Source organism: Streptomyces sparsogenes (assembly GCF_001704635.1).
GTDB classification, from domain to species: domain Bacteria; phylum Actinomycetota; class Actinomycetes; order Streptomycetales; family Streptomycetaceae; genus Streptomyces; species Streptomyces sparsogenes.
Genome location: NZ_MAXF01000038.1, coordinates 1 through 230091 on the forward strand (window position 1 = coordinate 1; position 230091 = coordinate 230091).

Annotated in this window: 197 protein-coding genes, 2 tRNA genes, 3 rRNA genes, 2 pseudogenes and 1 riboswitch (1 of these 205 only partly in view); of the genes and pseudogenes, 89 read left to right on the plus strand and 115 right to left on the minus strand. The window is 71.8% G+C overall.

What is annotated here, in order from left to right; all coding sequences use genetic code 11:
• From BBH68_RS39015 to BBH68_RS08070, 4 genes are all read left to right on the plus strand, one after another.
• On the plus strand, positions 1-4666 hold a 4666-nt coding region (locus BBH68_RS39015), incomplete at its 5' end, for an FHA domain-containing protein (RefSeq protein ID WP_141712967.1).
• Between the two features lie 563 nt (positions 4667-5229).
• The gene (locus tag BBH68_RS08060; protein ID WP_065960186.1) at positions 5230-6597 is read left to right on the plus strand and encodes an ABC transporter substrate-binding protein; all 1368 of its coding nucleotides are present in this window, start codon (positions 5230-5232) and stop codon (positions 6595-6597) included.
• Between the two features lie 24 nt (positions 6598-6621).
• Positions 6622-7983: a carbohydrate ABC transporter permease gene (locus tag BBH68_RS08065; protein WP_065960187.1), complete on the plus strand. Its 1362-nt coding sequence runs from the start codon at positions 6622-6624 to the stop codon at positions 7981-7983.
• Positions 7980-8861, plus strand: a complete 882-nt coding sequence (locus tag BBH68_RS08070) for a carbohydrate ABC transporter permease (RefSeq protein ID WP_065960189.1) — start codon at positions 7980-7982, stop codon at positions 8859-8861. The genes BBH68_RS08065 and BBH68_RS08070 overlap by 4 nt, the downstream gene beginning before the upstream one ends.
• Positions 8862-8938: 77 nt before the next feature.
• Here BBH68_RS08070 and BBH68_RS08075 read toward each other — a convergent pair whose 3' ends face one another.
• Positions 8939-9376, minus strand: coding sequence for a MarR family winged helix-turn-helix transcriptional regulator (locus BBH68_RS08075; RefSeq protein ID WP_425428789.1), 438 nt, complete (start codon positions 9374-9376; stop codon positions 8939-8941).
• A gap of 79 nt (positions 9377-9455) precedes the next feature.
• Between BBH68_RS08075 and BBH68_RS08080 the strand changes: the two genes are divergently transcribed.
• The 5 genes from BBH68_RS08080 to BBH68_RS08100 all read left to right on the plus strand — a co-directional run bounded on the left by BBH68_RS08080 (position 9456) and on the right by BBH68_RS08100 (position 16551).
• A complete protein-coding gene (locus BBH68_RS08080) occupies positions 9456-10334 on the plus strand; it encodes an MBL fold metallo-hydrolase (protein ID WP_211301902.1) in 879 nt (292 codons plus the stop codon).
• A gap of 215 nt (positions 10335-10549) precedes the next feature.
• Positions 10550-11008, plus strand: a complete 459-nt coding sequence (locus BBH68_RS08085; RefSeq protein ID WP_141712968.1) for a hypothetical protein — start codon at positions 10550-10552, stop codon at positions 11006-11008.
• Between the two features lie 226 nt (positions 11009-11234).
• Positions 11235-13523, plus strand: coding sequence for a bifunctional glycosyltransferase/CDP-glycerol:glycerophosphate glycerophosphotransferase (locus BBH68_RS08090; protein WP_065960196.1), 2289 nt, complete (start codon positions 11235-11237; stop codon positions 13521-13523).
• Between the two features lie 137 nt (positions 13524-13660).
• The gene (locus BBH68_RS08095) at positions 13661-15547 is read left to right on the plus strand and encodes a stealth family protein (protein ID WP_065960198.1); all 1887 of its coding nucleotides are present in this window, start codon (positions 13661-13663) and stop codon (positions 15545-15547) included.
• The gene (locus tag BBH68_RS08100; protein WP_065960200.1) at positions 15520-16551 is read left to right on the plus strand and encodes an FkbM family methyltransferase; all 1032 of its coding nucleotides are present in this window, start codon (positions 15520-15522) and stop codon (positions 16549-16551) included. Before BBH68_RS08095 ends, BBH68_RS08100 begins: the two co-directional genes overlap by 28 nt.
• Before the next feature lie 79 nt (positions 16552-16630).
• Here BBH68_RS08100 and BBH68_RS08105 read toward each other — a convergent pair whose 3' ends face one another.
• From BBH68_RS08105 to BBH68_RS08115, 3 genes are read right to left on the minus strand one after another with little or no spacing between them, the layout of a single operon-like run.
• Positions 16631-17341, minus strand: a complete 711-nt coding sequence (locus BBH68_RS08105; RefSeq protein ID WP_342673122.1) for a WbqC family protein — start codon at positions 17339-17341, stop codon at positions 16631-16633.
• Positions 17342-17366: 25 nt separating this feature from the next.
• The gene (locus BBH68_RS08110) at positions 17367-18032 is read right to left on the minus strand and encodes a YdcF family protein (protein WP_065960201.1); all 666 of its coding nucleotides are present in this window, start codon (positions 18030-18032) and stop codon (positions 17367-17369) included.
• Between the two features lie 15 nt (positions 18033-18047).
• Complete coding sequence (locus BBH68_RS08115) at positions 18048-19148, minus strand: helix-turn-helix domain-containing protein (protein ID WP_065960202.1); 1101 nt, start codon at positions 19146-19148, stop codon at positions 18048-18050.
• A 156-nt stretch (positions 19149-19304) separates the two neighbouring features.
• Here BBH68_RS08115 and BBH68_RS08120 point away from each other — a divergent pair, with 156 nt between their 5' ends.
• The 9 genes from BBH68_RS08120 to BBH68_RS08160 all read left to right on the plus strand — a co-directional run bounded on the left by BBH68_RS08120 (position 19305) and on the right by BBH68_RS08160 (position 24044).
• Entirely contained in the window at positions 19305-19751 is a 447-nt protein-coding gene (locus tag BBH68_RS08120; protein WP_065960204.1) for a hypothetical protein, read from the plus strand.
• Positions 19751-20164 (plus strand): ATP-binding protein, encoded by a 414-nt coding sequence (locus tag BBH68_RS08125; RefSeq protein ID WP_104531244.1) that lies wholly within the window; start codon positions 19751-19753, stop codon positions 20162-20164. Before BBH68_RS08120 ends, BBH68_RS08125 begins: the two co-directional genes overlap by 1 nt.
• 41 nt (positions 20165-20205) lie before the next feature.
• Complete coding sequence (locus BBH68_RS08130; RefSeq protein WP_065960207.1) at positions 20206-20394, plus strand: hypothetical protein; 189 nt, start codon at positions 20206-20208, stop codon at positions 20392-20394.
• 62 nt (positions 20395-20456) lie between these two features.
• Entirely contained in the window at positions 20457-21578 is a 1122-nt protein-coding gene (locus BBH68_RS08135; protein ID WP_065960208.1) for an adenosylhomocysteinase, read from the plus strand.
• Positions 21575-22126, plus strand: a complete 552-nt coding sequence (locus tag BBH68_RS08140) for an NUDIX hydrolase (protein ID WP_342673123.1) — start codon at positions 21575-21577, stop codon at positions 22124-22126. Before BBH68_RS08135 ends, BBH68_RS08140 begins: the two co-directional genes overlap by 4 nt.
• 43 nt (positions 22127-22169) lie before the next feature.
• Complete coding sequence (locus BBH68_RS08145; RefSeq protein ID WP_065960212.1) at positions 22170-22355, plus strand: hypothetical protein; 186 nt, start codon at positions 22170-22172, stop codon at positions 22353-22355.
• Entirely contained in the window at positions 22352-22777 is a 426-nt protein-coding gene (locus tag BBH68_RS08150) for a hypothetical protein (RefSeq protein ID WP_174588991.1), read from the plus strand. Before BBH68_RS08145 ends, BBH68_RS08150 begins: the two co-directional genes overlap by 4 nt.
• A 122-nt stretch (positions 22778-22899) precedes the next feature.
• On the plus strand, positions 22900-23595 hold the full coding sequence (locus BBH68_RS08155) for a protein kinase domain-containing protein (RefSeq protein ID WP_245737954.1): 696 nt from the start codon (positions 22900-22902) through the stop codon (positions 23593-23595).
• A 92-nt stretch (positions 23596-23687) separates the two neighbouring features.
• A complete protein-coding gene (locus tag BBH68_RS08160; RefSeq protein WP_079150868.1) occupies positions 23688-24044 on the plus strand; it encodes a GNAT family N-acetyltransferase in 357 nt (118 codons plus the stop codon).
• A 634-nt stretch (positions 24045-24678) separates the two neighbouring features.
• On the opposite strand, the gene BBH68_RS08165 is transcribed toward BBH68_RS08160, so the two are convergent.
• The 3 genes from BBH68_RS08165 to BBH68_RS08175 all read right to left on the minus strand — a co-directional run bounded on the left by BBH68_RS08165 (position 24679) and on the right by BBH68_RS08175 (position 34650).
• The gene (locus BBH68_RS08165) at positions 24679-26919 is read right to left on the minus strand and encodes a glycosyltransferase family 2 protein (RefSeq protein WP_065960216.1); all 2241 of its coding nucleotides are present in this window, start codon (positions 26917-26919) and stop codon (positions 24679-24681) included.
• A gap of 136 nt (positions 26920-27055) precedes the next feature.
• Positions 27056-29428 (minus strand): bifunctional glycosyltransferase/CDP-glycerol:glycerophosphate glycerophosphotransferase, encoded by a 2373-nt coding sequence (locus BBH68_RS08170; protein WP_065960217.1) that lies wholly within the window; start codon positions 29426-29428, stop codon positions 27056-27058.
• A 227-nt stretch (positions 29429-29655) separates the two neighbouring features.
• Positions 29656-34650: an NAD-glutamate dehydrogenase gene (locus tag BBH68_RS08175; protein WP_065960218.1), complete on the minus strand. Its 4995-nt coding sequence runs from the start codon at positions 34648-34650 to the stop codon at positions 29656-29658.
• Positions 34651-35014: 364 nt separating this feature from the next.
• Here BBH68_RS08175 and BBH68_RS08180 point away from each other — a divergent pair, with 364 nt between their 5' ends.
• Positions 35015-35581 (plus strand): DJ-1/PfpI family protein, encoded by a 567-nt coding sequence (locus BBH68_RS08180; RefSeq protein ID WP_065960569.1) that lies wholly within the window; start codon positions 35015-35017, stop codon positions 35579-35581.
• Positions 35582-35693: 112 nt separating this feature from the next.
• Here BBH68_RS08180 and BBH68_RS08185 read toward each other — a convergent pair whose 3' ends face one another.
• The gene (locus BBH68_RS08185) at positions 35694-36356 is read right to left on the minus strand and encodes an HAD family hydrolase (RefSeq protein ID WP_065960220.1); all 663 of its coding nucleotides are present in this window, start codon (positions 36354-36356) and stop codon (positions 35694-35696) included.
• A gap of 127 nt (positions 36357-36483) precedes the next feature.
• On the minus strand, positions 36484-36990 hold the full coding sequence (locus tag BBH68_RS08190; protein ID WP_065960222.1) for a DUF6912 family protein: 507 nt from the start codon (positions 36988-36990) through the stop codon (positions 36484-36486).
• Between the two features lie 420 nt (positions 36991-37410).
• Between BBH68_RS08190 and BBH68_RS42970 the strand changes: the two genes are divergently transcribed.
• Positions 37411-37989: an Rv3235 family protein gene (locus BBH68_RS42970; RefSeq protein WP_245737956.1), complete on the plus strand. Its 579-nt coding sequence runs from the start codon at positions 37411-37413 to the stop codon at positions 37987-37989.
• Between the two features lie 883 nt (positions 37990-38872).
• Here BBH68_RS42970 and secA read toward each other — a convergent pair.
• A complete protein-coding gene (gene secA, locus BBH68_RS08200) occupies positions 38873-41713 on the minus strand; it encodes a preprotein translocase subunit SecA (RefSeq protein WP_065960224.1) in 2841 nt (946 codons plus the stop codon).
• A gap of 238 nt (positions 41714-41951) precedes the next feature.
• Between secA and BBH68_RS08205 the strand changes: the two genes are divergently transcribed.
• Together BBH68_RS08205 and BBH68_RS08210 are read left to right on the plus strand one after the other, a co-directional pair.
• The gene (locus BBH68_RS08205) at positions 41952-42563 is read left to right on the plus strand and encodes a GNAT family N-acetyltransferase (protein WP_065960225.1); all 612 of its coding nucleotides are present in this window, start codon (positions 41952-41954) and stop codon (positions 42561-42563) included.
• A gap of 158 nt (positions 42564-42721) precedes the next feature.
• Entirely contained in the window at positions 42722-43906 is a 1185-nt protein-coding gene (locus tag BBH68_RS08210) for a winged helix-turn-helix domain-containing protein (protein WP_065960227.1), read from the plus strand.
• A gap of 116 nt (positions 43907-44022) precedes the next feature.
• Here BBH68_RS08210 and BBH68_RS08215 read toward each other — a convergent pair whose 3' ends face one another.
• The 7 genes from BBH68_RS08215 to mtnA form a co-directional block, all read right to left on the minus strand.
• Positions 44023-44769, minus strand: coding sequence for a response regulator (locus BBH68_RS08215; RefSeq protein ID WP_065960230.1), 747 nt, complete (start codon positions 44767-44769; stop codon positions 44023-44025).
• Positions 44770-45033: 264 nt separating this feature from the next.
• Positions 45034-45723 (minus strand): ribosome hibernation-promoting factor, HPF/YfiA family, encoded by a 690-nt coding sequence (gene hpf / locus BBH68_RS08220; RefSeq protein ID WP_065960232.1) that lies wholly within the window; start codon positions 45721-45723, stop codon positions 45034-45036.
• A 250-nt stretch (positions 45724-45973) separates the two neighbouring features.
• Positions 45974-46840, minus strand: coding sequence for a ComF family protein (locus BBH68_RS08225; RefSeq protein ID WP_065960573.1), 867 nt, complete (start codon positions 46838-46840; stop codon positions 45974-45976).
• A 149-nt stretch (positions 46841-46989) separates the two neighbouring features.
• Positions 46990-48852, minus strand: a complete 1863-nt coding sequence (locus tag BBH68_RS08230; protein WP_065960234.1) for an LpqB family beta-propeller domain-containing protein — start codon at positions 48850-48852, stop codon at positions 46990-46992.
• On the minus strand, positions 48842-51043 hold the full coding sequence (gene mtrB, locus BBH68_RS08235) for an MtrAB system histidine kinase MtrB (RefSeq protein ID WP_245737957.1): 2202 nt from the start codon (positions 51041-51043) through the stop codon (positions 48842-48844). Before mtrB ends, BBH68_RS08230 begins: the two co-directional genes overlap by 11 nt.
• 1 nt (position 51044) lies before the next feature.
• Positions 51045-51722, minus strand: a complete 678-nt coding sequence (mtrA, locus tag BBH68_RS08240) for a two-component system response regulator MtrA (protein ID WP_065960238.1) — start codon at positions 51720-51722, stop codon at positions 51045-51047.
• The gene (gene mtnA / locus BBH68_RS08245; protein WP_065960239.1) at positions 51719-52876 is read right to left on the minus strand and encodes an S-methyl-5-thioribose-1-phosphate isomerase; all 1158 of its coding nucleotides are present in this window, start codon (positions 52874-52876) and stop codon (positions 51719-51721) included. The genes mtrA and mtnA overlap by 4 nt, the downstream gene beginning before the upstream one ends.
• A 147-nt stretch (positions 52877-53023) precedes the next feature.
• Here mtnA and BBH68_RS39020 point away from each other — a divergent pair, with 147 nt between their 5' ends.
• Positions 53024-54436, plus strand: coding sequence for a DUF7847 domain-containing protein (locus BBH68_RS39020; protein WP_076972170.1), 1413 nt, complete (start codon positions 53024-53026; stop codon positions 54434-54436).
• A 90-nt stretch (positions 54437-54526) separates the two neighbouring features.
• Here BBH68_RS39020 and rrf read toward each other — a convergent pair.
• From rrf to ahcY, 5 genes are all read right to left on the minus strand, one after another.
• A 5S ribosomal RNA gene (rrf, locus tag BBH68_RS08255) occupies positions 54527-54643 on the minus strand.
• Between the two features lie 89 nt (positions 54644-54732).
• Positions 54733-57854 (minus strand): 23S ribosomal RNA (locus BBH68_RS08260).
• A gap of 286 nt (positions 57855-58140) precedes the next feature.
• Positions 58141-59665: ribosomal RNA gene (locus BBH68_RS08265) — 16S ribosomal RNA — on the minus strand.
• The 16S, 23S and 5S rRNA genes sit together here, the layout of an rRNA operon.
• A 701-nt stretch (positions 59666-60366) precedes the next feature.
• The gene (locus BBH68_RS08275; RefSeq protein ID WP_065960244.1) at positions 60367-61005 is read right to left on the minus strand and encodes a hypothetical protein; all 639 of its coding nucleotides are present in this window, start codon (positions 61003-61005) and stop codon (positions 60367-60369) included.
• A gap of 124 nt (positions 61006-61129) precedes the next feature.
• Entirely contained in the window at positions 61130-62587 is a 1458-nt protein-coding gene (gene ahcY, locus BBH68_RS08280; RefSeq protein ID WP_065960245.1) for an adenosylhomocysteinase, read from the minus strand.
• A 363-nt stretch (positions 62588-62950) separates the two neighbouring features.
• Between ahcY and BBH68_RS08285 the strand changes: the two genes are divergently transcribed.
• A complete protein-coding gene (locus BBH68_RS08285; protein WP_065960246.1) occupies positions 62951-65098 on the plus strand; it encodes a fructose-specific PTS transporter subunit EIIC in 2148 nt (715 codons plus the stop codon).
• 186 nt (positions 65099-65284) lie between these two features.
• On the opposite strand, the gene BBH68_RS08290 is transcribed toward BBH68_RS08285, so the two are convergent.
• The 6 genes from BBH68_RS08290 to BBH68_RS08315 all read right to left on the minus strand — a co-directional run bounded on the left by BBH68_RS08290 (position 65285) and on the right by BBH68_RS08315 (position 71268).
• Complete coding sequence (locus tag BBH68_RS08290; protein ID WP_065960248.1) at positions 65285-66205, minus strand: cation diffusion facilitator family transporter; 921 nt, start codon at positions 66203-66205, stop codon at positions 65285-65287.
• Between the two features lie 96 nt (positions 66206-66301).
• Positions 66302-67513 carry a mannose-6-phosphate isomerase, class I gene (gene manA, locus BBH68_RS08295; protein ID WP_065960250.1) on the minus strand — a complete coding sequence of 404 codons (1212 nt, stop codon included), beginning with the start codon at positions 67511-67513 and terminating at the stop codon, positions 66302-66304.
• 80 nt (positions 67514-67593) lie between these two features.
• Positions 67594-68835, minus strand: a complete 1242-nt coding sequence (locus BBH68_RS08300; RefSeq protein ID WP_065960251.1) for an SIS domain-containing protein — start codon at positions 68833-68835, stop codon at positions 67594-67596.
• A gap of 61 nt (positions 68836-68896) precedes the next feature.
• A complete protein-coding gene (locus BBH68_RS08305; RefSeq protein ID WP_065960254.1) occupies positions 68897-69079 on the minus strand; it encodes a Trm112 family protein in 183 nt (60 codons plus the stop codon).
• 110 nt (positions 69080-69189) lie between these two features.
• Entirely contained in the window at positions 69190-70548 is a 1359-nt protein-coding gene (locus tag BBH68_RS08310) for a phosphomannomutase/phosphoglucomutase (RefSeq protein WP_065960255.1), read from the minus strand.
• Between the two features lie 285 nt (positions 70549-70833).
• Positions 70834-71268, minus strand: a complete 435-nt coding sequence (locus BBH68_RS08315; RefSeq protein WP_065960257.1) for a DUF3499 domain-containing protein — start codon at positions 71266-71268, stop codon at positions 70834-70836.
• 304 nt (positions 71269-71572) lie between these two features.
• On the opposite strand from BBH68_RS08315, the gene BBH68_RS08320 reads away from it, so the two are divergent.
• The gene (locus tag BBH68_RS08320) at positions 71573-72028 is read left to right on the plus strand and encodes a metallopeptidase family protein (RefSeq protein ID WP_079150869.1); all 456 of its coding nucleotides are present in this window, start codon (positions 71573-71575) and stop codon (positions 72026-72028) included.
• 87 nt (positions 72029-72115) lie between these two features.
• On the opposite strand, the gene BBH68_RS08325 is transcribed toward BBH68_RS08320, so the two are convergent.
• The 3 genes from BBH68_RS08325 to BBH68_RS08335 all read right to left on the minus strand — a co-directional run bounded on the left by BBH68_RS08325 (position 72116) and on the right by BBH68_RS08335 (position 78152).
• Positions 72116-73702: a DUF5719 family protein gene (locus BBH68_RS08325; protein ID WP_065960260.1), complete on the minus strand. Its 1587-nt coding sequence runs from the start codon at positions 73700-73702 to the stop codon at positions 72116-72118.
• Positions 73699-77688 (minus strand): glycosyltransferase family 2 protein, encoded by a 3990-nt coding sequence (locus BBH68_RS08330; RefSeq protein WP_065960261.1) that lies wholly within the window; start codon positions 77686-77688, stop codon positions 73699-73701. The genes BBH68_RS08325 and BBH68_RS08330 overlap by 4 nt, the downstream gene beginning before the upstream one ends.
• Positions 77689-77888: 200 nt before the next feature.
• On the minus strand, positions 77889-78152 hold the full coding sequence (locus tag BBH68_RS08335; protein WP_004952403.1) for a WhiB family transcriptional regulator: 264 nt from the start codon (positions 78150-78152) through the stop codon (positions 77889-77891).
• A gap of 629 nt (positions 78153-78781) precedes the next feature.
• Between BBH68_RS08335 and BBH68_RS08340 the strand changes: the two genes are divergently transcribed.
• Genes BBH68_RS08340 through BBH68_RS08350 form a run of 3 tightly spaced genes read left to right on the plus strand, consistent with a single transcriptional unit; the run spans position 78782 to position 81762 of the window.
• Positions 78782-79291, plus strand: coding sequence for a cysteine dioxygenase (locus BBH68_RS08340; protein ID WP_065960263.1), 510 nt, complete (start codon positions 78782-78784; stop codon positions 79289-79291).
• Between the two features lie 12 nt (positions 79292-79303).
• The gene (cofD, locus tag BBH68_RS08345; RefSeq protein WP_065960266.1) at positions 79304-80296 is read left to right on the plus strand and encodes a 2-phospho-L-lactate transferase; all 993 of its coding nucleotides are present in this window, start codon (positions 79304-79306) and stop codon (positions 80294-80296) included.
• A complete protein-coding gene (locus tag BBH68_RS08350) occupies positions 80293-81762 on the plus strand; it encodes a coenzyme F420-0:L-glutamate ligase (RefSeq protein ID WP_065960267.1) in 1470 nt (489 codons plus the stop codon). Before cofD ends, BBH68_RS08350 begins: the two co-directional genes overlap by 4 nt.
• A 158-nt stretch (positions 81763-81920) precedes the next feature.
• Here the strand turns inward: BBH68_RS08350 and BBH68_RS08355 are convergent, their stop codons facing one another.
• From BBH68_RS08355 to BBH68_RS40530, 5 genes are all read right to left on the minus strand, one after another.
• Positions 81921-82511: a cysteine hydrolase family protein gene (locus tag BBH68_RS08355; RefSeq protein ID WP_065960268.1), complete on the minus strand. Its 591-nt coding sequence runs from the start codon at positions 82509-82511 to the stop codon at positions 81921-81923.
• Between the two features lie 103 nt (positions 82512-82614).
• Positions 82615-83043 (minus strand): lasso peptide biosynthesis B2 protein, encoded by a 429-nt coding sequence (locus BBH68_RS08360; RefSeq protein WP_065960270.1) that lies wholly within the window; start codon positions 83041-83043, stop codon positions 82615-82617.
• Positions 83040-83300: a lasso peptide biosynthesis PqqD family chaperone gene (locus tag BBH68_RS08365; RefSeq protein ID WP_065960273.1), complete on the minus strand. Its 261-nt coding sequence runs from the start codon at positions 83298-83300 to the stop codon at positions 83040-83042. The genes BBH68_RS08360 and BBH68_RS08365 overlap by 4 nt, the downstream gene beginning before the upstream one ends.
• A 32-nt stretch (positions 83301-83332) precedes the next feature.
• Positions 83333-85153 (minus strand): asparagine synthase-related protein, encoded by a 1821-nt coding sequence (locus BBH68_RS08370; protein WP_065960275.1) that lies wholly within the window; start codon positions 85151-85153, stop codon positions 83333-83335.
• 39 nt (positions 85154-85192) lie between these two features.
• The gene (locus BBH68_RS40530; RefSeq protein WP_141712969.1) at positions 85193-85342 is read right to left on the minus strand and encodes a keywimysin-related RiPP; all 150 of its coding nucleotides are present in this window, start codon (positions 85340-85342) and stop codon (positions 85193-85195) included.
• Between the two features lie 325 nt (positions 85343-85667).
• On the opposite strand from BBH68_RS40530, the gene BBH68_RS08375 reads away from it, so the two are divergent.
• Complete coding sequence (locus BBH68_RS08375) at positions 85668-86327, plus strand: MSMEG_1061 family FMN-dependent PPOX-type flavoprotein (protein ID WP_065960277.1); 660 nt, start codon at positions 85668-85670, stop codon at positions 86325-86327.
• Positions 86328-86370: 43 nt separating this feature from the next.
• Here the strand turns inward: BBH68_RS08375 and BBH68_RS08380 are convergent, their stop codons facing one another.
• Together BBH68_RS08380 and BBH68_RS08385 are read right to left on the minus strand one after the other, a co-directional pair.
• Entirely contained in the window at positions 86371-87423 is a 1053-nt protein-coding gene (locus BBH68_RS08380) for a WD40 repeat domain-containing protein (RefSeq protein ID WP_245737958.1), read from the minus strand.
• Between the two features lie 70 nt (positions 87424-87493).
• On the minus strand, positions 87494-88141 hold the full coding sequence (locus tag BBH68_RS08385) for a DUF7691 family protein (protein ID WP_065960278.1): 648 nt from the start codon (positions 88139-88141) through the stop codon (positions 87494-87496).
• Between the two features lie 87 nt (positions 88142-88228).
• Here BBH68_RS08385 and BBH68_RS08390 point away from each other — a divergent pair, with 87 nt between their 5' ends.
• Complete coding sequence (locus BBH68_RS08390) at positions 88229-89059, plus strand: isocitrate lyase/PEP mutase family protein (RefSeq protein WP_065960280.1); 831 nt, start codon at positions 88229-88231, stop codon at positions 89057-89059.
• Here the strand turns inward: BBH68_RS08390 and BBH68_RS08395 are convergent.
• The 5 genes from BBH68_RS08395 to BBH68_RS08415 all read right to left on the minus strand — a co-directional run bounded on the left by BBH68_RS08395 (position 89002) and on the right by BBH68_RS08415 (position 95960).
• On the minus strand, positions 89002-91107 hold the full coding sequence (locus BBH68_RS08395; protein ID WP_065960281.1) for an MMPL family transporter: 2106 nt from the start codon (positions 91105-91107) through the stop codon (positions 89002-89004). The two genes, BBH68_RS08390 and BBH68_RS08395, sit on opposite strands and share 58 nt — an antisense overlap.
• Before the next feature lie 16 nt (positions 91108-91123).
• Complete coding sequence (gene sigJ, locus BBH68_RS08400) at positions 91124-92026, minus strand: RNA polymerase sigma factor SigJ (protein ID WP_065960282.1); 903 nt, start codon at positions 92024-92026, stop codon at positions 91124-91126.
• A 119-nt stretch (positions 92027-92145) separates the two neighbouring features.
• Entirely contained in the window at positions 92146-93051 is a 906-nt protein-coding gene (locus BBH68_RS08405) for a DNA-3-methyladenine glycosylase family protein (protein ID WP_065960285.1), read from the minus strand.
• A gap of 111 nt (positions 93052-93162) precedes the next feature.
• Positions 93163-94263: a mannose-1-phosphate guanylyltransferase gene (manB, locus tag BBH68_RS08410; protein WP_076972175.1), complete on the minus strand. Its 1101-nt coding sequence runs from the start codon at positions 94261-94263 to the stop codon at positions 93163-93165.
• Positions 94264-94343: 80 nt separating this feature from the next.
• The gene (locus BBH68_RS08415; RefSeq protein ID WP_065960286.1) at positions 94344-95960 is read right to left on the minus strand and encodes a peptidoglycan recognition protein family protein; all 1617 of its coding nucleotides are present in this window, start codon (positions 95958-95960) and stop codon (positions 94344-94346) included.
• A gap of 126 nt (positions 95961-96086) precedes the next feature.
• On the opposite strand from BBH68_RS08415, the gene BBH68_RS08420 reads away from it, so the two are divergent.
• The 4 genes from BBH68_RS08420 to BBH68_RS08435 all read left to right on the plus strand — a co-directional run bounded on the left by BBH68_RS08420 (position 96087) and on the right by BBH68_RS08435 (position 101966).
• Positions 96087-96839 (plus strand): TIGR03089 family protein, encoded by a 753-nt coding sequence (locus BBH68_RS08420; RefSeq protein ID WP_065960579.1) that lies wholly within the window; start codon positions 96087-96089, stop codon positions 96837-96839.
• Between the two features lie 235 nt (positions 96840-97074).
• The gene (locus BBH68_RS08425) at positions 97075-98202 is read left to right on the plus strand and encodes an LCP family protein (RefSeq protein WP_065960287.1); all 1128 of its coding nucleotides are present in this window, start codon (positions 97075-97077) and stop codon (positions 98200-98202) included.
• A 230-nt stretch (positions 98203-98432) separates the two neighbouring features.
• Positions 98433-100133, plus strand: a complete 1701-nt coding sequence (locus BBH68_RS08430; RefSeq protein ID WP_065960290.1) for an LCP family protein — start codon at positions 98433-98435, stop codon at positions 100131-100133.
• Between the two features lie 69 nt (positions 100134-100202).
• Positions 100203-101966, plus strand: coding sequence for an LCP family protein (locus BBH68_RS08435; protein ID WP_065960292.1), 1764 nt, complete (start codon positions 100203-100205; stop codon positions 101964-101966).
• A gap of 121 nt (positions 101967-102087) precedes the next feature.
• Here BBH68_RS08435 and BBH68_RS08440 read toward each other — a convergent pair whose 3' ends face one another.
• Complete coding sequence (locus BBH68_RS08440) at positions 102088-103116, minus strand: glycosyltransferase family 2 protein (protein WP_065960294.1); 1029 nt, start codon at positions 103114-103116, stop codon at positions 102088-102090.
• A gap of 205 nt (positions 103117-103321) precedes the next feature.
• On the opposite strand from BBH68_RS08440, the gene BBH68_RS08445 reads away from it, so the two are divergent.
• Positions 103322-104749 carry an LCP family protein gene (locus BBH68_RS08445; protein WP_065960296.1) on the plus strand — a complete coding sequence of 476 codons (1428 nt, stop codon included), beginning with the start codon at positions 103322-103324 and terminating at the stop codon, positions 104747-104749.
• A gap of 28 nt (positions 104750-104777) precedes the next feature.
• Here BBH68_RS08445 and BBH68_RS08450 read toward each other — a convergent pair whose 3' ends face one another.
• Entirely contained in the window at positions 104778-105326 is a 549-nt protein-coding gene (locus BBH68_RS08450; protein WP_065960299.1) for an acyl-CoA thioesterase, read from the minus strand.
• A gap of 107 nt (positions 105327-105433) precedes the next feature.
• Between BBH68_RS08450 and BBH68_RS08455 the strand changes: the two genes are divergently transcribed.
• A complete protein-coding gene (locus tag BBH68_RS08455; protein WP_079150871.1) occupies positions 105434-106777 on the plus strand; it encodes an LCP family protein in 1344 nt (447 codons plus the stop codon).
• 169 nt (positions 106778-106946) lie between these two features.
• Here the strand turns inward: BBH68_RS08455 and BBH68_RS08460 are convergent, their stop codons facing one another.
• From BBH68_RS08460 to BBH68_RS08475, 4 genes are all read right to left on the minus strand, one after another.
• Positions 106947-107681 (minus strand): ABC transporter permease, encoded by a 735-nt coding sequence (locus BBH68_RS08460; RefSeq protein WP_281182470.1) that lies wholly within the window; start codon positions 107679-107681, stop codon positions 106947-106949.
• 28 nt (positions 107682-107709) lie between these two features.
• Positions 107710-108624 (minus strand): ABC transporter ATP-binding protein, encoded by a 915-nt coding sequence (locus BBH68_RS08465; RefSeq protein WP_065960302.1) that lies wholly within the window; start codon positions 108622-108624, stop codon positions 107710-107712.
• Positions 108625-108691: 67 nt separating this feature from the next.
• Positions 108692-109408, minus strand: a complete 717-nt coding sequence (locus BBH68_RS08470; protein ID WP_079150872.1) for a flavin reductase family protein — start codon at positions 109406-109408, stop codon at positions 108692-108694.
• A gap of 105 nt (positions 109409-109513) precedes the next feature.
• Entirely contained in the window at positions 109514-109933 is a 420-nt protein-coding gene (locus tag BBH68_RS08475; protein WP_141712970.1) for a hypothetical protein, read from the minus strand.
• Between the two features lie 299 nt (positions 109934-110232).
• On the opposite strand from BBH68_RS08475, the gene BBH68_RS08480 reads away from it, so the two are divergent.
• From BBH68_RS08480 to BBH68_RS42975, 5 genes are all read left to right on the plus strand, one after another.
• Complete coding sequence (locus BBH68_RS08480; protein WP_065960306.1) at positions 110233-110424, plus strand: hypothetical protein; 192 nt, start codon at positions 110233-110235, stop codon at positions 110422-110424.
• A complete protein-coding gene (locus BBH68_RS08485) occupies positions 110408-110932 on the plus strand; it encodes a DUF6879 family protein (RefSeq protein WP_065960308.1) in 525 nt (174 codons plus the stop codon). The genes BBH68_RS08480 and BBH68_RS08485 overlap by 17 nt, the downstream gene beginning before the upstream one ends.
• On the plus strand, positions 110929-111759 hold the full coding sequence (locus BBH68_RS08490) for a helix-turn-helix domain-containing protein (protein WP_065960585.1): 831 nt from the start codon (positions 110929-110931) through the stop codon (positions 111757-111759). Before BBH68_RS08485 ends, BBH68_RS08490 begins: the two co-directional genes overlap by 4 nt.
• A gap of 528 nt (positions 111760-112287) precedes the next feature.
• A complete protein-coding gene (locus BBH68_RS08495; RefSeq protein ID WP_065960310.1) occupies positions 112288-112512 on the plus strand; it encodes a DUF397 domain-containing protein in 225 nt (74 codons plus the stop codon).
• 83 nt (positions 112513-112595) lie between these two features.
• Positions 112596-113063 carry a hypothetical protein gene (locus BBH68_RS42975; RefSeq protein WP_076972181.1) on the plus strand — a complete coding sequence of 156 codons (468 nt, stop codon included), beginning with the start codon at positions 112596-112598 and terminating at the stop codon, positions 113061-113063.
• A 275-nt stretch (positions 113064-113338) separates the two neighbouring features.
• Here BBH68_RS42975 and BBH68_RS08500 read toward each other — a convergent pair whose 3' ends face one another.
• Entirely contained in the window at positions 113339-114496 is a 1158-nt protein-coding gene (locus tag BBH68_RS08500; protein ID WP_065960311.1) for an acyl-CoA dehydrogenase, read from the minus strand.
• A 183-nt stretch (positions 114497-114679) separates the two neighbouring features.
• On the opposite strand from BBH68_RS08500, the gene BBH68_RS08505 reads away from it, so the two are divergent.
• A complete protein-coding gene (locus BBH68_RS08505) occupies positions 114680-116020 on the plus strand; it encodes a UDP-glucose dehydrogenase family protein (RefSeq protein ID WP_065960313.1) in 1341 nt (446 codons plus the stop codon).
• Positions 116021-116169: 149 nt separating this feature from the next.
• The gene (locus BBH68_RS08510) at positions 116170-116544 is read left to right on the plus strand and encodes a VOC family protein (RefSeq protein ID WP_065960314.1); all 375 of its coding nucleotides are present in this window, start codon (positions 116170-116172) and stop codon (positions 116542-116544) included.
• Between the two features lie 18 nt (positions 116545-116562).
• On the opposite strand, the gene BBH68_RS08515 is transcribed toward BBH68_RS08510, so the two are convergent.
• Genes BBH68_RS08515 through BBH68_RS08525 form a run of 3 tightly spaced genes read right to left on the minus strand, consistent with a single transcriptional unit; the run spans position 116563 to position 119481 of the window.
• Complete coding sequence (locus tag BBH68_RS08515) at positions 116563-117762, minus strand: dipeptidase (RefSeq protein WP_065960316.1); 1200 nt, start codon at positions 117760-117762, stop codon at positions 116563-116565.
• Between the two features lie 46 nt (positions 117763-117808).
• Complete coding sequence (purE, locus tag BBH68_RS08520; protein WP_065960318.1) at positions 117809-118342, minus strand: 5-(carboxyamino)imidazole ribonucleotide mutase; 534 nt, start codon at positions 118340-118342, stop codon at positions 117809-117811.
• A complete protein-coding gene (locus tag BBH68_RS08525) occupies positions 118339-119481 on the minus strand; it encodes a 5-(carboxyamino)imidazole ribonucleotide synthase (protein ID WP_065960320.1) in 1143 nt (380 codons plus the stop codon). Before BBH68_RS08525 ends, purE begins: the two co-directional genes overlap by 4 nt.
• Before the next feature lie 195 nt (positions 119482-119676).
• Between BBH68_RS08525 and BBH68_RS08530 the strand changes: the two genes are divergently transcribed.
• From BBH68_RS08530 to BBH68_RS08555, 6 genes are all read left to right on the plus strand, one after another.
• On the plus strand, positions 119677-121233 hold the full coding sequence (locus BBH68_RS08530) for a WXG100 family type VII secretion target (protein WP_141712971.1): 1557 nt from the start codon (positions 119677-119679) through the stop codon (positions 121231-121233).
• A 2-nt stretch (positions 121234-121235) separates the two neighbouring features.
• Complete coding sequence (locus tag BBH68_RS08535; RefSeq protein WP_065960324.1) at positions 121236-121772, plus strand: protease inhibitor I42 family protein; 537 nt, start codon at positions 121236-121238, stop codon at positions 121770-121772.
• 107 nt (positions 121773-121879) lie between these two features.
• Positions 121880-122242 carry a hypothetical protein gene (locus BBH68_RS08540; protein WP_065960326.1) on the plus strand — a complete coding sequence of 121 codons (363 nt, stop codon included), beginning with the start codon at positions 121880-121882 and terminating at the stop codon, positions 122240-122242.
• A 14-nt stretch (positions 122243-122256) separates the two neighbouring features.
• Positions 122257-123858, plus strand: a complete 1602-nt coding sequence (locus BBH68_RS08545) for a hypothetical protein (RefSeq protein WP_065960328.1) — start codon at positions 122257-122259, stop codon at positions 123856-123858.
• 5 nt (positions 123859-123863) lie between these two features.
• A complete protein-coding gene (locus tag BBH68_RS08550; protein ID WP_065960330.1) occupies positions 123864-124283 on the plus strand; it encodes a hypothetical protein in 420 nt (139 codons plus the stop codon).
• 120 nt (positions 124284-124403) lie between these two features.
• Positions 124404-124925: a GtrA family protein gene (locus tag BBH68_RS08555; RefSeq protein WP_065960332.1), complete on the plus strand. Its 522-nt coding sequence runs from the start codon at positions 124404-124406 to the stop codon at positions 124923-124925.
• A 77-nt stretch (positions 124926-125002) separates the two neighbouring features.
• On the opposite strand, the gene BBH68_RS08560 is transcribed toward BBH68_RS08555, so the two are convergent.
• Complete coding sequence (locus BBH68_RS08560) at positions 125003-126268, minus strand: ATP-binding protein (RefSeq protein ID WP_065960334.1); 1266 nt, start codon at positions 126266-126268, stop codon at positions 125003-125005.
• A 28-nt stretch (positions 126269-126296) separates the two neighbouring features.
• Positions 126297-126977, minus strand: coding sequence for a response regulator transcription factor (locus BBH68_RS08565; RefSeq protein WP_065960337.1), 681 nt, complete (start codon positions 126975-126977; stop codon positions 126297-126299).
• Positions 126978-127259: 282 nt separating this feature from the next.
• Between BBH68_RS08565 and BBH68_RS08570 the strand changes: the two are divergent.
• Positions 127260-128773: pseudogene (locus tag BBH68_RS08570) on the plus strand (peptide MFS transporter).
• 111 nt (positions 128774-128884) lie between these two features.
• Here BBH68_RS08570 and BBH68_RS08575 read toward each other — a convergent pair.
• The 6 genes from BBH68_RS08575 to BBH68_RS08600 form a co-directional block, all read right to left on the minus strand.
• On the minus strand, positions 128885-130237 hold the full coding sequence (locus BBH68_RS08575; protein ID WP_065960339.1) for a hypothetical protein: 1353 nt from the start codon (positions 130235-130237) through the stop codon (positions 128885-128887).
• A gap of 14 nt (positions 130238-130251) precedes the next feature.
• A complete protein-coding gene (locus BBH68_RS08580) occupies positions 130252-131442 on the minus strand; it encodes a hypothetical protein (RefSeq protein WP_079150889.1) in 1191 nt (396 codons plus the stop codon).
• Positions 131443-131495: 53 nt separating this feature from the next.
• Positions 131496-132539, minus strand: a complete 1044-nt coding sequence (locus BBH68_RS08585; RefSeq protein ID WP_065960342.1) for a COG1470 family protein — start codon at positions 132537-132539, stop codon at positions 131496-131498.
• A gap of 100 nt (positions 132540-132639) precedes the next feature.
• The gene (locus BBH68_RS08590; RefSeq protein ID WP_065960344.1) at positions 132640-133386 is read right to left on the minus strand and encodes an LPXTG cell wall anchor domain-containing protein; all 747 of its coding nucleotides are present in this window, start codon (positions 133384-133386) and stop codon (positions 132640-132642) included.
• Positions 133387-133582: 196 nt separating this feature from the next.
• Positions 133583-134095, minus strand: coding sequence for an ATP-binding protein (locus tag BBH68_RS08595; protein ID WP_065960587.1), 513 nt, complete (start codon positions 134093-134095; stop codon positions 133583-133585).
• 182 nt (positions 134096-134277) lie between these two features.
• On the minus strand, positions 134278-134646 hold the full coding sequence (locus tag BBH68_RS08600; RefSeq protein ID WP_065960346.1) for an STAS domain-containing protein: 369 nt from the start codon (positions 134644-134646) through the stop codon (positions 134278-134280).
• A gap of 250 nt (positions 134647-134896) precedes the next feature.
• On the opposite strand from BBH68_RS08600, the gene BBH68_RS08605 reads away from it, so the two are divergent.
• Complete coding sequence (locus tag BBH68_RS08605; RefSeq protein WP_174588992.1) at positions 134897-135862, plus strand: RNA polymerase sigma factor SigF; 966 nt, start codon at positions 134897-134899, stop codon at positions 135860-135862.
• 145 nt (positions 135863-136007) lie between these two features.
• Here BBH68_RS08605 and BBH68_RS08610 read toward each other — a convergent pair whose 3' ends face one another.
• A complete protein-coding gene (locus BBH68_RS08610) occupies positions 136008-136628 on the minus strand; it encodes a TetR/AcrR family transcriptional regulator (RefSeq protein WP_245737959.1) in 621 nt (206 codons plus the stop codon).
• Between the two features lie 156 nt (positions 136629-136784).
• Between BBH68_RS08610 and BBH68_RS08615 the strand changes: the two genes are divergently transcribed.
• Positions 136785-137717, plus strand: a complete 933-nt coding sequence (locus BBH68_RS08615; RefSeq protein WP_065960349.1) for a zinc-binding dehydrogenase — start codon at positions 136785-136787, stop codon at positions 137715-137717.
• A 48-nt stretch (positions 137718-137765) separates the two neighbouring features.
• Here the strand turns inward: BBH68_RS08615 and hutI are convergent, their stop codons facing one another.
• The 4 genes from hutI to hutU all read right to left on the minus strand — a co-directional run bounded on the left by hutI (position 137766) and on the right by hutU (position 143291).
• Complete coding sequence (hutI, locus tag BBH68_RS08620) at positions 137766-138935, minus strand: imidazolonepropionase (protein ID WP_065960591.1); 1170 nt, start codon at positions 138933-138935, stop codon at positions 137766-137768.
• Positions 138936-139039: 104 nt separating this feature from the next.
• Positions 139040-140389 carry a formimidoylglutamate deiminase gene (locus BBH68_RS08625; protein ID WP_065960350.1) on the minus strand — a complete coding sequence of 450 codons (1350 nt, stop codon included), beginning with the start codon at positions 140387-140389 and terminating at the stop codon, positions 139040-139042.
• Entirely contained in the window at positions 140380-141567 is a 1188-nt protein-coding gene (locus BBH68_RS08630; RefSeq protein ID WP_104531259.1) for an allantoate amidohydrolase, read from the minus strand. Before BBH68_RS08630 ends, BBH68_RS08625 begins: the two co-directional genes overlap by 10 nt.
• 59 nt (positions 141568-141626) lie before the next feature.
• Positions 141627-143291 (minus strand): urocanate hydratase, encoded by a 1665-nt coding sequence (gene hutU / locus BBH68_RS08635; RefSeq protein WP_076972185.1) that lies wholly within the window; start codon positions 143289-143291, stop codon positions 141627-141629.
• Positions 143292-143488: 197 nt separating this feature from the next.
• Between hutU and BBH68_RS08640 the strand changes: the two genes are divergently transcribed.
• The 3 genes from BBH68_RS08640 to BBH68_RS08650 all read left to right on the plus strand — a co-directional run bounded on the left by BBH68_RS08640 (position 143489) and on the right by BBH68_RS08650 (position 146597).
• Positions 143489-144529 (plus strand): MDR family NADP-dependent oxidoreductase, encoded by a 1041-nt coding sequence (locus BBH68_RS08640; RefSeq protein WP_065960354.1) that lies wholly within the window; start codon positions 143489-143491, stop codon positions 144527-144529.
• Between the two features lie 58 nt (positions 144530-144587).
• Positions 144588-145043, plus strand: a complete 456-nt coding sequence (locus BBH68_RS08645; RefSeq protein WP_065960356.1) for a MerR family transcriptional regulator — start codon at positions 144588-144590, stop codon at positions 145041-145043.
• Between the two features lie 153 nt (positions 145044-145196).
• The gene (locus BBH68_RS08650; RefSeq protein WP_065960357.1) at positions 145197-146597 is read left to right on the plus strand and encodes a type III PLP-dependent enzyme domain-containing protein; all 1401 of its coding nucleotides are present in this window, start codon (positions 145197-145199) and stop codon (positions 146595-146597) included.
• 402 nt (positions 146598-146999) lie between these two features.
• On the opposite strand, the gene BBH68_RS08655 is transcribed toward BBH68_RS08650, so the two are convergent.
• Together BBH68_RS08655 and BBH68_RS08660 are read right to left on the minus strand one after the other, a co-directional pair.
• Complete coding sequence (locus BBH68_RS08655; RefSeq protein WP_245737961.1) at positions 147000-147587, minus strand: hypothetical protein; 588 nt, start codon at positions 147585-147587, stop codon at positions 147000-147002.
• A gap of 104 nt (positions 147588-147691) precedes the next feature.
• Positions 147692-148639, minus strand: a complete 948-nt coding sequence (locus BBH68_RS08660; RefSeq protein WP_245737962.1) for a MurR/RpiR family transcriptional regulator — start codon at positions 148637-148639, stop codon at positions 147692-147694.
• Between the two features lie 672 nt (positions 148640-149311).
• On the opposite strand from BBH68_RS08660, the gene tvaA reads away from it, so the two are divergent.
• From tvaA to BBH68_RS08715, 11 genes are all read left to right on the plus strand, one after another.
• Complete coding sequence (tvaA, locus tag BBH68_RS08665) at positions 149312-149575, plus strand: thioviridamide family RiPP peptide (protein WP_158080408.1); 264 nt, start codon at positions 149312-149314, stop codon at positions 149573-149575.
• An 86-nt stretch (positions 149576-149661) separates the two neighbouring features.
• Positions 149662-150762, plus strand: a complete 1101-nt coding sequence (locus BBH68_RS08670) for a phosphotransferase (protein WP_065960364.1) — start codon at positions 149662-149664, stop codon at positions 150760-150762.
• Positions 150759-151763, plus strand: a complete 1005-nt coding sequence (locus tag BBH68_RS08675) for a T3SS effector HopA1 family protein (protein WP_065960366.1) — start codon at positions 150759-150761, stop codon at positions 151761-151763. The genes BBH68_RS08670 and BBH68_RS08675 overlap by 4 nt, the downstream gene beginning before the upstream one ends.
• Positions 151760-152704, plus strand: coding sequence for a phosphotransferase (locus BBH68_RS40540; protein ID WP_065960368.1), 945 nt, complete (start codon positions 151760-151762; stop codon positions 152702-152704). The genes BBH68_RS08675 and BBH68_RS40540 overlap by 4 nt, the downstream gene beginning before the upstream one ends.
• Positions 152701-153306: a flavoprotein gene (locus BBH68_RS08685; RefSeq protein WP_065960370.1), complete on the plus strand. Its 606-nt coding sequence runs from the start codon at positions 152701-152703 to the stop codon at positions 153304-153306. The genes BBH68_RS40540 and BBH68_RS08685 overlap by 4 nt, the downstream gene beginning before the upstream one ends.
• Before the next feature lie 7 nt (positions 153307-153313).
• Positions 153314-154534 (plus strand): 50S ribosomal protein L11 methyltransferase, encoded by a 1221-nt coding sequence (locus BBH68_RS08690; protein WP_065960373.1) that lies wholly within the window; start codon positions 153314-153316, stop codon positions 154532-154534.
• A 34-nt stretch (positions 154535-154568) separates the two neighbouring features.
• Positions 154569-155921: a YcaO-like family protein gene (locus BBH68_RS08695; RefSeq protein WP_065960374.1), complete on the plus strand. Its 1353-nt coding sequence runs from the start codon at positions 154569-154571 to the stop codon at positions 155919-155921.
• Positions 155922-155935: 14 nt separating this feature from the next.
• On the plus strand, positions 155936-156628 hold the full coding sequence (locus tag BBH68_RS08700; RefSeq protein WP_065960379.1) for a TfuA-like protein: 693 nt from the start codon (positions 155936-155938) through the stop codon (positions 156626-156628).
• Positions 156625-157521 (plus strand): phytanoyl-CoA dioxygenase family protein, encoded by an 897-nt coding sequence (locus BBH68_RS08705; protein WP_065960381.1) that lies wholly within the window; start codon positions 156625-156627, stop codon positions 157519-157521. Before BBH68_RS08700 ends, BBH68_RS08705 begins: the two co-directional genes overlap by 4 nt.
• Entirely contained in the window at positions 157518-158327 is an 810-nt protein-coding gene (locus tag BBH68_RS08710) for a C1 family peptidase (RefSeq protein WP_065960382.1), read from the plus strand. Before BBH68_RS08705 ends, BBH68_RS08710 begins: the two co-directional genes overlap by 4 nt.
• A gap of 38 nt (positions 158328-158365) precedes the next feature.
• Entirely contained in the window at positions 158366-159202 is an 837-nt protein-coding gene (locus BBH68_RS08715) for a hypothetical protein (RefSeq protein ID WP_245737963.1), read from the plus strand.
• 16 nt (positions 159203-159218) lie between these two features.
• Here the strand turns inward: BBH68_RS08715 and BBH68_RS08720 are convergent, their stop codons facing one another.
• On the minus strand, positions 159219-160646 hold the full coding sequence (locus BBH68_RS08720; protein ID WP_065960386.1) for an AMP-binding protein: 1428 nt from the start codon (positions 160644-160646) through the stop codon (positions 159219-159221).
• A gap of 123 nt (positions 160647-160769) precedes the next feature.
• Here BBH68_RS08720 and BBH68_RS08725 point away from each other — a divergent pair, with 123 nt between their 5' ends.
• Entirely contained in the window at positions 160770-161192 is a 423-nt protein-coding gene (locus BBH68_RS08725; protein ID WP_065960391.1) for a hypothetical protein, read from the plus strand.
• 473 nt (positions 161193-161665) lie between these two features.
• On the opposite strand, the gene BBH68_RS08730 is transcribed toward BBH68_RS08725, so the two are convergent.
• The 5 genes from BBH68_RS08730 to BBH68_RS08745 all read right to left on the minus strand — a co-directional run bounded on the left by BBH68_RS08730 (position 161666) and on the right by BBH68_RS08745 (position 165524).
• Positions 161666-162796, minus strand: coding sequence for a methyltransferase domain-containing protein (locus BBH68_RS08730; protein WP_065960600.1), 1131 nt, complete (start codon positions 162794-162796; stop codon positions 161666-161668).
• Positions 162793-163725: an MvdC/MvdD family ATP grasp protein gene (locus BBH68_RS08735; RefSeq protein ID WP_245737964.1), complete on the minus strand. Its 933-nt coding sequence runs from the start codon at positions 163723-163725 to the stop codon at positions 162793-162795. The genes BBH68_RS08730 and BBH68_RS08735 overlap by 4 nt, the downstream gene beginning before the upstream one ends.
• Before the next feature lie 11 nt (positions 163726-163736).
• Positions 163737-164018, minus strand: a complete 282-nt coding sequence (gene tgmA, locus BBH68_RS08740) for a putative ATP-grasp-modified RiPP (protein WP_065960395.1) — start codon at positions 164016-164018, stop codon at positions 163737-163739.
• A gap of 94 nt (positions 164019-164112) precedes the next feature.
• A tRNA-OTHER gene (locus BBH68_RS41860) sits at positions 164113-164213 on the minus strand.
• A gap of 366 nt (positions 164214-164579) precedes the next feature.
• The gene (locus tag BBH68_RS08745) at positions 164580-165524 is read right to left on the minus strand and encodes an NUDIX domain-containing protein (protein ID WP_079150877.1); all 945 of its coding nucleotides are present in this window, start codon (positions 165522-165524) and stop codon (positions 164580-164582) included.
• Positions 165525-166313: 789 nt separating this feature from the next.
• Between BBH68_RS08745 and BBH68_RS08750 the strand changes: the two genes are divergently transcribed.
• Both BBH68_RS08750 and BBH68_RS08755 read left to right on the plus strand, forming a co-directional pair.
• Positions 166314-167150: a helix-turn-helix domain-containing protein gene (locus BBH68_RS08750; RefSeq protein WP_065960399.1), complete on the plus strand. Its 837-nt coding sequence runs from the start codon at positions 166314-166316 to the stop codon at positions 167148-167150.
• Entirely contained in the window at positions 167147-167347 is a 201-nt protein-coding gene (locus BBH68_RS08755) for a DUF397 domain-containing protein (protein ID WP_065960401.1), read from the plus strand. Before BBH68_RS08750 ends, BBH68_RS08755 begins: the two co-directional genes overlap by 4 nt.
• 289 nt (positions 167348-167636) lie before the next feature.
• Here the strand turns inward: BBH68_RS08755 and BBH68_RS08760 are convergent, their stop codons facing one another.
• Positions 167637-169025: a cystathionine beta-synthase gene (locus tag BBH68_RS08760; protein ID WP_065960402.1), complete on the minus strand. Its 1389-nt coding sequence runs from the start codon at positions 169023-169025 to the stop codon at positions 167637-167639.
• 216 nt (positions 169026-169241) lie between these two features.
• Here BBH68_RS08760 and BBH68_RS08765 point away from each other — a divergent pair, with 216 nt between their 5' ends.
• The 3 genes from BBH68_RS08765 (at position 169242) to BBH68_RS08775 (ending at position 173026) form a co-directional block, all read left to right on the plus strand.
• Positions 169242-170276 carry an SGNH/GDSL hydrolase family protein gene (locus BBH68_RS08765; protein WP_079150878.1) on the plus strand — a complete coding sequence of 345 codons (1035 nt, stop codon included), beginning with the start codon at positions 169242-169244 and terminating at the stop codon, positions 170274-170276.
• 258 nt (positions 170277-170534) lie between these two features.
• Positions 170535-171755: an acetyl-CoA C-acetyltransferase gene (locus BBH68_RS08770; RefSeq protein WP_065960406.1), complete on the plus strand. Its 1221-nt coding sequence runs from the start codon at positions 170535-170537 to the stop codon at positions 171753-171755.
• 308 nt (positions 171756-172063) lie between these two features.
• Entirely contained in the window at positions 172064-173026 is a 963-nt protein-coding gene (locus BBH68_RS08775) for a hypothetical protein (RefSeq protein ID WP_425428791.1), read from the plus strand.
• 58 nt (positions 173027-173084) lie between these two features.
• Here BBH68_RS08775 and BBH68_RS08780 read toward each other — a convergent pair whose 3' ends face one another.
• Positions 173085-173405 carry a hypothetical protein gene (locus BBH68_RS08780; protein WP_076972190.1) on the minus strand — a complete coding sequence of 107 codons (321 nt, stop codon included), beginning with the start codon at positions 173403-173405 and terminating at the stop codon, positions 173085-173087.
• A gap of 124 nt (positions 173406-173529) precedes the next feature.
• On the opposite strand from BBH68_RS08780, the gene BBH68_RS08785 reads away from it, so the two are divergent.
• The gene (locus BBH68_RS08785; RefSeq protein WP_065960412.1) at positions 173530-173760 is read left to right on the plus strand and encodes a DUF4287 domain-containing protein; all 231 of its coding nucleotides are present in this window, start codon (positions 173530-173532) and stop codon (positions 173758-173760) included.
• A 119-nt stretch (positions 173761-173879) separates the two neighbouring features.
• Here BBH68_RS08785 and BBH68_RS08790 read toward each other — a convergent pair whose 3' ends face one another.
• From BBH68_RS08790 to BBH68_RS08830, 11 genes and pseudogenes are all read right to left on the minus strand, one after another.
• The gene (locus tag BBH68_RS08790) at positions 173880-174776 is read right to left on the minus strand and encodes a Bax inhibitor-1/YccA family protein (protein ID WP_065960413.1); all 897 of its coding nucleotides are present in this window, start codon (positions 174774-174776) and stop codon (positions 173880-173882) included.
• 621 nt (positions 174777-175397) lie between these two features.
• Entirely contained in the window at positions 175398-175721 is a 324-nt protein-coding gene (locus BBH68_RS08795; protein ID WP_065960414.1) for a MazG-like family protein, read from the minus strand.
• A 78-nt stretch (positions 175722-175799) separates the two neighbouring features.
• Positions 175800-175931, minus strand: a pseudogene (locus BBH68_RS44455) (hypothetical protein); the annotation flags it as partial.
• Positions 175932-175965: 34 nt separating this feature from the next.
• A complete protein-coding gene (locus tag BBH68_RS08800; protein ID WP_245737965.1) occupies positions 175966-176778 on the minus strand; it encodes an endonuclease/exonuclease/phosphatase in 813 nt (270 codons plus the stop codon).
• The gene (gene tmk, locus BBH68_RS08805) at positions 176775-177389 is read right to left on the minus strand and encodes a dTMP kinase (RefSeq protein WP_065960416.1); all 615 of its coding nucleotides are present in this window, start codon (positions 177387-177389) and stop codon (positions 176775-176777) included. The genes BBH68_RS08800 and tmk overlap by 4 nt, the downstream gene beginning before the upstream one ends.
• Positions 177386-178492, minus strand: a complete 1107-nt coding sequence (locus tag BBH68_RS39040; RefSeq protein WP_076972191.1) for a radical SAM/SPASM domain-containing protein — start codon at positions 178490-178492, stop codon at positions 177386-177388. Before BBH68_RS39040 ends, tmk begins: the two co-directional genes overlap by 4 nt.
• A gap of 82 nt (positions 178493-178574) precedes the next feature.
• Positions 178575-178700, minus strand: a complete 126-nt coding sequence (locus BBH68_RS43985; protein ID WP_281182472.1) for a hypothetical protein — start codon at positions 178698-178700, stop codon at positions 178575-178577.
• Positions 178701-179149: 449 nt separating this feature from the next.
• A complete protein-coding gene (locus tag BBH68_RS08815) occupies positions 179150-180034 on the minus strand; it encodes a Scr1 family TA system antitoxin-like transcriptional regulator (protein WP_158080409.1) in 885 nt (294 codons plus the stop codon).
• Positions 180031-180804 carry a helix-turn-helix domain-containing protein gene (locus BBH68_RS08820; RefSeq protein WP_065960418.1) on the minus strand — a complete coding sequence of 258 codons (774 nt, stop codon included), beginning with the start codon at positions 180802-180804 and terminating at the stop codon, positions 180031-180033. The genes BBH68_RS08815 and BBH68_RS08820 overlap by 4 nt, the downstream gene beginning before the upstream one ends.
• 74 nt (positions 180805-180878) lie before the next feature.
• On the minus strand, positions 180879-181232 hold the full coding sequence (locus tag BBH68_RS08825; protein ID WP_245737966.1) for an ATP-binding protein: 354 nt from the start codon (positions 181230-181232) through the stop codon (positions 180879-180881).
• A gap of 262 nt (positions 181233-181494) precedes the next feature.
• Positions 181495-182727 carry a helix-turn-helix domain-containing protein gene (locus BBH68_RS08830; protein WP_065960420.1) on the minus strand — a complete coding sequence of 411 codons (1233 nt, stop codon included), beginning with the start codon at positions 182725-182727 and terminating at the stop codon, positions 181495-181497.
• A 170-nt stretch (positions 182728-182897) separates the two neighbouring features.
• Between BBH68_RS08830 and BBH68_RS08835 the strand changes: the two genes are divergently transcribed.
• A complete protein-coding gene (locus BBH68_RS08835; protein WP_065960421.1) occupies positions 182898-183107 on the plus strand; it encodes a hypothetical protein in 210 nt (69 codons plus the stop codon).
• 146 nt (positions 183108-183253) lie between these two features.
• Here BBH68_RS08835 and BBH68_RS08840 read toward each other — a convergent pair whose 3' ends face one another.
• Positions 183254-183838 (minus strand): hypothetical protein, encoded by a 585-nt coding sequence (locus BBH68_RS08840; protein ID WP_065960422.1) that lies wholly within the window; start codon positions 183836-183838, stop codon positions 183254-183256.
• A gap of 104 nt (positions 183839-183942) precedes the next feature.
• Positions 183943-184025, minus strand: a tRNA-Leu gene (locus BBH68_RS08845).
• Between the two features lie 398 nt (positions 184026-184423).
• On the opposite strand from BBH68_RS08845, the gene BBH68_RS08850 reads away from it, so the two are divergent.
• On the plus strand, positions 184424-185203 hold the full coding sequence (locus BBH68_RS08850) for an ABC transporter ATP-binding protein (protein ID WP_065960424.1): 780 nt from the start codon (positions 184424-184426) through the stop codon (positions 185201-185203).
• A 105-nt stretch (positions 185204-185308) separates the two neighbouring features.
• Positions 185309-187852, plus strand: a complete 2544-nt coding sequence (locus BBH68_RS08855; RefSeq protein WP_065960427.1) for an ABC transporter permease — start codon at positions 185309-185311, stop codon at positions 187850-187852.
• An 87-nt stretch (positions 187853-187939) separates the two neighbouring features.
• Here BBH68_RS08855 and BBH68_RS08860 read toward each other — a convergent pair whose 3' ends face one another.
• The 9 genes from BBH68_RS08860 to BBH68_RS08900 all read right to left on the minus strand — a co-directional run bounded on the left by BBH68_RS08860 (position 187940) and on the right by BBH68_RS08900 (position 198564).
• On the minus strand, positions 187940-189268 hold the full coding sequence (locus BBH68_RS08860; RefSeq protein WP_065960428.1) for an SAM-dependent methyltransferase: 1329 nt from the start codon (positions 189266-189268) through the stop codon (positions 187940-187942).
• Between the two features lie 215 nt (positions 189269-189483).
• Complete coding sequence (locus BBH68_RS08865; RefSeq protein WP_076972194.1) at positions 189484-190863, minus strand: NAD(P)/FAD-dependent oxidoreductase; 1380 nt, start codon at positions 190861-190863, stop codon at positions 189484-189486.
• A gap of 409 nt (positions 190864-191272) precedes the next feature.
• Positions 191273-192214 (minus strand): Ppx/GppA phosphatase family protein, encoded by a 942-nt coding sequence (locus tag BBH68_RS08870; RefSeq protein WP_065960431.1) that lies wholly within the window; start codon positions 192212-192214, stop codon positions 191273-191275.
• Positions 192211-192771, minus strand: coding sequence for a DUF501 domain-containing protein (locus BBH68_RS08875; protein WP_065960432.1), 561 nt, complete (start codon positions 192769-192771; stop codon positions 192211-192213). The genes BBH68_RS08870 and BBH68_RS08875 overlap by 4 nt, the downstream gene beginning before the upstream one ends.
• A gap of 59 nt (positions 192772-192830) precedes the next feature.
• Complete coding sequence (locus BBH68_RS08880) at positions 192831-193316, minus strand: FtsB family cell division protein (protein WP_065960434.1); 486 nt, start codon at positions 193314-193316, stop codon at positions 192831-192833.
• Between the two features lie 105 nt (positions 193317-193421).
• Positions 193422-194717 (minus strand): phosphopyruvate hydratase, encoded by a 1296-nt coding sequence (eno, locus tag BBH68_RS08885; protein ID WP_065960435.1) that lies wholly within the window; start codon positions 194715-194717, stop codon positions 193422-193424.
• Positions 194718-194972: 255 nt separating this feature from the next.
• On the minus strand, positions 194973-195680 hold the full coding sequence (locus tag BBH68_RS08890) for a transglycosylase family protein (protein WP_065960436.1): 708 nt from the start codon (positions 195678-195680) through the stop codon (positions 194973-194975).
• A 1-nt stretch (position 195681) separates the two neighbouring features.
• A riboswitch (cyclic di-AMP (ydaO/yuaA leader) is annotated at positions 195682-195850 on the minus strand.
• A gap of 261 nt (positions 195851-196111) precedes the next feature.
• Entirely contained in the window at positions 196112-197077 is a 966-nt protein-coding gene (locus BBH68_RS08895; protein WP_342673124.1) for a LysM peptidoglycan-binding domain-containing protein, read from the minus strand.
• Positions 197078-197268: 191 nt separating this feature from the next.
• On the minus strand, positions 197269-198564 hold the full coding sequence (locus BBH68_RS08900) for a cytochrome P450 family protein (protein WP_065960439.1): 1296 nt from the start codon (positions 198562-198564) through the stop codon (positions 197269-197271).
• Positions 198565-199170: 606 nt separating this feature from the next.
• Here BBH68_RS08900 and BBH68_RS08905 point away from each other — a divergent pair.
• From BBH68_RS08905 to BBH68_RS08935, 7 genes are all read left to right on the plus strand, one after another.
• Positions 199171-200292, plus strand: coding sequence for a sensor histidine kinase (locus BBH68_RS08905; protein ID WP_065960440.1), 1122 nt, complete (start codon positions 199171-199173; stop codon positions 200290-200292).
• Entirely contained in the window at positions 200289-200690 is a 402-nt protein-coding gene (locus BBH68_RS08910; protein WP_065960441.1) for a roadblock/LC7 domain-containing protein, read from the plus strand. The genes BBH68_RS08905 and BBH68_RS08910 overlap by 4 nt, the downstream gene beginning before the upstream one ends.
• Positions 200687-201058 carry a DUF742 domain-containing protein gene (locus BBH68_RS08915; protein WP_065960442.1) on the plus strand — a complete coding sequence of 124 codons (372 nt, stop codon included), beginning with the start codon at positions 200687-200689 and terminating at the stop codon, positions 201056-201058. Before BBH68_RS08910 ends, BBH68_RS08915 begins: the two co-directional genes overlap by 4 nt.
• Positions 201033-201623 carry a GTP-binding protein gene (locus BBH68_RS08920; RefSeq protein ID WP_065960444.1) on the plus strand — a complete coding sequence of 197 codons (591 nt, stop codon included), beginning with the start codon at positions 201033-201035 and terminating at the stop codon, positions 201621-201623. The genes BBH68_RS08915 and BBH68_RS08920 overlap by 26 nt, the downstream gene beginning before the upstream one ends.
• Positions 201624-201631: 8 nt before the next feature.
• The gene (locus tag BBH68_RS08925; RefSeq protein WP_065960446.1) at positions 201632-203014 is read left to right on the plus strand and encodes a cytochrome P450; all 1383 of its coding nucleotides are present in this window, start codon (positions 201632-201634) and stop codon (positions 203012-203014) included.
• A gap of 151 nt (positions 203015-203165) precedes the next feature.
• Positions 203166-204422, plus strand: a complete 1257-nt coding sequence (locus BBH68_RS08930; protein ID WP_342673125.1) for a cytochrome P450 — start codon at positions 203166-203168, stop codon at positions 204420-204422.
• Positions 204406-205197: an enoyl-CoA hydratase/isomerase family protein gene (locus BBH68_RS08935; RefSeq protein ID WP_065960449.1), complete on the plus strand. Its 792-nt coding sequence runs from the start codon at positions 204406-204408 to the stop codon at positions 205195-205197. The genes BBH68_RS08930 and BBH68_RS08935 overlap by 17 nt, the downstream gene beginning before the upstream one ends.
• Before the next feature lie 42 nt (positions 205198-205239).
• On the opposite strand, the gene BBH68_RS08940 is transcribed toward BBH68_RS08935, so the two are convergent.
• From BBH68_RS08940 to BBH68_RS08965, 6 genes are all read right to left on the minus strand, one after another.
• The gene (locus BBH68_RS08940; protein ID WP_076972195.1) at positions 205240-205692 is read right to left on the minus strand and encodes a DUF6479 family protein; all 453 of its coding nucleotides are present in this window, start codon (positions 205690-205692) and stop codon (positions 205240-205242) included.
• A 28-nt stretch (positions 205693-205720) separates the two neighbouring features.
• Positions 205721-206803 (minus strand): nucleoside triphosphate pyrophosphohydrolase, encoded by a 1083-nt coding sequence (locus BBH68_RS08945; protein WP_079150882.1) that lies wholly within the window; start codon positions 206801-206803, stop codon positions 205721-205723.
• A gap of 14 nt (positions 206804-206817) precedes the next feature.
• Complete coding sequence (locus BBH68_RS08950) at positions 206818-207507, minus strand: SurA N-terminal domain-containing protein (RefSeq protein ID WP_065960450.1); 690 nt, start codon at positions 207505-207507, stop codon at positions 206818-206820.
• Between the two features lie 105 nt (positions 207508-207612).
• A complete protein-coding gene (locus tag BBH68_RS08955; RefSeq protein WP_065960452.1) occupies positions 207613-209163 on the minus strand; it encodes a serine/threonine-protein kinase in 1551 nt (516 codons plus the stop codon).
• On the minus strand, positions 209160-209801 hold the full coding sequence (locus BBH68_RS41865) for a hypothetical protein (protein WP_065960453.1): 642 nt from the start codon (positions 209799-209801) through the stop codon (positions 209160-209162). The genes BBH68_RS08955 and BBH68_RS41865 overlap by 4 nt, the downstream gene beginning before the upstream one ends.
• A gap of 136 nt (positions 209802-209937) precedes the next feature.
• The gene (locus BBH68_RS08965; RefSeq protein ID WP_174588993.1) at positions 209938-212178 is read right to left on the minus strand and encodes an N-6 DNA methylase; all 2241 of its coding nucleotides are present in this window, start codon (positions 212176-212178) and stop codon (positions 209938-209940) included.
• Positions 212179-212376: 198 nt separating this feature from the next.
• On the opposite strand from BBH68_RS08965, the gene BBH68_RS08970 reads away from it, so the two are divergent.
• The gene (locus BBH68_RS08970; protein WP_065960456.1) at positions 212377-213084 is read left to right on the plus strand and encodes an Rv1352/Rv1906c domain-containing protein; all 708 of its coding nucleotides are present in this window, start codon (positions 212377-212379) and stop codon (positions 213082-213084) included.
• Positions 213084-213842 carry a hypothetical protein gene (locus tag BBH68_RS08975; protein WP_065960458.1) on the plus strand — a complete coding sequence of 253 codons (759 nt, stop codon included), beginning with the start codon at positions 213084-213086 and terminating at the stop codon, positions 213840-213842. Before BBH68_RS08970 ends, BBH68_RS08975 begins: the two co-directional genes overlap by 1 nt.
• A 128-nt stretch (positions 213843-213970) precedes the next feature.
• Here BBH68_RS08975 and BBH68_RS08980 read toward each other — a convergent pair whose 3' ends face one another.
• On the minus strand, positions 213971-214717 hold the full coding sequence (locus BBH68_RS08980) for a GntR family transcriptional regulator (protein WP_065960461.1): 747 nt from the start codon (positions 214715-214717) through the stop codon (positions 213971-213973).
• Between the two features lie 402 nt (positions 214718-215119).
• Between BBH68_RS08980 and BBH68_RS08985 the strand changes: the two genes are divergently transcribed.
• The gene (locus tag BBH68_RS08985; RefSeq protein WP_065960462.1) at positions 215120-215443 is read left to right on the plus strand and encodes a hypothetical protein; all 324 of its coding nucleotides are present in this window, start codon (positions 215120-215122) and stop codon (positions 215441-215443) included.
• On the plus strand, positions 215440-215658 hold the full coding sequence (locus BBH68_RS08990) for a hypothetical protein (RefSeq protein WP_065960463.1): 219 nt from the start codon (positions 215440-215442) through the stop codon (positions 215656-215658). Before BBH68_RS08985 ends, BBH68_RS08990 begins: the two co-directional genes overlap by 4 nt.
• A gap of 117 nt (positions 215659-215775) precedes the next feature.
• On the opposite strand, the gene BBH68_RS08995 is transcribed toward BBH68_RS08990, so the two are convergent.
• Both BBH68_RS08995 and BBH68_RS09000 read right to left on the minus strand, forming a co-directional pair.
• The gene (locus tag BBH68_RS08995; protein WP_065960464.1) at positions 215776-216906 is read right to left on the minus strand and encodes a DUF6183 family protein; all 1131 of its coding nucleotides are present in this window, start codon (positions 216904-216906) and stop codon (positions 215776-215778) included.
• A gap of 64 nt (positions 216907-216970) precedes the next feature.
• The gene (locus BBH68_RS09000) at positions 216971-217753 is read right to left on the minus strand and encodes an HNH endonuclease family protein (protein ID WP_065960466.1); all 783 of its coding nucleotides are present in this window, start codon (positions 217751-217753) and stop codon (positions 216971-216973) included.
• Between the two features lie 59 nt (positions 217754-217812).
• On the opposite strand from BBH68_RS09000, the gene BBH68_RS09005 reads away from it, so the two are divergent.
• Entirely contained in the window at positions 217813-219276 is a 1464-nt protein-coding gene (locus BBH68_RS09005; protein ID WP_065960469.1) for a DUF2079 domain-containing protein, read from the plus strand.
• Positions 219277-219310: 34 nt separating this feature from the next.
• Here BBH68_RS09005 and BBH68_RS09010 read toward each other — a convergent pair whose 3' ends face one another.
• Positions 219311-220099, minus strand: a complete 789-nt coding sequence (locus tag BBH68_RS09010; RefSeq protein WP_065960471.1) for a VOC family protein — start codon at positions 220097-220099, stop codon at positions 219311-219313.
• Positions 220100-220502: 403 nt separating this feature from the next.
• Complete coding sequence (locus tag BBH68_RS09015; protein WP_076972198.1) at positions 220503-221786, minus strand: L,D-transpeptidase; 1284 nt, start codon at positions 221784-221786, stop codon at positions 220503-220505.
• A 400-nt stretch (positions 221787-222186) separates the two neighbouring features.
• Here BBH68_RS09015 and BBH68_RS41870 point away from each other — a divergent pair, with 400 nt between their 5' ends.
• Complete coding sequence (locus BBH68_RS41870) at positions 222187-222456, plus strand: hypothetical protein (protein WP_065960474.1); 270 nt, start codon at positions 222187-222189, stop codon at positions 222454-222456.
• 138 nt (positions 222457-222594) lie between these two features.
• Here the strand turns inward: BBH68_RS41870 and hutH are convergent, their stop codons facing one another.
• The 6 genes from hutH to BBH68_RS09050 form a co-directional block, all read right to left on the minus strand.
• The gene (hutH, locus tag BBH68_RS09025; RefSeq protein ID WP_174588996.1) at positions 222595-224133 is read right to left on the minus strand and encodes a histidine ammonia-lyase; all 1539 of its coding nucleotides are present in this window, start codon (positions 224131-224133) and stop codon (positions 222595-222597) included.
• A gap of 130 nt (positions 224134-224263) precedes the next feature.
• Positions 224264-225463, minus strand: a complete 1200-nt coding sequence (locus tag BBH68_RS09030; RefSeq protein WP_174588997.1) for a GGDEF domain-containing protein — start codon at positions 225461-225463, stop codon at positions 224264-224266.
• Between the two features lie 136 nt (positions 225464-225599).
• Complete coding sequence (locus BBH68_RS09035) at positions 225600-226439, minus strand: enoyl-CoA hydratase/isomerase family protein (protein WP_065960479.1); 840 nt, start codon at positions 226437-226439, stop codon at positions 225600-225602.
• 51 nt (positions 226440-226490) lie between these two features.
• Positions 226491-228011 carry a cytochrome P450 family protein gene (locus BBH68_RS09040; protein WP_065960481.1) on the minus strand — a complete coding sequence of 507 codons (1521 nt, stop codon included), beginning with the start codon at positions 228009-228011 and terminating at the stop codon, positions 226491-226493.
• A 253-nt stretch (positions 228012-228264) separates the two neighbouring features.
• Entirely contained in the window at positions 228265-229410 is a 1146-nt protein-coding gene (locus BBH68_RS09045; RefSeq protein WP_065960483.1) for an adenylate/guanylate cyclase domain-containing protein, read from the minus strand.
• Between the two features lie 201 nt (positions 229411-229611).
• Positions 229612-230091 carry the 3' portion of a biotin--[acetyl-CoA-carboxylase] ligase gene (locus tag BBH68_RS09050; protein WP_065960485.1) on the minus strand. Its footprint extends 408 nt past the window's final position, so the window shows 480 of its 888 coding nt (coding positions 409-888); its start codon lies off the right edge, out of view; its stop codon occupies positions 229612-229614.

A 230091-nucleotide genomic window follows, 5' to 3' on the forward strand; every position in this document is an offset into this window, starting at 1 on the left:
GGCCACCCGGGCGGGCCACCCGGGGGCTGCGGGCCAGCCGGGGTCTGCGGGCCACCCGGGCAGTCCGGGCCATCCGGGGGGCCTGCCGGAGGCCGCGGCGGCGGACGCGACCGTCCGGCTCGACGTGGTCGCGGGGCCCGACGCGGGCGGCGTCCACCTGCTGCACGGCGGCCAGGTCCGCATCGGCCGCTCCGCGGACGCGGACGTGCCCCTCGACGACCCCGACGTCTCCCGGCTGCACTGCGCGGTGACCGTCGCCGACGACGGCCGGGTCACCATCGCCGACCTCGGCTCGACGAACGGCACGGCGGTCGACGGCGCCCCCGTCGGCCCCCACGCCGTCCCCCTGCCCGCGGGCGCGCTGCTGCGCATCGGTGAGTCCGCCCTGCGCCTGCGCGCCCCCTCCCCCACCCCACCCGACCACCTCCCGGCCCACCCGGACGGCGAGGGCCACCTACGCGTCGCCGCCGCCCAACCCCACGCGTCGGACGCGCCCACGGGCCGGGCGACCCCGGGCTCCCCGGCCACCGGCCCCACGACCCCGGGCTCCCTAACCGCCAGCCCCACGACCCCGGGCCGGACGACCACGGGCCAGGGCGACTGGCTCCCCGGCGGACGCCAGCCACTCGCGGGCGCGGCGCCCGTGGCCGGCGGGAGCGTGCCAGCGGCCCCAGGGGCGCCGGCCCAGGCCCCCGCCGCGTCCCCCCGCGCCCCATGGCCCCCGCCGCACGGCGTCCCCGCTCAGCCCACCGCCCACGACCCGAGCGCCGGACGCGGCGTCCGCGCCCCCGCCGCGCCGGACGACGCGGCCGGGTGGCCGCCCCACGACCGGAGCGCCCACGGGGGGCAGGCGTCCCCGGACAGCCACGGCCACAGCCACACCGCCCACCGCCCGCCGGCCGGCGCTCCGGCCGCGGACGACCGCGTTCCGCCGGGGACGGACGAGAACCCGACCCATTACGGCGCCGCCGGGATGGGCCAGGGCCCCTGGGCCGTGGCGGAAGGCCCGACGGCCCGGACCCGGACCACACCAGGCCGCGACCGCCCCGAAGACCCACCCCACCCAGCCACAAGCCCCACCCCCACGACAGCGCCGCATGGACAGCCAGCGGGCCACACGGGCGCGCCCGGCGGGCACTCAGCGGGTGGCCCCGCATCGCCTGCCCGCCCGGCAAGCCACGGTCCCCAGGACGCCTGGCACGCCGAAGCACCCGGCGGACGCGCAGCGGGCGGCACGGCAGGCGCCGGGCACGCGGGCGTGCCCGGCGGGCAGGCCACCGGCGGAAGGCACCCCGGAGCAGCCGGCGGGCCCGCCTCAGGCGGCACGGCAGACACCTGGCGCGCGGGAGCGCCCGACGGGCAGGGCGCAGGCGACACCGCGCCCCCTCCCCACACCGCAAGCCACGGCGCCCAGGACGCCTGGCACGCCGAAGCACCCGGCGGACGCGCAGCGGGCGGCACGGCAGGCGCCGGGCACGCGGGCGTGCCCGGCGGGCAGGCCACCGGCGGAAGGCACCCCGAAGCAGCCGACGGGCAAGCCGCGGGCACGGCAGACACCTGGCGCACGGGGGCACCCCACGAGCAGCCCACCAGCTGGCACCCCGGAGCAGTCGGTGGGCCCGCCGCAGGCGGGGCGGCTGACGCCTGGCAGGCGGGGGCGGCCGGCGGGCAGGGCGCAGGTCGTCCCGGGGTGCCCGGCGGGCGCGCTGCGGGCGGGGCGCGGCCGAGTGGTTATGACGTTGCCGGGGCGCAGGTGCGGCGGCGGGGTGGGATAGGGGCCTGGGCGCGGCGGCTCGCTTCGGGGCTGGGCGCGGGTGAGCGGGAGGAGGCCGGCGGCGACGGGGCCGGGGGCGTCGCGGCGCAGGCGGCCGCCGAGGCCGCCGCGCTGCAGCAGCGGTGGCCCGACCCCGCCGCCGTGCTGATGACCGCGCTCGGCCCGGGCCCCCGCCTGTGGGAGCGCGGCCAGGGACACCCGGACGCGCTGACCGTGCGCCTGGGGTCCGCCGACCGGCCCGCCGCGGGCGGCGGACTGCTGCCCGCCGCACCCGTGACCGTCGATCTGCGGGAGGCCGGCTCGCTGGGGCTGGCGGGCCCGCGCGCCCGCCTGGCCGGGCTCGCCCGCTCCGTCGTGGCGCAGCTCGCGGCGCTGCACTCACCCGCCGCGCTGGAGATCATCCTGGTCAGCACGGACCCCCGGCGCCCCGTCGCGGACCGGCTCGCCGAGTGGTCCTGGCTCGGCTGGCTGCCCCACCTCCAGCCGCTGCGCGGGCAGGACTGCCGGCTGCTGCTGGCGTACGACCCGGAGCAGGCCACGGCCCGTACGAACGAGCTGGTGCGGCGGCTGGAGGACGGGCGGCCCGGCCCCGGCTGGGCGGCCGCTTCCCCGGCGGCCGTGGCCGCCGCCGCGGCGGACCACTCCGGCCCGTACACCGTGGTGGTCGTGGACGGCGACCCCGGCCCGGCGGCGCTGCGCGAAACGCTCGCGGCCCTGGCACTGGTCGGCCCGGCGGCCGGGATCCACCTCGTGTCGCTCGTGGAGGCGCCCGCCGCGTCGCCCGCTTCACCGCTGCCGGCGAGCTATGCGGCCGCCTCGTCCGCGTCCCCGGTGTTCACCGCGTGCGGGGTGGCGGCGCTGCTCAGCGGTGACGTGGCCACGGGACTGCAGATCGTGCGCCGCGGCGGCCACGAGGTGGCCGCGGGCGCGGTGGCGACCGTGGACGCGGTGTCGGCCCCGTGGGCCGAGCGGTTCGCGCGGGCGATGGCGCCGCTGCGCCCGGCCGACTCCGCCGCGGAGGGCGGCGGCTCCGGCCACCCGGCGGCCGCTCCGCTGCCGCCCGCCTCGCGGCTGCTGGACGAGCTGGGGCTGGCGCGGGCCACCCCCGCCTCGCTGCTGGCCCGCTGGGCGTCCGCCGCGGACGAGGTCCCGGCGGGAGGCCGGGCCCTGGCCGTGCTCGGCGCGGGGCCGCGCGGCCCGCTCGCCGTCGACCTGGTGGCCGAGGGTCCGCATCTGCTGATCGGCGGCGGGCCCGGCACCGGCAAGACCGAGCTGCTGCGCTCGCTCGCCGCCTCGCTCGCGGCGGCCGAGCGCCCGGACCGCCTCGGGCTCGTGCTCGTCGACGGCGGTGGCGCGGAGCGCGGCGAGGGGCTGCGGGTGTGTACGGACCTGCCGCAGGTCTCGACATATCTGGCGGCCTCCGACCCGGTACGGATGCGGGAGTTCGCCCAGGCGCTCAGCTCTGAGCTCAAGCACCGCGCGGAGCTGCTGGGCGAGCGGGACTTCGTGACCTGGCACGCCCAGGCCCCCGCCGCGCCCGCCGGAAGCCCCCCGCCCGCCCGGAGCGCCGCGTCCGCCCGGAGCGCCGCGCCCACCCAAAGCGCCGCGTCTGCCGGAAGCCCCCCGGCCGCCCGGAGCGCCTCGTCCGCCGGGAGCGGCGCGTCCGCCGGGAGCGCCGCGCCCGCCGGAAGCGCCGCGCCCACCCAAAGCGCCACGCCCGCCGGAAGCCCCCCGCCCGCCCGGAGCGCCTCGTCCGCCGGGAGCGCCGGGAGCGGGGGCGGTGGCGCGTCCGAGAGCGCGAGCGGACACCTGAGTGGCGGTGCGGCGGCCCACCGACTCGACGCCGCGCACCGGACCGCGGGCAGCGGGCCGGGGGGCCGCGCAGGCCGGGGTGACGCGCCGGCGCAGAGCCCGGGCGGACATCTGGGCGTCCACGGCACGGGCGACGCCCCGCCACGCGGCCAAGGCGGCCGAGGCGGGCAAGGCGGCCAAGGCGGACAAGGCGGCCAAGGCGGGCACCCGGCCGGCGCGGGGACCGGCGCCGGCGACGCCCCGCCCCGGCAGGTGGGCGGCAGCCCCAGCGGCGCCGCAGGGCGGCATCTGGGCGGCGACGGACCGGGGGGCCCGGCGGGGGACATGGGCGCGGCCGGCGGTACGGGCGGCGGCGCGCGGGTGGTCGCGCCGCGCCGGGCGGGCGATCTCGACTCCGGCCCGGGCGGCGCCTTGCGGCTGTGCGCCCAGCCCGGCGGACAGGACATGGAGGCGGCCGCGACAACCCCGGCGACCGCGCTGCCGCGGCTCGTCGTCCTCGTCGACGACTTCGACGCGCTGGTCGCCCCCGCCCTGGGCAGCCCGGGCCGCCCGGCGGCCGGGTCGGTCGTCCGGGCGCTGGAGGCGGTCGCCCGCGACGGGGCGCGCCTCGGGGTGCATCTGATCGCGGCGTCCGGCCGCCCGGACCGTACGGCGGACACGGCGGCGGCCGAGCGGGCCGGGCTGTGGGTCACCCTGGAGGCCCGCCCCCTGGCGTCCCCGGCGCCGACCGGCTCCGCCGGTCCCGTCGGCCAGAGCGGCCAGGGCGGCCAGAGCGGCGGCTCCGGGTCGGCGGAGGGCGCCGCCCCGCCCGCCCCCGGCCGCGGGCAGTTGGTGTACCGGCGGAGCGAGGACGGCGCGGCGGCGCCGTTCCAGGCGGGTCGAGTGACCGGGCGGATACCGCGTACGGCGACACAGCGGCCCACCGTCGTGGCGGTCGACTGGGAGCGGATGGGCGACCCGCCGGCCCGCCGCCAGGTGCGGGAGCTGGGCAACGGGCCCACGGACCTCGCCCTGCTCGCCAGCGCGCTGCAGCGCGCGGCGCAGTCGGCGGGCGCGCCGACCGCGCCCGCGCTCATCTGACCCGCTACGGTTCGAGCCACGCGCGGGGGCGCGGCGCCCACCCGGCGCCGCGCCCCCGCCCACCCGAGCCCGCCCGCACCTAAGCCCGCCGGCGGGCTCTGCCCCGCCCGCGCCCAAGCCCGCCCGCGCACCCGAGCCCGCCCGCGGACCCAAGCCCGCCCGCGAACCCGAGCCCGCTTGCACCCGAGCCCGGCCCGCACCCCAAGCCTGACCACACCGAGCCGCACCCTGCCCCGCCCGCGCACCCGAGCCTGACCGGCACCCCGCCCGCGTCCCCGCCCGCGCCCGAGCCCGGCCGAACCGCCGCCCGCACCCGCACAGCCACCGGCCCCACAACCACCCCCGCGCGCCCCCGCCCCATCCGACCCGTCCGATTTTCGGAATCGATCTTCCCAACCTCCTGTCTGACCACCCCTGCCCGGTTCCTTCCTGACTGTTCATCACGGGCCGGTCACAATCAGAGAGTTACCGCAGAAAACGGTATTGCGACGGACCGTGACCGGGCGTAGGACTGTCGGCACGGGACACGGCCGCAGGGTGGCCGATTTGGGAGGACAACGGGGATGCTCACATCGCTTCGCAGGAAGCGCGGCAGGCGTTCGGCACGAGCCGCGCTGGCCCTGTGCTCGGCGGGGGCGCTGATGCTCACCGCCGCGGGCTGCGGCACCGACAGCGGGGAGGCGGACAGCGGCAGCCCACCGCCCGTGACCGTCAAGCTGCCCAATCTCAAGGGCAAGCAGCTGCAGGTCACGGCCGTGTGGACGGGCACCGAGCAGAAGAACTTCACCAAAGTGCTGTCCGAGTTCGAGAAGCGCACCGGCGCCAAGGTGTCGTTCGTGCCCAGCGGCGACGACATGGCGGGCTTCGTCGGCTCGAAGATGGCGGGCGGCCAGCCGCCCGACGTGGCGCTGGTGGGCCAGGTCGGCGTGTTGCGCGAGTTCGCGCAGAAGGGCTGGGCCAAGCCGGTCAATGACGCCACCAAGGCCGAGCTGGCCAAGAACTTCTCGAAGGGCTGGCAGGAGCTCGGCTCGTACAAGGGCAAGCAGTACGGCGTCTATTTCAAGGTCAGCAACAAGTCGCTGATCTGGTACAACACCTCCGCGTTCGCGTACGCGGGGGCGAAGGAGGCGAAGACCTGGAAGGAGTTCCTCGCCCAGGCGCAGCTGATCTCCGACTCCGGCACCGACCCGGTCTCCGTCGGCGGCGCGGACGGCTGGACGCTCACCGACTGGTTCGAGAACGTCTATCTCTCCCAGGCGGGTCCGGAGAAGTACGACCTGCTCGCCCAGCACAAGATCAAGTGGACCGACCCCTCGGTGAAGCAGGCGCTCACCACGCTGGCCGAGCTGTGGGGCGCCAAGGGGCTGCTCGCGGGGGGCAGGTCCGGCGCACTGCAGACGGCGTTCCCGGATTCGGTCGTCAAGGCCTTCTCCAACGCAGCCGAGCCGGACGCCGCGATGGTCTTCGAGGGGGACTTCGCCGCGGCCAACGTCTCCGACGCGGGGGCGCAACTGGGCTCGGAGGCGAAGGTCTTCCCGTTCCCGGCCGTGGGCAAGACGGCCCCGGTGGTCACCGGCGGCGACGTGGCCGTGGCGCTGAAGAACAGCGAGGCCTCGCAGGCGCTGCTGACCTTCCTGGCGTCGCCCGACGCCGCCCACGTCTGGGCCCAGGCGGGCGGCTTCGTCTCGGCGAACAGGAAGCTGGACCTGAGCGTCTACCCCAATGAGCCGCTGCGCAAGATCGCCAAGGCGGTGATCGCGGCGGGTGACGACTTCCGCTTCGACATGTCCGACCAGGCCCCGGCCTCGTTCGGCGGCAAGCCGGCCCAGGGCGAGTGGAAAGCGCTCCAGGACTTCCTGAAGAACCCCAAGGACGTCGAGGGCATTCAACGCCAGCTGGAACGCGATGCCGCCAAGGCGTACCGGAACTGACGACGCGACCGGGAGATCCACATCATGTCGACCGCGACAGCGGGCGGCGCGGCAGCACCTGGCCGCGCAACGCCTGCGCAAGTGAAGGACAAGAAGAAGAAAAGCATCACGGGCACCCGACTGTGGGTGGCGGGGATCTTCCTGCTGCCCGCGCTGGTGCTGCTGGGCGCGCTCGTCGTCTACCCGATCGGCTACTCCGTCTACCGCAGTCTCTTCGACGCGTCGGGCGACGGGTTCGTCGGGTTGGACAACTACCGCGAGATGTTCAGCGACGACGCGACGATGACGGCGATCAAGAACAACATCGTCTGGGTCATCGTCGCCCCCTCCGTGGCCACCGCCCTGGGCCTGATCTTCGCCGTGCTCACCGAGCGCGTGCGCTGGGGCACGGCCTTCAAGCTGATCGTCTTCATGCCGATGGCGATCTCGATGCTCGCCGCGGGCATCATCTTCCGCCTGGTGTACGAGGCGGACCCGGACCGGGGCGTGGCGAACGCCGTCTGGGTGAGCGTGCACGACACGTTCAACGAGTCGCCGCCCTTCCCCGGCGCCCATCCCCGGCCCGACGCCGGGATGACCGAGTCCTCGGGCGGGGCGTTCACCACCGAGGCGACGGCGAAGGCGGGCACACCCCTCTCGCTGCCGCTGGTCGCCGCCAAGCGCGACGACGTGAGCGGCGCGCAGGACGCCAAGGCCGCGAAGCCGGAGGCCGGGAAGGTCACCGGCACCGTCTGGTTCGACTTCACCAGGGGCGACCGCGGTGAGCACAACGTGCTGGACAAGGGCGAGAAGGCGCTCGCCGACGTCAGGATCGAGGCGGTCAAGGACGGCAAGGTCGTCGCCAAGACCACGTCCCGCGCCGACGGTACGTACACCCTCCCGGCCAAGGCGGAGGGCGCCCAGCTGCGCCTGCCCGCCTGGAACTTCGGCGAGCCGTACAACGGGGTGGACTGGCTCGGCCCGTCGCTGGTCACGCCGGCCATCATCGGCTCGTACGTGTGGATCTGGGCCGGGTTCGCGATGGTGCTGATCGCGGCGGGGCTCGCGGGCGTGCCGCGCGAGCTGCTGGAGGCGGCGCGGATGGACGGCGCCAACGAGTGGCAGGTCTTCCGCCGGGTCACGGTGCCGCTGCTGGCGCCGGTGCTGTCGGTGGTCGTCGTCACCCTCATGATCAACGTGTTGAAGATCTTCGACCTCGTCTACATCATCGCGCCGGGCGCCAGCCAGGACGAGGCGAACGTGCTGGCCCTCCAGCTGTATCAGTCCTCCTTCGGGACCGATGTCAACCAGGGTCTCGGCAGCGCGATCGCCGTGTTCCTGCTGGTGTTCGTGGCGCCCGTCATGTTCTTCAACATCCGCCGGATCCGAAGGGAGAGCCGCCGATGACCAGCGCGGACACGGTCGTACCAGCCAAGCAGTCGCTCGCCGCGCGGATCGCGGCCCGGGCCGGCGGCGGGGCGCTGCAAGTCTTCCTCGTCCTGATCGGGCTGTTCTGGCTGATGCCCACGATCGGGCTGCTGCTCTCCTCGCTGCGCGACCCCTCCGAGGTGGCCGTCTCGGGCTGGTGGAAGGTCTTCACCGATCCGGGGCAGCTCAGCTTCGGCGCGTACGACGATCTGCTGTCGAACCAGCAGATCACCGACTCGCTGTGGACCACCCTCGCCATCACCGTCCCGGCCACGGTGCTGGTGGTGGTGCTGGGCGCGCTGGCGGGCTACGCCTTCGCCTGGATGGACTTCCCCGGCCGCGACTGGTGGTTCCTGGTGGTCGTCGGCCTCCTGGTGGTGCCGGTGCAGGTCGCGCTGATCCCGGTCGCCAAGCTCTTCGGCGAGATCGGGATCTTCCAGACGACGACGGGCGTGGTGCTCTTCCACACCGCCTTCGGTCTGCCCTTCGCGATCTTCCTGCTGCGGAACTTCTTCGCGGAGATCCCGCGTGAGCTGCTGGAGGCGGCGCGGCTGGACGGGGCGGGTGAGCTGCGGCTCTTCATACGGGTCGTCATGCCGCTGGGCGGGCCGGCCATCGCCTCGCTCGGCATCTTCCAGTTCCTGTGGGTGTGGAACGACATGCTGATCGCGCTGATCTTCGCGGACAGCGGCAACCCGCCCATCACGGTGGCCCTTCAGCAGCAGGTGCGGCAGTTCGGCAACAACATCGACATCCTGGGGCCGGGCGCCTTCATCTCGATGGTGATCCCGCTGGCCGTGTTCTTCGCCTTCCAGCGGCAGTTCGTCGCGGGGGTGATGGCGGGCGCGGTGAAGTGACCGCACCCCGCTGAGCCACCCGATCTCCTGAGCCGGTCGGCCCGCCGAGGGCCGGCCGGCTCAGTGCTGTGTTCGGCTCAGTGCTGTGTGGCGGGGCGGGCGGTGGCCCGTTCGAGCAGCTTCTGCAAGGTCTGCTGCTCGTCCTGGGTGAGCCCCGCGAGCGGAGAGTCCGCGCCGAGGAGTTCGAGGAGCCGCCCTCGGAGCGCGGTGCCTTCGGGGGTGAGGACGAGCTGCTTGGCGCGGCGGTCGGTGGGGTGCGGGCGGCGTTCGATCAGGCTCTGCTTCTCCAGCTTGTCGACGACGAAGGTCGCGTTGGAGGGTTCGCAGCTCATGCGCTCAGCTAGCTCTCTCATGGTCATCGGCCCGCTCAGCTCGCGCAGCGCGGTCGCCTGAGCCGCGGTGAGCCCCAGCATGGCCGCGCGCTGCCGCAGGTGCTCCGCGATCTGGTGGGCCACCCCGTTCACGAGGCCGCACAGCTGCCGTTCCGCGATGGCCTGCGCTTCCGGGTTCGTCATGCCGGTCATTCTAGCAAGTTCGTAAAGCCTGCATATTGCTAGCTTGAATAGTTCTAACTTGATGCTTATGGTTGCGGCCATGACGAACACGAACGAGCGGCTGCGCAGGCCGTCGCGCATCCGGTCCCTGCGACTCGGCGAGACCAGGGTGACGTACGTACCGGACGGGTCGGTGCAGCTGACCCCGCGCGGCTGGCTGCCGGACACCACCGACGCGGTGTGGGCCGCCCACCCCGAGTACCTGGACGAGTCCGGCCATCTCGCGGCGGGCATCGGCGGCCTGCTGGTCGAGCGCGGCGACCGGGCGCTGCTGATCGACACCGGCTTCGGACCGCAGTCGTTCCCGGCCGAGCCCGGCGCCCCGATCGGCGCCATCCACGGCGGCGCGCTCCTGGACAACCTGGCCGCGCTCGGCCGCCGGCCGCGGGACGTCGAAGCCGTCGCCTTCACCCACCTGCACGTCGACCACCTCGGCTGGGCCCAGCACCCCGCCCCGGGCGGCGACCGCCCCGCCTTCGCCCACGCCGACTACCTGGTGGCCGAGCCCGAATGGTCCCAGCGCCACCTCCTCGAGGCACACGGCACCGGCAAGGAGGCGCTCGCCGCGCTGGAGCCGTACGTCCGGACCGTCTCGGACGGCGAGGAGGTCTTCCCCGGCGTCCGGGTGCGGTTCGTCCCCGGCCATACGCCCGGCCACGCCGCGTACGTCATCACCTCGGGCGGGAAGCGGCTGCTCGCCTTCGGTGACGCCCTGCACTCGCCGATCCAGGTCGGCCACCCGGAGTGGGGCTCGGTCGTCGACCACGACTCCCCCGAGTCCGCCGGCTTCCGCCGGCGGCTCGTCGCCGAGCTCCAGGAGCCCGACACCATCGGCTTCGGCATCCACTTCGCCGACGTGGTGTTCGGCCAGGTCCGCCCCGGCGCGAACGGGGCCGTCTGGCGCCCCCTCGACGCCTGACCCGCGTGCCGCGGACTGGCACCCAGCGGTAAGCGGCTGGCACTCTCCGCTAACGACTCCCGGCCATACCGTGACTAGCGTCTCGCCCTGGACATGGGGCACCTATCGCCCGTATCGGCGGGCGAAGCGGGCTCCCTGCCCCCTCCGACCGACCAACCCACGGGGTGAGAGACATGAAGACGAAACGGCACGGATTATGGCGGGCGCCTGTCGCGGTGGCAGCGGCTCTGTCCGGGATCCTCGGGAGTTCGGCGATGGCCGCCGCCTCCCCGGCCGCGAGCGCGGCCCCGACCGGCGACGACACTTCCGCCGTGGCCGCCGCGACGGGGCGCAGTGACGCCTGTGGCGCGAAGGGGTGCGGCAGCGCCACGGTGACCTGGGGCGAGAAGAAACTCCCCAACATCACCATGTCGGTGAAGGACACCAAGTGCGACGGGAAGACCGTCGGCATCCAACTGCAGGTCGAGGGCTTCAACGAGAACCGCTGGGGCGGCCCGGTCCACTGGCTGCCGAGCGGGTGGACCTGCCATGACGGCTACAAGCGCTTCCCCAACCTGCACTTCGAGGCCCGCTGGAAGATCCGGTCGGTCAGGGCCGTGGTCTATGCCAAGAACGGCGGAGGCCAGAGTCCCACGCTGTACGGCGGCAACCGGGCCGACAACCCCTACACCTGAGAGTTCTCGGGCCTGCCGCCCCGGAAAGGGGCGGCAGGCCCGAGCCGTTTCCGCCGGCGGGCCCGGCCCCGCCCGAACCGTTTCCGCCGGCGGGCGGCGCCGCTGCGCCGCTGCGCCGAACGGGTTGCTTTCCGCGCCCCCGCGGCACGCGTCTCCCCGCGTTGAGCCTACGGTCCGATGATGCTGATAAACCACATCCGCGCCGCCTCGACCGATGGGATGCGCTTTGCCCCGGTTCAGCGTCATCGTGCCCGCGTACCAGGTCCAGCCCTACCTCCATGACTGCCTGCGCTCGGTACTCACGCAGGACTTCACCGACTTCGAGCTGATCGCGGTCGACGACCGCTCCCCCGACGCCTGCGGCTCGATCATCGACGACGCCGCGGCCCACGATCCGCGCGTGCGGCCGGTGCACCTGACGGACAACGTGGGGCTCGGGCCGGCCCGCAACGCCGGGCTGGGGCGGGCGACCGGGGACTATGTGCTGTTCCTCGACGGGGACGACACGCTGGCGCCCGGCGCGCTGCGGGCGATCGCCGAGCGGCTGGCGGCCACCGGGGAGCCGGAGGTGCTGCTGTTCGACTACGCGCGGGTGTACTGGACGGGCCGGGCGGTGCGGAACGTACGGGCGGAGCTGCTGCGCCAGAGCGGGCCGGAGAGCTTCCGGCTGGACGACCGGCCCGAGCTGCTGCGGCTGCTGATGGTGGCCTGGAACAAGGCGTACCGGCGGGACTTCCTGGCGCGCGAGGGGTTCACCTTCCCGCCGGGCTACTACGAGGACACGCCCTGGACCTACCCCGTGCTGCTGACCGCCCGCTCGCTCGCCGTGCTCGACCGGGTGTGCGTGCACTACCGGCAGCGGCGGCGCGGCGGCATCCTGCGCACGCCGAGCCGCCGCCACCTGGACGTCTTCGACCAGTACGACCGGGTCTTCCGGTTCCTGGACAGCCGCCCGGACCTGGCCCACTGGCGGCCCGCGCTGTTCCAGCGGATGCTCGACCACCTCGCCGCCGTGTTCACCTCACCCGGGCGGCTGCCGCGCGGGGCGCGCGCCGAGTTCTTCCGCCGGGCCGGGGCGCACCACCGCCGCTACCGCCCCGGCGGGGCGACCAGCCCGCCCGGGCGCGCCTGGTGGCGGGGGCTGCTGCTGCGCATCGGGGCGCGCCGGGTCTTCCAGTTCCTGCGCGGCGCCGACCGGATGCGGCGGCGCGCGGCGGAGCTCGGGGCGGCCGCGTACGTACGGCTGCGCGCCGTGGCGCTGCGGGCGCACTACCGGGTGCAGCGGCTGCGCCCCCTCGACCGGCGGCTCGCCGTGTTCGCGGCGTACTGGAACAAGGGCTACGCCTGCAATCCGGCGGCGATCGAGGCGAAGGTCCGCGAACTCGCGCCGCACATCCGCACCGCCTGGATCACCACCCGCGAGCACGCGCACACCCTGCCGCCCGGGGTGCGCCGGCTGCACCCGGGCTCGCCCGCGTACTGGACGGCGCTCGCCCGCGCCGCGTACCTGGTCAACAACGTCAACTTCACGCCCCGGCTGCGCAAGCGGCCCGGCCAGATCCACCTCCAGACCCACCACGGCACCCCGCTCAAGCACATGGGCCTGGACCTGCTGGACCGCCCGGCGGCCGCCCGCTCCATTGATTTCAATGAGCTGCTGGAGCGGGTGGACCACTGGGACTTCAGCCTCTCCGCCAACCGCCACTCCACCCTGGTGTGGGAGCGGGTCTACCCGTCGGGCTACGCCACGCTCGAGTACGGCTTCCCGCGCAACGACGTCTTCCAGCGCGCCACCGCCGAGGACGTGGCGCGGGTGCGGGAGCGGCTCGGGGTGCCGGAGGGTGCCACGGCCGTGCTGTACGCGCCCACGCACCGCGACTACCAGCGCGGGTATCTGCCGCGCCTGGACCTGGGGCGGGTGGCCCGCGCGCTGGGCCCCGGCTTCGTCTTCCTGGTCCGGCCGCACTACTTCTACGGCCCGGACGGCCCGCACGGGGCGGTTGGGGCGGATGGGGCGCATGGCCTGCCGGGCGAGGCGGCCGGCGGGCGGGTGATCGACGTCTCGGGGCACACCGGCGTCGAGGAGCTGTGCCTGGCCGCCGACGCGCTGCTCACCGACTACTCGTCGATCATGTTCGACTACGCCAACCTGGACCGCCCCATCGTCATCCACGCCGACGACTGGGACGCCTACCGGGCCGCCCGCGGCACCTACTTCGACATCACCACCGCCCCGCCCGGCCCGGTCACCCGCTCCGAGGACGAGCTGATCGAGGTCTTCGCCACCTCCGCCTGGTGCGATCCGCGCCATGACGCCCGGCGCGCCGCCTTCCGGGCGCGCTTCTGCCCCCACGACGACGGGCGGGCGGCGGAGCGCGTGGTGCGGCGGGTCTTCCTCGGCGAGCCCTCCGAGTCCCTGCCGCCCGTCGTGCCGCTCGCCGACCGCCGCCCCGCCCCCGCCCCGAGCGCGCGCCGCCCGGCCGCGGCCCAGGCGCCGGCCCCGGCGCCCCCGTGACCCGCCCGGCCACCCCTCGCCCCGTCTCCGCCGCCCCTCGCCCCGTCTCCTCCGCCCCCGGCCGCCTCGCCCGACCGCCGGCCGCCCCCGCCGCCTCGCCCGACCGCCACCCCGCGCCCGGAAGACCAGGACCCAGGATGCCCCGCACCACACCGCCCGCCCCCCGTCCGCTGCCCTGGCACACCGACACCCCGCCCCTGGTGCGCGGCTACCGGCGCAAGGTCCCGCTGCCCGTCCGCCGCGCCGTGGTCGCGGTGACCGGCACCGGGCTGCGCCGGGCGGCCCTGCGGGGCCTGGGCCGCCTCTCCGCCGCGTCCGGGGCGCTGCGGCTGCGGTGGGGGCGGCGACGGCTGCGCCGGGCGGGGCTGCTGATCGTGACGGACCGGATCGTGGTCGCCGACCGGCACGGCCTGCGGGTCGCCCAGGTCACCCCGGTGCCCACCCCTCTGCACGCGCGCGCGGAGAATCTGCGGCTGGTGTGCGAGGCCCTGGAGCGCGCCGGGATCGACCACTTCGTGGTCCGCGCGTACGGAAACGTCTCCTCCGCCGTCGGGGTGCCCGCCGCGGAGCGGCCGCGGGTCGTCGCGGCGCTCGTCGAGCTGTGCGCCCGGGAGGCGGGCTATGTGTCGCTGCCCGCGCGCGGCAAGCGCCCCGGGACCGTGCCCCGGCCCGGCGGCTCCCCCCAGGCCTGGCGGCGGCTGGCCACCGCCCCCGTCGTCCGCTTCACGCGCTTCCACGCCAGCCCGGGCGCCGGCCCCGGCACCGGCCCCGGCGCGGGCCTGGTGCTGGGCGTGGCGCACGGCTGCGACATCGAGTTCTGGCAGCGGGGCCGGGCCGAGGCCGGGGAGGAGGACCTGCTGATCGCGCCGCGCGCCAACCGCACCACCGCCTCCGTGCCCGCCGCCGGCGCGGCCGTGCACGCGCCGGGCCACCTGTTCACCCGGCTGGCCCCGGCCGAGGGCTGGCAGCCGGCGACGCTGGTGCGCACCCGCCCGGAGTTCACCACCCGGCTGCCCGACGAGATCCGCTTCCCCATCGACGTCGTCTACACCTGGGTGGACGGCTCGGACCCCGCCTGGCGCAGGCGGCGCGCCGAGGTGACGGCCTGCGACGCCGACGGGCCGTACCACGAGCAGGCGGCCAACGACGCCCGCTACGCCAACCGGGACGAGCTGCGCTACTCGCTGCGCTCCCTGCACATGTACGCCCCCTGGGTGCGCCACATCTACCTGGTGACCGACGACCAGGTGCCGCCGTGGCTGGTGGGCTCACACCCCGGGATCACCGTGGTCGACCACCGCGAGATCTTCGACGACCCGAGGGTCCTGCCCACCTTCAACTCCCAGGCCATCGAGACCCGGCTGCACCACATCGACGGGCTGTCCGAGCACTTCCTGTACTTCAACGACGACGTCTTCCTCGGCTCGCCGGTGACCCCGCAGGACTTCTTCCTGGCCAACGGCATGACGAAGTTCTTCCTCTCCCGCGCGCTGATCCCGCTCGGCCCCATCCACCCCGGCGACGTCCCCGTCTCGGCGGCCGGGAAGAACAACCGGGCCCTGCTGGAGGCGCGGTTCGGGGCGACGGTGACACAGAAGCTGAAGCACACCCCGCACGCGCTGCGCAGAAGCGTCCTCGCCGAGATCGAACGCGAGTTCCCCGGCCCGTACCGCGCCACCATGGCCAGCCGGGTGCGCAGCACCTCGGACATCTCGCTGCCCTCCGCGCTCCACCACTACTACGCCTTCCTGACCGGCCGGGCCGTCCCCGCGCCGCTGCGCTACGACTACTTCGACCTGGCCCGGCCCGGCATCCCGGCCCGGCTGGCCCGGCTGCTGCGGTCCCGGCACTGCCAGGCGTTCTGCCTCAACGACACGGTCTCGTGCGAGCGGGATCTCGCGGACCAGCTGGCCCTGCTCCGCCCCTTCCTCGACGCCTACTTCCCGGTCCCCAGCCCGCTGGAGCGGGCCATCGCCCGCCAGGAGGCCCGCCAGCCATGCCCCTCGCCATCACCCTCCCGCTGAACCCCGACGTCATCGCGGCCGAGGGCCCCTACCCGCGGGCGCTGAACGTCCTCAGCCGCAAGCAGACGGCCGTGCAGCGGCAGCTGCGCCGGGCCGGTCTCGCGGGCTACGAGCCGACCACCCAGGCCACGCTGCTGGCCCTGGCCCAGCGGGCGCCGGCGGGCAGCTCGGTGTACGACATCGGGGCGCACATCGGGCTGTACTCGGCGCTGATCAGCGCGGTCTACGGGCGCGGCAGGCTGCGGACGTACGCGTTCGAGCCGACGCCGGACATCGCCGGGCTGTGCCGCCGCGTCCGCGAGTGCAACCGGCTGTCGTACGAGGTGGTGGAGAGCGCGGTGTCCTCGGCGCCCGGGACCGCCGAGCTGTATCTGTCCGAGAAGTCGGAGTCCTCGAACTCGCTGAACAGCGCGCACCGCAGACACACCCGGTCGGTGCCGGTCCCGGTCACCACGGTCGACGCCTTCACGGCGGAGCGCGGCGCCGCCCCGTACCTCGTCAAGATCGATGTGGAGACCTTCGAGGCGGCCGTGCTGGAGGGCGCGCTGCGCACCGTCGACCGCCACCGCCCGTGGATCGTCTGCGAGCTGCTGCCCAGCGCCGACCACGACGCGCTGCGCCGGTCGCTGGCCCCGCTGGTCGCGCTCGGATACGGCCTGCACCCCATCACCCCCGAGGCGCCCTGGAGCCGCTACGACGAGCGCGGCTACCGGCGCGCGGTCAGCGGCCAGTGCCGCGACTGGCTGCTCGCCCCGGAACCGCTGACCCCCGGCTTCCACCGGGCGGTGCGGCGGTGGCTGATCGCGATCCTGGCCTGCGACGAGACGACGAACCTCCTCACCCCCGCCGGCTCCCCCTTCCCCGGCGGCTGGAACGCCCCGTACCCGCCCCCGGGCCGCCGGCCGGCGCGCGGCCCGGCCGCCCACCGGCGGCACGCCGCCCGCAGGCTCCGCGCGGGACTCGCGGGCCTGGCCGCCCTGGCCCGCCGCGCGCCTGGGCCGTAGTCCGCGAGCGTTCACGTTGCCCGCACCGAGCCGCGCAGCCGACGGACCGGTGAGCGGATGCCGACCTTGAAGGTATCGCTCAAGCGACGGGCCGCACTTCGCTTTGATGGGCTGCGGCCCGCATCTGGTCAGCCAGGGCTTCGGGGCCGAGCTGCATCAGGAAGTGGACCGCGGTGATCTCTCGCGCGGCCTGCCACCGTCCGGAGGTGGGCGGCCGGAATGGGGTCACCTCGATGCCGCAGGCGGTGAACAGGTCGGTCTCCAAGTATTTCATGCCGCCGGTCCCGCACAGATAGCCGCGGGCGCCGGTGGCCTCGGCCAGGTCTGCGAGCCGCAGGGAACGTCCGGGGCGGGAGGGCAGATCGCTGCTGTGGACGATCTGCCCGCTCCAGCCAAGCAGGCTGAGCAGGAGGCGCGTGGATGCCTCCGCGACCTGCGCGGTCTTGTCGGTGATGGTGACCAGGCCGAGGAGTGGTTCGAGAAGTTGGCCGAAGGCTCTCCAGTGCGGACTGGTTTGGTAGTAGTGCGGCAGCATCTGGGCCAGGCGCCTGCGGGACCGGGTGGGGTCGGCGATCACAGCGTCGCGGATGGCGGTCTGACGGCCGTTGGGCAGGTGGGTGGGGATGGTCAGCCACTGGTGCCGCTGCGGGTCGTCCAGGGCCGCCAGGCGGGTGCGGTGCTGGTAGTCGCGGCGGGTGAACTGAACATCGTCCAGGACGATCCAGTAGTCCGCCGCGAACAGCTTGGCCAGCGTCGTCAGTCGCGGGAAGAGGTTGGGCTGGTGGATCACGCACAGCCCGCCGACAGGTGGGAGCTCAGGAGATGAGGCGACTGGTGAAGCCGTCGCGGATGAGAGATTCGAAAGCGGCATGCACGTCCTCCGGGACGTCCTGCTCGATGGCGAACCCGAGCTTGGGGTACTCGATCACCCGCTGGAGGTCGCCGACGAGCTGGTCGGTGACGAGCTTCTCGTCGCCGATGCTCTTGAGGTAGTCGTCGAACTCCAGCGGCTCCGAGGCGCAGATCACCTCGACCTCAGGCCACAGCTTGCAGGCGGTGGCGAAGGAGCGTCGTTCCATATACGGCATGGAGATCAACAGCACGGTGTTCACCTTGATGCCGGCGGCAGCCAGGACCTCGCGGGAGAAGGTGATGTTCTGGCCGGTGTTGCGGGCCTTGGGCTCGACCAGGATCGCCTCGTCGGGGACGCCGAGTTCGATGGCGTGCTCGCGGAAGTGGACGGCTTCACCGCGGGGGAATCGCTCGGGGGCAGTGGGGTTAGGGCCGCCGGTGAAGACCAAGGCCGGGAAGAACTCGGCACGATACAGGCGGGCACAGAAGGCGGGCACCCCCAAGTCGTGGCTGCCCAAGCCGATCCCGACATCGGCCGGGCGGACCTGGTGGCGCATCTGATGGTAGTCCCAGATCAGCTTGGCCTGCTGCCGCTGGTCCTCGGTGAGGGCCCACTGGTTGTCCGTCACGCTGCATCTCCCTGGTCACCGTCGTCGGGGGCCGATTGCCCCCTCGGTCATCGTCCGGATGCTCTCGATGCTGCGGAGCTGGTGGCTCAGTCCGACCTTTGCGGCCAGCTTCGCGGCGTCGTCGAGCACGCGCAGCCCATCATCCCGGGTGGCCGGGTCGGACAGCAGGATGTGACCGTGAGCGGTGTCCAACCGCACGCGCTGCATTGGCGACTCGGTCATGCCGGTGCTGCGGGCGATGCCGATGAAGTGCAGGGCCTGATCCAGTTGGCCGACCCCGCGATGGGCGAGGGCGAGTTTCTGGTGGGCGACTGACCAGTCGTCCACTTCGCCCAGATCCTCGAACTCGCGGGTCGCGGCCAGCATGACGCGGGCGGCATAGTCGTGGTTTCCGTCCTTGCTCAGCGCGGTTCCCACCCACAACCTGGCCCGGGCCCGGTCGCGGCGGGAGAGCCGGTCGTCGACGGTGAGGGTTTCGTACTGGCGGGCAGCGATCTCCAGCTTGTCGGACATCTCGGCGACGACCGCCAGGGAAAGGTCGAGCTGGGCGACGCGGCGGGGGATGTCGAGCTGGGTGAAGACCGAGCGGGCGTCGGCATAGGAGTGCTGGGCCGACAGCGGTCCGATCACGGCGCCCCGGTCGCGTCGCAGGTCGCCGAGGAGAGCGGTGGAGCGGGCGAACAGATACAAGCCCTTGTCGTCCAGCTCCAGCGGCTTGAAGCGCACGAGCCAGCGGTTCAGCAGGGTGTCTGCGAAGGCGAAGTTCTGGCAGGACAGCGCAATGACGACCCGGTCCAGGTCGTCGGTCCAGGACTCGTACTCCCAGGCCCGGGGGCCGGTGACGATCACCCGCCGGTTCAGACCAGAGGTGAGGCGGCCTGCCTCGGACAGGTTCACCTCGAACCGCAGATGCACTGCGGCGTCCGCGCGGGCCAGCGCGGTGTCCAAGATGGCCTGAGTGTCGGGGCGGGGCTCGGTGACAGTAAGGAGCTTCTCCCATTTGGAGACGGTGCGGACCCCGACGCCGAGATGCTCGGCGAACGCGCGCACGCTCATCCGCAGAGCCAGACGCAGGGCTCGGGCCTCCAGGCCGGTCCAGTGGTGCACGGTCGCCACGCATCGCTCCCTTCCGAATCGCCATGGAAGCACGGGGCACTGGGCCGGGAGGCGAAAGTGCCACGGAAGTGCAACAGCCGGTCATTCTCCGCCGGCTGAGGTGGCGTCAGGCTCGGAATATCACGCTCCCCAAGCCACTTTGGACGGTTGAACGGCATGGAACCCCTCACCGAGCATCGCGGCGTCGCCGGCCCGGTCGTCTACGGCTACCTGCGGCTGGTGCGGGCGGCGTCGGCCCGGCAGGAGGCCCTGACCGCCTCGCTGGCCGAGTACTGCCGCCAGCACGAGCTGCAACTGTCCGGGGTGTTCACCGAACGCTCCGCCTCGGCGACGGTGGCGTTCACCGGCCTGCTGGACGTGCTCGCGCTGCCCGACACCTACGGCGTCGTACTGCCGGCCGAATCCCACCTCGGGCCCAAACGCATAGCGGCTGACCAGGCCAGGCGAATCGAGGCGGCTGGGGCCCGGCTGCTGCTGATCCGCGGCCCCCGCAGGCCCCGCCCGGCGGTCACCACACTGCCAGCCCGCCCAGCACAGGTCGAACTCGCCGTCGCAGCCAGGTCCTCGACGCCGAAACGTGAGGGTCGGCCATGCCTGAGTTGATGACGCAGAAGTACTTCGACGCCAAGCCTGAGTCCGTCGGCCTGGCCCGCGAGTTCACCACCGCCGCCCTGACGGCCTGGGGCCTGGACGGGCCCGCAGACAATATCCGGCTGTGCGTCTCCGAGCTGGCCTCCAACGCGCTCGTCCACGGCACGGAGCCCGGGCACGGCTTCGTCGTCAAGCTGACAGGCGACGACGGCTTCGTACGTCTGGAAGTGCACGACAGCCGCAACCCACGCCGCGACGGTCACCGGCCGCACGTCCGCCACCCGGACCTTGCGGACACCTCGGGCCGCGGTTTACTGATCGTCGAGATGCTCGCCGATGCCTGGGGAGTCGAGAGCCGCCAGCCATTCGGCAAGATCGTCTGGTCGCGTTTCAAGGCCGCCGCCATCCGAGAGGCGGCATGTTGACCCTCAGCCCAGGCCCGCTCGACGGGCCGAGGCCGGGGCTTTTGGCCTCGCTCGGAGCCTGGACCTGGCCCGGCACGGCATCGGACGGCCAGGACGTCGCGCACGTTCTGCTGGCCCACCCGCCCAGCCGCACCGACCACGACACCTCGGAGACGGTCGAGGCCCGGATGCAGATGGACGCCGTCCTCGCTGCCGACCGGCTCCTGTTCGGCGTCGTCCGTACCACCTGAACCCCCAGCCCCAGCTTTCCATGCACACACGGTCCGCACTGACGGATGAGAGGGAACAACCCATGGAATCCTTCGAACGCGCCCGGCTGGACGCCTACTTCGCCAAGATCGCCGCCCAGTTTGCCCCGGGCGAGCAGGCCGCGTCCTTCCTGGTCACCCACCTGCTGCCGGAGCGACCCGCCTTCGTCCGCGCAGTTGCGGCCATGAGCCGGCTACGGGCGGTGCTGCCCAAGCCCAAGTCGATCGACCCCACTGCCCGGCACGAAGTCGAGCAGACCGTTCCGGTCGACACGCTCTCCCGTGAACTGTTCGCCGACCCCGACACAGCGCTGGACTACATGGAGTCTCGCGCGGGCGGGGAGGGCCTGCTGCTGCTGGACGTCGGCGGCTACTTCGCCCCCAGCCTCGTCGACCTCCACGCACGCTTCTCCGGCCGCCTCCTCGGCGTGATCGAGGACACCGAGAACGGCCACCGTCGCTACCAGGACCTGGAAAAGGTGCCCTGCCCGGTGATCTCCGTCGCCCGCTCGCCGCTGAAGGACCCCGAGGACTTCCTTGTCGGCCAGTCTGTGGTCTTCTCCACCGAGGCCGTCATGCGCAGCCGCGGCGACATCCTCCACGGCCGCCCAGCGCTGGTCATCGGCTTCGGCAAACTCGGCTCCTCCATCGCCCGGCTGCTGCACGCCAAGGGCGTCCAGGTCACCGTCTTCGACATCGACCCCGTCCGCCGCACCCAGGCCCTCTCCCAGGGCTTCAGCGTCGCCCGCGACCGCGAGGCCGCGCTGGCCGGAGCCGGCCTGGTGCTCTGCGCGACCGGCGCGGTCTCCCTGCGCGGCGAGGACTTCCCCCACCTCCGCAACGGCGCCTACGTCGCCACCGTCACCAGCAGTGAGGACGAGCTGGAGCTTGCCGGCCTGCCGGAGGTCTACACCCGCACGATGGTCGGCGACCACGTCACCCGCTACCAGACCACCGGTCACTACTTCTACCTGGCGAACGGCGGAAACGCCGTCAACTTCCTGCATGGCGCGAGCGTCGGGCCGTTCATCTTCCTGGTCCAAGCCGAGATACTCGCCTCGATCAGGATGCTCATCCGCGACGACCTCGCCCCCGGCATGCACAAGGTCCCCGCACCCGACCGAGCCGCCATCGCGGCAGCCTGGCTCTCCTACTTCAACAGGTGATCGACTTGGCCATCACGGCAGACCACATCCGCACCACCCTGACCGCCTACCTCGACCGGCACCCCGAGGAAAAGCCCGGCCTTGCACCCGCCCTTGATCTCCTGGATGCCGGAGCCGACCTCACCAGCCGCAAGGAGTTCCGCGGCCACGCGACCGCCGGCACGATCCTCGCCGACCCGAACGGACGCATCCTGCACATCCACCACCTCGCCACCGGCAAGTGGCTCCTGCCCGGCGGCCACCTCGAAAGCGACGACACCACCCTCCTCGACGCCGCCCGCCGCGAACTCACCGAGGAGACCGGCATCCCCGCCGACACCGTCACCCCGGTGGGCGAAGGCCCCCTCCATATCGATGTCCACCCCATCGGGGCCAACGACGCCAAGGGCGAGCCGGACCACCAGCACATCGACTTCCGGTTCCTCTTCACCACCACCGCCGACATCGGCGAGCTGCAGACCGAAGAGGTCACCGACGCCGCCTGGCGCACGGCCGATACCCTTCGCGACAAGCGGCTGAAGCAGCGCGTCACCCAAGCCCTGCGCTGACCCCCAGACCGGCCGCCCCTGCGGGATCTCCGCGTACGAGGAGATGTTCGGCGAGATGTTCGGCCCGCTGCCCAAGATCTGGTTCACGGACGAGGACGGTCAGGTCGACGAGAGGGCGCTGGCCGGCTACCGGGAGACCGGAGTGGTGGTCGCCGAGTGGGACTGTTCGCCGGTCCCGGGTGACGGCGGCGATGTCGCCGCCAAGGGGGAGAAGGCTGCAGCCCAGTGACAACCCCGCACGTCGACGCGGACGTCGAGACGGAGGTGTTCCATGCCGGCGTTCGGGCTGCGGAGTGGGTACGTCCCTTGGCGACTCGGCCGCATGGCGCGTTGATGTGCGAGAACATCGTGGTTCTCGGCGCCGGGCAGGATGCGCTGGCGTGGCCTCACTGGGTCCTCAAGCACCGGTACGGGCCAGTGGGGCTGATGTTCGGCAAATTCTCGGCGGGCGAGGAGAAGACCGACCAACACGGCCGCCACATTCCGGCGCCCCCGGTGTCGTTTCTCACCGTGCGGGTCGCCGTACGGCCCCGCGATCCCCGACTTCTGGAGCGGACACCGGATCTCCCTGCCGCCGTGGCGGTCGCCGTCGACGACGGCCGAGATGCGTTCGAAGGCATTCCGCATGACTGGAAGGAGATCAAGGAATAGGCGCACCACCTCCTGCCGAGGCAGTGAAAGCCCTGGAAGACCGGTTCGGGCCGGTCAGCGCATGCCTGCTCAGTGACCGGCGAGGCTCTCGGGCATGGAAGGTCGCCACCCCCAAGGGCCACATGGCGCTGAAGGCCAACGCTCCGGATTCCGAAGGCGCCCGGGACAAGGCCGAGAAACTGGCGCAGGAAAACCGTCATCTCTTGCAGCTGACCCAGGCCGACGCCATCGACCGTGCGTACCGGATCGAGTCCGGTACGTGGGAGGACGGGCGGTGGCTGGCCGTGCGGTGGATCGAGGGTGAGCTCCTGTGGCGGGCCTTCAGGATCGCCCGTGGGCCCGAGGGAGACTGCCCCTCGGTACGGCCCTGGCTGCTCGGCATCGCCCGAACCTGGGCACAGCGCCTCGCGGCGATGCATGCTGCTGATTGGGCTCACGCGGATGTGCAGCCCACCAACACCCTCGTCACCAACAGCGGCAGCACCGAGGTGATCGACTACGCGCTGGCCTGCGGGCCTGGCCAGGACGAGCGCATTCCGTACCGGGGCGCCCTCACTCACACGACCGCCCCCGAGGTCGCCGACGCCATCCTGTCCACCAGCGACGACACCCACGTCCAAGCAGGGCCCGCGGCAGACATGTGGGGCCTGGGCGCGTCTCTGTTCTGGTGCTGGACAGGACATCGACCGGTGGCCTACGAGGACGATCTCGACCGCCTGGGCAAGCTCCACGCTATCGCCAAAGGGCGCACACTCCGCCTGGAAGACGTACGGCCATGGGTCTTTCCAGAGTTCGAGCAGCTCATCACAGCCTGCTGAACGCTGATCCCGGCGCCCGGCCCACGGCCGCCGAGCTGGCCAGAGCATGCTGACCCTGCGGGAGCTGGCCATGGGCGACTCCCCGGCCATCCATCCCTCGCCCGCGCTGGGACTTCGGCATCGTGGTCGTCGGCGATGTGATCGGCATGATCTCCCTCCGCGTACGGGAACCGGGCCTCGGGACCCTCAGCTACATCCTCCGTGAGGACTGCTGGGGCAACGGCTATGCCACCCAGGCTGCGAAACAAGTTGTCGATTTCGCCTTCGCCCACACCGGACTGAAGTGCCTGGCGGCCAAGCACCGCCCCGCCAACCTCGCCTCCGGCCGCGTCCTGGCCAAAGCCGGATTCGCCTGCCTCGGCATCTCTGACTTTCACGCCGAAGACGGAGTGGTCTCGCCCTGCCCGGTGTACGACATCCGCCGCCCCGCCGCGCGCCGAATGCCGTAACCCCCTACCCCCCGCAGAGTCACATAAAAGGTACCGAGAGGATCATTCGCCTAATGTTTGCGTAAGTAAGCATGATCCACAGCGAAGGGCACATGCATCATGGAGCGCCTTGGCATACGAACCGCCCTCGGCCTCGCCGCCTTCCTCGTGATGGCCTGCTGTCTCGCGGCGACCCCCTTCGCCGCCCTGTACGGCGCCGGCTGGGCGTTCGCCGCCGCCGGGCTGCTCGGCGTGGGCTGCGACCTGTTCCTGCACCGCACCGAGCCCGGGCTGCTGGACCGGCTCAGCCGGCTGCACATCGGCGAGACCCTCCGCTTCGAACTGCGCTGCGTCGGCCTGCTGATGCTGCTCGCCCGGCTGGACCTGGCCGGCCACACCGGGCTGACCGCCGCGATCACGCTGGTCATGTGTCTGCTGGGCGGCCAGGCGCTGCACTCCGCGATGCGCACGATGATCCGTCGGCGGCGCCGCTTCCCGATCGCGGCCCGGCCGCCGCGGTCGCTCGTCGACTGGCCGGGGCAGCGGATGCTCGGCTACGAGCTGACCGCGCTGCTCGGCCTCGCCGGGACGCTGGCCACCGGGGACGCGCGGTGTGTGGTGGCGGGCCTTACCGCCGCCACCGGCGCCTGCCTGCTCACCCTGCTGGCACTCGCCCCCTACCTCGCGCTGGTGATGCACCTCTCCCGCCCCTCCCGCGTCGGGAACCGAGGCGGAAACCGAGGCGGAGACCGGATCGGGAACGGGGCCGCGAAGGACGGAACCGCCGCAGTCGCCGCCGCACGGCCGTGGCGACCTTGACCGGCGCCACCTCGAAGGCGAGCGCGGGGGCGGGCCCCCAGGCCAGCGGCTTGGCGTAGTACGGGCGGCCGAAGCGGAGCCAGCGGGTGCCGGTCAGCGAGCCGAAGCGCGGCACGACCGCGGCGCGGGCATCGAGGTCGCCGCCCCCGTCACCTTCCTCACCGTCCATGGTCTCCTCACCGTCCATGGTCAGGGTCAGCGTCCACAGGCCCTTCGAGAGCCTTCTGACCGGCAGACGGACGGTGAAGTCCGGGGTGTCGCCGTCGCATGGCGTGTCGGACGGCGTGTCGGATGGGGTGTCGGATGGGGTGTCGGACAGGGTGTCGGATGCCGGCGCCCCGTACCGCGCCCGCGCCTCCCGCACCTCCCCCGCCCCGTTCTCGGCGCGCAGCCGCAGCCCGGCGCCCTCGCCCCCCGCCGCGTCCCGGGTCAGCCGCCCGCTGACGACCAGCACACCGCGCCTGCCGGGCCGCCAGGCGGCCCCGGTGACCTGGCAGGGCGCGTCGAGGTGGTGGGCGACCTGGCCGACGTCGAGGGAGAGATTGCCGTACGGGGTGAAGTACGGCGTGACGACGGTGGCCCGCCCCTCCGGACCCGTCACGACGCGCCGGGGCCTGGGGTGTGTGGCCTCGCCGCCCTCACGGTCGTTGCCGAACCGCGCGGTGCGGCTGACGCCTTGCGCGCGCACGTCCAGATAGATGTTCCACAGGCCGCGCTCCAGGGGCGCCCCGCCGTCGGCGGTGGCCGGGTCGATCTCGGCGGTGAAGCCCGCCATCTCGTACCTGCCGTCCTCGGGCAGGCCGGGGGCCGGGCGGGGGGTGGTGGGCAGCCGGACCTCGGGGCGGTCGGACTGGTAGCGGCGCAGGACCAGCTCGGTGCCCGGCCGGCGGGCGGCGATGTGCTCGATGTAGGCGTGGCCGGTCAGCTCCAGCACGCCGTCCTCGCGCCACCGCGCACCCTCGAGGCGGTGCCGGACCGGCAGCCGGTCGGTGACGTCGAAGCACTCGTCGGGGACGGCGGCGGCCGGGTCGCGGAAGAAGGGGTGCGCCCAGTAGACGCGGCCCTTGTCGACGACGTGCCCGCGCCGCGCGTCCTCCTTGGCGTTGCGCGCGACCGTCATCACGTCCTCGAAGCGGTCGGCGCGCAGCAGATGGACCAGGAGCCGGTCCGGCGCGTCGATCTGCCGGCAGACCGCGTCGGTGGCCCAGGTCCGCGCCCAGTGCCGGAAGCGGGGGTAGAAGCGCTCGCGCGCGTCCTCCTCGCTCTCGCGCCACAGCAGGCCGCGCAGCGGGCCGCACAGCTCCCACTCGACGTGGCGGCGCATGACGCGGTCGCGGCGCGGGCCGGGCTCCAGATAGCGGGCCACGGTCTCGAAGCACAGGCCGATGCCGTCCATGCGGTGGACGAGGTCGCCGGCAACGAGGGTGAGGTTGCTGCGGTCCTCGCGGTAGCGGACGTAGTAGCAGTCGTAGTCGGCGACCACGGAGATGCCGGAGGCGTTGAGGTAGGCGGCGACGGTGAACGGCTTGTCCTCGCAGTTGCGGTACGGCGGGAAGCGCAGCCCCAGCCGCTCGATGAGGGAGCGGCGGAACAGCTTCCAGGGGCCGAGGGTCAGATAGGCGGCGGACGAGAAGACGTCGGTGCGCGGCTGGTTGTGGCTGAAGACAGCACGGGGGACGGCGCGCCCCCCGACCGAGGCGATCTTCCCGAGGACGACATCGGTGCCGTTCTCGTCGGCCATGGCGACCATGCGGCGCAGCGCGTCCGGCCCCAGGTAGTCGTCGGAGTCGAGGAAGAAGACGAAGTCGCCGCGCGCGAGGTCCAGGCCGGTGTTGCGGGGGCGGCCCGCGCATCCGGAGTTCTCCTGGTGGACGACGCGGAGCGCGGGGCAGCCGTGCGCGAGGCGCTCCAGCTCCGCGCCGGTGCCGTCGGTCGAGCCGTCGTTCACCGCGATGATCTCGATCTGATCCAGGCCGAGCGTCTGGTCCATCGCGGAGGTGATGGCTCGGGTCAGCTCCGGCATCGCGTTGTAGGCGGGGACGATCACACTGACGCGGGGAGGGGGCGCAGAGGGCATGGGGGCTCCGGACTCCGGGTCGAAGGTCTCGAGGTTTTCGGCGGTCTCGGGGGTCTCGGCGGTCTCGGGGGTCTTGGCGGTCTCGGCGGTCTCGGCGGCTCCGACGGGCGGGTTCGCCGGTCCGAGGTGGGGGCGGTCAGTCGTGGTCGGGCGACAGGGGCGTGGGCCGGGCCGCGTGCGGCGGAACGCCGTTGATCAGGCCCCGCTTGACGGGGAAGTCATGGCGCTGCGACGCGGACGGTGCCTCGGCCGCAGCGGACTCAGCAGCCGCAGCGGGCTCGGCGGACGCAGCGGGGGCAGCAGGGGCAGCGGACTCGGCGGCCGCGGCGGGCGGCTGAGGGGGCTCCACGGTGTCCTCGCCCAGCATGAGGGTCCGTACCACCCGCTCGGCCGCGCGCCCGTCGTCGAACTGGCAGAAGCGGGCCCGGAAGGCGGCGCGCAGCGCGGTCGCGTCGGCGTCGCGCCAGCGGCCCTCGCGGAAGACGGCGATCAGCTCGTCCTCGGTGCGGGCTACGGGCCCGGGGGTGTCGCCCGGCCGCCCGGAGAGCAGGTCGAAGTAGACGCCCCGGGTGGCCTGGTAGACGTCCCAGTCGTCGGCGTAGACGACGATGGGCCGGTCGAGGTTGGCATAGTCGAACATGATCGACGAGTAGTCCGTGACCAGCACGTCGGCGGCCAGGCACAGCTCCTCCGCCGACGGGTGGCGCGACACGTCGAGGGCCAGCCCCGCCTCCTGGAGCTGCCGCAGCCCGGCCTGCGGCTGGTACGAGTAGTGGGCCCGCACCAGCAGCACCGCCTCCGGGCCCAGGGCGCGGCTGAGGCGTTCGAGGTCCAGGCGGGGCGTGAAGCCCTTCTGGTAGTCGCGGATCGTGGGCGCGTAGAGGACCGTGAGGCAGCCGTCCGGGATCTCCAGCTCCTTGCGGATGCGCCGGATGTCGTCGGCGGAGGCCGAGAAGAAGACGTCGTTGCGCGGATATCCGTACTCCAGCAGGCGGTACGAGGCGGGGTAGACCCGCTCCCACACCTCGCTCGAATGCCGGTTGGAGGAGAGGGCGTAGTCCCAGCGGTCGACCCGCTTGAGGAGGTTGCGGAAGCTCATTCCCGCCGCCGCGGCGGGATAGCGCTGCTGGTCCAGGCCCATGCACTTGAGCGGCGTTCCGTGGAAGGTCTGCAGATGCACGGTGCCCGGCCGCTTGACGACGTCGTTGGGGAAATTGACGTTGTTGATGAGGTACTTCGCGCGGGCCATCGCCCAATAGAAGTCCCGGGTTCCGGAGATGACGTAGTCGACGCCTTCCGGGAGCGAGTCGACCGCGGCCTTCCTCACCACCCACACGCCGTGCACATGCGGCGCCAGCTCCCGGGCCTTGTAGTAGATGGCCGCCGGGTTGCACAGCACTCCCCGCCCCCAGTACGCGGAGTACACGGCCAGGTCGGCGTCGACCGGCCGGCGCCGGTGGACCCGGTAGAGGCTGCGCTTGGCCCGTGCGGCCAGGGGCCGCCGGGTCATCCGCTTGAGCTTGCGGGCCCCGGCCGCCGCCCGCAGCGTCAGCTCGTGCTCCCGGTAGCGGACGTAACTGCCGCGCGCCAGCGCCTCGAAGCGCCACTGCGCGTCGGCGGGCGGGGTGAATCCGTCGGGTACGTGCTCCTGGTACCAGCGGGCGGCCCGCTCGAAGAAGCGCGGGCGATCCTCCGCCGCCACCCGGGAGCGGCGGCCCAGGCAGAACAGGAAGTGGGAGACGGCGCGCTCGAAGAGCAGCGGCCGCAGCGGTTCCAGGTGCGGTCTGCCCTCGAGGAATGCGAAGAGGCGGGCGTACTGCTTGAAGATGACGAAGTGCTTCTCGCCGGGGCTCGCGGTGCTGGCGCCGACGCGGCGCTGACGGTATTCCAGGCCGACCAGGTCCACGCAGGCTATTCGTTCGGCCGTGAGCATCGTCTTGTACGAGAGCAGGGCGTCCTCGTAGATTCCCTCGGTGAACGCGAACCCGTGGCGGGTGTAGAAGGCGCGGTTGTAGACGCGATTGGACGACATCGCGAATATCCGCAGGAATTCCGGGCGCTCCAGGACCGAGAAGACATCGGTCCCGGCCGAGGAGAGCAGCCCGCCGAACAGACTGGGTTCGGCGCGGTCCCACCAGTAGGTGCGGACGTGGTTGAAGTAGAGGATGTCGGGGTCCTCGGTGAGCGCCAGCCGGTCGGCGAGGCCCTCCAGGGTGCCGGGGGCGAGGGTGTCGTCGCCGTCCAGGAAGAGCAGGTAGTCGCCGGTGGCCCGGTCGGCCCCGGCGTTACGGGCCCGGCCCGGGCCGGAGTTGACCGGCTGGTGGACGGGCACCACCCGGCCGTCCCGCACCGCGTACTCGTCGATGATCGCGCCGCAGTGGTCCGGGGAGCAGTCGTCGACCGCCACGACCTCGATGTCGCCGTACGACTGCGTCAGCACGGAGTCCAGGCAGCTCCTCAGATAGCCCTGAACTCGGTAGGCGGCGATGACGATGCTGAATCGGGGCATGGGACACCTCCGGACTGGAGCGCTCATCGTCTGCCCACTATAGGGTGATGTGTCCGAGTCGTCCCGATAAGGCGAGGGAAGGGGTGAAAAGATCGTTGACCCCGGCGGAAGCGCGCCGCGCCGCCCGGGGCAGGCCCCGGGCGGCGCGGCAAATGGGTCAACGCTTCTCAGTACCGGTCAGCGCTTCTCAGTACCGGCCGGCCCTACTCGGCACCGGCCGGCACCGCTCAGCGCTGGGTGCGCAGCAGCGTGCGCATGGTGCGCATGGCCACGGAGAGGTTCGCCAGGTCGAAGGTCTCCGACCCCTGGATCTCCTCCAACGTGGTGCGCGCCCGCTGCAGGATCGCCGCGTTCTTCTCCTCCCAGGACTTGAAGCGCTGCTCCGGCGTGGCCCCGCCGTCGCCCACCGACAGCACGTCGGAGGTGAGGGCGGCATGCGCCGCGTACAGCTCCTCGCGGATGGAGGCGCGGGCCATGGACTGCCACCGGTCGGCGCGCGGCAGTTCGATGATCCGGTCCATCAGCTGAGTGATCCCCAGCCGGTCGGCGAGGTCGTAGTACACCTCGGCGACGGCCAGCGGGTCCTTGCCCACCCGGTCGGCGATGGCGACGATGTCCAGCGTCGGGAAGGCCGAGGAGAAGCCCGCCACCCGGATGGCCAGGTCCTCCGGCACCCCCGCCGCCGTCAGCTCGTCGTGGATCTTCTGGTACCACTCCGCGTCCGCGCCGCGCAGCAGCTTGGGCAGCTGGGCGCGGACCGCCGCGACCCGCTCGCTGAAGAACCCGATGGTCTCGGCGAGCTCCAGCGGCTGCGGGCGGTTGCCGAGCAGCCAGCGGGTACCGCGCTCGACCAGGCGCCGGGAGTGCAGCCGCATCCGGGTCTGGACATCGGCGGCGACCACGTTGTCCAGGGACTCGACCTCGTCCCACACCTCGCCCAGCTCGAAGATCGCGCGGGCCGCGGCCTGGGCGCGCACCACCTCTTCGACGGAGGCGCCGCTCTCCTCCCGCATGCGGTGCAGGAAGGTCGTACCGGCGGAGTTGACCGTGTCGTTGACCAGCACCGTGGTGATGATCTCCCGGCGCAGCGCGTGGCTGTCGATGTGCTCGGGGAACTTCTGCCGCAGGGCCTGCGGGAAGTACGCGTGCAACAGCCGCTGAAGGTACGGGTCGTCCGGCAGGCCGGTGGTGATCAGCTCCTCGGCCACCGTGATCTTGACGTAGGCGAGCAGCACGGCCAGCTCGGGCTGGGTCAGCCCGCGCCCGGCGGCCAGCCGCTCCCGGATCTGGCGGTCGCTGGGCAGGAACTCCAGCCCGCGGTCGAGCCGTCCCTCGCGCACCAGGCGGCGCATCACCCGCTGGTGGGCGTGGAGCAGGCTGGTGGCCTGGGCGGCGGAGTTGGCGAGGGCGACGTTCTGGGCGTAGTTGTTGCGCAGCACCAGCGCGCCGACCTCGTCGGTCATCTCGGCCAGCAGCTTGTTGCGCTGCTTGACCGTCATGTCGCCTTCCCGGACCAGCTCGTTGAGCAGGATCTTGATGTTCACCTCGTGGTCGGAGGTGTCCACACCGGCGCTGTTGTCGATCGCGTCGGTGTTGATCCGCCCGCCGTTGAGGGCGAACTCGATCCGGCCCAGCTGGGTCAGGCCCAGGTTGCCGCCCTCGCCGACGACCTTGACCCGCAGCTCCTGGCCGTCCACCCGGATGGCATCGTTCGCCTTGTCGCCCACGTCGGCGTGCGACTCGGTGGACGACTTGACGTACGTGCCGATGCCGCCGTTCCACAGCAGGTCGACCGGGGCCTTGAGGATGGCCCTCATCAGGTCGGCCGGGGTCATCTTGGCGACCTTGGACTCGATGCCGAGGGCGGCCCGCACCTGCGGGGTGATCGGGATCGCCTTGGCCGAGCGCGGGTGGATCCCGCCGCCCTGGGAGAGCAGGCTGGTGTCGTAGTCGGCCCACGAGGAGCGCGGCAGCTCGAACAGGCGGCGGCGCTCGGCGTAGGAGACCGCGCTGTCCGGGTTGGGGTCGAGGAAGATGTGCCGGTGGTCGAAGGCCGCGACCAGCCGGATGTGCTCGCTGAGCAGCATGCCGTTGCCGAACACGTCGCCGGACATGTCGCCGACGCCGACCACGGTGAAGTCCTCGGTCTGGGTGTCGTGGCCCAGCTCGCGGAAGTGCCGCTTGACGGACTCCCACGCGCCGCGGGCCGTGATGCCCATGCCCTTGTGGTCGTAGCCGGCGGAGCCGCCGGAGGCGAAGGCGTCGCCGAGCCAGAACCCGTAGGACTGGGCGACCTCGTTGGCGATGTCGGAGAAGGTCGCGGTGCCCTTGTCGGCGGCGACCACCAGGTAGGTGTCGTCGCCGTCGTGGCGGACCACGTTCTTGGGCGGCTCGACCTGGCCGCCGACCATGTTGTCGGTGATGTCGAGCAGACCCGAGATGAAGGTCTTGTAGCAGGCGATGCCCTCGGCCAGCCAGGCGTCCCGGTCGACGGCCGGGTCGGGCAGCCGCTTGCCGACGAAGCCGCCCTTGGCGCCGACCGGCACGATGACGGTGTTCTTCACCATCTGCGCCTTGACCAGGCCCAGGATCTCGGTGCGGAAGTCCTCACGCCGGTCGGACCAGCGCAGACCGCCGCGCGCGACCTTGCCGAAGCGCAGGTGCACGCCCTCCACCCGCGGGGAGTAGACCCAGATCTCGTACGCCGGGCGCGGCGCGGGCAGATCGGGGATGGCCTGCGGGTCCAGCTTCATCGACAGGTACTCGTGCGGCCTGCCGTCCTCGTCCTTCTGGAAGTGGTTGGTGCGCAGGGTGGCCTTGATGAGGGTGAGGAAGGAGCGCAGGATGCGGTCCTCGTCCAGCGAGGCCACCTGGTCCAGCGCCGCGTCCAGCTCCTCCAGCAGGGCGTCGGTCAGCTCGGTGCCGGCCCGCTGCCGCTCCGGCGACATCCGGGCCTCGAACAGGCTCACCAGCAGCCGGGTGGTGTGGACGTTCGTACGGAGGGTGTCCTCCATGTACGCCTGGCTGAAGGTGGACCCGGCCTGGCGCAGGTACTTGGCGTACGCGCGCAGCACCATGGCCTGCCGCCAGGTGAGCCCGGCGCCCAGCACCAGCTCGTTGAAGTTGTCGTTCTCCGCCTGGCCGGTCCACACCGCGGCGAACGCGTTCTGGAAGCGCTCGCGGGCGTCGTCGGCGAGGCCGTCGCCGTCGTGGCGGGGCAGCCTGAGCCCGAAGTCGTAGATCCAGGCGTTGGTGCGGTCCGAGCAGCGCAGCTCGTACGGGCGCTCGTCGACGACCTCGACGCCGAGCCGGGTGAGCACCGGCAGCACCGCGGACAGCGAGACCTGCTCACCGACGCGGTAGATCTTGAAGCGGCGCTCGGCGGGGGCCGCCCCCACCGGCTCGTACAGGCTGACCGCGAAGGACTGCTCGCTGTCCTTCAGCCGCTCCAGGTGCTGCAGGTCGGCGACCGCGCCGCGCGGGGAGTGGTCGGCCTTGTAGCCCTCGGGGAAGGCGTGCTGGTAGCGGCGCAGCAGCTCGGCGGCGCGCTCCTCGCCGACCTCGGAGGTCAGCGCCTCGGCGAAGCCGTCGGCCCAGGAGCGGGCGGCGTCCACCAGCCGGGACTCGATGCGCTCGACGTCGGCGTCGGTCAGGTCCGGCAGCTCGGAGCCGGGCTGGACGCGGACCACGAAGTGCAGCCGGGAGAGCACCGACTCGGTGTGCAGCGCGGTGAAGTCGACCGGCACCCGGCCGTTCAGCTCCTCCAGCAGGATGTCGGTCAGCCGCAGCCGGACCTCGGTGGTGAAGCGGTCGCGCGGCAGGTAGACCAGGGCGGAGTAGTAGCGCCCGTACTCGTCCTGGCGCAGGAACAGCCGCAGCCGGCGGCGCTCCTGGAGGTAGAGCACGCTGGTCACGATGGACCGCAGCTGGTCGACCGGGGTCTGGAACAGCTCGTCGCGCGGGTAGGTCTCCAGGATCTGCAGCAGGTCCCGGCCGTCGTGGCTGTTGGGCAGGAACCCGGCGCCCTCCAGGACCTCCTCCACCTTGCGGCGGATCACCGGCACCCGGCGCACGGACTCGGTGTACGCGGCGGAGGAGAACAGCCCGAGGAAGCGCCGCTCGCCGATCACATTGCCCTTGGCGTCGAACTTCTTGACGCCGATGTAGTCCAGGTACGAGGGGCGGTGGACGGTGGCGCGGCTGTTGGCCTTGGTGAGGACCAGCAGCTTGTGCTCGCGCGCCTTGGCGCGGGCGTCGGCCGGCAGCCGGTTGAACGACGGCGAGACGGGGCGGCCGTCGCCGGTCTCGGCGGCCGCCGCCGGCAGGCTCGCGTGGGCGCTCTCGGACGTGTCCCGGTGGTGCGGGTCGGAGCGCAGGATGCCCAGGCCGGTGCCGGGCACGGCGCTCAGCACGTCCTCCTCGCCGCCGGACTCGGCGGGCGCCTGCGTCAGCTCGTACTCGCGGTAGCCGATGAACGTGAAGTGGTCGTCGGCCAGCCAGCGCAGCAGCTCGCGGGCCTCCTCGATCTCCTGGGGGCGCACCTCGCTCGCCGTGGGCTCCTCGGCCAGGCCCTCGGCCATGCGCAGCGCCGTCTCACGCATCTTCTCCCAGTCCTCGACGGCCTCCCGGACGTCGGAGAGCACGCGCAGCAGATCGGCGGTGATCTGCTTGAGGTCGCCGCGGTCGGTCTCGCGGTCGATCTCGACGTGGATCCAGGACTCGACGACGGCGTCGTGCGGCAGCTTCTCGGGCCGGCCCTCCGGGGAGACGTCCAGCACCTCGATCAGCTTGCCGGTGATGTCGCGGCGGACCAGCACCTGCGGGTGGATGACCACGTGGATGCCGCGGCCCTGGCGGGTCAGCTCGTTGGTGACCGAGTCGACCAGGAACGGCATGTCGTCGGTGACCACCTCGACCACGGAGTGGCTGCAGGTCCAGCCGTGCTCCTCGACGGTCGGGGTGTGCACCCGGACGTTCGCGGTGCCCTGCGGGCGCGACTCGGCCAGGCGGTAGTGGGAGAGGGCCGCGCCGAAGACGTCCACCGGGTCGCGGCCCGCGAGATCTTCCGGCGGCGTGTGCTGGTAGTAGTGCTGAAGGTAGGCGGTCAGAGTCTCGGGGCCTGGTCCCTGTACCGGTTGCTGTCCCCCGGCAGGACTGTTCTCAGCGACCCGGGCGGCCCGTGTGAGCAGCTCGGCCTTGGCTTCGTCCAGCTTGGTCTGCATGTCCTCTGGCTCCTGTCGCGCGCCGTTGCGTGACATCGATAGCGGTGGCATGACGTCGCGACGCGGGATATCCGGTCTGGGACGACGATATGCCCGTGCGGGGGATGGCCGGGGAGAACTCGGCCGAAAGTGACCAAGGCCCCAGGCGGCACCGGTCAGCGGCGGCCCGAGCCCGGGGGAAGTCCGGGATCGGTGCGGGGGCCTCGTCGCCCCCACGGCCTATCGCGCTGATCACGCAGTAAGGCTATCGCTCCACCCCAGGGGGCCGTCATGAGCCGTTCGTGTACAAAACCGGGGCCCGAAGTTTGACGTAATGGACAGCGACGCAGGTGGTACAGGGGGTCCTGGTGTGGAGGTGGGCGGCATGGCGGCGAAGATCCTGCTCGTGACCGGCGACGCGGCGGAGTCCCTGGAGGTGCTCTATCCGCTCCAGCGGCTGCGCGAGGAGGGCTACGAGGTGCATGTGGCGGCCCCGGCCCGCAAGACGCTGCGGTTCGTGGTGCACGACTTCGAGGAGGGCTTCGACACCTACACCGAGAAGCCCGGCTACACCTGGCCCGCCGACCTCGCCTTCTCCGAGGTCGAGCCGGGTCAGTACGCCGGACTGGTGATCCCCGGCGGACGCGCCCCCGAATACTTGCGCAACGATCCCGAGCTACGCAAGATCCTCAAGTCCTTCTTCGACGCCGACAAGCCGGTGGCCCAGATCTGCCACGGCCCCCTGCTGACGGCGGCGGTCGGCGCGCTCACGGGCCGCCGGGTGACCGCCTACCCCGCCCTTGAGCTGGACATGCAGGCGGCGGGGGCGACCTTCCAGGACGCGGAGGTGGTGGTCGACGGCGCGCTGGTGTCCTCGCGGGCCTGGCCGGACCATCCGGCGTGGCTGCGGGAGTTCCTGGCGGTGCTGCGGTCGAAGGCGCCGCAGGGCTGAGCGGGCCGGGGCTGAGCGCGGCTGGGCTGAGTGCGGCTGGGCTGAGCGCCTGTCGCCTGAGCGGGCGTACGGGCCGTCGCCCCGGCCGACCGGGGCGGCCGGGGCGGCCGGGTCAGTCGACCAGCTGCCCGGCCTCGGCGACGGCCTCCTCCAGGGTGTCCACGACCGGCACCCCCGCCGCCAGCAGGCTGGCCCGGCTGTGCGAGCCCCCCGTGTAGAGCACCGCGCGGGCGCCCGCGTGGCGCGCCGCGACGGCGTCGTCCAGCGCGTCCCCGATCACCACGATGCGATCCGGCGGCACGCCCTCCAGCGCGGCCACATGCCGCACCATCTGCTCCGCCTTGCCCGTGTCGCTCTGCCCCGTACGCCCGTCCACGCGGACGAAGCGCGACTCGATGCCGTGGGTGCGCACCAGGGGGATCAGCCGCCGGTGCTCGGCCAGGGAGCACAGCGACTGGGTGAGCCCGGCGGCCTGCCAGTCGGCGAGCAGCCGCTCGGCCCCCAGCGCCAGACCGGCGCTCTCGGCCATGACCCAGTAGTGCCGGTGGAACGCATCGTCCATCGCCCGCCACTCGGCGTCCGTCGGCAGCCGCCCCATCAGGCGCTCGTAGAAGCGCGGGACCGGGACGCAGTACAGCTCTCGGTAGCGCTCCAGGGTGATAGGGGGCAGGCCGATCTCGGCGAACGAGGCGTTCGTCGCCGAGATCACGACGTCGTTGTCGTGAAAAAGGGTGCCGTTCCAGTCCCAGACGATGTGCGTCACTTTCTTCCCCATTCGACGACCGTACCGAACGGGTCCGACCTGATGAGGTTCGCCGGGATCACCCGAGGGGGCCAGGCGATGGGCCGATGGGCCAGGCGACGGGGCTCACTCGACGAGAAGGCCCACTCGACGAGGCTGCTCACTCGACGAGGTAGGGGATCTCCTGGGCGTCGTACCAGAGCAGCTCGTGGTCCTCCGCGCCGTCCACCGTGAACTGCGCGTCGTCGTCCCCGAGGTCCGCCGCGCCCAGCGCCTCGGCCGCGGCCTCGACGTCCCGCTCGGCCTCGTCGGAGTCGACGTGGACCGCGGCGGCCTTGGCCAGCGGCACGGGGAACGCGATCCGCACCTCCCCGAGCGAGGAGTGGTCGAGGCCGCGGTCCGGGTCCGCCACCGCGTCCCCGTCCGGCACGTCCACCGCCACCACGACCCGCCGCCGGGGCGCCTGCCGGTCGACCGCGAGCTGCCGCAAGGAGGCCTGCGCGGCGCGGCTCAGCGCGGCGTACTCCAGCTCCTCGATGTCGTCGGAGACGTACCACTCGCGCAACGCGGGAGTGACGCCGTAGGCGGTCAACGGGGCCGGGCCCAGTTCCCCCGCCTTGTGCGCCTCGGCGAGACCGGGGAGGGTCAGGGGGACGTAGACGCGCATGGCTGCCGCTTTCCTCAAGTTCCTGCAGTTGCCAGCCAGCATACGTTCGCCACCCCCTCCCCGGGCCGCCCCGTGCGCGACCCGAGCGCGACGCGAGCGCGGGACGGGCCGGCCCCATGCGGTCCCCCATCGGGGGCGATCGGGGTCATCGGGCTGACCGCCGGCCTTGGCCCGCCCAGCGCCCGTCCAGCGCCCCTCCAGCGCCGACCTGCCGGGCAGAAGCGCCGAGTCCCGCCGCGCGGACCGTGGCGGCACCCCCGGACCCCGACCGTCCCCCGGCTCACCCGGATAGGTGAACCCCGACGGGCGGGCCGCGGGCGGGGCGGGGTCCTTGCCGGTGGCGGAAAGGCGTCGATAGAAGACTGCCGACCCAAGCTACTGCCCGGTATCTTCACCGGGCCCGGGAGAGCGGCGAGGCGCATGGACAGGACCATCCCGACGACGGCCCCGACCGGAGCCGCCACGGAAGGCGACGCGACGCGCCGCACGGCGGCGGGCGCGAGCGGCCGGGGCACACGCCCCGGCGCCCCCGCCCCCGCGCCACGCCGGGGCGCGGGGGCGGGCGCCCCGGCCCGGAGCGGGCCGCCGCGGCGCCGTGACTCCCGGCGCCCGGCGGGTCCCGGATCGGTGTCCCGCACGGCGGCCGCCGCCGCCCGGCGCAGGGAGCGCGAGCGACTGCCGCGCTACTGGTTCGCCAACCAGCTGCTGCTCACCCTGAGCGGCCGGCGCCCCGTCCACACCCTGCTCGGCCACACCCTCCCGGCCGCGTACGACCGGCTGATCGAACTCGCGCCCCTGGCACCCCTGCGCCCCACTGGAAGCCGCGCCGCTGCCCCCGTCGTACGGCGCTGCGACGAATACCAGCCACGCCAGGGAGCCATCGAGGCCTTCGCCCGCATCGCCTACGGCGACCCCCTGCGGGCCCTCGCCTTCCGCCTGGAACTGGGCCCCGACGCCCGCTGGCGCTGCGCCGCCTTCGACATCGGCCCGACCATGTAGGCCCCCGGCCACCCCGGTCATAAGGCCGGCAGGCCCGGGCGCGGCGGCGGCCCGGAGGCGGCCCTACGGAGGCGGCGGCCTGGCGCGGCGACCGCCGGCCCGATGGGCCGCGGCGGCCGCACGAACGCGCCGCCCGGGCCGGGGTGGTCGCCCCCGCGCCCCGGCGTGGCGCGGGGGCACCGGGACGCGTGCCGCGGCCGCTCGTGCCCGCCGCCGTGCGGCGCGTGCCGCCGACCGGACCACCACCGAAGCGGTGGGCCACCCGGAGCCCGCGCCCACCGACCGGCCACCCGTACCGCCGAACGGCCCGGAACTGGGCTACGAGCCGCTCTGGTGCCCCGAGGACCAGACGGCCCCCGCACCCCCGCCGCCGAGCCGCACCGGGTGGCGGTGCTCACCCCCCGCGTGGTCGCCTCGCGCGGCCCGGCGGCGGCTCCGTACTGGGCCGCATGGGGGGCTCGGGCCCCGGCCGCGCGGCGCCGAGCGGGGACAGCCCCCGCAAGCCCGCTGCGGCCCACGCTCGCGGCCCTGCCGCCCGCCCCGGTCCGCCACCCTCAGGGCACCCCACGCAGGCTCCGGGACCCTCGCCGCGCCCATGGGCCCCACCGAGACGCCCCTGACACCCGCACTCCGCCGGGGGCTCCCCTGGCGGGCTCCCGGGCCCCCGGCCGCCCCTCATGGGCCCTCGAAGAGGCCCTGGGGCGGCCTGCCGGCCGCCACAGGGCCGCACACGGCGACGGGCCGGGCCGCGGGCCGCACCACGCGTACGGGCCGGGCCGGGGGCGCACAACGGCGACGGGCCGGGCCCCGCGCCTTGCGACGCGGGGCCCGGCCCGTACGCGGTCGGTCCCAGCCCGGGCGAGCCGGGCCGGGACCGGCTGGGTTACTTCTTGCGGCGGCGGCCGCCCTTGTTCGCCTTGCGGCGCTCGGCGCGGGTCATGCCATCCGACTCGGAGCGGGGGGCGGGGGGCGTGTCGCCGTTGGTGAAGTCGCCTTCGACGATGCCACCCTCGCCGTCCACCGTGGGGGCGGAGAAGTGCAGCCGGTCGGGGCGCTGCGGGGCCTCCAGGCCCTTGGCGTGGATCTCGGGGCGGCCGTTGGCGGAGACGGCCGCGGGGACCGCGTCCTGCCCGCCGTCGGCGGCGGCCACGGCCTCCTTCTCGCCCTCCTCGACCGGGACCTCCTCGACCTGCTGCTCGACCTGGACCTCCAGGTTGAACAGGTAGCCGACGGACTCCTCCTTGATGCCGTCCATCATCGCCTGGAACATGTCGAAGCCCTCGCGCTGGTACTCGACCAGCGGGTCCTTCTGGGCCATGGCGCGCAGGCCGATGCCCTCCTGGAGGTAGTCCATCTCGTAGAGGTGCTCGCGCCACTTGCGGTCCAGGACGGACAGCACCACGCGCCGCTCCAGCTCACGCATGATCTCGGAGCCCAGCTGCTCCTCACGCGCGTCGTACTGCTCGTGGATGTCGTCCTTGATGGCATCGAGGATGAAGTCGGCGGTCAGTCCGGCGCGCTCGCCGACGGCCTCCTCCAGCTCCTCGATGGTGACCTTCACCGGGTAGAGCTGCTTGAAGGCGCCCCACAGCCGGTCGAGGTCCCACTCCTCGGCGAAGCCCTCGGAGGTCTCCTCCCGGACGTAGGCCTCGATGGTGTCGTCCATGAAGTGGCGCACCTGCTCGTGCAGGTCCTCGCCCTCCAGGACCCGGCGGCGCTCGCCGTAGATGACCTCGCGCTGCCGGTTGAGCACCTCGTCGTACTTCAGGACGTTCTTACGGGTCTCGAAGTTCTGCTGCTCGACCTGCGACTGCGCGGAGGCGATCGCGCGGGTGACCATCTTGTTCTCGATCGGGACGTCGTCGGGCACGTTGGCCATGGCCATGACGCGCTCGACCATCTGCGCCTTGAAGAGCCGCATCAGGTCGTCGCCGAGCGAGAGGTAGAAGCGGGACTCGCCGGGGTCGCCCTGGCGGCCGGAGCGGCCGCGGAGCTGGTTGTCGATGCGGCGCGACTCGTGGCGCTCGGTGCCCAGCACATACAGCCCGCCGAGCTCCTTGACCTCCTCGAACTCGGCCTTGACCGCGGCCTCGGCCTTCTCCAGCGCGGCGGGCAGCGCGGCCGCCCACTCCTCGGCGTGCTCGACCGGGTCGAGGCCGCGCTGGCGCAGCTCCGCCTCGGCGAGGTCGTCGGGGTTGCCGCCGAGCTTGATGTCGGTGCCGCGGCCGGCCATGTTCGTGGCGACGGTGACGGCGCCCTTGCGGCCGGCCTGGGCGACGATCGTCGCCTCACGGTCGTGCTGCTTGGCGTTGAGCACCTCATGGGGCACGCCGCGCTTGGCGAGCTGCTGGGAGAGGTACTCGGACTTCTCCACGGAGGTGGTGCCGACCAGGACCGGCTGGCCCTTCTCGTGCTTCTCGACGATGTCCTCGACGACCGCCTCGAACTTCGCGACCTCGGTGCGGTAGATCAGGTCGGACTGGTCGATGCGGGCCACCGCGCGGTGGGTGGGGATGGGGACCACGCCGAGCTTGTAGATCTGGTGGAACTCGGCGGCCTCGGTCATCGCCGTACCGGTCATGCCGGAGAGCTTGTCGTAGAGGCGGAAGAAGTTCTGAAGGGTGATGGTGGCGAGGGTCTGGTTCTCGTCCTTGATCTCCACCCCTTCCTTCGCCTCGATCGCCTGGTGCATGCCCTCGTTGTAGCGGCGGCCGGCGAGGATACGGCCGGTGTGCTCGTCGACGATCATGACTTCGCCGTCCATGACGACGTAGTCCTTGTCCTTCTTGAAGAGCTCCTTGGCCTTGATCGCGTTGTTCAGGTAGCCGACCAGCGGCGTGTTGACCGACTCGTACAGATTGTCGATCCCCAGCCAGTCCTCGACCTTCGTGACACCCGACTCATGGATGGCGACGGTCCGCTTCTTCTCGTCGACCTCGTAGTCCCCGGTCTCCTCCACGCCCTTCTGCGGATTGGCCGCCTCGCCCCTGGTCAGGCGGGTGACCAGCTTCGCGAAGTCGCCGTACCACTTGGTGGCCTGGTCGGCCGGGCCGGAGATGATCAGCGGCGTGCGGGCCTCGTCGACGAGGATGGAGTCGACCTCGTCGACGATGGCGAAGTTGTGGCCGCGCTGCACCAGCTCGTCCTGCGACCACGCCATGTTGTCGCGCAGGTAGTCGAAGCCGAACTCGTTGTTGGTGCCGTACGTGATGTCGCACGCGTACTGCTCACGGCGCTGCGCGGGCGTCATGTTCGCCAGGATGCAGCCGACCGACAGACCGAGGAACTTGTGGACCCGGCCCATCCACTCCGAGTCGCGCTCGGCCAGGTAGTCGTTGACCGTGATCAGGTGGACACCCTTGCCGGACAGCGCGTTCAGATACGCGGGGAGCGTGCCGACGAGGGTCTTGCCCTCACCGGTGCGCATCTCGGCCACGTATCCCAGGTGCAGCGCCGCGCCGCCCATCAGCTGGACGTCGTAGTGGCGCTGGCCGAGCACGCGCTTGGCCGCCTCGCGGACCGTCGCGAACGCCTCGGGCATGAGGTCGTCCAGACTCTCTCCGTCGGCGTACCGCTCCTTGTACTCCTCGGTGAGGGCACGGAGCTCGGCGTCGGAGAGGTTGACGAAGTCCTCTTCGATGGAATTGACCTGGTCCGCGATGCGGTGCAGCTTGCGCAGGATCTTTCCTTCGCCTGCACGCATGAGCTTGTTGAAGACGGACACGTAGGCTGACTCCTCGCCGGTCGGGCCTGGCACGGTCGGGTGCGCTGGCGCGGCATTATCAAGGGGCACCGGCCCCGCCGCAACGGCCATCGTAAGACAGGACCCCACCACGCCGGGAGGTCCGTCACTACGAGGAGCCGGTGTCACCTCTCCGTGTCAACGTATGAGGCGGCCGCCAGGTGCCCCTGAACCGGCGAAACCGCTCGCGGCCCTCCCGGCGGCGCCCCAGACTCGGGCCATGGAACCTGTCACCCTCACCACCGGGCGTCTGCTGCTGCGCCCCTTCGAGCCCCGCGACGCCGACGCGGTCCACGCCGCCTGTCAGGACCCGGACATCCGCCGCTGGACCCCCGTGCCCTCCCCGTACGAGCGCGCCCACGCCGAGGAATTCGTGGGGCGGGTCTGCCCGGAGGAGTGGCGGGACGACATCAGCTACCGCTTCGCCGTGGTCACCCGGGACGGCGGCGCCCTCGTCGGCTCCATGGCCCTGGTGCAGCTGGCCCGGCTGCGCACCGAGGAGCACCAGGCGGAGCTGGGCTACTGGACGGCCCCGGAGCACCGGCGGCGCGGGTTCACCGGCGAGGCGGCGCGGGCGGTGGTCGAGTGGGCCTTCACCGCACTGGGCGTGGAGCGGCTGGAATGGTGCGCGCAGGTCGGCAACGAGGGGTCGCGGGCGGTAGCCCTGGCGGCGGGGTTCCGGATGGAGGGGATCGACCGGGCGCGGATCGTGCACCACGGGACCCGTCGGGACGCCTGGCGGGGCGCGATCCTGCCCTCGGACCTGGGCCTCCCGTCGACCACTCCATACCTGCCCGCGCCCGAGCGCCCGGCGGTCACGGACCCCGCCTGAGCGGGGGGACGGGGGTGTTGTTTTCGGGGCGGCGGGCGCGGCGGCGCAAGGGGTCGGCAACGCGGGGGCGGCGGCGCGGGGGCGGCGGGCGCAGGGCCGGGTCTCGGCGGCGCGGGGGTCGGCGGGAGTTGTCGGTGCCACCCTCTACGGTGTCCGGCATGACGATCGCAGCGTCCGGATCCGCGCCCGCCCCCAAGCCCGAGGTCACCCTGTCCGCCGACGAGGCGCGCCGGATCGCGCTGCGCGCCCAGGGCCTGCTCGGCGCGCCGGACCGGCGCGCCGGCGTGCGGGGGGTGCTGCGCCATCTGGGCGCGGTGCAGCTCGACACGATCTCGGTGCTGGCCCGCTCCCACGAGCTGATTCCGTACGCGCGGCTGGGCGCGGTCGGCCGGCCGGCGGTCGAGTCGGCGTACTGGACCGGGACCCGGGCCTTCGAGTACTGGTCGCACGCCGCCTGTGTGCTGCCGATCGAGGAGTGGCCGTACTTCGCCTTCCGCCGCCGCGCCTACCGCGGCCGCCCGCACTGGTACCACGAGCTGCCGGACGGGGCGTACGAGACGGTCGTGAAGCGGCTGCGGGAGGACGGCCCGCTGACCGCGACGGAGCTGGGCGGCGCCAAGAACGGCGGCCCGTGGTGGGACTGGTCGGCCGCCAAGGTCGCCGTGGAGCGGGCGCTGATGTACGGCGAGGTGGTGTGCGTCGAGCGGCGCGGCTGGAAGCGGGTCTACGACCTGGCCGAGCGCGCCGTGCCGGCCGCCCTGCTGCACGACGACCTGGACGACGCGGAGTGCCTGCGGCGGCTGGTCGGGCTCGCCGGCCGGGCCCTGGGGGTCGGCACCCGCGCCGACATCGCCGACTACCACCGGCTGAAGGCCGAGCAGGTGGAGGCGGTGATCGCGGACTCGGGCCTGGTGCCGGTGACGGTGGCCGGCTGGGACAAGCCGGCCTGGGCGGACCCGGAGGCGCTGGCCACCCCGGTGCGCGGCCGCCATCGCACGACCCTGCTGTCGCCCTTCGACTCCCTCATATGGGACCGCGCCCGCACGGAGCGGATCTTCGGCTTCACCCACCGGCTGGAGGCGTATGTGCCCAAGCCCAAGCGGATCCACGGCTACTTCGCCATGCCGCTGCTGTCGGCCGGGCGGCTGCTGGGCCGCGTGGACCCGGCCCGGGAGGGGAAGACGCTGGTCGCCCGGCAGGTGTCCCTGGAGGGGCCCAAGGCCGTGGCGCCCATGGCCCGGGCGCTGCTGGAGGCGGCCGAGTGGGTGGGCTGCGAGTCCGTGCGGACCGAGCGCGTCGACCCCCCGGAGCTCGCCGCCGCGCTCGCGGCCCAGGTCGCCTAGGGGCGATGCCCCTGCCCGTGGCTTTGTGGTGAGTATCGGACAGCGACACGCCGTGGTGTCGGCGTGTCGCTGTCCGATACTCACCACACATCAGGCTGTGGACGCGGAAGCGCCGCTCACCTGATCTCGAGGATCTTCTCCCGCATCGCGTAGACCACGGCCTCCATCCGGGAGTGCAGCTGTAGCTTCTCCAGGATGTTGCGGACGTGGTTCTTCACCGTGTTCTCGCTGATGAACAGCTCTTTGGCGATGTCGCGGTTGTTCATGCCCGTGGCGACGAGCTTGAGCACCTCCAGCTCCCGGTCGGTGAGCCGGGGCGCGGGCACCAGCCGCCGCTCGTCGGTGCGCTGGATCATCGACTTGAACTCGGTGAGGAGCTTGGACGCCATCGACGGGCTGATCTGGGACTGGCCGTCGGCGACCGCCCGGATCGCGGTGGACACCTCGTCGGTGGAGATCTCCTTGAGCAGATAGCCGGTGGCACCCGCCTTGATCGCGTCGTAGAGATCCGCCTCCTCGTCGCTGATCGTCAGCATGATGATCTTCGCGCTGGGCGCCACCTCCTTGATGGAGGTGCACGCCTCGATCCCACCGCGCTTGGGCATCCGCACGTCCATCAGCACGATGTCCGGCAGCAGATCCGCCGCCTTGTCCACGGCCTCGGCGCCGTCCCCCGCCTCGCCGACGACCTGGATGTCCTCCTCCTGGGCCAGGACGATCTCCAGCCCGCGCCGGAAGAGCGCGTGATCGTCCACCACGAGGACCCGAATCGGCTCCTTGCGCGGCTCACCGCGCGACTCGCCCCTGTCCGCTCCGACGCCTTGGTCATCGCCGTCGGTCGCGGGCCCGAAGCTGTCCGCCATCGTTCCTCCCCCTGAAGGCCATGGCCCCTGCTGTCCGCACTTGGCTGTGCATGGTCCTATACGGCGGCGTCAACCGGTCTTCTCGATACGAGGGTTGGCCGCTGAGCCATGATTTCATGCCTGGAGGACGGTGTGGTCCCGCCGTGGTCGCACGGTGGTGCCCCGGGGGCGCATGGGCGCTCATCGGCATCACACCAGGTGCGACCGCGCGCGCCACAGCGGGACCGCGCGGCGCGCTGGGCCGCACGGTCCCGCCCGTCCTGATCAGCCTCCCAGGGCGCCACCGGCGCCGCCGGGCTCTTCTCCGACGAACGCCTCGGGCTTGAGATGGATGACTCCGTAGTCATAGCCGTGGCGCCGGTAGACGACGCTGGGCTGACCGGTGTCGGAGTCGACGAACAGATAGAAGTCGTGCCCGACCAGCTCCATCTCGTAGAGCGCCTGATCGAGCGTCATGGGGGCGGCGGCGTGGGTCTTCTCCCGGACCACCAGGGGACCTTCGCCCTGGACCTCCAGCGGCCCCATCCTCGTGGTGGGGACGGCTTCCGACGTGCGCTGGGGTGCGATCTCCCCATGGCCGTTGATCCGGGCCGCGTTCGGCACGGTGACGGCCACGTCGCTGGCGGGGATGCGGCCGTTGCCCCGGCGCGTGTGGCGCTTGTCGTGCTGTTTGCGCATGCGCGCCTCCAGCTTGCCGGCGGCCAGGTCAAGCGCTGCGTACGGGTCCGCAGCCGCGGCCTCCGCCCGGATCACCGGACCGCGGGAGCGGAGGGTGATCTCCACTCGGTCGGAACGGTCGGCCTGCCGGGGGTTGTGCTCCTTGGACACCTCGACGTCGAGGCTGATCACCTTGCCGTCGAGCTTCTGGATCTTGTCCAGCTTCAGCTTCTCGGCCACGTGCTTCCGGAACCGCTCGGGCACCTCTGTTTTACGGCCCTTGACGACGATGTCCACGCAGAACTCCGTTCCCGGGTCGCTCCGTCAAAAGTCGGAGCTCATCCGTTGTGCACTGGGCTCCGGGGTGTTCCGGAGCCTCCGGCTTGGCGGCTTTCACCTCCTCCTCCCCGGTGGCCCGGATCGCCATTCCTTCTTGTTCAGCATGAGCAAAAAGGCACACGAAGCACGCCAAGCGGATAATGCGAGCCATAGCGCTCGCCGTTCCTCACAACCGAACATAGCTCGCCCGACCGGAAGTCGGCACCCCCTACCGGCACGTACCTCCGATCAGGTGTTTACGTCCGCTTATCATCAGCAACGATCCGCGTTCGTACGGAGTTCCACATACGATTCCGCTTTCGGTCTCGCCTCCGGTCTCGCTCTCTGGCGCGCTCGGTGCGGGCCCTCCGGCCGCGAGGAAGGAGCGGGCCGCGGCCGCCACGACGGCGGCCCCGACGACCGCGCCGCCCGCGGCCCCGACCGCCCGCGCGGCCTCCGCGAGCGACGCCCCGGTGGTCATCAGATCGTCCACCAGCACCACGGGCCCCTCCGCCAGCAGCCGCCCGCAGCCCGGCGCCACGCCCAGCGCCCCGGCGAGATTCTCCAGCCGCCGCCGCGCGTCCAGCCCGGCCTGGTCGGTCACCGAGCGCTGCTGCCGAAGGACCGGCAGCACCCGAGCGGGCCGGCCGCCGCGCCGCAGCACCCCCGCCGCCGCCCGCGCGATGCGCCGGGCCGGATCATGGCCGCGGGCCGCCACCGCCCGCCGCGCCGAGGGCACCGGCACCAGCAGCAGCGGGCCGCTCACCGCGCCCGCCACCCCGGCCCCGGCCCCGGCCTCGGCGCCGGCCACGGACCCGGCCACCGCCCCGGCCAGCGCCTCGCCCAGCGCCGCCGCCAGCCGCAGCTCACCCCGCTCCTTGTGCGCGAGCAGCACGGCCCTGGCCTCGTCCTCATAGGCCACCGCCGCGTGCACGGGCGGCAGCCCCGGCGGGGACGGGCTGGGCCGCACCCGCCGCGCCCCGGCCCCGCACAGCGCCGCCCCGCACCGCCCGCACAGCGCGCCGCCCGCCCGGCCGCACCCCGCGCAGCCGGCCGGCAGCACCAGCCCGGCGATCTCCCGCCACCACATCCGCATGCCCACCACCATCGCGTCACCCACCCGGACCCGCCACCCCTGTGGACAAGCCTGTGGACAACCCCGGCGAGACCGTGGGCCACCCGGGTGACGGGCCACCCGTACGAGTGACAGCGAAGCGGCTGTTTCGCGGACAGCGACCGCCACCGCTACCCCGGATAGACCGGAGCCGACCCCTCCTTGACCACCGTCTTCCAGTCCTCGTTCGGCGGCAGCAGCACGATCCCGTCGTTCGTCGTCTCGGCGATCAAGGGCCGGTTCTGGCCCTCGAAGGCCGCGACCGCCTCCACCCCGTTCGGCCCCGGCACGGCCGGCACGTCCGCCGGCGAGCCGTCCGTCCCGACGTACTGCAGCTGCTGCACCCCGCCGGACTCGCGCCCCGCGACCACCAGCCGGCTGTCCCCCGCCCACGACACGGCGTCCACGTCCTCCAGCCGCGGCGAGACCGAGTGCAGTCCCCGGACCGACAGCTCGGGGGCGCTCTCGCCGCCCGACCGCTCGACGCGGCCGAGCCGCAGCGTCGTATGCCCGGCACGCTTGACCAGCATCGCGATCCGGGTGCCGTCAGCGGACATGCGCAGCGCCGTGATCACGCCGCCCTTCAGGTCCGGCAGCCGCACCTCGTCCGCCTTGTCCGCGCCCTCGCGCAGCCGCAGCAGCTTGGGCGCACCGGGGTTCCGGTCGGCCACCCACAGGCCGCCGAGACCGTCCCAGCTCGGCGCCGACAGCCCGTACTGCGCGCCGCCGCCCTGGCTGTGCAGCTTCGCCCCGCCGCGCTGGGCGCCGGACCTCAGCTCGCTCACGTACAGCGACCGGCCGTCCTCGGTGACTCCCGCGGCGAGCCGCTCGTCCCGGGACACCGCCACCGCCCTCAGCCCGGCCCCCTCCTCGCCGAACGGCCCCGGCACGGCCTGGGGCTCCCGCGCCTCGTCGGACAGCCGCACCACCCGGTGATCGGCGTCCACGAAGTACTGGTGGGCCCCCGAGCCGTTGACCCGGTCCGGGGCGAAGGAACGCGCGCCGTCGCGGGACAGCGTGCACAGCTCCGCGCCGTCCTGCCGCTCCAGCCGCACGCTGCCGACCTCCGGCGACGACTGCCCCAGCCCCTGGACCGTGAACAGCAGCTGGGCCGCCATCCGGGCGCAGCGCGCCTCGCCGACGTGCGCCGCCCGGTCGGTCAGCCGCACCTTCAGCGTGTTCGAGTCGTCCGGCGCCAGCTTCTGGTCCCGGCGGCTCAGCGCCGTACCGGAGGGGAAGGAGGTGCTGACCACCGGGTCGGGCCAGCTCGTCGGCCCGTCCAGGAGCGCCTTCACGGCCGCGGTGACCGGGTCGATGCTCATCCGCAGGTAGACCGGGTCGGCGACCAGGACGTCCTGCCCCACCCGCGAGTTCGAGGCGTCCGGGCCCAGCTCGGCGAAGTAGTACTTGTTGACCGAGTAGTACATGCGCTGGAAGTCGGCCTCGCCCAGCACCAGGCCGCGCGGCAGGCTGTCGATCCGCCACTCCGACCCGGCCTTGGACAGGTGGATGCGCTCCTCGTAGTCGCCCTCGCCCGGCCGGTACGCGTGCGTGGCGTCCACCGTGGCGATCCGCTTGCCGGAGAGCACCACGGTCCGCCCGTCGCTGTCCCGCTCCCCCGGGTCGGGCTCCACCCGCACCTCCGGCGGCTGCGCGAGCACCGTGGTGGTGGCGAAGGGTTCCCACCGCCGGGCCGCGCCCTTGGTGAGGTACTCCCTGGCGGTGGGCAGGGTCTCCTCGCTGCTGGTCGTCGCCTCCAGGAAGCCGTTGACCAGCTCGACGGGCTGCTCGCCCTTGCCCGGGCTCACCCCGTACACCCGCACCTGCGTGTCGGCGTCCGTGCCCGGCGAGGAGTCCACCCGGCGCACGTCCCCGCTGTCCGGCATCGACGCGCAGCCGGTGAGCAGCAGCGCGCCGCAGACGAGCAGCGCGGGCCCGCCCAGGGGCCGGCCGGTACGGCGCGTACGGCGGGGGCGGTAGCGGTCAGCGCCCACGGGGGCGGCCCTCCCGTTCGGTCGGTGTCGTGTCTGCCCGGTCTGCCGGGTCTGCGGGGTGTGCCGGGGCTGCCGGGTGCGCGCTGTCGGCTGTATCCGCCGCGTCCGCCGCCGTGCCCGCCGCCTCCGGCCGCGCGTTCTGCGGGCGTGGCGCGCCGCCCTGCGCGGCGCCCCGGGACACCACGCGGGCGCCGTTGCCCGGCAGCGCCGTGGGGTCGGCCGTCGGGGGCAGGCCGGCGCCGCTGGGGGGCAGCGGCAGGTCGGCGCCGGACAGCCCGGACTTCGACAGCCCGGACTTGGACTGGGCCGGTACGGCCGCCAGCCGCTCCCCTGAAGCCCCCGTGCCCCGCGCGGCCTCGCCTGAAGCCCCTGCGCCCGGCCCCGAGCCACGATTGCGCCGGGAGTCCTCGGGCTCCAGCGGGATGGGCGAGCCGCGCAGCGTGTCGCCCGCCGTACGCGGCAGGGTCAGCCGGAACTGCGAACCGCCGCCGGGCTCACCCCACGCCTGGAGCCAGCCGCCGTGCAGCCGGGCGTCCTCCACGGCGATCGACAGGCCGAGGCCGGTGCCGCCCGTCGTACGGGCCCGCGCCGGGTCGGCCCGCCAGAAGCGGTTGAACACCCGCGTCGCCTCGCCCGGCTTGAGCCCCACGCCGTAGTCGCGCACCGCGACCGCGACCGCCCCGCCGGCCGCCGCGAGCCGCACGATCACATCCCGGCCCTCGCCGTGCTCCACGGCGTTGACCACCAGGTTGCGCAGCACCCGCTCCACGCGCCGCGCGTCCGCCTCCGCCATCACCGGCTGCTCGGCGCCCCGCACCACGATCCGGGTGCCCTTGGCCTCGGCGAGCGGCGCGGCCGCGTCGACCACCCGGGTCACCACGTCGCGCAGATCGATCGGCTCGGCCTCCAGGGCGGCCGCGCCCGCGTCGAACCGGCTGATCTCCAGCAGGTCCGACAGCAGCGACTCGAACCGGTCGACCTGGCCCCACAGCAGCTCCGCGGAGCGCGCGGTGATCGGGTCGAAGTCCTCGCGCGCGTCATGGATGACGTCCGCCGCCATCCGGACCGTGGTCAGCGGCGTCCGCAGCTCATGGGAGACGTCCGAGACGAAGCGCCGCTGCATCCGGGACAGCTCCTCGAGCTGCTGGATCTTGACCTGGAGGTTCTGCGCCATCTTGTTGAACGCCTCGCCGAGGCGCGCGATGTCGTCCTCCCCGGTGACCTTCATCCGCTCCTGCAGCAGACCGGCCGCCAGCCGCTCGGAGATCCCGGCGGCCATCCGCACGGGCGTGACCACCTGCCGGACCACCACCCAGGCGATGGCGCCCAGCAGCACCACCACGAACACCCCGGCCGTCGCCAGCGTCCCCTTCACCAGGCTCAGCGACTTCTCCTCCTGCGTGAACGGGAAGAGGTAGTAGAGCTGGTACGGGTCGCCGTGGTTGTCGTCGAGCCGCTTGCCGATGATCAGCGCGGCCTCGGAGTCCTTCGAGTCGTTGTGCAGGATCCGGCCGTACTGCTCGTACGCCGTGGTCCGCCCGTCGTCCACCTTCTCGCGCAGATCGGCCGGGACGCTCTCCGCCTTCACATCGCCGGAGACCCGCGGCCCGCGGCTGACCAGCCGGGGCGTATCGCCCGAGGCGGAGCTGAGCGCCACCACCGAGTAGGCGCCCTTACCGCCGCTGGCCAGCTGCTCCACCAGCTTGTTCAGCCAGCTGCCGACGTCCTGGCCACCCCGGCCGGCGGCGTCGGCCCCGGCCTCGCTCCGGCCGGCGCTGTTGCGCTCCGCCATCTGCTCGGCGACCTGGAAACCGCCGCTGGCCTGGCCCTGCGCCGCGTGCCGCTTCGCGTCCAGCAGACCGTTGCGCACCTGCCCGATGACGACCAGACCGAGCAGCAGCACCACACCCAGCGACATCAACAGCGTGGTCGCGACCACCCGCAGCTGGATGTTCCGCCGCCACAGCCGGGCAGCGGGCAGCAGCGGACGGCGCACCCACCGCCCGAACAGCCGGATCAACGGATGCGCGGGCCCACCCGACGCCCCGTCGGGCAGCAGATGCCCACCGCTCCACAACCGCCGCAACAGCGGAATCTCACCCGCCGGGTCGACGGGCCGCCCCGGACGCGCGCCCTCCGGTGCCCCGCCCGCCGACCTGTCGGCAGGCGGAGCCGAGCCGACCTCCGGCATCTCAGCTGGGCCCCGCCTTGTAGCCGACGCCGCGCACGGTCACCACGATCTCCGGCCGCTCCGGGTCCTTCTCGACCTTCGAGCGCAGCCGCTGCACATGCACATTGACCAGCCGGGTATCGGCGGCGTGCCGATAGCCCCACACCTGCTCCAGCAGCACCTCACGGGTGAAGACCTGCCACGGCTTGCGCGCCAGCGCGACCAGCAGGTCGAACTCCAGCGGCGTCAGCGCTATCGACTGGCCGTCCCGCTTCACCGAGTGCCCGGCCACGTCGATCACCAGATCGCCGATGGTCAGCTGCTCCGGCGCCGGCTCCTCCGACCGCCGCAGCCGCGCCCGGATCCGCGCCACCAGCTCCTTCGGCTTGAACGGCTTGACGATGTAGTCATCGGCCCCCGACTCGAGGCCGACCACCACATCGACCGTGTCGCTCTTGGCGGTCAGCATGACGATCGGCACCCCGGACTCGGCCCGGATCAGGCGGCACACCTCGATGCCGTCCCGCCCGGGGAGCATGAGGTCGAGCAGTACCAGATCCGGCTTGGTCTCGCGGAAGGCGGCGAGAGCCTTGTCGCCGTCCGACACGAACGACGGTTCAAAGCCTTCGCCGCGCAGCACGATGCCGAGCATCTCTGCCAGTGCGGTGTCGTCGTCGACGACAAGGACGCGTCCCTTCATATCGACATCATCCCATTACCCGATCGTGACCTGGCGCACAGCTCCGCGATGCCGTCGCCGGTGACGGGTGAGACGACCCCGGCCTCGGTGACGAGAGCCGTCACCAACTCCGGTGGTGTGACGTCGAAAGCCGGGTTGTAGGCCTGCGTGCCGAGCGGCGCGACCGGTATTCCGGTGCCCGCCTGCGCCCCGGCGGCCGGAGCGTAAGGGACTGTGATGTCCGTCACTTCATGGCTCGGGCGCTGCTCGATCTCGATCGACGCGCCGTCCGCGGTGCCCAGGTCCACCGTGCTGGTGGGGGCGACCACGACGAACGGCACATGGTGGTAGCGGGCCAGCACCGCGAGCGGATAGCTGCCGACCTTGTTGGCCACCGAGCCGTCGGCGGCTATCCGGTCCGCGCCGATCAGCACCGCGTCCACCTCGCCGGCGGCGAACAGCGAGCCCGCCGCGTTGTCGGTGAGCAGCGTGTACGCCATGCCCGCGCGGCCCGCCTCGTACGCGGTCAGCCGCGCGCCCTGCAGCAGCGGGCGGGTCTCGTCCACCCACAGCCTCCGCAGCTGCCCGACCCGGTGCACCGCGGCGGCCACGGCCAGGGCGGTGCCCCCGCCGCCGGAGACCAGCGCGCCGGTGTTGCAGTGGGTCAGGAGGCGATAGCCGCCGGCGGGCAGCAGCTCGTCGAGGAGGGCCAGGCCGTGCGCGGCCATCCGCTCACTGGCCTCGGCGTCCTCGCGGTGCAGCGCGCGGGCCTCGGCGAGGGCCGCCGCGGCGGCGCCCTGGGCGTCCGCGCCGGCCTTGGCCGCCGCGTGATAAGCGGCGGCGGCGCGGCGCACCCCGTAGCCGAGGTTGACGGCCGTGGGCCGGGCGTGCGCAAGGGACTCGGCGGCCTCGTCCACGTCGAAGCCCCGCGCCGCGGCGAGGGCCACCCCGTAGGCCCCCGCGATGCCCAGCAGCGGGGCGCCCCGGACGGCGAGCGAACGGATCGCCTCCACCAGCACCGGCACATCGGTGCACACCAACTCGACCTCCTCCGCCGGAAGTCGCGTCTGGTCCAGAATCACCAGCACGGGACCTTCCGGCGGTTCCTCCCATCGCAGGGCGAGGGCGGCGGGCGATGCGGCGGTGTCCCGGTCCTCTGAGCGCTGATCAGCCATCCGTCCAGTCTGCCCTCTACGGCCCCGAGTATTGAAGTGGGCCGCCACGCCCCGTGGCCCCCGTCCGGCCGGATACGCCGTGGCACGATGACTGCCCACCGGCCGTTGCACCCACAGCAGCCCGACGACCGACCTTACGGAGCGACGATGAACGACTCGCCGGGCTGGGCACCGCCCGGGCCGTCCCCTTCCGACGATTCCGACGCACCGGAGCAGCGGACCCAGCCCCAGGGCGCCCCCGCCGACCAAGCCGCACCGCCCCCGGCCGGCGCGGGCCCGGCCGGCGAGGGCCCGGACGGACCGGCCCCGGCCCTGCCCGACCAGCCCGGGGCCGACCGCCCCGGGGCGGAGCAGGCCGTGACGGGCCAGACCATGACGGACCGTCCGGTACGGGATCGGCCGGTGTGGGGAGCGAAGTGGGCGGAGCGGCAACCGCCCGCGGGCCCCTGGGCCGCCCAATCCGGTGGCGCCCCCGCGCCACCGCCCGCCCCGCCGGCCGCCCCACCGAGCGGGCGGCCGACCGGTCCGCCGGGCCCTGCCGGGCCTGTTTGGTACGGGGGTTGGGGGGCCGGCTGGACCCAGCCACCGCCGGCGGCCCGGCCCGGGGTCATTCCGCTGCGCCCCTTGGGCGTCGGCGAGATCGTCAGCGGGGCCATGGCCACCCTGCGCGCCCACTGGCGGCCGGTCGTCGGGGTCTCCTTCGTCGTCGCCCTCATCACCCAGGCCGCGACCACGGCCGCCACCGGGTTGTGGTTCCGGAGTGCGAGCGGACTTGACGCGCTCGAGAACGACCCGAACCCCACCCTCCGGGAGGCGGCGGACGCCCTCGGCGAGACTCTGAAGAGCAGCGCGATCCCTCTGGCGGTCGGGATCCTTGGCACCCTGTTCACCACCGCCGTGCTGACCGTCGTGGTCGGCCGGGCCGTGCTGGGCCGCCAGGTGTCGCTCGGCGAGGCGTGGCGCGGAGCGCGACCGCGCCTCCTGCCCCTGTGCGGCCTGCTGTTCCTGCTGCCCGCCCTCGCGGCCGCCGCCTGTGCGGTCGGCCTGGCCCCGGGTCTGCTGCTCATCGCCGCCGGCGCGGACAGCGAAGGCGCGGCGCTGGCTCTGCTCGGCGGGCTCGGCTCGACGGCCGCCGCGGTATGGCTCTGGGTCCGCTACAGCCTCGCCGCACCCGCCCTGATGCTGGAGAAGCAAGGGGTCGTCGCGGCCATGCGCCGCTCCGCCAAGCTCGTACGCGGCGCGTGGTGGCGGGTCCTCGGCGTCCAGCTTCTCGCGCTGCTCATCGCCATTGTCGTCTCCGTCATCCTGGAGATTCCGACCAGCGCGGTCGGCATGGCCATCGGCGGGGACAACGCGATGGACTGGCTGTCCGGCGAGTCCGTCTCCGTCAGCTGGACTTTCCTGATCGTCATCGGCGTCGGCGGGGTCATCGCCTCGACCATCACCCTGCCGATCAGCGCCGGGGTCACCGCGCTTCTTTACGTGGACCAGCGCATCCGCCGCGAGGCCCTCGACCTGGAGTTGGCCCGGGCCGCCGGCGTGCCGGGCTACGACACGTAGAAGGGGGGCCAGGCGGCCCCGGCCGCCAACGCGAAAAAGCCTCGGTCCCGAATATCTTCCGATACTCGGGACCGAGGCTTATCAAAATTTGTTCGGCGGCGTCCTACTCTCCCACAGGGTCCCCCCTGCAGTACCATCGGCGCTGAAAGGCTTAGCTTCCGGGTTCGGAATGTAACCGGGCGTTTCCCTAACGCAATGACCACCGAAACACTATGAAGAAAACAAACCAGCCCAACCCGGGAACGGGCCAGCACATGGTCGTTACTTCAGAACCAACACAGTGGACGCGAGCAACTGAGGACAAGCCCTCGGCCTATTAGTACCAGTCAACTCCACCGGTCACCCGGCTTCCATATCTGGCCTATCAACCCAGTCGTCTACTGGGAGCCTTACCCCATCAAGTGGGTGGGAGCCCTCATCTCGAAGCAGGCTTCCCGCTTAGATGCTTTCAGCGGTTATCCCTCCCGAACGTAGCCAACCAGCCATGCCCTTGGCAGAACAACTGGCACACCAGAGGTTCGTCCGTCCCGGTCCTCTCGTACTAGGGACAGCCCTTCTCAAGACTCCTACGCGCACAGCGGATAGGGACCGAACTGTCTCACGACGTTCTAAACCCAGCTCGCGTACCGCTTTAATGGGCGAACAGCCCAACCCTTGGGACCGACTCCAGCCCCAGGATGCGACGAGCCGACATCGAGGTGCCAAACCATCCCGTCGATATGGACTCTTGGGGAAGATCAGCCTGTTATCCCCGGGGTACCTTTTATCCGTTGAGCGACGGCGCTTCCACAAGCCACCGCCGGATCACTAGTCCCGACTTTCGTCCCTGCTCGACCCGTCGGTCTCACAGTCAAGCTCCCTTGTGCACTTACACTCAACACCTGATTGCCAACCAGGCTGAGGGAACCTTTGGGCGCCTCCGTTACCCTTTAGGAGGCAACCGCCCCAGTTAAACTACCCACCAGACACTGTCCCTGATCCGGATCACGGACCCAGGTTAGACATCCAGCACGACCAGAGTGGTATTTCAACAACGACTCCACCATGACTGGCGTCACGGCTTCACAGTCTCCCACCTATCCTACACAAGCCGAACCGAACACCAATATCAAGCTGTAGTAAAGGTCCCGGGGTCTTTCCGTCCTGCTGCGCGAAACGAGCATCTTTACTCGTAATGCAATTTCACCGGGCCTATGGTTGAGACAGTCGAGAAGTCGTTACGCCATTCGTGCAGGTCGGAACTTACCCGACAAGGAATTTCGCTACCTTAGGATGGTTATAGTTACCACCGCCGTTTACTGGCGCTTAAGTTCTCAGCTTCGCCACACCGAAATGTGACTAACCGGTCCCCTTAACGTTCCAGCACCGGGCAGGCGTCAGTCCGTATACATCGCCTTACGGCTTCGCACGGACCTGTGTTTTTAGTAAACAGTCGCTTCTCGCTGGTCTCTGCGGCCACCACCAGCTCCGAGCGCAAAGGCCCATCACCAGCAATGGCCCCCCTTCTCCCGAAGTTACGGGGGCATTTTGCCGAGTTCCTTAACCATAGTTCACCCGAACGCCTCGGTATTCTCTACCTGACCACCTGAGTCGGTTTAGGGTACGGGCCGCCATGAAACTCGCTAGAGGCTTTTCTCGACAGCATAGGATCATCCACTTCACCACAATCGGCTCGGCATCAGGTCTCACCCTTATATGAGAGACGGATTTACCTACCCCTCGGGCTACACCCTTACCCCGGGACAACCACCGCCCGGGCTGGACTACCTTCCTGCGTCACCCCATCGCTCACCTACTACAAGTCTGGTCCGTCGGCTCCACCACTCCCCTTCACCCGAAGGATCCAGGGCGGCTTCACGGACTTAGCATCGCCTGGTTCAGCGCTGGCGCTTCAAAGCGGGTACCGGAATATCAACCGGTTGTCCATCGACTACGCCTGTCGGCCTCGCCTTAGGTCCCGACTTACCCTGGGCAGATCAGCTTGACCCAGGAACCCTTAGTCAATCGGCGCACACGTTTCTCACGTGTGAATCGCTACTCATGCCTGCATTCTCACTCGTGAACCGTCCACAACTCGCTTCCACGGCTGCTTCACCCGGCACACGACGCTCCCCTACCCATCACAGCGGCCGTTGGACCTCATGCTGCAATGACACGACTTCGGCGGTACGCTTGAGCCCCGCTACATTGTCGGCGCGGAATCACTTGACCAGTGAGCTATTACGCACTCTTTCAAGGATGGCTGCTTCTAAGCCAACCTCCTGGTTGTCTCTGCGACTCCACATCCTTTCCCACTTAGCGCACGCTTAGGGGCCTTAGTCGATGCTCTGGGCTGTTTCCCTCTCGACCATGGAGCTTATCCCCCACAGTCTCACTGCCGCGCTCTCACTTACCGGCATTCGGAGTTTGGCTAAGGTCAGTAACCCGGTAGGGCCCATCGCCTATCCAGTGCTCTACCTCCGGCAAGAAACACACGACGCTGCACCTAAATGCATTTCGGGGAGAACCAGCTATCACGGAGTTTGATTGGCCTTTCACCCCTAACCACAGGTCATCCCCCAGGTTTTCAACCCTGGTGGGTTCGGTCCTCCACGAAGTCTTACCTCCGCTTCAACCTGCCCATGGCTAGATCACTCCGCTTCGGGTCTTGGGCGCGCTACTCAATCGCCCTATTCGGACTCGCTTTCGCTACGGCTTCCCCACACGGGTTAACCTCGCAACACACCGCAAACTCGCAGGCTCATTCTTCAAAAGGCACGCAGTCACGACGCAAGGACAAGTCCCTGCGCGACGCTCCCACGGCTTGTAGGCACACGGTTTCAGGTACTATTTCACTCCGCTCCCGCGGTACTTTTCACCATTCCCTCACGGTACTATCCGCTATCGGTCACCAGGGAATATTTAGGCTTAGCGGGTGGTCCCGCCAGATTCACACGGGATTTCTCGGGCCCCGTGCTACTTGGGAAATACGCAAGAGAGCCGTCATGATTTCAGCTACGGGGGTCTTACCCTCTACGCCGGGCCTTTCGCATGCCCTTCGCCTACCACAACGGTTTCTGACTCTCCGATCAGCCGGCAGACTGATCAAGCACACTCCCACAACCCCGTATACGCAACCCCTGCCGGGTATCACACGCATACGGTTTGGCCTCATCCGGTTTCGCTCGCCACTACTCCCGGAATCACGGTTGTTTTCTCTTCCTGCGGGTACTGAGATGTTTCACTTCCCCGCGTTCCCTCCACATACCCTATGTGTTCAGGTATGGGTGACAGCCCATGACGACTGCCGGGTTTCCCCATTCGGACACCCCCGGATCAAAGCTCGGTTGACAGCTCCCCGGGGCCTATCGCGGCCTCCCACGTCCTTCATCGGTTCCTGGTGCCAAGGCATCCACCGTGCGCCCTTAAAAACTTGGCCACAGATGCTCGCGTCCACTGTGCAGTTCTCAAACAACGACCAGTCACCCGTCACCCACCCACAGCGGGGCAGTTCACCGGGACCGGCGTCAAGGGAAACAGGCTCTCGCCCGTGCCCTCAGACACCCAACAGCGTGCCCGACACGATCCACCGCTCGGATCCGCGTTCCACACCCCAAGGGGCAGTACTAGCAGTCCTCACAACCAGACCGTGCCGAATAGTCAACGTTCCACCCATGAGCAACCACTCTGAGACACTCGCTCAGAGCTGGCTATGTGCTCCTTAGAAAGGAGGTGATCCAGCCGCACCTTCCGGTACGGCTACCTTGTTACGACTTCGTCCCAATCGCCAGTCCCACCTTCGACGGCTCCCTCCCAAGGGTTGGGCCACCGGCTTCGGGTGTTACCGACTTTCGTGACGTGACGGGCGGTGTGTACAAGGCCCGGGAACGTATTCACCGCAGCAATGCTGATCTGCGATTACTAGCGACTCCGACTTCATGGGGTCGAGTTGCAGACCCCAATCCGAACTGAGACCGGCTTTTTGAGATTCGCTCCACCTCGCGGTATCGCAGCTCATTGTACCGGCCATTGTAGCACGTGTGCAGCCCAAGACATAAGGGGCATGATGACTTGACGTCGTCCCCACCTTCCTCCGAGTTGACCCCGGCAGTCTCCTGTGAGTCCCCATCACCCCGAAGGGCATGCTGGCAACACAGGACAAGGGTTGCGCTCGTTGCGGGACTTAACCCAACATCTCACGACACGAGCTGACGACAGCCATGCACCACCTGTACACCGACCACAAGGGGGCACCCATCTCTGGATGTTTCCGATGTATGTCAAGCCTTGGTAAGGTTCTTCGCGTTGCGTCGAATTAAGCCACATGCTCCGCCGCTTGTGCGGGCCCCCGTCAATTCCTTTGAGTTTTAGCCTTGCGGCCGTACTCCCCAGGCGGGGAACTTAATGCGTTAGCTGCGGCACGGACAACGTGGAATGTCGCCCACACCTAGTTCCCAACGTTTACGGCGTGGACTACCAGGGTATCTAATCCTGTTCGCTCCCCACGCTTTCGCTCCTCAGCGTCAGTATCGGCCCAGAGATCCGCCTTCGCCACCGGTGTTCCTCCTGATATCTGCGCATTTCACCGCTACACCAGGAATTCCGATCTCCCCTACCGAACTCTAGCCTGCCCGTATCGAATGCAGACCCGGGGTTAAGCCCCGGGCTTTCACATCCGACGTGACAAGCCGCCTACGAGCTCTTTACGCCCAATAATTCCGGACAACGCTTGCGCCCTACGTATTACCGCGGCTGCTGGCACGTAGTTAGCCGGCGCTTCTTCTGCAGGTACCGTCACTTGCGCTTCTTCCCTGCTGAAAGAGGTTTACAACCCGAAGGCCGTCATCCCTCACGCGGCGTCGCTGCATCAGGCTTTCGCCCATTGTGCAATATTCCCCACTGCTGCCTCCCGTAGGAGTCTGGGCCGTGTCTCAGTCCCAGTGTGGCCGGTCGCCCTCTCAGGCCGGCTACCCGTCGTCGCCTTGGTAGGCCATCACCCCACCAACAAGCTGATAGGCCGCGGGCTCATCCTGCACCGCCGGAGCTTTCCACCCGGTAAGATGCCTCACCAGGTAATATCCGGTATTAGACCCCGTTTCCAGGGCTTGTCCCAGAGTGCAGGGCAGATTGCCCACGTGTTACTCACCCGTTCGCCACTAATCCACCACCGAAGCGGCTTCATCGTTCGACTTGCATGTGTTAAGCACGCCGCCAGCGTTCGTCCTGAGCCAGGATCAAACTCTCCGTGAATGCTTCCGGGCTATCCCGGCAACACCACGAGAGCGGAGCAGGCCGGAGGAATAATCCAGCCCGCTCACAGCGTCCTCGCTGTGTGTTTTTCAAAGGAACCTCGTCCGATCAGCCACACTGGCCGACCGTACGGGGTATCAACATATCTGGCGTTGACTTTTGGCACACTGTTGAGTTCTCAAGGAACGGACGCTTCCTTCGAAACCGTTTCACCGGTTTCTCCGGGCGCTTCCCTTCGGTGTTTCCAACCTTACCAGATCCGTTTTCCGTTCCGTTCCCGGTCCGGATTTCCATTTCTGGTGGCCGTTTGGAGGGCCTTTGCCTTTCGGCTGTTTCGACTTTAGCAGACTCACTTCGGCCGACCTAATCGGCTTCGTGATTCCCGCGGGATCGAAGTGCCTCGTTCAAATCTGAATTCGAAACCGAGGCGATCTTGTGCTCATGGTCACCCACGAGCAAGGTGCCTACGAGCATACCCCGCTCGCCGCAACCAGTAAAACCTACCTCACCCGACAACCCCCGTCAAGGGGCCTGGGCGAGATCGTCACCTTAGCAGGTTCCAGTGGGGTCACGCACGGAGCGCCACGCGTGGTGGACGGTGCGTCGACCCGGTGTCTCGACGATCCGGTGTCCCGACGATGTCTTGACGTCCTTGTGAAGCAACCAGCAACTCTCTTGTGTAGTTCCGGAGGGAGCGTGCGTCAAGCCCCTGGCGGGGGGAAATTTTCGGCGAAGGAGGACGGGGGGCTCTCAAGATCCTCCAGCTCGATCCCCGGCGCCGCGAGGACCACGTCTCCCGCGATGTGGACCGAGTGCCGCTCGCCCGTGTCGAGGGCGGTGACCTGATACTCGTCCACGGTCAGCGGGCCGCTGTCCGTCGGGTGGGCCGTCCGTTCCAGCAGGGCCCAGGACTGGTCGAGGGTGCGGGGCGCGAGGACGGGGGTGGTGAAGGCGACGAGGCGGACTCGGGTGGCGGGGGCGCCGGGGGCGAGGCGCAGCAGGCGGGCCGTGGCCACCAGGAAGGCCGGCGAGGTGCCGGTGAAGGCGTGGGCGGCGACATTGCCCTCGGTCGCGCGCTCTCCGGCCGGGTCGGTGCGGACCCAGGTGACGCCGTCCAGGGCCGCGCCGCGGACACGCCAGCTCGCGGCGTTCAGCTCGAGGCGGAGGGGGCGGCCCAGCTCGTCGAGGGTGAGGTCCACGGAGCCGCTGTGCTCACCGGACGGGGAGGTGAGCTGGGCGACGTAGCGCCAGCCGGTGGGGCCGGTCGCGCACTGGAAGTGCTCCTCGCCCAGGGGGGCGTGGTCGTGCGGGTCGTGGAGGGAGTAGCGGCCGCGGGGCATGGGGCTGTTTCCTTGACGTGCGAAGGCCCGCCGACGTGCGAAAGGCCCGCCCGGGCCGGTACGGCCGGGCGGGCCCTGGGCCCACGCCGAGGCGGGGATCAGCAGGCCCCCGCCGGGGCGGGGATCAGTAGCGGTAGTGGTCCGGCTTGTACGGGCCCTCGACCGGCACGCCGATGTAGGCGGCCTGCTCCGGGCGGAGCGTGGTCAGCTTGGCGCCGAGGGCGTCGAGGTGGAGCCGGGCGACCTTCTCGTCCAGGTGCTTGGGCAGCACATAGACGTCGGTCGGGTAGGACTCCGGCTTGGTGAAGAGCTCGATCTGCGCGATGGTCTGGTTCGCGAAGGAGTTGGACATCACGAACGACGGGTGACCGGTCGCGTTGCCCAGGTTCAGCAGACGGCCCTCGGACAGGACGATGATCGCCTTGCCGTCGGGGAACGTCCAGGTGTGGACCTGCGGCTTGACCTCGTCCTTGACGATGCCGGGGACCGCGGCGAGACCGGCCATGTCGATCTCGTTGTCGAAGTGGCCGATGTTCCCGACGATCGCCTGGTGCTTCATCTTGGCCATGTCGGAGGCCATGATGATGTCCTTGTTGCCGGTCGTGGTGATGAAGATGTCCGCGGTCTCCACCACGTCGTCCAGGGTGGCGACCTGGTAGCCGTCCATCGCCGCCTGCAGCGCGCAGATCGGGTCGATCTCGGTGACGATCACCCGGGCGCCCTGGCCGCGCAGCGACTCGGCGCAGCCCTTGCCCACGTCGCCGTAGCCGCACACGACCGCGACCTTGCCGCCGATCAGCACGTCGGTGGCGCGGTTGATGCCGTCGACCAGGGAGTGGCGGCAGCCGTACTTGTTGTCGAACTTCGACTTGGTGACGGCGTCGTTCACGTTGATCGCCGGGAAGAGCAGCGTCCCGTCCCGCTGCATCTCGTAGAGGCGGTGGACGCCGGTGGTGGTCTCCTCGGTGACGCCGCGGATCTCGGAGGCGAGCTGGGTCCACTTCTGCGGGCTCTCCGCGAGGGTGCGGTTCAGCAGCTCGAGGATGACGCGGTGCTCCTCGTTCTCCGCGGTGGAGACGTCCGGGGCGGCCCCGGCCTTCTCGTACTCGACGCCCTTGTGGACCAGGAGGGTGGCGTCACCGCCGTCGTCCAGGATCATGTTGGGGCCGCCGGTGGGGGTGCCCGGCCAGGTCAGGGCCTGCTCGGTGCACCACCAGTACTCCTCCAGGGTCTCGCCCTTCCAGGCGAAGACCGGGATGCCCTGCGGGTCCTCGGGGGTGCCGTTCGGGCCGACGGCGATGGCGGCCGCCGCGTGGTCCTGGGTGGAGAAGATGTTGCAGGAGGCCCAGCGGACCTGGGCGCCGAGCGCGACCAGGGTCTCGATCAGGACCGCGGTCTGCACCGTCATGTGCAGCGAGCCGGTGATACGGGCGCCCGCGAGCGGCTGGGCTTCGGCGTACTCCTTGCGGATCGCCATCAGACCGGGCATCTCGTGCTCGGCGAGGGTGATCTCCTTACGGCCGAAGGCGGCCAGGGACAGGTCGGCGACCTTGAAGTCCTGACCGGAGACGGCATTCGTCATTGCTGCTCCTCATTCGATCGGTTTCGAGCGAGAGTGGTGTCGGCTGGGCATGCGGCAGTGATCCCTGGGTCTGTGGACACACGGGTCCCCTACTCGCAGTGCGCAGTCCGTCGGAGGCCCTCTCTCCCTCGGCCGGTCCGCGGGGCGGACCGGCCGACCGCCATCAGCAGCGACGTCTGGCTCGTGTCGAATCTACACCGATCGGCGCAGCGAACCCCAGTCCGCGGCCGCTTTCTTCGGCCTGTGGACACTTTCTCCCCTCGTACTCCCCTCGCCGGACGCGCTGCCTCTTGCGGGATGCGTTCGGCGCGGGGAACCCTTGCACCTTCCCGCGCTCGCTCGACGCTGCGTAAGGAGAACCACGTGACCAGTCCAGCCGATCCCCCCACCGGCGCGGGGGCCAGCGGACCAGGGCTCAAGCTGCTCGCGGTGACCGCCTGCCCGACGGGCATCGCGCATACGTACATGGCCGCGGAGAAGCTGGCCCAGGCCGCCGCATCGCTCGGCCACTCCATGAAGGTGGAGACACAAGGCTCGATCGGGGCCGAGAATGTCCTCTCCGACAACGATGTCAGAGATGCGGACGGCATCATCATCGCCGCGGACAAGGACGTCGACCGCCGCCGGTTCGTCGGCAAGAGGGTGCTCGTCGTCGGCGTGGCCGAGGGCATCCACCATCCCGAGCGGCTGATCGAGCAGGTCCGCGTGGCGTCCCTGTACAGCGGGGACGGCGGCGGCTCCGCGGGGGGTACGGGTACGGGCTCGGGCGCGCGAAGCGGTGGGGCGGGGGGCTCCGCCGGCGGCAAGGGGCGCGGCGTCACGTACAAGGCCCTGATGAACGGTGTCTCGTACATGATCCCCTTCGTCGTGGTGGGCGGGCTGCTGATCGCGGTCTCGCTCGCGCTGGGCGGCGACACCACGTCCAAGGGCATCGTCATCCCCGACGACTCCTTCTGGAAGTCCGTCAACGACATCGGCGTGATCGGCTTCCAGCTGATGATCCCGGTGCTCTCCGGCTATATCGCCTATGCGATCGCCGACCGGCCCGCGCTGGTGCCCGGCATGGTCGGCGGCTGGATCGCGGCGCACGGCGAGCTGTACGACAGCGAGGCGGGCGCCGGGTTCATCGGGGCGATCGTGACCGGCTTCCTGGCCGGATACCTGGTGCTCTGGATCAAGAAGGTCAGGGTCCCCAGGTTCGTCCAGCCGATCATGCCGATCATCGTGATCCCGATCGCGGCGACCTCGGCGCTCGGGCTGTTCTTCATCCATGTCCTCGGCGAGCCGATCTCGTGGGTCTTCGAGCACCTCACCGACTGGCTCGGCGGGCTGACCGGCACCAGCGCGGCGCTGCTCGGCACGATCCTCGGCCTGATGATCGCCTTCGACATGGGCGGCCCGGTCAACAAGACCGCCTTCCTCTTCGGCGCCGGCCTGGTCTCCAGGAATCCGGAGGTCATGGGGGTGTGCGCGGCGGCCATCCCGGTCCCGCCGCTGGGCCAGGGGCTGGCCACGCTGGTCCGCCGCCGGATGTTCGACGACCAGGAGCGGGAGACCGGCCTGGCCGCGCTGTTCATGGGGTTCTTCGGGATCACCGAGGGCGCCATCCCGTTCGCCGCGGCGCGCCCGGCGCGGGTCATCCCGGCGAACATGCTCGGCGGCGCGCTCGCCGGGGCGGTGGCGGGTCTCGCGTCGGTCGAGGACAACGTGCCGCACGGCGGTCCGATCGTGGCGCTGCTCGGCGCGGTCGGCGGGGTGCCGATGTTCTTCGTCGCCGTGGTGATCGGTACGGCGGCCACGGCGCTCACGACCGTCGCGCTGATGTCGCTCGGCGGCGGTGCGGCGGCCCGGGGCGGCGGCGAGACTACGCGGCCGGGCGCCGGGGGCGGTGCCCCCGCGCGGTCGCCCGAGCCGGCGCTGGTGGGGGCCGCGGCGGGCTCTGCGGCTCCGACGGCCCCGGCGGCCACGGCGGCGCCCGCGACTCCGACGGCCCCGGCCCCGGCCCCGGCCTCGGCCCCGGCCTCGGCCGGGGCCGCGTCGCCCGCTGAGGCGGGCCAGGTGCTGTCCGGGTATCTGACCGGGCGGACCGTGCGGGAGCGGCTGGCGGCGGGCGACAAGGAAGCCGCCATCCGCGAGATGGCCGAGCTGCTCGCCGCCTCCGGCAAGGTCGCCGATGTGGCCGGGCTGGTCCGGGCGGCGCTGGCCCGCGAGGAGCAGGGCACGACCGGGCTGGGTGAGGAGATCGCGATTCCGCACGCCAAGACGGACGCGGTGACCGGCCCCGTCGTCGGCTTCGCGCGGTCCCCGGAGGGCATCGAGTGGGGTGCGCTGGACGGGACGAAGGCCCGGCTGGTGTTCATGATCGCGGTGCCGGAGGAGGCGGCGGGGGATGAACACCTGCGGATCCTGGCGCTGCTCTCGCGGAAGCTGATGAGCGCGGGGTTCCGGGAGCGGCTGCTGGGGGCGGCGGACGAGGCGGCGGTGCTGCGGGTGCTCGGCGAGATCGAGTAGCCCCGAGCCCCGGGGCGAACCGCAGCCCGGCCAAGCAGCTCGGCCAAGCAGACCAAGCAACTCGACCAAGCAACTCGACCAAGCAGACAGACGGAACAGACAGAGGGAGCGGGGAGCGGGAGCAGACAGCCGGACGGGCTTGGCCGCCGAGGGCGGCCAAGCCCGTCCGTGCCGTCCGTGGCTCGCCTACGCGGAGGCGGTGCGCAGGATGTCCGGCTCCAGGTAGATCACGCGGGCGATGGGGACCGCCGCGCGGACGCGGACCTCCGCCTCGTCGATCGCGCGGGCGACCTCGGCCGCCGTGTCGTCGTGCTGGACCGCGATCTTGGCGGCGACCAGCAGTTCCTCCGGGCCCAGGTGGAGCGTGCGCATGTGGATGACGCCGGTCACGGTCTCGCCGTCCACCAGCGCCTCGCGGATCTTGGCGACCTGGTCGGCGTCCGCCGCCTCGCCGAGCAGCAGGGACTTGGTCTCGGCCGCCAGCACGAGGGCGATCAGGACCAGCAGCGCGCCGATGCAGACGGTGCCGATGCCGTCCCACACGCCGTTTCCGGTGAGCAGCGAGAGGCCGACGCCGCCGAGCGCGAGGACCAGGCCGACGAGGGCGCCGAAGTCCTCGAGGAGGACGACGGGCAGCTCGGGGGCCTTGGCCCGGCGTACGAACTGCGACCAGGTCAGCTGGCCGCGGATCTCGTTGGACTCCTTTATGGCGGTACGGAAGGAGAAGCCCTCCGCGAGGATCGCGAAGACGAGCACCCCGACCGGCCAGTACCAGTTATGCAGGTCGTGCGGGTGTTTGATCTTCTCGAAGCCCTCGTAAAGGGCGAAGACACCGCCGATGGTGAACAGGACGATGGAGACCAGGAAGCCGTAGATGTAGCGCTCCCGGCCGTAGCCGAAGGGGTGCTGTTCGGTCGCCTCGCGCTTGGCCTTCTTGCCGCCGAGCAGCAGCAGGCCCTGGTTGCCCGAGTCGGCTATCGAGTGCACGCCCTCGGCGAGCATCGACGAGGAGCCGCTGAAGGCGAACGCCACGAACTTGGCTGCGGCGATGGCCAGGTTGGCGCCCAGCGCGGCAACAATCGCCTTGGTTCCGCCTGATGCACTCATTTTGTGCCGGATGTCCCTTCCGTCGCACGGCAGCTTTGCCGTTGCTTTACTGCGTCACGGCGGGCCATTGTTGCAGCCCCGCCAAACGGCGGTGCGTCAGGCGACGACTGTGGCCCGGAACACGGTGCCGGGCCCGGACAGCGCGACGGCCTCACCCGCCGACACGAAGGCCGACTCCCCCTGACGCAGCCGCAATTCGGCCGCCTCGCCGGCGGCGCCCTCGCCCCGCAGCACGGCCTCGCCCGAGACGCACAGCAGGATCTGGGGGGTGCGGGAGGACAGGGGGCGCGGGCCGCCGCCCTCGGGCAGGACGTAGCGCGAGAGCCGGAACTCGTCGATCGGGGTGGCGTACACCTCCTCGCCCGAGGATTCCGCCTCGGGACGGAGCACCCCGGGGCCATCGCTCTCGAAGCGGACGACGCGCAGCAGTTCGGGGACGTCGATGTGCTTGGGGGTCAGACCGCAGCGCAGCACATTGTCGGAGTTGGCCATGATCTCGACGCCCAGGCCGTCGAGATAGGCGTGGGGCACACCCGCGCCGAGGTAGAGCGCCTCGCCGGGCTGCAGCCGTACGTAGTTGAGCAGCATCGCGGCGATCACGCCGGGGTCGCCCGGGTAGTGCCGGGCGATGGAGGCGTACGCGCGGTACGCGGGGGCGTACGGGCCGTCCTGCGCGCCCAGTCGTTCGGCGGCGGCGGCCGTCTGGTGGACGGTGTCCGCCATCGCCTCGCGGTCGGCGGCCAGGACCGCGGTCAGCACCTCGCGCAGCGCGTGCGACTCCGGGCGGGCGTGCAGGATGTCCACGTACGGCTTGAGCGGGTCCACCTCGAGGGCGGCCAGCAGTTCGGCGGTCTCGCCGGCGTCGCGGAAGCCGCACAGCCCGTCGAAGGGCGTGAGGGCGCATATGAGTTCGGGCTTGTGGTTGACGTCCTTGTAGTTGCGGTGCGCGGCGTCGATGGGGACGCCCCGCGCCTCCTCGTCCGCGAAGCCCGCCTCCGCCTGGGCCCGGTCGGGGTGCACCTGGAGGGAGAGCGGCGAGGCGGCGGCGAGCACCTTCAGCAGGAACGGCAGCCGCGGCCCGAAGTGGCGTACGGCGTCCGGGCCCAGCTCGCCCTCCGGGTCGGCGGCGATCACCTCGGACAGGGCCACCGCGCCCTGCCCTCGATCGACGCGGGACGGCGCCCCGGGGTGCGCCCCCATCCACAGTTCGGCCTGCGGCTCGCCCGTCGGCTCGGTGCCCAGCAGCTCGGGGATGGCGGTGGCGGAGCCCCAGGCGTAGGGGCGGACGGTGTTGAGGAGGCGGTCCATGGAGTGCGGTTCCTGACTGTACGGACGGGGGTCGACGGGAAGGCTTCTTCGAGGTGAGGGTTACGGACGGGGTTGCCCCGTCATGATCCCTCCGCCGAGGCGAGCGTCAGGTAAACGGCGGTGAAATCCGTGATGGCGAGGAGTTCCGCGGCGTTCTCCAGAGCGCTGCCCTGGCCCGGCCCCAGCTCGCTGAGCGCCGTGTCGTGGGCCAGCGCGAGTTCGCGGGCGGTCGGCACGGCCGAGAGCGCGCCCACCGGTTCGTCGTACAAGAGGACGACCCGGGCTCGTAGCGCCTCGGCCTCCTCCACCCGGTCGCGGAAGAAGTCGTCGGGGTCCGCGCCGCCCGCGAGCGTCCCGGACAGCAGCGTGCCGTGGGTGGCGAGGGCGCCGGGCAGCTCGGCGACGAGCGCGGGGCGCCCGGCGAGCAGCGCGAGCAGGCCCGCGAAGCGCCGCCCGGCGGCCGCCGCGACCGGCCCCTCGGTCCACAGCAGCGGCAGCGAGCCGGCGAGCTCGGCGGCGAGGGCCTTGGCGGGGTTGGTGTACGTGGCGATGCCCGGGCCGCAGCGCTCGGCCACCTGGTCCAGTCGGTCGGCCACCTGCTGGAGGGCGCTGGGCGGGGCGGCCACCAGGCCGATGCGGTCGGTGAGGGCCAGCAGCGGGGTGAGCAGCGCCCACAGGGTGCCGGGCAGGGCGGGCCCGGTCACCTCGGCCGCGGCCGTGCCCGTCGGTTCGGTGTGCTGCTCCGCGGCGTGGCGCGTCTGGGCCTGCTCCTGCGTCTGCGGCGCTCCGGCGGGGGCCGCCGTGTCGTACGGGGCCGCCGGGTCGTACGGGGAGGTGGCCAGCGGGAGGGTCAGCCCGCGCGCCTGCTCGACGGCGGCGGCCAGCGGGGAGCGCGCGGGCGCGACCGCCACGAGGGAGCAGCCCCGCCGGTACGCCTGCTCGACCAGCGGCGGCAGCCCCGGCTCGGCGCCGTCCGGGGTGACGAGCAGCAGCAGGTCCAGGGGGCCCGCCCAGCCGGGCAGCGTCCAGCGCAGCGCGCCCGGGGCGGGCGCCACGCCCGCCGGCGCGATCAGGCTGACCGGGAAGTTTCCGCCGCTGAGCGCGCCGAGCAGGTCGGCGGTGGTCGTTCCGGCCGCGCCCGGGCCGGCGACCAGGACCGCGCGCGGCCGCCCGTCCGGCTTGAGGTCGGCGACCCCCGCCTCGGCGGCGAACCGGGCGGCGGTGCGCACCCGGGCGCCGGACTCGGCGGCCCCGCGCAGCAGCCCACGGGTGTCGGCGCGGGCGAGGGCCTCCGGGGCGTCGAGGAGGGATTCGTCGAGCATGGTGCTTCGGCCTCCGATCGCCGTGGGCGGGGCGGTGCGGGAACTGCGCGGGACGCCGCCGTCAGGCCGGCCGGCGCGCCTCGTCGACGAGCAGCACGGGGATGTCGTCCCGGATCGGGTAGGCGAGGCCGCACCCCTCGCCCGTGCACACCAGCTCGGGCGTGTCCGGCCCCTGTTCCTCGCGCAGCGGCGCGTGGCACGCCGGGCAGGCGAGGATGTCCAGCAGACCGGCTTCGAGCGGCATGGGGCGTCGTCCCTTCGGTTTGGGTCCAGCGTGGTCAGCGTACCGCCGGGGAGGGAGGCGCGCGGCGGCGCGCCCCCCATGCCCCTTCTCTCTGGCGCGGGCGAGTTGTCTCAGGCGCGGACGAGGGCCAGGACCTCGTCGCGGACGCGGGTGACGGTGTCCTGGTCGCGTGCCTCCACGTTGAGGCGCAGCAGCGGCTCGGTGTTGGAGGGGCGGAGGTTGAACCACCAGTCGGCGGCCGTGACCGTCAGCCCGTCCATCTCGTCGAGCTCGACGCCGTCGCGCCCCTCGTAGGCGGCCTTGACCGCGGCCATGCGCCCGGTCTGGTCGTCCACGACGCTGTTGATCTCGCCGGAGGCGGCGTACCGGTCGTACTCGGCGACGAGCTGGGACAGCGGGCGGTCCTGCTCGCCGAGCGCGGCGAGGACGTGGAGGGCGGCCAGCATGCCGGTGTCGGCGTTCCAGAAGTCGCGGAAGTAGTAGTGGGCGGAGTGTTCGCCGCCGAAGATGGCGCCGGTGCGGGCCATCTCGGCCTTGATGAAGGAGTGGCCGACGCGGGTGCGGACGGGGGCGCCGCCGTGCTCCTTGACGACCTCGGGCACCGACCAGGAGGTGATGAGGTTGTGGATGACCGTCCCGCCCGGGTGCTTGGCCAGTTCGCGGGCGGCGACCAGGGCGGTGATCGCGGACGGGGAGACCGGTTCGCCGCGCTCGTCGACGACGAAGCAGCGGTCGGCGTCGCCGTCGAAGGCGAGGCCGATGTCGGCGCCGGTCTCGCGGACCCGCGCCTGGAGGTCGACGATGTTCTTGGGGTCGAGCGGGTTGGCCTCGTGGTTGGGGAAGGTGCCGTCCAGCTCGAAGTACATGGGGTCGAGCTCGATGGGGAGTCCGTCGAAGACGGTGGGGACGGTGTGGCCGCCCATGCCGTTGCCCGCGTCGACGACGGCCTTGAGGCGGCGGATGGAGCCGAGGTCCACGAGCGAGCGCAGGTGGGTGGCGTAGTCGGCGAGTACGTCGCGCTGGGTGATGGTGCCGCGCTCGGCGACCGGGTCGGGCGCGCCGCCGGCGGACCACTCCTCCACGAGGGCGCGGATCTCGGCGAGGCCGCTGTCCTGGCCGATGGGGGCGGCACCGGCGCGGCACATCTTGATGCCGTTGTACTGGGCGGGGTTGTGGCTGGCGGTGAACATCGCGCCGGGCAGGTCGAGGTGTCCGCTGGCGAAGTAGAGCTGGTCGGTGGAGCACAGCCCGATCTCGGTGACGTCGGCGCCGAGCGCGGCGGCCCCGGTCGCGAAGGCCCGCGACAGGCCCGGCGAGGAGGGCCGCATGTCATGGCCGACGACGATGGCACGCGCCCCGGTGACCCGGGCGAACGCGGCGCCGAACAGCTCGGCGAGCGGCTCGTTCAACTGGTCCGGGACCACACCGCGCACGTCGTACGCCTTCACGATCTGCGACAAGTCGGTCACAGCAGCCCCTTCTCGAGGTCTCTACTTCTGCGGGTGTTCTTCTGAGATCTGCTTCTGGCTGTCCGGGGCCTGTTCATGCGGGGCCCCGGGAACTCAAAGCTACCCGTATGACCTGGGGGGCAACTGTGAAGCCCGTCGCGCGGCGCGCTCAGGGCAGCATCCAGCCCGGGAGTGGGGCGCGGCTGAGGAGTCGAGCAGCCGTCAGGAGTCGGGCTCTGTCCAGGTGTTCGGCGCGGCTGAGGAGTCGACCGGAGCACCGTCGGGCGCGGCTCAGTCGGGCGGGGCTCAGGAGTCGGGCGAGCGCAGGACCCTCAGGTGGCCGCGCCGGGAGACCTCCCGGGCGTCGCCCTCCCGGCCGCCCTGGCCCGGGCCCGCCGGTCCGCCGGCGGCGCGCTCATGGGGGCGGGCCGCCTCGCGCACGGCGTTGGCGAGCGCCTCCAGGTCGTCCCCGCTGGGGCGCGGCGGGCCGGTGTCGACGGCGAGCCTGACGACCTCCCAGCCGCGCGGGGCGGTCAGCCGCTCGGAGTGCTCGGAGCACAGGTCGTAGCAGTGCGGCTCGGCATAGGTGGCGAGTGGCCCGAGGACCGCTGTCGAGTCCGCGTAGACGTACGTCAGCGTCGCGACGGCGGGGCGGCCGCACGCGGTGCGCGAACAGCGACGTACAGGGCTCACGACGTTGGACGGTACCGCACTCTTGAGCGGGCCGCGACGACTCTCCACCAGCTCACTCCGCCGTGTCGTCACGGTTCGCCCCGTGCGCCCCTTACGTGAACATCGCTGCTGACCAGCGCGGACTCCGCCCGGGACGGTGACCCGCGGGAACGAATCCGGTCACCGCTTGATCCGATATGGACCACTTTGCGAGAGAAAGCCACCCCTCGTGGCGACTGTTTTCGGACGGAAGCTTGTCTGAAATGTTCATTCGACGACTCTGAAGCAACACGGGAACGACAGAGGCGCGACATCGGACGCACTGTCCGGTAAGCGCGTGCCCATGGGCCGGTGACGGCTACCCTCGAGAGTGATGACCAGGCCCGTACCGCCCCACCAGTCCGAGCCGCGCCCCCGCCGCCGCGATCGGCACGGACGCGGAATGCGCGGCCCCCTCGCGCCACCGCAGGTGCCGCTCTCGGTCAGCCGGGCGGAGTCCTTCCAGGACCTCGTCCAGGACTCCGCGGAACGGCTGGAGAGACGCTGGCCACAGCTTTCCGCCGTCGACTTCGCCGTCCTCGAGGTGCCGGGCCCGGCCGCGCCCGGCGACCCGGACGGCTGGGACGGCGAGTCGGTGCCGCTCGGCCGGTTCATCGCCGCGCGCGGCGACACCCCGGACCGCATCGTGATCTACCGCCGCCCGGTCGAGATCCGCGCCAAGACCCGGGACGAGCGCGCGCTGCTCGTCCACGAGGTCGTCGTCGAGCAGGTCGCCGAGCTGCTCGGGCTCGCCCCCGAGCTGGTGGACCCCCGCTACGGGCAGGACTAGGCGCGCCCCGGGCCCCCGGTGAGTACGGGACGGCGGGTCGCCGTCCCGTACTCACCGCAACGTCACTGGCCCGTCCTCACCGCAACGTCACTGGCCGGCGTCGTTGAGCAGGGACAGGTCCTGGCGCGCCGCCGGGACCTCGACCGTGGCCCGGTCGTCGGGCAGCGCCTGGATCGTGAACATCGGGATGCCGCCCTGGGGCAGCGCCAGCATCCGCGACGCGTACACCGGCCCGCCCGAGATCCGCTCGACGGTCACGGCGTAGCCGCCCTTGCCCGAGGCCGGGTGCGGCGGCTCGGCGGCCACCGTGGTGCCGCCCTTGACCTCGATGGTCTTGCTGACGGGGCGGCCGCCCCCGCTCCCGGCCGAGGCGGTGACCCGCACCTTCGCCGACCCGTTCGGCGCCACCAGGGACAGCGTCGAGCCCTTGGCGCGGTTGTCGGCGGCGGTGGCGGTCCGCTCGATGCCGGTGGTCGCGGGGATGAAGGCCGTCTCCTGGTCCGGCCCCTTGCCGCGCGTCACCCGCAGCGCGGCCACGACCGGGGCGGCCGTGCCCTTCCCGCCCTCCGCGGTGAGCACCAGGGAGCCCGCCTCGCCCTTGGTGAGGTCCCCGAAGTCCACCCACGCCGTCATTCCGCTCTTGACGTGCAGCGACTCATGCCCGGCCGGGGTGATCGCGCTGTTGCGCCCGGCCAGCCGCACCTTGAGGTCCGCGTCGTTCGCACCGGGCGCGTGGACGACCAGGCGGACCGAGGTCGCGTCCGCCGGGATGCCGGGCAGCACCACGCTGGTGGACGGCTCGGCCGAGGCCGGGAGCCAGTCGCTGCCGAACGTCTGGTCCACCGCCTGCACGGTCGCGCCGACCCGGCCCGAGCGCGCCGACACCCTGAGGGTCGCGTCGGCCGCCTCGGCGTCGGTCAGGGTGGACAGCAGCACCGGAACGGTGGACCGGCCGGGGACGGTGATCGCCTCGTCGGTCGAGGGTTTGAGCCGGCCCTCCTCGCCATACAGCTTGAGGTCCACCTCGGCCGCGCTGTCGTCCGGGTTGGTCAGGTGCACATAGTCCTGGCGGTCCTTGGCGGTGCTGATGCCGGGAAACCAGAAGTTCGTGTCGGGCGCGGCGCAGGCGGTGCCCAGCAGGCCGCGGCCGGTGCCCGCGTCCACCGTGGTGGTCTGCTGCACGGTCCAGCCGGGGGCGAGGCTCCCGTCGGCGGTGCCGATGAGCGCGGGGGCGTCCGAGCGGTCCGTCTCGGTGGTGACCGGCTTCCCCGGCTCCTTCAGGGGCACGACGGGCTCGCCCGCCTTGTCGCTCCCGCCCTTCTGAGCGCCCTTCCGGTCGCTCTTCTCACCGCTCTTCTCCCCGCCCTTCGGCCCGCTCGCGGGCTCGTCGTCCGGGGCCTGGGCGGGCAGCAGCCCGGCGGTGGCCTTCTTCGCGCCGTCGCCGGTGCCCTCGCCGTTGCCGGTGGGTGTGTAGGCGGTGTAGGTGGTGCTGCCGACCTCCGAGGACGTGGGGGGCGGGCACAGCAGCGTGGACCGCTCGACGGGCAGCCGCCTGGCCGCCTTCGCCACCGGCTGCGCCGGGCCCTCGGACGACCCCGCGGTCAGCGAGGCGACGCCGGTGACGGCGGCGAGCGCCGTGGCGGCGCCGATCAGGGACAGGGTGGTGCGGTTCATCGCTGCTGCTCGCTCCCGTCGCGGCGGGCCTCGGGCTCGGCGCCGCCGTACGTCGTGTCGCCCTGCGGGGGGTACGTGCCGTCGGCGTAGGGCTGCTGCTGGTCGTAGGCGTACGGGTCGGCGTAGTGGCCGCCCGCGTACGGGTCCGCGGGGTACTGGCCCTGCCCGTACTGCCCCTCGGCGTACTGGCCTTGGGCGTACGGGTCCTGGGCGTACTGGCCTTGCGCGTACGGGTCCTGGCCGTACTGGCCCTGGGCGTAGGGATCCTGCGCGTACGCGTCCTGGCTGTACGGGGCCTGGGCACCCTGGGCGCCCTCACCCTGCGCGGCCGGGTCCTGGGCGGCGTGATCCTGGGCGGCCTGGTAGCCGACGCCCGCGTAGTCACCGTCCTGGTACTGGCCCTGGTACTGGCCCGCCTGGTACTGGTCGTAGCCCGCGCCCGCGTACGGCTGGGACTGGGACTGGGGCTGGGACTGGGACTGGGCGTCCCACTCGCCGTACTGCTGCTGCCCCGGCACCGCCGCGTACGGCCGCTCCTCGGCGGCCGCGCCCTCCGGCGGCGCCGGGGCCTCGCCCGGCGCCTCGGGGGCGGGCGCGTCGGCCGCCCGCTCCTCGGGCGCCCCCGGCTCGGCCTGGGCCGCCGCCTCGGCGGCGGCCCGCAGCCGGCGGGCCCGGCGCCCGTCGCCGGCCAGGTCCTGGGCCGCGACCGCCGCGCGCGGCTCCTCCGGCAGGTCGTCGTCGACCGTACGGCGGCGGCCCGGCAGCGCCAGTACCACCAGGACCAGCGCGAGCAGCCCCTGGGCCCACACCCAGGCGGTGTGCCCGAGGGGGGTGTCGTAGGTCAGGTCCAGCCGACCGCCGTTCGCCGGGAGCTCGAAGCCCTGCGCCCAGCCGTCCACGGTCGTCGCCTTCAGCGGCTTGCCGTCGAGCGTGGCCTGCCAGCCGGGCGTCGCCCGGTCGGCGATCCGCAGCACCCGCCCGGCCGGGCCCTCGGGGATGGTGGTGTGCGCCTCGACGGGCCCGGCGGCGACGTTCACCGGCTCGGCGCCGGCCGCCGCGCCGCCCTGCCCGCCCTCCGGCGCGCCGGGGACGATGGTGACCCGCGAGATCCGCCGGTCGACCCGCCACAGGGCGCTGCCGCCCTCCTGGCTGAGCCGGGTGAGCCCCGGGGTGACGTCCAGCACCCGGCCCACCTGGCGCGCCGCGCTGTCGCGGACCAGCACGAACCGGATGGCGTAGCCGCCGAGCTGGCTGGTCTGGTCGGCGCCGGAGCCCGCGATCAGGTTGGCCACGACCTTGTCGAGCCGGCTGTCGCCGCCGGCCGCGCCGGCCAGCTCGGCGTCGCCGAGCCGGGCGCCCGAGCCGCGCACCAGGACGTAGTCCGCCCGGGCGGCGTCGCCGTCGAGGACCAGGGTGCGGGCCTGGTCGCGGACGCCGCTCTCGGCCGCCACGAAGGCCGGGACCTGCTCGGGGTCACGCCGCCCGAGCGGCCCGTCGGCGCCGCTCAGCATCCAGCTCGCGGCGGCCCACAGGGGCGCGGCGGCCGAGGCGGCGGCGATCAGCAGCGCGACCGGCTGGCGCCAGCCGAAGCTCTGCGCCGCGACGCGCTCCCGCGCGCCCTCGGCGCCCACCACCCCGGCGCTCAGCAGCGCCAGGCCGTAGACGAGGGTCGCGGGCCCGGCCCAGCCGGAGCCATTGGCAAGCGCCGCGAAGAGGAAGCCGGTGAGCGCCACGGCCCAGGCGGTACCGACCGCGAGCCGCCGCTCGCCGCGCATCAGGGCGGCGAGCGCGGCCAGCACGAAGCCGAGCAGCAGGAGCGTTCCGCCGCCCTTGGGGCCGCCGGGGCTCAGCGCGAGCAGGTCCAGCGCGGACGCGGAGCCGGTGGCGTAGTCGAGACCGGCCTCGTCCAGGAACCGGCCCGGGTCGGTCAGCAGGTCGATGGACCAGGGCGCGAGCACGGCGAGCGGGGTGAGCACGACCGCGAGGAAGCGCAGCCCGTACGCGGTCAGCTGCTCGGCGCGGCTCTGGGCGAACCGCACCCCGAGCACCCCGACGCCCAGGACCAGGGCGATCGGCCAGACGACGGGGGTGAAGGCCATGGTGAAGGTCAGCAGCAGCGCGTACGCCCAGGTGGCGCGCCAGCTCGGCCGCTCGCCGCCGCGCGCCCGCTCGCCGAGCTGGAAGCCGCTCGCGGCGACCGCGGCGCGGGCCATCAGCGGCAGCAGCACGGCGAGCACCGCGGTGCCCAGCCGGCCGCTCGCCAGCGCCCCGGTCGCGGCCGGCAGGAAGGCGTAGGCGACGCTTCCCCAGGCGCGCAGCAGCCGGGACTCGACGAGCGGCCGGGAGGCGAAGTAGGCGGTGAAGCCGGCCAGCGGCACCGAGCAGACCAGCAGCAGGGTGAGCGTGAACCCGGTGCTGCCCAGGAAGAGCGTGGCGACCGACGCGAGCACCGCCAGATACGGCGGCGCGCTCTGCGTCCCGCCGATCCCCACCGGATGCCAGCCGTCCAGGTAGTGCGCCCACAGGTCGGAGACCTCGCCGGGCGCGGGCAGCAGCGCGCCGCCCGCCAGCGCCCCGCCGCCGAGCAGATCGCGGCAGGCGACGAGCGAGACGAGCAGCAGCACGGCGAAGAGCATCGGCCCGGGTCTGCGCGCGATCCGCTTCAGCCGGGCGAACTGCTCGACCTCCAGGAAGTCGGCGTCCTCGTCGCCCGGCCCGGACTCCACGGCCCCGTGCCGGCCGCCGGAGGACAGCTCGGGCTCCGAGCGCCCGCCGAAGTGGCTCGCGACCTGCTCGACGGTGGCCCGTACGGTGGCGCCTGGCGGCGGGAACAGCGGCCGCAGCTCGTCCTTCTCGACCGCCGGCCGCCCGCGGCGCTTGCGCGCGGCGAGGATCTTCTCGGGGCGCAGCAGGGTGCCGAAGAGCCCGGCGACCTCGTCCAGCGCCTGCCCGGGCACCTTGCCCACCAGATAGGCGAGGGTGCGCAGCAGGGTGCTGAGGATCAGCCGGGGCAGGACGTACGGGAGCGCCGCGCCGCGGCTGTTGGCGAGCAGGGTGTAGACGGCGCCGGCCTTGTCGACACGGTGCGGCCCGGCGACTGAGCGGCCCACGCAGTCGATGGGGCGACGCTCGCGGGCGGCGGCCTCGGCGTGGCGGAGCGCGGCGTCCGGCGCGACCAGCACCTGGTGGCCGGCGGCCTGGGCGCGCCAGCACAGGTCCACGTCGTCGCGCATGAGGGGCAGCCGGGGGTCGAAGCCGCCGAGCTCCTCCCACACGTCGCGGCGCACCAGCATGCCGGCGGTGGAGACCGCCAGCACGGGCCGCACCTGGTCGTGCTGGCCCTGGTCCTGCTCGCGGCGCTCCAGGCCGGTCCAGCGGCGGCCGCTGCGGGCGATGCTGACGCCGACTTCGAGCAGCTGCCGGCTGTCGTACCAGCTGCGCAGCTTGGGGCCGACGATCGCGGCGCGCGGGTGGTCGTCGGCGACCCGCAGCAGCTCGGCGAGGGCGTCGGGGGCGGGGGCGCAGTCGTCGTGCAGCAGCCACAGCCATTGGACGGGCTCGCCGTGGGGCAGCTCCGGCATGTCGTACGCGTCGTCGCGCCAGGTGCGGTTGACGGGGTCCCAGCCGCTGGGGCGCTTGAGGTAGGGCAGCTCGTCGGGGCCCAGGACCTCGGCGTTGCGGACCGCCTCGGCGACGGCCGTGCCGAAGCCGCTGCGGCGGGCGAGGTGGAGCACGCGGTCGGGGCCGAGGGCGTCGGCCAGCAGCTGCGCCGAGTCGTCGGCGCTGCCGGTGTCGGCGGCGACGACGCTCTGGACGGGCCGCTCCTGGCCGAGCAGCCCGGTCAGCGCGTCGGGCAGCCAGCGGGCGCCGTCGTGGGCGACGAGCACGGCGGTGACGACATGGCGGGGGAACGCCGGTGGTTCGGCGGGCGCAAACGCGGCGTGTGCGGCCGGGTGTTGGGCCGCCGGGTGGCTGTGCACGGACATCGAGGTACGGGCCCCGGTTCGCTGGACTGCGGTGGACGCGCGCGACCTTGGCGGCGCCCGCGCGTCTCGGACGGGGCCCCACACTAACGGCTGTCACACAGCGGTCCGCCTCCCGGCGCCGGGGCGCGGGAGGCGGACCGCGGGTTCCGGGTCTGGTATGGCGGGTGTCCGGTCTGGTGAGCGTCCGGCGTGACGGGGGGTCAGACGGCGGCCTTCTTCAGCCGACGGCGCTCGCGCTCGGAGAGGCCGCCCCAGATGCCGAAGCGTTCGTCGTTGGCGAGGGCGTACTCGAGGCATTCGGAGCGGACCTCGCAGGCGAGGCAGACCTTCTTCGCCTCACGGGTGGATCCGCCCTTTTCCGGGAAGAACGACTCGGGATCGGTCTGGGCGCACAGCGCGCGCTCCTGCCAGCCGAGCTCCTCGTCCGCCTCTTCGACCAGCAGTTGCTGGAACAACTCGGTCATGTGCGCCCCTCGTCAGTCATCGCGTCCCCGTGTCCGCTGCCGTCGGTCCATCGGCAAAACGACACGAGTGAAATTACAAGTGCGCCGATCCGGGCCAGTCAAGCCGAGATCTGCTATTGAGCCCCTTATTCACTCTGCGGAACCAAGGCGACGCAGAAAGTGTTCAAATCAGCCTAAAGCCGACACCTTCCCCGACCGTCACCCCTGTCCCTTCTCCTGCTCACAGAGGAGGACGCCATGCACGCCGATCCCGTTGCACCCCGGTGGGACTCCGGGTGCCGCTCCTTGTGACCCGATTCCGGTCCGCGCAAACCTTTCCGCCGCCCGGGCCACCGGATGGGGTGACACCTCGCCCAGCATCCGGACGGTCAAGTTGACACGGGGGGCGACGACCCGGTCTCCTTGTCCGCATGTCAGTGACCCCCACGCCCCAGCCGACCCGTGACCACGGGTTCCGCTGCGCCGTGCAGGCTCGCTGTCGCTGTTCCAGCTGTTGATGCCTGTCGACGCCCCTGAGCTCCAGCCATCTCGCACAGCCGCCGCTCTCATGACGGTCTGCCTCTTCTCGCAGCCGGCTCCCGCGGCCGTACCCGCGCCCGCCACGCACCTTCCGCCGAGGAACCCCCCATATGAACAGCGACGTCCAGATCGCCGGTGACCCCCTCGCCATCCCGCATCTGCTGCCGCCCGCACCCGCGCACCCGACCACCGTCTCCGCCTTCGCCGGGCTGGCCCGCTCCCTCGCGGCCGACCGCGCCGGCTGGGCGCCCCTGATCCAGTACGACGCCACCAGCCGCTGGTACCACCGGCTGCGCACCGGGCCCGGCTACGAGGTGTGGCTGCTCAGCTGGGTCCCCGGCCAGGGCAGCGGGGCCCACGACCACGGCGCCTCCTCGGGGGTGCTGACCGTCCTGGAGGGCGAGCTGACCGAGCGGGTGGGGCACGGCGGGCGGCACACCCTCAGGGCCGGCGCGCAGCGCGTCTTCGCGCCCGGCTATGTCCACGACGTCGTCAACGACTCGCTCGAACCGGCCGTCAGCCTGCACATCTACTTCCCCGGGCTGACCGACATGCCGATGCACCCGTCGCAGGACGCGGTGCGCGAGCAGGCGGAGCGCCTCGATGTCATCGGCGGCTGACACTATGTCCCCATGCGCATTGTGGTTCTGGCAGGCGGTATCGGCGGCGCCCGTTTCCTCCGCGGTCTGAAGTCGGCGGCGCCGGACGCCGACATCACCGTCATCGGGAACACCGGCGACGACATCCACCTCTTCGGGCTCAAGGTCTGCCCCGACCTCGACACGGTGATGTACACCCTCGGGGGCGGCATCCACGAGGAACAGGGCTGGGGCCGGGCCGGCGAGACCTTCGCCGTCAAGGAGGAGCTGGCGGCGTACGGCGTCGGGCCCGAGTGGTTCGGGCTCGGCGACCGGGACTTCGCCACGCACATCGTCCGGACCCAGATGATCGGCGCGGGCTATCCGCTGAGCGCCGTCACCGAGGCCCTGTGCGCGCGCTGGCAGCCCGGCGTGCGGCTGCTGCCGATGACCGACGACCGGGTCGAGACGCATGTGCTGATCGACGACCCCGAGGCGGGGGGCGCCGAGGGGGCGGCCGAAGGGCGCGCCCCGCGCAAGGCCGTGCACTTCCAGGAGTACTGGGTCCGGCTGCGCGCCTCCGTGCCCGCCCACGCCGTCATCCCCGTCGGCGCCGAGCAGGCCAAGCCCGCGCCCGGGGTGCTGGACGCCATCGCCGGGGCCGACGTGATCCTCTTCCCGCCCTCCAACCCCGTCGTCAGCGTCGGCACCATCCTCGCCGTGCCCGGCATCCGGGAGGCCATCGCCGAGGCCGGGGTGCCCGTGGTCGGGCTGTCCCCCATCGTCGGCGACGCGCCCGTGCGCGGCATGGCCGACAAGGTGCTCGCCGCCGTGGGCGTGGAGTCCACCGCCGCGGCCGTCGCCCGCCACTACGGCTCCGGGCTGCTCGACGGCTGGCTCGTGGACACGGTGGACGCCGCCGCCGTGAGCGAGGTCGAGGCCGCCGGGATCCGCTGCCGCGCCGTCCCGCTGATGATGACCGATGTCGCGGCCACGGCCCGGATGGCCACCGAGGCCCTGACGCTGGCCGAGGAGGTACGGACATGACGGAGGCCGTCACCGGCGCCCCGGCCTACCGGGCCTGGGCGCTCCCCGGCATCCCCGAGGTGCGCCCCGGCGACGACCTCGCCAAGCTCATCGCCGCCGCCGCGACCGCCGAGGGCCTGCCCGGGCTCGCGGACGGCGATGTCCTGCTCGTCACCTCCAAGATCGTCAGCAAGGCGGAGGGGCGGATCGTCAAGGCCGCGGACCGCGAGGCCGCCATAGACGCCGAGGCCGTCCGGGTCGTCGCCCGGCGCGGGCGCACCCGCATCGTGGAGACCCGGCACGGCCTGGTGATGGCCGCGGCCGGGGTCGACGCCTCCAACACCCCCGCCGGCACCGTCCTGTTGCTCCCCGAGGACCCCGACGCCTCCGCGCGGCGGATCCGGGACGGGCTGCGGGACGCGCTCGGGATCGAGCTGGGGGTGGTGGTCACCGACACCTTCGGTCGGCCGTGGCGCAGCGGGGTCACCGACGTCGCCATCGGCGCGGCGGGGGTGCGGGTCCTGGAGGACCTGCGCGGCGGCACCGACGCCCACGGCAACCCGCTGAGCGCCACCGTCGTCGCCACGGCCGACGAGCTGGCGGCGGCGGGCGACCTGGTCAAGGGCAAGGCGGGCGGGCTGCCGGTGGCGGTGGTCCGCGGGCTGCCGCAGGTCGTACGGGCGGCCGGCGCGGCGGAGGCCGACACCGCCGGCGGCACGGGCAGCGCCGAGGGCCCGGACGGGCAGGGTGGCCAGGACGGCCAGGACGACGCCGGGAGGTTCGAAGGCCCCGAGAGCTTCGAAGGCTCCGAGAGCGTCGAGGGCCCCGACCTGGGCGCCCGGCCGCTGATCCGCCCGGCCGCCGACGACATGTTCCGGCTCGGCACCTCCGAGGCCGTCCGGGAGGCCGTCACGCTGCGCCGTACGGTGCGCGAGTTCACCGACGAGCCCGTGGACGGCGACGCGGTGCGCCGGGCCGTGGCCGCCGCGGTCACCGCCCCCGCCCCGCACCACACCACGCCCTGGCGGTTCGTGCTGCTGGAGTCCGCCGAGTCGCGGCTGCGGCTGCTCGACGCGATGCGCGAGGCGTGGATCGCGGACCTGCGCGGCGACGGCTTCTCCGAGGCGAGCATCGCCAAGCGGGTCCGGCGCGGGGACGTGCTGCGCAAGGCGCCGTACCTGGTGGTGCCCTGCCTGGTCACGGACGGGGCGCACCCCTACCCGGACCCCCGGCGGAGCGCGGCCGAGCGCGAGATGTTCGTGGTCGCGGCGGGCGCCGGGGTGCAGAACCTGCTGGTCGCGCTGGCGGGCGAGGGGCTGGGGTCGGCGTGGGTCTCCTCGACGATGTTCTGCCGCCCCGTCGTACGCGAGGTGCTGGGGCTGCCCGAGGAGTGGGACCCGATGGGCGCGGTCGCGGTGGGCCGCCCGGCGGCCCCGCCCTCGCCCCGGCCGGCGAGGGACGCGGACGCGTTCCTGGTGGTGCGCTAGGGCCTCTCGTTTGGATCACGCCGGGCTCGCGGGCCCTGGCACCGCGCCTCGCGGCGTTGTCGTCGGTTGCCATGGCTCCGCCATGGCGCCCTCCTCCGCCTTGCGATGCCCGGCACCAGACCCCGCTCCCTGATCCGGCCTGATCCAAACGAAAGACCCTAGCCCTCGCGCCGGCCCTTGCCCACCCCTTGAGGGGCGATCGCCCCCAGCCAGTCGTCGACGGTGACGACATCCGCCCACTGCGGGAACAGCCGCTCCACGAGGGCCCGGTGCAGCTCCGGGTCGGGGTCCAGGCAGGCGTCGGAGAGGACGGTGAGGTCGAAGTCCAGGTCGTTCGCCTGGCACAGGGTGGACAGCACCACAGCGCTGGTGGCGATGCCGGTGAGCACGAGGCTGTCGATACCGCGCGCCCGCAGGACCACATCGAGATCGCTGCCCGAGAACGCGCTCGCCCGCCTCTTGGTGACCACCACGTCGCCCGGGCGGGGCGCGACGTCGGGATGGATCTCGGTGCCCGGTGCGCCCTCGACGTAGAGGCCGGCCTGTGCGATGGCGGTGAGGGCCCTGTTGCGCGTGCCGACTTCCGGGAAGCCGGGGCGTAGCGCGATGACCACGTAGATCACCGGGATGTCCGCCGCCCGGGCCCCGTCGATCGCCCTGCGCAGGCGTGGCAGATATCCGGAGCCGTCCTCGTCGACGATGTCCACGACGGCCTGTTGGACGTCCATCACAAGAAGGGCGCTGCTCATGTCATCTCCAGGTGCGAAGTCGGCTCCGCGGTGAGACGGGCCGAGGTCTGATGCCCCTGGAACGCGCACGGCCGGAGAGGATAATCCCCCGCTTCGGGCACTCCTAGGGGGCGCCCTCCGCCGGGACCGAGAACAGGGGGCGGAAGTAGGAAGGGTCGGCCTTCTCCTCGACCATGCGGCCCTCGGCCTCCACCCACGCGTGGGCGCCGAAGGGCAGGCGGGCCCGTACCCCCACCGTCCAGGTGGGCCAGGTGCCGCGCGCCCGGCACAGCAGGACGATCGCCAGGGAGCGGGGCAGGCACCCCTCGTCCCCGGCGCAGCGGAGGCTGACGGCCACCACGGCCTCGCGGGCGGCGCGGGCCTCCGCGTAGGTGGCCGGGCGGGCGCCCTTGCGCAGGCGGGCGAGGAGGGCGCGGGTGCGGGCCGGCGGCTTGGCGGCGAGGCGGCGGGCGACGGCCACGGCGAGCAGCACCTGCAGCCGGCGGCCCGGGGAGAGCCGGACCTCCGTCCGGTGGGGTACGACCGAACTCACGCCTCCCGCACCACCTTCGCCTGCCGGAGGTCGGCCATCAGCTGCTCCACGTCGGCGCGGGCGCGTGGCTCGTCGACGTCGTAGACGGCCATCAGCCGCTCGGCGGTCTCCTGCACCGTGCTGCCGTCGACCAGGGCGCGGAAGGCGAGGGAGGCGGTCGGGTTGAGCTGCCAGTAGCGGCCGTCCCTGCCGTCCAGCAGGACCGTGCCGTAGTCGGTGTCCACCGTTGAGACGTCGGGGTGCAGTGTCCAGGTCATGGTTGTCTCCTGCCTCGGGTCCGGTGGCGGGCTCAGGGGTGGGTGGCGGCGGCCGGCCGGGGGGCCGTGGCCCTCGCCCACAGTTCACAGCTGAGCGCGGACTGCGGCGCACCTCGGTGGAGGCTGTCGGTGTAGGGCCGGTCGAACAGCTCGCGCAGCGGTCCGGGGTCGATCAGGCCCAGGGCGGCCAGGTGGGAGCCGTCCCACAGTTCCGCGAGGTCCCGCCGGTGCTCTTCGAAGCCCTCGGCGACGAGCGTGGTGCCGTCGCCCTTGTCCCGCCGGGTCAGCACCCCCGGCGGCATGACGTCCGCCATGGCCGCCTTGATGAGGGGCTTGAACTCCCAGGGGGTGACGCGCTCCTCGGGCCGGACGGCCAGGCATGCCTCGATGACCTGGTCGTCGAGGAAGGGCGAGGTGTGGCTGAAGTCCTGGGTCTCGGTCAGTTGGTGGCACTGGCGGACGAGCCGCCCGGCGTCGTGGATGGCCAGCAGGTCGTTGTGCCGCCCCCGCGTCGGCGCGAGCGGCTCGACCGCCGCGGCCGCCTCCCGCAGGGTGCGGGCCACCAGGTCCCTGGCGTCCGGGGTGAGCCATCCGGGCAGGCGCGGGAAGTGGCCCCAGTCGGACAGCGGGTTCGGGGCGCGCCGGACGCGGCCGTGGGCCCGGTCCGCGAACCAGCGGCGGTAGGAGCGGCCGTCCAGCAGGCCCCGGGCCTCGACGCCCAGGCTGCTGCGGCGCAGTTGGGTCAGCACTCTCAGGCGCTGGGCGGCCAGCAGCGGCCGGTGGCGCAACAGGTCGTGTTGATAGGCCGGGTGCCCGCGCAGCAGTTGGTCGCCACCGAGCCCGTCGAGGTGCAGCCGCGAGCCGTGCGCGACGGCCCGCTGCCGTATGGCGCGCAGCCGGGGCCCGCTCAGCAGGGCGATGGACGGCTCGTCGGGAACGCCGTCCAGGCCCATGAGGCCGCCGAAGAACGGCGGCAGCTCGCGGTTGGAGTAGACGATGTGGTTGAGGTCCGGCAGGCCGGCGGCGGCCTGCCTGGCCCACTCGACGTCCTCGTCGGCCTGGTCGTCGTTCTCCATGGTGAACGTGGTGAGCGAGGGCCGGTACCGGGCGGCCAGCAGGGCGACGCTGGTGGAGTCCATGCCGCCGGAGAGGTCCGCGCTGACGGGCTCGGTGCCGTCGGCGCGCACCCGTACGGCGTCGTCCAGCGCCCGGCGCAGCAGCCGGCCGCCCTCGGCCAGGGAACGCACCGGCTCGGGGGCCTGCCACCAGCGGGTGACCCGCGGCCGCCGGCCGTCGGCGGGCAGCGTCAGGTACGAGCCCGGGGGCACTGCGGAGACCCCGCGCCACGGCGGCAGGTCGCCCAGGGGGTGCGGCAGCGCGTCCAGGGTGCGCAGGGCGAGCAGGGCCGGGTCGAGCGCGGCGTCCAGGACGGCCGCCAGGACGTCCGCGCGGTCCGCGGCGACGGTGAGGGCGCCGAGCCGGCCGTGGAAGATCCGGCGCAGTCCGGAGGCGGTGCCCTGCACGCGCAGGCGGCCCCGCACGGAGGCGACGAGGTGGTAGCTGCCGGCCCACGCCAGGCCCAGCCGGTCGAGGTCGGTCACCTCGTCGATACGGGCGGCCGCGGCGGCGAGTTCGTCAGGGGTCGCCGAGCAGTGGCCGATCACGGCGAGCCGGGTGTCGCCCCGTTCGGCCACCAGGGCCCGGCCTTCGGCCAGCCGGCCGGCCACACAGGGCCGGCCGGACCGGTGCCTCAGCAGGATGCGCACGCCGTCCGTCGGGAGCCGGCCGATGGCGGCCGCCGCGCCCTCGTCATCCGGCAGCGCGACGAAGTACTGCCAACCGGCATCGACCATGTCAATGTCCTTACGGGGTGTGCCGCATCAGCGTCGGCCTCAGGTGAGCCTGTCGTAGAAGTGGATAATGTTCTCGTAGCCGGTCAGACCGAAGTAGCCGGTGTCCTCCTGAAAGGAGCCGCACTCGACCATCTTGGGGGCTTCATAGGTCTGGAGCTCGCTGGTCTCCTGGAATTCGTCGCCCTGCATCACAGTTCACCTCCCCGTTGACTGGTATGACCGCTCAGGGCGGAAACGCGTTCCGATGCGGAAGGTTTCACGGACGCCGGGATGACTCCCAACCGACCGATATACGAGGGGATTTGACATTCCCTCGCCGCCCTGGGCCTGATCGACAGGGAATCACGCGGCTCACCCCGAATTCAAGATCCACGATCAACCGTCCTGCCATGAATAATCCGGAATGCTCCCTCTTACTTTCGGCCCGGCCACCCCTGACTTCACCCCCGCTCAGAGAACCGGAATTCACCGATCAAGATCAATGGCAGGTCGGTCGGCCCATTAGGGTCGGGGTATGACGCCAACTCTCGCCGGCAGTGCCTTCGACTCGCTCCGCCACGACGCCGTGCCCGACCAGGAGACGCTGCGCCGGGCCTACGCGCTCCCCAGCGACGCGGCCGTACGCAAGCAGATGACCGAGCTCACCGACCAGACCAAGCGGTTGATCGGATGCTCATCGCTGGTCCTGGTCGCCAGCGTGGACGCCGAGGGCAACTGCGACGTCTCCCCGCGCGGCGGCCCCGCCGGGTTCGTCGCCGTCCTGGACGACCGGACGGTGGCGATACCGGACGCGACCGGCAACAAGCGGCTGGACACCCTGCAGAACGTCGTCGCCACCGGCCGGGCCGGGCTGCTGTTCGTCATCCCCGGGCGCACCACGACGCTCAGGGTGAACGGCCGGGCCTGCGTCTCCACCCGCCCCGAGCTGCTGTCGCAGCTGACCCCCGTGGGCAAGCCGCCGGCCAGCGCGCTGGTGCTGGGGATCGAGGAGGTCTACCCGCACTGCCCCAAGTCGCTCCTGCGCAGCGGGGCCTGGAAGCCGGAAGAGTGGCTGCCGGCGGACGCCCAGCCGACCTCGGCCGAGGTGACCCTGGCCCAGCTGCGGATGCCGGAGCTGACGATCGCCGACATCGAGCAGGCGGAGGCGGAATCGCTCAAGTACCGGTACGAATAAAGACTACCGAAACGAGTAGAACGGCGGCACGCGGGCGCTTCGATCACAGCTTGCGCACGATGATGCGGCCGGTGTCGCCGCCGGAGGCGAGGAGCGTGCCGTCCGCTGAGATCCTGACCGTACGGGTGCGCCCCGTGCCCCCGCCCCGGTCGCCCGGGCGGCGCGCGAAGGCGGGATCACCGCGGCGGGTGACGGCGTCGACGACGTCGGTGTCGCCCCGGCGGCCGATGGCCAGGGTGGAGCCGTCGGGCGAGTACGCCCAGCCGTAGCAGGTGGCCCAGCGGTCGCTGAGGAACGGGTGCGGAAAGTGCCAGACGAGTTCGCCGGTCTCCAGGGAGAAAGCGCCCGGGCCCGCGGCGGAATCGGTGGTGGCGACGAGCAGTGTGTCGGCCGGGTCGAAGCCGATCGTATGGGGCTTGTGGTCCATCGGGATACGGCGCAGGACCGTATCCCGGTCGATGTCCCAGATCTCGACCTCGGTGACCTCGGGATCGTCCTCCTTGTACCGGGACCCCTTGGAGAAGCACAGCCCCAGGAGCTTCCCGGACGGGGAAAGCGCGCCCGCCCAGCAGCCCGTCGAGGGCCTTTTCGTGGACGTCGCGAACACGTTGTTCCCGTCCTGGTCGAGTATTCGGACCCGGTCACCGGCGTCGAAGAGCAGCAGCCGCCGCCGGGCCGCGTCCCAGGCGGGACGGAGGCGGAAAGGGTTGTGCGCGGCGTCCTTGAACTCCCGGTATTCGGCGAGCATTCGGGTGTGCCCGCTTGCCGGATCGAACAGGCGCGTTTCCCCATTGAGCGCGTAGACGATGTGCTCGCCGGCGGCGTCGAAGTGCACGGCGTGCACGAATGTCTGCGTCTCGCCCGGTGGCTCCGCGTGGATCAGCCGGCGGTGTCCGGTGCCGACGTCGATCAGGTGGAGCTCGGCGCCGTAGGCATCCCCCAGCATGGTCCCGACGACGAGGGTCCGGCCGTCCGGAGACAGGTCGAACGCGTCGGCGGAGCACTGGTTGGGGACCTCCACATCGAGCACGACGGCGCCGCGCGCCGACCCGGCGGCGTCGGCCGGCGGCCTCGTCGTTGGGTCCAGGCTGGTCATGGCCGGTGAATCTACACACAGGCGCCGACACGGCCCCGGCACGCGGACCAGCTCGGTGCGGGGCGTGAGGTCAGCCCTGGACGCAGAAGACGAGCAGGTCCATGGTGTGGCCGTACTTCAGGGCGGTCTGCCACTCCTCGTGCTCCACGTCGAGCTTGTCGGCGAGGAGTTTGGCGTCAAGGGAGAAGCGGTGGTCCAGGCGGTTGAGCACGGCCTTGTAGGCGTCGGCGACGGCCTTGGCCTTGGCGAGGGGGAGGTAGCCGATGGCCGGGTAGCCGTCCGTGGGGCTCGGGACGGGGTACGGGAGCAGGTCGGGGAAGTCCGCGAACAGGTAACTGGTCGGCAGGAGGTCGGCGGGGACGCCCAGAGTGCGGAGTTCCTCGTCCATGAGCCCGAAGCAGGTGGATGGTTTGGAATACACGCCCATGTCGACGGGGTCGGATCCGGTGCACTCGAGGACGGCCATCAGCGCGGCGTAGTACGCGTAGCCGACGGACGCGCCCTCCGCGTCCGCCCGGCCCGCGATGAGGTGTTCCAGGGCCTCGGGGACGGTGAGGCCCCAGTCGATGCCCTGGTGGTCGATGCGGTGCTGGTGGGCCCGTGCCCACTCGCGCATGGTGTCGAGGATCTCCTCCTGCTGGGCGGTGTACTCGCCGCCCCGCACATAGCCGAGGACCCGGCTCAGGGTGACCGTCTTCATGGTGATCACGTGGCTCATGCGGCCATGTTCGCAAGCCCTGTCGACACCCCGGTCTCCGGGGACGGTTCGGGCGGCGCCGAACCGTTCCGGCCCTAGCGTCGGGCCATGACGCACACGACGCACACCCGGCGCACCCGCCCGCTGACGGCCTTCGCCCAACTGCACCACCGGACCGCCCCGCTGCTGCTGCCCAACGCCTGGGACCACGCCTCCGCCGCCGCCCTGGCGGCACAGGGCTTCCCGGCGATCGGCACCACGAGCCTGGGTGTGGCGGCGGCCGCCGGCCTGCCGGACGGGGCGGCCGCGACGGCCGACGCGACCTTGACCCTGGCGCGCCGGCTCGGGCGGGGCTCCTTCCTGTTCACCGTCGACGCCGAAGGGGGCTTCAGCGACGACCCGGCGGACGTGGCCGGGCTGGCCCGGGAGCTGTACGACGCGGGCGCCGCCGGGATCAATCTGGAGGACGGCCGCCCGGACGGCACCCTCGCCCCGGTCGAGCTGCACGCCGCGAAGATCACCGCCGTCAAGGCCGCCGTGCCCGCGCTGTTCGTGAACGCCCGCACCGACACCCACTGGCTCGGACGCCAGGAGGAGGAGGAGACGGCTTCGCGCCTCGCGGTCTACGAACAGGCCGGCGCGGACGGAGTGTTCGTGCCGGGACTGTCGGATCCTGAGGGGATCGCCGCACTGACGGCCACCCTCGCCGTCCCGCTGAACATCCTGTACACGCCGGCCGGGCCCACGCTCGCCGAGCTGGCCGCGCTGGGCGTGCGCAGGGTCAGCCTGGGCTCGCTGCTCTACCGTGCGGCCCTGACGGCGGCCGTGAACTGCGCCACGGCCATCCGCGACGGCCGGTCGGCGGACCTGGCGGCCCTGTCCTACGCCGAGGTGCAGACGCTGGGGGCGTCCGACGGGACGGCGCGGGGATCGGGGTGACGCCTGAACAGTGCGCCGGGCCACCACATCCACCGCCCCACGTCCAGGGTCAGCGCGGTGACCAGCACGGAGCGGACGATCACGGTGTCCAGCAGCACGCCGAACGCCACCGCGAACCCGAGCTCGGCCGCGAACACCAGCGGCAGGGAGGCCATCGCCGCGAAGGTGCCGGCCAGCACCAGACCCGCTGAGGTGATCACGGATCCGGTGGCGGACAGGCCGTTCAGCGCGCCGCGCCGGGTGCCGTGCGCCAGTGTCTCCTCGCGGACCCGGGTGACCAGGAAGATGTTGTAGTCGATGCCCAGGGCGACCAGGAACACGAAGGTCAGGAGCGGGAAGGAGGCTTCCGCGCCGGCGAAGTGGAACACGTGGTCGAACATCAGGGCGCTCACCCCGAGGGCGGCTCCGAACGACAGCACCACCGTGGCCATGAGCAGCAGGGGCGCGACGATCGCCCGCAGCAGCACCACGAGGATGAGGAACACCATGAGCAGCACGACGGGGATGATCACCGCGGAGTCGCGGGCGGCCGCCTCCTGGGTGTCGAGAGCGATCGCCGTGTTCCCGCCGACCTGGGCGTCCGCGCCCTCGATCCCGTGGACCGCGGTTCTGGCCTGCTCGACGGTGCGCATCGCGGCCGTGCTGCCGGGAGGGTCCTCCAGCTCCCCGAGCAGGAGGGCCTCGCCGTCCCTGACCATCGGCGCCCTGACCCCGGCAACTCCCGGGACGTCGGACAGCGCGGCCTTCACCCGCCGCGCCGAGGCGGCCTCGGCCACGACGTAGAGGGGGTCGCCCGACCCGGCCGGGAAGTGCCTGGATTGGATGTCCTCACCGACGGCCATCTGCGGCTTGCCGGTGAACTGGTCCTTGTTGGAGAGTCCGTCGGCCTTGAGCCCGAACGCCCCGAGCGCCATGGCGCCGAGGACGAGCGCGGTGCCGATCCACACGGTCCGCGGCCGGTGGGAGACGGCGGTGCCGACCCGGGCCCAGATGCCCTCCCCGGCCGCCCCGGCCGATCCGTACGCCGGCTTCACCGGCCAGAAGATCCACCGGCCGCAGATGACCAGCAGGGCCGGCATCAGGGTGACCATGGCGAGCAGCCCGACGAGGACGCCGACGGCGCAGGCCGGCCCCAGGCCCTTGGTGGAGTTGAGGGTGGCCAGCATCAGCAGCATCAGGCTGACCGCGACGGTCGCGGCGCTGGCGATGATCGCGGGGCCGGTGCGCCGCAGGGCCTCGGCCATCGCCTCGTGCCGGTCCTCGTGCCGCCGCAGTTCCTCCCGGTACCGCGAGGTGAGCAGCAGCGCGTAGTCGGTGGCGGCGCCGAACACCAGCACGGTCAGTATGAAGCTGCTCTGTTTGTTGACGGTGAGTCCGGCGTTCTTCGCCAGCAGGTAGATCACCGCTTCCGAGGTGACCAGGGCGGTGCCCGCGGTCAGCAGCGGCAGCAGGGGCAGCACGGGGCTGCGGTAGGTGAGCAGCAGGATCACGACCACCACCGAGGCGGTGATCGCGGTCAGGCCCCCTCCCCCGCCGAAGGCCTTGATCGAGTCGGCTGCGTGGCCGGCCGGCCCGGTGACGTGGAACCCGAGCCCGCCCGCGTTCTCCTCGCCGATCTCGGCCATCGCGTCGACGACCTTGCCGATCCCTTCCCAGCCCTTCTTGTCCTTGTGGACCTGGACCACGGTCTGGATGGCCTTGCCGTCCCGGGACTTCGAGGGGCCCTGCGGCTGCCCCACGACGTTGTCGATGCCGGTGAAGGCTTCCGCGTCGGCCCGGGCTTCGGCCATGTCGGCGGCGGTGACGCCCTCGGGCCGGTCGTAGATCACGATCGCGGGCAGCGTGTCGGCGAGCCGGAATCTCTCGGCCCGCTCGACGATCCTGGTCGACTCCGCGTCACCGGGCAGCCAGGCCGAGTTGTCGTTCTCCTCGACGTCGCCGAGCCTGCCGGCCAGCATGAAGGCCGGGACCAGCAGGGCCGCCCAGAGGGCGAGGACGACCCACTTCGCCACCCTGCCGCTGGGCAGGGAAGCCCACTTCCGCACCATGGGGATCCCCCGGTTCTCAGTTGACGTGAGCGAGCTTGTCGGGATTGGCGACGGCGTAGATCCCGCACACCTGGTCGCCGTCCGGGGTGAGGTCGAGGACGAGGACGGCGTACGGGGTGTCGCCCGCGAGCAGCAGCGCCGACGGGTCGCCGTTGACCCTGCGGTAGGCGATCCGCAGGCCCTTGCCCGAGCGGGGGGCGAGACCGGCGAGCAGGCGGGCGACCTTGTCCCGGCCGTGAAGCGGCCGCAGACCCCCCGCCGCCTTGCCTCCGCCGTCCCCCCACAAGGTCACCTCCGGCGACAGGATCCGCAGCAGGGCGTCCAGGTCCCCGCCGAGCGCGGCGGCCATGAACCGCTCGGTCACCTCCCGCCGGACCCGCGGGTCGGGCTCGTAGCGGGGGCGCCGGGCGTGGACGTGCTCGCGGGCGCGATGGGCGAGCTGGCGGATCGCCGAGGGGCTGCGGCCGAGGATGTCCGCGATCTCGGTGTGGGCGTAGCCGAACACCTCGTGCAGGACGAACACCCCGCGTTCCAGCGGGGTGAGGGTTTCCAGGACCACCAGCAGCGCCATCGACACCGACTCGGCGCGCAGGGCCGCCTCGGCGGCGTCGTCGGGGGCGGGGGTGTCGGCGAGGGGGCCGACCAGCGGTTCGGGCAGCCATGGCCCGATGTACGTTTCCCGGCGGCGGCTGATGGCGTCCCGGTGGGCAAGGGCCCGGTTGACCGCGATCCGCACCAGATAGGCGCGCGGGTTCTCGATCCGCTCCGCGCCCGCCGCCTGGTTCCTGGCCGCCCATGACAGCCAGGTCTCCTGCAGTACGTCCTCGGTGTCGGCGACGCTGCCGAGCATGTTGTAGACGAGGGAGAACAGCAGCTCACGGTGGTCGTGGAACGCCTGTTCCGGCGGGGTGTCGGACATCGGGCCTCCTGTCGGGGTCGCTTCTGAGAGCGACCCGGGCACCCGGGGTGTGACATCCACGCCCGAGATGTGATCCACATCTCAGCGGCCACATCTCGGCGGCCGGGGTGGGGCGGGGCTCAGATCGCCCGGAAGTCCCGCACCGAGAAGCGCGGCGCGCGGCGGGGCGGGACGCGGCCGGAGAGCAGGATCAGGCGGGCGGCGCGGTGGCGCTGGCCGGCGTAGGGGGCCAGGAGCTCCAGCATGGCCGCGTCGTCGGTGCCGCGCTCGCCGGTGAGCGCGTAGCCGATGATCCGGGGCAGGTGCAGATCGCCGACCGTGATCGCGTCGGGGGTGCCGTTGCTGCGCTGCAGGGTCTCGGCCGCCGTCCACGGGCCGACGCCGGGGATGGCCTGCAGCCGGGCCGAGGCGGCGGGCAGGTCCATGGCCGCGGCCTCCTCCAGGCGCCGGGCGGCCCGTACGGCCCGCAGGATGGTCGACGAGCGCTTGGCGTCGACCCCGGCGCGGTGCCACTCCCAGGACGGGATCAGCGCCCAGGCACGCGGGTCGGGCATGACCCGCATCCGCTCGGCGGGGCCGGGGGCGGGCTCGCCGTGCCGCCACAGCAGCAGCCGCCAGGCCCGGTACGCCTCGTCGCTGGTGACCTTCTGCTCCAGGATGGAGGGGATCAGCGACTCCAGGACGAGTCCGGTGCGGATCAGCCTGAGTCCCGGGTGGCGGCGGTGCGCCTGGTGCACCAGGCGGTGGCGGGGGGTGAAGGCGGAGGGGTCGTCCTCGGCGCCGAGCAGGGCGGGCAGGTGTTCCAGCAGCCAGTCCGCGCCCGGCCCCCACGCCTGCGCCTCGACCGCCTCGCCCCTGCCCGCGAGGCGTATCGTCCCCGCGCCCTGCGGGGTCCGGCTGGCTCGCCAGATGGCGCCGTCGGCCGTCACCTGGAAGGACGGGTCCCCCGGTCCCCGCCGCAGCACGCTCAGGCTGCGCGCGAGGTCGTACGGGCCGGAGGGGGTCCAGCGGCGGTGGGCGGGCACACGGCCACCCTACGACCCGCCGCGCCCCGCCCCGAAGGGCGCCCTCACCGGTCCGGGCCCGGTGCGGCCACCGGTCCGGTCACCGGTCCAGAAGGCCGGTCACCGGCCCGGTCACTGGTCCGAGGAGAACCGCACCGCCCCCGCCGGGATGTCCGCCCCGCACCACACCCGCACCCCGTCCCGCAGCTCGTTGTCCGCCCCCACCAGCGCGCCGTCCCCGACCACCGCGCCCTCCAGCACCGTACGGGCGCCGATCCGGGCCCGGGCGCCGATGAGGGAGTCGCGGACCTGCGCGCCCTCCTCGACCACCGCGCCCGCCAGCACCGTGGAGCCGTCGATGCGGGCGCCCGCGCCCACCCTGGCCCGGGGGCCGATGACCGTGCCGCCCGTGAGCTTGGCATCGCGCGCCACGTCCGCGCTGTCCAGGATCAGACGGTCGCCGCAGCGGCCGGGCACCGCCGGGGAGGGGGCGCGGCCCAGCACGAGGTCGGCGGAGCCGCGCACGAAGGCCTGCGGGGTGCCGAGGTCGAGCCAGTACGTGGAGTCGACCATGCCCTGGAGGTGGGCGCCGGCGGCCAGCAGCCCGGGGAACGTCTCGCGCTCGACGGAGACGGGCCGGCCGGCCGGGATGGCGTCGATGACCGAGCGGTTGAAGACGTAGGCGCCGGCGTTGATCTGGTCGGTGACGATCTGCGCGGCGGTCTGCGGCTTCTCGAGAAAGGCGGTGACGCGCCCGGTGGCGTCGGTGGGCACCAGCCCGTACGCGCGGGGGTCGGTGACGCGGGTGAGGTGCAGGGAGACATCGGCGCCGGTGGTGCGGTGGGTGTCGACCAGCGCGGGTATGTCGAGCCCGGTGAGGATGTCGCCGTTGAAGATCAGCACGGGGTCGTCGGGGCCCGAGTGCAGTCGTGAGGCGACGTTGCGGATGGCGCCGCCGGTGCCCAGCGGCTCCCGCTCCGTGACGTATTCCAGGTGCAGGCCCAGTGACGACCCGTCACCGAAGTACGGCTCGAACACCTCGGCCAGGTACGACGTGGCGAGCACGATGTGCTCCACCCCCGCCGCGCGGGCGCGCGCCAGCTGGTGGGTGAGGAACGGGACGCCGGCCGCCGGGACCATCGGCTTGGGGGTGTTCACCGTCATCGGCCGCAGCCGGGTGCCCTTGCCGCCGACCAGGAGGATCGCTTCTGGCGTCGCTGGCGCTCTGGTCACGTATCGTCTCTGCTTCCTGCTGGGGCTCGCCGGGTCGGCGGCCAGTGTATGCAGACCATGACTGTCCGGCCCGCCCCTGGTCAGCGGCCCTGCAGCCGGGCGGCCGTGTCGCGCACGGTGCCGAGCTTGCGGTAGAGGGCGCCGCCGGGACACTCCGTGTTGTACCCGTCGCGGTGTCCGGAGATGACACGAAGCTTGGCCTTGGTGCCCTTCTTGTACTTGTTGCCGCCCGCGGACGTCAGATGGGTGGTGCCGCCCGGGTTCCTCCCGAACAGGCCGAGCTTCCAGGCGGTGAGCTTCGCCACGGCCTTGACCGCCTTGCTGGACGGCTTCTTCGAGCTGTACGTGCCGAGCACGGCGATGCCCATGCTGTTCTTGTTGAAGCCGAGCGTGTGAGCGCCCTGAACGGCCTTGGTCACGCCGCCCGACCGGCCCTCGTAGATGTTTCCGCACTTGTCGACGGCGAAGTTGTAGCCGAAGTCCCGCCACCCCATGCTCTGGACGTGGTAGCGGTAGATGGCGCGCATCACGGAGGGGGCCTGCGAGCAGGTGTACGCGTTTCCCGTCACGCTGTGGTGGACGAAGGCCACCTTGACGGTCTTGGTGTAGAGGTGACCGCTCTCGCGCAGCTTCTCGTCGGCGCCCCAGCCGGCGCGGGTGACGATACGGGGGCGCGGGGCGGTGTACGGGTGGCCCGCGTTCGTGTCCGGGGGCTCCTCGGGGAGTTCCAGCGAGGGCGGGGTGGGCGGCTCCGGGCTGAGCCCGGAGGGCTCGGGCTCCGGGGGCGCCGAGGGGTCATCGGGGTCGGGCTGCGGGGCCTCGGGCGAGACGGGGGGCAGCTCGGCGGACGGGGCCTGGGAGGGGTCCTGGGAGGAGGGATCCTGCCCGGAGGGGCCCTCGGACGGGTCTCGCGTCCCGGGGTCCCGCGTCCCGGGATCCCGCGTCTCGGGGTCTCGCGTCCCGGGGTCTCGCTCGGCGGGGATCTCGGCGGAGGGGTCCCGCTCGGCGGGGATCTCCGTGGCCGGGTCGTCCCCGGAAGGCCGCGCGGAGGGGGGCCGCGTGGCGGCGCCACCGGTCGGGGCGTCTTCCTCCCCCGCGAGGTCCGAGCCGGGCTCGTGGCCGGGGTCGACAAGCTCCAGCCGGAGCCCGGACGGCAGGCTCTCCGGCCGTCCGGAGAGCACCCCGGAGTCGTCCCGGGGGCTGACCCGGGGGCTGACCCGGGCCTGGACGCCGTCGGAGTCGCCGACCCACAGGGGCGTGGTTCCGCCGCGCAGGCGGCCGCCGCGGCTTTCGGGCGAGTCGGGGTCGGGGGCGTCGGCCTCGTCGAGCGCCTCCAGATCGCGCCAGGGCGACCAGGCTCCGGTGACCGCCTCACGGGTGCGCACCTGCACCTGCCCACGCAGCCGCGCGGCGGGGTCGTCCCAGACCACACCCACGAGGGAGAAGGGGCGCACCTTCCGCGGCGCGACCCCCTGCGTGGCGTCGGACGCCCGCTCCGCGCCACCGAGCACCGCGCCGCCGAGCGCCGCCCCGCCCCCCTTCGGGCCGTCGGCGCCGAGTGGGAGCAGTGGCAGCGACTGGGTGCCGCCGGCGGAGTCGGCGCGGACCGCGCGGTCCGGGGCCGAGTGGAGGGAGAGGGGGAGAGCGAGGGCGGCGGTGCACGCGACGCCGATCGAGGATGCCAGAAATGCACGCATGAAGAAAATCCTGGACATACCGCAATAAATATGTCCATCCGAGAAGAGCAGGAACGGTCCCGCGATCCGCCCCCGCGCCCCCAGCACCGGGTCCGGCGCGCCCGGCCGCCGCGTACCCTGGCGCCGATGAACGCTACCGATCACACCCCCGCCGACCTGCTGCGATCCGCCCTCGCCGCGGATCCGGCGCGTCCGCTTGTGACCTTCTACGACGACGCGACCGGCGAACGCGTCGAACTGTCCGTCGCCACCTTCGCCAATTGGGTGGCGAAGACCGCCAACCTGCTCCAGGGCGACCTGGCCGCGACGCCCGGCGACCGGCTGGCGCTGCTGCTGCCCACCCACTGGCAGACCGCGGTGTGGCTGCTGGCCTGCTCCTCCGTGGGCGTGGAGGCCGAGGTGGGCGGCGACCCGGCCGCCGCCGACCTGGTGGTCAGCGGCCCGGACACGCTGGACCGGGCATGCGCCTGCACCGGGGAGCGGGTGGCGCTGGCGCTGCGCCCGCTGGGCGGCCGGTTCCCGCAGCCGCCCGAGGGGTTCACCGACTACGCCGTGGAGGTGCCCGGCCAGGGCGACCGCTTCGCGCCGTACGCGCCGGTGGACCCGCACGCCCCCGCGCTCACCGTCGGCGGCCTCGGGCTCACGGCCGCCGAGCTGGTGGAGCGGGCGCGCGCCGACGCGGCCGGGCGGGGGCTCGGCCCCGGCTCCCGGGTGCTGTCCGGGCTGCCGTACGACACCTGGGAGGGGCTGTCATTCGGGCTGTACGCGCCGCTGGCCGTGGGCGGCTCGGTGGTGCTGTGCCGCCATCCGGACCGGCTGGACGAGGGGCGCCTCGCGGCGCGCCGGGCCGACGAGCGCGTCACCGCGACCGCTCTCTAGCCGGGGCTCCCCGGCGCCGCCCCTCGCCCGTCCGCCCCGCACAGCCGCACCGCCCTGACCCGTCCGGCGGACCCGTGGGCCGAGCCCACGGGCCCCGCCGCCCGCCCCGCGCGATGATCGACGCGACGTACAACCATGTGCGGGGTTCGCATGTCTGCTCCAGTAATCACGACCCCGGCACGGGTCGGCGCCGCCCCTCCGGGCCGAGGAGGCGGACGGGTGGGAGGACGCAGACGTGACCACAGACAGCGCGGGCGAGACACCGGAACGAAGACCACGCCGCCGCCGCTGGCCGCGTGTGCTCGCGCTCGTGGTGGCCTTCCTGGTGCTGTCGGGGGCCGGGGTGGGGTGGTGGCTCTACGAGCGCCTCGACGGCAACATCAGGACCGACACCCGCACCGAGAACGAGCTGCGGAAGTACGAGGCCGAGCGGCCGGTGCCGGTGGTCAGGGACGCCCAGAACATCCTGCTCATCGGCTCGGACAACCGCGGCGGCAAGGGCAACGGCAAGTACGGCCGGGACACCGGCACCCAGCGCTCGGACACCACGATCCTGCTCCATCTGCAGGCGGGCGGGAAGAGCGCGACCGCGGTCTCCATCCCGCGCGACCTGATGGTGGACATCCCCGCCTGCACCGGGGCGGACGGGAAGCGCGGCACGGCCAGGTTCGCCCAATTCAACTGGGCGTTCGAATTCGGCGGGCCGGCCTGCACCATCCGCACCGTCGAAAAGCTCACCGGCATCCGCGTCGACCACCACATGATCGTGGATTTCAGCGGCTTCAAGAAGATGGTGAACGCGGTCGGCGGAGTCGAGGTCTGCCTGAAGGAAGCCATCGACGACGGCGAGGCCCATCTGGAGCTGCCGGCGGGCCGTCAGGTGCTCCACGGCGAGCAGGCCCTCGGCTTCGTCCGGGCCCGCTACAGCATCGGGGACGGCAGCGACACCGAGCGCATCGGGCGGCAGCAGGAGTTCCTCGGCGCGCTTGTGAAGAAGTTGCAGAGCAATGGTGTACTGCTCAATCCCACGCGGCTGTACCCGGTGCTCGACGCGGCGACCTCGTCCCTGACCACGGATCCGGGCCTGAACTCGCTCAAGGACCTCTACGACCTGGCGACCGGCATGCGGCACATCCCCCGCGACAAGATCCGGTTCCTGACGATTCCGCGGCAGCCCTACACCTACAACCGGAACCGCGATGAGCTGGTCCAGCCCGACGCCGACCGGCTGTTCCGGCAACTGCGGCTCGACCACTCGGTGCCGGTGGCCAGGGCGGTCGCCCACGCGTCCGGCGACGACCCGAAGGGCGGGACCTCCACGCCGTACAAGGGAACCACCGCAGCCCATGACATGTGCGAATGAAAGCGCCAAAAGGTACGCTCAACGGCTCGCAGGAAAACTCGAAAGGATTGGGCAGATTGCCCAGTTGTAGGGAAGTGGAATTTGTCACCGGCGTCGCTTGACGCTGAACTGGGCGGATAGTGTGAGCGATCCGGTGCGCTTACCAGGTGGCCGCGCACTATTTTTTGACGATCGACCGAGCGCCTTGAGGGGGAGGCGCCGCGTGGCACCAACGGAGGACACAGGGGACCGTGGACGCGCAAGGCCATGGGCAGGCGGACGACTTCGATCCCGCCGATCAGTGGGTGTTCGACCCGAACACCGGCAGCTATGAGCTGCGGCTGAATCCTGCCGGGGATTCGGCGGACATCACCCCCGAGGACCGGCCGGCCCCCAGCAGACCCAGGAGCCGCCGCCGCGCCCCGGACCCCGAGCCCGAGCCGACGCCGCCGCGCGGGCGGCGCAGGGCGGCCGGCAAGCCGGGGAAGCCGGCGGGCCCCACCAGCCGCCGCAAGCCGAAGCCGAAGAAGTCCAAGGCCAAGAAGGCGCTGTACTGGGGCAGCGGCACCCTCGCCTTCCTGCTGGTCGGCGGGTCCGTCGCGGCCTATCTGGTCTACCAGCACCTCAACAACAACATCAAAAAGGTCGACGTCGGCGAGAACAACGCCGCGGTCAGCGACGGCCCGATGAACATCCTGGTCATCGGCACCGACAAGCGCGACGGCAAGGGCAACGAGGGATACGGCGACGCCGGGAGCGTCGGCCACGCGGACACCACGATCCTCTTCCACGTCTCCGCGGACCGGACGAACGCCACCGCGCTGAGCATCCCGCGCGACATGATCACCGACATCCCGGACTGCACCACCAGGGCAGACGGCGACAAGAAGTTCATCCAGGGCGAGGAGGGGGTGCGCTTCAACACCAGCCTCGGCCAGGAGGGGCGCGACCCCAGCTGCACCTGGGCGACCGTCGAGAAGCTCACCGGGCTGAACATCAACCACTTCATGATGGTGGACTTCAACGCCGTCAAGACGCTCTCCAGCGCGGTCGGCGGGGTCGAGGTCTGCCTGGGCAAGGACATCGACGACCCGAAGTCCCACCTGAAGCTGAGCAAGGGCCGGCACACCATCGAGGGCGAGGACGCCCTGGCGTTCGTGCGGACCCGGCACAGCGTCGGCTACGAGAGCGACCTGGACCGGATCAAGCTCCAGCAGCAGTTCCTCAGCTCGATGATGCGCAAGATGAAGTCGAGCGGCACGCTCACCAGCCCCTCGAAGATGTGGGACCTGGCCAACTCCGCCACCAAGGCGCTCACGGTGGACACCGGCATCGGCACCGTCAACAAGCTCAAGGACCTGGCGCTGAACCTCAGCAAGGTCGACCTGAAGAACGTCACCTTCGTCACCGTCCCGGTGGTGGACAACACCGACGGCGCGACGGTGAAGCTCGACGAGGCCAAGGCCGAGCCGCTGTTCGCGATGGTCAGGCAGGACGTGTCGCTGACCGAGGTGAAGAAGAAGGAGAAGGCCGACAAGGCCAAGCAGGCCGCCAAGCTCAAGGGCCCCAAGGCCGACCCGGCGAACGTCCGGGTGAAGGTCCTCAACGGCAGCGGGCGGATGGGCGCGGCCCAGGAGACCGTCGACTGGATGCAGAACAGCGAAGGTATGCTCCGGTCCAGCAACGGCGGAAACGCTTCGGCGGATCTGAAGAAGACGACGCTGGAGTACGCGCCCAACCAGGCCGACCAGGCGCGTCGCCTGGCCGACAGCATGGGGCTGCCCGCCACCGCGCTGAAGGAGGGCACCGAGGATGCCGCCCCCATGGCGGAGATGACCCTCACCCTCGGGGCGGACTTCAAGGGCGCCGGCGTCCCGATCGCCGCTCCCTCGAAGGCGCCGAAGGACATTCAGAGGGTCGAGGCGGACGACAAGAGCGTCTGCGCCAAGTGATCACTACCGGCCAGCGGAGCATGCTCACCCATCGGGCCGGAACCACCATTGAGGAACAGGGGAGGCCCGGTGCGGCAGAGCGGTGTGCGGGGGGAGGGCGCCCGTCGGCGGGCGCCCGGGCCCCGCGACGGGGGCAGGGACGGCAGCGCGCGCGAAGAAGACGGCGGGGCGTCGCATGACGCCGGGCCCACGGCCGGCGAAGGCGCCGACTCCCGGGACGCCGCGGCTGCTGACACCGGATTGCAGGGGGGCGGATCCCAGGGGGGCGGCCGCGCCGAGTCACGGCGCGCCGCACGCGCCGACGCCCAGGGCGGCGGACGCCGCCGCAAGGGCAAGAAGGGCCCGCGCCGCAAGAGGAGCAGAGGCGTGCGAATACTTCGCTGGACCGCGCTGACCCTGGCCGTGCTGATCGTCGGCGCGGCCGGCGCGGGCTACCTCTACTACCAGCACCTGAACGGCAACATCAAGAAGGCGGAGCTGGACCTCGGCGACAGCAAGCTCACCAAGCCGGAGCCGAACGCCGCGGGGCAGACCCCCCTCAACATCCTGCTGATCGGTGAGGACGACCGCAGCAAGAAGGAGAACCTCAAGCTCGGTGGCTCCAAGAAGGACGCCACCCGCAAGCCGCTCGCCGATGTGCAGATGCTGGTGCACGTCTCGGCCGACCGCAGCAACATGACGGTCATCAGCATTCCGCGCGACACCCGGGTCACCATCCCCAAGTGCACCGACCCGAAGGACAACCACGTCTATCCGAAGCAGACGTTCGCGCCCATCAACGAGTCGCTCCAGCACGGCGGACCCGGCTGCACGGTGGCCACCTGGAAGGAGCTGACCGGCATCTACATCGACCACTTCATGATGGTCGACTTCTCGGGCGTGGTGGACATGGCGGACGCCGTCGGCGGCGTCCCGGTGTGCGTGGACGCCAACATCTACTCCCACGACAGCAAGGGCCACGGCTCCGGTCTGCGGCTCACCAAGGGCACCCACCCGGTCAAGGGCGTGCAGGCCCTCCAGTGGCTGCGGACCCGCTACGGCTTCGAGGACAACACCGACATCGGCCGGGCCAAGGCCCAGCACCAGTACATGAGCTCCATGGTCCAGCAGCTCAAGTCCGGCACCAAGCTCTCCGACCCGGGCAAGCTGATGGACCTGGCGGAGGCCGCGATCAACGCGCTGACCGTCGACCACGGCCTCGGCACCATCAAGAAGCTCTACGACCTGGGCAACGACCTCAAGCGGGTGCCGACCAAGCGGACCACGATGGTCACCATGCCCTGGGAGTACCGCAACGACGGCGAGTACGTGGTGCCCAAGCCCGACGACGCGGAGAAGACCTTCTCGCTCATCCGCAACGACATCGCGCTGGACGGCAAGGACAAGAAGAAGAAGCCCGCCAAGGTCCCCGCCCCCAGCATGGACAAGGGCGAGCTCCCGGTGGTCGTGCAGAACGGCACCGGCAGCACCGTCCTGGGCGCGGCCTCCGGCCGGGCCAGGGACATCACCGCCGAGGTGGCCCGGCTGGGCTACGCCAAGGCCATCGCCAACACCGTCCTGACCTCGCAGGCCGACACCACCATCAGCTACCCGGACAAGGCCAGGCACGGCGACGCGCTGGCCCTGGCCAAGGCGCTGGGGCTGTCGAAGAGCGCGGTCAAGGAGTCCCAGTCGGTCACCGAGGTGACCCTGGTCGTCGGCAACGACTGGCGGCAGGGCACGACCTACCCGAAGTCCTCGGCCGACGACGAGGACAAGGCACCGAAGATCGACGACACGCTCAACGGCGACGAGAAGAAGTGCATGCACGTCAACCCGGGCTACACGTTCTGAGCGCCCTGCGCCGCGCCTGACGCCGCGGACAGCCGGAAGGGGCCGGACCCACCAGGGTCCGGCCCCTTCCGCGTACCGTCCGCCGCGTACTGGCCGCGGCGTACCGTCTGCCCCGTACGGGCTACCCGTGGGTGGGGGTCGCCGTGACCGCCGGGCGGCGGCTGGCGATGACCTTCCTGGCCAGCGAGCGCGGGCTGGTGAGGAAGCCCCAGCCCCACGACATGTGCATGGTGGCCAGCGCGACCGGGATCCGCAGCCGGGCCTTGAGCGGGAGACCCTTGCCCGCCGGGACGGAGCCCGCCGCGATGGCCGCCAGGTAGCCGCCCGGCACCAGCAGCCCCCACGGGGTCAGCGCGGCGCCCACCACCACGCCCGCCGCGATGGCGACGACGGCGGTCGGCGGCGCCAGATAGCGCAGGTTGATCGAGCCCTGGTGGTAGCGGGCCACCACATGCCGCCAGCGGCCGTAGTCCTTGTACTGCTTGGCCAGCGCCCGTACGTTCGGACGCGGCCGGTAGGAGACCTTCAGCTCGGGCGAGAACCAGATCAGCCCGCCCGCCTCACGGATCCGGAAGTTCAGCTCCCAGTCCTGGGCCCGGATGAACTCCTCGTTGTAGCCGCCCTGCCGCTCCAGCACCTCGCGGCGGAAGACCCCCAGGTAGACGGTCTCGGCCGGGGCCGCCTCGCCGCCGGTGTGGAAGGCCGCGTTGCCCACGCCGATCTTGGAGGTCATGGCGGCGGCGACGGCGTGCTCCCAGTCGTTCTCGCCCTCGGCGTGCATGATGCCGCCGACGTTCTGCGCGCCGGTCTCCTCCAGCAGCCGCACGGCGGTCGCGATGTAGTTCGGCGACAGCATGCCGTGGCCGTCGACCCGGACCACCACCGGGTGGCGGGACGCCTTGATCGCGGCGTTCAGCCCGGCGGGGGTACGGCCCGTGGGATTGGCGACGGTGTGCACCCGCGGGTCCTCCCGGACCAGCTCGGCGGCGATCTCGTCGGTCCGGTCCGTGGACGGGCCGAGCGCGATCACCACCTCCATCTCCCCGGCGTACTCCTGCTCGAGGATGTGCCGGACGGAGTTGCGCAGATGGCGTTCCTCATTGAGCACCGGCATGATCACGGAGACGGCCGGGAGCTGATGCGGGGGCATGGCACCTCGGAGCTCGGGGGACGGTGATCCCCCTCAAGACTGCGGTTGTCGATTTTCGGGGCTCACGTTACCGCGAATGGAGGACGCCGGAGCGCGCCGCCCGGGTGGCAGCGGGCGGGGCGGGCGGCGTGGGGCCGCCGTTCCGCTCATCGTATGGCCCTACGGTGTGTGCCCCGCCACCCCCTCGCCGTCACGGAGGCCCCCAGTGAGCGCACCGGCCCGTCCGCCGACCCCCCGGCAGCCCTCCCGGCCCCGCTGGGGGCTGCGGCTCGCCACGGGCGGCGCCGCCCTGGTGCTGCTCGCCGCCGGCGTCGGGCACCTGCTGGTCACCGAGCTGGAGTCCGGGATCCACCGGGTCGACGCCTTCGGCGGGCTCGACGAGCGGCCCGTGGCCAGCGACCGGGGCGTCAACTTCCTGGTGGTCGGCACGGACGGCCGGGACAAGATCACCCCGGCGCAGAAGCGGCGGTACCGGCTGGGCGGCGCCCCCTGCCACTGCAGCGACACCATGATGCTGGTGCACCTGTCGGCCGACCGGGACCGCGCCAGCGTGGTCAGCCTCCCCCGCGACTCGTACGCCCGGATCCCCGCGTACACCACCCCGTCCGGGCGGGTGCGGGCCGCGCACCACCAGAAGCTCAACGCCGCCTACGCCGAGGGCGGCCCCAGCCTGACCGTACGCACCGTCGAGCGCATGACGGGCGTGCACATCGACCACTACCTCGAAGTGGACTTCACCAGCTTCATGAAGACCGTGGACGCGGTGGGCGGGGTCACGGTGTGCACGACACGCCCGCTCAAGGACCGCTACACCGGCCTCGACCTGTCCGCCGGCACCCACGCCCTGGACGGCGGCCAGGCGCTGCAGTACGTGCGCTCCCGGCACCTGGACGGCGCCGCCGACCTGGGCCGGATCCGGCGCCAGCAGCGCTTCCTCGCCTCCGTGATCCACCAGGTCACCGCCAGTGGCACGCTGCTCAACCCGGTGAAGTTCGGCCGGGTCGCGGCCGCCCTGCTCGGCTCGGTGCGCGCCGACCGGGGCTTCGGCGCGGCCGACATGGTCGCGCTCGGCCAGGCCATGCGGGGCTTCGGCGTCGAGTCCTCCGAGTTCGTCTCCGTACCGGTGGTGCTGCCCGGCACCCCGGTCAAGGGCCTCGGCTCGACGCTCCGCTGGGACCGGGTGCGGGCCGCGCGCCTGTTCAAGGCCCTCCGCGAGGACCGTCCGCTGGCCGTCCGCCGCCCGGGGCGGCCGCGGGCCGTCCCCGTCGACGTGCCCCCCGCCCAGGTCCGGGTCCGGGTGCTCAACGGCACCCACACCGCGGGCCTGGCCCGGCGCACCTACCGCGCGCTGCGCGCCACCGGCTTCGCCACCACCGGGGCCCCGGCGGACGCCGGGGTCCAGGGGGCGCGGCACACGCTGATCGAGTACGACCCGATCTGGAACCGCTCGGTGCGCTCGCTGGCGGCCGCGCTGCCCGGCGCCCGGCTGAAGCCGGTGGCGCGGCTGGGGTCGGTGATGCGGGTGACGCTGGGCTCGGACTTCCGGGCGGTGCGCCCGGTGCGCGCCGAGGACCCCACCGCGGACAAGGCGGCCGGCCGGGCCGTCACCGGCGCCGAGGTCGCCTGCTCCTAGGGGAATCCTCAGTCTCCTGGGGGAATCCTCAGTCCTCGATGCCCTCGGCGGCCCGCTGCGCGCGCAGCTCCTTGATCGCGCGGCGCCGGGCGAGCCGGTGCGTACGCCGGATCTGGGCCTCCTGGTACCGCCGCTTGTCCCGCTCGGTCTCCGGTATGACCGGCGGTACGGGGCGCGGCTTGCCGTCGGCGTCGACGGCCGCGAAGACCAGGTAGGCGCTGCCGACCTGGGTGGCGGGCGTGGACTCGTTCCACCGCTCGGCCAGCACCCGCACGCCGATCTCCATCGAGGACCGGCCCGTCCAGTTGACCTGGGCCTTCACATGGACGAGGTCGCCGACCCGGACCGGCTCCAGGAAGGCCATCTCATCCATGGAGGCCGTGACGGCGGGCCCCTCGGAGTGCCGCCCGGCGACCGCTCCGGCCGCGTCGTCGACCAATTTCATGATCACGCCACCGTGTACGGTACCGAGGAGATTGGTGTCACTGCCGGTCATGATGTGGGAGAGCGTGGTGCGCGAGGCGGACGTGGGCTTACCCGGAATGCCTGACTCCGGTTTCGGGGCCTGAATGGTCATGCGGTCAACCATATGCCGGTCGGATTCTTATCAGGTCTGCAACAGCCGTGCCCCGATCCCGCACCCACCCTGTAAGGCCGCCCACCCGGGAAGGCAGACTTCCCTGCATGAGTGATTGGCCCGAGGGGTGGACGAGCGACCGCAGGGACCGGTACGGCAGCGGCAGCGGCAGCGCCGAACCGGAAGCCGCCCGCGCCATGCCGCATGTGCGGCGCGCGGGCCCGGACGCGGGCGGCCCGCCGCGGCGCGCCGAGCCGCCGCTGCCCCCTGACCCGTCGCCGCGCGGCCCCGTCCCGCACCAGCAGCGGCAGCAGGCGTCCCAGGACTTCGACGACTACGGCGGCCACGCCGACGACGGCTACAACACCGGGCAGGTCTACGGCCGCGGCGCGGGCCACCCCGGTGGCCCGACCGGCCCCGGCGGCCCGGGCAATCCCGGCGGCGCCCCGCGCGCGGCCCGGCCCAAGAACTGGAAGCGCCGGATAACCATCGGGCTGATCACCGTCGTCGTGCTGCTGCTCGCGGTCGGCATCGGCACGTACTTCTGGGCCGACTCCAAGCTCCGGCGCGAGGTGGACCTCAGCAAGGTCGAGGACCGGCCGGACGGCGGCAAGGGGACCAACTACCTGATCGTCGGATCCGACAGCCGCGAGGGCATGTCCGCCGAGGACAAGAAGAAGCTGCACACCGGCTCCGCCGACGGCCGTCGCACCGACTCGATCATCATTCTGCACGTCGGTGACAACGGCAACACCATGGTCAGCATGCCCCGTGACTCCTGGGTCACCATCCCGGCCTTCACCGGCCCGGACACCGGCAAGCGGTACCAGGCCTCGCAGAACAAGCTCAACGCCTCCTTCTCGATGGCCGGCCCCGAGCTTTTGGTCAGCACGATCGAGTACAACACCGGCCTGCACATCGACCACTACGCGGAGATCGGCTTCGACGGCTTCGCCAAGATCGTCGACTCGGTCGGCGGCGTGGAGATCGACGTCCCGCAGGACATGAAGGAGAAGCACGCCGGCACCGACCTGAAGAAGGGCAAGCAGACGCTGAACGGCCAGGAGGCGCTCGCCTTCGTCCGGCAGCGCTACGGCCTGGCGGGCGGCGACCTGGACCGCACCAAGAACCAGCAGAAGTTCCTGTCCGCGCTGGCCAACAAGGCCGCCACGCCCAGCACCCTGCTCAACCCCTTCAAGCTCTACCCGACCATGGGGGCGGGCCTGGACTCGCTGATCGTGGACAAGGACATGAGCCTGTGGGACGTGAAGGACATGTTCTTCGCGATGAAGAGCGTCTCCGGCGGTGACGGCAAGCAGATGAACATGCCGGTCTCCAACCCGGGCCTGGCCACGTCCAAGGGCAGTGCGGTCCAGTGGGACATGCCGAAGGTCAAGCAGCTGATGAAGGAGCTGAAGAACGACGAGAAGGTGACGGTCTCCAGCCACTGAGACGTACGTCATCAGGCTTTCGGCGAACGGCCGCCGCACCGGACGGGTGCGGCGGCCGTTCGCCGTTCAGCGGGCCCTGACGCTCTCAGCGGGCCCTGACGCTCTCAGCGGGCCCTGACGCTCTCAGCGGGCCCTGGCGCTCTCAGCGGGCCCTGGCGCTGTCAGCGGGTCATGACCCGGCGGCCCCGCCGAACCCGGCTATCCGCTTGCTGGTCAGCACCCACATGAGCAGCAGACAGCCGAGCAGCACACCGGAGTAGCCGGCGGTCGCGCCGTCGATCGGGCCGAAGAACACCTGCCGCAGCAGCGACGAGGCGTAGAAGGCGGGGTTCACCCAGCCGATCCAGACCATGAAGTCCGGCAGCAGATGGGCCGGGACCGCCACGGGCCCGAGCGAGACCATGGCCAGCACGCACAGCACACTCAGCGAGCCGGCCTCCTCCGGATTCTTCGCCCGGCTCCCGATCCACGCGCCGATGCCGACGAACGGCAGCACCACGGCGAGCACCACCGGCACCACCAGCGGCGACAGGCTGACCTTCAGCCCGAGGATCAGCACCCCGAACAGCGTGGTGCACACCAGCGCGGGCAGCGCCAGCAGGGTGAACGCACCGGCCGTGGCGACGATGAGCGCCTGGGGGCGCACCGGCAGCGCGGCGTAGAAGTCGAAGGCGTCGTTGAACTTCATGAACGCGAAGTTGTTGGCGACCTTGTTCTGCGTCTCGAAGAGCAGCGCCAGGGTCAGGCTGCCGACGAACACCTGATGCACCGCCTGCCCGCCCGACTCCTTGGCGAAAACGCCCATCGCGGCCAGGGTGAGGACGGGCGCCACCATTCCGGTGACCACCATGCCCGGCCAGGACCAGCGCCAGTTGGACAGCTGCACCAGAAACAGGGTCCACACCGTACGCGGAAAAGACAGCGGCGCCCGATCAATTTCCGTATTCAAAATACACTTCTTCTAGTGTCTTGGACTGCAGGCGGAATTCCAGGAATTCATCGAGGTCGAGGTCGGAAGTCAGCCGCGCGACATCCGTACGGGACACCTGGGCGACCACCTTGCCCCGGTGCCGGCTCTGCACCTCCAGGTAGTCGGGCAGCTCGGCGGTGGTCCCGTCGCGCAGGGTCAGATGCACGCTCAGCGTCTTCGCCAGCCCGCTCTTCAGCTCCGCCGGCCGCCCCACGGCCACCAGCCTCCCCTCGCGGAGGATGCCCACCCGCTCGATCACCTGCTCCGCCTCCAGCGCGTTGTGGGTGATCAGCACGATGGTCTGGCCCTGCTCGTGGTTGAGCTCGCGCAGCAGGTCCCAGACCATGCGCCGGCGCGCCGGGTCCAGCTCGTTCGTCGGCTCGTCGAGGATCAGCACGGGCAGATCGGCGACGAGCGCCACCGCCAGCTGCAGCAGCCGGCGCTCCCCGCCGGACATCCGCCGGACGACCTTGTCCCGCATCCCCCCGATGTCCAGCCGCTCGATCAGCTCATCCCGCCGCCGCCTGGCCTCCCGCCGCCCGAGCCCCCTCAGATGCGCCGTGACGTAGAGCGCTTCGGAGGCCTTCAGGCTGTTGAGCGCGAACGCGGTCTGCGGCATGTACGACACCCGCATGCTGGTGAACACGGGATCGGCGAGCACGTCCTTGCCGAACAGCCGGATGGAGCCGGAATCGCTCCGCAGCAGCCCCACCATCTGCTTGATCAGAGTGGTTTTGCCGGCGCCGTTGCTGCCGAGCATCCCGAAGAACTCGCCCTGCTCGATGGTGAGCGAGATGTCGTCATTCGCGGGCCGCTCTGCGCCGGGGAATCTCTTGGTGACTTCGCGGATCTCATAAACGACGTGCCCATCCCCCATCCCGAACCCCCCATCCATGTGAAGAAAAGAGAGGGGGATGCTAGCAGCAGCACCGCAAGCAGGCCCGCTACGCCCGACCCCGCCGGCTCCGGGGAGTCTGCGTGCGATAGGAGGAGCCGAGTTCCGGGCCGAGTCCGAAGTAGTGCCGGAAGTTGTAGACGAGCGGGCTCCAGGAAGCGGGATCGACATGGTCCGTGCCGGGCACGACGATGCGGGGGTCGGCGTGCACCTTGTGCACGGCGGCCTCGACGATCACGAATTCGCCGGAGACGTCCGGTCCCACCCGCAGGGCTCGCGCCTCCAACTGGAGGGGGCATTCGGCGACACGCGGGGGCCGGACCTCGTGGGAAGGCTCTTCGCGCAGGCCGGCCGCAGCGAACTTGTCCGGCTCGAACCGGCAGCCCTCCGCCTTGGTCGAGGGCACCGGATGCCGTCCGGTCAGCGGCGCCAGCCGCTCCACCGCCCGCCACTGCTCGGGCGCGGGCAGATTGATCACCAGGTCGGGCCGGCTGCCCAGGTTCCGCGCCGTCTGCCCGTCAGCCCCCAGACCGAGCACCACCGTCTGCCCGAGCGCCCACGCGGAGGACATCGGGGCGAGGTTGTACGAGCCGTCCTCGTTCTCTGTCGACAGCAGCACCACGGGCGTTCCGAAGTACAGGATGCTCGGCTCGATCGCTATGTGGCGGGTGGCTTCTTCGGCGGTGTCCAGTGACGCGGTGTCCAGTGACGCGGTGATCAATGGCGCGGTGATCAATGGCGCGGTGTTCGATGACGCGGTGTTCATGGTGCGGAGCCTAGGAGCCGGACGCTTCGGCCCGGACCGAAGCGTCCTGCGGCCCGGACGGGCGGCCGGCCGCGCCGACCGGAAGCGGCCCCACCCCTCACCGGGTCAGTCGCACACGGGCGGGGTCTCCTTCGTCACCGTGAAGTACACCGGCGGGAAGCCCGCCGCCTCGAACACCGCCTCGTCCTTCGACAGCAACGTCATATAGCCCGCCAAGGTCTGGGACCCGTCCGGGGCGTCGCCCTCGACCCGCCTGCTGATGGCGGGGCCGACTCCGGAGATCTTCCAGGTCCTGCCGCCGAAGGTCGCCCAGGTGATACCGCAGTGGCCGTACATGTCGTACGGATACGCCACCTGCACCTTCGGATGCCTCGGCCCCTCCTCCCAGCGCTCCCCCTCCCTCTCCCGCGCCTTCAGCGGCTTCTGGCTCGGGGCCTCCTCCTCCGACGGGCCCCCTCCCCCACCACACGCCACCCCGCCCAGCGCCAGCGTCAACACCAGCACCCCCACGCGCACTCCGCCCATGGCCGCCCCCCACGCGTCGTTTCGGCATCAATGTGGCGCTTCGACGAGAGGTGAGGGCGGCTGGTTCCGTCGGCGTCTCTCCGGGGGACTACGCAGGTTGCGCGCCATCACGACAGTCTGCGCAGTCACCTCCAGCCGCCTTGAAGCCGAGACTGAGACGGCAACAGACGAGCAGCTTGGAGGACGTCCCGCAGTTTCCCGTTCCGTCAACCGTGATCGCTTGACCCGCGCGCCCGGCCCTCGGGAGCATCAACCCAGACGCGAGGCACTGACAGCGGCATGGGAGAGGAACCCAGACCATGAAGGTCACCAAGCTGGTCAGCACGTGCGACATCAAGGACTGCCCGACGATCTACGCGACGGATCGCGGCACCTTCTTGGTGCAGGGCGAGACGCCAACGGACCACGGGCTTCAGATCCCCGCTCATGAAACCCTGGTCGAGATCCCGATGGAACTGCTCCAGAAGGCCATCCGTGACAAGCTCATCTAAGACCCTCGGCGGCCTCTTCGACTCCTTCCAGCGGGAGGCTTTCCGTCTGGAAACCCTGAACGACTACAGCAAGTCCGGGAGCGTCGACGCGTATCACGCCTACTTGGCCGGGGAGCCGCAGCCGGAGGACTACAACGCCGGGTGGGTGGAGGAACTCCGATCGCACACCGAGAACGGTAAGCGGGTCTATCGGGTGCACATTCTGTCGCGACCACTCACGGACTATCTTTGCTTCGAGCTCGGGTGGGGCTACCGGAAGAACATGACCGGGGGCGAAGAGTTCTTCATCCTCGACGTCACCGATAAACCCAATCCCCTGACCGGCGTCCCGGACTTCTGGTGCTTCGATTCCGAGTCCGTGGCCGTGATGAACTACGACGGGGCAGGAAAGTACCTGAGCTCGGAAATACTGGAGCCGGAACGGGTGGCGGAGTTCACCAGGTATCGCGACACGGCACTCACTCACGCGGAACCATTCACCGAATGGTGGGCCAAGTACGGGGCGTGAACAGAGCACAGCTTGGGGCCGCGCTGCGGGCGCTGCGAGTGGCATCCGGGAAAGAGGCCAAGGCAGTGGCCCGCAGCGCCCTCATGTCGCCGTCCAAGCTGTCCAAGATCGAGAATGCCAAGCTCGCACCAAGCGCCACGGATGTTGAACGCATCCTGACCGCCATCGGCGTCTCGAATGAGGTCAAGGCCGAGTACACGGAGGCCGCCCGCGCATCGGCGACCGAAGCGACAGCGTGGCGGCTGCTGAAGCGCATTGGCGTCCACAAGGGGCAGCAAGCCGCCAAGGCCCTGGAAGCCCAGATGTCGACGCTGCGGCTCTTTCAACCGGCACTGGTCCCCGGCCTGCTCCAAACCCCGGAGTACATCCGCGCTGTTCTGAAACGGCACAACCTGAGTGAAGACGCCCTCACGCGCACGATCAACGGAAGGCTTGAACGGCAAGCGGTTCTCTACGACAGCACGAAATCACTTCAGTTCGTCATCACAGAACCAGTGCTGAGGTGGAGAACCGTCCCGCCGCAGATGCTGGCGGCGCAGCTCGACCGCATCGCCTCCATATCACGCTTGCCTCACGTGGATGTTCGGGTGGTGCCGCTGGCAATTCAGCAACACGACATCGCCAATCACGCGTTCGTCATCCGGGATGACCACATGGTGACGATAGAGACCGTGCACGCTGAAGTGGTCGTTACGGACCCCAGAGACGTTGGACTGTACGTAGATAAGTTCAATGGGTTCGCAGCCGTAGCTCTGGCGGGGGACAGAATGCGGAGCCTACTCGAAGACATCCGCAACGACTTCTTGCGGGAACAGGAAACAGGCTAGAGGCGCGCCCCCGGCCAGCCGAAGATGGCTCCATGGGGAGCGACGAGAACACTTGTGATCCAGCATCGACCGCATCGGCAATCAGTCTGATGGAGGGGACAAGCGAGCCGTCTCCAAAGCCTGGTTGCTGTGCGTGCCTCTCGCTGTCGGTCGCTCGCGAGAACGCGCGATCCGCAGGGGACTACAGCGGGGTTTCAGACGGCAACGTGAAACTCCGTCGCCACCAAGCTGAGGTACACGCGTGACGCGCAAGGGAGCGGCGCAGCGGCTCTTCGCTGACCGGCCGCTGTTGACGATGCGCGTTTCCCGTGACTCCGGGCGATCGTGGGAGCCCGAGCAGGCAGTGTCCGCGAGCGAGGATCTGGCACCTCTTATGTCTTCCGCGTGGCCGCCATGCGAGTGCGCGCGGTGCGCCGAGTCCGGCAAGCGTTCCAATCGCTGAAGCGCGGCTCTCCCCCCTTTGACTCCCGCCCGTTCAGGCGGCGACGGCCAGCCATGGCCGTGATCAGTTAGCAGGAAGGTGCAGTGATGCAGATCGGAACCGACCTGTACGCGCTCGACATCAGCGGGGCCTCGTTCGTGAAGGCGTGCGGCGGCCCCTGTACGGAGGGGTGTGTGACCCTGGCCCAGATCGGTGACGGCCTCTGGGCGCTCGGTGACAGCAAGCGACCGGACGCGCAGCCGCTGCGGTTCACCACGGAGGAGCTGGACGCGGCCGGGATCGACCCGGCGCGCTTCGGCCTGAACGTCTGATCCTCCTCTCCCGTCAGTCGGGCCGGGTCCATCCCCCGTCCCTGGGTCCGGCCCGGCTGGCACCTCTCGAACGGGAACGACTGGTGCACCACCACGGCTATCTATGGGCTGGCCCGAAAGAGCGTTTCGACAATGAGGCTCTTCGGCGACCTCCGCATCCTGAGCCACCACCGGCAGGAAGCAGGCCAGAACTGATCCAGCGCTATCGGGAGGTCGCGACGGAGTTCCCGACGGTTGACCTGCCGCCCCTTGAAACGGCGTACTGGCTGATCAAGCCCCGTTCCTTGGTTCGCGGCACGTGGGTGGAGGCGAAGGAGGCCGCCTCATGGCTCGATGAGCGGCTGGCCGAGTACGCGGCCCGGTTCGCATCTGAGAGGGACCGAGACACTACCCGCCTGGCCGGACTGGTGGACACTGCTGCCGAACAACTGTGCACGGGTGCTGATGTGTCGTACGGCTTCTACCTGGAACGTCCCTCGTATCTATCCCTGACAGTAGTGACGTGCTCCCCGAATCGTGCGCTTCCTGGAGCGGCCTGCCCAGTCGCGTAGTCGAAACAACGAAAGGCCCCGTCCGGATGGACGGGGCCTGTTTGGTTTGCCTAGAGCAGTGCGAGGAAGGGCTTCGTGTCCCTGAACGGTTCTGGCCGCTTGTCGCGCCGGGGGCTGTGTTGTTTGTGCAGGTCAGAGGCCGTTTTCAGCCCGGCATCTGCCCAGGATTCCCCCAGCATGACGCCCAGGAACGGCCCTGATCAGGCCGCAACGGGTAGAAAGCCAAGGACGTCCTTCCGGGCCTTCGAAATAGCTCCTGACCTGCAAAAACCCTGCTAAGGAAGGTTCCTTGCCATCACGATCCGCTGTACTTGGTTCGTGCCTTCGTAAATCTGGGTGATCTTGGCGTCCCGCATCATCCGCTCGACCGGGTAGTCGCGGGTGTAGCCGTAGCCGCCGAGGAGTTGGACCGCGTCGGTGGTGATCTCCATGGCGGCGTCGGAGGCGTAGCACTTGGCGGCGGCGCCGAAGAAGGTGAGGTCGGAGTCGGTGCGCTCGGACTTGGCCGCGGCCGCGTACGTGAGCTGGCGGGCGGCTTCGAGTTTCATGGCCATGTCGGCGAGCATGAACTGGACGCCCTGGAAGTCGGCGATGGGCTTGCCGAACTGCTTGCGCTCCTGGACATAGCCCTTGGCGTAGTCGAGGGCGCCCTGCGCGATGCCGAGGGCCTGGGCGGCGATGGTGATGCGGGTGTGGTCGAGGGTCTTCATGGCGGTGGCGAAGCCGGTGCCCTCGGGGCCGATCATGCGGTCGGCGGGGATGCGGACGTTGTCGAGGTAGACCTCGCGGGTCGGGGAGCCCTTGATGCCGAGCTTCTTCTCGGGGGCGCCGAAGGACACGCCCGGGTCGGACTTCTCGACGACGAAGGCGGATATGCCCTTCGAGCGCTTCTCCGGGTCGGTCACGGCCATGACGGTGTAGTACTCGGAGACCCCGGCGTTGGTGATCCAGCGCTTGACGCCGTTGAGGACGTAGGCGTCGCCGTCGCGCACGGCCCTGGTCTTCATGCCGGCCGCGTCCGAGCCGGCGTCGGGCTCGCTCAGGCAGTAGGAGAACATCGCGTCGCCCTTGGCCAGCGGGGCCAGGTACTTCTTCTTCAGCTCCTCGGAGCCGGAGAGGATCACCGGGAGGGAGCCCAGCTTGTTGACGGCGGGGATCAGCGAGGAGGAGGCGCAGACGCGGGCGACCTCCTCGATGACGATGACCGTCGCGAGGGCGTCCGCGCCCGCGCCGCCGTACGACTCGGGGACGTGGACGGCGTGCAGGTCGTTGGCGACCAGTGCGTCCAGCGCCTCCTGGGGGAAGCGGCCCTCCTCGTCGACCTCCGCGGCATGGGGGGCGATCTTCGCCTCGGCGAGGGCGCGCACCGATTCGCGGAGCATGTCGTGCTCCTCCAGCGGCCGGTACAGGTCGAAGTCCATGGATCCCGCCAAGATCGTCTCACTCCCCAAGAGTGCTAACTACCGTTAAGTAACTGAATTCTAGAGCGCCGTCCGGACCTGGTACAGGTGACTTTGGCGACAGCCGTGCGCGCGGAGGAGGCGCGGGATCGGCTCCGCGGCGCGGGCGCGGCTATGCTCATGCCCGCATCCGCCCGAACGCCTTCTGGAGCACGCATGGCCCTCAAGATCACCGTGATCGGCACCGGCTACCTGGGCGCCACGCACGCCGCGGCCATGGCCGAGCTCGGCTTCGAGGTGCTGGGTCTTGATGTCGTGCCCGAGAAGATCGAGATGCTCTCGGCCGGCCGGGTGCCGATGTACGAGCCGGGTCTGGAGGAGCTGCTGCGGCGGCATGTCGCGGGGTTCGAGGGCTCGACGGGGCGGCTGCGCTTCACCACCTCGTACGAGGAGGCCGGCGAGTTCGGCGACATCCACTTCATCTGTGTGAACACTCCGCAGAAACACGGCGAGTACGCGTGTGACATGAGTTACGTGGACGCCGCCGTGGACTCGCTGGCCCCGCATCTGACCCGCCCGGTCCTGGTCGTGGGCAAGTCCACCGTCCCGGTCGGCAGCGCGGCGCGGCTCGCGGCCCGGCTGGCGGAGCTGGCCCCGGTGGGGGTGGACGCCGAGCTGGCCTGGAACCCGGAGTTCCTGCGCGAGGGCTTCGCCGTGCAGGACACCCTGCACCCGGACCGCATCGTGGTCGGGGTGACCAGCGAGCGGGCCGAGAAGCTGCTGCGCACGGTGTACGGGACCCCGCTCGCGGAGGGCTCGCCGTTCGTGGTGACCGACTATCCGACGGCCGAGCTGGTGAAGACCGCGGCGAACTCCTTCCTCGCGACGAAGATCTCGTTCATCAACGCGATGGCCGAGGTCTGCGAGGCGGCGGGCGGCGACGTGGTCAAGCTGGCCGAGGCCATCGGCTACGACGAGCGGATCGGGAAGAAGTTCCTGCGGGCCGGGATCGGCTTCGGCGGCGGCTGCCTGCCCAAGGACATCCGGGCCTTCATGGCGCGCGCCGGGGAGCTGGGCGCGGACCAGGCGCTGACCTTCCTGCGCGAGGTGGACTCCATCAACATGCGGCGCCGCGGCCACATGGTCGAGCTGGCCCGCAACGCGGTCGGTGGCAGCTTCCTCGGCAAGCGGGTCGCGGTGCTGGGGGCGACCTTCAAGCCGGATTCGGACGACGTACGGGACTCCCCCGCGCTCAACGTCGCGGGCCAGATCCACCTCCAGGGCGCCCAGGTCACCGTCTTCGACCCCAAGGGGATGGACAACGCGCGCGCCCTCTTCCCGACCCTCGCCTACGCGCCGAGCGCGCTGGAGGCGGCGCGGGGCGCGCACGCCGTGCTGCACCTGACCGAGTGGGCCGAGTTCCGCGAGCTGGACCCGGCCGCGCTGGGCGAGGCGGTCGCGGAGCGCCGGATCCTCGACGGGCGCAACGCGCTGGACCCGGAGCGGTGGCGCGAGGCGGGCTGGACGTACCGGGCGCTGGGCCGGCCCACCGCCTGACCGGCCGGCCGGCCGGCCCCATCGGCCCGACCGCGCGACCTGACCGGCGGCTGCCGGCTGCCGCGGTGTGGCCTTCCCAGGTTTGCGGCGGCTCCTTCCGTCAACCTGTATGGCACTCGTCTTCTGCCGATCAGCCCACGGAGGAGCCCATGTCCGTCGCCTTTCTGAACGTCGTCGTGCTCGACGCCCCGGACCCGACCGCGCTCGCCCGCTTCTACCAAGGGGTCATCGGTGGCGAGATCAAGGGCGAGGGCGAGCGGTGGGTCGACCTGATCGGGGCCCAGGGCGGCGTCCGGCTGGCGTTCCAGGAGGCACCCGGCATGGTGCCGCCGGACTGGCCGAGCGCGGACTCCTCGCAGCAGCTCCACCTCGATCTGACCGTCACCTGCGACATCGAGGAGGCGGAGGAGAAGGTTCTGGCGCTGGGGGCCCGGGCCCTGGACACCGACGACGAGGGCGGGAAGCGGGACTTCCGCGTCTACGCCGACCCCGCCGGGCACCCCTTCTGTCTGATTCGCCAGTAAGGCCGGGCCCCTGCGGCCTCAGGCGTCCCCAGGCACGTCCAGCTCTTCGATCGTCGCGAGGGAAGGCCCCCGGTGGGCCCTCAGGTCCCGCGCCACCGCTTCCGCGTCGCGTACCACCCGCACCGCGTTCTGCCAGGTCAGCTTGGCCAGGTCGGCCTCGGACCAGCGGCGCTCCAGCAGCTCCGCGATCAGGTGCGGGTAACCGGCCACGTCGGCGAGGTCGGCGGGGGTGAAGGGGGTGCCGTCGAAGTCGCCGCCGATGCCGAGGTGGTCGATGCCGGCCACCTCGCGCATGTGGTCGAGGTGGTCGGCGACGGTGGCGGCGGTGGCCACGGGGCGGGGGTTGGCCTCCTCGTACGCCTGGTGGACCTTGAGGGCCTCGGGCGTGGTCGCCAGCGGCTCCAGGCCGTGGGCGCGGAGGTTGTCCTCCGCCGCCCGGGTCCAGGCCACGGCCTCCGGGAGGACGAATTTCGGGACGAAGGTGACCATCGCGACACCGCCGTTGGCGGGGAGCCGCTCCAGTACGTCGTCGGGGATGTTGCGCGGGTGGTCGCACACGGCGCGCGAGGAGGAGTGGGAGAAGACGACGGGGGCGTCGGTGACCCGCAGCGCGTCCCGCATGGTGTCGGCGGAGACGTGGGAGAGGTCGACGAGCATGCCCAGCCGGTTCATCTCCCGGACGACCTCCTCGCCGAAGCGGGTGAGGCCGTGGGCCCGGGGCTCGTCGGTCGCCGAGTCCGCCCAGGGGACGTTGTCGTTGTGGGTGAGCGTCATGTAGCGCACGCCGAGGTCGTACAGCGCGCGCAGGGTGGCGAGCGAGCAGTTGATGCTGTGGCCGCCCTCCGCGCCCATGAGGGAGGCGATCCGGCCCTCGGCGCGGGCCGCCTCCATGTCCTCGGCGGTGTGGGCGAGCCGCAGATCGGAGGGGTAGCGGTCGGCCAGCCGCCGTACGACGTCCATCTGCTCGAGGGTGGCGCTGACCGCCGTGTCGCCGCTGAGGTGCGAGGGGACGTAGACAGACCAGAACTGCGCGCCCACCCCGCCGGCCCGCAGCCGCGGGATGTCGGTGTGCAGGTGGGCGCGCTGGTCGAGGGCGATGTCGCGCCGGTGGAGGTCGTAGCGGACCTGCTCCCGCAGGGCCCAGGGGAGGTCGTTGTGGCCGTCGACGACGGGGTGGGCGGCCAGCAGGTCACGGGCTTGCGCGAGTCGGTCGGTCATCCCCCCATCCTCTTACGCGGCCCGGCCCGCGTCACGTACGCCCCCGCTACTTGGCGAAGCCGAACGACCCGGCGCCGTCCACCTTGGCGCGCAGCCGCTTGCCCTTCTGGGTCGCCTGCTCGTTCAGCTCGTCCTGGAACTCGCGCATCCGGGTGAGCAGTTCCGGGTCGTGGGCGGCGAGGATGCGGGCGGCGAGCAGCCCGGCGTTGCGGGCGCCGCCGACGGAGACGGTGGCCACGGGGACACCCGCGGGCATCTGGACGATCGACAGCAGGGAGTCCATGCCGTCCAGGTACTTCAGCGGGACCGGCACGCCGATCACCGGCAGCGGGGTGACGGAGGCCAGCATGCCCGGGAGGTGGGCGGCGCCGCCGGCGCCCGCGATGATCGCCTTGAGGCCGCGGGGGGCCGCGTTCTCGCCGTACGCGACCATCTCGCGCGGCATGCGGTGGGCCGAGACGACGTCCACCTCGTACGGGATCTCGAACTCGTCGAGGGCCTTCGCCGCCTCCTCCATCACGGGCCAGTCGGAGTCGGAGCCCATGACGATGCCGACGACGGGGGCGCTGGGGCTGCTCATTCGGTGATGGTCCCTCGGAGGTAGTCGGCGGCGTGGCGGCCGCGCTCGCGCACGTCGTCCAGGTCGTCGCCGTAGGTGTTGACGTGGCCGACCTTGCGGCCCGGCTTCACGTCCTTGCCGTACATGTGGATCTTCAGGGCGGGGTCGCGGGCCATGCAGTGCAGGTACGCGGGGTACATCTCGGGGAAGTCGCCGCCGAGGACGTTGGTCATCACGGTCCAGGTGGCGCGCGGGCGCGGGTCGCCGAGCGGCAGGTCGAGCACGGCGCGCACATGGTTGGCGAACTGGGAGGTGACCGCGCCGTCCTGGGTCCAGTGGCCGGAGTTGTGGGGGCGCATGGCCAGCTCGTTGACCAGCAGCCGGCCGTCCCGGGTCTCGAAGAGCTCGACCGCGAGGTGGCCGACGACCCCGAGCTCCGCCGCGATCTTCAGCGCCATCTCCTGGGCCTGGCCGGACAGCTCCTCGGAGAGCCCGGGGGCCGGGGCGATCACGGTGTCGCAGACGCCGTCCACCTGGATCGACTCGACGACGGGGTAGGCGACGGCCTGGCCGTGCGGGGACCGTACGACATTGGCGGCGAGCTCGCGGGCGAAGTCGACCTTCTCCTCGGCGAGCACGGGCACCCCGGCGCGGAAGGGCTCGGCCGCCTCCTCGGCGTCGCGGACGACCCACACGCCCTTGCCGTCGTAGCCACCGCGGACCGTCTTGAGGACGACGGGGAAGCCTGTGTTTTCTCCCGCCGCCCCGCCCAGCCCTTCGGCGGCGAACCGCTCGACGTCGGCGGGGTCGGCCACGATGCGGTGGCGGGGGCAGGGCACGTCGAGCGAGGTCAGCCGGTCCCGCATCACGCCCTTGTCCTGGGCGTGCAGCAGCGCCTCGACGCCGGGGCGGATGACGACACCGTCCGCCTCCAGGGCGCGCAGGTGCTCGGCCGGGACGTGTTCGTGGTCGAAGGTGACCACATCACAGCCTTGTGCGAACGCACGAAGGGTCTCCAGGTCACGGTAGTCGCCCACGACGACGTCGCTGACCACCTGGGCCGCCGAGTCCTGGCGGGTGTCACTGAGCAGCTTGAACCTGATACCGAGGGGGATGCCCGCCTCGTGGGTCATGCGGGCGAGCTGGCCGCCGCCGACCATGCCGACTACCGGAAATGTCACGCCCCCCAGAGTAGCTTCCCGGCCGGGCGGCCCCCGGGGCACCTGGTGAGGGGCCTGACCTGGAGGGATCTCTTGGATGTTCCTACAGAACGTTATGATCTCCGTGCATTTGACACGGACCTGCCGGGCACGGTTTGACGGGGACCTGCCGCGCGCGTCCTAGGGGGAGGCCGTATGACGACGCGCAGGCTCAGGCACATGTACACCGACAACCAGGACGGGCTGAACAAGCTGCACAAGCGGGTCCAGGCCATCCAGGTGGAGGCCCATTCGTTCGAGGACCCGATGAAGGTCCGTACCGCCCTGGCCGACGCGATCACCGAGGCGCGGGAGTTCTCGGCCCCGCACGGCAACCCGGACCACATCGACGGGGTCGCGGGCCGCTACCGGGAGGCGGCCGCGATCGTGGACCGGGCCCAGGGCGATCTGGGGAAGGTCGCCAAGGACGGGCTGCCCTCGGTGTGGGTGGGCACCGCGGGGGCGAAGGCGAGCGAGGTCATCAAGGCCGCCTCGTACTCCGCCGACCAGATGGCCCAGAAGTTCCAGGAGGCCATCCCCGCCCTGCGGGCCCTGTCCGAGGGCATCCGCGAGGCCCAGTCGAAGCATGACTTCGGGGTCTCCGCGCTCGACGTGGCGGCGTCGATCCTCAACAACGGCGACTTCTTCATGCCCGCCGACGAGTTGCGCCGGGCGAAGACGGCCATCCTGGACGGCGTCTCCTACATGGGCGAGGCCGCGGGCCACGCCAAGGCGGCCGGTGTCGAGGCCCGGAAGGCGCTCACCAAGCTGGCGTCCGAGGCCCGCGCCCGGAAGGTGACCGCGAGCGGCCTGACCGACGCCGACCGGCTGGTCCTCGCCGACGCCGCCGCCCCCGGCGGCCCCGCCGACCTCAACGAGATCCTCACCGCCAACGAACTCAAGCGGTCCTCCGAGTTCATGGACAAGATGAGCGCGCACGACAAGGCGGAGTTCGACCGGCTGCTGTCCGCCGCCAAGTCCCCGCAGGAGCGGGCGTATCTGATGAAGGCGCTGGCCGCGGGGCACGACCTGAAGGAGATCGACCACTTCGCCCAGCAGATCCACGGCCGGTCCCCGCAGTGGCTGAGCGACCGCCTCACCCCCGTCGTCATCCAGAGCACCGAGCCCGGCACCAACTACGTGAACTACCAGGGCGCCAAGTGGGACCAGGGCCCGGACGGGACGTGTGTCGCCTCGTCCACCGTCAACGCCCGGGCGATGGTCGATCCCCTGTACGCCTTCCGCCTCACGACCGGCGGCCACCCCGACGAACCCAAGTACGACAACCCCCCCGCCTTCGCCGACCGCCTCAAGAAGGAGCAGAACCGCGTCCACGCGGAGGGCGGCGGCGACCCCCTTCCCGACGGCGGTATGAACCCCTACGGCCAGCAGCACATCAACGACGTGGAGGTGGGCGGCCACACCGGCGGCGACTACGCCGAACGGAAGCTGGGCAACGCCGCGGAGCGGCAGGCGTCCCTGGTCGACATCGAGAGGAACCTCGACAACGGCGTGCCCGTTCCGGTCGACGTCGAGGGCGGCACCGGCCGCCACGCCATGATGATCGTCGGACACGAGGGCGACCGGCTCCAGGTCTACAACCCGTGGGGCACCACCACGTGGATCAGCGAGGACGACTTCGTCAACAACAGGATGGGCTACACCAACAACGGCTACTACCCGACCGCCTACTCCGTCTACCTCCCGAAGTGACCATGAGCGCCCTCACCCGCCACACCTTCGCCCTGCTCCTGACCGGCCTCGCGCTGGGCGCCGCGGGCTGTGAGTCCGGCCAGGGCTCGCCCGCCGAGTCCGAGGGCTCGTCGTCGTCCCCCACCTCAACGCCGTCCTCGTCCCCGGCCTCCGATCCGACCCCCGCCGGTCTCGGCACGGTGCACAAGGACCCGAACGACACCTCGGTCCGGGACCGTACCGAGGGCCCGATCACCGTGAAGCGCGGCGAACGCTTCTCGATCGCCCTCCGGCAGAACGTCTCCGCGCGCGCCGACTGGAGCCTGGGCAGGCCACGCCCGTCCGCGGCCGTGCTGCGCAAGGTCGGCGAAAGCTCGTACCAGACCGCGCGGGAGAAGGAACTGGTCGGCGGGGGCCACACCAAGTACTTCACCTTCGAGGCCCTCAAGGCCGGAGACACCCGGATCGTGTTCGCCAACTCCTTCGGCACGGACACCTCCGCCGGGGGCTACTCCCCCAACCTCCCCCGCACCATCACCTACCGGGTGGTCGTGCGCTGACGCCGCGACGACACCCGTGACCTGCCTGTTCCGGCAGCGGCCCAGGTGGTTAGGATCAGCCGTATTTGACGCGGACCTGCCGCGTCCGTTTCCTCGGGGGAGTCGCTATGGGACAGGACAAGGTCCTCGGCATCCAGCACGGCGGCGCGCTCAGCCAGGCGGATCGCCTGGGGCTCGCCGCCGATGACATCCAGGCGGCCAAGGGGCTGCTGGAGAAGGGCGGCGAGGGCGGCGGGATCTTCGGGTTCGGGGCACTCGGAGTGGTCTCCTCGCTCGCGCACTTCGGCGAGTACGCCGGGCCCGCCTTCACCGAGTTCTCGGACGCCTGGACCGCCGAGTGCGAGACCCTCGAGGGCGCGGTGCGCGAGCTGCAGAAGAAGGTCGGGGTCAGTTCCCAGGCCTATCGCGGAACCGACCTGGGCAGAAAGAGCGACTTCAGCGCCATCGACCGCTACTCGCAGAACTCCTGAGGGGCAAGGCGCACATGGCCGGGCAGCACCACACGGCGCAGCACACGTCGCAGGACCAGACCAAGCGTCAGAAGCTGGACACCCTGCACAAGCATGTGCAAGCCCTGAAGCTCGAGGACAAGGTCTTCGCGTCCTTCGGGTTCTGCTCGGACCTGTCCGACGCGATCGCCAAGGCACGGGATTTCCCGGCGCCCATCGGCGACCCGGACCACATCGACGGCGTCGCGGACAACTACAAGAAGGCCGCGGCGTTCCTGGAATCGGCGCGGGGCGACCTGGCGAAGGTGGCGAAGGACGGGCTGCCCGCGGTGTGGGTGGGCACGGCCGGGGAGAAGGCGAGCGAGGTCGTGGGCGCCGCCTCGCGCACCACCGACGAGACCGCCGAGAGGCTCCGGGAGGCCGAACCGGTGCTGCGGCAGTTGGCCATAGATATCGGAGCGGCGCAGGCGACGGACGAGTACGCGCGCGTCGCGCTGGACTACGCCCAGTCGCTGTGCGGCCCCTTCGGCGACCGCGACCAGCTCCTGGAAGCCAAGAAGGCCGTCCTCGACGGCATCACCTACATGATCGAGGCGGACGACCGGGCCAAGGAGGGCGGGAAGAAGGCGGCGGCGAAGCTCAACAAGCTGGCCGCGCAGGCCCGGACCCGGAAGGTCACCGCGGGCGGCCTGACCGACGCCGACCGGCTGGTCATCGCCGACGCCGCCGCGCCGGGCGGCCCCGCGGACCTCAACGAGATCCTGACCACCAACGACCTGCAGCGCTCCGCGCAGTTCCGGGACAAGCTGAGCGCGAAGGACCGGGCCGAGTTCGACCGGCTGGTCTCCGAGGCCAAGTCCCCGCAGGAGGGGGCGTATCTGCTGAAGGCCCTGGCCGCGGGGTACGACATCAAGACGCTGCGGACCTTCGGCGACGACATCCACGGCCGGGACGCCACCTGGCTGCGCGAGCACCTCGCCCCGTTCCACACCAGCGGGGACACCCGGGTCGGCGTCGACTCGGCGTCCGAGTTCGAGGTCCCCGGCGCCAAGGGGGCGGACTGGACCCAGGGCAACAACGGCACCTGCGTGTCCTCGTCCACCGTCGCCGCCCGCGCCCTGGTCGACCCCGTCTACACGCTGCGGCTGACCACCGGCGGACACCCGGGCGACCCCGCCTACGACAACCCCACCGCGTTCGGGAAGCGGCTCCTCAAGGAGCAGATCCGTGTCCACAAGGAGGGCGGCGGCGGGCTGCTCCCTGACGGCGGCATGGACCTGACCGGCAAGCACGAGGTCATCAACGACGAGATCGCGCCGCACACCGGCGCCGCCTACGAGCAGCGCGAAGTGCGCACACCCGAGTCCCGGCGGCATGCGCTGCCGCTGATCGAGCAGGCGGTGGACGAGGGCAAGCCCGTCCCGGTCGGCGTCCAGGGGTTCGACACGGTGCACGGCGAGAAGGTGCCGGTGGGCCACGCGATGATGATCGTCGGCCACGAGGGCGACAAGCTCCAGGTGTACAACCCTTGGGGGTACACCACCTGGGTCAGCGAGGACGACTTCGTCAACAACCACATGGACAAGGCGTCCGACAGGCGCCTGCCGGAAGCCTACGAATACAGCCTGCCGAAGTGATCCCCATGACACACCAGAGCATGACCGACGAGGAGCTGCTCGCCCTCGACGTCCCCATCATGATCCGCTACGGACTGATGTTCGGCGGCGTCCACCGCACCGCCCTCTTCGGGGACGGGGCGATCGCCGCCGCCCTCGCGGCGGAGCGGCTGGGGGTGCTGCCGCGCTCGGTCGCGTACCTGGGCGAGGTGGTACGGCGCGGCGGCACCCGGATGGCCGCGGAGCTGCCGGAGCCGCTGCCCGGGGGCGAGGCGGCCGCGCTGGCGCGGGACTGGCTGGGGGCGGCCGCGCCAGGGGCGCGGGGCGTGGCGGAGGACGAGACCGTCGCGCGGTGGCTGGAAGCGGTGGCCGCGGTCCTCGAGCTGCGGGTGCGCACCCGGGGTGCGGGCGGGGGCGCGGGCGGGGGCGGGCCCCTGGGGGCCTGACGGAAACGGGGGGAGCGGTGAGAAACAGCCGGTTTGGGGACACCGAGGGGCGGGCGCCCCGGCCGCTGGTTAGCATGGATCGAGTTGTCGATGCCGACCGGACGGGGCTGAGTAGTCGCCATGAGTGAACAGCGCACGAGTGGCGGGCTGCGCGCACGAGTGGATCAACTCGCCCGCGAGATCGCCAAGTTCGGGGCCGTCGGAGGGGCCGGCGTCCTCGTCAACCTCGGTGTTTTCAACCTGATCAGACACGTCACCGAACTGCCCGTGGTGCGGGCCAGTGTGGTGGCGACCATCGTCGCGACCTTCACCAACTACCTGGGTTACCGGTACTTCACCTACCGCGACCGGGACAGGCAGGGGCGCACCAAGGAGCTGACCCTCTTCCTGCTGTTCAGCGCGATCGGGCTGATCATCGAGAACGGTGTGCTGTACACGGCGACGTACGGGTTCGGCTGGGACAGCCAGCTGCAGAGCAACGTGTTCAAGTTCGTCGGCATCGGCATCGCCACGCTGTTCCGGTTCTGGTCCTACCGCAGCTGGGTGTTCCGCGCGCTGCCCGCCCGGGCGGCCGTGGAGACCGCCGAGTCCTTCCTCTCCGGGTCGCCTTCGGCCCAGGGCCGGACGACGGTCCGGAAGTAGCCCCCGGGGCCGCTCAGCCCTGGGGCCGCTCAGTTCTGGGGCCGCTCAGCCCTGGGGCCGCTCAGCCCTGGGGCCGCTCAGGGCCCCGTCGGCTCGTCGGCGTCGGCCTCACCGGCCTCGCGGCTCAGGAAGAGCGCGAAGACCGGCGGATTCCCCTGCAGCAGCTCCAGACGGCCGCCGTCCGCCTCCGCGAGATCACGGGCGACGGCCAGCCCGAGCCCCGTGGAGTTGCGCCCGCTGACCGTGCGCTCGAAGACCCGCGCGCCCAGGTCGGGCGGCACCCCGGGGCCCTCGTCGGACACCTCGACCACCGCCTGGTTGCCGGTGACGCGGGTGCGTAGCGCGACCGTGCCGTCACCGTGCATCAGCGAGTTCTCGATCAGTGTGGCGAGCACCTGGGCCACGGCCCCGGGGGTGCCGACCGCCCGCAGCCGCTTCTTCCCGGAGCGCACGATGGCGCGGCCCTCGCTGCGCGTGGCCGGGCGCCACTCCTCGATCTGCTGCTTGACCACCTCGTCCAGGTCGAAGGCGACGGCGGAGCCGGTCCGCGGGTCCCGCGAGTTGGTCAGCAGGCGCTGGACGACGTCGGTGAGCCGCTCCACCTGGGCCAGCGCGATGGTGGCCTCCTCCTTGACCGTGTCCGGGTCGTCGGTGAGGGTGATCTCCTCCAGCCGCATGGACAGCGCGGTCAGCGGCGTACGGAGCTGGTGGGAGGCGTCGGCCGCCAGCCGCCGCTCGGCGGTGAGCATGCGGGCGATCCGCTCCGCGCTCGCGTCGAGCACATCGGCGACCCGGTCCAGCTCCGGCACCCCGTAGCGCCGGTGGCGGGGGCGCGGGTCGCCCGAGCCCAGGCGCTCGGCGGTCTCGGCGAGGTCGGTGAGCGGGGCGGAGAGCCGGCGTGCCTGGCGTACGGCCAGGAAGACGGCCGCGAGCACGGCGAGCAGCGCCACCGCCAGGATGATCAGCATGGTGCGGCCGATCTCCCGGCTGACCGTGGAGCGGGACGCCTCCACCCGGACGGTCTCGCCCTGGTCGCCCCGCTCCTCGGAGACGATGATGCCGCCGCTCGGCCGCCGGCCGATCTCGACCGCGTCGCGGCCCGGGATCCTGATCACGGCGTAGCGGCCCGGCTCGATCTGCTCGCGCAGCACGGCGGGGGTCACCCCCTCGCCGCCCAGCAGCCTGCTGTCGACGATGCTGACCAGGCGCACCGCGTCGGAGTCGACGCTCTCCTGGGCGCCCGTCTCGATGGTCCGGGTCTCCACGAGGACCAGTGAGAGGCCGAAGACGGCGATGACGACGAGCACCACGGCGAGCGTGGAGTTGATCAAACGACGGCGCATAGCCCTACCGTGTCACGCTGGGAATTTCTCAGCTTTTCTCGAACCGGAACCCGACCCCGCGCACGGTGGCGATGTACCGGGGGTTGGCCGCGTCGTCGCCGAGCTTCTTGCGGAGCCAGGAGATGTGCATGTCGAGGGTCTTGGTCGACGACCACCAGGTGGTGTCCCACACCTCGCGCATCAGCTGGTCGCGGGTGACCACCCGGCCCGCGTCCCGGACCAGGACCCGCAGCAGGTCGAATTCCTTGGCGGTCAGCTGAAGCTCCTCGTCGCCCATCCAGGCGCGGTGGGACTCGACGTCGATCCGCACCCCGTGGGTGGCCGGCGCCTGCGCCTGCGTCTCGACGGAGCCGCGCCGCAGCAGCGCCCGGACCCGGGCCAGCAGCTCGGCGAGGCGGAACGGCTTGGTGACGTAGTCGTCGGCACCCGCGTCCAGGCCGACCACCGTGTCGACCTCGTCCGCGCGCGCGGTGAGCACCAGGACGGGGAAGCCGTGGCCCTCGGTGCGCAGCCGGCGGCAGACCTCCAGGCCGTCCATGCCCGGCAGGCCCAGATCGAGGACGAGCAGGTCGACGCCTCCTTGGAGCCCGGCGTCGAGCGCGGTCGGTCCGTCCTCCCGCACCTCTACCTCGTAACCCTCACGGCGCAGGGCGCGGGCGAGCGGCTCCGAGATGGATGCGTCATCCTCGGCGAGCAGTACTCGGGTCATGGGGTGATGGTAGTCCGACCGGGTTCACGCACGGGGCGCACACGGGTGTCCGGATGGAGCGCGAAAGGTTGCACACGCCACGCGTGAGCTATCTCTCAAACCGGTCATCACGCCCTATGGCGTGTCGTATGGTGACAGGGAGTCCGTAGCATCTTTTCGGGACCTTTGGCAGCGACGCGGCGACGCGGCGCCGAAGGTCCTCGTCGTGTCCGGGGCCGTGGCCGGCCATCAGCCGACCGGCCCGGTGCGCGGCCGACACCCCCCACACCCCGAGGAACCACCATGGCGTCCAGCCTGACGAAGGACGCGGCCGGGCGGGAGACCCCTGCCGGCGGCAAGACCTTCTTCGGCCACCCCCGCGGCCTGGCCACCCTTTTCATGACCGAGATGTGGGAGCGCTTCAGCTTCTACGGCATGCGGGCGCTCCTCGTGCTCTACCTGATCGCCGGGGGCCCGGACGCCAAGCCCGGCAGCCAGGGCGGCGGCCTGGCGATGTCCCAGGGCAACGCGGTGGCCATCTACTCGGTGTACCTGGCGATGGTCTATCTGCTCGCCATGCCGGGCGGCTGGTTCGGCGACCGCGTTTGACGGTCGCCGTCGCGGCCGGCGTCATCATGGCCGGCCACCTCGCGCTCGCCGTGCCCGGCCAGGCCACGTTCTTCGCCGGCCTCGCGCTGGTCGCCCTCGGCTCGGGCCTGCTGAAGGCCAACATCTCCACGATGGTCGGCCACCTCTACGACGGCCCCACCGACCCGCGCCGGGACGGCGGCTTCACGATCTTCTACATGGGCATCAACCTGGGTGCCTTCGCGGCTCCGCTGGTGATCGGCACCATCGGGCAGAGCTACAGCTGGCATCTGGGCTTCGCGCTCGCCGCCCTGGGCATGGCGCTGGGCCTGGCCCAGTTCCTGATCGGCACCCGCCACCTGAGCCCGCGCAGCAGCGTGGTGCCCACCCCGCTGGTGGCCGCCGAGCGCGCCGCCTGGCTGCGCAAGGGCCTGATCTGGCTGGTCGTCGCCGCGGTCTTCTACTCCGTGGTCGTGGTCAGCGGCTCCTGGACGCTGAACTGGGCACTGGTGCCGATCACGATCCTGGGGCTGCTCATCCCGACCGGGGTGCTGGTCCGGATCAAGCGGGACAAGGAGCTGACCCCGGTCGAGCAGACCAAGGTCAGCGGCTACATCTGGTTCTTCGTGGCAGCGGCCGTGTTCTGGATGATCTACGACCAGGGCGGCTCGACCATGTCGGCCTTCGGCGAGACCAAGACCGCCGACACGGTCTTCGGCCTGCACTTCCCGTCGTCCTGGTTCCAGTCGGTGAACCCGCTGTGGGTGATGGCGCTGGCGCCGGTGTTCGCGTGGGCCTGGCTGGCGCTGGCGCGGCGCCTGCGGGAGCCGGGCACGGTGGTGAAGTTCGCCCTGGCCCTGGTCCTGATCGGCGCGTCGTTCTTCGTCTTCGTGGTCCCGATGGGGATGGCCTCGGACGGCACGACGGTCAGCCCGATGTGGCTGGTGTCGATCTACCTGATCCAGACCATGGGCGAGCTGTGCCTGTCGCCGGTGGGTCTGTCGGTCACCACCAAGATGGCGCCCGCGAAGTACGCGAGCCAGATGATGGGCGTGTGGTTCCTGGCCGTCACCGCGGGTGACTGCGTCACGGGCCTGCTGTCCATCGCGGGGGTCGACCTGAGCGGTGTGGGGATGATCGCGCTGGAGGCGGCGGTGGCCGTGGGGGCCGGTGTCGCGGTCTACGCGTCCCGCAAGAAGGTCACCCGGCTGATGGCCGACGTGCACTGAGACGACGTGCACTGAGCCGACGTGTACTGAGACGTTCGTCGCACGGCGCGGCGGGGCCCGGCGCCGATGACTCCGGTCATCGGCGCCGGGCCCCTTCGCGTACGCCGTGGGTCAGCGCGTGCCGCGCAGCTTGCGCCAGGGGGTGAGGGTGAAGACGGCGGCGCCGACCAGGATGGTGGTGCCGGCCACCAGGCCGAGCGCCTTGAGGCCGCCGTGGTCGCTCGCGCCGGTCTCGGCCAGCCCGCCGCTCGTACCGCTGCCGGCGCCGGTGGTGCCGGCCGAACCGCTGCCACCGCCGCTGCCGCTGCCGCTGCCGCCCGAGGCGCCGCTGGACTGGGCCGTGGTGTCCAGCTCCAGCGAGGCCGGGGTGTCGCCGGCGGGGGTGCAGGTGGTCGTCGTACCGAGCGCCTTGACCGTGAGCACCCCGGGGATGAGCGTCGACGTGCCGCTCGCGCCGGGCTTGTAGGTGCCGGTGAGGTCAGGGATCTCGATCGGGGCGCCCGCCTTGATGGGCCCCTTGTTGGTCGGGCCCACCACGGCGACCGTGCCCTTGTCCGCGCCGCCGAGCTTGACGGCCATCGACGGCTTGACCGAGTCCGCGGGGATGTCGGCCGGGCTGTCCATGACGGACTTGCCGAACTTCACGGTCAGGTCGAAGCTCCCGCCGTGTCTGACGGCGTCGACGCGGACGGGGGAGGTGGCGTTCTTGTCGCCGATGGGGGTCTTGCAGGCGTAGGCGACCTGGACCTCCTTGCCGGTGTACGAGTCGCCTCCCGAGCCGCCGCCGGTGGTGTTCCCGCCCGTGGTGTTCCCACCGGTCGTGTTGCCGCCCGTGGTGTTCCCGCCGGTGGTGTTGCCACCCGTCGTATTCCCACCTGTGGTGTTTCCGCCGGTCGTGCTGCCCCCGGTGGTGTTGCCCCCGGTGGTGTTGCCGCCGTCGGCCGTCACCTTGATCGTGGCCGCGGCCTTGACCGGCTCCTTCGCCGAACACTTGGTGTCCGTGGACAGCGGCTTGCTGACGTTGATGTCGTACCCGCCCGGGGTCAGCGTCACCTCCCCCGCCTTCGTCAGCTTGAGCCTGCCCGTCATGTCGGACAGTTTCATCGGACTGTCCTTGGGGATCGCCGGGTTCTCCCGCGGCCCCTCCATGGCCAGCTCGCCCGTCTGCGCGCCGCCCACCGTCAGGGTGCCGGTCGGCTTGACGGTGTTCTCCTCGATGTCGAGGATCGGCGGATTCTTGGAGGCGGCCTGCACCGTCTTCCACACCACCTCGACCTCGTCGCCGACCTTCGCCGTCGCCGGGGCCTTGACCTCGACGGTCGTGGTGCCCTCCACCGGAGGCAGGCCGGAGATCGGCGGTGGCAGACACTCGGTCGCGTACGAGACCTCGGCCGCCCGTGCGGTGCCCGCGCCCATCAGCACGCCCGCACCGCCGAGCAGCAGCGCGGCCGCTGCCGCGCTCACTCTTCGTTGCGTACTCACGTCGTTCCTTTCGGGGTCGGTCGGTTCCCCGGGCTCTCCCGGTTCTCCTGGGACGGTGCGGAACGGTGGTGCGTCTGTTCGGCCCGTCGGGCCTCGGTGCCCGGCGCGCGCGGCAGGGTGTCCGCGGTGAACCACGGCAGCGCGCCGCCGCCGGCGCGCTCCGCCGGGGACGGGGCCCCGGACGGCGGTCCGGGGGCGCGGGAGCCGCGCCGCGGCCACAGCCGTGCCGAGCGGTGGCGGCCGCCGCGCCCCGCGACCACGGTCGTACGCGGGCGCACCTTGTCCACGACGGCCATGCCGATGCGGAACACCGCCGCCGGGACCACCACGCACAGCAGGATCCAGAAGAGGGTCACGCCCCATGGCCGCCCCACCGACCAGGGCTGTTCGACCAGCACCTTCCGGCCGTACCTGAGGGACACCCGATAGTCGCCGTGCGCCCCGGCCGACAGCTCGACGTCCAGCTTGACCTGTGCCTTCTTCCCGGCCGGTATGGTCCCCCGCCACTGGTGCTCCTCCCAGGAGGGGGCGAAGACGCCGTGGGAGGCGCCGACCTCGAAGACCGGATCGCGGGCCGGGGTGGAGCCGAGGTTGGCGACGGTCACCACGAGGCGGCGCTGCGGCGGGGCGCCGAACCAGGTGAGCAGCCCGCTGGAGCCGTCGAGCCGCGCGGACAGCGCCCGCAGCCGCTCGCCCCCGGTCCCCTCCTCCTTCAGCAGCGGCGCGACGGGGTGCCCCGCGACCCGGAACGGCACATCGGCGTAGGCGGCCTCACCGGTGACGGTCGCCACATGGATGACGCACGGGCACGGCTTGGGCGGCTCGGCGACCGGCAGCTTCTTGCGGAAGGCGCCCTTCGGATCGGTGGTGACCGCTCTGCCGTCGGAGTTGGCGCAGGAATTGGTGCCGCCGATCATGTTCTGTCCGCAGATGAGCAGCATGAGCAGGGCGCGGGGCCGCCAGCCCCGGCCGCTCACGGTGACCGTGCCACCGGCCCCCGCCTCGTGCTTCGACACGGTCGCGCTCGGCCCCTCGGCCGCGGCGGCCCGGGTCGGTGGCGCCGCGCCGAGGGCGAGTACGAGGAGGGCCAGCACGGCCAGCAGCGCGCCGGGCCGGCGGGACGTGCCGGGCCGGCGGGGCGTGCCGGGCCGGCGGGGCGCGCGGGTGAGCGGGTCGGCGGCGGGGATCGCGGCCGGGGCGGGGATCGCGGCGGGGGTGGGGATGGCGTCCGTACGGCCTGTCACGTCCTGGCTCCTGACCCCGTGCCCGCCGGCTCCCGTGCCTCGCGCGCCTTCCGTGCCTCGCGCGCCTCCCGTGCCTCCCGCGCTTCCCCTGCCTCTCGCGTCGGGGCCGCGGCCGCCTCGCCGTCCCGGGCGCCGCGCCTCCCGCGTCGCCTCCGCCACAGCCAGGCGCCCCCGGCCCCGGTCAGGCCCAGCGCCAGCGCCGCGGCCCCGGCCAGGGCGCCCCGGGGCACGGGGGTGTATCCGGCGGAGGCGGCCGCGTGGGCGCCGCCCGCCGCGGTCGCGGTGAGGGTGACGTCCACCGAGTCGAGGGCGGGCGCGCCCGGCCACCTCTCGGTCAGCCGCACCCGGCGGCCCGGTGCCAGTTCGACGTGGAGCGGGCGGGCGTCCCGGCGCAGCACCTCGCCGAACAGCCCGTCGGCGCGCACCGCCAGCCGGGGCGTCAGCACGGTGTTGCCGCGGTTGACGAGCGCGTAGTGGATGGTGGCGCCGCGGTCGGCCTTGACCACCTTCACGTCCTCGACGGACAGCGCGGCCAACACCGGCCCGCTGACCCGCAGATGCACCCGCACCCGGACCTCGCGGCCGCCGCCGGTGACGACCAGGGCGCCGGGGTGGTCGCCGGGCGGGGCGTCGGGCGGAACGGTGAGGGTGAAGGGGACGTCGGCGCGGGTGCGGGCGGGGACCGTGACCCGCTCGGCGGCGAGCGCGATCCACGCGCCGCTCCCCCGGGCCGCCGACGGGGCGTCAGGGCCGGTGGAGGGGCCCGTGGGGCGCAGCCGTACGGTGCGGGGCCGGTCGCCTCGGTTGACGATCGAGAGCCGGTCCCGGAGCGCGCTGCCCGGCCCGCCCTCCAGGTAGAAGTACGGCCGGCCGGCGGCGCCCGGCCCGTCCGCGCCGCCGGCCGCGGGCCGCGCGGTCCAGTCCGGCCCGGCGGCCGTGGCGGGCGCGGTGAGCAGGGCGGGCGCGGTGAGCAGCGCGGCGGCGAGGGCGGGCGCGACGGCGGCCGGCCGGGCGCCACGGGGGCGGAGACGAGACGGCATCGGCGGCTCCTCGGGGGCTGGTGCTCGTACTCGTGCGTGGCCGCGGGGCGGCGACGGGCAGGGCCCTGGCCTGGTGCGGGGGCCTCGGATCCGCGGGGCCTCAGGCCCGCGGGCGCCGGCGGCGGGTGAGCCAGAGGGTTCCGGCCGCTCCGGTGAGGAGCACCGTGGCGCCGAGGGTGCCGAGGGCGATCGCGGAGTCGGCGGGTCCGGTCTGCGGGAGGCTGCCGCCGGAGGAGGTCTGCGCGCCGCTGGTGCCGCTCGTACCGGATCCGCTCGTACCGCCCGAGCCGCCGGCGCCGCCCGAGCCGCTGGTCCCGCCCGAGCCCGTGACGTCCAGGCTCAGCGAGGGTCCCGGGTTGTTGCCCGGGGTGCAGGTCGTGGTGGTGCCCAGCGCCTTGATGGTGAGGGTCGAGGCGGTGAAGGTGACCTTCCCGGTCTTCTTCGGGGTGTAGGTACCCGACAGATCGCTGATCTTTATCGGGGTGTTGGCGGGGATGGCCTGGTCGTTGGCGGGCCCGGAGACCTGGAGGGTGCCGGTCTCCGCGCCGCCGAGCCTGATGAGCGCGCTCGGGTGCATGGCGCCCTTGCCCAGCTCGACCGGGCTGGAGGAGACGCCCTTCTGGAAGGACATGGTGAGCTTGTACGCGCTGCCGCTCTTCACGGCCTTGATGTCGATGGGCGAGACGGCGCTCTTGTCACCGATCGGCGTCTTGCACTTGTAGTCGACGTCCACGGTGGCGGCCCGCGCTGCCGGGGCGCTGAGGAGTGCCGCCGAGCCGGCCACGGCCGCGGCTAATGCGAGGGCTGCGCCACGGCCGAGGGCGGCGTGGCGATGCGTGTGGGACACCTCGAGATCCCCTCTCGTCAAGTGTCGCAGCCGAATGTTACTGACGACACATCAGATCGGGCGCTGACAGTACGCCCGGGACCTTGTCGAGGGAAGACAAAGTGCGCGCCGGTTCGGCGCGCAGCGGGTGAAGATATCGAAACCGGGGCGCCCGCGCGGGCCCCGCGTCCGTCGGACGCTGGGCGGGCCCCGGGCGTCAGGAGGGGGCGGCCAGTTCGGCCCAGACCGTCTTGCCGGTGCCGTCGGCGTTGCGGACGACCCCCCAGTCGAGACACAGCCGCTGCACGATGAACATGCCGTGGCCGCCGGGCCGGCCCGCGCGGTGCGGGGAGCGCGGGGCGGGGGTGCCCGAGCCGAGGTCCACCACTTCGAGCCGGAGCACCTTCGGCGAGAAGCTGACGCGCAGCTCCTCCGGTCCGTCGGCGTGCAGACAGGCGTTGGTGACCAGCTCGGAGACGACCAGCAGGACATCCTCCGCGGCGGCCCGCTGATCCGCCGTCACGGCCGGGAGCCATCCCCAGTCGCGCAGCGCCTCCCGGGTGAAGTCGCGCGCGCGGGGCACGACGCCGCTGGCTCCGATCAGGTGGAGCCTGCGGATCTGCCGGATGGCCCCGGCGGGTGGGGTCGCCGCTGGGGTGGCCGAGGCGGCGGGGCCGTCCGGCTCCGGGCCGCCACGGTCGCCCGGCGGGTACGGCCGGGTGGTGCTCATCAGCGGCTTCACCTCACCGATTCACCGATTCAGGGACAAGGGATACCTGATCTTCTCAACTGTTTCAGCCTGTCTCCTGCCCGAGGAAAGCGTGAGAACACCCACTTCCTGGGAACGTTTCGTGTGACGCGGGCTACGCGTCGACGACGTGCCGGGCACGCGCCGGAAACAGGAGGCGGCCGTCACTCGACGAGCGCCGCGTCCAGCGATTCATGGACCGTGAAGACGGCCTCCGCGCCTGTGATCTCGAACACGCGCGCCACAACCGGCTGCATCGCGACGAGATGGACCGCACCCCCCTGGGCCTCGGCCTTCAGCCGGGCACCGAGGAGGACATTGAGCCCGGTGGAGTCGCAGAACTCCAGCTTGGAACAGTCCACGACGAGTCGTGCATGCCCCTCCTCCACGCAGGCCTCCAGCGGTTCCCGCAACGCCTCGGCGGTGTGGTGATCCAGCTCACCCGCCGGCGTCACGACCGCACTCGCCCCGTGGTGCCGAACCTCAACCTGCAGCCGGCCCTTGCTGGCGCTGCCGACCATCTGGCGGTCCATGTGCGCACCTCTTCTGGCGTCTCGTTGCTTTCGATTGCGCGGATCGAACATTACGCCTTCTCCACGTCCTCCGGTACCCGAACATTTCACATTCTTCGCCAAATATGGACAAGTTGGACTTGCCACGTGGAGGTGATTGCGGGTAGGCGTAGAGAGACACATCCGCCACGTACCGGCTTTGGAGGCGCCGCAAACCGCATCAGCTCGTAATGGCGTCGGCAGCCATATGCCGAGAATGAGGGAGGAGACTATGTCACCCCGGCTCGACGAATCGCGCACCGATTCCTCTGTTAACACATCAGCCACTCAGGACACTCGGATCACCGCCTCGTCGACAATCGCAGCACCACGGTCCGCACCCGACCCGGACGGCCCCCCGGCCCCCGGGCACTCTTTCGAGGACCTGCCCGAACTGGCCGACCTACCCGAGATCCCGCCGTACGAAACGGTGGGGCCGGTGGACGCGCGGGCGTTGTCCAAGACCCTCTTCGAGCGGCTCGAGGCCCTTGAGGAAGGCACCCACGAATACGCGTACGTCCGCAACACCCTGGTCGAGCTCAACCTGGCCCTCGTCAAGTTCGCCGCCTCCCGCTTCCGCTCCCGCAGCGAGCCCATGGAGGACATCGTCCAGGTCGGGACCATTGGCCTGATCAAGGCCATCGACCGCTTCCAGCTCAGCCGGGGCGTCGAGTTCCCCACGTTCGCGATGCCGACCATCGTCGGCGAGATCAAGCGCTTCTTCCGCGACACCAGTTGGTCGGTGCGGGTGCCCAGGCGGCTGCAGGAGCTGCGGCTGGACCTCGCCAAGGCCGGTGACGAGCTGGCGCAGCGGCTGGACCGCGCCCCGACCGCCGCCGAACTGGCCGAGCGGCTCGGCATCACCACCGCCGAGGTCATCGAGGGCATGGCCGCGAGCAACGCGTACACCGCCAGCTCGCTGGACGCCCAGCCGGAGGAGGACGACTCCGAGGGCGCGCTCGCCGACCGGATCGGCTACGAGGACCACGGACTCGAGGGCATCGAGTACGTCGAATCCCTCAAACCCCTCATCGCGAATCTTTCACCGCGCGACCGGAAGATTCTCTCGCTGCGCTTCGTGGCGAATATGACCCAATCGGAAATCGGCGACGAGCTGGGCATATCCCAGATGCACGTCTCCCGGCTGCTGTCGCGCACACTCGTCCGGCTCCGCAGGGGCCTGATGATCGAGGAGTAGCGCTCACCGCAGACGGATAAGGGCCCGCCCCCGTGGGGGACGGGCCCTTATCCGCGTCCGCGTGCTTTCCTTTTACGTACAAATCCCGTACGGAATATGACGCCCCGTCCGCACAACGGCTCCCGCGCGGCCGGTCCGCCCGCCGCTAGTCGCCGGCGGTGCCCCGGGCCAGCTCCGCGACCTCGGGGATCGCGTCGAACGCCTCCCGCGTCCTGCTCCGCAGCGCGTCGCGCCCGGGGTCGCCGGGCTGCCCCGCCCACTCCTTGAGCGCGTGCCGCCAGGCCGCCAGCATCAGCTCGAACAGCAGCCGCACCCGCAGCTCGTCGGCCGGGTGACGGCTCGCGACGGAGGCCACGAGCGCGTCGGTGACGTCCGCGCAGTGCCGGAGGCTGTGCGCGGTCAGCGCCGGGGTGCGGTCGGCGAGCGCGCGGCTGGCGCGGAAGCGGCGCTCCCAGCCGTCCGCCATGTCCGCCACCGACGCGAAGAGCGTGTCCTGAAGCGTCGTCAGCAGCGGGCCGGTCAGCGGCCGCGCCTCGATGCGCTCGGCGTACGCGCGCCACAGCTCCTTCTCGGGCGCGAGCGCGACGTCCTCCTTGGAGGCGAACGTGCGGAAGAAGGTGCGCTTGGACACCTCCACCGCGGCCACCAGCTCGTCGAGCGTGACGGCGGCGAATCCCTTCTCCGAGAAGAGCGCCAGCGCCGTCTCGACGAGGGCCTCTCGGGTGCGCAGCTTCTTGCGCTCGCGCAGGGGCAGTTCGTTCACCACGCCGGGCAGCCTACCTCCCGGCGCCGGATGCGTCTCCGGCGCGTTCGCCTCTTGGGGGCTCATGCCTTTCATGCGCTTATGCCACTTGAAGGCTTATGCCACTCAGTGGCACTATGCGGACCTCGTGATCAACTCTTCCGGACCGCGGAGGCGGACTTGCGCGCACTGACGATCGACCACACGGCCCCCGGGCATCTGACCCTCGCCGAGGTACCGGACCCCGAGCCCGCGCCCCACCAGGCGCTGGTGCGAGTCGAGGCGTTCTCGCTCAATCACGGCGAGGTCGCCTTCGAGGTGCCCGGCGGCGCCGAGGGATCCGTACCCGGCTGGGACGCGGCGGGGGTGGTGGAGCGGGCGGCCGCGGACGGCTCGGGCCCGGCCGTCGGCACGCCCGTGGTCACCGTGGGCGCCGCCGGCGCCTGGGCCCGGCTGCGGGCCGTGGACACCGACCTGCTGGGCACCGTCCCGCCCGGCACCGACCCCGGCGCGGTCAGCACCCTGCCGGTGGCCGCGGGCTCCGCGCTGCGCGCGCTGCGCCGCCTCGGGCCGATCCTGGGCCGCCGGGTGCTGGTGACCGGCGCGGGCGGCGGGGCCGGGCGCTTCGCCGTCCAGCTCGCGGCCCGGGGCGGCGCCCAGGTCGTCGCGGCCACGTCGGACCCGTCGAAGGAGGCGGAGCTGCGGGCGCTGGGGGCGCACGAGGTCGTCGTGGGCACCGCGGTCAGGCCGTCGGAGCCGGTGCACGGCGTGATCGACCTGATCGGCGGCGCCGGGCTGGTCGCCGTCTACGAGGCGCTGGCGCCGCACGGGACGCTGGTCGCGCTCGGGCACACCGGCGGCGACGGCGAGAGCTTCCCGTACGGGGCCCTGTTCGGCCACCAGAACCGGCACAACCGGTCGATCACCACGTACTTCCTGCTGGACGACGCCGACGGGCTGGGCGCGGACCTGTCGTGGCTGGCCGGGCTCGTGGCGCGCGGCGAGCTCGACCCGCAGATCGCCTGGCGGGGCGACTGGTCGCGGGCCGCCGAGGCGGCCGAGGCGCTGCTCGGCCGCCGGGTGCGCGGCAAGGCGGTGCTGGACGTGGGCTGAGCGGCGTGGGATGAGCGGCGTGGGATGACCGGCCCGCCGCGGGCGCGGTCAGATCAGCTCGCCGCCCCGCCAGACCGCCGCGACGAGGGGGACGCCGGGGCGGTAGGCGAGGTGGACGTGCGAGGGGGCGTCCAGCAGGGTCAGATCGGCGCGGGCGCCCGGGGAGATCCGGCCGACGTCGGTGCGGCGCAGGGCCCGCGCCCCGCCGGCCGTGGCCGCCCACACGGCCTCGTCCGGGGTCATCCGCATCTCGCGGACCGCCAGCGCCACACAGAAGGCCATGGAGCTGGTGAAGGACGAGCCCGGGTTGCAGTCGGGCGAGAGCGCCACCGTCGCGCCCGCGTCCAGCAGCCGGCGCGCGTCGGGGTACGGCGAGCGGGTGGAGAACTCGGCGCCCGGCAGGAGGGTGGCGACCGTGTCGCCCTGGGCCAGGGCGTCGACGTCGGCGTCCGAGAGGTGGGTGCAGTGGTCGGCGGAGGCGGCGCCCAGCTCGACGGCCAGCTGGACCCCGGGGCCCCGCGTCAGCTGGTTGGCGTGCACGCGCGGGGTCAGGCCGTGCCGTACCCCGGCGGTGAGGACGGCCCGGGCCTGGTCCCCGTCGAAGGCGCCCTCCTCACAGAACACGTCGATCCAGCGGGCGTGCGGGGCGCAGATGTCCAGCATCGGGCCGGTGACCAGGTCCACGTACGCGGCGGGGTCGTCGGCGAACTCCGGCGGCACCACATGGGCGCCGAGGAAGGTGACCTCGTCGGTGTGGGCGGCGGCGATCTCCAGCGAGCGGGCCTCGTCCTGGGAGGTGAGGCCGTAGCCGGACTTGATCTCCAGGGTGGTGGTGCCCTGGCGGAGCGCCTCCCGGACGTAGTGCGCCACGTTGGCGCTCAGGTCCTCGTCGGAGGCGGCGCGGGTGGCGGCGACGGTGGTGCGGATGCCGCCCGCGCTGTAGGGGCGGCCGGACATCCGGGCGTTGAACTCCTGCGTCCGGTCGCCCGCGAAGACCACGTGGGAGTGGGAGTCGACGAAACCGGGGAGCAGCGCCCGGCCGCCCGCGTCGACCCGGCTGTCGGTGGCGGGTGCTTTGCTTGACTCACCGACCCAGGCGACGCGGTCGCCGTCGATGACGACGGCCGCGTCCTGGATCAGACCGAGGGGGCCTTCGCCGAGGGAGGGGTCGTTGGTGACGAGGGTGGAGATGTCGATGATGGCGGTGGCGGTCGTCATCGCGGGGGCGTTCTCCTTCATCGGCCGCCGCGGCGGCCGTCGGGTCGGTTCCGGCGGGGCGGCGGCCCGGCCGGCGCCGCGGCTTCGCGCCGGGCGGTCACGGCTCAGTCCCGCAGGGCCGCGACGGCCTCGGCCAGGGCCTCGGGGACGCGCGGGACGAGCTGGTGCGCCCCGTCCCGTACGACATGGCGCCCGCCGACCACGGTGTGCCGGACATCGGCGGCCGTGGCCGCGAATACGGCCGTCTCGGCCCCGAGCCGGGGCGGCGGTCCCGCGGTGCGGACGGAGTCCAGCGCGATCGTCGTGAGGTCGGCGAGGGCGCCGGGCTCGATCCGGCCCGCGTCGTCCCCCCAGCCGAGGGCGGCGTGGCCGTCGACGGTGGCGGCGCGCAGCAGCGCCGGGGCGCTCCAGTGGCCCCGGGTGCGGGTGTGCAGCCGCTCGTCCATCTCCATGGCGCGCGCCTCTTCCAGGATGTCGATCACGGCGTGGCTGTCGCTGCCCAGGGACAGCGAGGAGCCCGCGTGCTGGAGCTGGGCGGCCGGGCCGATGCCGTCGGCGAGGTCGCGCTCGGTGGTGGGGCACATGCACACCCCGGTGCCGGAGTGGCCCAGCAGCCGGATGTCCCCGGGGGTGAGGTGGGTGGCGTGCACGGCCGTGGTGCGCGGGCCCAGCACCCCGTGGTCGGCGAGCAGCCGGGTCGGGGTGAAGCCGTGCGCCTCCACGCAGGCGTCGTTCTCGGCGGTCTGCTCCGAGAGGTGGACGTGGAGCGGCGCGGCGTGGTGGTCGGCCCAGCCGGCGACGGTGCCGAGCTGGTCCACGGGCACGGCCCGCACCGAGTGGACGGCCGCGCCGATCCGGGTGTTGGCGTCGGCCTTGAGCGCGCCCACCCGCTCCGCCCAGGCATGAGCGGTGCCGTCGGAGAAGCGGAGCTGGTGGGTGTCGGGCTCGGCCCCGAAGCCGGAGGACAGATAGCAGGTGTCGAGGAGGGTGATCCTGATCCCGGCCTCGGCGGCGGCCGCGATCAGCGCCTCCCCCATGGCGTTGGGGTTGTCGTAGCGGGCGCCGCCGGGCGCGTGGTGGAGGTAGTGGAACTCGCCGACGCAGGTGATGCCCGCCATGGTCATCTCCGCGTAGACGGCGCGGGCCAGCTCGAAGTAGCTGTCCGGGGTCAGCTTGTCCGCGACCCCGTACATCACCTCGCGCCAGGTCCAGAAGGTGCCGCTGCCCGCCTGGACCACGCCCCGCAGGGCGCGGTGGAAGGCGTGGCTGTGGGCGTTGGCCAGGCCCGGGAGGGTCAGCCCGCGCAGCCAGACGGCGCCGGCGGGCGGCACGGGCGTGTTCGGCCGCACCTCCTTGATCCGTCCGTCGACCGCGGTCACGATGAGCACGTTCGGCTCCACGCTCTCGCCCAGCCAGGCGTGCTCCGCCCAGTAGGTCTGCGCCGTCAGTGACACGCCAGGCCCTCCAGTACGTCGGCGAGTGCTGTCACCCCGGCGAGGCAGTCGTCCTCGGCCGCCGTTTCCGCGGGCGAGTGCGAGACGCCTGTGGGGTTCCTTACAAACAGCATGGCGGTCGGCACGGACGCGGACAAAATGCCCGCGTCGTGGCCCGCGCCGGTGGGCAGGACCGGGGCGCCGCCGAGCAGCCGGGCCAGCTCGTCGCGGAGGCCGTGGGCGAACTCCACCACGGGTGTGAACGACTCCCGGGTGACCGTGACCTCGACCCCGTCGCGCTGCCCGCGCTCGACGGCCGCGCGCTCGATCTCGCCGACGACGGCCGCGAGGGTCTCCTCGTCGGGGGCCCGCGAGTCCAGCCAGCCCCGCACCAGCGAGGCGATGGCGTTGACCCCGTTGGGCTCCACGCCGACCTTGCCGAAGGTCGCCAGCGCCCCGGCGGTCCGCGCCTTCTTGCGGGCCGCGAGCACGGTGTTGGCGTAGGTCAGCATCGGGTCGCGGCGGTCCTCGAGACGGGTGGTGCCCGCGTGGTTGGCCTCGCCGTGGAAGTCGAACCGCCAGCGGCCGTGCGGCCAGATCGCGGAGGCGACGCCGACCGGGTGGGCCGTCTCGTCCAGGGCGCGGCCCTGCTCGATGTGCAGCTCCACGAACGCGCCGATGCGGGCCAGCCGCTCCGGGTCGGGGCCGATCGCCTCCGGGTCGTACCCGGCCCGCTCCATGGCCCGCGCCAGGCTCACCCCGTCGCCGTCGCGCAGCGCGTGCGCCTGCTCGGCGCTCAGCTGCCCGGCGCTCAGCCGGGAGCCGACGCAGGCCAGGCCGAAGCGGGCGCCCTCCTCGTCGCCGAAGTTGACGAGGGCGAGCGGCTTGGCGGGCCGCGCCCCGCGCGAGCGCAGCTCGTCCAGGGCGGCGAAGGAGGAGACGACGCCGAGCGGGCCGTCGAAGGCGCCGCCGTCCGGCACCGAGTCCAGGTGCGAGCCGGTCACCACGGCGTCGCCCGCGGCCGGGTCGCCGAGCCAGGCCCACTGGTTGCCGTTGCGGTCCTCCTCGTAGCCGAGCCCGCGGGTCTCGGCCTGGGCGCGGAACCAGGCGCGGCAGTCGGCGTCGGCGCCGGTCCAGGCGTAGCGGCGGTAGCCGCCGGTCTCGGTGTGGCGGCCTATGGGGAGCAGGTCGCGCCACATCTCGTGGAAGGAGGCGCCCGGCCGGTGGCCGGGGTGCGCCACCGGCTCGCGATCGTCGGTCACGCCGTCTCGCCCTCCCGCATCGGGACGCGCACGCCGCGCTCCGCCGCCACCTCGTCGGCGCGGTCGTAGCCCGCGTCGACATGGCGGATCACGCCCATGCCGGGGTCGTTGGTCAGCACCCGGCGGATCTTCTCGCCCGCCAGCGGCGTGCCGTCGGCGACGGTGACCTGGCCCGCGTGGATGGAGCGGCCCATGCCGACGCCGCCGCCGTGGTGGATGGAGACCCAGGAGGCGCCCGAGGCGACGTTGACCATGGCGTTGAGCAGCGGCCAGTCCGCGATCGCGTCCGAGCCGTCGAGCATGGCCTCGGTCTCCCGGTACGGGGAGGCCACCGAGCCGCAGTCCAGGTGGTCGCGGCCGATGGCGAGGGGCGCGGCGAGGGTGCCGTCGGCCACCATCTCGTTGAAGCGCTCGCCCGCCTTGTCGCGCTCGCCGTAGCCGAGCCAGCAGATCCGCGCGGGCAGGCCCTGGAAGTGGACCCGCTCCCCCGCCATCTTGATCCAGCGGGCCAGCGACTCGTTCTCCGGGAAGAGGTCCAGGATGGCCTTGTCGGTGGCCGCGATGTCCTTGGGGTCGCCGGACAGGGCCGCCCAGCGGAAGGGGCCCTTGCCCTCGCAGAAGAGGGGGCGGATGTAGGCGGGCACGAAGCCGGGGAAGGCGAAGGCGCGGTCGTACCCGGCGAGCAGGGCCTCGCCGCGGATCGAGTTGCCGTAGTCGAAGACCTCGGCGCCCGCGTCCATGAAGCCGACCATGGCCTCGACGTGCTTGGCCATGGCCTCGCGGGCCCGCTGGGTGAAGTCGGCGGGCTTCTCGGCGGCGTACGAGGCCATCTCGTCGAAGTCCACGCCCAGCGGCAGGTACGACAACGGGTCGTGGGCGCTGGTCTGGTCGGTGACGATGTCGATCGGGGCGTTCATGGCGAGCAGCTGGGGGACCAGCTCCGCCGCGTTGCCCAGCACGCCGATGGACAGCGGCTTGCGCTGGTCGCGGGCCTCGGTGGCCAGCTGGAGCGCGTGCTCCAGGCTGTCGGCCCGCACGTCCAGGTAGCGGTGCTCGATGCGGCGCTCGATCGCGCGCGGGTCGCAGTCGATACAGATGGCGACACCGTCGTTCATGGTGACCGCGAGCGGCTGGGCGCCGCCCATGCCGCCGAGCCCGGCGGTGAGGGTGATGGTCCCGGCCAGCGTGCCGTTGAACCGCTTGGCGGCGACGGCGGCGAAGGTCTCGTAGGTGCCCTGGAGGATGCCCTGGGTGCCGATGTAGATCCACGAGCCCGCGGTCATCTGGCCGTACATGGTCAGGCCCAGCGCCTCCAGGCGGCGGAACTCCTCCCAGTTGGCCCAGTCGCCGACCAGGTTGGAGTTGGCGATCAGCACGCGCGGGGCCCACTCGTGGGTCTGCATCACGCCGACCGGCCGGCCCGACTGGACCAGCATCGTCTCGTCCTGCTTGAGGGTCCGCAGGGTGCGGACCATGGCGTCGAACGAGCGCCAGTCGCGGGCGGCCTTGCCGGTGCCGCCGTAGACGACGAGCTTGTCCGGGTGCTCGGCGACCTCGGGGTCGAGGTTGTTCTGCAGCATCCGCAGGGCGGCCTCCTGCTGCCATCCCCGGGCGCTGAGCTCGGTACCGCGCGGTGCGCGTACGGGTCGCGGTCCTGACATGGGCCGTGCCTCCCTACGGTCGACTGGATCGAGATATTCACATCTTGACTGGAGTGAATAGAACTAGTCAATACCGGCTCGGGGGGTGTCGCGGGCGTTCGGGGGAGGCGGGCGGGCTTGTGGTTGACGTATACGTCAGGACTTACCGTCTCGGCGTCCCACCCCTCCGCCCCGCCCGCCACGCAGAGGAGCCGACCATGCCGCTGCCCGCCTCCACCCCGGCCGCCGTCCCCGCCACCCACCGGCAGGTGGTGCTGGCCGCCCAGCCCCGGGACACCCTCACCACCGGCCACTTCGAGGTCGTCACCACCCCCGTACCCGAGCCCGGGCCCGGGCAGGCGCTCGTGCGCAACCGGCTCATGAGCGTCGCTGCCGTGATGCGGCCCCTCACGCTGCCCGACCCCGACCGCTTCGGCCTGCCCCAGCTGCTCCAGCGGCCCGGCGACCCCATGCACGGCCCGGCCGTCGGCGAGGTGGTCGCCGCGCCGGGCACCGACCTGGCCCCCGGCGAGCTGGTCCGGCACCGGCTGGGCTGGCGCGAGTACGCCGTCGTGGACGCCGCCGAGGCGGAGCGCCTGACCCCGGGGGCGCTGCCCGACCCCGCCGCGTATCTGTCACAGGGCTTCGCCGCCTGGCTCGGGGTGGTGCGCGGGGCCGAGGTGCGGGCCGGGGACACCGTGTTCGTCACCGGCGCGGCCGGCGGGGTCGGCACGCTGGCCGGGCAGTTCGCCCGGCTGCGCGGCGCCGCCCGGGTCATCGGCTCCACCGGCTCCCGGCGCAAGGCCGACTGTCTGACCGAGGAACTCGGCTATGACGCGGCCGTCGTCCGGGGCGCCGGACCGATCGAGGACCAGCTCCGCGAGGCGGCCCCCGACGGCATCGACGCGCTCTTCGACAACGTCGGCGGCGAACAGCTGCTCGCCGCGCTCGCCGTGGCCCGACGGGGCGCCCGCTTCGCCCTCGTCGGCGCGCTGTCCGCCCAGCTGACCGGCGACGCCATGGCCACCACCGCGATCAGCACCTTCGACCTCATCGCCCGGGGCATCACCCTGCGCGGCGTCGCGGCCTTCGACCACCGGGACGCGTATCCCGAGTACGAGCGCGAGTTCGGCCGCGCGCTGCGCGAGGGCGCGATGAGCTACCCGCACACCCTGCTGCGGGGCATCGAACAGGCGCCGCGCGCGCTGTGCGAGCTGGTCGAGGGGCGCCATGTCGGGGCGGTGCTGGTGGAGTTGTAGGCGGCCCCCCACGACAATGACGCTCAATGCGGAAGGGAACGGACGGAACGGGGGACCCATGCGGATCGGGGACGCGGCCGCGGCCGCCGGGCTGACGCCGCGCGCACTGCGCTACTACGAGCAGCGCGGACTGCTCACCGCGCGCCGCACGCCCTCCGGCCACCGCGACTACACGCCCGAGGACGTGCGACATCTGCGGGCCGTCCGCGAGCTGCTGGCGGCCGGGCTGACCATCGAGGACGTACGGACCCTCGTCGCGGCCATCGCCGCGCTGCCGCAGGGCCGCCGCGGGGTGAGCCCTCCCACCGCCGGGCCTCGGGCCGACGGGGAGCCCGGCCTGTGCACGCTCCCCAACGCGATCGTCCGGCGGCGGCTGGCGTATCTCGACGAGCGCATCGAGCGGCTGACGGAGCTGCGCGACGGGCTCGCGCAGCGGGTCGGCGGCCCGCTGCGCGACCTGGGCCGCGACCTCGGCCATGACCTGGCCCCCGCGCGGACCCCCGCGGCGGGCTAGCCGAGCCCCGCTCGACGCCCCCGCTCAACGCCCCTGCCGCCGGGCGGTTCGCCCGGCGGCACGGCGCCGCCCGGCACGTTCTGACGTCTCTCACCGCGAGGCCGTGGGCCGGACGGGCTGCGCGGCCGGGCGGCGCGGTGGTTGGCTGAGAGCATGACATCGAATCCGGTCGTAGCGGGGGCAGGAGCGGGGGCCGGTTCGGCCGTCCGGCGGGAGCGGGCGGTGCGGGCCGCGGTGGAGCAGGGGCTGATCGGGGCCGACCAGCCCGTGGTGGGGCTGCTGGACGTGGCGGGGATCCGGGCCGCGGCGGCCGAGCTGCGGGCCGCCTTCGACGAGGTCGTCGCGCCGGGCACCCCCGTGCTGCACGCCTTCGCCGTCAAGGCCGCCGCGCTCGTCCCCGTCCTGCGGCTGCTGGCCGACGAGGGGATCGGCTGCGAGGTGGCCAGCCCCGGTGAGCTGGCCCTGGCCCGGGCCGCGGGGGTCCACCCCGAGCGCATCGTGCTCGACTCCCCCGCCAAGACCCACGCCGAGCTGCTCGAGGCCGTCGAGCTCGGCATCGCCGTCAACGCCGACAACCCCCAGGAGCTGGCCCGCCTCGACGCGCTCGTACGGCCCCGGACCGGCCCCGGGTCGACGCCGCCGCCCGGCCCGCTCGGGCTCCGGGTCAATCCGCAGGTCGGCGGCGGCAGCATCGGGGCGCTCAGCACCGCGACCGCGACCTCGAAGTTCGGGGTGGCGCTGCTGGACGTGGGGGCGCGCGAATGGGTCGTGCGCGCCTTCACCGAGCGCCCCTGGCTGACCCGGCTGCACGCGCACGTCGGCTCCCAGGGCTGCCCCCTGGACCTGATGGCGGCGGGCGTACGGGCCGCGTACGAGCTCGCCGAGGAGATCAACCGGGCCGTCGGCCGACAGCAGATCGACACCCTCGACATCGGCGGCGGCCTGCCCGTCAACTTCGGCTCCGACGAGGTCACCCCCGGCTACCGCGACTACGCCCGGCTGCTGCTCGCCACCGTCCCCGGGCTGTTCGACGGCCGGTACGGGCTGGTCACCGAGTTCGGGCGGTCGCTGATCGCCAAGTCCGGCACGGTCCTGGCCCGCGTCGAGTACGCCAAGTCGGCCGGCGGCCGCCCGATAGCCGTCACCCACGCGGGCGCCCAGCTCGCCACGCGCACCGTGTTCGCCCCCGAGTCCTGGCCCCTGCGGGTCGCGGCGTACGACAGCGCGGGCCTCCCCAAACCGACCGGCCCGGACGGCCCGGTCCCCCAGGACGTCGCCGGCCCGTGCTGCTTCGCGGGCGACCTGGTCGCCGCCAACCGCCCCCTGCCCCGGCTGGAGGCCGGCGACCTGGTCGCGCTCCTCGACACCGGCGCGTACTACTTCTCCAACCACTTCGCCTACAACAGCCTCCCCCGCCCCGGGATCTACGGCTTCTCGGCCGAAGGCGGCGAGGACGCCCGCGTGCACTTCGCCCCCGTGCGCTCCCCCCAGTCCCTCGACGAGATCGTCACCGAAAGCGGCGGCGACCACGCGAGCGCCCTCGCGGGCCTCTGACGGGCAGAGCGCATGGGCGAGGCTCCGACGGGCGGGGCGCGCGGGCGCCTGGCCTGGGGGCGGCAGCGGCACCCGGCCGCGGGCGCCGCCCGCCGCGCCACGCCACGCCCGCCACCGCGCGGGCGCCAGAGCGGCTGTCAGGTCAGCGGCGCCGGCGTCCCGCTGGGGCCTGACCGTCGGGCGCGGGCGGCGCGAAAGGCCGCGTGGCCGCGCGACGGCACAGCGCGGAAGACGAGCACACCCGCCCTGCCACAGCCCGCGCCCCGCACAGCACCGCCATAGCGGCGGCACCGACGCGGCTGTCAGCGGCGGGCCCGGAGTTCGGGTGCCGCGGCGCCGGGGCCAGGGCGTCGGCATGGCCGCCGACACCCGCGCGACGGCGCGGCACGCGCGGTGGCAGCGTCAGCGCGCCGCCAGCTCCGCCGTGCGGCTTCGCTTCGCTCCGCCGGGGCGGGCGTCGCCGGCGACGATGCCGGTGGTCTGGTAGGCGGTGACGTTCCTGCCCGCCGGCCTGCCCCGGGTCACCCACTCGACGCGCACCCACAGCAGCGCGTCGTGCGTACGCTCCCAGTGGCCCAGCCAGCGCGCCTTGGCCCACAGGCCGGCGCCGATGCCGGCCAGGAGCATTCCGGCGGTGGCGGGCACGGCGAAGGAGGAGCCGACCGCGGCGAGGAAGGCGAGCAGCAGCCACCAGCGGAGGGCGCGGCGCCGGGCCCGTAGGGTCACCGCGCGGTCCTGGAGGTACACGGCCCGGCCCGCGCGGGAGGCGGCGCGCGCCAGTTCCCGGTAGCGGCCCCGGCGGGCCAGGAAGGTCGCGGCCGCGGCGATCAGGAACAGCGCCGCCCCCGCCAGTACTCCGATCCGGCGCCCGGTCAGCCCCGGCACCCACACCCCGACGCCCGCGGCCAGTACGCCCAGCCACCACAGCCATCCCGCCGGCGCCCGCACGACCACGGCCACCCGCGCCAGCGCATATGCCCCGCGCCCCACGACAGACCTCCTCAGCATTCGGCTCGGATACGAGTACAAGCCGTACATACAGCCGTTCGCGCACGGACTCTAGTCAGCGGGCGTGAGAATTCGCTGAGACTCGCTCATTCCGCGAACAGCCCGCGCGCCGCGGCCTTGGCGTCGAACTCCTCCAGCCGCGCCTGCGCGTCCGGCAGCGCGTCGCACATCGCCTCCAGCAGCACCCGCCCCAGCAGCATCGGCGCGCAGGCCGTGTCGAAGGCGAGGCCGGTGCCCACCGCCGCGGGCAGGAGCAGGTCGCTGTGGCGGGCGACCGGCGCGAAGGCGCTGTCGGCGACCGTCACCACGGTCAGCCCGACGGACCTGGCGTACTCCAGTCCCTCGACGACCTCGCGCGGATGGCGCGGCAGGGCGAAGCACAGCAGCGCGGTCGCGCCCGCGCGCACCGCCGCGTCGACGCGGTCGGCGAGCATGGTGCCGCCCTCGTCGAGGAGGCGTACGTCCGGGTGGACCTTGCGCGCGAAGTACGCGAAGCCGCCCGCCTGGGCGGAGGCCGCGCGCAGGCCGAGCACCGGCAGCGGCCGGGACTCGGCGAGCAGCCGCCCGGCCCGGACGACCGGGGCCGGGTCGGCGAGCAGGGACGCGAGGTGGCGCAGGTTGTCGATCTCCGACTGCACGGCCTGCTGGTACTCGTTGTACGAGTCCTCGCCCGCCCCCCGCTCGGCGGGGGCGACCTCCCTCAGGTGCCTGCGCAGCGCCGGGTAGCCGTCGAAGCCCAGCGCGACCGCGAAGCGGGTCACCGAGGGCTGGCTGACGCCGGCCAGCTCGGCGAGTTCGACACTGGAGAGGAACGGCGCGTCGGCCGCCCGGCGCACCATGCAGTGGGCGATGCGCCGCTGGGTGGGGGTCAGCCGGTGGCCCTCGAAGAGCTGCTGCAGCCGCGCGGCGCCGCTCCCCGCCCCGGCCTCGTCCTCCGCCCCGGCAGCCCCGGAGGTCCCGGCAGCCCCGGACGTCCCGGCAGCCCCGGCCGCCCGGGCCTCCGCCTCCGCCGACGCCCCCGTGTCCGTACTCATCGCTCGTCTCCTGCCCCTGTCCTCTGTCCCCGGCGCCCGACCCGGCTTCTATTCACCCATCCACGACTGTGCATGACTATATGCAGCCGCGGCAAGGAGAGTCGCCGTCAACCGTCGCCCGGCGTCCATCCCCCTCACCCGCTCCCATCCCCCTCGCCCGCGCCCATCCCCCTCACCCGCGCCCTCGGTGGCTTCATTTTCAGCCACATTGCCCGACCGCCGGATCGGCCCGACGGACACCACCAGCGACAACCCGGGTTCCCGCACCCCCACAACGTCCTGATCTTTTCGGTCGGCACACAAACCTCTATCCAAGAACACGGAAGCGCGCTTACCCTCGCGGAGACCGCAAGATCATCGAACGGGGGTTCCGATGACCTACTCGCCGTGCACGCACGCCGGCTTCCGGGTTTCCGCGGCTCCATAAAGACTCACCAACGCCGCTTCTCTCTTTTCTCACTCAAATCCAGTCAATCGAACAGTGCCTCAACCGCCTGTCGGAAAATCGCCGACGGGCCAATTCGCATGCCCGGGACCAATAATCCCCAAAATCAATACACACAAACGGAATGCCGCAGACCGATTGACAACGGGGGGTGAGAGTTTGCTTAGATCACGATTGTTTCATTCGATTCCCCGACCGAAGGGCCGGGGATGAATCGGGAGAATCAAATGTCTGAAGCAATGGTTTCCGCGGTCGACGAGGCGGCGTTCGCCGACCTCGTCAGCAAAATCCAGGACGCCGAGGCGTCGATGACCGATGAGCAGCGCGCGGTCATCGACCCCGCCGCCGGAGAGAAGGCCCTGGAGGAGCTCGCCGGCGTCAGCCCGGAGGAGCTGCAGGCCTTCCTGGAGGAGAAGGCGGGCATCTCGCCCGACGAGGAGGCGCAGGGCAGCGTGATGGCGGCTGCCGCGACGGTGGCCTTCCACTGTTGAGCTGAGCCGATCGCCTGATGATGACCAGCGCTTCGCACAGCTCGGCCGGTATCGCGTCACCTGAGGCCGGACGGGAGGGCGGCGGTATGCCTTCGCCTTGGGGCGGGGCGCTGCCGGACGAGTCCGGGCCCGCGAAGGCCCGGACTCGTTCCTGGCTCGCCTCGCTCGGTATCGACCGGGGCGACATCGTGCGCACGGAGACTTTCACGGCCCGCAACAGCGTGGCCATGCTGCACTTCGAGGACGGCACCGCGCTCCTGCTGAAAAAAGTTGATCCGGCAACATCCAAAGCCGTCGGCACGGCGACGGGCAACGAGGAGACGATGCTCAGGCTGCTGCCCGAAGCCGGGGTCCCGCAATTCGCCCAGGCGGCGGTTCCCCGTTTCGTCGCGGCCGACCCGGAAACCGAAACCCTCGTCATGGAGGGAAAGACCGGATTCATCTCGATGCGGGAATTCACCCGGAACTCCCCGGTCATTCCCGTGCCGACGCTGGTCTCCCTGGCCTCCGTGACGGCCGGGATACACCGCGCGCCCGTGGACCGGATCGCCGCGGACCCGAGATACGCCCCGCAGCTCATCGATTTCCCTTTCGCGTCCTTCGTCACCCTGACGCCGGCAGAGCTGGCGAGCGGTCCCGGAATGGACTATTTCGACTACGCGGCCGCCATGCAGTCGGTCGACGAGAGCGTGGCCCGGCTGCGGGACGGGTGGGGCCCCAAGAGCCTGGTGCACTTCGACCTGCGGGACGACAACGTCCTGTTCAAGGACCCGGACGGCGCCCAGCCCCGGGTCGCGCTGGTCGACTGGGAACTGGCCGGATTCGGTGACCCCATGCTTGACGTGGGCACGGTCGTCGGCCAGCTGCTGATCCGCTGGCTGCACACGGTGCGGGGCGACGCCGCCAGTCTGTCCCGGGCCGACACCTGGGCCACCGTGCGGCGCAACGTCGGCCTCTTCCTCACCGCCTACGAACACGGCGCCGCGCTCTCGGCCGAGCAGCGGGACGACGCCTTCCGCTACGCCGGTCTGGCGACCTTGATGTACGCCGCCGGGCGGCTGGAGCAGATCGGCTCGCTGGGCCGGATCGGGCACCTGTGCCTCTTCGTGGGCCGCAAGCTGCTGACCGACCCCCAGGGCCTGGCCCGGCTGCTCTCGCCCGGCCGGCCGGCGAAGGCGGGCGCATGAACCGCTACCGAGCGGCGTTCTCCGCGATCGCCGAAGACGTCGAGGTGCTGAGCGAATCGGCCTTCGTCCACCGCGAGTGGGGTGAGCTGCGCCCCGCTCCGGGCGTCGAGTCCGCCCCCGGCGACCTGCCCGTGCTGCCCCATCTGTCCCGGTTCCTGTATCTGAGCTACTACGCCGGCGACGCCCGGGCCGCCCGCTGGCTGATCGACGGCGCCCCGGTGGTGCTGGGCACCCGCAGACGCGAGGACCCGGCCGTGGCCCGCGCGCTGGACGAGGCCAACCAGGGCAGCGGCTACTGGGACAGCGGCTGGCGGGCGGTTCCCACGGGGCCCGGGGGCCGGCGCGTGACCAAGAACGGTCTGACCCTGACCGTCACGGCACAGGAGACCCTGCCGCCGTCGCCCGCGCCCGGCCGGCCGGTCGCCGTGAAGTTCCCGCCCGCGCGCCCGTACATGTACCCCGGCTGGTACCTCGCCATCGGCGACGAGGGCATGCCCCGCCACGGCGAACGGCCCGTCGTACGCCTGTACTACACGCCGGGCGACCCCGCGTCCGCCGCCGGCCTGATGCGCGCGCTCACCGGGCGGCTGTGCGCCGCCCGCGTCCCGTACCAGCTCAAGGCGGCCAACCACCCGGAGGGGTACGAGCGGCGGGACGCGATGGTCCTGTACCTGTACCGCGACGACTGGCTGCTCTTGGAGCGGGAGCTGGCGGACATCCACCGCCGGCACCTGGACGCGCTCCGGGACACCGGGCCGGCCTTCGCGCTGGAACTGGGCCGGGGCTGGTGGCTGGCGGACGAGCCGGAGCAGCGGCAGGGCCGGCTGATGAGCTTCGGCCAGCACCGCTGTCTGCTGGTCGCCGAGGGCCTGGTCGCGGCCTGGCGCGACGGCCGGACCACGGCGGCGGACCGGCTGGACGCCATCGAGGAGCGGTACCGGGCGGAGCGGCTCGACGCCGCCCACCCCTACCTCAACGCCCGAGGGAGCGCCGTCCGATGACCCAAGCCGCCGTGCGGGCCGGGCAGCCGGTGCGCTCGCTGCCCGGCCCGTTCGTCACCCGGGTCTGCCTCCGGGTGGAGGGGGGCTACCGCTGGGGCGAGAGCGTCCCGGCGGCCTCCGCCGCGTATCTCGACGCCGCCGCCCTGCGCGGGCTCGGCGAGGCGATCGCCGCGACCCCGGCCGCGCCCCACGCCTGCGTCCCGGCGCTGGCCGACGACCGCACCGCCGTCCACCCCGCCGTGGGCACCCCGGCGCTGCTCAGCGACGCCGTCTTCGGCGGCCGGGGCGACGCCGCCACCCCACCGGCTGAGCGGACTTTCCACGACCTCGGCGGCTTCCTCGCCCGGCTGCACGCCATCCCCGTGGGGCGCGCGCCCGCCCTGCCGGCCAGATCCCGCCCGGCCTGGCTGGACGCGGCGCCGCGGGCGGCGGAGTCCATCCGCGCCGCCCTGGACCGCCTCGAGGGGGCCGCGGCTCCCCGGATCCGGCGCCTCGCCGGCGCGGGGGCCGACGCCGCGCCCGGGGCGGTCCCCCGGACCGTCGTGCACGGCCGGCTGTCGACCGCCTCCTGTGTGCCCGGCCCGGTGCCGCGCGTGCTCGGCTGGCGGGAGGCCGGGCTGGCCGACCCCATGACCGACCTCGCCTTCCTGCTGCGGGACCTCGTACAGGCGGCGGCTGCCATGGGAGCGCGGGAGCTCCAGGAACAGCGGGCGCGGCTGGCGGCCGAGGGCTACGAGACGGCCCGGGGCGCCCGGCTGAGCGAGGAGGAGCACGCCCGGCTGGCCGGGCACCTCGCCTCCGGCGTCCTCCAGCACGTCGCCCTGCGCGCCTGGTCGGCGTCCGATCCCCGGGGCGCCGAGGCGCTGCTGCGCCGGGCGGAAGAGTCCCTGCCGGGCGTCCTCGGCGCCTTCGGCACCCCCCAGGAGGTGATCGGCCGATGAGCGAACGCGCCGACGGCGCCCAGCGGGCGCTCGCCCAGGTCCGGCTGTTGTGGGGGGTGTGCGGCTCGTTCTCGGCGGTCGCGGTCCCCCATGTGAACGCGTGGCTGCGCGGCACCGTCGGGGTCCAGGAGATCCGCACCGTCATGACCGCGCAGGCCCGCGCCCTCATGGGCCCGCGCATGATCGAGGCCGTCACCGGCCACGCCCCGGTCACCGACTGGGAGGACCACAAGGGCGGAGGCGCCGCCCATGTCGCCCTCGGCGCCTGGGCGGATGTGCTGGTGATCCTGCCGGCCACGGCCAACTTCCTGGCCAAGGCGGCCCACGGCATCGCGGACGACGTCCTGACGGCCACCGTGCTCGCGGCCGAGTGCCCCACCGTCATCGCCCCCGTCATGAACGCGGCCATGTGGTCGAAACCCGCCGTACAGCGCAATGTCGACCAGCTGCGCGAGGACGGCTACCGGATCGTCGAGCCGAAGGAGGGGATCTCCCTCACCGAGGGCCGCCGGGAGCCCGGTTCGCTCGGTGACTTCCAGTCGGCGATCTCCACCGCCCTGATCCAGGCGGCCGCCCGCCGCACCGACCCTCGAGGACAGTGATCAGCACATGCCCAAACTCTCGCCCGACACCGTGCTCCACCGGGTGCCGTCCTTCATCGCCGAGGTCGACACCAGCAACGAAGTGAAGATCCACTTCGAGAGCCGGATCCTCAAGCTCGGACATGACGCGCTCGGCCTGCTCGACCTCTTCCACCAGCCGCGCACGGTCGGCGAGGCCCTGACCCTGCTCGGCCCCCGGCTGAAGGGACGGCCCAGGGCCGCCCAGGACGCGCTGGCGACCGTGGTCTCGCTCCACCAGGCGGGCCTGCTGCGCACCGAACCGGTCGAGAGCTTCAGCGACCAGCCGTTCCCCAAGGGCGGTTACGACGCCGCGTTCGTCCACATCGCCATGCTGGAGGACCCCGTACGCAAGGCCTCCTTCCAGCAGGCGGTCCGCGACACGGTGCGGGACGGGGATGTGGTGCTCGACCTGGGCACCGGCTCCGGCATCCTGGCCATCACCGCGGCGCAGGCGGGGGCCCGCAAGGTCTACGCGGTCGAGCCGGCCGGCATGGTCCACCTCGCCCGGCGGATCGCCGAACGCAACGGCGTCGCCGACCGCATCGAGTTCATCCGCGGCTGGTCGCCCCAGCTGGAACTCCCCGAGCCGGCCGACGTCCTGCTGACCGACATCGTCGGCAACGAGGCGCTGGACATGCGGATCTGGGAGACCGTCCAGGACGCGCGGCGCCGGCTGATGACGGACTCGCCCCGCCTCGTCCCCGGCCGGCTCACCTCGTACGCGACGCTGGCCCGCATCCCCGACGAGGTGCTCGACAAGCACCGCGTCACCCAGGGCCACCTGGCGCGCTGGAAGGAGATGTTCGGCATCGACTTCGGCCCCATGGCGGAGTCCGAGGCCCGGCGCTCCATCGGCTTCTACGAGCGCCCGGAGACCGTACAGACCTGGGACTTCCTCTCCAAGCCCGCCGAGCTGTACCAGGTCGACCTCCACCAGGACATGGCCGGCCCGCTGGAGACCCGTCCCACGCTCACCGCCGACCGCGCGGGCGAGGTCAACGGCGTGGTCGTCCACTTCGAGGCGCGGCTCGGGCCGGACACCACCCTGTCGACGGCCCCCTGGCTGGGCTGCGCCCGCAGCCACTGGTACACCGCCGTCTGGGCCCTCACCGAACCCGTCACGGTCGAGCCGGGCCAGGACCTCTCCTACGTCTACCGGTACCTCGGCGACGGCACCTCCCACTTCGAACCCGTCAGCGGCCGTTAACCCCCGCGGACAGCGCACCCAAGGAGTACCCGCGTTGAAACTGCGTTCCAGCGTCCCCAAGATCACCGGAAACGGCCCGCACCGCGAGATCACCGCCGAGACCACGTACGCCCGCATGGTGCCGCACCTCAAGCGGATCGGGGTGACCAGGGTCGCCGACATCACCGGCCTCGACCGGGTCGGCATCCCCGTCTACAACGCCATCTCCCCACGGTCGTTCGACATCATCTCCGTCTACAACGGCAAGGGCGCCACGAAGATCGACGCCAAGACGTCGGCCGTCATGGAGGCCGCCGAGCGCTTCGCCGCCGCCCTGCCCATGCGGCCGGCCGCGATCGCCTCGTACCCGGAGCTGGAGAAGTCCGGGCGCCGCGTGCTCGACCCCAGGTCGTGCAACTTCGAGCTGCACCACGCCTACCGCATCGACACGCCCATCTCCTGGGTCGAGGGCTACGACCTCATGAACGAGTGCGGCGTCCTGGTGCCGCAGTTCCTGGCCGGCTACTACATGAGCTACCACGAGGTGCCCTGCTACCCGGTCTCCACGACCAACGGGATCGCCTCCGGCAACTCGCTGGAGGAGGCCATCTGCCACGCCCTGTGCGAGCTGGTCGAGCGCGACGACTGGACCATGGCCGACCTGATCTCCAACCGGCTCGGCAAGCTCGCCGCCGAGGACGGGGCCGGCCCCGTCGGGGCCGCCATCCGGGCCTGGGCGCAGGAGCGCCACCCCAGCCTCGACCCGGCGACGCTCCCGCCCCGGGCCCAGTTCTTCATGGAGAAGTTCCTCGACGCGGGCATCGCCATCGAGGTCAAGAACATCACCTCGGCGACCGGCATCCCCAGCTTCCAGGCCGTGGTCTCGGAGTTCGTCGCCGAGTCGTTCTCCCGTTCCCACCACGGCATCGGCACCCACCCGGACGCCGAGGTCGCGGTCGTGCGGGCGATCAGCGAGGTGGCCCAATCCCGCGTCGTGGACATCCAGGCCATGCGCGAGGACATCACCGCCGCCGGACAGCCCGTCGAGAAGGCCCTCTACCACGTGCGGCGCAGCAACCGCGCGAACCCCGACTCGTGGGCCATCAAGCCGTCGGCCCGCCCGGTGCGCTTCGGCGACGTCCCGTCGCACCCCAGCACCGACGTCATGGACGACGTCCGGCTGCTGCTCCAGCGGCTGCGGGCCCGCGGACTCGACCGGGCCATCGCCGTCGACCTGTCCGCGCCCGGCGTACCCGCCACGGTCGTACGCGTCATCGTGCCCGGCATCGAGTCCTGGACCGTCGACCGCAACAAGCTCGGGCCACGGGCCGCCCAGGCCTGGAACAGCGCCCTGGCAGCCATCCACTCCGCTCAGCGGGCGCCGCGGAGCCCCGCCGCCGCCCAGTGACGGGAGAAGACATCATGCGCACGGTCATATTCGTCGGCCCCAGCCTGCCGCCCGAGGAGGCGGCGGCCCAGCTGCCCGGGGCCGAGTTCCTGCCCCCCATCGAGCGGGGCGACATCGACACCCTCATGGCACAGGACCAGCCGCCGCGCCGCATCGGCATCATCGACGGCAAGTTCCTCCAGAGCTTCTCGATCTCCCCCAAGGAGATCCTGCGCGCCATGGACCGCGGCGTCCGCGTCTGGGGGTCGTCCAGCATGGGCGCCCTGCGCGCCGCCGAACTCGACGTCTACGGCATGACCGGGGTCGGCACCGTCTACGACAGATACGCCTCCGGCGCGATCGAGGACGACGACGAGGTCGCCATCACCTTCGACAGCGAGTCGCTCCGCCCGGTGTGCGAACCCATGGTCAACATCCGGGTCGCGACCGAGGCGGCGCTGCGCCGGGGGGTGGTGGGCGAGGAGGACGCGGAACTGTTCCTCACGACCGCCAAGTCCCTGTACTTCCCGCAGCGCACCAGCGCCGCCGCCCTGCACCGGCTGAAGGGCACCATGGCCGAGCCCGCGCGGCAGCGCCTCGCCGACTTTCTGCGTTCCCCCGAGGCCCCCGACGCCAAGCGGGAGGACGCCATCGCCCTGCTGGCCGCCATGCGTCAGGACGCGCGGGGACAGGAGACCGAGCCGACCGTGGAGGTGGCCGCCCGATGACCACGCTCGCCCCCGACCTGGCGGAGCGGTTCCGCACCGACGGCTTCGCCTTCCCCGTGAACGCGCTCACCCCGGCCGAGGCCGAACAGGCGCTCGCCGGATGCCACACCTACCTGCGGACCGTGAGCGCGGCGGGCGGTGCCCTGGCCCGGTACGCGGCGTTCCCGAAGATCCACCTGGTCGCCTCGTGGGCCGACCGGATCGTCCACCACCCCGCGATCCTCGACGCCGTCGAGGCACTGCTGGGACCCGAGCTGCTGGTGTGGTCCACCAATCTCTTCGTCCGGCCCGCGCACAGCGGCAGCTCGCTCGCCTGGCACCAGGACGCCGTCTACCTCGGCCTGGACGGCTATCAGCAGCACGCCGCCCGGGTCTGGGTGGCGCTCACCGACACCACGGTCGCCAACGGCACCATGCGCTACGCCCGCGGCTCGCACCTCGGCGGCGCCCTGCCGCACCGGTTCAGCGGCTCCGGGCTCGAGGACATCATGCGCGGTGAGGAGATCGCCGTCGACATCGACGAGGCGGCCACCGTCGATGTCATCCTCAACGCCGGCCAGTGCTCCGTGCACCACCTGGCCATGGCCCACTGCTCGGGCCCCAACCACACCGACGCCGGACGGTTCAACTTCGCGATCGACTACGTCACGCCGCGGGTCCGCCCCACCGCCGGGGAGGACAGCGCCCTGCTGGTCCGCGGCGCGGACCCGGGCGCCTTCCTGCCGGAGTCCAGGCCCGCCTCCGACTTCGACCAGGCCGCGCTGCGGGAGTTCTACGCCGCCGTCGCCCGCCGGCAGAAGCGGATCGACCAGACGGTCCTGGGGCGCGGCGGCAAGCCCGGCGGCGACCCGGCCCGGGACGGGGCCCAGGACCGGGCCCAGGACCCGGCATGACGGGCCCGCTCGCCGACTCCGCCGTCGCCGACGCCGGCTGGCTGTCCGGCGTCGCGCCGCCCTGGTGGACGAGCGGACGCACCCCGGACAGCATGGACCTGTCGGGCTGGATGCCGCCCGTGATCGACCAGGGGCAGATCCCGCTGTGCACCGCCGCGGTCACCGCGGCGATCGCCGGCTACTACGCCCGCCGGGCCGAGCGGCTGGAGTTCACGCCCTCCGTCCTGTTCAACTACCGCCTCTCCCGCACACTCGCGGGCTCCGCCGACCGCAGGGGCTCGCGACTGGAACACAGCTTCCGCGCCTGGGCGGAGTTCGGGCTGTGCGAGGAGGCCCTCTGGCCGTACGACGAGCACGGCCGGACCAGGGTCGACCGGGACCCGCCCGAGCACTGCCACACCACGGCGCGCCGCACCCGTCCGCTCGCGCGGTCGCTCTCCGCCCCGGACGGGCCCGGCCTGCTCGGCCTGGCGCGCCGCGCGATCGCCATGGGCATCCCGGTGAGCGTGGAGGTCCGGCTCTGCCCGTCGATCTCCATGTCCCTGGTCAACGGCGGTGTCATCCCCGTACAGCTGGCGACGGAGCTGTCCGTGGGACCCCATGTGGTGCTGCTGACGGGCTATGACGACCGGGCGGAGACCGCCCCGTACGACCGGGGCGCCGGACCGGGCGCCTTCCGGGTCCGCAACAGCTGGGGAACCGGCTGGGGTGACCAGGGCTACGGCCTGCTGCCCTACGCCTTCCTCGAACAGCGGCTGACGGGCGAGCACTGGATCGTCGTCGAAGAGGACTGGCGGAAGCGGTGACGGCGACGGGAAGCGCCCGGCCGGAGGAGGGATCGGCAGTGCGGGGATTTCTGACGGCGGCCGCCCGCTGGGCGGCGCCCACGGTCGTCCTCGCCCAGGTCTGCCTCGTGTGGACCGGCGTGTTCAGCCTGGGCGAGGCGGTGGCGGTCGGGCTGCTCCTCGAACTCCTCCTGGCCGGGATCGTCATCACCGAGATCGCCCTGGCCAGAAGGGCCTTCACGGCCTCGCGGAGCCGGGGAGCCGACGGCCAGGAGGCGCTGAACCACGCCCTGGCCGCGGTCCTCCCCGCCCCCGTGGCCAAGGCGATGGGGATGGAGTTCGGGCTCCTGCGCGCCCTGTGGCGCTGGGCCCGCCGCAGGACCGACGCGCCGGACGGGCACGCGGCCCTGCCCTACGGTTCCGCGATCAAGCCGATCATGTGGGTGATGGTCGCCCTCGTGCCGCTCGAGGTGCTCGCCGTCGAGTTCCTGGTCCCCTGGCCGGTGGCGCGCATCGTCCTCCTGGTGCTCTCCGGGTACGGCACGGTGTGGGTGCTCGGGTTCATCGCGGCCCTCTCCATCCGCCCCCATACCGTCGGCGACGGGAAAATGGTCCTGCGCTTCGCCCACTTCACCCAGATCACCATCCCGCTGGAACTCGTCGCGTCGGTGCGCGAGGCCCGGCACGGCGGCTACCGCAGGGCCGTCCAGATCGACGACGGCGTGCTGGCGATGCCGATCGGCGACTCCACCACGCTCAGCGTCACGCTGCGCGAGCCGTACCCGGTGGCGCCCAAGCCGGGCAGGCCGGCCCAGGAGGTCCGCGAGGTCCGTTTCGCCGCGGACAGCACGCGCGACGCCGTCCGCGTCCTCACCGCGCACATCGCCGCCGAGTGACCCTCCCCGGGCGCCCTCACGCCGGGGGCAGCAGCTTCTTCTGCGGCTTGCCCATGGCGTTGCGCGGCAGCGCGTCCAGGAAGCGGACCTTGCGGGGGCGCTTGTGGACGGAGAGCTGCCCGGCGACGAAGTCGATCAGCTCCGCCTCGCTCACCCCGTCGGCGACCACGTACGCCACGATCTGCTGCCCCAGGTCCTCGTGCGGCGCGCCGACGACCGCCGCCTCGCGGACCGCCGGGTGGTCCAGCAGCGCGTTCTCGACCTCGCCCGCGCCGATGCGGTAGCCGCCGGACTTGATCAGGTCGGTGGAGGCGCGGCCGACGATGCGGTGGAAGCCGTCGGGCTCGATCGCGGCGATGTCACCGGTGCGGAACCAGCCGTCCTCGGTGTACGAGCCGGCGGTCGCCTCGGGGCGGCCCAGGTAGCCGTCGAAGAGGGTGGGGCCGGTGAGCTGGAGTTCGCCGATCTCCGCGCCCTCCTCGGCGGCCACGCGGGTGCGGATGCCGGACAGCGGGGTGCCGACGTAGCCGGGGCGGCGTTCGCCGTCCGCGCGGGTGCTGAGGGTGATGAGCGTCTCCGTCATGCCGTAGCGCTCGACGGGCCGGTGGCCGGTGAGCAGCTCCAGGTCGCGGAAGACGGGGGCGGGCAGCGGCGCGCTGCCGGAGACCAGCAGCCGGGCGGCGGACAGCGCCCGGGCGGCGTCGGGGTCCTGGGCGACCCGGTGCCAGACCGTCGGCACGCCGAAGTACAGGCTGCCGCCCGCCGCCGCGTACGCCGCGGGGGCCGGCCGACCGGTGTGCACCAGCCGGCTGCCCGTGCGCAGCGCGCCCAGCACGCCCAGCACCAGGCCGTGCACATGGAACAGCGGCAGGCCGTGGACGAGCGTGTCCTCCGCCGTCCAGGCCCACGCCTCGGCCAGCGCGTCCAGGTCGGCGGCCACCGCGCGCCGGGAGATCAGCGCGCCCTTGGGGGCGCCGGTGGTGCCGGAGGTGTAGAGGATGAACGCCGTCGCCTTCGGGTCCGGCTCGGGCCCGGTCCACGCCGCGCGCTCGGCCAGGTCCACCGGGACCGTCTCGACGGCGGCGGCGGGTGCGGCGGGTGCGGCGGAGGCTTCCCGGCCGCCGGCGTCCTCCGCGCCCTGCGGGCCCGTCAGCAGCAGCGCGGCCTTGGAGTCGCGGAGTATGTGGTCGCGCTCGGCGGGCCCGGAGTCCGGCGGCACGGGCACCACGGGCACCCCGGCCAGCAGCGCGCCCACCACGGCCGTCACCGTCTCCACCGTCGGGGTCGCCCGGACGGCGACGACCGGCGCCCCGGCGATACGCGCCGCGACCGCGACCGCGGCGCTGAACAACGCCTCACGGGAGCAGGAGCGGCCGGCCACGGTGAGGGCGTCGGGGCGGTCGCCGTCCGGCTCGGCGAGGGACGTCAGGAGAGGTGCGGACACGGACGTGCTCCTTCCACAGCGGGCCCCGGGTACGGGCACCTGGGTGAGGGGTACCTGTCCCCCCGTTCGCTTCGGGGGGCTAGCCCTACCGACAATGCGTCCCTGCGACCGTATCGTCGCACCATGGACGCCCGGGACGCCGATCTGAAGCGCGAACTCGACGCGACCCTCCAGACCCGCAAGGAGCTGGGGGCCGAGTACGAGACGGAGCTGGTCGACTCCTTCATGGAGAAGGTCGAGCAGCGGTTCCACGACACCGCGGACCGCCATGTGCGCCGGCAACTCGCCGAGCAGCAGATGGCCGCCGCCCGCGGCACCCGCCCCGACCCGAGGGCCCGCCCCGGCCAGGGCCTCGGGATGAGCCTCGGCGAGCGCTTCGCCTTCGTCGCGGTCTCGCTGGTGCTGGCCATCCCCCTCTGCGCGATCGCCGCGGTCAACACGGGGCTGTCCGGCCTGGCGGTGACCTGGGCCGGCATCTTCGGCGTCAACGCGGTACACGCCTCCGGCGGCTTCTCCCGCCTGCGCCGCCACCGCGACAAGCCGTAAGGCGAGTGAGCCAAAGGGCGCGCCGCCCGCGCCGGAGGCGCTGATCGATGCAGTGAAAGCGATGAGACCAAGCGAGCGAGGGCTCGTGTCGATATGCGGCTCCGCCGCGTGAGCGAGCGCAGCGTCGAAGAGTGTCGACACCGGACCCGAGCGCCCGGCGGGGGCACCTCCCAGCGGTAGCTGGGGGAGAACCGAGCCCAAAAGGGAGGGAGGGGACCGCCGCACCCCGGTGTGAGCACCAGGGGCGGGACGACGGCGGTCCCCGCCGGGGACGCGGTTGCCGCGTCCGGGCGACCGTGGAGGTCCGGGAGCCGCTCCGGAGGTCCGTGTCGCCGTACCGGGGTGTCGGTGTCGTCCGTTCCGACACTCACTAATGTGCCGGAGCTGTGTTAAGCCCGTGCTGCGGGCGCGTGACACCCGCGTACCACTTACCGGAAGGGCGAGCGTCCTTTCGCAGTCACAAAATCGCGTGGTTACCGCAGGGCCCAAGACTGGCCATCGGGGCTCTGGTACCAAAGCCGGTGCTCGGTGTCCGTCACGGTCAGACCGAAGTGCTCCCAGGGGGGCATGTTGTGCTCCGTCCACCACTGCCACGCCCATCGGAGGGTTTCCCATACCTCCGGCTCCCCCTGGCCGCAGAACTGGGGCTCCTCCGGCTTGTCGTCCCTGTAGAGGAGTTCGCACCACCGGCCATCCATCATGACCAGGCGGCGCGTGCTCTGGTTCTCCTCCGTGCCGTACTGGAGACCCACGCCTGGCAAATGGGCGGCCAGCCAGAACTTGAAGTGGTAATCGTCGAAGACCGAGACCGGGATGTCGGTGTACCCCTGGGAGGCCGGGGTCAGCTCCGCGCTCGTCACGGCTGCCTCGCCCTCATGACGGGCCGGCATGAACGCCCCCCCGTCCTTCAGGAAGGGACCGCTGAGGTTGCCGTCGTCGTCGGCCTCCAGGAGCACCAACGCGGCGCTGAGAGGGCCGAAGACGTTGGCGATCAGGCGCCCACCCGGAGCCATTGCCGAGCGGATTGTGTCCGTGATCCGAGGCAGGCCGAACGAGAAAATGGCTTTGTCGAACCGCCTGTTGAAGTTGTGCGATGTGGCGTCGGCCGGCACCACACTGATGTTGAGCCCGAGCTGCTTCAGACGTGCGGCGGCCTCGGAAGTGCCGTTCAGGTCACACGCGACCATCTGGTTGCCGTGGCGAAGCTGTGCGGCGATCAGGGCGGCCTGGTAGCCGGTGCCGAGGCCACCATCCAATACGTGATCGTCGCTCTGGATGTCGAGCGCCTCGATCATGCGGCACGTAAGGCTTGGTTGCGTGCTGGACGACGTGGGGGTGCCGTGCCACCCGCCCGTGACCTGTTCGGCCTGGTCCAGTGCGGTGACCAGCGTCAGGTTCGAATAGATGGGCCTGAGCCAGTCATCACCATCCGTTTCCGTGCACTCCCGCCACAGGGTTGGTGTTCCGCCCGCGTTGACGAAGTACCGGGGCACGAAGAGGTGACGAGGGGTCGAGGAGACGGCCTCGATCAGGCGCGGTGCCGTGAGATCCCCCGACTCTTGTAGTTCGGCGGCGAGGCTCGATGCCCTGCTCTTCCAGTTCAACGGTTGCACCAATCCTCCAGAGTCTTGGCGAAGGCGGTAGCGAGAGGCATACCTGCGGAATTGGCCCATGCCCACTGGCCAGAGGGGTTGGCCTCCAGGAACATCCACTCACCTGCGGGCGTGACGATGAAGTCTGCCGCGAAGTACTTGAGCTCGAACACGGAGGCGTACCCCCGCAAGGATTCTTGTACCTCTGAGGGGGTGGCCATAGGGGTGACGGCGATGGCGTCGTAGTCGGATCGGTAATCGATCCGGGCTTGGTCGCTGCCCGCGTCGATGCGTGCGCTGTAGCAGGTATCGCCAATGAACATGACGCGTACCTCGAAGTCCTTTTCGAGTTCTTCTTGATACAGGTGAGCAGTGACCTGAACGCCGTTGAGGTCCGACGGATCCACACGGCGGGTGTACATCTGGTCCCACCCATCCTCGTGCGCCACGACAGGGACGCCCAGCGCCTTCGTGATGATCGGGCCATGAATGAATTGCGCGAACCGCCTCACGGCGCCCGGATCACTGGTGATCAGGGTGCGCGGCGTCGTCAGACCGACAGCGCCGGCAACGCGGAGCTGCTGCGGTTTGAACTCCGCGTAGGTCGCCCTGGACGGGTGGTTCATGAAGGGAGCATCGAGGCTTGCCAACACCCCACCGAACCCAATCCTGGCTGCTCCGCGAGCGTAGTGCTCATCAGCCTCCGAAAGGCTGGGGAAGCGGAACATGCCAGGACGATTCCAGTACACGGCCTTGATGTCGGAGAGTTCCACGCTGCGCTGCTCGGTAGCCAGCACGCCGTTCCACTGGCCCTTGTTGAAGGTTGCTCGGAACTCCAGCTCAAGCGGGAACTGAGCTGTGTCCATCCGGAAGACGGGGACACCCGCCGAGGCCAGCTCGCCGACGATGAGGTCGGTGCCAGCCTCGAACGGGCCGTCCACTACAAGCACGGTCACTCGATGTATCCGGGGTCGCTACCCTCGTCGGACGGCGGAGGGTTCTTGATATCCCCGTCCGGGTTGGTCTTCTGGCTCGTGGCCATGGACACCAGCGGTGTGCCGTCGGCCATGGAGGCAGTCTGCGCCACGGGGTCGTAGACACGCGTCTCCACGCTCGGGGCCGTCAGGTCAGAGACGCGGAACCGCGCGCCCTGAAGCGCGTACGGCCGCATTCCGACGGGGGCAGTACCAACCGGTGCCGGCCGCCCGAGGGGAAGTGCCTCGATCAGATTCATGTGACTCCTTTTGTGAGATGGAATCCGGTCCGTCATGCACTTGCGAACCGCCCTGTCTAACTGTCCTTCCCGATACGGAGTAGTCGGGCGGCTGTCCCCCTGTCCGGACTCGAACCGGAGTCTCCTGCTGCACGCATTGAAAGTGAACGAAAGGTGCGCGCATTGCAGTGCTCTTCCTGACTTAGCTGCAGGGGGTTCACTAGGGCCCGCCCGTCTGCGATTGAGGGAGTCAGACGGGCGGGCTTATTAGAGGGGCCACCAGCAGCCCCTCATCCGATCCGGCGGGGCAGGCTTGCCGGAACGGAGTTCAGAAGCGACGCTACTTCTCTTACGACTGATCCTGGAATCGTGCTCGGCAGGCCAGGACCCCGTTGCGGTCCGGGAGACCTAGAGCCCGAGCATGTCTGGTCACCGTCCCGCTTGTAACGTCAAAAATGGCCGCAATGTCAGCCACACCCAAAACCTGAGACCCCGCCCGCCCCCTCGCCGGATTCCGTGTGGGAATGGACCTTAACCAAGCACACGGAGGGGCAGCCGAGAAGGGGGCGGGGGCTTAGCGGGCTACGCGGCCGCGTGTTCCCCTTGTATCAGCAGGGGCACCCCGGCCCCCTGCGCGATGGCGGCGAGACCTTCCCGGATCCGACGCGCCTGGTACGGCTCGCATACCTCGTCCAGGGCACTGGGGTGCACCCATACGCACTCTGACAGCTCGTCGCGTGCATCCTCGGGAACGGCCACAGCCCGCGCCTCGTCGTCCGGCAGAACGCCACCGTCAAGAACGACGTTGTATCCCTCGGCTGCGGTGGAGTTTTCCGGCATGTGGTCGAGCGCGACCACCGTACGGAGCTTCCGCACCAGCCCCGTTTCCTCCCTCAGCTCCCGTGCGGCTCCGCACGAGACGTATTCGCCCGCGTGGACCCCACCGCCGGGGAGCTGTAACCCTCCGGTGCCGTAGGTCGGCCGCACGAGCAACACTCGGCCCTGCGAGTCGCGCACTATCACCAGCGCGCCGATACGCCTACGAGGCGGTTTCAAGGGGTCGATATCCGAGTGTGCCATCTCGCCATCCTTCCGGGGTAGTAGCATGTTTATTTTTTTCTCAGCCATCGCCACAGCCTCTTCAATGGCCCATCGGTAGGGGTCCTCTGCCGCGTACAGCGGAAGCTCGTTCTCGCCAACCCATTCGATGTCGGCGATCCCGGGTACGGCAAAGGGGGCCGGAACTGCGACCGACTCACCCTCTCCCAGTTCCCCGCCATCACAGATGACCGTAAGTTCCTCGTGCCCCGTCCCGGAATGGGCGGGCAAGTGATTCAGGACAAGAAACCTGGTGATCGAGCGGATGAGCCGAGTCTGTTGCTTCAGCGCGCGAGCGGCTGCGTCCGGGATCGTTTCTCCCTGGCGTAGAAAGTTACCGGGGAGGCTCCACGTGATGGAGCGCTCCCCTTTTACCATAAGCACACGACCCTCAGACGCTCGGACGAGTACGAGGGCGTTGATTCGCATGGCAGGCTGACCGGCCGACTTATTCGGAATCAACGGTGCACCTTGTCTTTCCTGAGTTGGCTTGCTCTCGTTCGGTCGCGTGACGCGGACACCGGCACGTTGGCCATCGCCCCGTATCGATGGCCTCTGGTGACTTACGTTGAATGGCGCGCTTCGGCTGCAGATCCAGTTGGCTTCCGTCTGCGTATTTTCGATAGATGCGGATCGTCATTTGGCTCACCGATCAGCCCTCCGCAGGAATTCATGCTGGATGACAAACGAACGCACGAGTGGAAACGCTGGATCGGCGGGCCAAAAAACCCTGTCGCGCAGGTCCGCCGGCACCCGGAGGGGGATGGTGGGCGGATCATGATGGGCGCCCGAGAGAGGGGCCGGAGGTGTCTCAGGGGCGCTGCGGGCGGCGAGATACTTTGCCCTGCGCCGACCGCGCGGCGTCTGCCTCCGCGTCAGCCACACCATCCACCCGCCCATGGCCGTCTGCCTGGTGCTCACCACGCATCTCCGGCGGCCCCGGCGGCCCGGGGAGCCGTAGCAATGGCGCTGGGCGGTTGGCGACTCGGCCGCACCCGATCGGCGCTCCGCGACGGGAGCACGATCCCGGAGGGTTCCGATGCGGCGCGCAGATCGCCACGCGCCTGTTGGGTCCCTCTGATCGTCTCGCCTGCCGCCTGCCGATCAACCACGGCCGCTCCTCTCTGTAGTGCTCCCACTACCAGGGAGGTTCAGCGTGGCCTATAGTCGAGCCCCATTCAATCTGTCAGCCATGGATGGAAGGTCAGCGAACGACCTGTGAACAAAAACGACTTGAACCCGGATGCCTCTCCCGAAGCGGCCTACGGGGCGCGTTTACGCAGCATGCGTGAGGCTCGCGGCTGGACTCAAGAGGACCTTGCCAAGCGCACCGAATATTCCAGTGTGCATATTTCAGCCGTCGAAAATGGTCGGAAACCTCCAACCCTCCGCTTTTCGCGTAGTGTGGACCGCGCCTTCGGCATCGAGGGGGCAGCAGACTCCTTCGAGCGCGAGTATCGCGAGATCCGCCACGGCAGCCTGCTGGAGGGGTTCCCGGAGTTCGTAGGCTACGAGGGACGTGCGGTAGAGATCCGGCTGTACGAAGTCGGTGTCATCCCCGGACTGTTGCAGACGATGGAGTACGCGGCGGTCGTGGCGGACAGTGAGGTCAAGCGGGGAGCGATCACCACCGAGCAGGCGCAGGAGCGAGTGGCGCTCGTCGCTGAGCGGCAATCCGCGCTCGTCCGGCCGCATCCGCCACTAGTCTTGGTGGTGCTGGACGAAAGCTGTATCCGACGGCCTGTCGGTGAGCCCGCCGTCATGGACGCGCAGTTGGCGCGGCTGGTCGAGTTCGCCGAGCTGCCAAACACCATGGTCCAGGTCGCCCCGTTCGAGATGGGGACTCGTCGGCCGTTCAACCTACCGATAACCGTGCTGACGATGGCGGACCGCTCGCTCATGTCGTACGCCAAGTCTGCTCAGCGGGGCCATCTCGAACGGGATAGCAAGTTCGTGCTGCCTATGTTGACGGCCTACCATCAGCTACAGGCTGAAGCGCTCTCTCAGAAAGAGTCTGTGGCCATGATCAATCAGTTGCGAAAGGGCACCCCGTGACGACCGAATCTCCGCAGTGGTTCACGTCCTCGTACAGCGCCAACGGCGGCCAGTGCGTAGAGGTCGCCGCAAACCTCGCCGCCTCGCGCGGCCTCGTCCCCGTCCGCGACTCCAAGGAGCCTGAAGGCCCGGCTCTGACGTTCACAGCGGATGCCTGGTCAGCCTTCGTCGAGTACGCCAAGTCGGCGGACGTCTGACGTAGCCGCGTAGACTACGGCCTGAGAGCCCTCCCCTGGCACACCCGGGGGAGGGCTCTCGTGTGTCTGCGGTTGTGCTCCTCAGTGGTCTGTGCGCAGAGCTGTGCCGGCTACGCGGGACGCGTATTCGCTACTTGGTCACCAGCGGTACTCCTGGTGGGCTTGGAAGCCTGCGCACTGATCACAGTCCAGACCTCTGACCACGACGTCTCGGTGATCTGAGGCAGAAGCTTGCTCAGTTCCTTGGAGACCCACTCTTCAAGAGGGTCTACCACCTCTGGCTTCTTGCTCATTTGCGCTCCTGTGTGGAGAGGTAGGCCAGCAGGTCCTGCCGGCTCACCACGCCGCTGGGCTTGCCCTCCACGAGGACGATGGCCGCGTCCGCCCCGCCCAGTACCGCCATGAGGTCCTCCACGGGCTCGCCGGAGCCGACGTGCGGCAGGGGCGGGCTCATGTGCTTCTCCAGCGGGTCGCTCAGCGCGGCGCGCTGCGCGAACAGCGCGTCGAGCAGCTCGCGTTCCACGACCGAGCCGATGACCTCGGCGGCCATCACGTCGGGGTGCCCGGCGCCGGGCTTGACGATGGGCATCTGCGAGACGCCGTACTCCCGCAGCACCTCGATGGCCTGACCGACCGTCTCCTCCGGGTGCATGTGGACGAGCGAGGGCAGGCCGCCCTCCTTGCCCTGGAGGACGTCGCCGACGCGCACCGCCGGGCCCTCCTCCTCCAGGAAGCCGTAGTCCGCCATCCACTCGTCGTTGAAGATTTTGGAGAGGTAGCCGCGGCCGCTGTCGGGGAGCAGGACGACCACCACGTCGTCGGGGCCGAGGTCCTGGGCGACCCGCAGCGCGGCCACCACGGCCATGCCGCAGGAGCCGCCGACCAGCAGTCCCTCTTCGCGGGCGAGCCGCCGGGTCATCTGGAAGGCGTCCTTGTCGGAGACCGCGACGATCCGGTCGGCGACGGTGCGGTCGTAGGCGGTCGGCCAGAAGTCCTCGCCGACGCCCTCGATCAGGTACGGGCGACCGGTGCCGCCGGAGTAGACGGAGCCCTCGGGGTCGGCGCCGACGACCTGGACCCGGCCCTCGCTGGCCTCCTTGAGGTAGCGGCCGGTGCCGCTGATCGTGCCGCCGGTGCCGACGCCCGCCACGAAGTGGGTGATCTTCCCCTCGGTCTGCTCCCACAGCTCGGGGCCGGTGCTCTCGTAGTGGGAGCGCGGGTTGTCGGGGTTGCTGTACTGGTCCGGCTTCCAGGCGCCCGGGGTCTCGCGGACCAGGCGGTCCGAGACGTTGTAGTACGAGTCGGGGTGCTCGGGGTCCACGGCCGTCGGGCAGACCACGACCTCGGCGCCGTAGGCCCGCAGCACGTTGATCTTGTCGGTGGAGACCTTGTCGGGGCAGACGAAGATGCACTTGTAGCCCTTGCGCTGGGCGACCATCGCCAGGCCGACGCCCGTGTTGCCGGAGGTCGGCTCGACGATCGTGCCGCCCGGCTGGAGCGCGCCGGAGCGCTCGGCGGCCTCGATCATCCGCACGGCGATGCGGTCCTTCACCGAGCCGCCGGGGTTGAAGTATTCGACCTTGGCCAGGACGGTTGCCCGGATGCCCTCGGTGACGCTGTTGAGCTTCACCAGCGGGGTGTTGCCGACGAGCTCAATCATCGAATCGTAGTACTGCACACCTGCTCCAGGTCCGAATCAGCGGGATCTCCGCGGTCAGGGCGGCCGCCGTCGCGGGCCCGTGCTGCCCAGCTTATTGCGGACCGTGACCGCTTGACCGGTGCCTCTTGCCCCCGTGCGGAGGGGACGCACAAGCTGGACGACAACTGGTTAGGAAGTCGTACAAAAAAGGGTACAAAGGAGCAACAGGCGTGTGGACGGAGGTGGGCTGGACCCATGTCTATGTCGAGGGCGAGAGTCGCGCGGCGGATCGCCGCCGCGGCGGCGTACGGAGGCGGTGGAATCGGGCTGCTGGGCGGCGTGGCCGCCGTTCTGCTGCTCACCGAGGTCTCACACGCGAAGCGGGTGGTCGGCGGCTCCGAGGACCCTCCGCCGCGCGCCGACGGCCGGTACGGGTTCGACTTCTCCGCGAGCGACGGCCGGCCGCCGCTGCGGCTGGCCTTCCTCGGCGACTCCACCGCCGCCGGGCAGGGCGTGCACCGGCCCAGCCAGACGCCGGGCGCGCTGCTCGCCTCCGGGCTGGCCGCGGTCGCCGAGCGCCCCGTCGACCTGCGCAATGTGGCCCAGCCCGGCGCCCAGTCCGACGACCTGGAGCGGCAGGTGACGCTGGTGCTGGAGGACCCGGCGGCCCGCCCCGACGTCTGCGTGATCATGATCGGCGCCAATGACGTCACCCACCGCATGCCCCCGGCCCAGTCCGTCCGGCTGCTGTCGGAGGCGGTGCGCAGGCTGCGCGAGCGCGGCTGCGAGGTGGTGGTGGGCACCTGCCCGGACCTCGGCACCATCGAGCCCGTCTACCAGCCGCTGCGCTGGATCGCCCGCCGCCTCAGCCGCCAGCTGGCCGCCGCGCAGACCATCGGGGTGGTCGAGCAGGGCGGCCGTACGGTGTCGCTGGGCGATCTGCTCGGGCCGGAGTTCGCGGCCAATCCGCGGGAGCTGTTCGGGCCGGACAACTATCACCCCTCGGCGGAGGGGTACGCCACGGCCGCGATGGCCGTGCTGCCGACGCTGTGCGGGGCGCTGGGGCTGTGGCCGCAGGAGCCCGAGGAGGCCCGGGACGTGGGCATCCTGCCGGTGGCCAAGGCCGCGGCCGAGGCGGCGGCCGAGGGCGGCACCGAGGTCACCGCGGCCCGCGGGCCCTGGGCCCGGCTGCTGCGGCGCGACCGCCGCGCCTCGGGCGAGCGGCCGCCCGCCCCCGCGAACCAGGCCGAGGCGCCCTCCTCCACCGGCCCGCCACCGGCCACCGGCTAGGCCCCCGGCCGCGGGCTGGGCCGCAAACTGGGCCCCGGCGGCCACCGGCCGCGGGCTGGGCCCCGGGCGCGGGCCAGGCCCCCAACCACGGACCCCAGGCGCTTCAGGCGCTCTGGGCGCCACAGGCGCCGCCCGGGCCGCGCTGAGCATACGCTTGGAAAAGAGTCCTGCATCACAGCCCGGATGCCGTGACCCCCGCGATACGTACGGGTAACTTCCCTCAGAGTCCCAGCCCTCCGCGCCCCCATGGAGCCCGTGATGCCCGAAGCCGTGATCGTCTCTGCCGCCCGCTCCCCCATCGGCCGGGCCTTCAAGGGTTCTCTCAAGGAGCTGCGGCCGGACGACCTGACCGCCGAGATCGTCCAGGCGGCGCTCGCCAAGGTCCCCGAGCTCGACCCCCGCGACATCGACGACCTCATGCTCGGCTGCGGCCTGCCGGGCGGCGAGCAGGGGCACAACCTGGGCCGGATCGTGGCCGTGCAGATGGGCATGGACCACCTGCCCGGATGCACCATCACCCGCTACTGCTCCTCCTCGCTCCAGACCTCCCGGATGGCCCTGCACGCCATCAAGGCGGGCGAGGGGGATGTCTTCATCTCGGCGGGCGTCGAGATGGTCTCCCGCTCGGTGAAGGGCACCTCGGACGGGCTGCCGGACACCCACAACCCGCTCTTCGCCGACGCCGAGGCCCGCACCGCCGCGCGCGCCGAGCAGGAGGGCACGGACTGGCACGACCCGCGCGAGGACGGACTGATCCCCGACGCGTACATCGCGATGGGCCAGACCGCGGAGAACCTGGCCCGGCTCAAGGGCATCACCCGCGAGGAGATGGATGAGTTCGGCGTACGGTCGCAGAACCTGGCCGAGGAGGCCATCAAGAAGGGCTTCTGGGAGCGCGAGATCACGCCTGTGACGACCCCGGACGGCACGGTGGTCGCCAAGGACGACGGGCCGCGCGCGGGGACGACCCTGGAGGGCGTGCGCGGCCTCAAGCCGGTCTTCCGCCCCGACGGGCTGGTCACCGCGGGCAACTGCTGCCCGCTCAACGACGGCGCCGCGGCGCTGGTGATCATGTCGGACACCAAGGCCCGGGAGCTGGGCGTGACGCCGCTGGCGCGGATCGTGTCCACCGGCGTCTCGGCGCTCTCGCCGGAGATCATGGGCTACGGGCCGGTCGAGGCGTCCAAGCAGGCGCTGGCGCGGGCGGGGATGACGATCGGCGACATCGACCTGGTCGAGATCAACGAGGCGTTCGCCGCGCAGGTCATCCCGTCCTACCGCGACCTGGGCATCGACCTCGACCGGCTCAATGTGAACGGCGGCGCGATCGCCGTCGGCCACCCCTTCGGCATGACGGGCGCCCGGATCACCGGCACGCTGATCAACTCGCTCCAGTTCCACGACAAGCAGTTCGGCCTGGAGACCATGTGCGTCGGCGGCGGCCAGGGCATGGCGATGGTGCTGGAGCGGCTGAGCTGAGCCGCGGCGGCGCGACCATGAACACGGGCGGCTGAGCTGAGCCCCAGCTGAAGTCGGACCCGGACTCGGGCTGTGCACATGCCGCGCGCATAAGTCGTGACCGAATCTCCCCCAGGATGTGACCAAGGTCCTGGGGGAGTGTTGTATGCCCAGCTCAGCGGCGGTGCTCCGGGCCCCGCCCGCCCCTCCCCGGCCCGATTTCCGTCCACTTGGTGATGTTATGCACTGACACGGGGCGGCACCGCGGGCCAAGCTGAGGTAGGAATTCGGGGGATCAACAGGAACCGGGAGTTAAGTCAGTGAGCCCCATGACTCTTGCCGCCCTCCTGGCCGCGGCCACCGCCACGGCCGTGGGCGCCTCCGCCCTGCTCACCGCCCGCGGCGTCCGGCGGGAGATCGCCGAGCTGCGCGCCGAGCTCGCGGCGGCGGTCGCTCCCGCCGGCGGCCGGGACGGTGGGGCGGGCCCGGAGGCGGACGGGACGGACGCCGTCGCGGTGCCCGCGCCCCGCGCCGCCGCCCCCGCCGCCGAGATACGCGCCGCCGTGGCCGACGCGCTCGCCGAGGAGCGGGAGCGCGAGCTGGCCGAGGCGCGGGCGTTCTGGGCCGCGCAGGAGGCCCGGGACACGGCGACGGCGGGCGACGCCCACCCGCTGCTGGGCAGGCTGGCCGGGCTCGGCGAGGAGCCCCAGCCGGACCTGATCCCCTACGTGCCGCGGCAGCCCGAGACGTCCGGCGTGGAGCCGCTGCTGGACCTGGACCCCCTCGGCCCCGACGGCCTCACCCCCGAGCACCTCGACCCCTCGGGCGAGCCGGACCGGCAGCCGGAGACCGCGACCGAGGTGGAGGTGGATCTGGACCTCGACCCGGAGGCGGAGCCGCCCGCCGGGGCGGCCGTGGAGTCGGCCGAGCTGGCGGCCGCGCGCCGGCGCCACCCCTCGCACCCGGACTTCTCGCCGCACCCCACCGTCGCCGACCACGACCGGACGGTGGCCCGGCTCACCGAGCTGGCCGACGGCCACGTCCCGCTCGCCGACGTACGCCCCGGCCCGCTGGGCACCCTCGACGTGTACGTCTTCGCCGACGGCACCACGGTCTGCATGACCCCGGGCCACCGCGAGACCGCCGAGCGGCTCGCGGACGCGCTGCTCGAGGGCCCCGCCCCGGTGCTGCTGCTGGGCAGCTCCGGGGTCCACGGCGCCTACGCGCTGACCTTCGGCTGCGGGGACGAACAGGTGTACGTCCTCGCCGACCGCGTCATCGCCTCGCTGTAGCCCGAGCCCGAGCCCGAGCCCGAAGCCCGTAGAGGCCGCGCCCCGTAGAGGCCGCCCCTCAGAGACCGCAGCGCCTGGCCGTGGCCTCCACGAGGTCCACCGCGCCGGAGAGCGCGGCGCCCTCCGGCGCGCGCTCCAGCGCATGCGCCAAATCGTGCCCGGCCACCGCGAGCTGGTCCGCGACCGCGAACAGCCCCGCGTCCGGCATGATCCTCGGGCTGCTCCCGGGCTCCTCGATCCGCTGGGCCCGCACCGACAATTCCCTTGCCAGCGCCAGTCCTTCGGCCGCCACGCCCCGGCTCAGGCGGGACTGCGGAAGGGCGCGCAGACGGTCGGCGAGCCGGTCCACGGCGGTCAGCAGAGGGGTCGTGTCATTCACATCGCGAGCCTATGCGCCACCCCCGGACTGTTGCCAACGGCCGAACAGTCAGGCACGGTGAGCTGAAGGACCAAATCCGGGCCATGAAAACCGGTCCGGCAAAACGGACGCGTCGGAGGCGCCGATGTCCCAATCCTTCTCCGAAGAAACCCACCGGAACCTGCTCTCCCGAATCCCCCACTGCACCGGCCGTGAAGTAGCCGACTGGTTGCGCACCGTAGACGAAGGGCCCGCTCTCTTCCGCTTCGAGGAGAAGGTCAGCTGGTTGCGGGGCGAGCATCAGCTCGCGTACGGCCACGCCAAGGCGATCATTCATGAGCACGATCTGAGGCGGGCCGCGCGCAAGCTCACCTAGCCTCCACCACCCACAACAGAACAGGCGAAGGGCCCGCGGGGCGCATGCCCCGCGGGCCCTTCGTATCACCAGTTCGCATCACCTGGGGGTCCGGTGCCCGAGGGCCCCGTCCCCGAGGATCAGTCCCTGAAGATGGAGATCAGCCGGAGCAGCTCCAGGTAGATCCACACCAGGGACAGGGTCAGACCGAACGCGGCCAGCCAGGACTCCTCGCGCGGAGCGCCGTACCGGACGCCGTCCTCGACCTGCTTGAAGTCCAGTGCCAGGAACGCGGCGCCGAGCACCACGCCCACGATGCCGAACACAATGCCGAGGCCGCCGCTGCGGAAGCCGAGGCCGTCACCGCCGCCGAAGGCGGCGAACAGCAGGTTGACCGACATCAGCAGCAGGAAGCCGATGGCGGCGCCGAGCACAAAGCGCTGGAATCGCGCGTTCACCCGGATGAGCCGGGTCTTGTACGCGGCGAGGACGCCGACGAAGACGGCCATCGTGCCGAGCACGGCCTGCATCGGGATGCCGGACCAGCGCTCGTTGTACACCTGGCTGATGACGCCGAGGAAGAGGCCCTCGAAGAGGGCGTAGCTCATGATCAGCGCGGGCGAGGCCTTGCGCTTGAACGACTGGACCAGGCCGAGCACCATCGCCACGAGCGCGGCGCCGAAGCCGACGGCGACGGGCAGGTCCAGGATCCAGGCGGCCGCCGCGGCGACGATGACGGTGCCCAGCGTCATGCCGGTGCGCATGACGACGTCGTCCATCGTCATCCGGCCGGTCTGCAGCGGGCCCGCCGGCGGCGCGCCGTACATCTGCTGCAGCTGGTCGGGTGTCAGATTCTGCTGGTCACCGACCGCGTACGGGTTGGTCGGGGCCTGCGGCTGCGCGTAAGGATTACCACCGGCGTACGGGTTGCCCTGTGCTGCGGCGGGGCCCCCGGCCTGCGGTGCCGCGCCGAAGCCCGCGTAGCCGCCGTCGCGGCTGAACCCCCGTCGCGAGAAGACCGGGTTGCTGCTCCTCATCTCACTCCTCCATGGCCGCCCTGCGCGACCTTGACTCCAGAGTAATGGGTAAGCAAAGAAAGCACCCTAGTGCCCAGGGAGGATATTTCCATGCACGCGTGAGCGGCGCGAGGCCCACCAGGGCCCCGCGCGGTAGACGTTGGGCGACCGGGCGCGCACTCAGCGTGCGGCGGCCGGGTCTGGGTGTGCCCGGAACCGGACTTGAACCGCTACCGACTCCCTTTCTGACCTGCGGCGATGCGCTGACCTCGCCGGATGGGCCCGGCTCGGCCCGGCTCATCCCGACTCAACCCGCGTCAGCCCCCGTTGATGCTCCCATGGGAGCACGGGCGGGAGCACGCCCAGGAACGGCGGAAGGCCCGGCACCACAATGCCGGGCCTTCCTGCGATTCCGTCTGCTTGCGGAGCATGGACCGGAACCGCACTCACCGCGCCCCCGCAGGGACGCGGTGAGTCTCGGTACGCGCCCCAATCCGACTGAAACGCGTCGTCATTTAACCGGCCCCTACCCAAGAGGTCTGGACAGATTCACCCCTTGGGCCTATGCCACCCATTCGGGTTACACGCAACCTTGCGCAACCCTGTACCACCTTGTGCGCGCCCCAGTTCGAGCGCCAGTGATCAGGACGGCATGACTCGGTCCACGAGGTGCTGGAGCCGGGCATCGAGCAGCTTCTCCGCGTCCTGCGGCGCGCAGGTAGCGAGCGCGACCATGCTCGTCACGATGACGTCGCACAGTTCCTTGTGGACGTCCCCCCACGTGTGAGAGGCGCCCTTTCGAGGGTTGGCGCCCGTCGCTCCGTGCATGGCCTCGGCGACCTCGCCGAACTCCTCTCCGATCTTGAGAACGCGCCACAGCTTCACGTTCTCGGCCGTGCCCGGATCGGCGTTCTCGTCCAGCCAGTTGCGCAGCTTCTCCACGCGGCTCCAGGTGGTGTCGTCCATCCGGTTTCTCCTCAGGTTGTTCGTACAGGGGTCAGGGTGAGGCCAGCGCGGCGTCCGGCAGCCACGCCAGGTACCGGGCTATGGCCTCGGCACGGTAGCCGTAGCGCGGCCGCGCTCGCTGTCATCCCACTGCGGCGGCCGCTCGCCCCACTCGACGCTGTGACAGACCTCCAGGTCCGCCGACCACCGGCAGGAGCCGCACGGTCGGCCGGGCCGGCAGCGGCGCCACCGCGTCCACCGGCTGTCAGAACAGCGCCGGCGCCGCCTCCGCGGCCCGGGCCGGGACGGTCACGGGCCGCGGCTCGACAGGGCGCAGCGCGAGGGACAGGGACAGGGCCGAGTGGTCGGTCAGCCGGTCGGGCCCGGTGCGCACCTCATGGATGTACGAGCAGCAGCGCAGCCTCGTCGCGAGCCGGGCGGATACGTGGGCGTGGTCGTACCGGTAGCCATCCCCGGTGCGCCCGACCCAGGAGTATTCGAGCGCGTCCGGGTGCAGGGTGCGGAACGCGTCGACGTACCCGGTCTCAGCGAACCAGCCGTAGAACCGGTATTCGAACGGCTTGAAAAACCGGTACCTCGGGATATGGGTGGGCTCCAGGACGTTGAAGTCGCCGAGGATCAGGCGGGCGCCCACGGCGCCGCTCGGAAGCTCCGCACTGCACGCGTCCAGGAAGCGGGTCTTGCGCTCGGTCTTCGCCGGCGACGCGTCCCGCGACGGCACGTACAGACCGACGATGTCGACCGGGCCCTCCTCGGTATCCACGGTCACCGATACCGCGCGGTGCGGGAGGTACGACAGGCCGGGCAGCCCCGACCGGGCGGCAAGGCGGCTGACGATCATCGCGCCCCGCTCGCCGCGCACCGGCGGGCGCGGAAAGACCACCTCATAGCCGGCCGCGCGGAACTTGGTCTCCAGCAGGTCGCAGCCGACGCTGTCAGCGGTCTCGGTAAGTACGAGCACCGGCTCCGGCCGCGTGGCCAGGTACTCGAGTTGGCGCTCGGCCCGCTCCCGGCCCGGGTTGTTCAGGTTGAACGTCAGCACGTCCAGGGTGGTCATAAGCGGCCCCTCATCCACGGTTCCCTGATCGCCGCCACGATCGCGCGGGCGATGTCGTCCGGGCCGGCGGTGGAGGCGTCCAGTTGCAGCACCCGCACGCCACTGGCCATGAGGAACCTAGCGGCCTCGAGGTACAGCGCGCATTCCTGCTCAGTCCCGCCAGGCTCGCGCTCATAGCGGCTGTGCGCTCCACGGCGGCCGAGCCGCTTGGTGATGACGTCGGCCCGGGCGTTGAGGATGACGGCCAGGTCCGGCATGTCGGCCTGCCGGTTGAGCTCCCAGACGAAGTCGCGGCCGACGCCGTCGAGGACCTGGAGAACGAGCGATGAGGCGATGTACCGGTCACACACGACGGCATCGCCGCGGGCCACGGCCGGCCGGATCTCCCGCTCCAGGTGGCTGTACCGGTCGGCGGCGATCAGGCACGCCATGGTCATCCCCCGGTAATCCTCGGTGCCATGGCGGGCGAGCTGCCCCAGCGTGGTGTCGCTCGGTTCCCGCGTCTGGTGGACTGGGAGGCCGGCCGCGCGCAACTGCGAGACGACGGCGGCCGTCACGGTCGACTTCCCCACGCCGCCCGGCCCGTCGATGGTGACGAACATGCCCGTCATGACACCCCCACGAGCGGCAGCACGCGGGACTGCGGCGGAACGACGGGGCACAGCTCGCTGTCCACAGCGCCGACGCGGTAGCCGGCCGCCACCACCGCGGCCGGGCAGCCCTTCCCGCACGACGGCGACATGGCGCAGCTACCACACGTGGGGTTGTCGCCCACCGTCCACCGCTCGTGGAACTTGTAGGCGTCGAGCTGGGCGGCGATGTCGTTGTCGGCCCAGACGTTCCCGACGATGAAGTCCGTATCGGGATGCTGGCTCGCCTTCGTGCGGGCGGCAAACACCAGGTAGGGGCAGACGGCGACCTCGCCCTTGGTGAACACGTAGATGATCGTGTTTGCCTCGCACCCGGCGAGCGGCTTGTCGTCGTTGGGGAACCGGATGTGCACCACGTCCAGGTCGTCGCCCTCGAACGGCATCGTCAGGTCGCGGATGTGCCGCATGTGGTCGTCCGGCCGGCGCAGCCGGCGTTGTGAGTTGGCGCCGCGTCCCATCGGCCCAAGGGGGTTCATCAGCACGTACTTCGCCCCCTGATCCTTGGCGAAGGCACAGAGCTGCGCGTATTCCTCGTCCTGGGCCAGGTTGTTGGGCGTGCAGAGCAGCCCTTGCAGGATGCCGGCCGCAGCGAACCGTTTCACGGTCTCGACGGTCTCCTTGAATCCCTCGGGGCGGCCCCGGAACTTCCCGTGAGACTCGGCTGAGAACCCGTCGAGACTGACGTTCATGTGGGCACCGAGCTGGGCCAGGAGGGTGATCTGGTGGTCGGTGACCATGGTCGCGTTGGTGCACACACCTACGCCCATGTCCACCGCGCGGAACTCGCGCACGATCTGGATGAGGTCCGCGTGCATGAACGGCTCCCCGCCGGTCAGCGTCACTCGGTTGACGCGGGCCGCCGCGAGCTGCGGGATGAGCTGGTCCCGGATGGCCTCCAGCACCATGTACTCGCCCCGCTTCGTCGCCGAGACGAAGCAGTGCCCACACCGCTCGTTGCAAGGCTCACAGATTTGGATGAGCGCCTTGCGGTACGGGTGGTCGACGGTCGTGCGGAAGTAGCAGGACGCGGCCCGTCCGTCGCTGATGATTGGGCGTGCGGTCACACAAACCTCCAAGGGTGGATGGTGTGGAGCCCGCGCCCCGGCCGGGCGACAGGTCAGCGCGGCCGGGGGCGGGAGTCTTGGGTCAGGCAGGGACGTACGCCAGCGCGATGCGCACCTTGTCTTCGAGACGCTGGATGCAGGCGTCGCAGACGGTGAGCGGGGCCTCCTGGCCGCCTCGCTCGACCGTGCCGAGCATCAGCGTCGGCACATCGATGCGCTCACACCACAGCCAGCAGGCGCCCGCGGCCCAACGCCCTCGCCGGGGCGCCGGTACTGTGCCACGTATGAGGGCGGCCCGGAGCATGGCCTCCAGGCGCCGGATACATGGCTCGCATGCGTACAGGGGAGCACTCCCGCTCTCCCCCTTCACCGGCCCCAGCCAGAGCACCCGGGCCGCGGTGCGCTCGCACCACAGCCAGCACCGGCCTGTGGTCCATCGCCGTCGCATGGAGGAGAGCCCCCTCTTGGTCTGTCGTGTCGTGACGGCTCCGGCCGCCCTCCCGCGGGGGCCGGGTGGACGGCCGGAGCCCCGGACCCACCTCGGGCCGGCACGGGACACCGGCCTGGTGGGTGGTCATGGGTGCGTGATGCCGTAGCCGAGCGCGCCCAGCAGCGCAGCCAGGACGACCACGTACAGCGCCTGTGCGGCGCCCGGCCTCATCCCGCCAGCCTTTCCGAGGAGGCACCGGTGGGCAGGTGAGCGGCCAACTCCTCGAACTGGACGCGGGCCCGCTCCAGCATCCACACGCCTTGCATGGCAGGAACGGCTTCTGCCTGAGCAGCCCACAGCCGCTCACGCCACGGCCTCACCTCACTGCCGGTGTAGTAGACGGCGAAGCTCGGCCCCTCCTGCGCGACCAGCTCATGCCCATGCACCGTCATCCAGTACAGGAGGCTGGGCGCGGGCGGGAGGACGGCGGCCTGCATCGGCACCACCAGGACCAACAGCCCGTCACCGGAGGCCGCGAGGTCGCGAAGATGGGCCATCTGATGTGCCATGACGGGCGGGTGCCCGAGGCTGCGCATGAGTACGGTCTCGTCCAGGAGAACGGTCACACCGCCAGTAAGCGGGCTCAGCGGCTGGCGCGCCGGGACCCGGGGCAACTCGGCCGACTGCGCCACCATCGCCAGATGGTCAACCGGATAGCCGGGCACCCGGGCGATCTCGGGCACCGCATACGCGCTGTAGATCGAGAGGGGATCAGCCTGCCCTTGGCAGGCGCGCAGCCGGTCCAGCCACCCCGGCGTGCTGTCGACCACCACGTGCTGGCGAGGCTCACGAAGCAGATCCTGCACACCCCTGACGGTGAGGAAGTCCTCGACACCGTAGTGGCGCAGCAGCCCAACCGCGTCCACCTGCCGGCGTAGGTGACCAGTCTCAAGACGGGAGATCTTCGATTTCGAACAGCGGATCGCCATCCCGGCCTCGTGCTCGGTGAGCCCCTGCGTGAGCCGCAGCGCCCGCAGGTAGGCCCCCACCACCAGCGTCGCCGCGGCCGGAGCCTCCCGCTTGCTCCTGGTGTATGTGGATCGTGTGCTCATACCGTCCCCCGCCGCTTCGCTGTCAACAGGTGCAGACGGCTCACTGGCGTACCGCTCCGGTACAGGCATTCGCTGATCACTTCACTCGCCGACGCCACTTTGAGCAGGGTCCTGCCATGTACCCGGCCCGGAGTCTCAGTCAGCGCCGTGACCGGCCCTGAGATCACGAGGACGCCCACAAGCTCCTTGCTCCGGTCCAATACCGGTGCGGCGACGGTGGCGAGACGGTAAGTCGGGCCGCTGAAGCCCTGCGCCCAACCCCGGCGACGCGTCTGGGCCAACATGTCGGCTGTATAGGGGGCAGTGCGGTGCGGTGCGGGACCGGCCCGGTCCGTCGAGTACTGCCAGGCGAGGAACGTCCGCGTGACGGGATCGTCGGCGAACGGGACGGGCACGCCGAGCTGCGACCGGCCCGCGGCATGGAGATCCAGCACTTCAGCGATGCAGACCCGTGCGGTGTCGGCCGGGCCTCGGCGCCGGACCAGGCGGACGGCAGACGCACCGGTCGCATCGCGCAGGGCAGCGAGCTTTTCGATCCCTGAGCCGGCCGTGGGAACCTCGTCGGTCGTAGCCCCCGGGCGGGCTATGCGAGGGCCGGGGGCGATCTGGCCGTCCTCCTGGCGGGCGGCCAGTCCGAGACGGATCATGGCCCGGACCAGTCGAGCCACGGTATTGCGGGGGATGCCGGTAGCGGCGGCTATCTCGGACGGGGAGGCTGAGTCGCGTCCGATCACGTCGAGGACGGCTGCGGCCTTGTCGAGGACCCCCACACCGCAGCCCACCTTTTCAGGGTCGGCCCACGGTTGGGGGCTGGAGGTTCGAGGGCGGGGCACGGACGGGGTACTCACCGAGCGCCCTCCAGCTCGAGGTCTGCCCAGGTTCGCTTCCCCCAGGGAAGTGGGTCGATGCCCCACTTCAGGGATAGTGCGTCCACGATGACCAGTCCACGGCCGTGCTCTTCGCTGGGAGAGACAGTCCGCAGCACCGGCTCGGCGTGGCTCTTGTCAACGACCGCCAGGCGTACCCGGCGGTCGTCGGTGCGAGTCACGGTGAAGCGAATGTGACCGCCGCGGGCGTGGTCGACCGCGTTGGCGACCAGCTCAGATACGACGTGCATCGCGTCATCGACGAGCTGGGGCAGATGCCAGGTCTCCAGTACGGTCCGCACCAGCTGCCGGGCGAGGGCTGCAGATTCCACCTCGCGCGGGAACACGTGGGTGTAGGCCGGCGCCCCGACGGCGGACGGCACCGCTCCGGGGCCCTCTGGCGTTTGTGGCACAGCTCTGGTCGTCACGTCGGGCTCCCCTGCATGTCTGCGAAGGGGCGGCGCTGGCCAGTCCTGGCGGGAGCGTGGGCCAGCGCCGCCGTCGTGCAGATCACGCTAGGTGTGCGCGCGATCACATCCCAGTGAAGAAGTGCCGTAATTCAGCGTCAGCTTACCCAGCGACTAAGGCACTTCTTCATAGTGCAGGGTCGACGCCCAGCCGACCCGCGAGCTTCCGCAGCTCACGGTCGCGGCGCCGCTCGTTCTCCAGCAGGCCCTCCACCGTGGATGCGGCGAGCACCTGGTGGGTCAGCCATTCCGGATGTTTCTCGTCGAGGTCGAGCAGCACTTGGCGGGCGCCCTGGTCATCCTGTGTCTGGTAGCGGGCGAAAGCGACATCCAGCCGGTGCCTGGCGCGTGAGATTTCCCATGGCAGCTCGGCCACGTTGACTTTGCTGGCTGTCTCAATGGCCTGGTCCGGGTGGCCGAGCGACACCTGGATAGTCGTCGCCTGCATTCCCACGCTCGCCGGGCCGAAGCTGGTCCCACGCACTCGTACCGGGCCGCACAGCTCGGCCGCGGCCTTCGCCCGCCTAAGGAGAGTGAACGCCTCATCCTTCGAGCTATCCGAATCAGTGCGCTTGGCTCGCGACGCCGAGACAGCGCCGGAGAGCAGCAGCACACCGAACATCGCGAACGCTTGTGGGATGTTGTCCGAGAACCTCGGCTCGATCTCTGCGGCCTTGCGGGCAGCCACTTGCTGGGCCTCGCTCCACCGGCCTTGCCGTAGGAGGACGAATGACAGCGTCGAGACAGCCAGGGCGTGTCGCAGTTCGTCACTGGCGCGCGCGGTAGCGTGCATCGCCCGCTCGACGGCGGTGTAGGCCAGATCGGTTTGGCCGAGCTGTGCGGCCACCTCCGCGACAAGGATGTGAGCAGCGGCAGACAGCGACCATACGGTGTCGTGGTCGGGGCCGCCCTCGGCCTCTCGGGTGGCTGCTCTCAAGTCGCTCACCAGCCCGGGCAGCATGGTGACGAGGTCGGTGAACTCACCCCGCTGGTAGTAGCCCCGGGCCTTCTTCAGGACCGGGCGCAGGTCCGCCGCACTGGGGGCATCGCTGTCGTTGCCGTATTGCTCCAGCCCTGGCAGATCGCCGGGGGTCTGGATGGCTGCGCGCAGGGCGACAAGTCCGCCTTGGGGCGCGAGGGAGTTCGTCATGGTGGGTTGACCTAGCAGGCGCGCCAGTTCGATGTCGAGCGCGGCCGCCAGTTTCTGGTACGTCGTGATCCGCGCCCCGCGTTGCGTGCCCTGCTCCAACCGGCGGATCGTGTCGATGGACACGTCCGCCCGCTCGGCGAGCTGCTCCTGAGTGAGTTCACGAATATCGCGAAGCCGGGCAATACGCTTGCCTACGGACAAATCTGTCATGCGATACACCCCCGCCAGAAGGTCTTTCAGCCACCGTACGCCCGGCGCAGGGAATCGGGGGACCCTAAAGGGGCCCGAACACACGAAAGTGCCTCATCCCCCCGCTCGTGAGGTCAGAGCAGGGGGTATGCGCATAAGCTCGCGGCGCTCCAGCCTTAGGATCCGAGGTCGTGGACATCCCCGACAGACTCAGCAGCCTCCGGCAGATCGCGGACGCGGAGTACGCCAAGCTCGCCGGGCTCATCGGCGACGAGCACGAGGCACAGTGGAAGCGCTGGCGAGACGCCGCTATCGAGAGCCAGGCGGCTGTCACCGAGCACGCCAAGGAAGCGGGGAAACGGCCCCTCAGCCCGCCACCGGCCACATGCCCATGCCGGTGAGGTTCCCCAAGGGCCTCCGCGCCTCCCGCGAGCAGCCCCAGCACGACCGCACCGCCGATGGCGTGGGCGACCCCGCCTAGACCCCGCCAGGGACGCGAAGCAGGGGCCCCGGGATTCCGGGGCCCCTGCTTCGCGACCGCGGGCCGTCAGGTGACCGCCTCCCGGCCGTCGCTCACCGCCAGAGCCGGGTTGAGCGAGCAGATCCGCAGCGCGTCCGTACGAGCCTGCTCGTAGGCAGCCCGCACCGCCTCCTGCTCCAGCCCCCACGCCTCGGCCTCCGTCTCCGCGCCGGGCCCGGGACGCCACTCTGCCCGGGACTGCGCCGGCTCTTCGGTGTAGCCCGGCTCGAACTCCCAGACCCACCTGCCGCGCAACTCGTGCACGTCCTGGCCGGCCGACAGCTCCGTGCCGTCGCCGCCGTACACGACCGGCCCCACTGACCAGACCCACACCCGGTCCGGGACCGAGGACCGCACCTCATGCACGCCACCGAGCACCTGGCGCTTCCACCACTCCAGCGACCACGTCTCAATGCGCACCGCCCCGCCGACGTCCTTGGCCCACAGGGCCGCCGTCCTCTCATTGACGGCTTGCTTGAAGACCTCCGCCGACTCCTCGTCGTCGAACAGCTCAGTCCCCTGGCCGGCCGCGCGCTTGCCGCCGATATTCCACTTCACCTGGTAGCTGGTGATCTGCCCAGCCGAGTTCCTGCGCGGTGTGACGTACGCCACGGAAAAGAAGATAGCGCCGCGTGCTCCCACGGTGCTCCCAACCGTGAGAGCATGACGACGCTTCCCCGCCAATAACCGCTGGTCAACGCGGGTAAATGACGAGGTGCCCGGAACCGGACTTGAACCGGTACGCCCGCGAGGGGCAGCGAGGTTTAAGCTCGCCGTGTCTGCATTCCACCATCCGGGCAGCGGCTCCCTGGGCCGTACGAGCGCGTACGTCCCTCCCCATAGGAGAGCAACCACGAGCCTATCCGGGGGCACGCCCCCGAACAGCGGATCGACGAACCGAGGTTGTCTTATTTTATTGGCAACTGAGGGTTCATCAGCATCGGGTCCGGGCGGCCGTACACACCGGCGTCCACCGGACCTGGCCATATGCCACACCACGCCCCGGGCGGGGGATTGACGCAATCTCGACGCCCCCGGACGGGGGTCCTCTCCTACCCAAGGAGGACCCGGGCCCCGCCGCGTACGTCCCGAGTCCCGTACGGAAACCGGAGCGCGGGGTGATACCAGGGCCCCACGGGGCTGTGAACATGGGAGGACGCCACGATGTCCCCCACAGCAGCGACAGGAGCCTCCACCGTGACCACGACCCCCTCCGGAGTCCAGGCCGCCCCCCGCGCCACCGCCGCGGCGCGCGCCACGGACCTCACCAAGGTCTACGGAGAGGGCGAGACCCAGGTCGTCGCCCTCGACGGCGTCTCCGTCGAGTTCCGGCAGGCCGAGTACACCGCCATCATGGGCCCGTCCGGCTCCGGCAAGTCGACGCTCATGCACTGCATGGCGGGTCTTGACACGGTCTCCGGCGGCTCGGCCCGCATCGGCGACGTCGAGCTGACCTCGCTCAAGGACAAGAAACTCACCCAACTGCGCCGCGACAAGATCGGGTTCATCTTCCAGGCGTTCAACCTGCTGCCCACGCTGAACGCGCTGGAGAACATCACGCTGCCCATGGACATCGCCGGCCGCAAGCCGGACCAGGCCTGGCTGGACCAGGTGGTGGACACGGTGGGGCTGTCCGGGCGACTCAAGCACCGCCCCGCCCAGCTCTCCGGCGGCCAGCAGCAGCGTGTCGCGGTGGCCCGCGCGCTGGCCGGCAAGCCCGAGATCATCTTCGCCGACGAGCCGACCGGCAACCTGGACTCCCGCTCCGGGGCCGAGGTCCTGGGCTTCCTGCGCAACTCGGTGCGCGAACTGGGCCAGACCGTGGTCATGGTCACCCATGACCCGGTCGCCGCGTCCTACGCCGATCGGGTGGTCTTCCTCGCCGACGGCCGGATCGTCGACGAGCTGCACGACCCGACCGCCGAGGCGGTGCTCGACCGGATGAAGCGCTTCGACGCCAAGGGCCGTACGAGCTGAGCCGGGCGCGCCGCCGGGCCCGGCCCCTCGGGCCGCCGGCCGGGGCGCGCGTCGGATCCACCACCTTCACGCTTCACCGCCGCCATCCCTCACTTGGACACGCCCATGCTCCGTACCGCCTTGCGCAACGTCCTCGCGCACAAGGCCCGGCTGATGATGACCGTGCTCGCCGTCCTGCTCGGCGTGGCCTTCGTCTCCGGCACCCTGGTCTTCACCGACACCATCTCCAGCGCCTACCAGAAGAGCTCGGAGAAGGGCTTCTCCGGCGTCGACGTCGCCATCAAGCCGGAGAAGTCCGACGACGACTCGGGAAACCCGGGCGCCGCGCCCCGGCTGACCCAGGGCCTGCTCGACCGGGCCGACAAGGTGCCCGGCGCGGCCTCGGCCACCGGCATCGTCTCCGGCTACACCGCCGTCGCCGACAAGAGCGGCGACCTGCTCGGCAACGGCTTCGCCAACGCCGGCGGCAACTACTACCCGGGCGCCGGCGGCAAGGACCCCCGCTACACGCTGACCGACGGCCGCGCCCCCAAGTCCGCGGGCGAGGTCGCGCTCGACTCGAAGACCGCCGACCGCGGCCACTACAAGGTGGGCGACTCCGTCCGGCTGTCCGTGGACGGCCCGGTGCGCCGGGAGAAGGTCGTCGGCGTCTTCTCCACCGATGACGGCAACGTCGCGGCGGGCGGCAGCCTGGTGCTGTTCGACACGCCCACCGCGCAGCGGCTGTTCGCCAAGCCGGGTGAATTCGGCGAGATCGACGTGAAGGCCGCCGCGGGCACCTCGCAGGCCGCCCTCAAGGCGGGCGTCGACAGGATTCTGCCGAAGGACGCCGAGGCCACCACCGGCCAGCAGCTCGCCGACGACCAGGCGGACCTGATCAAGCAGCAGATGAGCGGCATGCAGACCGGCATGCTGGTCTTCGCCGGGATCTCGCTGTTCGTCGGCGTCTTCATCATCGCCAACACCTTCACCATGCTGGTCGCCCAGCGCACCCGCGAGCTGGCGCTGATGCGCGCGGTCGGCGCCTCCCGCCGCCAGGTGACGCGCTCGGTGCTGATCGAGGCCACCGCCGTCGGCGCGGTCGCGGCCGTCACGGGCCTCGCGGCCGGCATCGGCATCGGCGCCGGGCTGCGCTCGCTGCTCAACTCCACCGGGGCCACCGTCCCGGACGGCCCGCTGATCGTCTCCCCGACCGCCATCGCCGTCTCGCTGCTGGTCGGCGTCGTGGTGACGGTGCTCGCCGCCTGGCTGCCCGGCCGCCGCGCCGCGAAGATCCCGCCAGTCGCCGCGATGAACAGCGTGCACGCCGCGCCGACCACCCGCGGCCTGGTGGTGCGCAACACCATCGGCGCGGTGCTCGCCGGGGCGGGTGCGGCCGGGGTGCTGGCCGGGAGCCGGATGGGCTCCGACGGCAAGCTCCCCATGGGGCTGGGCGCGGCCGTGCTGGTGGTGGGCGTGTTCGTGCTGACCCCGCTGCTGTCCCGGCCGCTCATCGCGGCCGCCGCCCCGGTGCTGCGCGCCTTCGGGATCTCCGGCAAGCTCGCCCGGCAGAACGCGGTGCGCAACCCCCGCCGTACCGCCGCCACGGCCTCCGCGCTGATGGTCGGGCTGACGCTGATCACCGGCATGACGGTGATCGCCGGCAGCGTCCAGAAGGGCATCGACAACATGGCCACCAGCGCCCTGAAGTCGGACTACGTGGTCAGCCTGGGCGGATTCGACGGCATGCGCCCGCTCTCCCCGGACGTGGAGAAGACGCTGGGCGACCTGGACCAGGTGAACGCGCTCAGCCCGCTGCGCAACTCCGCGTCCCGCATCGAGGGCGACACCGAATACCTGACGGGCGTCAACGGGAAGACCGTCCGCGACCTGGTCTCGGTGGACTTCAAGGAAGGGTCCTTCGCCGGACTCGGCGGTGACAAGGTCGTGGTCGACGACAAGACCGCCGACCACTACGGCTGGAAGCGCGGGTCCGCCTTCACGGTCACCTACGAGGACGGCCGCCGGGGGAAGCTGTCCGTGGTGGGCGTCTACGAGGGCAACCAGATGATCCGCGGCATCATGCTCGACAACGCCACCCTCAGCCCGCACATGCGCACCGTGACCGACATGCAGGTCATGCTGAAGACCAAGGACGGGACCTCGGCCGCCACCAAGGACGCCATCGAGAAGGCGCTCGGCGACAACCCCGCCATCCAGGTGCAGGACAAGAAGGACATCTCCGACGGCATCGCCCAGTTCTTCACCCTGATGCTGAACATGCTGTACGGGCTGCTGGCCATGGCCGTCATCGTCGCGGTGCTGGGCGTCATCAACACCCTCGCGATGTCGGTGTTCGAGCGGTCCCAGGAGATCGGCATGTTGCGAGCCATCGGGCTGGACCGGCGCGGCATCAAGCGCATGGTGCGCCTGGAGTCGCTGGTGATCTCGCTCTTCGGCGGGGTGCTCGGGATCGGCCTCGGCCTCTTCTTCGGCTGGGCCGCCGGTGAGCTGATCTCCTCCGGCCTGCCCACCTACGAGCTGGTCCTGCCGTGGGGCCGGATGGCCGTCTTCCTGGTGCTGGCCGCGCTGGTCGGCGTCCTGGCCGCGCTGTGGCCGGCCCGGCGGGCGGCCAAGCTCAACATGCTGGCGGCCATCAAGGCCGAGTAGGGCGGCTCCCCCGCACCAGAATCACGAGCGCCGGACGGGCCCAGCCCGTCCGGCGCTCGCGCCTGTCAGCCCCGCAGCTCGCCCTTGTCAGCCCCGCCAGTCGCGGGCGCGCAGCGGCATGCCGGACGCCCCACCCTCCGGCGTACGGACCGCCAGGACCTGGTTCACCCCGATCCGGTTGCGCTCGAAGGACAGGGCCGAGGCCGCCATGTACAGCCGCCACACCCGGGCCCGCCCCGGCGAGGTGAGCCGTACGGCCTGCTTCCAGTGGGCCTCCAGGTTGGCGACCCAGCGGCGCAGCGTGAGGGCGTAGTGCTCGCGGATGGCCTCCACGTCGCGCACCTCGAAGCCCGCCTCCTCCAGCTGGGTGACGGTCCGTCCGACCGGGGCGAGCTCCCCGTCGGGGAAGACGTAGCGGTCGATGAACTCGTCGACGTGGTACGCCTCCTCGTCCGGCTCCGGGCGCCGGGCGATCTGGTGGTTCAGCAGCCGGCCGCCGGGCTTGAGGAGGGCGTACAGATCGGCGGCGTACTCGGCGTAGCGCGCGGAGCCGACGTGCTCGGCCATGCCGATCGAGGAGATCGCGTCGTAGGGGCCGTCGGCGATCTCGCGGTAGTCCTGGACCCGGATCTCGACCCGGTCGGTGAGCCCGGCGTCGGCGACGCGCTTGCGGGCGTAGGCGGCCTGCTCCTGCGAGAGGGTGATGCCGACGGCCCGCACGCCGTACTCGCGCGCCGCGTGCAGCACCATGGAGCCCCAGCCGCAGCCCACGTCCAGCAGCCGCTGGCCGGGGCGGAGCGCCAGCTTGCGGCAGACGAGGTCGAGCTTGGCGCGCTGGGCGTCCTCGAGCGTGGCGCCGTCGGCCTCGGTGCCCTCCCAGTAGGCGCAGGAGTAGACCATGGAGGGGCCGAGGACCAGCTCGTAGAAGTCGTTGCCGACGTCGTAGTGGTGGCTGATGGCCTCCTTGTCGCGGCGCAGCGTGTGCAGCGGCCCGCGGCGCGCGCCGCGCGCCTCCTCCCGGGGCGGGGGCGGCGGCAGCCCGGGCCCGGCGAGGCCGGCCAGGGTGCGGACGGCGGAGCGCAGCGCGGGGTCGCGCAGCGCCTTGAGGGCGGCGGCGGCCTTCGACCGACGCGGTGCCGAGCCGTCGCCGCGCTCCCACAGCAGCCCGGCCAGCCGGTCCAGGGCGTCGTAGAGGTCGCCCTCGACGTCGAGGTCGCCGGCCACCCAGGCGCGGGCCAGGCCCAGCTCGCCCGGTTTCCACAGCAGCCGGCGCAGCGCCCTGCGGCGCCGTACGACCAGGACGGGGGTGTGCGGCGGGCCCGTCTCGCTGTGGTCCCAGGCGCGGATCCGGATGGGGAGCGGGGCTCCCAGCACCTCCTCGGCCAGTGCGGCGAGCCGCTGGGCGGCGTCGGCCATGTCACACACCTCCGTGATGGTGAGTCAGGAAGATTCACTCACCACGTAAACACCACGGGGCCCGCCGTACAGTCCCGCCGACACGTCTGGAATCGGCAAAGACCATCCGCTCGCACGCAGCCCCGGGAAAACGCGGAGGGCGCCCGCCCCACGGATGGCGGACGCCCTTCGGCATCGGAGGTGTACGGGACCGGGCGCGGGGCCCCGTCCGTGAGTTAGCTGGCCTTGGCCTTCTCGGCGGTGTTCTCCGCCTTCTTGGCCGCGGCCGCGGAGACCGGGGCGGCGGCCTCGTAGAACTCCTCGCGGGGGTTCTCGATGGCGCCGAGGGAGACGACCTCGCGCTTGAGGAACATGCCCAGCGTCCAGTCGGCGAAGACGCGGATCTTGCGGTTGAAGGTCGGCATGGCCATGCCGTGGTAGCCGCGGTGCATGTACCAGGCCAGCCGGCCCTTGAGCTTGATCTTGGTCTTGCCGAAGACGATCATCGCGACGCCCTTGTGCAGACCGAGCCCCGCGACCGCGCCCTTGTTGGCGTGCTTGTACTCGCGCTGCGGGAAGCCCCGCATGCCCGAGATCACGTTGTCGCCGAGCACCTTGGCCTGGCGCAGCGCGTGCTGGGCGTTCGGCGGGCACCAGGCGCCCTCGCCCACGGCGAGGTCGGGGACCTGAGCGTTGTCGCCGGCGGCCCAGATGTAGTCGGCGCCCTGGACCTGAAGCGTCGCGGCGGTGTCCACGTGGCCGCGGGGGCCGAGCGGCAGACCGAAGCGGGCGAGCGCCGGGTTCGGCTTGACGCCGGCGGTCCACACGATCGTGTTGGAGTCGACCTCCAGGCCGTTCTTCAACACGACGTGGCCGCCGACGCAGGAGTCCATCGAGGTGCCGAGGTAGACCTCGACCCCGCGCTTCTGGAGGTGCTCCAGGCCCCACTGGCCGAGCTTCGGGCCGACCTCGGGGAGGATCTTGTCGGCGGCGTCGACGAGGATGAAGCGCATGTCCTCGCGCTTCACGTTCGGGTAGTACTTGGCGGCGTCGCGCGCCATGTCCTCGACCTCGCCGATGGTCTCCGCGCCCGCGAAGCCACCGCCGACGAAGACGAAGGTGAGGGCCTTGCGGCGGATCTCCTCGTCGGTCGTGGAGTCGGCCTTGTCGAGCTGCTCGAGGACGTGGTTGCGCAGGCCGATGGCCTCCTCGATGCCCTTCATGCCGATGCCGTTCTCGGCGAGGCCGGGGATCGGGAAGGTGCGGGAGACCGCGCCCAGAGCGATGACCAGGTAGTCGAAGGGCAGCTCGTACGCCTCGCCGACGAGCGGCTGGACGGTGGCGACCTTGCGGTCCTGGTCGATGGTCGTCACACGGCCGGTGAGGACCTCCGCCTTGGGGAGCACGCGCCGCAGCGGGACCACGACGTGGCGCGGGGAGATGCTGCCGGCCGCAGCTTCTGGGAGGAAGGGCTGGTACGTCATGTACGACCGGGGGTCGACGACCGTGACGGTCGCCTCGCCGTACCGCATCTTCTTCAGGATGCGGCGTGCCGCGTACAGGCCTACGTACCCACCGCCTACAACGAGGATCCTGGGACGCTCCGTGGTGCTCATGATTCGAGTATCCAGCACCCTCAGGGGGGTGCCTCGTGAGCCCCTTCACAAGCTTTGGGGGAGGGCCTGCTACACTTCGCCGCCCCCGTGACACATCCCATACCCGCGATAGGGAACCACCGGGTCGCCCCGCGCGTTGACAGCCCCGCTGATCTGCGCTTGCGATTGAACGCGGAAGTAGACCACCGGGGCCGGGCGCATCGCCGGCCGGCGTCGGGAACGGGCGCCGGCGGGGCCGACGGGCGAGCGCGCCCCCCGAAAGCGCCCGCGTACGGGGGTCAGGGGTCACACCCTTCGGCCACCAGGCAATTTTTTCATGTGAAGCTTTTCACGAACTTTTTGCCGCGGGGGTCTCCACGGACCCCTCACACCGGGTCCACACCCCGTTCCGGCGGCCCTGCGCGCCCCGTCAGGCGATGCTCCAGGCGATGCCGTCGAGGATGTCGTGTTCGCTCACCACGACCTCCCGGGCCCCGATCCGCTCCATGATCGCCAGCAGGACGAGCGCCCCCGAGGCGATCACGTCCACCCGGCCCTCGTGCATCACCGGAATCGCCGCCCGCTCGGCGTGCGTGGAGCCGATCAGCTTGTCCGTGATCGCGCGGACCTGCTCCAGCGGGACGCGCGCGTGGTGGATGGCGGCGGAGTCGTACTCCGGCAGCCCCAGCGCGATGCCGGCGACGGTGGTGACCGATCCCGCCAGCCCGACCAGGCTACCCGCCTCACGGATCGGCACGGTCTCCTCGACGAGGTCCAGGGCCCGCTCGATGTCGGCCCGTATGGCGGCGATCTGACCGGGCGCCGGCGGGTCGCTGATCCGCCCGTCCACCACCAGATGGCGCTCGGTCATCCGCACACAGCCGATGTCCACGCTGCGCGCGGCGCGCACCCGGCCGTCGCCGACCACGAACTCGGTCGAGCCGCCGCCGATGTCCACCACCAGATAGGGCCGGGCCAGGCCCTGGCGGTCGGTCAGCTCCTTGGTGGCGCCCGTGAAGGAGAACTCCGCCTCCTGGTCGCCGCTGATCACCTCGGGCTCCACGCCCAGGATCCCCACGACCCCGCGCACGAACTCCTCGCGGTTCTCCGCGTCGCGGGAGGCGGAGGTGGCGACGAAGCGGACCCGCTCGACGCCGAGCCCGCCGATCACCTCCGCGTACTCCCGGCAGGCCGCGAAGGTGCGCTCCAGGGCCTCGGGGGCCAGCCGCCCGGTGCGGTCCACGCCCTGGCCCAGCCGGACGATGCGCATCCGGCGGTCGAGCTCGCCGATCCGGCCGGTCGCCGGGTCGGCGTCGGCCACCAGCAGCCGGATCGAGTTGGTGCCGCAGTCCACGGCCGCGACGCGGCTCATGCGCCCTCCCCCGCGCTCTCCCGGTCGCCCGCCGCCCGGCCGCCGCACGGGGTCGCGCACGGCCCCTTCGCCCACCACTTCGGCAGCATGGCGAGGGCCTCGTCGCCGAGCGGGTTGACCCCGGGGCCCGCGGCGAGGGAGTGGGCGACGAGGACGTGCAGGCACTTGACCCGGTCCGGCATCCCGCCCGCGCTCGGGAACCCCTCCAGCACCTCGATCGCGTCGCGGCGCGCGAGGTAGTCCTCGTGGGCCGCCCGGTAGGCGTCGGCCAGCTCGGGGTCGGTGGCCAGCCGGGCCGTCATCTCCTTCATCACGCCCTCGGCCTCCAGCGTGCCGATCGCGGAGGCGGCGCGCGGGCAGGTCAGGTAGTAGAGGGTCGGGAAGGGCGAGCCGTCCTCGAGCCGCGGGGCGGTCTCGACGACGTCCGGGTTGCCGCAGGGGCAGCGGTGCGCGACGGCGCGCAGACCACGCGGCAGGCGGTTCAGCTGCTCCTTGACGGCGGCGATGTCCGCGTCGGTGGGCGCGGTGGGCTCCGTCTGCGGAGGGGGCGTATCCATCGGTGGGAAGTTCTCTTCGATCGGTTCGGTCGGCCGCCCCGGGCGGCCGGTTGCTTCGGTCAGCGCTTCGCGCGGGCCCCGCCGTCCGCGGCGTCCGCGGCGTCGACGCTGTCCCACAGGTTGCTGTACCAGGGACGGCCGGCCGCGCCCTGGTCGGAGGAGCGCTCGGCCTCGCCGCCGCCGTCGACCACGCTGTAGCCGGTCTCCCCCGGCCGCGTGAAGTGCAGCCGCTCGCGGGCCTGCTGCTCGATGTAGGCGGGGTCCTGGAGCCGGGCCTTCTCCTCGCGCAGCTTCTTGACGTCCTCGCGCTCCTTCTGCGCCTGGCGCCGCTGGTCGGAGATGTCCGAGCGCTGCGAGACGTACTGCCGCATGGGGTAGGCGAGGGCCACCACCAGCGAGCAGACGACCAGCGCGAGCAGCGCGGCCCGGCCGGTGAGCCGGTTGCGGCGGCGCCGCACGCGGGCGCGGTAGACGCGGGCGGCGGCGTGCTCGCCCAGCGCCCTGAGCCTGGTCGCGGTGGAGAACCGATCCCGATCCGCCGGCACGTCGCCTCCCCGGTCGTGACTTCGCTGCGTACGCCGTCCCCGGCCACGGTACGGGACCGGGGCCGGGGACGTGCGTCAGGCGTGGCTGTCAGGCTCGGTGGCGGTTCAGCCCTTGACGACCGCGCCCTTGAAGCGCGGGAAGGCGGAGCGGCCCGCGTACACCGCCGCGTCGTCGAGGATCTCCTCGATGCGCAGCAGCTGGTTGTACTTGGCCACGCGCTCGGAGCGGGCCGGGGCGCCGGTCTTGATCTGGCCGCAGTTGGTGGCGACGGCCAGGTCGGCGATGGTGACGTCCTCGGTCTCGCCGGAGCGGTGCGACATCATGCACTTGAAGCCGTTGCGCTGGGCCAGCTCGACCGCGTCCAGGGTCTCGGTCAGCGAGCCGATCTGGTTGACCTTGACCAGCAGCGCGTTGGCGGTGCCGCTCTCGATGCCGCGGGCCAGCCGCTCCGGGTTGGTGACGAACAGGTCGTCGCCGACCAGCTGGACCTTGTCACCGAGCTGGTCCGTGATCGTCTTCCAGCCGTCCCAGTCCTCCTCGTTCAGCGGGTCCTCGATGGAGACCAGCGGGTACGCGTCGACCAGCTCGGCGTAGTACGCGGTCATCTCGGCGGCGCTGCGGGTCTGGCCCTCGAACGTGTACGAGCCGTCCTTGTAGAACTCGGAGGCGGCGACGTCGAGCGCCAGCGCGATGTCCTGGCCCGGCTGGTAGCCGGCCTTCTTGATCGCCTCGACGATCAGGTCCAGGGCGTCGCGGTTGGAGTTCAGGTTCGGGGCGAAGCCGCCCTCGTCGCCGAGGCCGGTGGACAGGCCCCGCTCCTTCAGCACGGACTTCAGGGTGTGGTAGACCTCGGCGCCCCAGCGCAGCGCCTCCGAGAAGGACTCGGCGCCGATCGGCGCGATCATGAACTCCTGGATGTCCACGTTGGAGTCGGCGTGCGAGCCGCCGTTGAGGATGTTCATCATCGGCACCGGCAGCAGATGGGCGTTGGGCCCGCCCAGGTACCGGAAGAGCGGCAGGTCCGAGGCCTCGGACGCGGCGTGCGCCACGGCGAGCGAGACACCGAGGATGGCGTTGGCGCCGAGCGAGGACTTGTCCGGGGTGGCGTCCAGGTCGAACATCGCCTGGTCGATCAGGCGCTGCTCGGTGGCGTCATAGCCGACCAGCTCCGGGCCGATCTGCTCGATGACGGCGAGGACGGCCTTCTCGACGCCCTTGCCCCCGTAACGGTTCTTGTCGCCGTCGCGGAGCTCGAGGGCCTCGAAGGCGCCGGTGGAGGCCCCGGAGGGCACGGCGGCACGGCCGGTGCTGCCGTCGTCGAGGCCGACCTCGACCTCGACCGTGGGGTTGCCTCGCGAGTCGAGGATCTCGCGAGCTACGACGACGTCGATGGACGGCACGAGGATCTCCTTCGTATGGGTCTGTGGTTCTGCAGCACGAGCCTAACGGGCCCGGGGGCCCCGCCCGACGTTCGCCCGTCCCCCGAGACGGGACATTGCATAAAAAGCCAGATAGCGGGGCGAATGTGAGTATTTTCAGTGAAGTTGCTGGCCGAACGTGTGAAGCCCCGGCGGGGCGCGCCTGGTGGGGGGGCGGCGCGCCCGGCCGGGGCCGTATCGGGGGGTGCCGGGCCGACGGATGCCCGGCGGGGAGGGTCAGCCGAGGTGCAGCCGCTGGCCCGGGTAGATGAGGTTGGCGTCCTCGACGACGTCCTTGTTCAGCTCGAAGAGCTTCTTCCAGCCGCCCTTGACGTGGTGCGCCTTGGCGATCTTGGAGAGGGTGTCGCCGGACTCCACCTTGTACTCGCCGTCGCCCTTCTTGATCTCGTGGCGGGCCTGCCCGCGCCCGGCGTGGGCGTCCTCGCCGCGGGGCTGCGCCTTCGGCGCGGCCTGCTCGGCGGGCTTGGCGGGCTTCGCGGGCTTCGCGGGCTGGGCCGGCTTGGCGGGCTGGGCCGGCTTCGCGGGCTGCGTGGTGGTGGAGGTGGCCGGGGTGCCGCCGGTGGTCAGCCCCTTGCCGCAGACCGGCCAGGCGCCCTTGCCCTGCCCGGCCAGGACCTTCTCGGCTATCTGGATCTGCTGGGCCTTGGAGGCCAGGTCGGCGCGGGGCGCGAAGGCCGTGCCGCCGTAGGCGGCCCAGGTGGAGTTGGTGAACTGGAGGCCGCCGTAGAAGCCGTTGCCGGTGTTGATCGACCAATTGCCGCCGGACTCGCACTGCGCGACCGCGTCCCACTGGGCGGAGGTCGCGGCGGAGGCGGAGGTGGCACCCAGGATCGGCGCGGCGACGGCCGCACCGGCGACGCCGGCGAGCGCGGCGATGCGGGTGACCTTGGAGGGACGGCGGTGCTTACCCTTGTCGTTACGCATGTTCGTTCCTCACCGACGCCTACGAGGTGAGCTGTCGGGTTCGGGCGTGAGTTGCCCGGCCGTGCACGGTTCCCCGCACCCGGCTTCACCCCTAGCCGCACCGGCCCGTCCCCGGGCCACCGCGGCACCTACCTTGGGTCCCCCGCTCCTGCCTTCGGCGCAAACGCGTCTGTGTCCCCCCGACCGCCGGCAGGACTCGGCGTGACGATCGACGGTGCCCGCGGTGGCGAGCGAAAAGACGTTAAACACACCTTCCGGCGAGGATCAAACCCCCACATCCCAGCGAAGGCGGCCTCTTCCGCACCCAGCCGTCCCACATCCACGCAGGTGAGGCCGGGTGCGGAAAGATCGGACAGGCGGCGCACCCCGGGCGATGTGACGAGATGTATGTCTCACCGCCGCCAGATCGGGCAATTCACCCCGAACTGCCGCTACCTGACGCTGAGATCGAGGCGCTGACCAGGGTGAATGAGATCGGGGTCGGCCCCGATGACGGAGTCGTTGGCCTCATACAGCTCGGGCCACCCTCCGTCCACCTTCTGTTCGTCCGCGATGCCTGACAGGTTGTCACCGGTCCGGACCGTGTAGTCCGCGCGGCCGAGGGGCTGCAGCGGGGTCTTCGCGCGGTCCGCGTCGTCGCGTGAGGCATGGCGCCCGGAGGGCCGCGCCTGGTCCGCCGCGTCCCCGGACTGCCCCTCCCGGGCGTCGGGCGCGCCGCGGTGGCGGCCGGTGGGGGCGGAGGAGCCCTCGTCCGCGCCCGGCGCGTCGCGGTCCGGGGGCGGCGTCTGGTGCGACGCGCCGCCCGAACCGGCGGAGGAGTCGCCGGAGGTGTCGTCGGACGCGCCGCCGGAGGTGCCGGCCGACGAGCCGCCGGACTCGTCGTCGGACGGGGCGGAATCCGACGCTCCGGCCTTGTCGGACGTATCGGATTCTCCCGAGGTGTCCGGCGTACCGGCCTTATCGGATCGGCCGGAACTATCGGACGATTCGCCCGTGGTGGGGTCGTCGGTGCCCGTCGACTCCTTCGACTCGGGCGTCCCGGTGGAGCCGGGGGTCACCTCGAGCGCGTCGCCGAGGTCGGCGAGCCCGGCGCTCAGCGCGCAGCTCGGCCAGGCGTCGGGGCCGCGGTCGGCGAGGATCGCCTGGGCGACGGCTATCTGCTGGGAGCGGCTGGCGAGGTCGGGGCGCGGGGCGTACCGCTGACCGCCGTACTTCTTCCACATGTCCAAGGTGATCTGGAGACCGCCGTAGAAGCCGTTGCCCTCGTTGGCGCTCCACATCCCGCCGCTCTCGCACTCGGCCACGCGGTCCCACGTCTGGACCTCCGCGGCCTGGGCGCCGACGGCGCCGAAGAGCGGCATGGCGATGCCGGCGCCGGTCACCCCCGCCGCGACCACGATTGCCGGAGCCTGACGGGGGCGGCGGTGTCGACCGTTCCCGGAGCGCATGCGTTTGCCTCTCGTGTGGGGGCTGAGTCGTCGGTCGAACATAGCGACGTCACACGATCATCACAAGCAGATGTATCCCAGGTCACGCGGCGGTCACACGCCTGAGGTTATGTCACTTCCGCCCCGATTTCCGGCCGTTGTCAGGCCCCCGTCCCGCCGCCCGTCGCGGTGCTCGGATCCCAGGTCACGGGCAGCTCACGCAGCCCGCGCATGATCAGGCCGCCGCGCCGGCGCACCTCCTGCGGCTCCACCGCGAGCCGCAGGTCCGGCAGGCGCCGCAGCAGGGTGCCGATGGCGGTCCGGGCCTCGAGGCGGGCCAGCGGCGCGCCCAGACAGTAATGGATGCCGTGGCCGTAGCCGAGGTGCTGGTTGTCGGCGCGGGAGAGGTCGAGCACATCGGGCGCCGCAAAGCGCTCGGGGTCGCGGTCGGCCGCGGCCAGCACCACCAGCACCGGGTCGCCCACGGCGACGCGCTGCCCGCCGATCACCACGGGTTCGGTGGCGAACCGCCAGGTGGCGATCTCCACCGGGCCGTCGTAGCGGAGCAGTTCCTCGACGCCGGTCGCCAGCAGCCCCTCGTCCCCTTCTTTGAGGGACCGCCGAAGCCGGTCGCACTGGACGGGGTCGCGCAGCAGCGCGTAGACGCCGTTGCCGATCAGATTGACGGTGGTCTCGAAGCCGGCGAACAAGAGGATGAAGGCCATCGCGGCGGCCTCGTTCTCGGTGAGGTGCTCGCCGTGGTCGCTGGCGCGGATCAGCCCGGAGATCAGATCGACGGACTGCTCGCCGTCCCCCCGGCCCAGCGACTCCCGCTTGCGGTGGATGAGGTCGGCGAGATAGGCGCGGATCCGCTTCACCGCCCGGGCCACCCCGCCGCGCGGACCGCCGCCGTGACGGATCATCATCCCGGCCCAGTCGCGGAAGTCGTCCTGGTCCTCGCGCGGTACGCCGAGCAGGTCGCAGATGGCGTAGATGGGCAGCGGAAAGGCGAACTCGTGGATCAGGTCGGCCTGCCCCCGGGAGCCGAAGCCGTCGATGAGGCGGTCGGTCAACTCCTGGACGCGCGGCGCGAACGCGGCCACGCGGCGCGGGGTGAACGCCTTGGACACCAGCCGCCGCAGCCGGGTGTGGTCGGGCGGGTCGATGTTCAGCAGATGCGTCACCAGATCCGCGCTGTGCTCGCCCGGGATGCCCACCTTGCCCTTGGCGTGCGCGGCCTCGCTGTGGTGGGCCGGATTCTTCGACAGCCGGGGGTCGGCGAGCGCGGCCCGGGCATCCGCGTACCGGGTCACCAGCCAGGCCTCGACACCGCTGGGCAGAGTCGTGCGGTGGACGGGTTCGTGCTCCCGCAGCCAGGCGTACGCGGGATACGGATCGGCGGCGAACTCCCAGCTGAAAAGCGTGGGCGAGCAGGCGGGGCGGGGCTGGTCTGACACCCCCCGACGATACCGGCCGAAGCGGGACAGTCCGTCCGCCCGTATTCCTCCGGGATTCCCTGGAAAAAAGCGCATAAAAACCGGGCCGATTTCACATGTGTGTGCGAATACCGGGTCACGCGCGCTCAGCACCGGGTAATTGGCCGATATCAGACCGCCACCGCGGGAGCGCGCGGGGCCCGGCCGCGCACGCCCCCGCGATGCGCTGCCGCACTCGTCCGCGCCGCCGAACAGGCGGGAGAAGACATGTGGCTGAATCGGCGTCAGGCCCCCGAATGGGACACAGGCACATGCACGGGGGCCCCTGACCCTGGTGATACGATCACCGCGCTTGCCAGGCGAGCCATGGGCGCGTAGACACGCGGCGATCCGGCAAAAAGCCGAAAAGGGTCATCACTCTGAGGAGCATTATGCCGCCAGTCGGGCATCTGGAGCCGATCCGGCAGACCGACGCCCCCGCGCTGGCGCCGTGGAGACGAGTGCGATGCCCTCGGACCGAGCGGGCACCGTCCGGGCGCTGACTCGCCGCCGTCCCGATGACAATCCGGAACGCACCGTACGAAACCCTTTCAGTCCCTGGCGGTCTAGTCGCTTAAAGAGAGTCTCATGACGCATTACATACAGGATCCAGCGCTCTGGGCTCTGATCGTTGGTACGCCTCTCGCCGCAACCGCCATATTTCGCGGGAGAAAGGCACGTACAAAACTCCTCAACGAGAAGACCGAGCTGCAGAACCGCTACACCGAGCTCGAGAGCAGCTATTCGGCGGCGGTGCAGGAAGCCCATGACCGCGCGGAAGAGGCCACCAAGAGCGCGCTGAAGTCCGCCATGCGGACGCTGCAGGGTCTCGCCAACGAGCAGCAGCTGGCGATCTCCAAGACGCAGGAGAAGTACGGGGAGCACCACATGCTCCAGGACCTCCTCGAGATCGACCACATGAACTCGCAGTTCGGCCGGCGTGCCCAGTCCATCGCCGTGCTCTGTGACGGCTGGCTGGGCCGCCAGCGCTCCGTTGCCTCGGTGTACGACGTGGTCCGCAGCGCCAAGGGGCGCATCCGTCACTACACCCGCGTCGAGATCCGCTCCCAGTCCAACTTCGCGGTGGTCAGCCGCGCCGTGGAGCCGGTCGCGCTGGCGCTGGCCGAGCTGCTGGACAACGCCACCAGCTACTCGGCGCCGGATTCGCCGATCGACATCACGATCCGCACCGTGCCCAAGGGCGTCTGCATCATCATCGACGACGCCGGTGTCGGTATGAACGAGGAAGAGAAGAACAGGGCCGACCAGCTCCTGTCTTCCAATCGCGCGTCGGGCGTCACAGGCCTCGGAAACCCCCCGCAGTTCGGTTTCGCGGTCATCGGTGTGCTCGCCGCCCGCTATGGCTTCACTGTCTCCGTGGATTCGGCCTCTCCCTACGGTGGTGTGCGCGCGGTGGTACTTCTGCCCGAGGACCTTCTGACCAACATGCCCGAGCCGGAGGAGCCGCCGGCGGTCGCCTCGCCCGCCGCCCGGACCCACCGCGAGGAGGCTCCCACCGAGGCCTCCACCCCCGGGGGACTGCCCAAACGCCGGCGCAAGGGCTCGATCTCCATCGTGCCCACCGCGGACTTCACGCCCGCCCCGGCCCGGTCGAGTGAGGAAACCGCCTCGATCATGGGCGCCTTCCAGCGCGGCACTCAGTCAGGCCGCTCCGCAAACCCGAGCAGGGAAGGGCACGATCTTTCGTGAACAACGATCTGTCATGGATGCTTGAGAGCGCCCTGGAGGTACCGGGCGCCCGTCATGCACTCCTGGTCTCCGCCGACGGTCTGCTGATGGCCCGCTCCAGCAAGGTCCAGAAGGACGAGGCGGACTCGATCGCCGCGGCGATGAGCGGCATCCAGTCGCTGAGCCGCACGATGTCCAGCTTCTGCGGCGACCCCCGGATGGCCTGGCGCCAGACGCTGGTGGAGTTCGACGGCGGCTGGGTCTTCCTCATCTCCGCCGGCGAGGGCGCCTACCTGGCCGTCTCGTCCGCCCCCGACGTCGACATGGCGGACATCACCTTCCGGATGCAGCAACTTGTCGGCCAGCTCGGCAAGGCCCTCAGCACTCCGCCTCGAGAGAACACAAGTATTCAGGCATGATTACACCGGGTGAGCAAGAGCCAGAGGCCGCGCCCTTAGTGCGACCGTACGTCATCACCAACGGTCGCGGGTTGCCGGACAATGACCAGTTCAATCTCATCACTCTGGTCACCACCTCCGAAAAGCGGCCGCCAAGCCATTACGACCCGGAGAAGCGCCGCCTGCTGGACCTGTGCGGCGGAGGCTACCTCTCGGTCGCCGAAATAGCGGGACACCTGGGACTCCCCATCGGCATCGTGAAGGTCCTGCTGTCCGACCTCGCCTCGGACGGCTATGTCATCACGCGCGCCCCGGCACCCCCCGCTCAACTCGTGGACGTATCGGTCCTTCAGGAGGTGCTGGATGGTCTCCAGGCCCGCTTCGGATGAGGACGTCTATCTGCGCAACGATGTGCAGATAGCCGCCAAGATCCTGGTGGTGGGACATTTCGCGGTGGGCAAGACGACCTTCATCGGCACCATGTCGGAGATTCCCCCGCTGCGCACCGAGGAAACCATGACCCAGGCCGCGGCTCACGTCGACGATCTGCACGGGGTCCGCGGCAAGACCACGACCACCGTGGCCATGGACTTCGGTCGGCTCACCCTCAGCGACCGGCTCGTCCTGTATCTGTTCGGCACCCCGGGACAGCAGCGCTTCGTACAGGTCTGGGAGGACATGACCCGCGGCGCCCTCGGGGCGCTGGTGCTGGTCGACCCCGAGCGCCTCAAGGAATCCTTCGACGTCATCGACCTGGTCGAGCAGTACGGGCTCCCCTACGCGATATCCGTCAACCACTTCGACGGCACGCCGGTCCGCCCGGAGGAGGAGCTGCGTGAAGCTCTCGACCTGCTTCCGGAGACCCCCGTTGTCACCTGTGACGCGCGCGACGAGAAGTCGTCGGCCAACGCGCTGATCACGCTGGTGCGCTATCTGCAGGACCGTGCCCGCTAGGAGCAAGCATGAACAACCATGGGGCCTTCCCCGAACCACCACCCGGTTGCCCCGCTCACAACAGCGGTCGGCGGGTGCCGATGTACGGGCCGGAGTTCGCGGCCGACCCGCAGGCGTTCTACACCCATATGCGCCACTACGGGACTACCGCGCCGGTCGAGCTGGCCCCCGGCGTGGACGCCACCCTCGTCACGGACTACTCGGCGGCTCTCCAACTGCTGCAGAACCCCGACACGTTCCGGAAGGACTCGCGCCGCTGGCGCGACCTCAACGAGGGCAAGGTGGCGCCGAACAACCCGGTGCTGCCCATGTTGGCCTACCGGCCGAACGCCCTGTTCACCGATGGCGCGGAGCACATGCGCCTGCGCCAGGCGGTGACGGACAGCCTCGCCGGCGTGGACGCGCACTGGCTGAGCCGCCAGGTGGAGCGGGTCTCCTCGTTCCTGATCAGCCAGTTCAGCGCCCTCGGCGAGGCGGACCTGCTCAACGACTACGCCAAGATGCTGCCGCTGCTGGTGTTCAACGAGCTCTTCGGCTGCTCGCCCTCCATCGGTGACCGGCTGGCCTACGGCACCTCGGGCATCTTCGACGCCAGCATGGACGCCGAGAAGGCCAACGAGGAGCTCTCCCAGGCACTGATCGAGCTGGTCGCCCTCAAGCGGCGGCAGCCGGGCGACGACGTCACCTCACGGCTGATGGCCCACCCGGCCAAGCTGTCCGACGAGGAGATGATCCATCAGCTCGTGATGCTCATCAGCGCGGGCACCGAACCCCAGCGGAACCTCATCGCCAACGGCCTGTACCTGCTGCTGTGCGACGAGAAGCACGCGGGTGGCCACCAGGCCGGCGGGCTGCTGGTCGAGGACGTCATCGACGATGTGCTGTGGAACAGCCCGCCGATGGCCAACTACGCCCCGCACTACCCGGTGTGCGACGTCGACCTCGGCGGCAATGTGCTGAAGGCCGGTGACCTGGTGCTGATCAGCTTCGCGGCCGCCAACACCGACCCGACGCTGTCCTCCGCGCGTCAGGTCCTCAGCAAGCGCGCGCACCTCGCCTGGAGCGCCGGGCCGCACGCCTGCCCGGCCAAGGACTCCGCGCAGCTCATCGCGGTCGGGGCGATCGAGAACCTGCTCAACCAGCTCCCGGACGTCGAACTGGCCGTGCCGGTGGAGAGCCTGACCTGGCGCCCCGGCCCGTTCCACCGGGCGCTCACCTCGCTTCCCGCCCGGTTCGCCCCGGTCCGTGCGCGACAGGCGCCGACCATGGCCGCCACCGCTCCCGCGGCGGGCGCCGCGACCACCGCCGGGGCCACCCCCCAGCCGCGCCCCCACGCCAAGCCTCAGAGGAACAGCATGTGGAGCTCCTTCCTCTCCTGGTGGAAGTCGTGATCTTGCCCACAATTCGAACCAGTTTCCGTATGAATGGATGTTCAATCATGCGGGTAGGACGTATCGCGAATTCCCGCGTACTGCTGCGTTCCAACCATTTACGCGGCTTAATGTGACCCCTACCGGGGTATTTTGGACAGAAGGAGTGGTTGTGGAACCTACCGCCGCCGGCACCCTCGTTGACCGACGCTCCATGGTTTCACTCATATCCCGTCTACGATCCTCCAAGGGGCAAGCGAACCCCTACCCCATCTACGCCGAACTCAGGGCGATGGGCGATGTCGTACCCGCACCCTGGAACGGCTACCTGCTGCTGTCCCACGACCTGTGCGACCAGGTCCTGCGCAGCAGGGCATGGGCCACCTTCGATGCCGAGTGGCGGGCGCGCCAAGGCGACGCGAGTCGCTGGACCGCGCCCGCCGCCATTCAATTGAGTAAAACCCTCCAGGGGCTCAATCCCCCGGTACACACCCGGCAGCGGCGCTCCCTCGGGAATGTATTCGACCGCAATACGCTGACCAATCTTCAGCCCTTTGTCGAGCGCACCGTCGAAAAACTCCTCGACCGACTTTCCGAGCACATGCGCAGCGCCGGTGAAGCGGATTTCGCCACCCTGGTCGGTGAAGAACTCCCGGTGGCCACTATCAGCCATTGGCTGAATCTCCCCCCTGCGGATCACGCCTTGCTCAGGGATCTCACCCACGGCCAGGCATATGCCCAGGAACTCCTTCCCTCCGCGAGTCAGCTGGCCCAGGCCAACACCGCCGCGCAAGGTCTGCGCGACTACTTCACCGCGCTGGTCGCGGAGCGCAGGCGGTCCCTCGGCGACGACCCGCTGTCGCGCTGGATACGCACCTGGGACGAGCTGGAGCCGGACCGGGAAGAGGCTGACGAAACGCTTTACCACCTGGTCATGTTCATCGTCATCGCCTCGCTCGAGACAACCTCCACCCTGCTGTCCAACATGGTGCGGCTGCTCGACCAGCACCCCCGGCAGCGCGCCTGGCTGCTGGACCACCCCGAGGCGACGCCCAACGCCGTCGAAGAGGTGCTGCGTTACGATCCCCCCATTCATCTGACCACTCGGGTCGCCACGGAGGACACGGTTCTCTCCGGAGTTCACATAGCCAGGGACGAGGTAGTACACGTCATGATCGCGGCCGCCAATCATGACCCGGCGCAATTCGCCGACCCGGACACCTTCGATATCGGGCGCACGGCGAGCCACCTCGGTTTCGGCGGCGGGATTCACTACTGCCTCGGGGCGGCGCTCGCCCGGGTCGAGGCGATCGCACTGCTCCAGGGCCTCAATCGCCGCTTTCCCACCCTGCGCGTCACCACACCGCCCCTCTGGGAACCCCGCATGGCCTTCCGCCGCCTCACCGCCCTGTATGTCGCCGAGCGCTGAGCAGCGGGAAGAGGTCAACCGCGTGTCACTCAAGTCTCTCTACGTCACCCACGACGGCCCCGTGGTCAAGGTGTGCTTCAACACCCCGGAGAACGGAAACGCCATCACGGACCGGGTGCTGGACGACCTGCTGGCGGTGCTCGGCGCGGTGCACGACCGCCCCGACATCCGGGTGGTCGTCTTCTCCGCGGCCGGCGAGAACTTCTGCACCGGCGGTGACCGGCGGGAGTACGGCGAACAGCTCGCCATGGACCCGAGCGGCACCGGGCTGCGGACCACCGGCGGGAAGGCCCGCCGGGTGTGCGACGCCCTGGCCACCACCAACGCCGTCACCATCGCCCGGCTGCACGGCCAGGTCATCGGCGCCGGGCTGGCCCTGGCGCTCTTCTGCGATCTGCGCGTCGGCGCGGACGACTGCCGCTTCCGGCTCCCGGAACTGGCCCTCGGGCTCCCGACCGCCTGGGGCGGCTCGCTGTCGCGTCTGCTGCAGGAGGCCGGGGCCGCCCGGATACGCGAACTGATCCTGACCGGCAGCGGTTTCGACGCGGCCCAGGCCGAGCGGCTCTCGGTGCTCCACCGGGTGGTGCCGGAGGCCGAGTTGGACCGCGTCGTGGAGGAGTGGACGCGTCCCGTCATCCGCCGCTCCGCCTCGGCGCTGCGGGTGACCAAGACCCTGCTCAACGCCTACGCCGCCGGCAACCGGCTCGCCGACACCAGCCTGCTGGACGCCGAACTCATGGCCTCGGTGATCGCCGGCCGGTCCGACCACTCCTGACGGCCTCCTCGGCTTCCCCTGACCGCTCACCCGCTCACCCGCTCACCCGTTGCCGAACGAGCCGCTGCCGCCCTCGTTCCAGGTCGGCCGCTCCCGGTCGGCGTCCTGGCCCGGGCGTCCCTCGCCCGGCCCGGAGCCCCGGTTGCCGGAGCCGCCGAGCTGGTGCGGCAGTCGGCGGGCGCCGTCCCTGGGCACCTCCTCGGGCTCGCGGTTCTCCTTGACGTAGCCGACCCGCGCGGACTCCTGGTGCCCCGGCCCATGGCCGTCCGCCCGCGCCCGGTCCTCCGGCTCGTCGACCGCCTGCCAGGCACCCGCCCGCGGCTGCGGGTCGCGCGGCCGCGCGGAGTCCCGGGCCAGCAGGCGCATTCCCCACCACACGGCCACGATCAACAAGACGACGATCACCAGCCCCACCACGAACGGGCCCGTCCCGACCAGCAGATCCCGGGTGACCGCGAGATCCATGGTGTCGTATGCGGCGTTGTGTGCGTTCATGCCGCCCGGGTACCCGGACCGGCCGCCGTCACTCCCCGGCGCTGCCGCCGGCCCCGCCCGGCCGCGCGCCCTCGGCCGCCCGGATCGCGTCCCGGTAGGTGCGGGCCGCGGCGCGCAGCGCCGTCTCCGGCTCGATCCCCTGCTCGGCCGCCCGCACCGCCAGGGCCAGCAGCTCGTAGCCGACGCCCTCGCCCTCGGGGACCGGCACCGCGAGGCCCGCGGTGCGGGCGCGGGAGGCCAGCTTGGCGGCCAGCGCGAGCGCGGGCTGACCGAGCGGCACCCCTTCGGTGACCGAGTCGCGCCGCTTCTCGATCGCCTTGGTCCGCAGCCAGTGCGCCCTGACGTCCTCGGCGGTCTCGGCCGCCTCCTCGCCGAAGATGTGCGGATGGCGGCGGACCAGCTTGTCCACGATCCCGCCCGCCACGTCGTCGATCGAGAACGGCTCGTCCGGGTCCTCCTGGGCGATCCGGGCGTGGAAGACGACCTGGAGCAGCACGTCGCCCAGCTCCTCGCGCAGCGCCTCCCGGTCCCCCTGCTCGATGGCCTCGACCAGCTCGTACGCCTCCTCGATGCCGTACTTCACCAGCTCCTCGCTGGTCCGGGCGGAGCTCCACGGGCATTCGACCCGGATCCGGTCCATCACCTGGACCAGGTCGAGCAGCCGGGCGCCCAGCAGGTCGTACGCGCCGGGCAGCAGCTCCAGGTCCGGCATCCGCTCCCGCCCGGACCCGGCGAGCCGGGCCAGTCCGTCGGTCAGCGCGGAGTCCCCGTCCGCCGAGGTGATCACCACGGCGGTGCGGCCCGGCCCGGTGGCGCAGTAGTCGACCAGCTCGCGCGCGTCGGGCACCGCCTCCGCCACCTCGACGCCCGCCTCCCGCAGATACGGCAGCTGCGGATGGGCCGGGTCCGCGCACAACACCCGGTCCGCGCCGCGCAGCGCCTGCCACGCGGGCCACGACAGCAGCCCGGGCGCCACCCGGTGGCTGGTGGTGAGCAGCACGATACGGCCGGTGGGGGCGGGGCCCGGGGCCTCGCCGCCGGTGCCGGTGGGGGTGCCGGTGCCGGTGGAGGTGGGGTTGCCGGTGGGGGCGTCGGTGCGGGAGGCGGTCACCCTTGCAACGTAACCTACGCCCGCTCGCTCTCGTCCCCGGAGGTCCGCAGCCAGGCCTCCTTGGTCAGCACCGCCGTGCCCCGCTTGTCGTCCCACTTCCCGTAGCGCGGGTTGACGTCGATGGCCAGCTCCTTCGAGGTCCGGGCGAAGACCTCGTTGACCTTGGCGACGCCGAGCTTGGCCACCAGCCGGTTCCGCAGCAGCTCCATCCGCAGCGCGTCGTCGACGCGGCTGGGGGCGATGCCCTGCTCCAGGTAGAAGTCGCGCAGCGCGGCGGCGCCGTCCGACTGCGCCTCCCCGGCCGGCACACACTTCGTGGTCTGCCCCGTCTGGAGGGCGCGCAGCACATCACCGCCGCCCCGCGCCTCGACGGCCTGGCGGCACTGCCGCACATCGCGGCGGGTCACCCGCACCCCGTTGTCCTGGGCGGCGCGCTCGATCACCCGGAACTGGATCATGCGGATCAGGGTGTTCTGGCTCAGCCCGCCGCTGTTGGCCACCAGCTGCTCGGCCTTGGGGGAATCGCGCTGGGCGTCCCGGACATCGTTGACCTGCGCCTGGAGCTGCGAGACGGTGATCCGGTCGCCGTCCACGACGGCCGCGGCGCCCGGGTGCGCGTCATTGCCGCAGGCCGTGAGCAGCGGCGCGGCGAGCAACAGGGCGGAGGCGGCGGGGACGGCGAGGGTGGCGCGGGTCTTTCGCATGGAGCCTCCCGGCATAGATCGACCTGGCGTTGATCGATGGTATGGAGTCGGCGCGGCCGAAGCCACTGATTCGACAACGATTCGCCGCGCCCAGGGGATGTCTCCTCAGCCGCGGACCTGCCCGAGCCAGTGCAAAGTACGGCGGATCTCCTCCGGGAAGGGGTGGTGCGGCCCGTGCAGCCGCTCGGCGTCGTACAGGAGGCGGGCGAGCATGTCGTGGGCGGCCGGGCGGTCGCCGAGGGAGAGCAGCAAGTGCCCGATCCGGCGGCGGATGTCCAGCGGGGTGGCGGGGTCGGTGGCCGCGTACTGCTCGAAGTACGGGAGCAGGGTGCGGTATTCGACCAGGGCCTGGCCGGCCTCGCCGAGCTGTTCGAGGCACTGGGCCGCCTCGTAGCGGAACTGGAGGGACTTGCGCGGGGCTTCGGGGCCGGACTCGGCGGCGTACTCGTCGGCGAGACGGCGCAGTTCGGGCAGGGCGCGGCGGTACTGGCCGTCGTCCATGAGGGTCACCGCGTACTGCTTGCGCAGCGACCGTACGACCGGGGACAGCTCGCCGTGTTCGGCGGCCGCCGCCGGGAGGATCGCGCCGAGGATGTCCACGGCCTGGGTGATCCACCCCTGGTCGAGCAGGCGCTTGACCTCGTCCACGGCCGCGGCGACATCGGAGCGGGCGGGGGCCGCGGGGGGTGCCTGCGGCACGGCGGCGGGCGGCGGGGCCGGGCGATCGGGCCAGGGGGCGTGCGGGCGCAGGAAGGGGCGCGTGGGGTCCATGGGGCCGGTGGCGGCGGCCCCGGGCGCCGCGGCGGCGTAGGGCAGCAGGGGGACCAGCGCCTGGTAGACCTCCTGGGCGTCGGCCGGCCGGTGCTGGGGGTCCTTGGAGAGCAGCCGCAGCACCAGGGCCTCCAGCGCCTCGGGCACCTCGGGCCGCGCCTGGCGGACCGGGACCGGCGGCTCGTAGAGGTGGCGGTGCAGCACGCCCAGGGCGGTGGAGCCGGCGAACGGCACATTGCCGATGAGGAGTTCGTGCAGCAGCACGCCGAGCGCGTACAGGTCGGTGTACGGGCCGACGGTGCCGCCCATGGCCTGCTCGGGGGCCATGTAGGCGGGGCTGCCGATGGGCGATCCGGTGTGGGTGAGGCGGGTGGTGTCGGTGTCGAGGACGGCGGCGACGCCGAGGTCGAGGACGAGCACCGAGCCGTCGGGACGGACCATCACGTTCCGCGGCTTGAGGTCGCGGTGCACGATCGGCACCGCGTGGACGGCGGAGAGCACCGCGCACAGCTGGGCCGCGACGCACACCGCCCACTGCCAGGGGTAGGGGTCGTGCTCGGCGAGGTGGTCGGCGAGGTCGGCGCCCTCGACGTACTGCATGATCAGGTAGAGGTCGTCCCCGTCGCTGCCGGCGTCGTGCACGGTGACCAGGCCGGGGTGGTCGACCTGCGCGGTGACCCGGCACTCCCGTACGAAGCGGCGGCGCAGCTCGTCCACGCCGTCGCTGCCGCCGCCGGTGGGTATCGCCATCCGGTCGGGGCGCAGCAGCTTGACGGCGACGCGGCGGTCGAGCCGCCGGTCGTACGCGGTCCACACCTGGCCCATGCCGCCCTGGCCGAGGAGGGTGGCCAGCTCATAGCGGTCGGCGACGACGCGTCCGTTCACCGGCCCTCCTCCCTGCGGAGGTAGTCGCTGAGTTCGTCCAGCTCGGCGCGCACCCGCCGGATGCGCTGGTGTTGGGGCTGCGGCTGGGGCTGGGGCTGCTGGTGCTGCGCCTGCGGCTGCGGATACAGCTGGGGCTGGGGCTGGGGCTGCGTGTGGGGCTGGAGGGGCTGCTGCGGGTGCTGGTGCGGGAGGGGCTGCGGATGCTGGAGGGGCGGCGCGGGCTGGTGCGGCACAGGCGGGTAGCCGTAGGCCGCGGGTGGGTACCCCGGCGGGACGTACGGCGCCACGGCCGGCGCCGCGGGCCGGGCCGGGCGGTGGTGCCTGATGTCCACGATCAGGTAGTGCGCCGTCACGCCGCAGGCCAGCAGGACCACTCCGGCCAGGGTGGTGTACGCCAGCGCGTCGGGCTCGTCGGGACCGGTCCCGAACTCGACGAAGGCGAGCACGACCAGCACACAGCTGGTCCAGAACAGCAGCCAGTCGAGCGCGCGGCGGCGCAGGATGGCCACCCGCAGCATCGTCACCCACGACAGGAAGCCGAGACTCAGCAGGGTCACGGCCACGAAGACCACCCGCAGGACGACCACCGTGGCGGTGGTGGCGGGGCGGGGCGGCGGCGCGGGTGCGTGGCCGTGCATGGCTTGCTCCTGGAGGACGACCGGGTGCCGAGGGGTGCTGACGCGGGTGCGGAGGCCCGCTCGAGCGTATACATCGACGTGGCGAGCGGAGCCCGGGTTGTATGGATCCGTCGTCTCATTGATCACACAATCGTGATCAATGGGGCTGGACGGTGCCGTCGGCGAGCCCGTCGTACAGCCCCCGCACCAACTGCTCCCCCAGCCGCCCCGCGAGCCTCAGCGCCTCCTCGAAGGAGGCGAGGGTGCGGTAGTGCTCGCCGTAGCGCCGCTGGTCGGTGAGCGGCAGCCGGGGCAGCCGCAGCCGGCGCACGTCGAGCCGGGTGGCGGTGGAGGCGTAGCTGCTGGCCTGCCGCTGGTTGGCGCCGCCGCGCAGATATCCGGCGAGGAACCACGGGTCGAGCGCCTCCGGGTCGGGCCGCAGCAGGCACAGGTTGCGGGCGAGCGCGGCGCCGGCCGCCGCCTCGTCCACCACCCGGGCGACCGTGCCGCCGCCGATCAGCGGCACCACGACGTCGCCCGGCTCGGTCAGCACCGGCTCCTCGGCGGCCGCCCCGGCCCGCTCGCCGGCGGCGGGGGCCGGGAGGGTGCCGGTGGGACCGGTCCCGGCGAGCACATCGGTCTCGGTGAGCACCGGGGGCGCCCCCGGCCCCGCGCCCGCCGTGGTGCCGGCCGTCGCGGCGGCGCCGCCGGTGCGCAGCACCAGGGCGCCCGCGCGGGCCAGTTCGCCGACGGTGGTCATGGGCCAGCGGGCGCCCTGCGGCCCGCCCGCCGCGCTCTCGGCGGCCGGGGCGCCGGGGGCCGCCGGGGCCTGGGGCACGGCGGGGGCGACGGGGGTCAGTTCGACCGTGCGGGCCAGGGTGGCGGTGAGCCGGTCGCGGACGGCGGCCAGTTCGTCGGCGCCGCCGCCCGCGGCGGGCGGGGGCAGATGGCGGGCGGGGGCCAGGTCGACGTCGTCGTCGAGGAGTTCGATCACGGGCAGCACCCGGGACACCCCCGGCCGCTCGGGTGAGCCGCCGCGGTCGAAGGCGCGCCAGGCGTCCAGGACGGTGTCGCGCACGGTCTGCCAGGGCAGCTTGTCCCGGCCCGGGGAGGCGGCGGCCGCCGCGTAGCCGGGGACCGGCGCCCCGGGGCCGTCGGCCGGGGCGGCCGCCGAGGCCGCGGCCGCGGCGGCGTCCACGAGCAGCAGCTGGGGGGCCGCGGGCTGCCCGGCGCCCGGGCGGCGCAGCACCCACAGGTGCAGCGGGATGCCGTACGGCGGGGCGGCGCCGGCGGGCAGCGCGACCACGGCCCGCAGCGCGCCGCGCCGCAGCAGGTCGGCGCGGATGCGGCGGCCGGAGCGGCGGGAGGCCACCGCCGGGGGCATGACCAGGACGGCGGTGCCGCCGTCGCGGACGTGCGCGAGGGCGTGCTGGACCCAGGCCAGCTCGGATTCGGTGCGGGCCGGGAAGCCGTACTCCCAGCGGGGGTCGTAGGCGAGCTCGTCGTGGCCCCAGTTGCGCTCGTTGAACGGCGGGTGGCTCACCACCGCGTCGGCGGTGAGCTGCGGCAGGGCGTCCGCGCGCAGGCTGTCGCCGCCGTGCACCCGCACCCGGGCGCCCTGCGCGTCGTGGGCCAGGGCCAGCCGGAGCGCGGTGAGCGCGGCCAGCTCGCGGTCCAGCTCCTGGGCGTACAGGGTGGCGGCGGCCGGGACGGCGCTCAGCAGCCCGCCGGTGCCCGAGGCGGGATCCAGGACGGTGGGGGCGGGGCCGGCGGCCGGAGCGGGCTCCTCCGCCCCGCCCGCCACGCCCGCCAGGGCGGCCATCAGCTCGGCGAGTTCGGGCGGGGTGACGGTGTACTGCCGCGGGTTGGCGTCGAGGTGGCGTCCGATGAGGAATTCGTACGCCTCGCGCGGGCTCGACTCGGCGGCCAGCTCGGCGGCCTGGCGCAGCAGCGGTACGAAGGGCCGCAGCCCGGCCGGGTCGGCGACGGGCACGGGGTGGTCCTCGCCGAGCCGGGCGGTCAGCACCGTGGTCAGCGAGGGCGGCAGCAGCTCGGCCAGCCCCGGGTCGGGGGCCTCGCTCAACTGGCGCCAGTGGGCGGGCCGGTCCCGCACCAGCAGGAGGACGGCGCCGACGTGGCCGAGGGCGGCGGCGGCCCCGGCCGGATGCCCGGCGAGCTGCTGCCAGACGCGCTCGCGCAGCGGCACCTCGGCGAGCTTGCCCTGGGCGCGCAGCCATTGCTCGACCTCGCCGAGGGCGAAGGTGGGGCTGGTCTCGGTGCCGCCGACCGGCTTGGGGAAGTTCGGGTGGCGGCGGCGCCAGTTGCTGACGGCGGCGCGGCCGACCCCGGCCAGCCGGGCGATCCCGGCGGCGGTCACCTCTGCTGCGTTGTCGGGCACCTGGCTGACTCCGTCCCGTGTGCGGTTGTGGCGTCGAGCATACCGATAGCGATCTTCAAAGAGACCGGTTCACATTGTGAATCCTACTCTCAGTCGAACTCGTGTTGACTCGGTTCACAGCGTCTGGTCTTATTGACGCATCGGTTCACGGAGTCCGAGTCCGGCTCCGGGATGAGCGCCAGAAGGGGTGGCTGTCGCATGTCTCAGCAGCGGAAGCAGAACTGGTTTGCCCGGCACAAGGTCCTCACGGGCGCCGGGGCGCTCGTCGCGGTGATCGCCATCGGCGGCGCCGTGGCGGGAGGGGGAGGAGACGACGGCAAGGACAAGAAGGACACCGCGTCCCAGCAGGCCGCGTCCGGCGGTGACGCCAAGCCCGACGCCGCGAAGGACAAGCCCAAGGCCGAGCCCGCCATCGGCGGCGACGGCACCTTCCAGGTCGGCTCCGACATCAAGCCCGGCACCTACAGATCCACGGACAACACCGACGGCATGTGCTACTGGGAGCGGGCCAAGGACTCCAGCGGCGAGACCGACGCGATCATCGCCAACGACAACGTCATGGGCAACGCCTATGTGACCATCAAGGCGAGCGACAAGATCTTCAAGTCGAACGACTGCCACGACTGGGAAGCGGTGCCGGCCAAGGCCTCCGGCACCCCCGGGTCCGAGGCGTCCGGGGACGGCGGCATGTACCGGATCGGCGTCGATCTCGCCCCCGGTACGTACAAGTCGGCCGGCAACGCCAATGACGCGACCTGCTATTGGGAACGCAGCAAGGACGCCCTGCACGGCATCGACTCGATCATCGCCAACGAGAACGTCTCCGGGAACGGCGTCGTGACGATCGCCGCCGGCGACGGATACTTCAAGACCAACGGCTGCAAGAACTGGAAGAAGACGAGCTGATGCGCTCCACCACGACCCTGGCGGCGCTGTGCGCCGTGACCGCGCTGGCCCTGACCGCCTGCGGCACCGACGGCGACAAGAGCGACGACGCGGGCAAGTCCGGGCAGAAGACCTCGGCGTCCGCCACCCCCGGCTCCGGACTGGAGAAGCTGTCCGGCCCGGAGATCGCCGACAAGGCGATGAAGGCGATGAAGTCCGCCAAGTCCCTCACCACGGACCTCAAGGGCACGATCGACGGCGGCCCCATGACGTACCACCTGTCCTCGGACAGCAAGGGCGAGTGCGCGGGCAACCTGACCATGGGCAGCGACGGCGGCGTCGAGCTGATCAAGACCGGCGACATGGTCTACATGAAGTTCGACCGCGCCTTCTGGAAGTCGCAGGGCGGCAAGGACGGCGCCGCCGCGGCCGACCTGATCGGCGAGCGCTGGACCAAGTCCAAGGCCACCGGCGCCGACGCCAAGGACTTCGCCACCTTCTGCGACTCCGACACCATGCTGGCGGGCTTCCAGGACGGCCCCAGCGCCGCGCGCAAGGGCAAGACCACCACGGTCGACGGCAAGCCCGCGATCACCCTCACCGAGACCGAGGGCAAGGAGACGTACACCGTCTACATAGCCACCGAGGGCAAGCCGTACATCCTCCAGATGGTCATCAAGGGCGGCAAGGAGCCCGGCACGGTGAAGTTCAGCGACTTCGACAAGCCGGTGAACGCCAAGGCCCCGACCGGCGACGTGGTCGACCTCGACAGCCTCTGACCGACCAGCCCCGGCCGGCCCACTCCATCCGGGCCGGCCGGGGTTTTGCGGTGACTATGAGACGGCGACACGCCGACGTTACGGCGTGTCACCGTCTCATATTCACCACAAACGCGGCGTCTTCGGCGTCAGGTAGCGTCCGGCGCCGCCTCAAAGCTGTACTCGTAGCCGACAACCAGCCGGTAGGGCAGGCACCACTCGCCATATTCGATCACGCCCTCGTCATCCCACAGCCGGTGAGCGCCCGCGAGGATGGGCGAGCCGACGCGCAGGCCGAGGAAGTTCGCCTCTCGCGCGTCGGCGTCGCGGCCGTGGACGTCGTCACGGCCCGCTTGGATCCGGCGCCCGGTGGCCTGCTGGATCTTCGGCAGCAGGCCAGCCGCAGCGCGTGCGGAAGTGGACAGCAACTCGGGTACGGCGGCCGCGAAGTGCGCCGGGTACCAGGTCACGAAGAGGCCGATGCGTTGCTGCCCCTTGCCGGTGTGCCACTGGCGTCGCACTACTTGGTCGCCGTCCTCCAGGTCGAAGATCTCGGCGACATACTGGGGCGGCTTGATCAGTTCAGCGTTCGTGACGACCATCGTCTCGCCCTCCGAGAGAACCGACCCGGTGCGCAGGACGCGAGTGATCCGGTCGTAGCCGGACGGGGCGACCTCGGGCGCGTTGGCGACGAAGGTGCCCCGTCGCGAGGTCGTGATGTAGCCCTCCACCTGGAGCTGATCGAGGGAACGGCCGAGGGTGGCGACGGATACGCCCTCCTGCCGCGCCAGTTCCCGCACAGGTGGCAGCTTCTCGCCCTCCTTGAGCACCCCGTCGAGGATGCGGCGCCTGATGCGTTCCGCGACCCGCATGTAGGGGTGATTGCTGCCGGGCATGGCGCCTCCTGTACCGGTGTCCTAGGGCACGACCGACTGTACTAGGTCACAGGTAATCCGTACGGGGGAAATGACGCCATATCCTCTGGGCGCAGTGTCCTAGGTCACGCTACTTTCTGACCTAGGACAGATGGTCAGACCCCCGCGACGGGCGAACGTCCGGGGGCGTGGCCCACCAGCTGAAACGGAGCTGATGAGCATGGGCGACCCTATCGGGCGGTTCTTCGCCTGGGTGAGTGCACTTCTCGCCTTACGGCCGCGTGGCCGTCATCGGGCCGGGAGGGTGCCTCCCGCGCCGCGTACGGGCTTCTTGCGGCCCGAGGCCCGGGACACGGGCTCCCCGACAGTCGAAGCCAGGCCCCAAGTGATGCCCACAACCCCGCACAGCACGGCGGCCCGCTGGTGACCGCCATCACCCTCACGCCCGCCCCCTCCCCGGGGCCCGGGTGCGCTCTGTGCGCCACCCCCGGGGACTTCGGGCCCCACGACCCCGCCGACCCCCACTCGGGCCTGTGCCCCGCGTGCGTCACGGCGGGCAAGCCCACCCGCGAGGGCCTTGAGAGCGCGGTGCTCATTGTGGCCGGACAGACTCTGGCAGGGGCTGAATCCCTCGAACTCGCCACCGCAGCCCCGGAAGAACTGGCCTACCACCTGGGCGCGGTGAAACGGAGCCTGCGCACCGTGCTCCAGCTCCTCGCACCGGTCAAGGGAAAGGGAGCCCGGTGAACGCCGACAACCAACCCGACCGCGGCGAACGGCCAAAGATGACCATGCGCGTCTACACCATCGCACGTGACGGCATCATCACCGCACAACGCGCGATGGTGACCGTCCTCGTCGGGGAGAAGGTCGACCCCTACGGGCTCGGGCAGGCATGGCCACCATGCCCGTGCCCCCGCCATCGCGAACACAACAACCCGGACCGCTTCAAGCGCTCCTGAAACGGCCGCCCGCCCTCTCGATCATCTGAGAGCGATCGAGAGGGCGGGGGTCCCCAGCGGCCGGAACACATCGGTTGGACCGCCCGAGGGCCGGAGGGTGCGGGGCCGTGGTCTTGTTCAGTCGGTGTCCGTCGCGGCCAGCACCGCCAGCCGTCGGCGTTCCGGAGAGACCGCGACCAAGCCGATGTCCCAGGCCACACGCTCGAACCACTCCGTATCGGCGCTGAACACGTACCAAAGGCACTCGCGTACACGTGCCTCGACCGCCTCCGCGGAGCCGCCCTCCGCGGCACCGGCCAGGCCGGCCAGGGACTGCCACGCGGTCAGGCGGCCGTAGGCGCCGTGGAGGCCGGAGTTGTAGGCCCCTCCCGTGGACGCGGCGGCAAAGAGCACCTGCCATGCCTCCTCCGGCGGACAGGCCGTGACCGAGAGCGCGGTCTTCTTCCCCGCGCCCTTCAGGCACTTCAGCCCGAGCGCCGGCAACACACTCGGTACCGACTCGGCTTCCAGAGGGTCTGCCGGTTCAAAGACCCGTGCCTCGACCCGGCCGTTCGACTCCTCGGCCCAGTTCGCCACGGCGGCACCGATGCTCTTGGCCGCGGCTTCGGTCGTCGTCTCCTCGACCGACGGGACGCGTGCCCCGCCGACGACCGCCGCGCCGCCGTTCTCCTCCGGACCGTACGGCATCGAGTAGCTGCTGCCACGGGCGCTGTAACTCGGCAGGCCGGGCTGTCCTTCCACGTCGGACAGCGCCAACGGCAGCCATACCAGGGGATGGCTCCTCCAGTACGACGCCGATGTGGTCCACCGTGCGATCCCGGGGATCTCCGCGACCCTGACGCCTCTGAGGACCAGCTCGTGGACCAGGCAGGCCCGCAGCTCCTCCGAGACGTTCCCGCTGAACGCCACGGCCAGTTCCTCTCCCGGCTGGCTGGAGGCCAGCAGGGAGGCCGTGTAACGGTCGAGCTTCCCGTCGGCGGCCTCCGCCGAGGAGACCAGGCGCAGAGCCTGAGCGACGTTTTCAGGCCCGGGTGTGGTGGCCAGCAGGCGGAGCAGATAGTCGAAGACACTCCGGTACTGCCAGATCCGCCCGGAGTCGGAGCCGTACGCCCCGGCGAGCGCTATGCCAAGATCCGCGAGGAAGGCGGCGTCCCCGCGGGCGAGACGGCGGTCGGCCACCTCCCATACCTCGGTGACGCGTTGCAGACCCGGCAGGCTCGTCACGATTTCCTGTATGCGGTCCGTCACGGTATGGAGCGTACGAGTCCGACGCTCCGGAAACGAACGCATTTTCCCGGATCACCGGGGGCTTTCAGCCGTCGCACTGCTTCGCCATCATCGCCTTGTCCGCCGTCGTCACCGGGAGGGCGTACTTGAGGGACACCTGGGCGAAGCGGACCGCGTACGCGCACCTGACCGGCTTGCTGGGCGGCAGCCAGGACGCGGGGCCCGAGTCCCTCTTGGCCGAATTGGCCCGGCCCTCCACCGGGATCAGATTGAGCACGTCGTTCGCGAGCTGTTCGCGCTTGCTCTCCGGCCAGCGGGAGGAGCCCATCTGCCAGCTGTACGACAGCGGCACCACATGGTCGATCTGCACCTGCGCGGCCCTCTGCTTGCGCCACTCGATGGTCTTGCCGGTATACGGGTCGTGCAGCGTCATCGAGACGACCACGCAGTCGGATCCGGACCGGAAACGCAGCCGCCGGCCGTCGCGCTTCAGAAGGTCGTTGCGGGTGTCGCAGCCGTTGCGCGCGAGCGGTACCCCGTCGGCCGTGTCCATCCAGGCATAGCCGAACTTGTCCCGCTCGTAGCCGGTCCTCGGGCCCCGGCCCTTGGTGAGCACCTGGTCGATGAGCCTCCGGGCCGCGGCCTTGTCCGCGTCGGTGGTCACGGGCGCCAGGCCCGGCTTCGTACCATCCGGGTTCTTCAGCGGGCTGACCGCCCGCCCGTCAGGCGCCGCGCCGCCGTGTCCGCCGTCGGCCCGCCCGCCGCCCTCGCGTCCGCCGCCGTCGGCCCCGTCGCCGGCCGAACATCCGGAGACCAACGCCAGCACGGCGAGCCCCGGAATCAGAACCTGCCCAAACCGTCCCTGCAACGCCCCGGCCTCCTTCGCGTATCTTTTCGCACAGACCGCCCACACGATAAGGACCCTGGATGGACACGGCCGCCGCAACCCCGCCCGGCACCACCGCCGAGGGGGCGACCGCCGCCACCTTGGACCACGAGCAGGCAGGTACCCGTCAACCGGCGGCGCGTCACCCGCGGCTCGACCCCTACTGGCTGGCCGCCGGGTTCTTCGTGGCCTTCGCCGCCGTATCGGTGTGCCGCTACCGGCGGATGGCGACCATGTCCTGGGACCTGGGCATCTTCGAGCAGGCGATACGCTCCTACGCCCACTTCCAGACCCCCGTCGCCGACCTCAAGGGCCCCGGGTTCAACATCCTGGGCGACCACTTCAGCCCGGTCACCGCCCTGCTCGCGCCCTTCTACCGGGTCTTCCCCTCCCCCGTCACCCTGCTCGTCGCCCAGGCCGCCCTCTTCGCCCTCTCCACCATCCCGGTCACCCGCGTCGCGGCGCGCCTGCTGGGGCGGGGCCGGGGGCTGGCGATCGGGGTCGCGTACGGGCTGTCCTGGGGGGTCCAGCGGGCCGTCGACTTCGACTTCCACGAGATCGCCTTCGCGATGCCGCTGCTCGCCCTCTCCCTGGAGGCGGTCATCCTGCGGCGCTGGTACGCGGCGATGCTGTGGGCCGCCCCGCTGGTCTTCGTCAAGGAGGACATGGGGGCCACGGTGGCCGCGATCGGCGCCGTGATCCTGATCCGCACCTGGCAGGAGCGGCCGCCGCGGATCGTCCCGCTCGCGGTCGGGCTCATCGCCTTCGGCGTGCTGGCCTGCGCCCTCGCGCTCGGAGTGATCATCCCGAGCTTCAACGGCTCCGGCTCGTACGACTACTGGAACAAGGTCGGCAGTGGCGGCGAGCAGACCGGGACCATCCCCTTCGAGACCGCGGTGCGCACCCTGCTGTGGGTGCTGCTGCCCACCAGCGGGCTGCTCGCGCTGCGCTCCCCGCTGCTGCTGGCCGCCGTGCCCACCCTCGGCTGGCGCTTCGTCTCCCACGACGACCACTACTGGGGCACGGACTGGCACTACAGCGCGGTGCTGATGCCGATCGTCGCGCTCGCCCTCGTCGACGCCGTGCACCGCACCCGCGACAGCCACCGCCCCTGGCTCGCCTCGTACGCCCGGCAGCTGCCCGCCCTGGTCGCCGGCGCGGCGCTGGCCCTCACCGCCTCGCTGCCGCTGGAGAACCTGACCGACCCGGGCTACTACGAGAAGCCCAAGGAGGTCACCGCCGTGGAGCGGCTGCTGGACCGGATCCCCGACGGGGCGTCGGTCGAGGCCAACGTGGGGCCGATAAGCCGGCTCACCAACCGCTGCCGGGTCCTGTGGGTCGGCGGTACGCGCGGTGTCGTGCCGGACTACATAGCCCTTCAGGAGTACGACCGCACGCCCGATCAGCTCGTCGAGTACGCCAAGCAGCTCCACCCGGACGCGCGCTACGCGTATCTCGGCTCCAGCGGGGGCTACTTCGTGCTCAAGCGGGTCCACGGGGGCTGAACCCCCGCGGGGGGAACGGGGATCGGGATCGGCGTCAGGCTGTCATCGGCTCGGGGGCGATCAGCGCGAACGCGGCCCCTTGCGGGTCCTGGACCACGGCCATCCGGCCCGCCACCATGTCGAAGGGCTCCCGGCACACCGTCCCGCCGGCCGAGTTCACCTTCGCCACGGTCCCATCGGTGTCCGCGACCGCGAAGTAGACCAGCCAGTGCGAGCCCGCGTCGGGCGGGGCGCCTTCGCCCAGCGGCCGCATCCCGCCCACCGGGCGGCCCTCCACCGACAGCGAGAAGTAGTCCTCCGCGCCCTCCATCGGGGCGGCGACAAGGCCCAGCGCGGCCTGGTAGAAGGCGGCGGCGGCCTCGGGGTCGGTGGTGTTGAGTTCGTTCCAGATCAGGGCGCCGGGCTCGTTGACGAGGCCCGCGCCGGGGAAGTCCCTCGGCTCCCAGACGCCGAAGACCGCCCCGGTCGGGTCGGCGGCCACCAGCATCCGCCCCAGATTCATGACCTCCACGGCGGGGGTGAACACGGTGCCCCCGTTGCGCGTGACGGCCTGGAGCGTGGCGTCGGCGTCCGAGGTGGAGAAGTAGCTGGTCCACACGGGCGGCGGCGGGGGCTGGTCGCCCATCGCCTCGGCCGACATGATGCCGGCCACCGGCTTGCCCCGAAGGGTGCACAGCGCGTATCCGCCGGTCTCGGGCGGGCCGGGGCGGCCCTCCCAGCCGAAGACCTGGGCGTAGAAGTCGAGGGCGGCCGCCTGGTCGGGGGCCACCACATCGATCCAGCAGGGGGTACCGGGCTGGTAGGGCTCGGTGACTTCGGGCATCGGCGCCTCCCGGTCGGGCCCCGGCCGCCGCGGCGGCCGGACGGACACATCCCCTCGGCCCATTGTCCCGGGGCGCGGCGCCGCCGCCACTCGGCACCGCCGCCCGGGCCATCCGCGCGCCCTTCTCACCGCGCCCTTCCCGCCCCGTCCTCGTCGCCCCCTCCTCCTCACCGCATCGCTACCGGCCTCGCACCGTCTTGGGAAACGGCCGTCACAGGCGTACGGCAGGACGCCCGGCGTGAACCCCTACGCACACCCGTACGAGGACGCCCGCGGGCTGCGTTGCGTACGCGCCAAGGACCCGCGGCGCTGACGCCGGACGGCAGCGGGCTGAGAAAGCCGACGGGCGGCGGGCGGCCCGTGAGGGCCGACCGCCGCCCGGGGCGGGAGTCCTAAGGGTGCGTCAGGCGCCGGTGGCGCTGCCGGCGACCCACTGGCTCCAGCTCATGTTCCAACCGTTCAGGCCGTTGTCCGGCGAGACGGTCCTGTCGTGCGAGTTCTTCACGATCACGACGTCACCGATCTGGGACTGGTTGTAGAACCAGGAGCCGTCGGTGCCCGGGTCGTTCGCGCCCTTGGTGTCCGACAGGCCCACGCAGCCGTGGCTGGTGTTGACGCTGCCGAAGATGGACTTGGCGCCCCAGTAGTTGCCGTGGATGAAGGTGCCCGAGGTGGTCAGGCGCATGGCGTGCGGCACGTCCTTGATGTCGTACTCGCCCTTGCCGTCGCTGTCCGTGAAGCCGACCGTGGCGCCGTTCATCCGGGTCTCCTTGAACTTCTCGGAGATCACCATCTGACCGTTGTAGGTCGTGTTCTGCGGGCTGCCGGCCGAGATCTTAATGGTCTTGAGCAGCTTGCCGTCACGCACGACCTTCATGGTCTTGGCCTCGGCGTCGACCGTGGAGACCTGGGAGCGACCGATCTTGAACGAGACGGTCTTCTCCTGAACGCCCTTCACGCCGGGCGAGCCCTCGACGCCGTCGAGGTCCAGCTTCAGGGTGACCGTCGAGTTGGCCTTCCAGTACTCCTTCGGCCGGAAGTCCAGGCGCTGGCTGCCGAACCAGTGGCCGACGACCTGCTGACCGCTGCTGGAGTTGACCGTGATGTGCGACTGGACGGCCTTCTTGTCGCTGATCGCCTTGTCGAAGTTGATCGACACGGGCATGCCGACGCCGACCGTCGAGCCGCTCTCCGGCGTGAAGTTCCCGATGAAGCTGTTGGCCGGCGAGACGGTGGTGAACGACGAGTTCTCGGTGGCCTTGCGGCCGTCGGAGTCCACGGCCGTGGCGGTGATCTTGTACTGGGTGGACCGCTCCAGCTGCCCGTTCGGCTTCCAGGACTTCTTGTCGGCCGATATGGTGCCGGGGACGGTGGTGCCCGTCGCGGCCGCGGTCATCGTCACGTCCTTGAGCGTGCCGCCGGACACCGTGACCTTGGTGTCGCTGTTGATGCCCGCGTTGTTCGCTCCGGCCTTGGGCGAAATCTTGATGTGGGCCTGCGACGCGTCCTTGGCGGCCGCCTCGTCCACCTGGGACTGCGACTTGCCGCCGTCGTTCTTGTCCCCGTCGCTGCCGCCCTTGTCATCCCCTCCGCACGCCGAGAGAGTCAGTACTCCACAGAGCACGGCGGCCGCGGCCGCCACCAGCCCTTTACGGCGCTTGCCGTCCGTCATCACACGCTTCTCCATTGATCTGGACCCCAGAAACCCCGGACCTGTTCGACAAGAACGCCTGTACCTTTTGGTCGGTTCCTCGCACAGTAAAACTGTGCGCGATGCCACTTAGCAAAGGCGCCGGTCAAGCCCGTGGCCCGACCGGGGTACCCGGCACCCGTGCGGCTCAGTCGTCCCTGTCCCCTCTTATCCTCCAGGACGCCGAGGCCCCGATCTCCGTTCCACTTCGGCGCGTCGGGGTCGCGGACCTCCGAAGGTTGCCGGGACCAACCCACCCCAAAGCGGCACAAAGCATGTCGTCTCAGGACTGCCCATACGACGGAGGGTATGCCTCCGGGCGGCCTCGCTTCCGCGCGACCCGCAGTTGTCACTACGATCGGACGCACGGGGCCAATTGACCGCAGCCTCAAGGAGGATGCCGTTGTCCGCACGCCGACCGCTGCTGACCGCCGCTGCCGCCGGCTCGCTGCTGTGCGCCCTGTGGTTCGTCCCGTCCGCGAACGCCACCGTCGAGCGGGACGGTCGGGCGCCCGCCGGACAGACGAGCGCCCAGCCGTCCTCCGGCGAGAACCTGGCCGACACCGGCAGCGTGGACGTCACCCCGTACCTGGTCGGCGGCACCGCCTTCCTCGGGCTCGGCGTCGCGATGGTGACCGCCTCCGTACGCCGACGGGCCCCCCTTTAAGGGCTCGGTTCGCCTCCGGGGCGCCTCAGCCCCTGTCGACGGTCGACCGTGCTCGGCCCTTCGTTCCTCAGGGCCTCCGCGCGCTCTCCCTTTCGACAGCGGCGCGCCCCTTCGGCTCACTCGCCAGCTAGGCCCCGCTCAGGCCAGGGGGCCGGTCACCTCTTCGACCGCCTCGGTCAGCTTTCCCGACCGTACGAACGCGTCCGCCGCCGCCAGGTCCGGTGCCAGGTAGCGGTCCTCGCCCGGGCCCTCGACGCCCGCCCGGCGCACCGCCGCCAGCACCGCGCGGCTCGCGGGGGCCGGCGTCAGTCCCTCCCGCAGCTCGATCGCGCGGGTGGCCGCGACCAGCTCCACCGCCAGCACCCGGGTCAGGTTGTCCACCGCCGTCCGCAGCTTGCGCGCGGCCGACCAGCCCATCGAGACGTGGTCCTCCTGCATCGCCGAGGACGGGATGGAGTCGACGGAGGCCGGCTGCGCCAGCCGCTTCATCTCGCTCACCAGGGCCGCCTGGGTGTACTGCGCGATCATCAGACCCGAGTCCACGCCCGCGTCGCCCGCCAGGAACGGCGGCAGGCCGTGCGAGCGGTTCTTGTCCAGCAGCCGGTCGGTGCGGCGCTCGGCGATCGAGGCGAGGTCGGCCGCGGCGACCGCCAGGAAGTCCAGGACGTACGCGACGGGCGCCCCGTGGAAGTTGCCGTTGGACTCCACCCGGCCGTCGGGCAGCACCACCGGGTTGTCCACGGCGGAGGCCAGCTCGCGCTCGGCGACCAGCCGGGCGTGCGCGAGGGTGTCCCGGCCCGCGCCGGCGACCTGGGGCGCGCAGCGGACCGAGTAGGCGTCCTGGACCCGCGGCGCGTCGTCCTGGTGGTGGCCGGTGAGGCCGGACCCGGCGAGCACCCGCAGCATGTTGTCCGCGCTCGCCGCCTGGCCCGGGTGCGGCCGTATGGCGTGCAGCTCGGGCGCCAGCACCCGGTCGGTGCCCAGCAGCGCCTCCAGCGACAGCGCGGCCGTCACATCGGCGACGGTGAACAGCCGGCCCAGATCCGCGCAGGCCATGATCAGCATGCCCAGCATCCCGTCCGTGCCGTTGAGCAGCGCGAGCCCTTCCTTCTCGCGCAGCTCGACCGGCTCGATGCCGTGCTCGGCCAGCAGCTCGCCGGCCGGGCGCAGCGTGCCGTCCGGGCCCTCGGCCTCGCCCTCGCCCATCAGCGCCAGCGCGCAGTGGGACAGCGGGGCGAGGTCCCCGGAGCAGCCGAGCGAGCCGTACTCGTGCACCACGGGCGTGATGCCCGCGTTGAGGACGGCGGCCATGGTCTCCACGACCACCGGGCGGACGCCGGTGCGGCCCGAGGCGAGCGTCTTCAGACGCAGGAACATCAGCGCGCGCACCACCTCGCGCTCGACCCGCGGCCCCATGCCGGCGGCGTGCGAGCGCACGATGTTGCGCTGGAGCTGGACGCGCAGGTCCGGGCTGATGTGGCGGACGGCGAGCGCGCCGAAGCCGGTGGAGACGCCGTAGACGGGTTCGGGCTTGGCGGCGAGGTCGTCGATGACCCGGCGGGAGGCGGCGACGGCCGCCAGGGCCTCCTCGGACAGCTCGACCCGCGCGCCGTCGCGCGCGACGGCGATCACCTCGGCCGCGGTCGTGCCGGAGGTGCCCAGCACCACAGAATGCATATCCATATTCAGGCACCCTAGATACTGAATCTCTGTCTGTCACCTGGCCCGTGTACGACCGGCTCCTGGCCCCTCCGGGGCGCGACCACCGCGAGAGACGGCCCGTACAGCCGGCCCCTACAGACCGCCCCTACAGACGGCCCCGGAAGGTGCGGCGCTCGGGTGCGCGGTGCGCGGGGGTGTCGGCCAGCCGCACCACCGGGTCCTCCGGGCCCCCCTCCCGCCCCGCCACCACCGGTTTCGCCGAGCGGGCGGCCTTCGCCCGGTACTGGGCGGCGTCCGCCAGCCGGAACAGCCGCCGGGCGCTGTTAACCGGGCCGATCGGGTCGCCGGTGGAGGCGACCCCGCAGGCGACCCCCTCGCCCAACTCCAGCTCGGCGGCCCTGCGGCACAGCTCGTCGGCCACCCGCACCACCTCGTCCGCCGACGGCCCGACCTCCACCAGGCAGAACTCGTCGCCCCCCAGCCGGGCCGCCAGCGCGCCCGGCAGCATGGCGCCGCACAGCGAGAGCACCGAGCCGAACCGTTCCAGCAGCCGGTCGCCCACGGCGTGCCCCAGCGTGTCGTTGACCTGCTTGAGCCCGTTGAGGTCGCACATCACCAGGCTCACCACCACCCCGTCCCGGCGGTGCTCCTCCAGCGCCTCGTCCAGCCGTATGTCCACCGCCCGGCGGTTGCCGAGCCCGGTCAGCGGGTCGGTGAAGGCCAGTCTGCGGGCCTCCTCGAGCCGCTCGGTCTGCGCGATGCCGGCGGCGGTCACCGCGGCCAGTACGGTCGCGAAGTCCGCGTCGGCCCGGCCGAACACCGGATCCCCGGCCCGCCGCGCCACGTACAGCTCGCCCCACGCCCGCCCGTGCAGCACGATCGGCGCGACCACACAGCTGCCCCGCCCGCGCCGCCGCAGCGCCGCCACCCGCCCGGGGCTGATGCCGCGCAGCGCCGTCCGGGGACCTTCCCCACCGCCCGGGCTCAGCTCCAGGCCCAGGCCGAGGTCCGCGCCCCGGTCCGGGGCCGGGTCCGGGGCCAGGCCGGGGCCCGGGCCGTCCTCGCCCGGCCAGGCGGCGACCTCCACCCAGGCGTGCGGCTCCCCGCCCCGGGCCCACTGCTCGTGCAGGAACTCGGTGATCTCGGGGAACTCGTGCACCGGATAGAACTCGGCGTCGGGGAACTCCTCCTCGCCCTCGCCCAGTTCCCCGTTGTTGACCAGCACCCGCAGCCGCCCCAGCTCGCGCTCCCACACCGAGACCGCCGCGAAGCTCCCGCCGAGCGCGGTGCGCGCGGCCGCCGCCGCGGAGCGCACCGCCTCGCGCGGGGTGTGCGCGGCCGCCATCGCCTGCGCCAGTCCCACCACGGCCTTCAGCCGCGCATCACCCTCGCCCGTCACCACGCCTCGCATTCCCCTGCCGCACACACCGCACAGTCCAGCGTAGGAATGTTCGGCGAATTCCGCCTTGTCCCGTCCCGGGTTATTCGCCGGGCCAGTTCGGTGTGCGCTTTTCGTTGAAGGCCGCCACGCCCTCCGCCCGGTCCCCGGAGAAGGCCACCGACCGCCAGGCCGCGTCCTCGACTTCAAGGCCTGCCCGCAGATCAAGTCCGTAACCGACCCGAAGCGCCCGCTTGGCCGCGCGCAGCCCGACCGGTGAGTTCGCGGCGATGCTCCGGGCCAGCGCCAGCGCCTCGGCGCGGTCCTCCCCGTCGGCCACCAGCCGGTCGACGAGGCCCAGCTCACGGGCCTCCGCGGCGGGCACCCGCCGCGCCGTGAAGATCAGCTCGGCGGCCCGCGCGGCCCCCACCCGGCGCGGCAGCAGCTGGGTGCCGCCCCCGCCCGGGATCACCCCGACCGAGACCTCGGGCAGCCCGACCACCGCCGTGCCGTCCGCGACGATCAGATCGCAGGACAGGGCCAGCTCGAAGCCGCCCCCCAGCGCGAAGCCGTGCACCGCGGCCACCGTCGGCATCGGCAGCTCCAGCACCCCGGTGTAGGCGGCGCGCGCCAGCGGGCGCTGCCGCCCCAGCTCGGCGTCGCTCAGGGAGTTCCGCTCCTTCAGGTCGGCCCCGACGCAGAAGGCCCGCTCGTGCGTCGAGGACAGCACCACGGCCCGTACGGAGCCGTCCTCGGCCAGCGCGGCGCACGCCTGGGCGATGCTCCGCGCCATGTCCGAGGAGACGGCGTTCATGGCCTTCGGCCGGTCCAGCACCAGCTCGGCCACGAACCCGTCCCGCCGGACCGCGACCCACTCGCCGTAGCGCTGCTCACTCACACGACCCTCCCGGTTAACGAGCGTGAACACGTCGGGACGGATCATCGCAGCCCGCGCCGCCCCCGGCCAGTGGGACCGGGGACGGCGCGGCCCGGATCACTTGCGCGAGCGCCGCCACCTGGCCAGGAAGCCCAGCACGCCGGACGGCTTCGGCTTGCCCGCGTCCGCGACTCCGCCGACGGGCTCGGCCTCGGCCGCGCCCTCCGCCCCCGGCAAGGCCGGCAAGCCCGGCGGAGCGGGCGGGGCGGGCGGGAACTCCGGGGACGCCGGGACCGCCGGAGCGGCCGGAGCCGGGGCCGCTGAGGCGGGGGCCGTCGGGGCCTCCTGCCCGGCGGCCCACTCCGCGGCCTTGGAGGACTCCCCGACGGAGGCGAACCGCACCGGGAGCGCGGACAGCCCGCGCTGGTACAGCCCCGGGCGCCACTCCAGCTGCTCCGCGGCGACGGCGAGTTCGATGTCCGGGAGCCGGTCCAGCAGCTTCTCGATGGCCGCGGCCGCGATCAGCCGCGCCTGGCTGCGGCCGGAGCAGGTGTGCTGCCCGGCACTGAAGGCCAGATGGGCCCGGTTCCCCTGCTTGTGGTGCGAGGAGTGCAGGGCGTCCTGGTTGCCCCCGGCGAAGCTGATCACCACGGGCTCGCCCGCGCGCAGCCGGATCCCGCTGAGCGTGACGTCCCGCAGCGGGAAGTGGACCGCCAGATTGGCCAGCGGCGGTTCGGTCCACAACACCTCGTCCAGCGCGTCCTCGACGAGCATGCCGCCGCCCGCCAGGTCCCCCGCGAAGCGCTCGTCGGTCAGCAGCACCCGCAGGGCGTTGCTGATGAGGCTGGACACCGGCTCGCTGCCCATGCCCATCAGCAGCAGCAGCTGCTCGACCAGCTCCTCGGTGTCCAGCCGCGCCGGGTGGGCGATCAGCCAGGAGGTGACGTCGGCCCCCGGCTCGGTCCGCTTGAGCTCGATCAGGTCCCGCAGCGTCGCGTCCACGGCCTGGGCCGCGGCCATCGGGTCCTGCCCGTCCAGCAGCTGCGCCATGCCCCCGAACAGCCGGTCCGCGATGTCCTTCGGGCAGCCGAACAGCTCGCCCACGACCAGCATCGTGACCAGCTGGCAGTACTCGGGTATCAGATCGGCCTCGCCCGCCGCGGCGAACTGGTCGATCAGCGAGTCGGCCATGCGCTCCACATAGCCGCGCAGCGCCCCCAGGTCGATCCGGCTCATGCTGTCGTCGATGGCGCCGCGCAGCCGCTGGTGCGCCTCCCCGTCCACCCAGCCGGCCTGGGCCCGGGGCTTGATCAGCTGAGCGGAGTGGGTGGCCTCGGGGACCCGGCCCTCGTTCATCGCCCGCCAGTTCCGCGGATCCTTGGAGAACATCTCGGGACGCCGCAGGATCTCCAGGGCCGTCTCGTACCCGACGCACAGCACGGCCGTGACGCCCGGGTCCAGTTCCACGGGCGCGAGCGGGCCGTGGGTCTCGCGCAGCCGTTGGTAGACGGCGTACGGGTCCCGGGTGAACTCGGGTCCGTAGAGCGGCTCGGCTCCGGTGGTGCCGCCGGCGTGCGCCGGGCAGCCCGGCGGGGGCACGGCAGCGGGCCGGGCGACCGATTCGTAAGACTGGGTCACAGTGCTCCTGGCTTCTGTCGTCGGTACGGGGCCGACAGGTGGTGCGAGGGCATCGAGTCCGGGGCTCGCCGGGATTCGCCAAGATCCACCCGCGGATCGCGCAGGTAGGCTAGCGCGATACGGCGTCCGTCAGCCGCCCCTTCAACGAAGACGCACAAGACGGGCGCAACCACGCCGTCCCGTCCCCCACCGGCTCAGCCTCCACGAGCCGTCCCCCATCGCCCCGTCCCCCCACCGCCTCACCGGCGTCGCCTCAGCCGCGCCGGGTGAGCAGCCAGGGCTCCACGACGCCCAGCCCACGGACCGGCCGCTGCCAGGTGGGCTGGAGCGCGAAGCGGTACGAAGGCGGCTCCTCGCCCTCCTTCTCCGCCGCGGCCGCCTCCTCGGCGGCCTGCGCCTCCGACACCGGGGCGGCCCGCAGCCGCCCCAGCTCCTCCGCGAACGCCCCGTCCACCAGGACCGCGTTCTTCGGGGCTATGGAGGTCAGCCGGCTGGCCAGGTTCACCGTCGTGCCGAAGACGTCGCCCATCCGGGTCGTGACGGTCCCGAACGCCATCCCGACCCGCAGCTCGGGCATCGTCTCGTCGTGGGTCAGCGTCTCGATCAGCCGCAGCCCGATCTCGGCGGCGATGCTCGCGTCGTCGGCCGCGTACAGCACCTCGTCGCCCAGGGTCTTGATCAGCCGCCCGCCGTGCGCGGCCACCAGGTCGGCTGCGGTCGTCTCGAACGCCTCGACCAGCTCGCCCAGCTCCTCCTCCTCCAGCCGCCTGGTCAGCCGGGTGAAGCTCACCAGGTCCGCGAAGCCGACCGCCAGCCTGCGGTCCACCATCTCCGCGTCGTCCGCCGTCTGCACCACGCGGCCCGTCGCGGCCGCGAGCTGCCGCCGGTAGACGTAGACCAGGAACTCCTCCAGCTCCGGGAGCAGCAGCTCGACCAGCGGGTAGGCGATCTCGGTCCGGGTCATGCCGGTCTCGTGCGGCTCGGTGAGCCCCTCCAGGAAGGAGTCGATCTGCCAGTCGGCCAGCCGCGCCGTGGTCTGTCCCGTGGACCGCGCCACCTGGATGGCCATCGGCTCGCTCAGCAGGCCCGCCTCCACCAGGCCGGCCAGCCGCCGCAGGGCCAGCACGTCCGCCTCCGTGAGCGCCTTGGCCTGGCCGATGTCGGCGAAGCCCATGGCCCGCCAGAAGCGGGTGGCCAGCTCCACGGACACCCCGGCGCTGCGGGCCGCCTGGAACGGGGTGTACTGCCGCTCCGCCCCGAGGATCAGCTGCTCGAGCCGGAGCGAGAGGGGGTCCAGTTCGGTCTCGCCGGCGCCGGCGCCGGCCGCGAACTCGTCGGCGGCCGCGTCCCGGGCCCCGGCCTCCTCAGCCGCGCCGGAATCCCTGTCGTCGGCGGTCACCGCCGGCCCCCTGTCCGATCCCTGCGCACTGCCCTTCCGTTCCCTCTTCCGGTTCGGTTTCCGGCCCACGGCCCTCCCGAGCTGGACGGACCGCCACAACGATACGTCAGGTGTGCCCTAGCTCACTCTCCACGGGAAAGCTGGGAAAACTCTTTGCCCGGAGCCGTAAAAAATCTTGGGAAACCCCCTCCCGACCGGCGCCTATGACGCCGGGCGCAGATGCACGATGTCCCCGGCGGAGACCGGCTCCTGCACGCCGCCCTCCGTGGCGAGCACCAGCCGCCCGTCGCCGTCGATCGCGACCGCCTCCCCCACGCGCTCCCCGCCGCCCGGCAGCTCGGCGCGCACCCTACGGCCCAGGGTCGCGCACCCGGCCGCGTACGTCTCCTGGAGCCCGCACGGCCCGGGGTCGCCCTCGAAGCGGCGCCACTCCCCGTACCACTCCTCGATCGACCGCAGCACCGCGCGCAGCAGCGGGTCGCGGTCGGTGTGGGCGGCGCCCGCGAGCGCCAGCGACCCGGCGGTGGGCACGGGCAGCTCCTCGGCGCGCAGCGAAACGTTCAGGCCGACGCCGACGACCACCGCGTCCCCGGTCCGCTCGGCCAGGATCCCGCCGAACTTCCGCTCCTGCCCGTCGACCGTCACCAGCAGGTCGTTCGGCCACTTCAGCGCGGTGTCCAC

What these genes read in the sequence shown, in the direction of transcription:
- BBH68_RS08915 (WP_065960442.1), top strand. Translation starts at nt 200,687, where the DNA reads ATGATTACACCGGGTGAGCAAGAGCCAGAGGCCGCGCCCTTAGTGCGA.
- BBH68_RS08065 (WP_065960187.1), top strand. Translation starts at nt 6,622, where the DNA reads ATGTCGACCGCGACAGCGGGCGGCGCGGCAGCACCTGGCCGCGCAACG.
- sigJ (WP_065960282.1), bottom strand. Translation starts at nt 92,026, where the DNA reads ATGTCCGACACCCCGCCGGAACAGGCGTTCCACGACCACCGTGAGCTG.
- BBH68_RS08860 (WP_065960428.1), bottom strand. Translation starts at nt 189,268, where the DNA reads ATGGCCGACGCCGCCCAGCGGCTCGCCGCACTGGCCGAGGAGGTGCTG.
- mtrB (WP_245737957.1), bottom strand. Translation starts at nt 51,043, where the DNA reads ATGCCGGAGGTCGGCTCGGCTCCGCCTGCCGACAGGTCGGCGGGCGGG.
- cofD (WP_065960266.1), top strand. Translation starts at nt 79,304, where the DNA reads ATGCGCATTGTGGTTCTGGCAGGCGGTATCGGCGGCGCCCGTTTCCTC.
- BBH68_RS08210 (WP_065960227.1), top strand. Translation starts at nt 42,722, where the DNA reads ATGACGATCGCAGCGTCCGGATCCGCGCCCGCCCCCAAGCCCGAGGTC.
- mtnA (WP_065960239.1), bottom strand. Translation starts at nt 52,876, where the DNA reads ATGGCTGATCAGCGCTCAGAGGACCGGGACACCGCCGCATCGCCCGCC.
- mtrA (WP_065960238.1), bottom strand. Translation starts at nt 51,722, where the DNA reads ATGAAGGGACGCGTCCTTGTCGTCGACGACGACACCGCACTGGCAGAG.
- BBH68_RS08765 (WP_079150878.1), top strand. Translation starts at nt 169,242, where the DNA reads ATGTCTATGTCGAGGGCGAGAGTCGCGCGGCGGATCGCCGCCGCGGCG.
- BBH68_RS08170 (WP_065960217.1), bottom strand. Translation starts at nt 29,428, where the DNA reads ATGCCCCGATTCAGCATCGTCATCGCCGCCTACCGAGTTCAGGGCTAT.
- BBH68_RS08560 (WP_065960334.1), bottom strand. Translation starts at nt 126,268, where the DNA reads ATGCGCCGTCGTTTGATCAACTCCACGCTCGCCGTGGTGCTCGTCGTC.
- BBH68_RS08095 (WP_065960198.1), top strand. Translation starts at nt 13,661, where the DNA reads ATGCCCCGCACCACACCGCCCGCCCCCCGTCCGCTGCCCTGGCACACC.
- BBH68_RS08185 (WP_065960220.1), bottom strand. Translation starts at nt 36,356, where the DNA reads ATGGGGAAGAAAGTGACGCACATCGTCTGGGACTGGAACGGCACCCTT.
- BBH68_RS08775 (WP_425428791.1), top strand. Translation starts at nt 172,064, where the DNA reads ATGACTCTTGCCGCCCTCCTGGCCGCGGCCACCGCCACGGCCGTGGGC.
- BBH68_RS08125 (WP_104531244.1), top strand. Translation starts at nt 19,751, where the DNA reads ATGACGCAGAAGTACTTCGACGCCAAGCCTGAGTCCGTCGGCCTGGCC.
- BBH68_RS08440 (WP_065960294.1), bottom strand. Translation starts at nt 103,116, where the DNA reads ATGCCCCCGCATCAGCTCCCGGCCGTCTCCGTGATCATGCCGGTGCTC.
- BBH68_RS08510 (WP_065960314.1), top strand. Translation starts at nt 116,170, where the DNA reads ATGTCCGTCGCCTTTCTGAACGTCGTCGTGCTCGACGCCCCGGACCCG.
- BBH68_RS08940 (WP_076972195.1), bottom strand. Translation starts at nt 205,692, where the DNA reads ATGAACGCACACAACGCCGCATACGACACCATGGATCTCGCGGTCACC.
- BBH68_RS08385 (WP_065960278.1), bottom strand. Translation starts at nt 88,141, where the DNA reads ATGAGCCACGTGATCACCATGAAGACGGTCACCCTGAGCCGGGTCCTC.
- BBH68_RS08225 (WP_065960573.1), bottom strand. Translation starts at nt 46,840, where the DNA reads ATGCGGATGTGGTGGCGGGAGATCGCCGGGCTGGTGCTGCCGGCCGGC.
- BBH68_RS08670 (WP_065960364.1), top strand. Translation starts at nt 149,662, where the DNA reads ATGCCTTCGCCTTGGGGCGGGGCGCTGCCGGACGAGTCCGGGCCCGCG.
- BBH68_RS08190 (WP_065960222.1), bottom strand. Translation starts at nt 36,990, where the DNA reads ATGCGCGTCTACGTCCCCCTGACCCTCCCCGGTCTCGCCGAGGCGCAC.
- BBH68_RS08365 (WP_065960273.1), bottom strand. Translation starts at nt 83,300, where the DNA reads ATGACCTGGACACTGCACCCCGACGTCTCAACGGTGGACACCGACTAC.
- BBH68_RS08630 (WP_104531259.1), bottom strand. Translation starts at nt 141,567, where the DNA reads ATGTGGCGCGACCTGCTCCCCATAGGCCGCCACACCGAGACCGGCGGC.
- BBH68_RS08685 (WP_065960370.1), top strand. Translation starts at nt 152,701, where the DNA reads ATGAGCGAACGCGCCGACGGCGCCCAGCGGGCGCTCGCCCAGGTCCGG.
- BBH68_RS08100 (WP_065960200.1), top strand. Translation starts at nt 15,520, where the DNA reads ATGCCCCTCGCCATCACCCTCCCGCTGAACCCCGACGTCATCGCGGCC.
- BBH68_RS08920 (WP_065960444.1), top strand. Translation starts at nt 201,033, where the DNA reads ATGGTCTCCAGGCCCGCTTCGGATGAGGACGTCTATCTGCGCAACGAT.
- BBH68_RS08690 (WP_065960373.1), top strand. Translation starts at nt 153,314, where the DNA reads ATGCCCAAACTCTCGCCCGACACCGTGCTCCACCGGGTGCCGTCCTTC.
- BBH68_RS40540 (WP_065960368.1), top strand. Translation starts at nt 151,760, where the DNA reads ATGACCCAAGCCGCCGTGCGGGCCGGGCAGCCGGTGCGCTCGCTGCCC.
- BBH68_RS08650 (WP_065960357.1), top strand. Translation starts at nt 145,197, where the DNA reads ATGACATCGAATCCGGTCGTAGCGGGGGCAGGAGCGGGGGCCGGTTCG.
- BBH68_RS08770 (WP_065960406.1), top strand. Translation starts at nt 170,535, where the DNA reads ATGCCCGAAGCCGTGATCGTCTCTGCCGCCCGCTCCCCCATCGGCCGG.
- BBH68_RS08505 (WP_065960313.1), top strand. Translation starts at nt 114,680, where the DNA reads ATGGCCCTCAAGATCACCGTGATCGGCACCGGCTACCTGGGCGCCACG.
- BBH68_RS08710 (WP_065960382.1), top strand. Translation starts at nt 157,518, where the DNA reads ATGACGGGCCCGCTCGCCGACTCCGCCGTCGCCGACGCCGGCTGGCTG.
- BBH68_RS08325 (WP_065960260.1), bottom strand. Translation starts at nt 73,702, where the DNA reads ATGAACCGCACCACCCTGTCCCTGATCGGCGCCGCCACGGCGCTCGCC.
- BBH68_RS08545 (WP_065960328.1), top strand. Translation starts at nt 122,257, where the DNA reads ATGGCCGGGCAGCACCACACGGCGCAGCACACGTCGCAGGACCAGACC.
- BBH68_RS08870 (WP_065960431.1), bottom strand. Translation starts at nt 192,214, where the DNA reads ATGAGCCGCGTCGCGGCCGTGGACTGCGGCACCAACTCGATCCGGCTG.
- BBH68_RS08165 (WP_065960216.1), bottom strand. Translation starts at nt 26,919, where the DNA reads ATGCCCTCTGCGCCCCCTCCCCGCGTCAGTGTGATCGTCCCCGCCTAC.
- BBH68_RS08380 (WP_245737958.1), bottom strand. Translation starts at nt 87,423, where the DNA reads ATGACCAGCCTGGACCCAACGACGAGGCCGCCGGCCGACGCCGCCGGG.
- BBH68_RS08795 (WP_065960414.1), bottom strand. Translation starts at nt 175,721, where the DNA reads ATGGACGACACCACCTGGAGCCGCGTGGAGAAGCTGCGCAACTGGCTG.
- BBH68_RS08355 (WP_065960268.1), bottom strand. Translation starts at nt 82,511, where the DNA reads ATGAGCAGCGCCCTTCTTGTGATGGACGTCCAACAGGCCGTCGTGGAC.
- BBH68_RS08390 (WP_065960280.1), top strand. Translation starts at nt 88,229, where the DNA reads ATGACGCACACGACGCACACCCGGCGCACCCGCCCGCTGACGGCCTTC.
- BBH68_RS08335 (WP_004952403.1), bottom strand. Translation starts at nt 78,152, where the DNA reads ATGACCGAGTTGTTCCAGCAACTGCTGGTCGAAGAGGCGGACGAGGAG.
- BBH68_RS40530 (WP_141712969.1), bottom strand. Translation starts at nt 85,342, where the DNA reads ATGCAGGGCGACGAATTCCAGGAGACCAGCGAGCTCCAGACCTATGAA.
- BBH68_RS08555 (WP_065960332.1), top strand. Translation starts at nt 124,404, where the DNA reads ATGAGTGAACAGCGCACGAGTGGCGGGCTGCGCGCACGAGTGGATCAA.
- BBH68_RS08370 (WP_065960275.1), bottom strand. Translation starts at nt 85,153, where the DNA reads ATGGTCGATGCCGGTTGGCAGTACTTCGTCGCGCTGCCGGATGACGAG.
- BBH68_RS08890 (WP_065960436.1), bottom strand. Translation starts at nt 195,680, where the DNA reads ATGCGTAACGACAAGGGTAAGCACCGCCGTCCCTCCAAGGTCACCCGC.
- BBH68_RS08525 (WP_065960320.1), bottom strand. Translation starts at nt 119,481, where the DNA reads ATGGTCGGCGGCGGCCAGCTCGCCCGCATGACCCACGAGGCGGGCATC.
- BBH68_RS08935 (WP_065960449.1), top strand. Translation starts at nt 204,406, where the DNA reads ATGTCGCCGAGCGCTGAGCAGCGGGAAGAGGTCAACCGCGTGTCACTC.
- BBH68_RS08455 (WP_079150871.1), top strand. Translation starts at nt 105,434, where the DNA reads ATGAGTGATTGGCCCGAGGGGTGGACGAGCGACCGCAGGGACCGGTAC.
- hutH (WP_174588996.1), bottom strand. Translation starts at nt 224,133, where the DNA reads ATGCATTCTGTGGTGCTGGGCACCTCCGGCACGACCGCGGCCGAGGTG.
- BBH68_RS08480 (WP_065960306.1), top strand. Translation starts at nt 110,233, where the DNA reads ATGAAGGTCACCAAGCTGGTCAGCACGTGCGACATCAAGGACTGCCCG.
- BBH68_RS08415 (WP_065960286.1), bottom strand. Translation starts at nt 95,960, where the DNA reads ATGCGTGCATTTCTGGCATCCTCGATCGGCGTCGCGTGCACCGCCGCC.
- BBH68_RS08550 (WP_065960330.1), top strand. Translation starts at nt 123,864, where the DNA reads ATGACACACCAGAGCATGACCGACGAGGAGCTGCTCGCCCTCGACGTC.
- BBH68_RS41870 (WP_065960474.1), top strand. Translation starts at nt 222,187, where the DNA reads ATGCCGTTGTCCGCACGCCGACCGCTGCTGACCGCCGCTGCCGCCGGC.
- BBH68_RS08180 (WP_065960569.1), top strand. Translation starts at nt 35,015, where the DNA reads ATGGCGGCGAAGATCCTGCTCGTGACCGGCGACGCGGCGGAGTCCCTG.
- BBH68_RS08535 (WP_065960324.1), top strand. Translation starts at nt 121,236, where the DNA reads ATGAGCGCCCTCACCCGCCACACCTTCGCCCTGCTCCTGACCGGCCTC.
- BBH68_RS08465 (WP_065960302.1), bottom strand. Translation starts at nt 108,624, where the DNA reads ATGGGGGATGGGCACGTCGTTTATGAGATCCGCGAAGTCACCAAGAGA.
- BBH68_RS08595 (WP_065960587.1), bottom strand. Translation starts at nt 134,095, where the DNA reads ATGAGCACCACCCGGCCGTACCCGCCGGGCGACCGTGGCGGCCCGGAG.
- BBH68_RS39020 (WP_076972170.1), top strand. Translation starts at nt 53,024, where the DNA reads ATGAACGACTCGCCGGGCTGGGCACCGCCCGGGCCGTCCCCTTCCGAC.
- BBH68_RS08600 (WP_065960346.1), bottom strand. Translation starts at nt 134,646, where the DNA reads ATGGACCGCCAGATGGTCGGCAGCGCCAGCAAGGGCCGGCTGCAGGTT.
- BBH68_RS08785 (WP_065960412.1), top strand. Translation starts at nt 173,530, where the DNA reads ATGTCCCAATCCTTCTCCGAAGAAACCCACCGGAACCTGCTCTCCCGA.
- BBH68_RS08145 (WP_065960212.1), top strand. Translation starts at nt 22,170, where the DNA reads ATGTTCGGCGAGATGTTCGGCCCGCTGCCCAAGATCTGGTTCACGGAC.
- BBH68_RS41865 (WP_065960453.1), bottom strand. Translation starts at nt 209,801, where the DNA reads ATGCACGGCCACGCACCCGCGCCGCCGCCCCGCCCCGCCACCACCGCC.
- BBH68_RS08120 (WP_065960204.1), top strand. Translation starts at nt 19,305, where the DNA reads ATGGAACCCCTCACCGAGCATCGCGGCGTCGCCGGCCCGGTCGTCTAC.
- purE (WP_065960318.1), bottom strand. Translation starts at nt 118,342, where the DNA reads ATGAGCAGCCCCAGCGCCCCCGTCGTCGGCATCGTCATGGGCTCCGAC.
- hutI (WP_065960591.1), bottom strand. Translation starts at nt 138,935, where the DNA reads ATGACGACCGCCACCGCCATCATCGACATCTCCACCCTCGTCACCAAC.
- BBH68_RS09030 (WP_174588997.1), bottom strand. Translation starts at nt 225,463, where the DNA reads ATGGCGGCCGCGCACACCCCGCGCGAGGCGGTGCGCTCCGCGGCGGCG.
- BBH68_RS08605 (WP_174588992.1), top strand. Translation starts at nt 134,897, where the DNA reads ATGTCACCCCGGCTCGACGAATCGCGCACCGATTCCTCTGTTAACACA.
- BBH68_RS08830 (WP_065960420.1), bottom strand. Translation starts at nt 182,727, where the DNA reads ATGACAGATTTGTCCGTAGGCAAGCGTATTGCCCGGCTTCGCGATATT.
- BBH68_RS08070 (WP_065960189.1), top strand. Translation starts at nt 7,980, where the DNA reads ATGACCAGCGCGGACACGGTCGTACCAGCCAAGCAGTCGCTCGCCGCG.
- BBH68_RS08980 (WP_065960461.1), bottom strand. Translation starts at nt 214,717, where the DNA reads ATGCCCGGCAGCAATCACCCCTACATGCGGGTCGCGGAACGCATCAGG.
- BBH68_RS08585 (WP_065960342.1), bottom strand. Translation starts at nt 132,539, where the DNA reads ATGCCGTCTCGTCTCCGCCCCCGTGGCGCCCGGCCGGCCGCCGTCGCG.
- BBH68_RS08875 (WP_065960432.1), bottom strand. Translation starts at nt 192,771, where the DNA reads ATGGATACGCCCCCTCCGCAGACGGAGCCCACCGCGCCCACCGACGCG.
- BBH68_RS08790 (WP_065960413.1), bottom strand. Translation starts at nt 174,776, where the DNA reads ATGAGGAGCAGCAACCCGGTCTTCTCGCGACGGGGGTTCAGCCGCGAC.
- BBH68_RS08705 (WP_065960381.1), top strand. Translation starts at nt 156,625, where the DNA reads ATGACCACGCTCGCCCCCGACCTGGCGGAGCGGTTCCGCACCGACGGC.
- BBH68_RS08420 (WP_065960579.1), top strand. Translation starts at nt 96,087, where the DNA reads ATGAACGCTACCGATCACACCCCCGCCGACCTGCTGCGATCCGCCCTC.
- tmk (WP_065960416.1), bottom strand. Translation starts at nt 177,389, where the DNA reads ATGACGGGCATGTTCGTCACCATCGACGGGCCGGGCGGCGTGGGGAAG.
- BBH68_RS08905 (WP_065960440.1), top strand. Translation starts at nt 199,171, where the DNA reads ATGACGCATTACATACAGGATCCAGCGCTCTGGGCTCTGATCGTTGGT.
- BBH68_RS08725 (WP_065960391.1), top strand. Translation starts at nt 160,770, where the DNA reads ATGGACGCCCGGGACGCCGATCTGAAGCGCGAACTCGACGCGACCCTC.
- BBH68_RS42970 (WP_245737956.1), top strand. Translation starts at nt 37,411, where the DNA reads ATGGACAGGACCATCCCGACGACGGCCCCGACCGGAGCCGCCACGGAA.
- BBH68_RS08925 (WP_065960446.1), top strand. Translation starts at nt 201,632, where the DNA reads ATGAACAACCATGGGGCCTTCCCCGAACCACCACCCGGTTGCCCCGCT.
- BBH68_RS08470 (WP_079150872.1), bottom strand. Translation starts at nt 109,408, where the DNA reads ATGAACACCGCGTCATCGAACACCGCGCCATTGATCACCGCGCCATTG.
- BBH68_RS08330 (WP_065960261.1), bottom strand. Translation starts at nt 77,688, where the DNA reads ATGTCCGTGCACAGCCACCCGGCGGCCCAACACCCGGCCGCACACGCC.
- BBH68_RS08175 (WP_065960218.1), bottom strand. Translation starts at nt 34,650, where the DNA reads ATGCAGACCAAGCTGGACGAAGCCAAGGCCGAGCTGCTCACACGGGCC.
- BBH68_RS08645 (WP_065960356.1), top strand. Translation starts at nt 144,588, where the DNA reads ATGCGGATCGGGGACGCGGCCGCGGCCGCCGGGCTGACGCCGCGCGCA.
- BBH68_RS08075 (WP_425428789.1), bottom strand. Translation starts at nt 9,376, where the DNA reads ATGACGAACCCGGAAGCGCAGGCCATCGCGGAACGGCAGCTGTGCGGC.
- BBH68_RS08800 (WP_245737965.1), bottom strand. Translation starts at nt 176,778, where the DNA reads ATGACCACCCTGGACGTGCTGACGTTCAACCTGAACAACCCGGGCCGG.
- BBH68_RS08080 (WP_211301902.1), top strand. Translation starts at nt 9,456, where the DNA reads ATGACGAACACGAACGAGCGGCTGCGCAGGCCGTCGCGCATCCGGTCC.
- BBH68_RS08135 (WP_065960208.1), top strand. Translation starts at nt 20,457, where the DNA reads ATGGAATCCTTCGAACGCGCCCGGCTGGACGCCTACTTCGCCAAGATC.
- BBH68_RS09015 (WP_076972198.1), bottom strand. Translation starts at nt 221,786, where the DNA reads ATGGAGAAGCGTGTGATGACGGACGGCAAGCGCCGTAAAGGGCTGGTG.
- BBH68_RS08395 (WP_065960281.1), bottom strand. Translation starts at nt 91,107, where the DNA reads ATGGTGCGGAAGTGGGCTTCCCTGCCCAGCGGCAGGGTGGCGAAGTGG.
- hutU (WP_076972185.1), bottom strand. Translation starts at nt 143,291, where the DNA reads ATGTCAGGACCGCGACCCGTACGCGCACCGCGCGGTACCGAGCTCAGC.
- BBH68_RS08305 (WP_065960254.1), bottom strand. Translation starts at nt 69,079, where the DNA reads ATGCCGCTCGAAGCCGGTCTGCTGGACATCCTCGCCTGCCCGGCGTGC.
- BBH68_RS08475 (WP_141712970.1), bottom strand. Translation starts at nt 109,933, where the DNA reads ATGGGCGGAGTGCGCGTGGGGGTGCTGGTGTTGACGCTGGCGCTGGGC.
- BBH68_RS08320 (WP_079150869.1), top strand. Translation starts at nt 71,573, where the DNA reads ATGACCAGGCCCGTACCGCCCCACCAGTCCGAGCCGCGCCCCCGCCGC.
- BBH68_RS08855 (WP_065960427.1), top strand. Translation starts at nt 185,309, where the DNA reads ATGCTCCGTACCGCCTTGCGCAACGTCCTCGCGCACAAGGCCCGGCTG.
- BBH68_RS08660 (WP_245737962.1), bottom strand. Translation starts at nt 148,639, where the DNA reads ATGAGTACGGACACGGGGGCGTCGGCGGAGGCGGAGGCCCGGGCGGCC.
- BBH68_RS09005 (WP_065960469.1), top strand. Translation starts at nt 217,813, where the DNA reads ATGGACACGGCCGCCGCAACCCCGCCCGGCACCACCGCCGAGGGGGCG.
- ahcY (WP_065960245.1), bottom strand. Translation starts at nt 62,587, where the DNA reads ATGACGAATGCCGTCTCCGGTCAGGACTTCAAGGTCGCCGACCTGTCC.
- BBH68_RS08275 (WP_065960244.1), bottom strand. Translation starts at nt 61,005, where the DNA reads ATGCCCCGCGGCCGCTACTCCCTCCACGACCCGCACGACCACGCCCCC.
- BBH68_RS08745 (WP_079150877.1), bottom strand. Translation starts at nt 165,524, where the DNA reads ATGCGAATCAACGCCCTCGTACTCGTCCGAGCGTCTGAGGGTCGTGTG.
- BBH68_RS09010 (WP_065960471.1), bottom strand. Translation starts at nt 220,099, where the DNA reads ATGCCCGAAGTCACCGAGCCCTACCAGCCCGGTACCCCCTGCTGGATC.
- manA (WP_065960250.1), bottom strand. Translation starts at nt 67,513, where the DNA reads ATGGACCGCCTCCTCAACACCGTCCGCCCCTACGCCTGGGGCTCCGCC.
- BBH68_RS08155 (WP_245737954.1), top strand. Translation starts at nt 22,900, where the DNA reads ATGGCGCTGAAGGCCAACGCTCCGGATTCCGAAGGCGCCCGGGACAAG.
- BBH68_RS08215 (WP_065960230.1), bottom strand. Translation starts at nt 44,769, where the DNA reads ATGGCGGACAGCTTCGGGCCCGCGACCGACGGCGATGACCAAGGCGTC.
- BBH68_RS08540 (WP_065960326.1), top strand. Translation starts at nt 121,880, where the DNA reads ATGGGACAGGACAAGGTCCTCGGCATCCAGCACGGCGGCGCGCTCAGC.
- BBH68_RS08290 (WP_065960248.1), bottom strand. Translation starts at nt 66,205, where the DNA reads ATGAGTGCATCAGGCGGAACCAAGGCGATTGTTGCCGCGCTGGGCGCC.
- BBH68_RS08675 (WP_065960366.1), top strand. Translation starts at nt 150,759, where the DNA reads ATGAACCGCTACCGAGCGGCGTTCTCCGCGATCGCCGAAGACGTCGAG.
- BBH68_RS08340 (WP_065960263.1), top strand. Translation starts at nt 78,782, where the DNA reads ATGAACAGCGACGTCCAGATCGCCGGTGACCCCCTCGCCATCCCGCAT.
- BBH68_RS08350 (WP_065960267.1), top strand. Translation starts at nt 80,293, where the DNA reads ATGACGGAGGCCGTCACCGGCGCCCCGGCCTACCGGGCCTGGGCGCTC.
- BBH68_RS08970 (WP_065960456.1), top strand. Translation starts at nt 212,377, where the DNA reads ATGTCTCAGCAGCGGAAGCAGAACTGGTTTGCCCGGCACAAGGTCCTC.
- BBH68_RS08975 (WP_065960458.1), top strand. Translation starts at nt 213,084, where the DNA reads ATGCGCTCCACCACGACCCTGGCGGCGCTGTGCGCCGTGACCGCGCTG.
- BBH68_RS08060 (WP_065960186.1), top strand. Translation starts at nt 5,230, where the DNA reads ATGCTCACATCGCTTCGCAGGAAGCGCGGCAGGCGTTCGGCACGAGCC.
- BBH68_RS08300 (WP_065960251.1), bottom strand. Translation starts at nt 68,835, where the DNA reads ATGCTCGACGAATCCCTCCTCGACGCCCCGGAGGCCCTCGCCCGCGCC.
- BBH68_RS08205 (WP_065960225.1), top strand. Translation starts at nt 41,952, where the DNA reads ATGGAACCTGTCACCCTCACCACCGGGCGTCTGCTGCTGCGCCCCTTC.
- BBH68_RS08950 (WP_065960450.1), bottom strand. Translation starts at nt 207,507, where the DNA reads ATGCGAAAGACCCGCGCCACCCTCGCCGTCCCCGCCGCCTCCGCCCTG.
- BBH68_RS08450 (WP_065960299.1), bottom strand. Translation starts at nt 105,326, where the DNA reads ATGACCATTCAGGCCCCGAAACCGGAGTCAGGCATTCCGGGTAAGCCC.
- BBH68_RS08530 (WP_141712971.1), top strand. Translation starts at nt 119,677, where the DNA reads ATGACGACGCGCAGGCTCAGGCACATGTACACCGACAACCAGGACGGG.
- tvaA (WP_158080408.1), top strand. Translation starts at nt 149,312, where the DNA reads ATGTCTGAAGCAATGGTTTCCGCGGTCGACGAGGCGGCGTTCGCCGAC.
- BBH68_RS08565 (WP_065960337.1), bottom strand. Translation starts at nt 126,977, where the DNA reads ATGACCCGAGTACTGCTCGCCGAGGATGACGCATCCATCTCGGAGCCG.
- tgmA (WP_065960395.1), bottom strand. Translation starts at nt 164,018, where the DNA reads ATGAATCTGATCGAGGCACTTCCCCTCGGGCGGCCGGCACCGGTTGGT.
- BBH68_RS08640 (WP_065960354.1), top strand. Translation starts at nt 143,489, where the DNA reads ATGCCGCTGCCCGCCTCCACCCCGGCCGCCGTCCCCGCCACCCACCGG.
- BBH68_RS08375 (WP_065960277.1), top strand. Translation starts at nt 85,668, where the DNA reads ATGACGCCAACTCTCGCCGGCAGTGCCTTCGACTCGCTCCGCCACGAC.
- BBH68_RS08495 (WP_065960310.1), top strand. Translation starts at nt 112,288, where the DNA reads ATGCAGATCGGAACCGACCTGTACGCGCTCGACATCAGCGGGGCCTCG.
- BBH68_RS08700 (WP_065960379.1), top strand. Translation starts at nt 155,936, where the DNA reads ATGCGCACGGTCATATTCGTCGGCCCCAGCCTGCCGCCCGAGGAGGCG.
- BBH68_RS08815 (WP_158080409.1), bottom strand. Translation starts at nt 180,034, where the DNA reads ATGAGCACACGATCCACATACACCAGGAGCAAGCGGGAGGCTCCGGCC.
- BBH68_RS08515 (WP_065960316.1), bottom strand. Translation starts at nt 117,762, where the DNA reads ATGACCGACCGACTCGCGCAAGCCCGTGACCTGCTGGCCGCCCACCCC.
- BBH68_RS08865 (WP_076972194.1), bottom strand. Translation starts at nt 190,863, where the DNA reads ATGAGCACCACGGAGCGTCCCAGGATCCTCGTTGTAGGCGGTGGGTAC.
- BBH68_RS09035 (WP_065960479.1), bottom strand. Translation starts at nt 226,439, where the DNA reads ATGATCCGTCCCGACGTGTTCACGCTCGTTAACCGGGAGGGTCGTGTG.